142 protein-coding genes and 11 pseudogenes are annotated in these 170,428 nt (G+C 57.6%); 57 read left to right on the top strand and 96 right to left on the bottom strand.

Annotation, left to right across the window (positions count from 1 at the left end):
- Positions 1-639: pseudogene (locus AMR74_RS15230) on the top strand (ISH3 family transposase); the annotation flags it as partial.
- Between the two features lie 240 nt (positions 640-879).
- Here the strand turns inward: AMR74_RS15230 and AMR74_RS18695 are convergent.
- The 10 genes from AMR74_RS18695 to AMR74_RS15195 form a co-directional block, all read right to left on the bottom strand.
- Positions 880-1,182, bottom strand: a complete 303-nt coding sequence (locus tag AMR74_RS18695; RefSeq protein ID WP_343123366.1) for a GNAT family N-acetyltransferase — start codon at positions 1,180-1,182, stop codon at positions 880-882.
- 486 nt (positions 1,183-1,668) lie between these two features.
- A complete protein-coding gene (locus AMR74_RS15225) occupies positions 1,669-2,001 on the bottom strand; it encodes a carboxymuconolactone decarboxylase family protein (RefSeq protein WP_053772904.1) in 333 nt (110 codons plus the stop codon).
- 114 nt (positions 2,002-2,115) lie between these two features.
- Positions 2,116-2,844 carry a helix-turn-helix domain-containing protein gene (locus tag AMR74_RS17675; protein WP_240471185.1) on the bottom strand — a complete coding sequence of 243 codons (729 nt, stop codon included), beginning with the start codon at positions 2,842-2,844 and terminating at the stop codon, positions 2,116-2,118.
- Between the two features lie 29 nt (positions 2,845-2,873).
- On the bottom strand, positions 2,874-3,257 hold the full coding sequence (locus AMR74_RS19835; protein WP_077152366.1) for a methylated-DNA--[protein]-cysteine S-methyltransferase: 384 nt from the start codon (positions 3,255-3,257) through the stop codon (positions 2,874-2,876).
- A 306-nt stretch (positions 3,258-3,563) separates the two neighbouring features.
- A complete protein-coding gene (locus AMR74_RS15220) occupies positions 3,564-3,908 on the bottom strand; it encodes an AzlD domain-containing protein (protein WP_053772903.1) in 345 nt (114 codons plus the stop codon).
- Positions 3,905-4,657, bottom strand: a complete 753-nt coding sequence (locus AMR74_RS15215; protein WP_053772902.1) for an AzlC family ABC transporter permease — start codon at positions 4,655-4,657, stop codon at positions 3,905-3,907. The genes AMR74_RS15220 and AMR74_RS15215 overlap by 4 nt, the downstream gene beginning before the upstream one ends.
- A gap of 230 nt (positions 4,658-4,887) precedes the next feature.
- Entirely contained in the window at positions 4,888-5,385 is a 498-nt protein-coding gene (locus AMR74_RS15210) for a GNAT family N-acetyltransferase (protein ID WP_053772901.1), read from the bottom strand.
- Between the two features lie 246 nt (positions 5,386-5,631).
- Positions 5,632-6,522: an NADP-dependent oxidoreductase gene (locus tag AMR74_RS15205; RefSeq protein WP_240471184.1), complete on the bottom strand. Its 891-nt coding sequence runs from the start codon at positions 6,520-6,522 to the stop codon at positions 5,632-5,634.
- A gap of 138 nt (positions 6,523-6,660) precedes the next feature.
- Positions 6,661-7,377, bottom strand: a complete 717-nt coding sequence (locus AMR74_RS15200) for a helix-turn-helix domain-containing protein (RefSeq protein ID WP_139043017.1) — start codon at positions 7,375-7,377, stop codon at positions 6,661-6,663.
- Between the two features lie 348 nt (positions 7,378-7,725).
- The gene (locus tag AMR74_RS15195; RefSeq protein ID WP_077152365.1) at positions 7,726-8,643 is read right to left on the bottom strand and encodes a DMT family transporter; all 918 of its coding nucleotides are present in this window, start codon (positions 8,641-8,643) and stop codon (positions 7,726-7,728) included.
- Between the two features lie 249 nt (positions 8,644-8,892).
- On the opposite strand from AMR74_RS15195, the gene AMR74_RS15190 reads away from it, so the two are divergent.
- Complete coding sequence (locus AMR74_RS15190; RefSeq protein WP_053772898.1) at positions 8,893-9,699, top strand: helix-turn-helix domain-containing protein; 807 nt, start codon at positions 8,893-8,895, stop codon at positions 9,697-9,699.
- Between the two features lie 72 nt (positions 9,700-9,771).
- On the opposite strand, the gene AMR74_RS15185 is transcribed toward AMR74_RS15190, so the two are convergent.
- Positions 9,772-10,482, bottom strand: coding sequence for a helix-turn-helix domain-containing protein (locus AMR74_RS15185; RefSeq protein WP_053772897.1), 711 nt, complete (start codon positions 10,480-10,482; stop codon positions 9,772-9,774).
- A gap of 109 nt (positions 10,483-10,591) precedes the next feature.
- On the opposite strand from AMR74_RS15185, the gene AMR74_RS15180 reads away from it, so the two are divergent.
- On the top strand, positions 10,592-11,278 hold the full coding sequence (locus AMR74_RS15180) for a cyclase family protein (protein ID WP_053772896.1): 687 nt from the start codon (positions 10,592-10,594) through the stop codon (positions 11,276-11,278).
- Positions 11,279-11,434: 156 nt separating this feature from the next.
- On the opposite strand, the gene AMR74_RS15175 is transcribed toward AMR74_RS15180, so the two are convergent.
- The 10 genes and pseudogenes from AMR74_RS15175 to AMR74_RS19960 all read right to left on the bottom strand — a co-directional run bounded on the left by AMR74_RS15175 (position 11,435) and on the right by AMR74_RS19960 (position 23,957).
- The gene (locus AMR74_RS15175) at positions 11,435-12,163 is read right to left on the bottom strand and encodes an aspartate/glutamate racemase family protein (protein WP_053772895.1); all 729 of its coding nucleotides are present in this window, start codon (positions 12,161-12,163) and stop codon (positions 11,435-11,437) included.
- Positions 12,164-12,317: 154 nt separating this feature from the next.
- Positions 12,318-12,494, bottom strand: a pseudogene (locus AMR74_RS17665) (helix-turn-helix domain-containing protein); the annotation flags it as partial.
- 134 nt (positions 12,495-12,628) lie between these two features.
- A complete protein-coding gene (locus AMR74_RS15170) occupies positions 12,629-13,864 on the bottom strand; it encodes a phage integrase SAM-like domain-containing protein (RefSeq protein WP_053772894.1) in 1,236 nt (411 codons plus the stop codon).
- Positions 13,861-14,319, bottom strand: coding sequence for a hypothetical protein (locus AMR74_RS15165; RefSeq protein ID WP_053772893.1), 459 nt, complete (start codon positions 14,317-14,319; stop codon positions 13,861-13,863). The genes AMR74_RS15170 and AMR74_RS15165 overlap by 4 nt, the downstream gene beginning before the upstream one ends.
- Positions 14,320-14,322: 3 nt before the next feature.
- Positions 14,323-14,862, bottom strand: a complete 540-nt coding sequence (locus tag AMR74_RS15160) for a DUF7342 family protein (RefSeq protein ID WP_053772892.1) — start codon at positions 14,860-14,862, stop codon at positions 14,323-14,325.
- A gap of 433 nt (positions 14,863-15,295) precedes the next feature.
- Positions 15,296-15,697 carry a hypothetical protein gene (locus AMR74_RS15155; RefSeq protein WP_053772891.1) on the bottom strand — a complete coding sequence of 134 codons (402 nt, stop codon included), beginning with the start codon at positions 15,695-15,697 and terminating at the stop codon, positions 15,296-15,298.
- Positions 15,690-16,628 carry a ParA family protein gene (locus AMR74_RS15150; protein ID WP_077152364.1) on the bottom strand — a complete coding sequence of 313 codons (939 nt, stop codon included), beginning with the start codon at positions 16,626-16,628 and terminating at the stop codon, positions 15,690-15,692. The genes AMR74_RS15155 and AMR74_RS15150 overlap by 8 nt, the downstream gene beginning before the upstream one ends.
- A 130-nt stretch (positions 16,629-16,758) precedes the next feature.
- Complete coding sequence (locus AMR74_RS15145) at positions 16,759-20,397, bottom strand: UvrD-helicase domain-containing protein (protein ID WP_053772889.1); 3,639 nt, start codon at positions 20,395-20,397, stop codon at positions 16,759-16,761.
- Positions 20,390-23,446 carry a PD-(D/E)XK nuclease family protein gene (locus tag AMR74_RS15140; RefSeq protein WP_053772888.1) on the bottom strand — a complete coding sequence of 1,019 codons (3,057 nt, stop codon included), beginning with the start codon at positions 23,444-23,446 and terminating at the stop codon, positions 20,390-20,392. The genes AMR74_RS15145 and AMR74_RS15140 overlap by 8 nt, the downstream gene beginning before the upstream one ends.
- Positions 23,447-23,644: 198 nt before the next feature.
- A pseudogene (locus tag AMR74_RS19960) lies at positions 23,645-23,957 on the bottom strand (hypothetical protein).
- An 80-nt stretch (positions 23,958-24,037) separates the two neighbouring features.
- Here AMR74_RS19960 and AMR74_RS15135 point away from each other — a divergent pair.
- On the top strand, positions 24,038-24,403 hold the full coding sequence (locus tag AMR74_RS15135; protein ID WP_053772887.1) for a hypothetical protein: 366 nt from the start codon (positions 24,038-24,040) through the stop codon (positions 24,401-24,403).
- 30 nt (positions 24,404-24,433) lie between these two features.
- Positions 24,434-25,003 (top strand): TATA-box-binding protein, encoded by a 570-nt coding sequence (locus tag AMR74_RS15130; protein ID WP_053772886.1) that lies wholly within the window; start codon positions 24,434-24,436, stop codon positions 25,001-25,003.
- On the opposite strand, the gene AMR74_RS15125 is transcribed toward AMR74_RS15130, so the two are convergent.
- Positions 25,004-26,149, bottom strand: a complete 1,146-nt coding sequence (locus AMR74_RS15125; RefSeq protein WP_053772885.1) for a DNA cytosine methyltransferase — start codon at positions 26,147-26,149, stop codon at positions 25,004-25,006.
- 233 nt (positions 26,150-26,382) lie between these two features.
- Here AMR74_RS15125 and AMR74_RS15120 point away from each other — a divergent pair, with 233 nt between their 5' ends.
- Positions 26,383-26,652 carry an ArsR family transcriptional regulator gene (locus tag AMR74_RS15120; RefSeq protein ID WP_205625968.1) on the top strand — a complete coding sequence of 90 codons (270 nt, stop codon included), beginning with the start codon at positions 26,383-26,385 and terminating at the stop codon, positions 26,650-26,652.
- Positions 26,653-26,781: 129 nt separating this feature from the next.
- Positions 26,782-27,819: a hypothetical protein gene (locus AMR74_RS15115; protein ID WP_077152363.1), complete on the top strand. Its 1,038-nt coding sequence runs from the start codon at positions 26,782-26,784 to the stop codon at positions 27,817-27,819.
- Between the two features lie 21 nt (positions 27,820-27,840).
- Here the strand turns inward: AMR74_RS15115 and AMR74_RS18235 are convergent, their stop codons facing one another.
- Entirely contained in the window at positions 27,841-28,662 is an 822-nt protein-coding gene (locus tag AMR74_RS18235) for a hypothetical protein (RefSeq protein ID WP_205625967.1), read from the bottom strand.
- A gap of 76 nt (positions 28,663-28,738) precedes the next feature.
- Positions 28,739-29,374 (bottom strand): hypothetical protein, encoded by a 636-nt coding sequence (locus AMR74_RS17655; protein ID WP_077152362.1) that lies wholly within the window; start codon positions 29,372-29,374, stop codon positions 28,739-28,741.
- Between the two features lie 544 nt (positions 29,375-29,918).
- Between AMR74_RS17655 and AMR74_RS15110 the strand changes: the two genes are divergently transcribed.
- A complete protein-coding gene (locus AMR74_RS15110) occupies positions 29,919-30,947 on the top strand; it encodes a Cdc6/Cdc18 family protein (RefSeq protein WP_053772884.1) in 1,029 nt (342 codons plus the stop codon).
- A gap of 15 nt (positions 30,948-30,962) precedes the next feature.
- Here the strand turns inward: AMR74_RS15110 and AMR74_RS17650 are convergent, their stop codons facing one another.
- Complete coding sequence (locus AMR74_RS17650; RefSeq protein WP_205625973.1) at positions 30,963-31,433, bottom strand: SOS response-associated peptidase; 471 nt, start codon at positions 31,431-31,433, stop codon at positions 30,963-30,965.
- A 95-nt stretch (positions 31,434-31,528) separates the two neighbouring features.
- Between AMR74_RS17650 and AMR74_RS17645 the strand changes: the two genes are divergently transcribed.
- The 3 genes from AMR74_RS17645 to AMR74_RS18690 all read left to right on the top strand — a co-directional run bounded on the left by AMR74_RS17645 (position 31,529) and on the right by AMR74_RS18690 (position 34,950).
- Entirely contained in the window at positions 31,529-32,719 is a 1,191-nt protein-coding gene (locus AMR74_RS17645) for a restriction endonuclease (protein ID WP_077152361.1), read from the top strand.
- Positions 32,720-32,786: 67 nt separating this feature from the next.
- A complete protein-coding gene (locus tag AMR74_RS17640; protein ID WP_077152360.1) occupies positions 32,787-34,514 on the top strand; it encodes a DUF2254 family protein in 1,728 nt (575 codons plus the stop codon).
- Positions 34,515-34,653: 139 nt separating this feature from the next.
- Positions 34,654-34,950 carry a hypothetical protein gene (locus AMR74_RS18690; protein WP_139043016.1) on the top strand — a complete coding sequence of 99 codons (297 nt, stop codon included), beginning with the start codon at positions 34,654-34,656 and terminating at the stop codon, positions 34,948-34,950.
- A 7-nt stretch (positions 34,951-34,957) separates the two neighbouring features.
- On the opposite strand, the gene AMR74_RS15085 is transcribed toward AMR74_RS18690, so the two are convergent.
- Positions 34,958-36,385: an argonaute/piwi family protein gene (locus tag AMR74_RS15085; protein ID WP_053772880.1), complete on the bottom strand. Its 1,428-nt coding sequence runs from the start codon at positions 36,383-36,385 to the stop codon at positions 34,958-34,960.
- Positions 36,385-37,851, bottom strand: a complete 1,467-nt coding sequence (locus tag AMR74_RS18685) for a hypothetical protein (RefSeq protein ID WP_139043015.1) — start codon at positions 37,849-37,851, stop codon at positions 36,385-36,387. Before AMR74_RS18685 ends, AMR74_RS15085 begins: the two co-directional genes overlap by 1 nt.
- A gap of 92 nt (positions 37,852-37,943) precedes the next feature.
- Between AMR74_RS18685 and AMR74_RS17635 the strand changes: the two genes are divergently transcribed.
- From AMR74_RS17635 to AMR74_RS17630, 7 genes are all read left to right on the top strand, one after another.
- Positions 37,944-38,807, top strand: a complete 864-nt coding sequence (locus tag AMR74_RS17635) for a hypothetical protein (RefSeq protein ID WP_077152359.1) — start codon at positions 37,944-37,946, stop codon at positions 38,805-38,807.
- Between the two features lie 5 nt (positions 38,808-38,812).
- Entirely contained in the window at positions 38,813-39,604 is a 792-nt protein-coding gene (locus AMR74_RS15075) for a hypothetical protein (RefSeq protein ID WP_053772878.1), read from the top strand.
- 599 nt (positions 39,605-40,203) lie between these two features.
- Positions 40,204-41,148 (top strand): hypothetical protein, encoded by a 945-nt coding sequence (locus AMR74_RS15070; protein WP_053772877.1) that lies wholly within the window; start codon positions 40,204-40,206, stop codon positions 41,146-41,148.
- Between the two features lie 2 nt (positions 41,149-41,150).
- Positions 41,151-41,456 (top strand): hypothetical protein, encoded by a 306-nt coding sequence (locus AMR74_RS15065; protein ID WP_053772912.1) that lies wholly within the window; start codon positions 41,151-41,153, stop codon positions 41,454-41,456.
- A gap of 2 nt (positions 41,457-41,458) precedes the next feature.
- Positions 41,459-43,609 carry a type B DNA-directed DNA polymerase gene (locus AMR74_RS15060; RefSeq protein WP_205625966.1) on the top strand — a complete coding sequence of 717 codons (2,151 nt, stop codon included), beginning with the start codon at positions 41,459-41,461 and terminating at the stop codon, positions 43,607-43,609.
- 1,190 nt (positions 43,610-44,799) lie between these two features.
- Positions 44,800-46,077 (top strand): Cdc6/Cdc18 family protein, encoded by a 1,278-nt coding sequence (locus AMR74_RS15055; protein WP_053772875.1) that lies wholly within the window; start codon positions 44,800-44,802, stop codon positions 46,075-46,077.
- Positions 46,078-46,472: 395 nt separating this feature from the next.
- Positions 46,473-47,693, top strand: coding sequence for an RNA-guided endonuclease InsQ/TnpB family protein (locus tag AMR74_RS17630; protein ID WP_082356897.1), 1,221 nt, complete (start codon positions 46,473-46,475; stop codon positions 47,691-47,693).
- A gap of 127 nt (positions 47,694-47,820) precedes the next feature.
- Here AMR74_RS17630 and AMR74_RS15040 read toward each other — a convergent pair whose 3' ends face one another.
- From AMR74_RS15040 to rdfA, 8 genes are all read right to left on the bottom strand, one after another.
- Positions 47,821-48,144, bottom strand: a complete 324-nt coding sequence (locus tag AMR74_RS15040; protein ID WP_053772872.1) for a hypothetical protein — start codon at positions 48,142-48,144, stop codon at positions 47,821-47,823.
- A 123-nt stretch (positions 48,145-48,267) separates the two neighbouring features.
- Positions 48,268-48,681 carry a helix-turn-helix transcriptional regulator gene (locus AMR74_RS15035; protein WP_053772871.1) on the bottom strand — a complete coding sequence of 138 codons (414 nt, stop codon included), beginning with the start codon at positions 48,679-48,681 and terminating at the stop codon, positions 48,268-48,270.
- Positions 48,682-48,766: 85 nt separating this feature from the next.
- On the bottom strand, positions 48,767-49,585 hold the full coding sequence (locus AMR74_RS17625; protein ID WP_077152358.1) for a hypothetical protein: 819 nt from the start codon (positions 49,583-49,585) through the stop codon (positions 48,767-48,769).
- A 149-nt stretch (positions 49,586-49,734) separates the two neighbouring features.
- On the bottom strand, positions 49,735-50,538 hold the full coding sequence (locus AMR74_RS15025; RefSeq protein WP_053772869.1) for a nucleotidyl transferase AbiEii/AbiGii toxin family protein: 804 nt from the start codon (positions 50,536-50,538) through the stop codon (positions 49,735-49,737).
- 5 nt (positions 50,539-50,543) lie between these two features.
- Complete coding sequence (locus tag AMR74_RS15020) at positions 50,544-51,374, bottom strand: type IV toxin-antitoxin system AbiEi family antitoxin domain-containing protein (protein ID WP_053772868.1); 831 nt, start codon at positions 51,372-51,374, stop codon at positions 50,544-50,546.
- A 125-nt stretch (positions 51,375-51,499) separates the two neighbouring features.
- The gene (locus AMR74_RS15015; protein ID WP_053772867.1) at positions 51,500-52,432 is read right to left on the bottom strand and encodes an ArdC-like ssDNA-binding domain-containing protein; all 933 of its coding nucleotides are present in this window, start codon (positions 52,430-52,432) and stop codon (positions 51,500-51,502) included.
- Positions 52,433-52,520: 88 nt separating this feature from the next.
- Complete coding sequence (locus tag AMR74_RS15010; RefSeq protein ID WP_053772866.1) at positions 52,521-52,868, bottom strand: hypothetical protein; 348 nt, start codon at positions 52,866-52,868, stop codon at positions 52,521-52,523.
- A gap of 634 nt (positions 52,869-53,502) precedes the next feature.
- Positions 53,503-54,129: a rod-determining factor RdfA gene (gene rdfA / locus AMR74_RS15005; protein ID WP_053772865.1), complete on the bottom strand. Its 627-nt coding sequence runs from the start codon at positions 54,127-54,129 to the stop codon at positions 53,503-53,505.
- A 202-nt stretch (positions 54,130-54,331) separates the two neighbouring features.
- Between rdfA and AMR74_RS20070 the strand changes: the two are divergent.
- A pseudogene (locus AMR74_RS20070) lies at positions 54,332-54,616 on the top strand (IS6 family transposase); the annotation flags it as partial.
- Between the two features lie 141 nt (positions 54,617-54,757).
- Here AMR74_RS20070 and AMR74_RS15000 read toward each other — a convergent pair.
- Positions 54,758-55,777: a sensor histidine kinase gene (locus AMR74_RS15000; RefSeq protein ID WP_053772864.1), complete on the bottom strand. Its 1,020-nt coding sequence runs from the start codon at positions 55,775-55,777 to the stop codon at positions 54,758-54,760.
- Between the two features lie 128 nt (positions 55,778-55,905).
- Between AMR74_RS15000 and AMR74_RS20065 the strand changes: the two are divergent.
- A pseudogene (locus AMR74_RS20065) lies at positions 55,906-56,229 on the top strand (IS6 family transposase); the annotation flags it as partial.
- Between the two features lie 149 nt (positions 56,230-56,378).
- On the opposite strand, the gene AMR74_RS14995 reads toward AMR74_RS20065, so the two are convergent.
- The 6 genes from AMR74_RS14995 to AMR74_RS14980 form a co-directional block, all read right to left on the bottom strand.
- Positions 56,379-58,307, bottom strand: coding sequence for an archaea-specific SMC-related protein (locus AMR74_RS14995; protein WP_053772863.1), 1,929 nt, complete (start codon positions 58,305-58,307; stop codon positions 56,379-56,381).
- A gap of 1,383 nt (positions 58,308-59,690) precedes the next feature.
- On the bottom strand, positions 59,691-59,852 hold the full coding sequence (locus AMR74_RS19640) for an aldehyde ferredoxin oxidoreductase N-terminal domain-containing protein (protein WP_240471183.1): 162 nt from the start codon (positions 59,850-59,852) through the stop codon (positions 59,691-59,693).
- Between the two features lie 238 nt (positions 59,853-60,090).
- Positions 60,091-60,846: a maleate cis-trans isomerase family protein gene (locus AMR74_RS17605; RefSeq protein WP_077152357.1), complete on the bottom strand. Its 756-nt coding sequence runs from the start codon at positions 60,844-60,846 to the stop codon at positions 60,091-60,093.
- A 247-nt stretch (positions 60,847-61,093) separates the two neighbouring features.
- Positions 61,094-62,329 (bottom strand): FAD-dependent monooxygenase, encoded by a 1,236-nt coding sequence (locus AMR74_RS14990; RefSeq protein ID WP_077152356.1) that lies wholly within the window; start codon positions 62,327-62,329, stop codon positions 61,094-61,096.
- A gap of 130 nt (positions 62,330-62,459) precedes the next feature.
- A complete protein-coding gene (locus AMR74_RS14985; RefSeq protein WP_053772861.1) occupies positions 62,460-62,780 on the bottom strand; it encodes a hypothetical protein in 321 nt (106 codons plus the stop codon).
- A 127-nt stretch (positions 62,781-62,907) separates the two neighbouring features.
- Positions 62,908-64,233: a CoA-binding protein gene (locus AMR74_RS14980; protein ID WP_053772860.1), complete on the bottom strand. Its 1,326-nt coding sequence runs from the start codon at positions 64,231-64,233 to the stop codon at positions 62,908-62,910.
- Between the two features lie 142 nt (positions 64,234-64,375).
- On the opposite strand from AMR74_RS14980, the gene AMR74_RS14975 reads away from it, so the two are divergent.
- Together AMR74_RS14975 and AMR74_RS14970 are read left to right on the top strand one after the other, a co-directional pair.
- Positions 64,376-64,822 carry a MaoC family dehydratase gene (locus tag AMR74_RS14975; protein WP_053772859.1) on the top strand — a complete coding sequence of 149 codons (447 nt, stop codon included), beginning with the start codon at positions 64,376-64,378 and terminating at the stop codon, positions 64,820-64,822.
- A gap of 62 nt (positions 64,823-64,884) precedes the next feature.
- Positions 64,885-66,237 carry a methyl-accepting chemotaxis protein gene (locus AMR74_RS14970; RefSeq protein WP_053772858.1) on the top strand — a complete coding sequence of 451 codons (1,353 nt, stop codon included), beginning with the start codon at positions 64,885-64,887 and terminating at the stop codon, positions 66,235-66,237.
- A 3-nt stretch (positions 66,238-66,240) separates the two neighbouring features.
- On the opposite strand, the gene AMR74_RS14965 is transcribed toward AMR74_RS14970, so the two are convergent.
- Complete coding sequence (locus AMR74_RS14965; RefSeq protein WP_053772857.1) at positions 66,241-66,639, bottom strand: universal stress protein; 399 nt, start codon at positions 66,637-66,639, stop codon at positions 66,241-66,243.
- Between the two features lie 935 nt (positions 66,640-67,574).
- On the opposite strand from AMR74_RS14965, the gene AMR74_RS14960 reads away from it, so the two are divergent.
- The 3 genes from AMR74_RS14960 (at position 67,575) to AMR74_RS14950 (ending at position 69,784) form a co-directional block, all read left to right on the top strand.
- Positions 67,575-68,174: a GNAT family N-acetyltransferase gene (locus AMR74_RS14960; protein ID WP_053772856.1), complete on the top strand. Its 600-nt coding sequence runs from the start codon at positions 67,575-67,577 to the stop codon at positions 68,172-68,174.
- A gap of 104 nt (positions 68,175-68,278) precedes the next feature.
- Positions 68,279-68,782 carry a gamma carbonic anhydrase family protein gene (locus AMR74_RS14955; RefSeq protein ID WP_053772855.1) on the top strand — a complete coding sequence of 168 codons (504 nt, stop codon included), beginning with the start codon at positions 68,279-68,281 and terminating at the stop codon, positions 68,780-68,782.
- A 234-nt stretch (positions 68,783-69,016) separates the two neighbouring features.
- Complete coding sequence (locus AMR74_RS14950; RefSeq protein ID WP_053772854.1) at positions 69,017-69,784, top strand: IclR family transcriptional regulator; 768 nt, start codon at positions 69,017-69,019, stop codon at positions 69,782-69,784.
- On the opposite strand, the gene AMR74_RS14945 is transcribed toward AMR74_RS14950, so the two are convergent.
- Positions 69,701-70,624, bottom strand: a complete 924-nt coding sequence (locus AMR74_RS14945) for a hypothetical protein (protein ID WP_053772853.1) — start codon at positions 70,622-70,624, stop codon at positions 69,701-69,703. The genes AMR74_RS14950 and AMR74_RS14945 overlap by 84 nt on opposite strands.
- 109 nt (positions 70,625-70,733) lie before the next feature.
- Here AMR74_RS14945 and AMR74_RS14940 point away from each other — a divergent pair, with 109 nt between their 5' ends.
- Positions 70,734-72,275: a class I adenylate-forming enzyme family protein gene (locus AMR74_RS14940; protein WP_053772852.1), complete on the top strand. Its 1,542-nt coding sequence runs from the start codon at positions 70,734-70,736 to the stop codon at positions 72,273-72,275.
- Position 72,276: 1 nt separating this feature from the next.
- On the opposite strand, the gene AMR74_RS14935 is transcribed toward AMR74_RS14940, so the two are convergent.
- Both AMR74_RS14935 and AMR74_RS14930 read right to left on the bottom strand, forming a co-directional pair.
- Positions 72,277-73,686 (bottom strand): SLC13 family permease, encoded by a 1,410-nt coding sequence (locus tag AMR74_RS14935; RefSeq protein ID WP_053772911.1) that lies wholly within the window; start codon positions 73,684-73,686, stop codon positions 72,277-72,279.
- Positions 73,687-73,788: 102 nt separating this feature from the next.
- The gene (locus tag AMR74_RS14930) at positions 73,789-74,538 is read right to left on the bottom strand and encodes an ABC transporter ATP-binding protein (protein WP_053772851.1); all 750 of its coding nucleotides are present in this window, start codon (positions 74,536-74,538) and stop codon (positions 73,789-73,791) included.
- Positions 74,539-74,630: 92 nt separating this feature from the next.
- On the opposite strand from AMR74_RS14930, the gene AMR74_RS14925 reads away from it, so the two are divergent.
- From AMR74_RS14925 to AMR74_RS14895, 8 genes are all read left to right on the top strand, one after another.
- Positions 74,631-76,004 carry a CoA-binding protein gene (locus AMR74_RS14925; RefSeq protein WP_053772850.1) on the top strand — a complete coding sequence of 458 codons (1,374 nt, stop codon included), beginning with the start codon at positions 74,631-74,633 and terminating at the stop codon, positions 76,002-76,004.
- Complete coding sequence (locus tag AMR74_RS14920; RefSeq protein ID WP_053772849.1) at positions 76,001-76,714, top strand: acetate--CoA ligase family protein; 714 nt, start codon at positions 76,001-76,003, stop codon at positions 76,712-76,714. Before AMR74_RS14925 ends, AMR74_RS14920 begins: the two co-directional genes overlap by 4 nt.
- Entirely contained in the window at positions 76,711-77,115 is a 405-nt protein-coding gene (locus AMR74_RS14915) for an acyl-CoA thioesterase (protein ID WP_053772848.1), read from the top strand. The genes AMR74_RS14920 and AMR74_RS14915 overlap by 4 nt, the downstream gene beginning before the upstream one ends.
- A 69-nt stretch (positions 77,116-77,184) precedes the next feature.
- Positions 77,185-77,355, top strand: a complete 171-nt coding sequence (locus AMR74_RS19235; protein WP_167551926.1) for a hypothetical protein — start codon at positions 77,185-77,187, stop codon at positions 77,353-77,355.
- A 154-nt stretch (positions 77,356-77,509) separates the two neighbouring features.
- The gene (locus AMR74_RS14910) at positions 77,510-78,610 is read left to right on the top strand and encodes a cupin domain-containing protein (protein ID WP_053772910.1); all 1,101 of its coding nucleotides are present in this window, start codon (positions 77,510-77,512) and stop codon (positions 78,608-78,610) included.
- Between the two features lie 116 nt (positions 78,611-78,726).
- Entirely contained in the window at positions 78,727-79,968 is a 1,242-nt protein-coding gene (locus AMR74_RS14905; RefSeq protein ID WP_053772847.1) for an ABC transporter substrate-binding protein, read from the top strand.
- 6 nt (positions 79,969-79,974) lie between these two features.
- Positions 79,975-80,856, top strand: a complete 882-nt coding sequence (locus AMR74_RS14900) for a branched-chain amino acid ABC transporter permease (protein WP_077152355.1) — start codon at positions 79,975-79,977, stop codon at positions 80,854-80,856.
- The gene (locus AMR74_RS14895) at positions 80,853-81,932 is read left to right on the top strand and encodes a branched-chain amino acid ABC transporter permease (RefSeq protein WP_053772845.1); all 1,080 of its coding nucleotides are present in this window, start codon (positions 80,853-80,855) and stop codon (positions 81,930-81,932) included. Before AMR74_RS14900 ends, AMR74_RS14895 begins: the two co-directional genes overlap by 4 nt.
- Positions 81,933-81,987: 55 nt before the next feature.
- On the opposite strand, the gene AMR74_RS14890 is transcribed toward AMR74_RS14895, so the two are convergent.
- The 5 genes from AMR74_RS14890 to AMR74_RS14870 form a co-directional block, all read right to left on the bottom strand.
- Positions 81,988-82,692 carry an ABC transporter ATP-binding protein gene (locus tag AMR74_RS14890; RefSeq protein WP_053772844.1) on the bottom strand — a complete coding sequence of 235 codons (705 nt, stop codon included), beginning with the start codon at positions 82,690-82,692 and terminating at the stop codon, positions 81,988-81,990.
- Positions 82,693-82,820: 128 nt separating this feature from the next.
- Positions 82,821-83,699, bottom strand: a complete 879-nt coding sequence (locus AMR74_RS14885) for a fumarylacetoacetate hydrolase family protein (protein ID WP_053772843.1) — start codon at positions 83,697-83,699, stop codon at positions 82,821-82,823.
- A 107-nt stretch (positions 83,700-83,806) separates the two neighbouring features.
- Complete coding sequence (locus AMR74_RS14880; RefSeq protein WP_053772842.1) at positions 83,807-84,697, bottom strand: SDR family oxidoreductase; 891 nt, start codon at positions 84,695-84,697, stop codon at positions 83,807-83,809.
- Position 84,698: 1 nt separating this feature from the next.
- Positions 84,699-86,198 carry an aldehyde dehydrogenase family protein gene (locus AMR74_RS14875; protein ID WP_053772841.1) on the bottom strand — a complete coding sequence of 500 codons (1,500 nt, stop codon included), beginning with the start codon at positions 86,196-86,198 and terminating at the stop codon, positions 84,699-84,701.
- 96 nt (positions 86,199-86,294) lie between these two features.
- Entirely contained in the window at positions 86,295-89,366 is a 3,072-nt protein-coding gene (locus tag AMR74_RS14870; RefSeq protein WP_053772840.1) for an FAD-binding and (Fe-S)-binding domain-containing protein, read from the bottom strand.
- Between the two features lie 102 nt (positions 89,367-89,468).
- Between AMR74_RS14870 and AMR74_RS14865 the strand changes: the two genes are divergently transcribed.
- The 4 genes and pseudogenes from AMR74_RS14865 (at position 89,469) to AMR74_RS17585 (ending at position 93,798) form a co-directional block, all read left to right on the top strand.
- Positions 89,469-90,893 (top strand): DUF3179 domain-containing (seleno)protein, encoded by a 1,425-nt coding sequence (locus AMR74_RS14865; protein ID WP_053772839.1) that lies wholly within the window; start codon positions 89,469-89,471, stop codon positions 90,891-90,893.
- A 585-nt stretch (positions 90,894-91,478) separates the two neighbouring features.
- The gene (locus AMR74_RS17595) at positions 91,479-92,624 is read left to right on the top strand and encodes an alpha/beta hydrolase (RefSeq protein ID WP_082356895.1); all 1,146 of its coding nucleotides are present in this window, start codon (positions 91,479-91,481) and stop codon (positions 92,622-92,624) included.
- A gap of 70 nt (positions 92,625-92,694) precedes the next feature.
- Positions 92,695-93,355: pseudogene (locus AMR74_RS17590) on the top strand (IS6 family transposase).
- Between the two features lie 224 nt (positions 93,356-93,579).
- Positions 93,580-93,798, top strand: a complete 219-nt coding sequence (locus AMR74_RS17585) for a DUF7837 family putative zinc-binding protein (protein WP_308204437.1) — start codon at positions 93,580-93,582, stop codon at positions 93,796-93,798.
- A 101-nt stretch (positions 93,799-93,899) separates the two neighbouring features.
- Here the strand turns inward: AMR74_RS17585 and AMR74_RS14860 are convergent, their stop codons facing one another.
- A complete protein-coding gene (locus AMR74_RS14860) occupies positions 93,900-95,057 on the bottom strand; it encodes a hypothetical protein (RefSeq protein WP_053772838.1) in 1,158 nt (385 codons plus the stop codon).
- Between the two features lie 324 nt (positions 95,058-95,381).
- Positions 95,382-96,206, bottom strand: coding sequence for a homing endonuclease associated repeat-containing protein (locus AMR74_RS19230; RefSeq protein ID WP_158295132.1), 825 nt, complete (start codon positions 96,204-96,206; stop codon positions 95,382-95,384).
- Between the two features lie 245 nt (positions 96,207-96,451).
- Here AMR74_RS19230 and AMR74_RS14855 point away from each other — a divergent pair, with 245 nt between their 5' ends.
- On the top strand, positions 96,452-97,816 hold the full coding sequence (locus AMR74_RS14855) for a restriction endonuclease (RefSeq protein WP_053772837.1): 1,365 nt from the start codon (positions 96,452-96,454) through the stop codon (positions 97,814-97,816).
- A gap of 13 nt (positions 97,817-97,829) precedes the next feature.
- Here the strand turns inward: AMR74_RS14855 and AMR74_RS14850 are convergent, their stop codons facing one another.
- Positions 97,830-98,402 carry a hypothetical protein gene (locus tag AMR74_RS14850; RefSeq protein WP_053772836.1) on the bottom strand — a complete coding sequence of 191 codons (573 nt, stop codon included), beginning with the start codon at positions 98,400-98,402 and terminating at the stop codon, positions 97,830-97,832.
- Positions 98,403-98,751: 349 nt separating this feature from the next.
- Here AMR74_RS14850 and AMR74_RS14845 point away from each other — a divergent pair, with 349 nt between their 5' ends.
- Entirely contained in the window at positions 98,752-100,710 is a 1,959-nt protein-coding gene (locus AMR74_RS14845; protein ID WP_053772835.1) for a hypothetical protein, read from the top strand.
- Between the two features lie 79 nt (positions 100,711-100,789).
- On the opposite strand, the gene AMR74_RS14840 is transcribed toward AMR74_RS14845, so the two are convergent.
- The 10 genes from AMR74_RS14840 to AMR74_RS19635 all read right to left on the bottom strand — a co-directional run bounded on the left by AMR74_RS14840 (position 100,790) and on the right by AMR74_RS19635 (position 107,728).
- A complete protein-coding gene (locus AMR74_RS14840; RefSeq protein WP_053772909.1) occupies positions 100,790-101,185 on the bottom strand; it encodes a DUF7567 family protein in 396 nt (131 codons plus the stop codon).
- Between the two features lie 73 nt (positions 101,186-101,258).
- Positions 101,259-101,624: a DUF7568 family protein gene (locus AMR74_RS17575; protein WP_077152353.1), complete on the bottom strand. Its 366-nt coding sequence runs from the start codon at positions 101,622-101,624 to the stop codon at positions 101,259-101,261.
- 3 nt (positions 101,625-101,627) lie between these two features.
- A complete protein-coding gene (locus AMR74_RS14835; protein ID WP_053772908.1) occupies positions 101,628-102,119 on the bottom strand; it encodes a hypothetical protein in 492 nt (163 codons plus the stop codon).
- Positions 102,120-102,225: 106 nt separating this feature from the next.
- On the bottom strand, positions 102,226-102,648 hold the full coding sequence (locus AMR74_RS14830; protein WP_050051690.1) for a hypothetical protein: 423 nt from the start codon (positions 102,646-102,648) through the stop codon (positions 102,226-102,228).
- 121 nt (positions 102,649-102,769) lie between these two features.
- Positions 102,770-105,142 carry a heavy metal translocating P-type ATPase gene (locus tag AMR74_RS14825; RefSeq protein ID WP_205625965.1) on the bottom strand — a complete coding sequence of 791 codons (2,373 nt, stop codon included), beginning with the start codon at positions 105,140-105,142 and terminating at the stop codon, positions 102,770-102,772.
- Between the two features lie 60 nt (positions 105,143-105,202).
- A complete protein-coding gene (locus AMR74_RS14820) occupies positions 105,203-105,952 on the bottom strand; it encodes a helix-turn-helix domain-containing protein (protein ID WP_053772833.1) in 750 nt (249 codons plus the stop codon).
- Positions 105,953-106,013: 61 nt separating this feature from the next.
- On the bottom strand, positions 106,014-106,298 hold the full coding sequence (locus AMR74_RS14815; RefSeq protein ID WP_053772832.1) for a hypothetical protein: 285 nt from the start codon (positions 106,296-106,298) through the stop codon (positions 106,014-106,016).
- A gap of 37 nt (positions 106,299-106,335) precedes the next feature.
- Positions 106,336-106,998, bottom strand: a complete 663-nt coding sequence (locus tag AMR74_RS14810; protein WP_053772831.1) for a DUF6735 family protein — start codon at positions 106,996-106,998, stop codon at positions 106,336-106,338.
- 69 nt (positions 106,999-107,067) lie between these two features.
- On the bottom strand, positions 107,068-107,448 hold the full coding sequence (locus AMR74_RS14805) for a hypothetical protein (RefSeq protein WP_053772830.1): 381 nt from the start codon (positions 107,446-107,448) through the stop codon (positions 107,068-107,070).
- 91 nt (positions 107,449-107,539) lie between these two features.
- Positions 107,540-107,728, bottom strand: a complete 189-nt coding sequence (locus AMR74_RS19635) for a hypothetical protein (RefSeq protein ID WP_077152352.1) — start codon at positions 107,726-107,728, stop codon at positions 107,540-107,542.
- A gap of 337 nt (positions 107,729-108,065) precedes the next feature.
- Here AMR74_RS19635 and AMR74_RS14800 point away from each other — a divergent pair, with 337 nt between their 5' ends.
- From AMR74_RS14800 to AMR74_RS17560, 3 genes and pseudogenes are all read left to right on the top strand, one after another.
- A complete protein-coding gene (locus tag AMR74_RS14800; protein ID WP_053772907.1) occupies positions 108,066-108,617 on the top strand; it encodes a DUF7342 family protein in 552 nt (183 codons plus the stop codon).
- Between the two features lie 17 nt (positions 108,618-108,634).
- Positions 108,635-109,123, top strand: a complete 489-nt coding sequence (locus tag AMR74_RS19955) for a hypothetical protein (RefSeq protein ID WP_053772829.1) — start codon at positions 108,635-108,637, stop codon at positions 109,121-109,123.
- A 302-nt stretch (positions 109,124-109,425) separates the two neighbouring features.
- Positions 109,426-110,250: pseudogene (locus tag AMR74_RS17560) on the top strand (IS1595 family transposase); the annotation flags it as partial.
- 9 nt (positions 110,251-110,259) lie between these two features.
- Here AMR74_RS17560 and AMR74_RS17555 read toward each other — a convergent pair.
- Positions 110,260-110,895: an IS6 family transposase gene (locus tag AMR74_RS17555; protein ID WP_077152351.1), complete on the bottom strand. Its 636-nt coding sequence runs from the start codon at positions 110,893-110,895 to the stop codon at positions 110,260-110,262.
- Between the two features lie 54 nt (positions 110,896-110,949).
- On the opposite strand from AMR74_RS17555, the pseudogene AMR74_RS20060 reads away from it, so the two are divergent.
- Positions 110,950-111,108: pseudogene (locus tag AMR74_RS20060) on the top strand (IS1595 family transposase); the annotation flags it as partial.
- A 26-nt stretch (positions 111,109-111,134) separates the two neighbouring features.
- Here AMR74_RS20060 and AMR74_RS17550 read toward each other — a convergent pair.
- From AMR74_RS17550 to AMR74_RS18660, 11 genes are all read right to left on the bottom strand, one after another.
- Positions 111,135-112,010, bottom strand: a complete 876-nt coding sequence (locus AMR74_RS17550; protein WP_077152350.1) for a biosurfactant protein 1 — start codon at positions 112,008-112,010, stop codon at positions 111,135-111,137.
- Positions 112,011-112,273: 263 nt separating this feature from the next.
- Positions 112,274-113,194: a transcription initiation factor IIB gene (locus tag AMR74_RS17545; protein WP_077152349.1), complete on the bottom strand. Its 921-nt coding sequence runs from the start codon at positions 113,192-113,194 to the stop codon at positions 112,274-112,276.
- A gap of 294 nt (positions 113,195-113,488) precedes the next feature.
- Positions 113,489-114,793, bottom strand: a complete 1,305-nt coding sequence (locus AMR74_RS14785; RefSeq protein WP_167551925.1) for a hypothetical protein — start codon at positions 114,791-114,793, stop codon at positions 113,489-113,491.
- A gap of 16 nt (positions 114,794-114,809) precedes the next feature.
- Positions 114,810-118,478, bottom strand: coding sequence for an EVE domain-containing protein (locus tag AMR74_RS14780; protein WP_053772826.1), 3,669 nt, complete (start codon positions 118,476-118,478; stop codon positions 114,810-114,812).
- A 461-nt stretch (positions 118,479-118,939) separates the two neighbouring features.
- Positions 118,940-120,826 (bottom strand): pentapeptide repeat-containing protein, encoded by a 1,887-nt coding sequence (locus AMR74_RS17540; RefSeq protein ID WP_082356894.1) that lies wholly within the window; start codon positions 120,824-120,826, stop codon positions 118,940-118,942.
- A gap of 75 nt (positions 120,827-120,901) precedes the next feature.
- Positions 120,902-121,807 carry a phospholipase D-like domain-containing protein gene (locus tag AMR74_RS18225; protein ID WP_082356893.1) on the bottom strand — a complete coding sequence of 302 codons (906 nt, stop codon included), beginning with the start codon at positions 121,805-121,807 and terminating at the stop codon, positions 120,902-120,904.
- Complete coding sequence (locus AMR74_RS14770) at positions 121,804-123,687, bottom strand: DUF1998 domain-containing protein (protein ID WP_205625963.1); 1,884 nt, start codon at positions 123,685-123,687, stop codon at positions 121,804-121,806. The genes AMR74_RS18225 and AMR74_RS14770 overlap by 4 nt, the downstream gene beginning before the upstream one ends.
- Before the next feature lies 1 nt (position 123,688).
- Entirely contained in the window at positions 123,689-127,417 is a 3,729-nt protein-coding gene (locus AMR74_RS14765; protein WP_053772823.1) for a helicase-related protein, read from the bottom strand.
- 85 nt (positions 127,418-127,502) lie between these two features.
- Positions 127,503-131,078 (bottom strand): hypothetical protein, encoded by a 3,576-nt coding sequence (locus AMR74_RS18665; RefSeq protein ID WP_139043014.1) that lies wholly within the window; start codon positions 131,076-131,078, stop codon positions 127,503-127,505.
- A gap of 200 nt (positions 131,079-131,278) precedes the next feature.
- Positions 131,279-132,403, bottom strand: coding sequence for a DNA cytosine methyltransferase (locus AMR74_RS17530; protein ID WP_077152346.1), 1,125 nt, complete (start codon positions 132,401-132,403; stop codon positions 131,279-131,281).
- A 106-nt stretch (positions 132,404-132,509) separates the two neighbouring features.
- Positions 132,510-133,418: a hypothetical protein gene (locus AMR74_RS18660; RefSeq protein WP_139043013.1), complete on the bottom strand. Its 909-nt coding sequence runs from the start codon at positions 133,416-133,418 to the stop codon at positions 132,510-132,512.
- A gap of 99 nt (positions 133,419-133,517) precedes the next feature.
- On the opposite strand from AMR74_RS18660, the gene AMR74_RS17525 reads away from it, so the two are divergent.
- On the top strand, positions 133,518-134,714 hold the full coding sequence (locus AMR74_RS17525; protein WP_077152345.1) for a DNA cytosine methyltransferase: 1,197 nt from the start codon (positions 133,518-133,520) through the stop codon (positions 134,712-134,714).
- 936 nt (positions 134,715-135,650) lie between these two features.
- On the opposite strand, the gene AMR74_RS14755 is transcribed toward AMR74_RS17525, so the two are convergent.
- From AMR74_RS14755 to AMR74_RS14665, 19 genes are all read right to left on the bottom strand, one after another.
- Entirely contained in the window at positions 135,651-136,280 is a 630-nt protein-coding gene (locus AMR74_RS14755) for a hypothetical protein (RefSeq protein WP_053772821.1), read from the bottom strand.
- 194 nt (positions 136,281-136,474) lie between these two features.
- Positions 136,475-137,335, bottom strand: a complete 861-nt coding sequence (locus AMR74_RS14750) for a DNA-binding protein (protein WP_053772820.1) — start codon at positions 137,333-137,335, stop codon at positions 136,475-136,477.
- Between the two features lie 584 nt (positions 137,336-137,919).
- The gene (locus tag AMR74_RS14745; RefSeq protein ID WP_053772819.1) at positions 137,920-138,504 is read right to left on the bottom strand and encodes a hypothetical protein; all 585 of its coding nucleotides are present in this window, start codon (positions 138,502-138,504) and stop codon (positions 137,920-137,922) included.
- Complete coding sequence (locus AMR74_RS14740) at positions 138,501-138,869, bottom strand: hypothetical protein (protein WP_053772818.1); 369 nt, start codon at positions 138,867-138,869, stop codon at positions 138,501-138,503. The genes AMR74_RS14745 and AMR74_RS14740 overlap by 4 nt, the downstream gene beginning before the upstream one ends.
- Before the next feature lie 92 nt (positions 138,870-138,961).
- Entirely contained in the window at positions 138,962-139,291 is a 330-nt protein-coding gene (locus AMR74_RS14735; protein ID WP_053772817.1) for a hypothetical protein, read from the bottom strand.
- A gap of 6 nt (positions 139,292-139,297) precedes the next feature.
- Positions 139,298-139,651: a hypothetical protein gene (locus AMR74_RS14730; protein WP_053772816.1), complete on the bottom strand. Its 354-nt coding sequence runs from the start codon at positions 139,649-139,651 to the stop codon at positions 139,298-139,300.
- Positions 139,652-139,739: 88 nt separating this feature from the next.
- Positions 139,740-140,066, bottom strand: coding sequence for a DUF7558 family protein (locus tag AMR74_RS14725; protein ID WP_053772815.1), 327 nt, complete (start codon positions 140,064-140,066; stop codon positions 139,740-139,742).
- The gene (locus AMR74_RS14720; RefSeq protein ID WP_053772814.1) at positions 140,066-140,356 is read right to left on the bottom strand and encodes a hypothetical protein; all 291 of its coding nucleotides are present in this window, start codon (positions 140,354-140,356) and stop codon (positions 140,066-140,068) included. The genes AMR74_RS14725 and AMR74_RS14720 overlap by 1 nt, the downstream gene beginning before the upstream one ends.
- A gap of 218 nt (positions 140,357-140,574) precedes the next feature.
- Positions 140,575-141,003, bottom strand: a complete 429-nt coding sequence (locus AMR74_RS14715) for a hypothetical protein (protein ID WP_053772813.1) — start codon at positions 141,001-141,003, stop codon at positions 140,575-140,577.
- Between the two features lie 542 nt (positions 141,004-141,545).
- On the bottom strand, positions 141,546-143,069 hold the full coding sequence (locus tag AMR74_RS14710) for a primase-associated protein (RefSeq protein WP_053772812.1): 1,524 nt from the start codon (positions 143,067-143,069) through the stop codon (positions 141,546-141,548).
- Positions 143,066-143,950, bottom strand: coding sequence for a DNA primase (locus AMR74_RS14705; protein ID WP_053772811.1), 885 nt, complete (start codon positions 143,948-143,950; stop codon positions 143,066-143,068). The genes AMR74_RS14710 and AMR74_RS14705 overlap by 4 nt, the downstream gene beginning before the upstream one ends.
- Positions 143,947-147,768: an ATP-binding protein gene (locus AMR74_RS14700; RefSeq protein ID WP_053772810.1), complete on the bottom strand. Its 3,822-nt coding sequence runs from the start codon at positions 147,766-147,768 to the stop codon at positions 143,947-143,949. Before AMR74_RS14700 ends, AMR74_RS14705 begins: the two co-directional genes overlap by 4 nt.
- Positions 147,761-149,995: a VirB4 family type IV secretion system protein gene (locus tag AMR74_RS14695; protein WP_205625962.1), complete on the bottom strand. Its 2,235-nt coding sequence runs from the start codon at positions 149,993-149,995 to the stop codon at positions 147,761-147,763. The genes AMR74_RS14700 and AMR74_RS14695 overlap by 8 nt, the downstream gene beginning before the upstream one ends.
- Positions 149,979-151,100 carry a hypothetical protein gene (locus tag AMR74_RS14690; protein WP_053772808.1) on the bottom strand — a complete coding sequence of 374 codons (1,122 nt, stop codon included), beginning with the start codon at positions 151,098-151,100 and terminating at the stop codon, positions 149,979-149,981. The genes AMR74_RS14695 and AMR74_RS14690 overlap by 17 nt, the downstream gene beginning before the upstream one ends.
- Before the next feature lie 6 nt (positions 151,101-151,106).
- The gene (locus tag AMR74_RS14685; protein ID WP_053772807.1) at positions 151,107-152,168 is read right to left on the bottom strand and encodes a hypothetical protein; all 1,062 of its coding nucleotides are present in this window, start codon (positions 152,166-152,168) and stop codon (positions 151,107-151,109) included.
- A gap of 2 nt (positions 152,169-152,170) precedes the next feature.
- On the bottom strand, positions 152,171-153,001 hold the full coding sequence (locus AMR74_RS14680) for a hypothetical protein (protein WP_077152344.1): 831 nt from the start codon (positions 152,999-153,001) through the stop codon (positions 152,171-152,173).
- Positions 152,998-154,731, bottom strand: coding sequence for a hypothetical protein (locus tag AMR74_RS14675; protein WP_205625961.1), 1,734 nt, complete (start codon positions 154,729-154,731; stop codon positions 152,998-153,000). The genes AMR74_RS14680 and AMR74_RS14675 overlap by 4 nt, the downstream gene beginning before the upstream one ends.
- Before the next feature lie 27 nt (positions 154,732-154,758).
- Positions 154,759-155,172 (bottom strand): hypothetical protein, encoded by a 414-nt coding sequence (locus tag AMR74_RS14670; protein WP_053772805.1) that lies wholly within the window; start codon positions 155,170-155,172, stop codon positions 154,759-154,761.
- A gap of 5 nt (positions 155,173-155,177) precedes the next feature.
- Entirely contained in the window at positions 155,178-155,456 is a 279-nt protein-coding gene (locus AMR74_RS14665) for a hypothetical protein (protein WP_053772804.1), read from the bottom strand.
- Between the two features lie 428 nt (positions 155,457-155,884).
- On the opposite strand from AMR74_RS14665, the gene AMR74_RS14660 reads away from it, so the two are divergent.
- From AMR74_RS14660 to AMR74_RS14635, 9 genes are all read left to right on the top strand, one after another.
- Positions 155,885-156,424, top strand: a complete 540-nt coding sequence (locus tag AMR74_RS14660) for a response regulator (RefSeq protein ID WP_053772803.1) — start codon at positions 155,885-155,887, stop codon at positions 156,422-156,424.
- Positions 156,425-156,577: 153 nt separating this feature from the next.
- Entirely contained in the window at positions 156,578-159,295 is a 2,718-nt protein-coding gene (locus AMR74_RS14655; RefSeq protein WP_077152343.1) for a PAS domain S-box protein, read from the top strand.
- 273 nt (positions 159,296-159,568) lie between these two features.
- A complete protein-coding gene (locus AMR74_RS17515) occupies positions 159,569-160,111 on the top strand; it encodes a sensor histidine kinase (RefSeq protein WP_077152342.1) in 543 nt (180 codons plus the stop codon).
- A 477-nt stretch (positions 160,112-160,588) separates the two neighbouring features.
- Positions 160,589-162,178, top strand: coding sequence for a globin-coupled sensor protein (locus AMR74_RS14650; RefSeq protein WP_053772801.1), 1,590 nt, complete (start codon positions 160,589-160,591; stop codon positions 162,176-162,178).
- Positions 162,178-162,504, top strand: coding sequence for an MTH865 family protein (locus tag AMR74_RS17510; protein ID WP_139043012.1), 327 nt, complete (start codon positions 162,178-162,180; stop codon positions 162,502-162,504). The genes AMR74_RS14650 and AMR74_RS17510 overlap by 1 nt, the downstream gene beginning before the upstream one ends.
- Before the next feature lie 82 nt (positions 162,505-162,586).
- On the top strand, positions 162,587-164,893 hold the full coding sequence (locus tag AMR74_RS17505) for a PAS domain S-box protein (RefSeq protein WP_082356891.1): 2,307 nt from the start codon (positions 162,587-162,589) through the stop codon (positions 164,891-164,893).
- The gene (locus AMR74_RS14645; RefSeq protein ID WP_082356890.1) at positions 164,894-165,493 is read left to right on the top strand and encodes a response regulator; all 600 of its coding nucleotides are present in this window, start codon (positions 164,894-164,896) and stop codon (positions 165,491-165,493) included.
- An 82-nt stretch (positions 165,494-165,575) separates the two neighbouring features.
- A complete protein-coding gene (locus tag AMR74_RS14640) occupies positions 165,576-167,054 on the top strand; it encodes an ATPase domain-containing protein (protein WP_053772800.1) in 1,479 nt (492 codons plus the stop codon).
- Between the two features lie 16 nt (positions 167,055-167,070).
- Entirely contained in the window at positions 167,071-168,489 is a 1,419-nt protein-coding gene (locus AMR74_RS14635) for a sensor histidine kinase (protein WP_077152340.1), read from the top strand.
- Between the two features lie 97 nt (positions 168,490-168,586).
- On the opposite strand, the gene AMR74_RS14630 is transcribed toward AMR74_RS14635, so the two are convergent.
- Entirely contained in the window at positions 168,587-168,754 is a 168-nt protein-coding gene (locus tag AMR74_RS14630) for a DNA-binding protein (RefSeq protein ID WP_053772798.1), read from the bottom strand.
- 137 nt (positions 168,755-168,891) lie between these two features.
- Here AMR74_RS14630 and AMR74_RS14625 point away from each other — a divergent pair.
- From AMR74_RS14625 to AMR74_RS14615, 3 pseudogenes are all read left to right on the top strand, one after another.
- A pseudogene (locus AMR74_RS14625) lies at positions 168,892-169,188 on the top strand (helix-turn-helix transcriptional regulator).
- A 69-nt stretch (positions 169,189-169,257) separates the two neighbouring features.
- A pseudogene (locus AMR74_RS17500) lies at positions 169,258-169,755 on the top strand (hypothetical protein); the annotation flags it as partial.
- 46 nt (positions 169,756-169,801) lie between these two features.
- Positions 169,802-170,428, top strand: a pseudogene (locus AMR74_RS14615) (ISH3 family transposase); the annotation flags it as partial.

The following is a 170,428-nucleotide window of genomic DNA, read 5'->3' as shown; positions in this document are numbered from 1 at the left end:
ATCCTCGACAGCCTTGACCTCGAGGTCAAGGCCGTCTTTCTTGACCGCGAATTCTACGACAGCAAGTGTTTGACGCTGCTTCAGGCACACAACCACGCCTACGTCATGCCGATCGTCCGCTGGGGACAGACGATCAAGCAAGAACTCTCGGAAGGCTGGAGTCGCGTGATTCAACACGACATGACGGCCAACCTCCACGGTCACAGCTGGACCGTCGAGTTTCCCGTCTACATCGACTGTACGTACCARAACGGACGGTACGACGAACATGGRGTGGCGCGTCACGGCTACGCCGCTGACGCGCCGTTCATCGACTCACCACGAGACGCYCGATACCACYACGCGAAACGCTTCGGTATCGAGGCCAGCTACCGACTCTCCGAGCAAAGTATTGCGACGACYTCGACACAAAAYCCGGTCGTACGGCTGCTGTACGTCGTGGTGAGCTTGKTGTTACARAACGTCTGGCGGTATTTACACTGGGARTAYGTGGCGACGCCCCGCCGWGGGGGGCGTCGCCTCTGGAAGTGGTCGTTCAAGGAGTTCATCAACATGATTCAACGGGCAGCGTGGACGGCCCTCGCGACGCGTCGGGCCGTCCCCGCAAACCGACCACCAGACGACCGGTTTACCCGCTAATCTCCGACCGRGTTAGCCTTCGCCAGGAGTGGCGACGCTGTCGCGTCGGCGGCAGCCGCCGCCGACAGCGACAGCTCTCCGTCGGTTCGTCGACGATCTTCTCGTCAAGACCACCCAGCACAACCGCTCCGCCACAGAACTCAGGCTTCAGAAACAGCTAGCCGAGGATGTTTTGTGAGGTACTGATGGTGAGTCCTGTACCCTACAGCCAGGCTACTTAGACTGATGGACAGGGTTGTTTTATACTGAATCCTGAGAGAACGGTCGCTCGAGCTCTGTTGTTAGCAGCTCGCGGACCTCGGGCCACTCGGTATCGATGATACTGAAGTAGACGCTGTCTCGTGGTTCCCCGTGAATCAGCATATGCTTCCGTAATACCCCTTCCTCGGTGGCACCGATCCGGTTGAGGGCCGCTCGTGCGCGCTCGTTTGCAGCGGCTGTTTCGAATTCGACGCGGGCGCAGTTCCACTCTTCGAAGGCGTGTCGAAGCATCAGGTACTTGGCTTCCGTGTTTGCTGGCGTACCCTGGTACTCCGGCGTGATCCATGTTCATCCGATTTCGACACTCCGGTTGGCCGGTCGGATCGTGCAGAACCGTGTCGACCCGATGGGCTCATTCGTTTCTTGCCAGATTGTGGCGAATGGGAGCGACTCACCCTCCTGTTCTGCCTCAAGTGCTTCAGTAACGAACGTCTGCATCTGCTCGGGGGGCGAATAGTCGTCAGCAAACCATTCGAAAATAGATGCGTCAGCACCAGCCTCCTGTAATCCAGCGAGATGGTCCGCTGTCGACACCGGCTCTAAGCGGACGTATTCTCCGTCGAGAGTCACTCGATCGACATCCATATTCAGTTATTGGCGCAACACAAAGTTCAGACCATAGCCTGCTATGACAGGCATGTATCGAGTCTCCGCGATAGGTATGACTCGGGAATCGTGATGCGATGAATTCCTTTTCCGCCCCCACAGCAGTCTCAAATTACAAGCCACCAATAATTAGTGAACACTTCACAGTCTCGACGAGACTTACTAGAGTATATCGTGCTCTTCCAATACGGAGAATGCGAAGCGAGCGGTAGGATAGGTCACCGATCCCCTGCCGATAACGCCGATCTTGATCGCTTCGATCAACTGCTCTCGGTCGGCACCCGCATCCAAGGCTCCCTCGATGTTGTATGTCACACATTCATCACAGCTCGTCACGACCGAGATTGAGAGGCCCGTCAGCTCCTTGTACAGTTTTGGGATGGCACCGTCTGCATAGACGGACTCGTCTAGTGCTCCGAAGCTACTGAAGAATTCATCATGGTCTGCCATCAGTTCGTTCAGCCGTTCTCGGTCGTTGTCTTGATCCAGGGACATGACTACGTATGTATGATACTCCCTTACAGAAGTGGCGGTAGTTCAGTGAACGCTGCGAGTCGATCCTGCACCATGTCGCTACAGTCGACTTGTTGATCTAGACCAATCAAAACCTCACTCAGCGTGACTCTGAAAGCCGAGCAGTTTGGCTTCGACTTTCTGGAGGTGCTCGTGGAGGGTCGCTGTTGAAATATCTAAGTCGGTGGCTAATTCCTTTGCTGACGTTCGTCTTGGGGTGGCGTAGTAGCCGTTCTGGCGCGCAAGCTGGAACACTTCATGTTGCCGTCTGGTCAACCTGTGCAGCGGAAGTCCTCCCAGTCCCGTTCCCCAAGCCGCCTCTGTAATACCCAGCATAGTGATTTCTGCCCCCATCTCATCACAGATTTCGTCGAGGAGGATCTGTACCGTCGATCGACTGTGATTCGTCAATAGCGTCCAGTACTCGTAGCCGTTGTTGCCATCGACCGGTTCGGCGTGCACGAATCCTCGAGAGAGGAACGCATCGCTAATCTGGGTCCGCCCGTCGTGATCGATAAGGAGTCCTTTTGTGGCGTTTCCTGGAGCGGACATAGCATCCTGACGGTGGTTCTGATTCACTTCGGACACCGTGAACACCTGTGGGTGGCGACGGATGTCCTCGATTGCTGAAACGATTTGCTCTTCTGTATCCGCGTAGATGGTGTAGAGTGTGGTTGTGCGGCCGTCTGGCCGCGTCCGGGTGCCGTACCCGATTAATCCGATATCTAATTTCTCGGTTAACTCGATAACCCAACACTCAGGATGCCACACCTTGAGTGAGACACAGAGGCCTTCCGAAGCAGTACCGTTGGAACGCGTCATCATAGTTTCATACTACGGTTGGTCAAGTGATGCTACTTTCTGTGTTTTCGTTCTAGTTCTAACAGTTCTTCTTGAAGCCCTGGGTACATGTAGCCACGGAGCGAATCGGCCCCGACGACACGATGGCAGGGAACAACAACCGGGAGCGGGTTCCGTCCACACGCTTGGCCAACAGCGATCGGAGCCGTACCCAACTGTTCAGCCACGTCGCCATACGTTCGCGTTTCGCCGTACGGGATCGAGCAGAGTTGCTGTTGTACGTCGCCAAGGAATCCACTGGAACGGTCGATTGTGAGGTCAAATTGGCTCCGATCGCCCGTCGCATACTCCGAGAGCTGTTGCTGGATGATTCGTCGAGGTTCGGCAATCCGAGACGTTTCGAGATCGACGCTGTAGCCGAGTAGGTCATACGACATTGGGAGTAGCTACGGCTGGAATCCAACTAAAGCCAGAACCAGCTATGTCAGGTTGCTCTGTTCGGTTCGTTTGATTTCGCTCACAGAATACAGCTCCAGCGGAGGAATGGGGAGTGAATGGCTTCTCGACGGAGTCCTCGGCACTTGCTAACATCACAATCAAGTACCTCTCCATAATTATTCCATCTTCAATCGGTATTGGGGGATTGCCGTCGCTCGGAATAAGCCCGATACGAAGTACACCGGCGGCGTCACATCTGACAGAATCACTGCAGTAGCCCGGCGCGAGCGGCTGCTATCGAGACGTTAGAATACCAGCTGAAGCGCCCAGAGGGCAACCATTCCGACGCTGATCGTCGCGAGCACGTTCTTGGTTCGCCACGCGACACCGGCCGCAAGCCCTCCCGCAAGAACTTTAGCCGGATCGGCGTCGATCCCGACCGTCGGGGTAACCGTCAGTACGATGATCGCAGGGACGACCAACGCGGCGAGGACTGCTGCTGGAACGAATCGTAAGACACCAACGACCTGCGGCGGCACCGTATCCAATCGGCCAAGCAGAAGAATGAACGATAGTCGGAGGGCGAACGTGCCGACGCCGGCGTCAATGAGGATGGCCCAAAGTGAAACCGGTCCGTACGCAGTCGTCATGACGTCTCATCCCTGTTGGACTCCCCGCCGTCGCTGGCCGGAGTGCGTTCGATCATCGGAAAGCTGCCCCGCCTTAGATCAATCACTACACCAGTGACGATGCCGATGACTGCTGCGGCTATTAGCCCGAGATTGTAGGGAAGGGGCGCAAAGCAGACACCTGTTCCGCCAGCGACGACAGCCACCACCTCGGTGGGCCAGTCGTCCAGTACTGAGAACAAAAGAGCCATGAACGTGAGCGGCACTGCGAACTCGAACGAAAGCCCTGCTGGAACGTTCCCACCGAGGACAACGCCAACGATGGTCCCGACCTGCCAGACTACCCACGATAAGACTGCCCCACCAAGATAGAACCACTTTCGACTGCGTTCGCTCGGTGCGGTGGCCTGAAATTCGGTGATGGAGATGGCATACGCTTGCTCAGTGAGTACATACGCACTGAGCCACTTTGTCGGCATATTGAACCGTCGGAAGTGTGGCGCGAGCGACGCGCTGTACATTATATAACGGAGGTTGATGATGACAGCTGTGAGGACGATAATCACGACTGGAGCAGTTTGCCCGATGAGTTCGATGGCTGCCAGCTGGGCCGCCCCAGCGTAGATAACGAGTGACATTCCGATCGCTTCGAGAGGTGGAATACCAGCGTTGACAGCAGCGACCCCCGTGATGATCGAGAACGGGATGATGCCGAGCAATATCGGCGCGATCGCTCTCGCTCCAGCTGTGGCATCCGATCGGGCACTCACTTGTTCACCCCCTGAGACGGCGTCTCATTATCAACGGAAGGATGGATGGAATCTGCTTAACCGGACAACCAGCTATGACAGGCCTTACCCAACTGTCCCTGGTCGTCTACGCAGTATTGATTCTGCGAGTCATCTCACTCGCAAACCATTGGTTGACAGGTATGCAGAAAATGAAGCTGCGGAATATACGTAGAGGTCCGCCCGGTCGTGTAGCCACGGCGGTCGTGGGATTACTGCTCGTACTCAAAAAGGCGGTACGGGACATCCGTTTCCCAGCTAGTATGCATGTCGATCGTATCGGTCGGTTCGAACCCAAACTCACGGTAGAGATGTATCGCTGCCTCCAGTTCGTCGACCGTCCAAAGGAAGACACGGTCATACCCGTCCTCGTGACAGAACTCCATTGCTCGTTCCAGTAATTCTCGTCCGAGCCCCTGCCCGTGAAGCGTTGAATCGAGAATAAAATACCTGAGCTGTGCGCCTTCCTCCTCGATATCGCGACTGTCGATAACGATGCCGCCTTTGACCGTGGCGGCCTCGTCAACAACAGTCCAAAGCCCGTCGGCTTCCGGGTCGTATCGGCCAACGAACTCCGCGATCCCCTCAGCCATCTCGGCCTCAAACTGAGGGCCCAACTCCCAAAGTTCCCCGTAATATGTCGTATGCAGTTCAGTCAAGCGGGCAACGACACCCGGTATGTATCCTTCAGCAATCTTCAATGGTGGCATCTATTGTAGTACTGACTGAGACGGACAAGTGTTATTACCCTGCTATAGCCGGTGTGAGCCATTTTATGACAGGATATCTTGGCGGTATCGGCGGGATGTCTCCTGTAGTCCCACCACGCCGATTTGGAGCGTTTAGACGGTTGAAAATACCTTGCGCAGGGTGACGCGGGCACTTGACCTCAGTAACTACTGCACATGTGGAGACGATATGGTATCGGATTCAGTCGAGTTTTCTGTGGCCACCAGTTACTCGGTGTCGATGTCCAGAAGGACGTTCCCTCGAGCGTGCCCCGACTCACTCCGTTCGTGAGCGATGGCCACATCGTTGAGCGGATGGACCGAATCGATGCGGACGTTGAGCGCCTCTGTTTCAAGGAGCGTCGCAAGCACACGGAGTTGTTCAGGACGCCACTGAACGATCGGATACGACCCATCGATACCGGCGTCTGTGAGAAGGGCCCGTTCCTCGTCGGTGAGTGGCCCCGGGAGTTTTGCGAGATAGCCGCCGGGGCGAAGCACGTCGACCGACCGTTCGAAGGTCGTCCCGCCGACCAAATCGAGCACAATGTCGCAGTCGTCGACGACGTCCTCGAATCGCTCTTCGCGGTAGTTCACGAACTCGTCGACGCCGAGTTCGTCGAGATACGCCCGGTTCGCCGCGGAGGCGGTCCCGATCGTCGTCGCCCCAAGCCAGTTCGCGAGTTGGACGGCAACGTGTCCGACGCCCCCGGCGGCCGCGTGGACGAGCACTCGCTGTCCTGGTTTGCATCCGGCAGCGTCGAACAGCGCTTGCCAAGCCGTCAGGCCCACCATCGGGACGGCCGCGGCAGTCAAGTGTGAGACAGCCTGTGGTTTCGAGATGAGATTGGTCGCAGGCACTGCAATGTACTCTGCGTATGCGCCCCGCTTGTCGGCCAACATCCCGAACACGTCGTCACCGACAGCGACGTTCGTCACGTCTCCACCGACCGATTCGACGGTACCCGAAAAGTCCCAGCCCGGAATCCACGGGAGGGTGACGTCCGCACCCTCGCCTTTGCGTGTCATCCAATCATACGGATTCACCCCCGCGGCCGCGACTCGAACGAGGACTTCCTCTGTTGTCGGGTCGGGCCGGTCGATGGTCTCGGTGTGCAACTGCTCGCGACCGCCGAATTCGTGTACTCTAATCGCTTGCATCAGTGTCTTTAGTAGGGGCTGTGGGACTGACTGGGCTGATTAAGTGTCGTCTCGAAGCGTCCCGCCAAGGAGTGTTCTTAGAGAGCATGTGGGGCACTAGTGCTGTCCGAGAAGTTTCGCCTCAGCCTTCCGGATGTGTTCGTGAAACGTCGAGGTACTGATTCCGAGGTCTTCGGCCAGGTTTCCAGCACTGACCGCGCGAGGATGGTCGTAGTATCCTTTCGCCCGTGCGAGTCTGAATATCTCACGTTGTCGGCTAGACAGGCGGTTCATCGGCAGCGGCGTCTTGCGTCTGTCCTCGGAGCCTTGGGTGATACTCGTCACGGTGATCGACGCGTCACGCTCCGACTCAACCTCTTCAAGTAACGAATACACGCGGTCGCGGGACTCGTCGGTCACCAGCGTCCAGACCTCAGTGTTATCACGGGTGTCGACAGGCGCCGCAGGAATGAATCCACGGTCGGTGAACTCATCGCTGATCTGTGTCGTGCCGTCGTGATCGACGAGAAGTTCTCGCGTTGCGTTCCCGGGTTTCGGGACGTGACCACGGTGGTCTCGGACCATCTCTCCGATACCGTACACCGCCGAGCTGTCTCTGATCACGTCGACTGCCGCATCGATCGTCGCAGTCTCATCAGCATAGAGTGTGAACATCGATCTCGTCGTGTCGTCTTCTCCAGAGTAACACCCGTAGCTGAGGAGGCCGACATCCGTCTGTCGTGACGTTTCGAGCACCCAGCAGTCAGGGTGCCACACCTCCAGGGTAAGGCGAGTCGGCGTATTCAGTATTTGGCTCCTGGTCTGTACAGTCACACAAGATCTCTGTCTCACTACTTCAAGAGGTTACCCCCTGCTATATCCGGTTCGGCGAGTGAGGTACTGACAGACCGGATATTGCAGGTTACCGGTTGATGCCATCCCCTCTGTGAATAGGTGTATGGCGACAGAACTGGATGGACGTGACACAGCATCACAAAAAGCGGCTCGAGTTGGAGGAACTCCTGCGTGTGACCACCCTGTCGAAGACTTGTCCCACCTCGGCCATATGGGTGCGGCGGGGTTCTACGAATGTTCGTCCTGCGGGGGAGTTGTGATTAAATGGTGAGTTGATTAGGGCCACGTGAATACGAATGAATAGTTACCGAACACAGAGCGGCCACGCTAACGGCGATATATCCGAGAGACTGTTCGCCACTCGATCAGGAGAAATCCGAGACAGATTGTCCCCAATCCAACAATCGAGGAGCCGGGAATCCGCTCGCCGAGCAGTAGGTGGCCGGCAATAGCGGTTGAGACCGGATGGACGTAGTACGCGAGGTTCGTCTTCGTGGCGCCGATTGCTCCAACCAACTCGAAGTGGACTCCGTACAGCACCGCGGTGGCAAGCACACCGACCGTGAACAGCGCGAGGAGCGCCTGACGGGTCCACTCTATTTGCCCGATGGTCTCACCACGGAGCAGACTCACCGAATGAACGAACAGCCCCGCTATGACCAACCCCCACGCTGTGAGCGTGAGACTGGGAAGATCCGGATCCACCCGCTTGGTGAGTACGTTTCCGACTGCGAATGAAGTCGTACTTAGGAACACGAATCCCATCCCTTGGGTTGTTTCGGTCACGACATTCGAAAAGTCGGGGTTCGCAACGATGCTGGCTCCGATGAATCCAAGGACCACTCCAGCGGCACCCAACACACCGAGACGTTCCGCGGGCAACAGAACACTCGCGAAGCCGGCGGTGACCACTGGTGCAAGGCTGTAGATGACTGCCCCCGTTGCGCTCGTGACGTACTGTTGGCCGATGAAGACGAATGCGATATTTCCACCCAAAGTAAGGACCCCGGTCACGAGGACGGCAACGCTATCAGCACGCGTTCTCGGCATCCAATAGCCCCCGCGCAACAGGACGAGCCCAACGAGGATGACGGCGCCGACGTCAATACGGAGTGCAGCAAACAGAACAGGCGGAAAGAAGGGCAATCCCGCGACTGCCCCGACAAACGGAGCTGCACCCAGGAGACCGTAGAGCAGGAACAACGATGTATGCCTGACTGTCGTGTCGCCGATACGGTTGTTCATCTATCACAGTGAGCCAGAGTATCTTGACAGCGGCGAGAGCGATTCTGAGTCAACATCTCGCTGATATTCGCTGTCCAGCGGCGAGTAACCGCGTTCGTAAAGTTATGAAAACGCGCCCGTCAGCGACCGAGGCGGACGCCGCGTCGATCTGTCCGACCAGTAAGGCACGATCGGGTCTGTCCCCGGGGGCTGAGGTGTCCTCGCACAGCCAAACATACAATTACAAAGGTCGCTCCTCTAGTGCCGGGCATGCGTGAGTACGTCTTTTTACTCGAGTACGAGCGCGGAGTGCATCCGATCCGTGACGTATTTATCGAACATCCGGATGTCGTAGTGACGACCCTCGACATCTCGCTGGCACGGGATCGTGGCTGGCGGGTCGAACGGATGACTGGCCCGGAAGAGGCGCTCGACACCGTCGAAGCTGTATTCTTCAACGAACAGTGCAACGATTGTACGTACCCGACTCACACCTGCGATGCTACAGCCGAGTATCAGGTACTCGAGCGTGAGCCGACAGCCCGGACCATCTACCGGCACGTAACCGACATGACCTACTGTCACGCTGTCAGCTATCTGGCGCTCACGACCCTCGGCGACGGCCTCGTCTTCGACGCCACGCAGCGTGGACCGTACTACGAGTGGCGGCTTCTCATTCCGTCCGATCGCGATGTCGGATCGTTTCATCGCGCGCTCCAGGAAGACCTCCCAGAAGGGGTTTCCTTAGAGTTGCGTCGCGCTGGAGATCCTGACCGATGGCTGCAGACGAACCGGCCCCAGCCGGAGCGAGAACTCCCGTACGAGCAGCGTGAAGCGCTGGAGACAGCGAGACAACTCGGCTACTACGAACACCGAGGAAACACGTCGCTCGAAGATATCGCGGACGAACTCGACATTCCACTCACGACGCTTCAGTACCGGCTCCGTCGGGCCGAAGACTGGGCGACGACCATCGCTCTCGAACAGACCCGGATTGGGAAAGAAAGGCCAACCGGCGCCGGCGAAGCTGAAGATGTACCCCGACTACATGATAGAGGAATCGCGAATAGCGAGTGAATCGATAGAGCTCCTGGATACAATCGGTTGGTGTGTCCCCGCGACATCTCTCAGCTACACTCAAACCTACCACTACGACAGGTCGAGGAGCTTCTCCTCGGCCTTGTGGAGGTGTTCGTGAAACGTGGATGTCGTAATTCCGAGTTCTTCAGCAAGCTCGCCCGCTGTGGCGGCTTTCGGCTGGCGATAATAACCCCGAGTGCGTGCCAGTTGGAAGATCTCTCGCTGTCGGTGTGACAGCTGGTCGACTGGCAGCGGATCCTTTTCAGCGCGTCTCGGTGATGAGATGGAGACAACCGTTATGTCGGCTCCTTCTTCATCCCGAATTTCGTCCAACCGCTCGTAGACCGTCTCCCGGTCCATGTGTGCGAACAACCGCCAGTGTTCAGTTCCATCGTAGATATCTCCCGGCGCGGCATACGTGAAGCCACGAGAGGTGAATGCGTCACTGATCTGGGTCGTCGCGTCGTTCTCGATCAACAGTTCACGCGTAACGTTGCCGGGCGAGTGGGCGGGAGCCCGACTGAACCCGGTACACATCTCCGCGATCTTGTAGACCGCCGGGTGGTCGTTGAGCAACGAAACTGCCTCCTCAATCTCCGCGTACGTGTCCGCGTACAACGTATATCTCGTCGTTGCCCTGTCGTCAGCGCGGGTGAACACACCGTACCCGAGAAACCCGACATCGACCTGCTTCGAGGTCTCCAGCACCCAACAGCCGGGATGCCAGACCTCTAATTGGACCCGAATGGCGTCCTGTTCGTTGAATTCGATCTGTTCCATGAGTATACGGTTTCATCTGTGCGCCAAAGAATTCAACCAGTGACCTGCTATCACAGGTTCCTGCTACAGCAGGACACGACCTTACCACCAAGCATATCATATAGATAGTATGACCCTCATCGACCTCAGTCATTCATTCGAAGACGGCATGCCCGGCTTCCGTCTCGAAGACGAGAACGGCACGGAGACGGAGTACACCGCAGAGATTCACCCACTGTTCACACACGAGGAATCCCGTTCGAAATACGAGGGGGAAGCGGCGTTTGAGGTGACGGAAATCCAGTTTCAAACATCCGTTGGCACGTATCTCGATGCACCGTATCACCGGTATCCGGACGGCCGGGATATCAGTGAGCTTGAAATTGATGAGCTGGTGTTACCGGGAATCGTTGTCGACGCTCGCGGACTCGCCCCCGGGGAGCAATTGACCGAAGCCGCACTTCCCCCCGAGGCGTCACTCGCGGGAAAGGCTGTGTTGTTTGACTTCGGATGGTCTCAGTACTGGGGGTCAGAGAAATATCGGTCGTATCCATACCTCTCCGAATCGGTCATCGAGACACTGATCGAAGCGAACGTTGCTCTCGTTGGCGTAGATACGATCAACATCGACGATCACCGGGATCCTGCTCGCCCGGCTCACAGTCAGCTTCTCGCGGAGGAGATACTCATCGTAGAGAACTTGCGTAACCTGACCCAGCTTCCAGAGTCAGGGTTTCGGCTCTTTGCAGTCCCTATCAAAGCCGTTGAGACTGCCGCGATGCCGGTCCGAGCGTTCGCTGAAGTGTCTGAGAATTGAATTAGCGACATCACTACCGAGATAGGCCGTGTGAACTGGTAGGTGACATAATGTTCCAAGACCTATCTTATATTGACTATTTTATATTTCGCGTATTGGATTATGACCCATGGCTACCACGGTAATCCGGGGCTTCCAACAACTTGTGGCCCAAATTTACAATGGCTCCGTCGCTTCATCAAACCCGAGTTCAACCGCCCGCTGAATGTGGAGTTTCGTTGTATCGAACATCGGCACTTCCGGTCGATCCGCCTGTTCGATGAGTAGCTCGATTTCCGTACACCCCAACACCACCCCTTCGGCCCCTGAGGACACCATAGCATCAAGTATCTCGAGATACTGTTCCCGCGAGGACTCTCGAACAATTCCATCGGTCAATTCCTTGAATATGATCTCATCGACCAATTCTCGGTCTACTGGGTCGGGTACGACAACATTGAGGCCATGGTCAGCAAGCCGATCCCGGTAGAATGATTCCTCCATGGTTGTCTGCGTTCCCAGCACCCCCACGGTATCGACACCCGATTCAAGAACAGCCGCAGCCGTCACATCGACGATGTGAATTACCGGGATCGATATCCGATTGACGATAGTTGGCGCTACTTTATGCATCGTGTTCGTAGCCATGACGATGAATTCGGCCCCTGCTTTCTCAAGATCCGCTGCAGCTGTTGCAAGATATTTCCCTGCCTCCTCCCACTGAGCAGTGCGGATGAATCGTTCGATGTCACCGAAGTTGACGCTCCGAATGATGATGTCGCCAGCCGCGTGGCCTCCCAGAGCGTCGTTTATGCCTTGGTCTATTCCTCGATAGTAGGTGATGGTCGATTCGCTACTCATACCGCCGAGTACGCCAATGGTTCTGAGGTCGTCTGATTCAGTCATTGTTGACTCTCAGTGTGTGGAACCTGCTCCAACGGAGGCTATCAAGCCGTCTATTAACCTAACCGACTGGCCGGAGTGGGACACACATCGTGTATCATGTATGGCCAGTGGAATCAAAGATTACCTCACATAGAAGGGAGCAAGGGACCAGCAGTCACTCCTCGGGACCGAGGAGTTTCGCTTCGGCTTTCCGAAGATGTTCGAGAAACGTCGCTTTGGAAACACCGAGGGCAGCTGCCAGTTCTGCCCCAGAGGTCTCACGCGGCCACTCGTAGTACCCGTGCCGGTGGGCCAACTCTATTGCCTCGTGTTGGCGGGCTGTGAGTTCATCCCGTGGACCTGTTCGTAGCGGTGCTAAAAGCCTGGGGCGCTCCGACGGCCGGAAGGCGGTCTACTGCCGGAACGACCGACGGGCTCGCAGAAATAGTCGGCTCACCTCCTCCGAAACCGAACTACGAGCAAGGCTCACGCCGCACCGTCAATGTCTTCGAGCGCCTCCGTGGCCACATCACCGAGCTCACCGGCCTCGATATGTGAGTACCGCTCGCGGACCATCTCTTCTGAGTTGTCGAGATACCGGGCCGCGACCGTGTACCCGAACGCCCGCACGAGCACTTCGCCCATCCCACGACGACCACCGTGCGGAGCAAGATAATCGTGTTTCGGGTGTTCGATATCAATCTCCGAGGCCTCCGTGAGTCGCTTGAGAATCGACCGAGCGCCGTCCGTAGTGATTGACGGTGGTCGGATGTCTTCGTCAAGCGCTAACAGGAGGTCGCGAGCGTATGCCTCACGGCGCTCTTCGATTGCCGACGGGCCATCTCCTCTGTTAGCAAGTTCCGCCTGCACGAGTTCTGCGAGCGTCCGCTGGTCGAACGTGGGGAACACTGGCCACCGATCCGTCGGCGGGTCCATCAACTTTCGATAGCTCCGCAACGGGGAGATGACAGGATCGGGCAGACTGGCGGCGTCCCATTGCTGCTTCTTCCGATAGACGTCCATGCTCCCGTCCTCGAGAGAGATATCCTCCCAGCGAACCCCACGGCGTCGTGGGTCGTCGGGGTCACGAAGAAGTTCACCCACGCGGACCGCCGTGTACGCGAGGACGAACACCAGCGCCCGGTCGCGGGCCGTCTTTAGCGCCGCGTAGCGGGCCCGCTGCTTGTCGAGTGGGTCGACATCCTCGGGGAGGCTGGTATACGTCTCGATGGCCGCACGCGCTTGCTCGTCGACGTGACGGGTGAGTGCGTGGCGTTGCTCGGACGTCCACGCCTGCTGGTCGCCCGGCTTGCGACCGTCGTCATCAGGAAGCGGCGCCGTAGCACTGGCCCGCTGGGCGTAGTGTGCGTCGAGATACCCCTCGTTGACACACCAGCCGCACCACGCTGAGATGTACGCGTAGTAGGTCTGGACGGTGTTTTGCTTGAGTCCACGGTCGCCGGCGAGATGGCGGGCGTACTCGCGGAAGACACGCTCGTCGAGATCGCCGAAGGTCGGGTCGCGGTCAGTATCAGGAGGACCGATACCGGTCCATTCCTCGTCGCCGCGGTCGCCACGGGCCCACTCCGCGAACCAGTCCAGTTCGCGAGCGGCGTTGCGTCGATAGTTCCCGCCGTCGCCACCACGACCCTTGCCCTTGTCTTGGAGATACCGTTCGAAGGAGCTCGCGAGCGACCGATCGGCGTGTTCTCGTGGTGTCATGGGTCCTCGTCCTCGTACTGGTAGGTCGGACGGACATCCTCGAGGAGCGCTTCGATGATCTCCCAGAGGATCAGCGAGGGGGTCTCGTGGTCGAACGAGATTTCCCAGCGATCCTCTTCATTGACGGCAGAGTACTGGAAATGCGTCCGTCCGAGATCGGGATGGTCTTCATCCTGGTGCCAGCCAGCGTGAAAGCCCGTGTTCGGGTCAGTGTAGTTGATACGGAACCAATCGTGTGGGTCCTGCCGGTACCATTTGATGGTTAGTTCAGGCGATTCGGGGCCTGTCGGCGGGGCAAGACGAGCCGGATCGAAAACTGCTCGCAACTGCTTGGCCTCGATATCGTCAGGAACGAACTCAACCGTCGTAATCTGTGGTACTCGGTCGAGGACGTCTCGCTTCAGCTGGGCGTAGAAGTTCGCGTTCGGATCACCACCTGGATGCGGGACCGACATCCGTTAGCTGCTGGCCTCGGCGGGCTCTGTCGTCGGCGCGAGAAAGTCCCATTCGCGGATGGCGAAGCCGACGATCTCGATGCGCCGTTTGAGGTGTTCCCACTCACGAGCGATGTCGCGCCGCCGGTCCTCTTCATCGGCATCGAGCCCTTCCTCGGCGAGCGTCCCGCGAAGCTGATTCGGCGACTCGACATCGAACTCCTCCTCCCAGTCGCGGATTTGTGTCTTCATCTCGGCGAGCCGGTCCGTAAGCTCCTCGACAGTGTGTCCGCTGTCGCGAAGCCGCATCGCCTCCTGCATCGCCTGGCGGCGGTAATCGGGGTAGTACGTGGTGTGGGCCCCGCTCTCGTCTCGGTGGAGAATCCCGTCGTCGACGAGCCGTTCGAGGACGCGCTTGGTCGGCTCGTGTGACCAGCCCGCTTCCGACGCGATCCAGTTTGCCGTCCGTGGCTCCGATAGCTGCCGGGCGGCCATCCTCACACGGTCTTCACCCGTGGTCTGGCGCTCTATCAGGCCCTCCGGGTTCGATTCATCTTCGGTCATACCGTACCATTCACACTCTATCTTCATATAGATTGAGATCCTTCGTCCTATATCGAATTGCTGAGTTCCGCCAGTCCTTCGACCCAGCTGACTGTAACCTCAGCAAACTCGAAGCCTCGTCTCGGCGGCTCTACCCCGGGGGAAGCGCCGTTCTGAGCCGGTTGTAGCATTCGTGCTTACCCGACAGCGTCGGGGTACTTCAAAGTGGTCGTGATTATTCTTCTAATCACAACCAAACGGGTATCGACCTAAAGTGCCGATTTCCGGGTTTACAATCCCTAATAAGCCAAATCACCCATCTATAAATTATATACCGCTATACCAAAACTGAGCCGGGGGCCGCGACTGAGTCTACCGTACTGAGGAAGAATTCGGCACTTCTGAGGCTGCTGTTAAGATATTGGAGAATAGCATTCTATTTCAGAATAGCACGCTATTCATCCGATTCTGAAGAAGCAGACTCGCGGGCTTGTTCGAACCGTTCGGCCACTTCATCCACGAGGTCTTCCTCCACAACGGTTCGTAGGAGAGCATCAGTCATCTCTCGAACGACGATGTTCTGGTAGCCCTGCCGGTTGAGTTCCCGCTCTAATTCGTACTTCAGCCAGGAATCGAAGTCCTCGATCGTAGCCTCACGAGCGTAGAAAGGGCGCTGTTTAGCTGCCTCATAGCTGAACGCAGTATCGGTCATCGGGTCCCGCGGCTCGACCGAGTCACGAGCAGAGGTCTCCTCGGTCGGCTCCGATTCAGACGTCTCATCCGTATCCTGTGGTTCGTCATCGGGTTCGTCCTCGAGCGTCTCCCCGAGGTCGGCGAACGGATCGTCCTCAGCCATGGCGAACTACCTCCCCGGCCTCGACGATGTGCGCCAGCTCGTCGAAACACTTCAGCTGGTCACAGTCGGGATCGTAGTCCAGTAGCGGTTTGCGCTCGCCGTAGGCTTTCGTGATGCTGGTTCGGTCCCGTATGCCCGGTGAGGGGCTGAGGTCGCCGGCGTCGACGGCCTCCCAGTCCGTGATTCGTGCGAAGTTCGGGATGCGGTCCTGGAGGTTATCGTGCGAATTGAGGCGTTCAAGCAGCTGGCGATCCTGGGTCTGCTGGTCGATACGGCCGCTCAGCATATTCGGAACTAGCGCCAGGACGTCAACGTCCATATGCTGCCGAAGCGGTGAGATCTGTCGCTCGATGGTCCGCTCCAGGCCGGCCATCGCCTCGTTTCCAGGGGCAAGCGGAAGCACGAGATTCGCCGTCGCAACGAGCGCGTTGTCCGTGAGTCGGGACCGGTACGCCGGCGAGTCCGTGACGATATAGTCGTACGTGTCCCCGAGGAGTGGATCGACGACTTCCCGCTTGAGCAGCGCAGAGGGTTGGAACACGTCGCCCACGACGATCTCCCGCTCGACCTGTTCTAAGTCCTCGCTGGACGGGAGAATATCGAACTCGTAGCTGGTATCGTAGACAACAGAAGTCGGGTCAGCATCGTCGAAGAAGACATCGCCGATGGTTTCTTCGGTGTTGTGATACTGGTCGTCGAAACCCAGCCCGACGGATGCGTGGCCGTTCGGATCAAGATCGATGAGGAGCACATCGTGGTCCTGTGCGGCCAGCTGTCGAGCGAGGTTGACAGCGATCGTCGATTTGCCGACACCCCCCTTCAGCATACAAACCGACACAGCCCGAGAGTTCCCATCGGTCTGTACCGAACTATATGGGCTATTCGGGCTATTTGTTCTATCCCATCTATTCGTGCTATCTGAGCCACTCATACTATTCAGCAGTATCAACCCCTCTCGACTTAACTCTGTGGTGAATAGTCTGAATAGTATCCTATTCAAGAAATCTTCGCTATTTCAAGATAGTATACTACTCTGGAATAACCACAATAGAGTAAGTGGCTCAGGAGACGAGATCCACCATAGAGCGAAGTTCGGATTCGATATCAGTCAGTTCACTCCGTTGCCACTCAAACTGTTCTTCGACGCCGACATCGGTAAACCGGAGTGAAGCACGAACCTTTCGTGCGGGATCGTGCTGGAAGAGCGCGAGAGCGTAGGCGAGCATTTGCGGCCGATAGTGATCAGCGAGGGCATCGGTCGTCGTCGACGACAGATCGTTCGTCTTGTAGTCGATAATATGGTACGCATCAGGAGTAACCAGAAGACGGTCGATATCACCCACTATGCGGGAGTCATCAAGACGAGCGACAACTGAGTACTCGTCATAGGAGGCTTCAAGCGAGAGGTCCGCCTCAGTTTCATCGACGAACCGGATCGCATCCTGGGCATGGCCCACCGCCGCTTGAATGTCGTCATCCGTCGGTTCCTCACCTTCCATACGACTCAACTGACGAATGAACGAGGGCCACTCATCCCGTGGAGGACGGAGCTCATTGAGCCGATGGACAACAGTTCCGAAGGTGGTCGGACTCATTCCGATTGTCCCATCCCCCGACGTGTAGCTGTGTCCGTTCTCGGAAGCGTCTGCAACGGCACTGACGAGGGTTGTCGCGGCAACACGAACTGCGTCCTGTCGTTCCGGCGGAGAGGGGACAGTAATCGCAGGGTCTACCTCTTCCGTCGGAGCCTCAGACTGCCATTCAACCGGCCGAGGTGGCGTCTGAATAGTATATGAAGCATCACCGATGCGACCGTCCGTAGCTCCCTCGTGAACCGCCTCAGCGACTAGCTCTTGGTCGTCAAACAGAATTGGCTGGAGCCAATCCCGCCATCGGCTGGCGTCGTCGAAGTCATCTGGCTCACCGAGTTCAATGTGTCCAGACTCATCAACATCGATGTCGTGTGTTCCACACAGCAGCAGGTGGTCCCGAGTTCGAGTACAGGCCACGTAGAGCAGTCGTTTGGATTCCGCCCGCTCTTGCGGGAGCGAGCGGCGATCGGCATATTCGTGGACTGCGGTCTTCTCGATTGCAAACGCATCGTCGGGGCGGGGAGCACCCACGGCAGGAATTGGTGGGGCATCAGTCGTCCCCTCGACGAGGCGGACATAACCGTGGTCGTCGACGGACCGCCCGAAATTGAGGTCACTTCCGAGATCAGGGACAGTGACGATCGGGAACTCGAGTCCCTTCGCGGCGTGAATCGTCATTATCCGGACGCCCTCCACATCGCCGGGGATGTCAGCCTCTCCTTCTCGGGGGTCGATCTCCGCTTGGCGGTCGATCCGGTGGAGCAACCCAGCAGCCGTGTGAACACCGTTCTCGCTCCACGTACGGACTTGATCGCGGAACTTCTCGACGTTCGCGACGGCCTGCTGACCGCGTTCGTCAGCACTCACACTCGCCAGATACCCCGTGTCGTCGATCACTCGGGACAACAGACGGTTCCACGGGAGGACGCCATCTTCGGACGGCGTCGCGCAGCCGCTAAGCGTCCGCCACGTCGTGAGGAGGTCGAACGCGTCCGAGAGCTGTGGATCGTCCGTCTCGGCCAGCGCGTCCCACACTGAATCAGTCCCGGCAACTGCCGGTGCGAGGCGGTCATCGGTGAAGCCAAACAGCGGCGACCGAAGCACCCCGTAGAGGGAGACATCGTCCTGTGGGTGACCGAGTACTCGAAGGAGGTTCGTGAGCGCCTGGACCTCGGGCGTATCGTAGAATCCGACGCCACCGACGACAGTGTAGGGGATGTCGTACTCCTCGAGGGCCCGCTGATACCGATCCAGATGAGTTCGCCGGCGAAGGAGGATCGCCGTATCGTCCGGCGTAGCGTCACGGTGAACACCCGTGTCGGGGTCTTGGACTGTCGGCGGATCGTCAAACAGGTGAGTCAGTCGAGCAGCGAGCGCTTGCGCCTCGGCCTCGGTAGTGTGATCCAGGGCACCCTCAGCAACCGGATGTTCGTCGCCGAAGAGGTCTGCCGCCGTATCGGCGTCGTCGGGGACCGCTAGATACTCGACACTCCCGGTCAGTCCCTCGATGTCCTCCACCTGATCTCGCTCCGTAGTCAGTTCCTGTGGCGGTGCTTCGAAGGGGAGGTGCTCGTCGCCTTCCGGCTGGAACAGGTGGTCGAAGAGTTCGTTCAGGAACGATAGCGGCTCGTCTAGCGTCCGGAAGTTCCCGGAGAGTTCGAGCGCGGTCGGACTCTCGGCCTCGCTTTCGGGGACATCGTCGACCCCACGGGCCTCGTTGACGGCCTGAAGTTCTGCTCTCGCCGCCCCGAACGTCGTCACGTCGGCGCCGCGGAACCCGTAGATGCTCTGTTTCTCGTCGCCGACCAGGAAGACGTTCGACGCCGCCTGCTCGTCAACGCCCGTGAGGAGCTTAATCAACTCCCACTGGCGCGGGTCCGTGTCCTGGAACTCGTCGACCATCACGGCCGCAAACTGTTCTCGAAGCCGCTCCGTGACGGCATCGTTGGCTCGCAGGAACTCAAGGGTCGTCTCGATCACGTCGGGAAAGTCGAGCGTATCCCGGCGGTCCTTCTCGTCGGTGTAGGCTGCGAGGACGTCGTCGAAGACTCGCATCAGAGCCAGCGCGTAGTGTGCGCTATTCGCTTCCAGTTCCCCCGGCGTCGTCTCGACGGCGTCCTCATGCGGTTCGACGGCCGCGATAACCGCGTCAATAGCGCCCTTCAGGTCGTCGTAGACGTCACCGTACTCATCCCACTCATCCCGATCGCCGACGACGTACCCCGAACTGCTGTAGAGGCCGCCGTTCTTCTTCTCACAGGCCTCGTAGAGCTCGAGGATTGCCCGCTGACAGTCGCGAGGATCGCTTTCCTCGGGGTCGGCAGGGAGTGTCGTCACGACTTCGGTGACGGTCCGGTAGGCCCGAAGACCGTCCGCGTCAGCGATAGCGCCCTCGCGACCGACGCGGCCCGCGACCGTGCGTAGCTGCTCAAGGAGTCCGTCCGTATACAGCGTCTGTCGAGCGTCGGCGACGTCAAGATCACAAACGACCTCCCAGCAAATATCGACGTAGTCGTCGACCTCCGCATCACGCCACTCCTTGAGGACGGCCTCGCTCTGTGGGCGCTCATCGAGTAGTCCGGTGAGTACATCGACCATCTGGTCGCGACCCCAAAGCTGAGCGAGGAGGGCGACGTCGTCATCGTCCTGGTTACGTTCGAGGAACTCGGTCACGACCTCGCGTTGAAGTGTTGCAGCGCCGTCTTCGTCGAGCACATCGAAGCCGAGCGGGACTGGGGCCTCGACGGCCCGTTCCCGCAAGAGCCGGGTACAGAACGCGTGAATGGTGTGGACATAACCGTCCTCCAGATCGTCGAGGACGTTTCGCCAGCGCTGATAGGACTCTGGTGAGTCGACAGCCTCGAGCCGGTCGTACACCTCCTCTCGGACACGCTCAGTCAGTTCGGCAGCGGCCTTTCGCGTGAAGGTGATGGTGACGATATTCTCCGGGGTGAGCGACAGGTTCTCGGCCAGTATCGTCACGTACCGCTCGGTGAGCGTTGTCGTCTTCCCCGTCCCGGCGCCGGCAGTGATCGCGACGTTCCGGCCCTGGACGAGCGCGTCCTCCTGTTCCTCAGTGAGCTGAATCTCCTCGGGGTCCTCAGTCATCGCTCATCACCGCCTCGATGTCCTCGTCGTCGCGAACACGGAGCGGAACGTAGGCGGCGTCGTCCGCGTGAACCTCGTCGACGAACTCCCGCTTGCGGTGGTGGCGGACATCGCAGGCCCGCCGGTAGTCGCAGTACCGGCAGTTCGCACCGCGGGCGGACAGAAGCGTCGTGTGGAACCGTCCGTTGCCGATCGCCTCGTCGATCTGGCCCAACCACTCCGGAACGATGTCGTTCAGGAACCGGCGGAGTTCGACCTCTGAATCGAACTTCGACTCGACCCCGCGTGGCACCTTGAGGTCGTTGGGTGGGCGCACCTGGTAGTACGTCGCCGAAAGCGACCCCTCGTCGAATAGATCGCCGTCGACCACGTCCGCCGCAGCGAGTAGATAGATGGGGAGCTGGAACTTCGTGCCACCGGTCGTCTTCGTCATATACGGCGCCCGTCCAGTCTTGTAGTCGTAGAGCGTGAGCGTCGGTTTTTCGCCACCCTGTCTCACGTCAACGCGGTCGATGTATCCCCGAATCGAGACAGTCGATCCGTCCGGTCGCTCAACTGTGAACGGCCCAGCATCCGAGTCGGGAAGTCCCTCGCCGAACGGGGCTTCGAACAGGTGTGGGCGGGCGGCGCCGTCTCGTGAGAGTTCATTGTCGAGGAACGTGGCGAACAATCCCTGTTCGGGGGCATCGTGGGGCTTGATCCCCGACTCATAGGGAGTACTTCCATCGCCGGCAAGCCCTGCGAACAGTTCCGCCTTCCACCGCTCGTAGAACAGACCGTCGTACTCGAAGTCAGCGTCTCGAAGTTCATCGACGGCAATATCGCGGAGATGGGCGGCCAATTCATCCCGGTCAAACGCGGTGAGGTCAATACCGTCTTCGGCCTCGTCCTGTAGATCGGCGAAAAACCGTTCGAGGACGTCGTGAACATACGATCCGGTTTCGAGGGGCGTGGGGACGACCTCGACGTCGTCGGGGTCCTCGATTCCGAGCACCTTGTCGGCGTAGAACTTGAATCCACACTCGACGTATCGCTCGACGCGACTCGCGCTGTAGGGTTCTCGCTCTGACGGCGGATAGACCTCATCGACTGTATCGGGTTCTAAGACGCCGTCGTGTTCGGAGAGGCCAGCCGTTCCCCTGTTGTCCGCACAGTGGAGGCCTCGATCCGTGCGCTTGGTCTGCTCGGGGGAGAGGTCACCTCGGTCGCCGGCGCCGCTGACTGCCGCACGCCGGTCGGTTGTTGCGGCGACGTGCCGCTGGAGGTCTTCGCGGGAGCCTACGCGGTCGTCGACGCCGTCTTCGGGGTCGATGCCAGTCACGCGCTGGAGTTCGTCGAGGACCGGCGACCGGACGACGGCGGACTCGTCGCCGCCCGTCTCTGGTGTGGTGATCGTGAGTTCGTCGACGTTCGCGAGAAGCGTCGCGAAGAGATAGCGCCCACGGAGGCGCTCGTCGCCGGTGTCGAATCGTGGGTGGGCGTCGGTCATCTCCTCGAAGAAAGCCGGGCGTTCCGGCGTTACCGGGAAGTGCTCGCTCGTCAGTCCCACGAGGAACACCTTCTCGAACGAGCGCATCCGGGCGTCGAGTAACCCCATCACTTCGACGTGACCGCCAGCAGCGCGCTGCGGAACCCGGATCGGCACACCATCGAACGCACGGGTAAAGAGAGCCAACGGGGAGAGGTCGCTATTGACCGCCGCCAGCGACTCAAACGAGGAAAGGACCTCGTACACGAGGTCGTACGCTCGTTGTTCGACGGCTTGCTCGGCGCCGTTAGCGTAGTCCTCTGTCGCCCCCTCCAGGTCGAACCGGTCGTCCAACAGTCGACGGAGCGTCTCGGTTGCGTCCTCGATGTCGCCTGTTCGGAGCGTTTCTAGCGTGGCCAGTAGCTCCTCGATCAGTGCCGCCGCCTCATCGTCGACATCGTCGAGGAGCGGTGACACCGAAACCGTGTCGCGCCGGCGAGCAGCTGCCGTGACGGCGTTGGCCTGGTCGGTGTCGACGACATCAACCAGTGGATTTGCCAGCAGAGACGTGAGATCCTCAGCGCGGGGGTCGGGTTCGGCGAGGTTCAGGAGGTCGTGGACAACGCTCCCGGCGAACGTCCGGTTCAGCTGTGAGGCGGCGGTCGTGACGTGCGGGATGTCGTACGTATCGAACGTGTCCTCGACGTATCCCGAATAGGCCTCAGTTCCCGGAACGACGACGGCCAGGTCGTCGGGATCGCGACCGTTGGCCAGTTCGGTTCGGAGTTCGCGAGCGACGAACCGGATCTCACGCTCAGGTGTGGGGAGTTCCCGCCACCGGAGCGCATCAGGAACCGGGACAGTGTCAGGGTCCCGTCGATAGAGGGCCTCAGTAAGCGTTCCAAACGTCTTCCCGGCATCATCAGCGGGCTCGACTCCGACCGTCTCAAAGTCCAGCGATTCGTAGACATCCAGGGCGTCGGTCGTGACGGCGTCGACACCGCTCCGACCTCCCTGATGGAGCGGAAGGAGCGCGATCATCGGAAGCTCGTCGGCGAGGTGTTCGATGAGGCGGCGTTCGACGGGACGGAACTCGTGATACCCGGAGAGAATCACGACGTCTAGTTCCGGTGCGAGTGTTGAGAGCGGCTGGTCTGCCGTCGCAACGGCGTCGAACATCTCTCCACGAGTACAGACCCACTCGTCGACGTAGTCGGCGTGGAGATTCCGATAGTGACGATAGGCGTCGACGGTGGCCGTCGCTATTCGGTCATCGAGGGCCGAACCCTCGAATTCCGCTGCGAGTGCGGTGGCGGTCCCGACGCCGGCGTCGTCGAAGAGTGAGAAGCGGCTGCTAAACGAATCGGCGAGGGCGGCAGAGGCTGGTTCGCCGGCAAGAGCGCCATCTGTTTCGGCTGTCGTTCTGTCGAGTGCGTACTCCGCGAGCCGGCGATTCAATTGCCCGGAGAGAGGTTGGACAGGGCCGTGGAGATCCTCGTACCACTCTCTAACGACCGCATCGAGCGTCTCGGCACGAAGACGGAGCGGCTCGTGCGACGCGGCCCAGCTGTCCTCGACCATACTCCGGCGAGCGTCGTTCCGCGTTATGTAGAGAATACTCCCCAGCGAGTCGGTGGCAATGTCATCAGCCCGCTGAAATGCCCGTCGTTCCAATCGGGCGTGTTTCGGGCCGGTGAGAAGCGTTGAATCCATCGAACACTCCCTACCAAGATATCGGTCTCACTTCACTCTTGGCGAGACTGACAGCTTAGGAGTTCCCTACCGAGAGACGACCAAAACAAAGGAGAGAGGACTGAGAACTCGGTCGACGGTCGCTAACACCCGGACATCTGTGTCCGGGTGCCGTTCACGCTGAATTCGAGCACCCCGTCCCTCCAGGAAGGCTTTGATCTCATCGGCCAGCGTATCGGCGCCCTCCTATCAACGTGTACGATCAGCGTTGGCCGGTCTGGATCGTTGTTGTCGATGACAAGCGATACGTCTTTGAATTCGTCCGGCTGTCTGTACGCCTCGAATTCCCCGGTGACTTGGTCGGCCAACCATCAAGGTTGTCAACCCGATCTTTGACCATAGACTCCTTCAATCTAATTACCGTCAGTTTCCAGATCAGCATAACGACTTTACTTAGTCTCGGTATAGAGAAAGTCAACGATGCACAACGACGAATGGGAGCCGGTGATGACTGCAGATTCAATAGAACAAAAAGTAGAGGAATTCGCTGCGCTCGCAAAAAAGAAAGCCGAAACTGAAGAGAAGTCAGTAGAGGATGTAGTCCACAGCCTCACCCACGAGTCCTATCTAATGAAGCATACCACGAGTGACATCCTTAAAGAGCTTCAAGAATTGGAAGAGACCTATACTGACGAGTTTTACAACGGAGAAGCTAACGACCACATTATACAGTACCTCGAAGAGGAGCAGGATTTCGAGTTCTGGTACGACTACACTGCATTATCTCTTGCTGCCGGACTCGAATGGGCAGTTCTCAATGAGTTGAAACAGCAAACCACTCAGTGAGGTCATAGATTAGAAGATCAAATCTTTACGATGGTGGAGCTAGCGAGTGCTGTGGGTGGCGGGAAACTGGACAGAGAACTTGACCTCGACGAGTTAGCCCCGGACATCGAAGCAGAAGAGGTCCGATATAACCCCGAGGATTACCACGGCATTATCCTCCGGTTCGACTCTGAAGGCCCTGCGGTCATCATCTACAGATCCGGGGCTTTCAGCATCTCCGGAGCCTCCTCCCTCGATGAGCTCCACAAAACCTTCGACCTGTTCGAAGACCTGCTCTCCGACCTGTTCGGAGACGACGTACCAGGTTATGAGATCGGTTTCGAGGTCAGGAACCTGGTCCTTGTCGAAGAATACGAGTCACCTGAACAACCACTCAATCTCTCAAGCCTCAGCATCTATCTCGGGATGGAGAACGTCGAGTACGAACCTGAACAGTTCCCCGGCATCTTCTACCGCCCCGCAGACAATCCAGGCCTCTTCCTCATCTTCGGCACCGGGAAACTGGTGCTGACAGGCGTACGTGACTGGGATACCGCTGAACAGTCGTTTGAACAGCTTCGAGGAAAACTTGATGAACTGTACCGTCAGTCGGTGACGTAGCTACTCTTCGACTTCGCCGTTCTCGATCTTCTCCAGCTTCGGCCGGAGACCCAGGGCAACGTTCTTCGCCAGCGGAACAGGAACGGCGTTCCCGACCTGGAACATTACCCGCTTCATCCGCCCCTCAAAGATGAAGTCGTCAGGGAACCCCTGTAGACGGGCCATTTCTCGTGCAGAGATCACCCTGTTCTGTTCATGGTGGATGTGGGTTCCGCCGTGGTTCTCCTTGACAGCCATTGCCGGAACACCCTTTCTCTGCCGCTTCCAGGCGTCCTTGTAGGAGTCGTAAAGTGACTCTCCCGGAGGGACTTTTGAGATTCGTTCTATGGTGTCTTCCCGGTGGTTGGTCCACTCGTGGTTGATATCAGGATCACGTGGTTCGTCAGCAAGGTCGTTGATGGCCTCTCCGATAGGAACGTACTCCTCCTCATCCAGCAGAGGCTTTGGGTAAGGATTGTTGAGGCCGAACCGGTTCCCGATCAGGATTGCACGTGAACGGATCTGGGCCACTTCATAGTCAGCTGCCTCAAGCACCAGCGTCGACAGAGGATAGCCTATATCCTCAAAATCTGTCTGAATTTGGTTCAGAGCCTTCCCATCTTCCATAGTGACAAGGCCAGGAACGTTCTCCATAGCCAGATACCACGGTTCAAGTTCCTTGGCGATACGGAGGATCTCTTCGTAGAGGAAGTTTCTCTCGTCAAGAGGGTCCCTGTCTCCAGCTATAGAGAAACCAGGACAGGGAAAACCTGCGCACAGCACGTGAATCTGCTTGTCTCCGACCGCGTCCTTGATCTCGTCTAGCGTCAGGTCGCGGATGTCCTTCTGCCAGTGCGTGGCCTCCGGAAAGTTCCGTTCGTAGGTGTCTGCTGCGTCAGGATCTTTTTCGACACCGAATACAGGCTGATAGTTTGCCTGGGTGAATCCCAGTGTGAGGCCTCCTGCTCCGGAGAATAGGTCAACTATGTTGTAGGTAGTGCCTTCCGGGCTGATTTCGGTAGTGTCGACCCATTCAGTTCGACCGAGATTAGTGAAGTTTCCTTCCAGTCTTTCCTTGACCTTCGTGTACTTCTTCATTCCACGGATAATCTCAGCCTTGGACTTCTCCTCCGGCTCGTCTCCGGCTTCAGTAGTTTCACTCGACATCAGTTATGCTCTCTCAATTTCTAAGGCGAGGGTGTCTTTCGTCCGGTACGCCTTGGCGTCCATCTTGGTTATAAGCGCGTACACTTCTCTCATAAGTACTTCGCTCCGGTCCTTGAGGTCCTGGTAAGCAGCGGGCGCATATAGTACTTACTCTAACTGTAAGACTAACAGATATTGTACGTAAACTGTGCGCACTATTTTAACGCGATACCCGGAAGTCGTAGCCATAGTTAATGGACTCTATCGACTGGGAGAAGTACGGCTGGGTCAAGTCCAGCAATTATCGCCAGAAGCTTCTTTTAGAGCTGGACGACTTCCCTCAGACACCTACTGATCTCCGGGACAAGACGGAGTTCCACCGCAGCCATATCAGCTCCGTTCTCCAAGATCTAGCTGATGAAGACCTGGTAGAATGCTTGAATCCTGACGCGAAGAAAGGCCGTGTCTATGGCTTGACTGACGAGGGAGAGCAGATCGTCGAAGCGCTTCGGCAGTCCAGTTAATCCCTGCTTTCCTCCCCCAACCCACCCGCATCTGTTCCGGAAATTGTACGTATCTCGTGTCTATCCCTTACTTATTTTTACCGTATTCTGTGGCTAATACTATCCGCCGCAGCCTCTTCGTCTACGAATATGGCAGATGACGCTGAGGAAGTAGACGAACTCACAAGCGAACATATCGATGTTTTAAGGAAACGCGAGCACACGAAGGCCAGCGAAGTCTACCTTGACGTCGAGTTCGAATACCCGGAGGAAGACTACTCCTGGGAGGGCTCTGTCCCTGTCTACTACCGTAGGACCGGTGTGTTCGAGGAGCAGCCGGAAGGCATGGCGACAGTCATCGAAGAGGCCTACGACTCCATGCACCCAGAGAAAAAGGAGGAATGGGAGGAAGAGCAAGAAGACCACTGGAGTAGCTTCCGAGGCAGTGTCACGGACAAGTTCTTCTACGAATTGATGGATTGTAAATGGACCTGCCAGGGCCATGAACTCCCGGACAACCCTAACTGGGCACGCAGGATTCAGGATATCAAGGAAGACGGATACACACTCGCCACTGAACGCCGTCACTGCGATATCTGCGAGGAGAACAAAACCTTCCTGATCATGACCCGGTTCCCCAGGGGCGGTCCTCGGGGCTATGAGACGATGTCGCCAGAGCTCAGGGAACGCATTATCAAGGTCCTCAATAATCACGACGTTTACGAGAACAGAACCCGTCGTCAGGGCCTAATCCCAGACCACAAGTTCCCTGAGATCCGTTGGGACGAGACAGTCCGCGAGGACAATCCGGACGACATGGCTGAGGAGAAGATCAGGCAGAAGTTCCAGTTGCTGGACAATCAGCGAAATCAGCAGAAGCGTGAGGTGTGCCGTAACTGCTTCCAGAACGGGGAACGCGGCACTCCGTTCGGCATCGAGTTCTTCTACGAGGGCGGTCCTGAATGGCCGGACGACGTACCGAAGACAGGACCTGAATCTGAGAAAGGCTGCGTGGGCTGTGGTTGGTATGATATGCAGACGTGGCGTGAAGAGCTGAACGAGCACATCGAGGAGACTCTGGACTTCGAGAGTACTGCCGAGGGTATCGAGGTCTCGACTGTCGACGCTGCTCCGGAAACGGACGGTAGGCAAAAAGAAGATAGCGGAGCCACGTTGGACGACTTCTGACCGGGCTACTTTTCCACGTTTTCAATCAGCAGTCAGTTCGGACTCCTCTAACAAGGTTCCTTCCAGATCGATCTCCTCATCCACGTATTCGACCGTTTCCTCGAGATGCTGGTTCAGTTCTGACCTCCACTTATCGAAGTTGTACCAGCCGCATCCTACACAGCCGATCTCTGCCTCTTCACCTTCTTCAGGAACATCTTCAGGCCATTCCGGGCCACCTCTGTACCAGAACTTGATCCCCAGTGGAGTCCCTCTTTCTCCTGTTTCCATGCAGTGTTCACAAGCTCTCGACTTCAGAAGGTTGTGATTCCCTTTGATATCGTGTTTTAGTAACTGGAATTTCCGCTGTATCTCTTGGTCTGAGATGTCTTCTGAGATTGCCTCTTCCTCTTCTCCCCACCGCGCCATGGGAACTCGGTGATCGATGATCAGGTCGTGTTCATCTCTTTCCCGGTTTTCGATAGCATCTCTGTGGCCATAGTAGTCTAAAATATCGTTTTTGACGTCCTCAGGCATTTCTGCGGCTGTGACAGCTGTTTTAAATTCCCCAGTCCACCTGTCATGCTTCTTTGTTTCGTCGCAGTCATCGCAGTGTTGGTTCTCGGATTCGATTTCAAGGCCTGGCCTGCTCTTTGTTCCACCTTCCAGACCCTGGATTCCACCACCACCCGCTGGCTGGTCGCTATTGATGTGCTCGTATTCATGTCTACAGTGCCAGTTTCGGTCAACTAAGACCTCAAAAGTTTGGAAGATTTTGCTGTCTCGGCTCTGGAACCCGTTATCCATCTCATCTAAGATCTCCTCCTCAGACAGATCTTCGAGTTCCTCCTCGGAATGAAGCATAAAAATGAGATACATAGGAAAGCGATGAAAGCTATACTACAGGATAAATAATAGATACGTACAAGTTAGAAAAGTGCTACTCAGACGCTGTTTGATAGTACTCGCAATAATCACTCGCGAAGCACTGTTCGCAGCTGGGAGAGCGAGCAGTACAGATCTTCGCCCCGAAATCCAAGAGAGCCCAACTAAAGTCCTTGAACTCGGTTTCTAGGAGATCGGCTTCAATGAGTTCCCGTAGTTCTTGGTTTCTGTACATCTGGTGACCGGTTCCGAAGTCTCTGCCGAGCAATCGAGAGTAGATTCTCGCCACGTTAGCATCGATAATAGCTTGTTCTCTTCCGTATCCGAAGCAGATAGTGGCGTCAGCAATGTAGGGTCCAACGTGAGGGAGCTCAAGGAGTTCATCCCTTGTATCTGGGAGTCCTCTAGGGTATTGTTCTGCGATGTCTTTGAAGGCCTTCGCTCTCTTGTTGTGAAGTCCCAGGGGCTGGAGTAGTTCAGCTATCTCCTCTATGTCTGCCTCCCTGAGAGAAGATAGTTCAGGGTACTGTTTGATGAAATCTTTGTAGACCGGTTCCGCCGCTTCTGCTGGGGTTTTCCGGAGCAGCATCTCGGCTACGAAGACTTGGTATGGTGTCAGACTATTATCACGCCAAGGAAATGATCTCCGGTGTTCTCCATACCATTTGATTAGGTCAGCGGGAAAGTCCATGGTCAATATACATAGTTTGCGTTCGATGAACTTACTTCTGCTCAGTTCTACTTTCTTGTGAGGCGACCTTTTTGCGCCATCCGGTCAACACTCTCTGATAGAGGGGAGTGCTAAGGCCCTCAGTCGCACGCTCCAATCCCCGAATCCCATCCTCTTCCGTTCCCCTGTTTTCCAAGAGGCCACCCCAGATGTGGCTGCTCAGGAACTGCAACCGCTCGGTATTGACTCGTTTTGCAGCGAGGACATTTTCCCGCAAAGTCCTCATACAGTGAGAATCACGGTCAGGCGATCAGGAGACCCGGACGGAATTCTTGGCTGCACGAGGTCGTACGCCCGCCATGACAAACCTGCTAAACGAGTTGAAGCGTCACGCGCACCGCCCATGGTCCGATTCCGGAGATTCCCGGAAACGCAAGTTTTCCACAAAGAGAATCACGTTACAGCGCAAGTATTGTGGAAGACAATATCGGGCTAAGTGGGTGTTTCCGGAAACAACCCGGTCAGGCTTTTGTAACCTGACCCGAAATCAGTCTGTCAGAAACAGATGATCCGCGATGCTCGCGTTCTTCGCGCCGGGTTCGTTCCTCGGGAAGTTGAGCATCGCGACGCCGAAGTCAACCATCTCTCCAGCGTTCTCGAACCAATTACGAACGGGGAACCCGCCGACACGGCCATTGTCACTGGACCCAGCGGCGCCGGCAAGACCTGCATCTCGCAATTCGTCACCGAACGACTCCGGGAAGAGGTCCTCGACGTCGAGACCACCTACGTCAACTGCTGGCGCAACTACACGCGGTTCCGCACGCTCTACCAGATCCTCGACGACCTCGGCGAGACCATCGACATCCACCGGCAGTCGACGCCCCACGACGAACTCGTCGACCGCCTCCAGCAGCATGACGGCCCGCGAACCGTCGTCATCCTCGACGAGGTCGACCAGCTCGAAGACCCCAGCGTCATCTACGATCTCCACAGCCTCCCGCAGTTCGCGATCATCTGCATCGCGAACAAAGAAGAGGAGCTGTTCAGCCGCGTCGACGACCGCCTCGTGAGCCGGCTGCGCTCCAGTGAACACGTCCGGATGGACAAGTACCACGACGAGCAGCTGTACGACATCCTCAGTGCGCGGGCGAAGTGGGGCCTCGATGAGGACGTTATCACCGACGACCAGCTCTACCGGATCGCCGACGCGGCCGCCGGCGACGCCCGCCTCGCAATCGGCATCCTTCGAACGGCAGCCGGCAAGGCCGATCGCGAGAACCACGAGCGCATCACCGACGATATTCTCCTGGACGCCGCCGAGGATGCTCGGGCCCAGATCAAGCAGAAGAGCCTCGACTCACTCACCCCCCATCAGCGCGTCGTCTACGACATCGTTCGCGAGCACGGCCCGGTCGGACCGAGCGAGATCCACGAACGCTACTCCGAGGAGGTCGATGATCCACGGACGAAGCGGACTATCCGCACGTACCTCTCGAAGATGGAGCAATACAACCTCCTCGAGGCGGAGGGGACGAGTCGGGATCGAGAGTACTCGCTCGTCGATTCAGCAGCGGCGTCGCCGATGCAGTGACCGTTACGCCGTCAACTATCCCGAACTGAACTCGCCGAGGCCCGATTGCTCGTGGTCCAGCGGCTCGATAACCCGGGGATCGTCGTTGCCGGGGTTGTTGACCCGCGTCGAGATTTCGTAGGCGTCCAGATCGTCCTTCGGGTACGGCTGGCACAGTTCCTTACGGGTGTCCGGATCTGCGGCGAGCCAGTCGGACTCAGCGTCCTTTGGGAGGACGACCGGCATCCGGTCGTGGATTGAGTTCATCAGGTCGTTCGGCTCCGTCGTGAGAATCGTGACGCACGAGATCGTCTCGTCGTCGCCCTCCCAGACGTCCCAGAGCCCGGCCATCGCGAATGCGGGGTCGTCCTCTCTGTAAATCCGGTAGGGCTGCTTCAACCCGCCGTTCGGCGATTTCCATTCGTAGAACCCTGATGAGGAGACCAGACAGGGCCGGGACTCCCACGCCCGTTCGAAGTTGGCGTCGTGATCTACCGTGCCGCACAGAACGTGCTACAGATAGCGATGAAGGGGATGTAGCAGAGAAAGCGTCCTACGGGTTGCGAACCATTTTGTCACCGGGAAAGTAAACTAAAGAGTATATGGACGACCTCGAATTTGCCCTCGCCAATCTCCGAGGCTATCCTTTCGAGAAATTTGCTATGGCATATCTACGTGAACAGGGATACCAGGTTCACGAAAGCGGGAGCTCCGGCCCTGATGGAGGATGGGACGGCCAAGTCGAAATCGGTGGTAGAGAAGGTATCGCCCACGCCAGCGTCCAAGAAACCTGGAGACGTAAGCTCCGTAGTGACGCCGAAAAGGTCGAACAACTGGAAGAGGAGAGAGGAGAAGACTACGACCTCTTCGTTTTCGTCACTAACCAAGATGTGGGCGGCAGGCAGGAACTGGATCTGCAGGATGAGATCCGAGAAGTGTACGGTTGGAAACTGCGGATCCATCACCGAGAAGAGATTCTCGGAGAACTACGGCAGAACAGTCAGGACTTGGCCGAAGAATTTCTAGACGTCGATCTACAGAAGGATCACGACCACATCCAAGAAATTGAAGAACTGTGCAGCGACCGACTTGACAAGTTACAGGCTCGTGGTGGATACGCAAGCGAGTTAATCGAAGGCCCAGCTATTGCACTACACATCATCCCAAACGGCGTATTGTCCAAGAGCAAGAACCGGTCAGGCGATCTCCCGAACCCATCCATTATTTTCGAAGAAAGGGAGAACTACGGCGAGTCTAAAGGGAAGCACACGATTTCATACGGCAGAGGTGGATCTCCCGGAGAACACCACGCCTACGCTGTCCTGAGGAACGATGGTCTATATGAATCTGCCTCTGTCTCCGCTTTCCACGAGAAATACGAAGATCTGTGGCTACAAGGTTTCATCCAAGACGGTGTCGGGATAGGCCTTGATGCTGCGATTATACTGGCAGCGAGAGAGACGATGATGGACCTGTCTAAGATGGGTTTCTCGGGAACAGCCTTCGCATTTGTTTCACTCCTTGATGCAGGAGACGTACAGCTCGTAACGCCGGACCATCTCGGCAGTAGTTTACACCGTTCTCCGAAGACTATTGACACCGACCGTTATACGACGGAGTACGCTACTTTGCAGATCGGCAGTGAACAAGTAATTGAAGGCCTTGAACCAGTCCTCGACGAATTATGGAGACAGTTTGGGGATGATGGAAGCCCGAATATCGAGGACGGGAAGTGGACACGACAATCTTGCAAAGTCCGAGATGGAATGACAATAGAGGAAGGGGATCGGTGATATCCTGCTCATTTTGCTCCCCAAACCCCGTGTAGATAAGACAGGCCGGTAACATTGTCCCGATTGAATGAAGGAACCGCTCCGCTGGCCAGTCCCAGCAATCTTCGCTGTCGTTGCTGGGGTATCTATACTCGCAGCAGAACTCACGAACTATGATCTCTCAGGTAACGGCCAGCAAGTCCTCTCAACACTGGCGTCAATTCAGGCAGCGGTCTTTGCCATCGTCTTCTCCGTTGTCATCCTCGGAATCCAACTCTCAACATCAAGATACTCCACCAGGTTAGCCGACTTGTTCAGATCCGACGGAGCATACAAGAAAACAGTCGGTGTCTTCGCAGTCTCACTCGCAGCCGACATCATCGGCCTACTCGCATTCACACACGTCTCACGATTCACACTCAGACTCTTGACCTCTGTCGCTCTCGGCCTCGCATCTGCCTCATTTGCTTTGCTGTACTTCTTCGTCGACAGAACCCTGGAACAGACCACACCCGAGGGAATCATCAAACGAGTCAAGCAAGAGCTCACACCAAGTCAGATAATAGCCGACGCCGAAGCCGCTGACAACGACCCATCCGAGACAGATCCCTTCCTCGTCCCAGTTTCCATCGTCAGATCCGCGATCGATGACAGAGACGTCCCCGCCGCAACAAGAGCTCTCAACGTCATCGACAACCAAGTCGAAGAGCTTCTGAAACAGGTATCGACAGATCAAGTCGAAGAAGACACACCCGTCGGTGATTCTCTCGAAGAGCTCTGTACAAACAGGCTTCCAAGTGCTGGAGAGAAAAGCGTCGACGAGGATTTGGAAGAAGCCGGCTCCGAAGCTGTCGACACACTCTCTTCGACTGGAAGCAACTCGGTTGAACAAGAACTCGAACCAGTCGCAATACACAGTTCGCAAGGCCTGGGCAAACTCGTCAGCAACGTAGACTTCAGCACGACCGGGGAGAACATTCGGAAGGAAGCAGTCGATGAGTCGGGTGAATTGCTTAAAGAGGCAGCTGAAGCTGAACTCTGGGACACCGCCGGAACAGGGACCAGAATCCTTGGCTGGCGGGCCGCACAATCAGTGGTAAGACGAGGGCCTACAGAAAGACGCAAACTGCCGTACACCTCCCTTTCCCTGAAATACATTCCGGAGGTATTCGAGGAAGTAGTAGATGGTGCTCCGGACGAAGCCGATAGCCTAGATCTCTTCAGAAGAGCTTCTCGCAGAGAAGAAGATGACTGGACCTCGCCTCAAGAATGGGCATTGTGGAGCTGCTATGCTTCGATGGCAGAGATCACCTCTGCGTTCATACGGTATGAAGTCCAACACGGTGAGGAGATCGTGGACTGGAGCAGTGCTGGTAGTGGCTGGGCAAAGGGTATCTCAACGCTTGAAGAATCTGGCTATGATGAAATGCTGCGGCAGTGGCTCGGAAGCCTTCTCTATCTTGAGTACATCGAGTCTGAGGTCGGTAACCAGCTGATGTCGAACTTCCGTGCCGCTGCCAGGTACGATGTCTCGGAAGATCTGATGGAGCAAACCATTGATGAGATCCTCAGTGAGGACTTGGATGTTCAATCCAGAATCGACTCTCTGCCAGGTCAGATAGATCCTGTTGAATTTCCCCGGACTGGTTCTACGGTACGGCCAGTTTCTGATCCAGATTATCCGTTTGAGGAGTGGCTGGAGCTCCACAAAGAGATCTATCTGGACCGGGCTAAGGGCAGCGGAATGTATGCAGAGATCGAAGTCGAAAGAGGCGATGATGGCCAAGGAGACGATGACGGGGATACCGATTCGTAACAACTCAGGATTTGAAAACGAGTTCTGAGAAATATACTACAGAGTTTTCCCAGGACTCGGAGGAAGATAACCAATCGACTACGTCAGGATAGACGGAACAGACTACAGAATCACGGATCACGCTCGACTCCGCTGGACTATGCGGATCAACACCTCCGAGAAACTGAAAGAGGAACACATCGATAACAGTGTCCGAGTCAACCTATCCAGAGGATACGAACGAGGATTCTGGAACCAGAACCACGGCGCAGTTCTCCTCGTAAGCGCTGACTCAATCTCCACAGTCATACCTGAAAACGATCTCGGGCTGAGCGAAGATATGGAACAATGCTGCAGCTGTGAGGCTTTGATTATGGAAGAGTGCTACTTGGATAACTGCCGGTGGTGTGGAGAAGTAGACTTCGAAGAGCCCGCCACCCACCAAAATCTGCTCTGATAGCAGGTCACATATAGTAGTAATAGTGGTAAGGGAACATCTCTTCAGGAAGCTCACCAGCTAGTGGTTCAGCAAGAATATCGCTGACTGCATCTGCGATCCCAACTGTAACAGGGAGCTTTTTGCAGAAATCAGAGCTATTCCAATCCAGCTTAGAGAACGATAAAATCTCCTCGCAGATCTCTCGGTAAGATGCAGACTGCACCTCACTGTGCGGACGGACAACGATCGGCTTCGGCATCCCTGAATCGTCGTACGCTGAAATCTCTGGGACAAACCCCTTAGTGTACAGATAGTACTCCTTCTTCCCTGGAGGAAGCACAACAGTCCCTCTCAAAGGCGGGTACTGAGTATTACTGAACAACCGAATCGGATGGCGTTCACGGATCGTGATGAAATCCCGAGCAGCGACCTCAGAGGAACCATCCTTGAAACCCTCCGTCTCTTTCTCCCAGAAATTAGATGACTTATGAATCACCAACCTTTCCGGCATCTCACCTTGTCGGTCACCAAAGCGCCGTAAGATCGTCTCAATAAGCTGTTTAGCATCCTCACGGTTCAGATGAGTTCTTCCCGTGTCCTTGTCACTCGCTATATCCTTGACAGGGTCGCCCCGGATTACGAAGTTCTCCCCGGTCTCCATGAACACCTGCGCAATTGAGGCTCTAGTATCGGAATCTGTTCCGCGTTCATCGTAAAAAGATACGCCGACATAGCAGGTTCTCGACTTCAGCTCAGTTAGTTTCCAAGGACGGCCTCGACGAGCTTTGTACAGTAGTCCCACAGCGAGATTCCAAGCCACTTCACGACGTGGTTGGACATCCTCGTCGCGGAGGGTATCTGGCCCGATTAGTTGAGTTGGAGTCTCATTCAGCATCCCAAGCAGCTTAATCCGGCTTCTAAAGTCAGTGTCCTTGGTCCTAATCCGTCCTCCCTTTTTATCGCCCGTCAGGATCTCCACTAATTCTGGAGGGATGCTTACGATAACTACGTCCGGTGAGGGAGTGGTCGAGCAGACGTTCTCGATGTGATACTCGATATTATCCAACGCCATTTCCACCTGCTGCTCCTCATCTCTGACTTCCTGGAGCGCGTCTACGTGATCTCCCTCAATCTCACTACGCCACTTCTGACGCTGATCGAAAGACATCTGCAGTTCTGATTCTGAACCGAGCCCCGGAAACGGCTGATTCCATCTCTCTCTGTCTGAACCCTCCGGAAGGACACCGTGCCGCATCTCCTCCAGAAGATCTCGGACTGCGGATATCGACCAGCTATCTCCAACAATCCCTATCCGAACAATCTCATGATCGGAGCCATCACGAGGTGGACAAGGTCCATACTCAAGAAGGCCAGCACGCGGATCCTTTGCTTTCTCCCCTCCAGCAAACACTAGCTCCGGTTCACGTAAGCGAGAGATTTCAAATTCAGACATCAGTATGAGTCAACCTCCGGCGACATGAGCTCATTTCTCTCACTGGTATCTTTTGGTGGTCGTTTTCGGACCTCTAAGTCATCTATCTCAGAGAAGTACATTGCCTGAGGATGATCTCGCTCGTCGTCGTCGAAAAGAGACTGATTCTGTGGGGGTTCTTCGGTCAAATCAAGGTATGAGCGCCATTGGCGGAATTGTGCCTTGAAATTATTAGGTCGGTGGTATCCGTCACTTTGCAAATCGTCGTGTAGCTTGCTCGCCTGATCTCCGCTAATTATGTCGTTGCCGTAGCCTCTCCGTGAGAACAGCCACCCGGTTTCGACGAAAACATAGAAGTCACCATCATACTGCCTGAATTGAGGGACTCCATATCTGTGAGCGATAGAACGACCCCTCTCCATGGTAACTTTCCAACCCTCTACAAACGTCTGCTCAGGTCCGTCTTCTTCTACGCTGTCTTTGTCCGGGTTATGTTGGAAGATTAGCCGATTTTCGTAGTCATGCCTCACCAGCTTACAGGTATCGTAGTTCTCGACACCTCTCTTCTTTAGGAAGCGGTTGAACAGTCTCTTAGCGATCTCGTCTGCTTTTTCGACATCTTCCAGCCACTGATCGAAGCTCTGTTCTTTGATGGAATCTGTTTCTATGAACTTCAATAGAGAATCTTCCATCTCTTCTGGAGGGGTTAGACTGTAGATTTCATCCCCCTCTATCCAAATTGGAGAGTACCATTTGTTTGCTTCATACACATCTCGATGGCGATCAGCAGTACAAACTCCAACATAGATATAATCTGGATACTCCTCGAGTTTGTGGAAGTTCGGTATCAGCGTCTCCGGACGATCATAGGGCCTATTCTCTTTCGTGTAGAAATCCCATTTTGATCGATCTACTGACTGCTCGTCTTCCGTCATTTGCTCAAGGCGATCCCAGCCAGCGCGGTGGATAAATACGTCTTCTAAGAACCGCTTGAAGTGCTCAAACTCATATTCGCGGAATTTCTCTTCCTCTTGGTCATTCAAACTGTGTCTACTGACAACCTCATCATAGTAGTCCTTGATCGCATCTTTTGTGCTAACTCGTGGCTTAAAAATTCGCTTCCACTTATCAGGGGCCTGGAAATGAGGAGAATAGATATGATATTCGAACTCTCGGCTCTGTTCATGATAGTCGAGAAAGGTACGTGCGAGCTCAGTGACGAAACTCTCATCTAAACGTGAAACTTCGCCTGCCTTGGCTTCTACACGGATCCGTTTCTCAAACTCACTGCTAACTTTCTCTGCGTCCAGACAATAGAAATCTTCAGAGATACCTACAGCAGCTAGATCCTCAGTAGTGGCGTGGTGGTCCGATCTTCGTTCAATACTGTTCCCTCGTGCCCTGAGATACTCGGCTATCCGGTTCTTGTATTTCTCTCCTGTATGGAAACTAGCCTCACTTCCACCTTCATGATCGAACCACGGCATTAGTACCGATTAAACAAATCCCCTTCTCCGACTTTATTCTATCTCCCACAGAACATATACACGATGACCTCAACACCTTCATACGAAATCATATGCAAGACGCCTTGGACCTGGAAGAATTGGTAGCAGTCCTTTTAGAAGAACATGAATACGGAGACTCACTCAAGCCCAAGGCGTTCCACAAAGTCCTCTATTTCGTTGAGCAAGAACTTGAGCAGGAGCGAGTCCCTGTTCAGATCCCTAAATTCTGGTATATGTATGGAGCAGTCGTCGCAACGTCTAACTCAAATATTAATGTGGACATCAGTGATGGCGGTTCCTCAGTAACCAGCAATCTAGATCTCGATGATATAGATGTGTCAGAGGGAGTCCTTCGACGCAGTCAAGAAGCTATTAGCAGAGCTCTTGACGATTACTACGATCTCGGGCTTGACGGTATCACGAACAAGATGTATGAAGAGGCTCCGTATGACGTGCAGCGACACTATCGCCAGCTGGATAAGCAACTGACAGCGGCTGCTGACACAGGTCAAATGACTCTCGACGGTGGGAAAAACGAGGTGCGGACCAGAGAAACCGTGTATGATTTTCTGGAGAGTTTTCCACTGGATGAGTTTCCGGAATACGAGGATGATTTGTATATCTGGTATCGATTAGTCAGTGCTCAAATCGACTCCGATGACTACGATCCCGATGAAGCACATCGAATCTCGGAAACCTTCTGGAGGCTATTCTGCTTAGAATTGGCATGTCGGGAGAACAGTGGATTATCGCGTAGTGAGGTCGCAGAAGAGCTGGGTGTAGATAGTATAGAAGGAACAAAAGAGGAACTTCGATCATTTCTACTTGAGCAGGAAAAGCAGAAGGCCCGGAGAAATGCTCGAGAAAGTGAAGCAGCGATCAAAGCAGCGGAAGCGTTCGTTGCTCCTCACTTAGAGTTTGACGTGAAAATCTAATAGAGATGGCTAGGTACTTCCTTGACACCGGCCCAATTGTTGGAATTACTTTCCTCCACGACCTGTGGCGAACTGAATCAGAAAGGCTGTTCGACACAGACAATACACTCTATACCTGCCAAACCGCTGTCTACGAATACTGCAATAGGACCGACTCAAACTCTGTGGAGACGGCGGACATCGATTGGGAAACAGAGGAAGGCCGATTCGGCGATAAATTCTCGACCGTTCGAGCAGCTCAGGGCAATCTAGACATCAAACTCCGTTCCTATGATGATGACGAGCTTGACTTAGATACTCTCGTGGACCTGTTCATTTCTGAAGCTCGAATCAAGGAGAATGTCTTCCCTCAAAGCTTGATCGAAGAGTACATTCGACCCAATCTTGAGGATTTCCTATCTGAGGAGATAGGAGATCAAGATCTGACCTCCAAGGTTGCTCGCCAGGCGATGGACGCTCTTTGTGACACGATTCAGACCCAGGCGAGAAATAAGAAGAAACGTCTGAAGAGACGGGTCAAGATGGCTCCGGAGCAGGATGGGGACTGGAAGATGGAGAAAAGACAGTTAGATTTTGTCGGTTATCGAGATCGTCTTATTCTATGCGATGCGGCATACATGAAGGATCGAGGCCTCCTGGATAAGGTTGTTACAGTAGACTCTAATCATATGTATGATAACCGGAAGAAGATCGAGGCGATACTGGGTATCCGGATTCTCCTCGTCAAGGATCAGTTCGCTGATGATACCTCTTATCTCACGAGTGGTGCTGAGTCGAAGGGGCAAGACACAGATTAGAAGAAAACAGTCGAACCGGGTTTCTACTCCCGGTAATAGGCAAGGAGAGGGAACGAAGATACTCGGCTACGGGTTATCCTGTACTTCTCGGAAGGCCTCTCTCAACTCTCGTAACGAAACACGGCGAAATGATCTCGGTTGACCGGTGCTTTTAATAGCCTATTTTCCGCCAAGTCAGAAAGCACCCTTACCTGCTTCTGTACAGATTTTCGCGTTGCCGAGCCGCTCTGGATATTCAACGTGGAAAGAGATCGTGTGACACCTATATCTCGTTTAGTGAAGGCTGCTTTTCTTGTTTTTCGCCGTCCTCCTATCCTTGATATTCATTGAGGCCTTCCGAGCTGTTTTCCTCGTCCTTGTTTTTGCGGTACTCGTCTTCGTCGACGCTGGGAGGAAAGAGATTAACCAACACGCCGCCGTCAATACGGGCGGATGTTGGTTAACACGGAGAACACTGGATTCAGGAACTATTCTCGGAAACAGGATCCAAACGGAGACTACTCGGGACTGTACCGGGATTGGAGGGGATCAAGTCGAGTTCCCTGAAACGCGGAAGCGACACGCCGCGGCTTATCGGGAAGGTAGACAACTAATCAAGTATGGGAGAACACACAACGTCGAACCGATTGGCGGTGGACCAGCCGACACGGGGCGCTGACCGCAATCAGGCCTTTGCTGACCAGGCCGATCCAGCTACGGACGAGATGCTGTTACCACAACTCGACGACGGCATCACGTTGCTCGACGTCGAGGAAGGTCGCGGCGTCCCGATCCTGCAGTCGCTCGTGCTTGACCGTCTCCTCCTGCACGACGGGGCCGCCTTCTGGGTCGACGCAAACGGCCACGCGACGACGACGACACTCGCCCAGATCGCGCCCAGCCAACGGTTGCTCAACCGAATCCACGTCGCCCGCGGATTCACCGCCTACCAACACTACGGCGCCGTCTGTGATCTCCCGACAGCGGTGAACAATTCGATCCAGATGTCCACCACCAACGCCGGGGCGGCCGGTCGACGGGCACCAAGTCGTGACGAGGACACGTCGCCCCACACGCCAGCCCTCATCGTCGCGCCAGCCGTCGACGCCCAGTACCGCGCCGACGATACCCTCGGCGAGACTCACGCGAAAACCCTCCAGGCCCGAACCCTCGCCCGGTTGGCGACCTACGCCGACGGATACGACATCCCGGTGCTCGTCACCCGGGCACAGCGCGACGACTTCACGGCGCCGGTCGCGACGGCCGCCGACCACCACCTGGAATGTGAGCAGACCCGGATGGGGCCACGGGTCGTCGGCGAGGACTTCGAGACGCTCGTCTACCCCGTCGACGACGGCGCGTACTACCAGACGACGTTCGCGTACTGGCAGCAGCTGCTCGCGGCACGCGCCACGCAGGTTGGCGTGGAACCGACGACGCCGGCGTCGTCGACGCCGACCCCGGAGGGTGTCGGGACGGGCGTCACCGCTGACGGTGAGACGGTTGCGGCAACCGCGGACCCCTTGCTCGATGCGTGGACGGCGACCGGGACAGGAGGCCGATAGCGATGGGGCGTACGAACCCAACCTACCGAGATACGCTTCGGGCCATCGAAGAGCGTTGGTCAGAGTTCCGCCGGGCACTGCGGCGTCGCGACCAGCCACGGTTCGACCGGCTGTTCGAGTACGCCCGCGAGCACGCCGACGCGAGCGGGCTGTTGAACCACCAAAATCCGCTGCTGGTGGCGCTTCTCAGCATCGATCTCGAACAAGAGGGCCGTCTCGACGATCACGAGGAACGCCTCGAGGAACTCGAGGCCGCGGTCGCAGCACGTGATGAGGAGGAGGCCGCTCCACCAGACTCGGACCCGTGACGATGCCGTTCAGCATCGACTTCCTGGATGATGGCCGCGTCCTGGAGTGGGAGGCGACCGCCGACGGCGCCGTCGCGACCGAGCGCGATGACTACACGCCACGCTTCTACGTCGCCGCTCGCGACCCTGATGCCAACCTCGACCTCACGACGCTCCAGTCCGTGTACGACCAGCACCCGGATGTCGTCGCGACCGAAATGGGTGCGCGACGACCGGGCTTTCGACGAGACGAGGAACCAGTCCTCGCCGTCGACGTCGCCCACATCGACCGCGTCACTCCACTCGCCCGGCAGGCACGCCAGCTGTCGGCCTATCCAGTCGGGGATCTCGCCTGCTTCAACGTCGACTTCTCGCGGGAGTTCCGGTACTGTCTGGAGACCGGCGCCGATCCGACGCCGGCGAGCGAGCTGTCGACGCTCCGGCTCAGCGTCCCGGTGACCGAAACGAGCAGCGACGTCTACGGGGAGCTGTCCGTCGCCGGCGACACCGTCACCGATTCGCCGACAGATATCCTGACCGCCGTCCAAGGGGCGCTCAACGCACACGATCCGGACGTCCTGGTCTGCTCGACGAGTGAGATCGTCCCGACCCTGTACGAGATGGCGACGGACGCCGGCGTCGACGACTTCTCGCTGAGTCGGTGGCCGGACATCGACTACCAGCAGCTTGCGAGCCGGTCGACGTACTCGAGCTACGGCCGCGTTGGTCACTCGCCGGCGCGGTACAACGTCCCTGGACGGGCGATCATCGACGAGCCGAACACGTTCTTCTACGGGGAGACGAACCTCGACGGCGTCCTCGACCTCGTGTCGCGCTCGAAAAAGCCCGTCCAGGAGCTCGCGTGGGCGTCGATCGGGAACGTGCTCACGGCGATTCAGATCTGCGAGGCCCACGACCGCGGCGTCCTCGTCCCGTGGAACTCCTGGCGCCATGAGTTCTACAAGCCAATGGGGACGCTCCACGACGCCGACCGTGGCGGGTTCATCTTCGCGCCCGAGGTCGGCCTCCACGAGAACGTCCACGAACTCGACTTCTCCTCGTTGTACCCGAACATCATCTGTACCCGGAACGTCTCGCCGGACGTCATTCGATGTGACTGCCACAGCGACCGCGACGACGTCCCCGGCCTCGGGTACTCGATCTGCGACGACCGGGGCTACCTCGTCGACGTGCTACAGCCGATCATCGACGCGCGCGACGAGATCAAGGCGGCCATCCGTCACGAGAAGGAACGGGACAACCCCGACGAGGACCGGCTGGCGGAACTCGAGGGGCGGTCGGGAGCGCTGAAGTGGATCCTCGTCGCCTGCTTCGGCTATCAGGGGTTCAGCAACGCGAAATTCGGCCGCATCGAGTGCCACGAAGCAATCAACGCGTTCGCTCGTGAGATTCTGCTGACGGCGAAACAGCGGCTGGAAACTGGCGGCTGGCGCGTCGTCCACGGCATCGTCGACTCCATCTGGGTGACGCCGGACCCTGACGTCGACGACGAGGACCGCGAGGACCTCGGGACGGCAATCACGGAAGAGGTCGAGATCCGGCTCGAACACGAAGCCCACTACGACTGGGTGGCGTTCGTCCCGCAGCGCGAGAGCGACGCCGGCGCGTTGACGAAGTACTTCGGGAAGGTCGCCGGCGACGACGATTTCAAGATACGCGGTATCGAAGCTCGGCAGCGCTCAACCCCACCGTTCATCGAGGACGTCCAGCGGGACTGTCTCGACCGGCTCGACGCGACTCGATCTCCGGACGCCGTACTCGACTGTCTCCAGGACGCAATCAAGCGCCTCCACGCTGGAACGGTGCCGGTCGAGCAGCTCATCGAACGGAATCGTGTCTCCAAACCGCTGGAAGGGTACACGCAGAACACACAGAACGTGGCGGCACTGAAGCGGGCTCGGGACCAGGACCTCGCCATCCACCCGGGACAGGACATCGAGTACGTGGTCGTCGACGACGAGAAGAGTTCGCGAGAGCGGGTCGCGTTGGCTCACGAGGAGATCGAGTCGTACGACGCGTCGTACTACAAGACGCAACTCGTCAGAGCTGTCGAGAGTGTGCTGGCACCGCTTGGCTGGGATCGGACGGAGATCAAACGGGAGATTGCGGAAACTCGGGAAACGGACTTGGCCGCCTTCACCGAGATTGAGTAAGATTAACCAACACTATCGAGATATCGGGAGATTTGTTGGTTAATCTGAGTGGAGACACGGAAGGGAGTTGGAGAGAATACCTCGCCCACACACCCCTCGTCCAGAGTGAAAACCAATCAAGAGAGTGGGGTGAGGTCCACGGGAAACGGGGGTTCTCGTGGGAGAAGCTCAGCAAGAATCACGAAAAGACCACCTGAGACGGGAGAACACGGAAGAAATGGAACAGCAAACACGAGCAGCGGTTCGAAACCACCCGGACGAATGCCGCCTTCGTCCTCTTCCCTGTGCTGAATGCACTTGGAGAGTGGTAGGAGGTAGGTAGTAATAAAACTTCTAGGTAATACTATACAAGTTGGTATGTTTGGAGGATCTTCGACTGTGTTACGACTGCTGTTCGAGGGATACTCGTCTCACGTCTTGTGATTTCGGTACTTCCCAGCCGACTCGTCGTGTGGTTTCCGCCGGGTCAACCGAGGTACTCTCGTAGCGTTTCACTCTGGACGAGGGGTGTGGGGGTTCGATTCCATCGTCCACGTATTATGAGACGTTGAAGGAACAATCGTCATTCTGACTATTCGCCAACCAGCGAACCGGCATCAAAGCCGAAATCGGGATTGGTATCTCCCGATCTCCCTCATCAATCGGAATCAAGATACTCGATCCCGACAGTTCCGATTGTACCCTGCTTTGCTTCGGCTGGAGATCTGACCTGCGTCTTCACTCTTGATTGGGGGTGCCGACGAACGCTCGTCAGCATCACTCGAGGTTCACACTCCACTCCAGCTCGTCACACCAGCGCTTTCACTCTGGACAAGGGGTGTCTGCCGTGCGTCAGACATTCGGGGCCGATGTGTCCTCTCATAGAAATGATTGATTACCCGGTTCGGGAGATACACTCTGGACGGGGGGTGTCGTCTCAACCAAGTACGCTGCTCCCGGATGGAGGGCTATTCACTCTTGACCAGGGGTGTGTCAAACCCGCTCCAGTCTGGCGTTTTCACTCTGGATTGGGGGTGCCGGTCTCCGTCGGTAACTCTCGCTCCGAATCCGATTTCACTCGGGACCGACTCGACCCTTTGTGAGGATGATACGCCAGCGACAAAACATCAGAAGACGACCATAGCCCGATTTACACTCTGGTCGAGGTAGCCAAATCATTAAGTAGGTCCCATCCGCGATGTCTGATATTGATGGCTGAGGAACCGTCCCAACTCTCTGACTTCGACGGCCGCTACGAGGATCCCGCTGACGATCCCCTCTTTGACTTTGATGAAGACGACCCCGACCGAGCCAACATTTTCGCTCGAAAGGAACTGCTGAAGGTTGGCCACGTCCCTGAAAGCGGCCGTATCGTCGGCCGGGATGGCGAGATCAAGGCCGTTGCTGCTGAACTCAGGCCGATCGTTCGTGGCGATCCGCCCAACAACGTGATTATTTACGGCAAAACGGGAACCGGGAAGTCGCTCGTTGCCCGTCACGTCACAGAACGAGCCCGCCGAGCCGCGGAGTCGAACGGTGTGTCCGTCGGCACGGTCTACGTCGACTGCGCGCAGCACAACACACAGACACGCGTCGCGAGGACGGTAACTCGTTCACTCAACGAGACGGACGAGACTGACTTCGATATTCCACGTGCAGGGATTGGCAGCGGTGAATACTACGACTATCTCTGGGAGATCCTGAATACTGCCTACGAGTCAGTCATCATCATTCTCGACGAGGTGGACCGACTCGATGATGATGATATCCTTATGCAGCTCTCGCGAGCTCGCGAATCGGGGAAAGCGGATTGCCACCTGGGCGTCATCGCAGTCAGCAACAAAATCGAGTATCGCGACCAGCTGAACGAACGCGTCAAGTCCAGTCTTCGCGAGGAGGAGTTCGTCTTCCAACCCTACGACGCGAATCAACTGCGCGAGATTATGAAGCACCGACGGGACGCGTTCCATGATGGCGTTCTCTCGGATGATGTGATCCCGCTGACGGCGGCACTAGCCGCTCAAGAACACGGTGACGCCAGAAAGGCCATTGAAATTCTTCGTCACGCCGGCGAACTAGCCGAACGAGAAAACGTCGACACAGTCGTTGAGGAACACGTTCGTGATGCTCAGGAGTGGGCTGAAATCGATCGGTTCGAGGAGCTGCTACGCGGGTCGACGACCCAGGTCAAATTCATTCTCTATTCGCTCGCGCTGCTCACCGAAGAGAATCCGAACGAGGATGGATTCTCTACCAACCGGATTTACGAACGGTATCAAGCGACGACAGAGAAGGCTGATGCGAAGACTCTCAGCGAGCACCGCGTCTATGAGCTGTTGAAAGAGCAGGCGTTCCTCGGTGTCGTTGAATCAACTCGGACCGGTGGTGGCCGGGGTGAAGGAAGTTATCTCGAGCATCGGCTGGTACAGGATACCGGCATCGTGCTAAAATCTGTCCTCCGGGACAGCCGGTTGGAAGACTTGGCCTAACTCCCGTTTCGGTCGCTGACCACACCCCTGATCACGAGTGTATCTCTCGATACGTCGGAAACATGGGGTGGGTGATCCGAGGTCGTCTTCTACTCCCAATAATCGACTTTGGCCGGGTGACGAAACGACGGAAACGTGGGGGGTGTGATCCCCTCGATCGTGGCTGCGTTCCCTCCACTGACCTCCAGTTACGACGGAAACGTGGGGTGGGTATCTTTTCTCCGAGTGTTACCTGTTTGGACTGACCGGATCTCTCTTGCTAGAGAGGGGGATTTCGGTGATCACATCGGGCGAGAATCTTGTAAACTCCATGCGACAGTCCACCAGTACAGCAGAGCCGGCTTCTCCACTACCACGTGACTATAGATATACTATTTTCACTGTCGGAAATCAATATGCTGCTTGTGGAGCTTCGCCGTACTGCCGTCGTGAAACTCGACGTCGACGACGATGCTCACCAGCTTCTCCAAGAGACGATAGACCGCTTCAAACAAGCCGCCCAAATGGTCGTAAACGACGGCTGGAACGGGACTGAAGACGGCTATATTGTCACGTCGAAAACTGAGCTTCACGACCGGACATACGATACCGTGCGCGAAGCGACTAATGAACTCAACGCTGACCTCGTGTGTGCAGCTCGGAATCGAGCTGCCAACGCACTCGACTCCTGCGCTGAGAAACGCAAAGACGGCAAAAATCCTTCAAAGCCTCAATTCACGTCGGATTCGATTGTCTATAATCTGAACGCAATCACGTACTACGACGAGTATGCCACACTTGCGACCGTGAACGGACGTATCGAAGCCGAGTACGTCCTACCTGACGAGGACGTACCTCCGACGATCTATCTTTCGGACGACTGGAAGAAACGAGAAGCTACGTTGCAACACCGGGATGGCGACTATTACCTCCACATTGCTGTCGTGAAAGAGACAGACGATGAGCCGGAAGATGCCGAGAACGGAACGGTTCTCGGTGTGGACTTGAATGTGGACGGACACCTCGTCGTCACCTCGACAGGCGCGTTCCTTGGCAACGCCGACTATCTCAATCATAAACGGCGTGAATACGAGAAGCGGCGTGGACAGATGCAACAGACCGGTACTCGGTCAGCTCACCTGACGATAAAATCACTCGGTGGGCGATTCGCTAACTGGAGCGAAGACTACCTACACCGTATCTCGAAGGCACTTGTGCAAGAAGCACTCGCTCACGAGTGTACACACATCGCATTCGAGAATTTAGAACACATTCGAGAGCGAATCTCGAACGCTTCGAAATTCCAGCAGTGGATCTTCCGTTGTATCCAGGAATATACTGAGTACAAAGCCGCTGAGTACGGTATTGCTGTCGAGAAAATCGCCCCACAGTACACGAGTCAACGTTGTAGTCACGTTGACTGTAGCTTCACACATAAGGAGAACCGAGATGGCGACGAGTTTAGCTGTCTCGAATGCGGGCGTGAATACCACGCCGACTACAACGCCGCGAAGAATATTGCCCGGAAACTACTCCAGCACTGGCACAAGTCTGGTGCTGGAGGGGCAAGCAGTCACCTTGCCCTGAAGTCGGGGTCGTTGAACGTGAACGGCGTATATACGCCCACCACTACGTAGTGGTCAGAACGGGAGTCCACCGACAAGCTCCGCCCTTCGGGACGGAGAAGGTGACTCACACTGAGGGGTGTTCTCTGCTACGCTACTAATTGCGCTTGACAAACACCCGGCTACGGTTCACCACCGGTTATTCGTCGGGACTGACCGGTCCTTTGTACTTTGAGGTCACCTTCTCTCCTTCTCGCCACTGCCAGTAGTAGTAGCGGTTGTCGTTAATCTCCTTGATCGTGATCGTGGCCTTCGCCGGGACGTCGTCCGGCAGATCGTCGGGGCGTTCTTCAATCTCGTTTTCATCTGAGTCATCTTCGAGACGTGCCTCGCGAGCTTTGTGCTCAGCTAGCTCTTCAGCGTAGCGGGCAACGTGCTGGAGCTGCTCAGAAGAGGACTCGTTGAGCGTATTGACGAGGTCTGTCGGGAGTTCCGCCGGCGGCGTCGGTGGCTCGTAGGACATCAGCGGTCGCCTCGTGTTAACCAACAAAGGCCGCATCGGCATAGATTTGTTGGTTAATAAGATATCGCCCCGTCACGGCCTGAAGAGTATGAATAGCAAACTATTCCGGAATAGAACGTTCCATTAGATGTCGTCGGGACGGGGCGCGTTCTTGTACTTGACCATCTTCTCGGGCTTGTCGGAGATGGTCTCGTAGATCTGCTGAAGCGTCTCTTCAGCGGCGAGCAGGTTGTATTCCTCCAGGAACTCCCGACCCTCTTTGGTGAGTCCGTAGAACTTCCAGGGGTAACCCTGTCGGCGCTGGTCGTCGTCCAGGGCGACCTCCTTCACGATGCCCTCACCGATCAGCTTCTGGATGTGCTTGTAGACAGTGGCGTCACTCACGCTGGGGTTGAGCTCCTCGAGTTCATACATCGAAGGAAGCTGCTCGGGGTGCTGGAGGATGTTGTTGATCAGGGCAAACCGCGTCTGCTGAGTGACGAAATGGATGAGTTCCCGTGGTGCCGTGTTCTCACCGTTCCCAAGGCCATCGTCCATATTGGTGTGTTCAATCGAGTACGCCAAAGTAGTTTACCCCAGAGTAAACTACCACGCAGAAGCGACTGAGAAGCAAGACAGGAGCTTACACCTGTGGTGGAAGCTGACCATCTGGACGTGGGACCTGCCCCTGTTTGATTTCGTGGTCGACGCGACGCATATGTTTGCAGCCCCCGTCTGGAGCGCGCTGCTGCCAATCGGGACAGGTACAGGATTGCCCGATGATATCGACTTCGTATCGATTTCCGGACGCCGCTTCGACTTCGTAGCGACCACCCTTGGCGAGTAGGGAGACGGTCATCGCTTCCTCGACAGCGCGCTTCGTGCGGGGCTCGAGATCATCAGCTGAGGTGGAGCCGTCTGACACGAGCATTCGGTCGCGGACGTCTCCTGCCTGTCCGCCGTCTGGAGCGACAGCGCTTCCAATCTCCTGAATCCGGTTTTCCAAGAGTGCTTCCGCAAGGTTCCCCTCCGGCCAGAGAAAGTGGACTTCTCGTCGCTCTCGATGATCGTAGGAGCCACAGGTGGCGGCATTCCCTTCCCAGACTCGCCATGCCCCCAACGCGGCCATCACGGTGAGGATGACCCGAGGAACCGGTGTTTGGTCCTCTGGGTAGAACACCCGAAAGCGCGTACAGTCGTCCTGTGGCGGTACTGTGTCCCACCACTCGACGTCGGACCCCCAACTGTCGTACATCGCTTGATCTCGGCCGTATCCGACCGTCACGCCATCGACCTGCGGGACCTCTTCGGGGATCGCGTTGGCGTCGCCTTCGAGGAGTCGGAGTACAGCGTACCGGAGATACTCGTGTGTAGGGGAGTTCGTGGTTTGGGCGATCTGGTTGTACTGCTCTGCGACTCGCTCCGCTTCTGCCAGAACGGCTCTGAGATGTCGCTCTGTCATATTTCGGTGAGGCTGGAATGCGCCTCCACCCCTCGGCGGGGGCTCAAAAACTTAACCAACGCACCAGCCAGATATCCCGAATTGTTGGTTAATCACCAGAGCTCCGGATGCAACACCCATCGGTCATCGACACCGACATCGGTCGTTGCCTACGACGATTCCTGTTGGGAGATCACCGTGTCCAGCTGTTCCCAGACCATTTCGAACGCCGGCGGATCACCGGTCAGATCCGGCAGCGTGGTCTCCCACTGGTGGCGGATCGTTTCTTGTTGCTCGTCCGGGAGTCCTTCGTTCAGATCAACGGTGAGCCCATCGTGTTTGCACTTCGCGTCGAAGGCGGGCCCCACGTCGGCAAAGTTGATCGCGACCGAATCGGTTTCGAGCAGCTGATAGAGGTCGTAGTAGTCACGGGCGGCCCCGCGCTGGTAGATCGCTCGGAGCTTTTCGGCGAAGATCTCCTCGACGCTGTACGCTTGTAGGTCGAATTCGGGCACGTCTTCGTACGCGTGCGTATGCTGAACAGGGTCGAAGGCGACGTGCTCGTCGACCATCACGTCGATGCTGGTCGTGTTGGGGTGGTTGAGGACGGCGCGGTACTGAATGCTGATGTCGACGTAGTGGGTCGGGTAGTGGTCCTGCTGGGATTCGTGGTGCTCTCGAATCTCGAATTCGATGCCAGAGCGGTCTGTAATCGTATCGAGGACCGCTCGGAGCTCCTGTTTGGATCCCTGGTACTCCCCTTCGACGCCAAAATCGAGGTCCTCCGAGAATCGCCACGATTGCGGGAAATACAGCTTGGACAGCGCGGTCCCGCCTTTGAACAGGAGGTTGTCGCCGTAGTCGCTCGTGAAGATGCCCCAGAGGAGCCACGAATTGACGTAGTTCTTTTCGGCGTACCCTTGCCGAACGCCCAGTTCGCGAGCGAGAATCCGGAGCCGGTCCTGACTGATCATCGCGATCAGGACTCCGTCGGCTCCAGCATGGCTGGCTCGACGTTGATTCGGAGGCGATACGTACTATCGGTCGATCCAGTGTCGGGCCGCGTGGGATCCAGTGGGGAATAGCCACTCGTGAACGACGCGACGAGTTCCTCGCGGGTGGGGAGGCCGATGCCGAGCTGATCGGCGAGGTAGACGATCCGCTTGGTCGCAGCGCCGTTGTCGAGGCGTTCGAGGTACTCGCCGACGGTGTCCCAGTCGCAGCCCCGGTCGTCGGCGGTGCGCATCGCGGTTGCGAGTTCCCGAAGGCCACCACAGAACTCGGGGTGGTCCGCACAGTCGACCAGCGTCTTCTCCAGGTCGCTGACCTGAACGGTCGTGCCCTCGACCGATGTCGGCTCAAAGCCGAAGAATTTCCGCTCGGTGACTGTCGTGACGCGGTACGGGACGCCGTGGATCTCCCTGTTTTGCGCTCGGGTCGGCGTGACGACGTACACCGTCCGAGGTACTTGTTCGGTCAGCCCGTGGTGGCTGAGGGCGCTGTAGTAGCCGATGTACATCGGCTCGGCGATGTGGGCGGCGATGAGGTACTCGTGGGTGGTGTACACGGCCTCCTCGCCGGCAGTGAGTGGAATGATGAGATACGTGCCCGGGAAGAGCCGGTCGAGCCAGCCCTTCTCGGTGAGCCGGGAGGCGATCTCGCGGGCGGTGTTTGGGGGGACCTCCAGCGTCGTCTCGATGTCGTCGACGGAGATGATCTGGTGACCCGCGCCAGCGAGTCGTGCAAGGAGTCGACTTTCTCGAGTCGAGAGACCCTGGCGCATATTTTTCATTTGTTCTATGGTACTCATACCTGCGTTTCTTACATAGAGTATAAACACGGGCCTGCTTTAGCCTTGCGACTGTCGCGAACGGCGGAGACGAGCAGACTTAACCAACGAAATTGGGGGTGTCGAGTCGAGTGTTGGTTAAGAATTCAGACGGCGTCTTCGAGCACGTCGATGAGCTCTTCTGCTGTGGAACTGATCCGGTCGAGACGGTTACGAACGATCTCGGGATCGTCCGACTCCCACGCGGCTAGGTAGAACGCCGACCCACTGGTATCCAGCCCGCAGTACCGCCCGACGACGTAGGCGACGGCTTCGGCCTCGACTTCGCGTTTCGCCCGCTCGGTGTCGTCGTCGACGTCGAAGTGGAGCAGGGCGTGGGCGTACTCGTGGATCAGCGTCCGCGCAAGGTCGGCATCGTTCTCCCGATCACGCACTTCGACCCGCGGTTGCATATCGACGAGACTCAGCTGCTCGCAGATGCCCTTCGCCTCGCCGTGCGTCCACTCTTGGGCTGGAACGATCCGCACCGTCACGCCGAGATCATCGCCGGCAGCAGTCAACTGTTCGACGAGGTCGCCGGCGTCGCCGGTCGCCTCCGTGTCGAGATCAGGAAGCGGTTCGCCTTCGGTCTGGGAGACGTCGAACACCGGCGCGGGCTTGAACCCGACCAGCCCCTCCGACCACTCCTCGGACGGCGTCTCGTCGTACTCACAGTCACTGTTCTCGTGGTAGCTCGGCGAGTTCTCGCACTCCGGGCATTGCTTGGTGATGATCGGCGCCCAGATCCAGATGGCCGACTCGCCCTCCGTGACGTGGCGGTCGAACTCTTCCTGCCACGTCCGGTAGCCCGCCACCCGAGTCGCCTCGGGACATTGGCGCTTGATGAGGAGCGTGTTCCGATACGAGTAGTCGTGGAAGCGACTCTGGACGTCGAGCCACTCCTGGAACTCCGCGCTGGCCTGCGCGTCGTCGACGCCGGCGACGAGGTCGTCGATCCACTGTTCGATAGTGCTGTTCATTTCGTCGGATCGCGTGTCGGTCTGGTCGAAGGAGACCGACGAGTCACTAGTCGTAGCCATTGTGTTCACCGAATCAAGGTCACGGCGACTGCGTCTGTTCAGACCGCGCCGCACCCCTCAGGGGGCTCCAAAAAAACCGGTCTGTCGGTTAGCGGAGCTCGTGGCGTTCGTCTACGAACCCGACTGTGACAAGGTACTCGAGAAAGTCTTCGAACCGCTTGATGTCGCTAGGCGTGTCTGTCGCTAGGTGACGCGTCCATTCGATGGCCCACTGGAAGGCGGGATCTGTGCCGCCCTTGCCGTGAATGTACCACCACCGGGCCGCTTTTAACACGACCAGCGGATTCGTCGGCGGGTGTTTACTGGCGAGTCCCTGGGTGATGGACTCGATTTCGTCGGGGACATCGGTGGGTTCGACGTCGCCTGATTGCGTATTGTCGATATCGACCGGGATCTCGTCGATCGAGACGTTGTCGGGACTCTGTTGTTGACTCACAGGCAGTCTCCTCTGAGAGCTTTTGAAGGAGCCCTCGCCCTCTCTGGGGCACGAAAAACAGGGTGTGAAATCACGCCGGTAGGGGTAGACGCTCTGCTCGGAGATGTTCTCTAAACCACTCATTAGAATCCGCAGAATGCGGCGGGATAGCGTCGCTCTGAGGGTAGAAGTGAAGCGGAAGAAACGTGTTTAAACCACTCTCCCACTTCGCTAAGCAAGTTCTGTCGTCGGCTCAATGGCGCTGTGCCGCCAGACTAATCTCTCCGGAACGCCCTCCGTTGAGAAGGCGTCCGGCCCCTGCTGCGCCATTTGTTTGCTGCGTACGATCACGTGCACAACGCACGGTTAGACAGCGGGCTATACGGTAGCGTTCGATGGCCGAGTCCGTCTTTTCGGTCATCAAGCGTCGGTTCGGCCCCGTTGTCCATCCTCCCGCGTGGTACCGCGAATTCTGCGAGTTAGTATTGACTGCCGCACTTTATAAACTCGAACAGGCTCCCAAACAGTGAACTCGACGCCATCCTCGGATTCAACAAAGTATACTCTATGAAATCACGTACTGACTTAAAATCGACCTTCACAAAATGAGTTTTACGATGCGCGTCAACTACATTACTACGAGAGTAGATTATTTTTAATTTCTCCCGGTGGAATTAGATTTAGTCGTACAACTACAGCCCCCCCGTCGGATCAGGTCGCCAACTGTCGTGTCGGAACCACAGTTAGGGCAGACAGCGCGCACGTCGACCAGCACGTCGTAGTCGCCACGGTCAAGCTCCTCCGCATTTGCGAGCGACGAGACGGCGGATTCGGCGACCGCTGACAGCCGCCCTTGAAGCTTCTCGATGGTCTCAATCTTTCTTTCGGCTATATCGTCGTTTCCCAACGGGAGGCTCGCCTCGCGCTCCTGCGTGAGATATGTGTGGATCGCTTGGTGGGTGACGAAGTCGCGGGTGAGGTCATCCGCGTCGATTCCCTCCCGTTCAAGCCTGCGACGCGCTCGCGTTACAGACGACCCGGACTCGCCACGTAGGGCCTTATACGTGCTCGATACATCGACGTTGATCGACGAAATACTCGCCTTGCGGAGAGCAGCCTCCAGCACCGCCTCATTAAACTCGTCGGCGAGATCCCGCAGGCTTGTCCGATTGCCTGCCTCTCCAGTCCATTTGGCCTCCAGCCTCGGGCCCATGCCGTCGAGGTCATACTCACGAATCACGCGTGCGACCTTCGTATTTTCGCCGCTCGCTTCGGTGGTCATAACGGCATTTTGCCTTCGAGCGTGACAAAATCATCGGTCCACCAACGAAGCGGACTTGTGGGAACGAGTTTCGCTTGGCTGCCTCCCCCGTGGTCTTATAACCAATATTTGACTGATCGGTCGCGTCAAGTTAGAGGGTAGGGCGGACGAGTTCTGAGTGTCTATGGCAGAATTCGACTGTCTCAACGATGGTATCGCATAGATTGATTTGTCATTTGTGGGCGAGATAGAACACCGCTCTGGGTGATTGAAGTAGTAATCCGCTGTCACTTGACCCATATCACTATGTAAAGTAAGAAAATTTCTCGCGATAAAGGGAATTGATCAGACCCACATCGCTATCTACAATTGGGTTCTCAAAGCCGATCTACAGCTGATATCGGCCTTCTCAGAGGATCAACTTGCGGTTGCCGAGAAGATGCTCCGCCTCCACGGCCAGCAGTTCTGGCTGTATGGCGTGGTTGATCCGTATACGAAGGCTCTGTTGAAATCCCATTCTTCAGACATAATATCATGTGAAACAGCCGGCCGATGAGAGCTGCGAATTGACCGGACTGAACTCTGGCGATTCGGATCCCGTTCCGCACACCGTGGAAGAGACGAGTCGCGCATGTAGCACTACCACGTACTAATCCACCGTCTTGACGCCGGTAATCGCAAATCGTGCGCCCCCCGAGATACTCTCCGTAGCCTGTATCTCCCAATCGTGGCCGGTAACAATCTGCTGGACGATATTCAACCCAAATCCCGTCCCGTCCGGGTTCGTCGTGAACCCGGTCTCAAAAACTCGATCACGCTCTTCGGGTGGAATTCCAGGTCCATCATCGGCGACTGAGAAGCCGTCCGACTGTGCTTCGACGGTTACCTCTACATCTGCCCCGGCGTGTTCGATAGCATTTCGGAATAGGTTCTCGAACAATTCCCGTAATCGGGACTCATCCGCAAGTATCTGCGTATCGGAGCCTGCCAACCGCAGGTCGGCGTCGATCGTTGCGACTGAGTCCCAGGCTTTCGTCACGGTGTCGAACAACGACACTGGGTCTGTCTCCCCGACCGGTGTGTTCGTCCGTGCGAGCTGTAACAGCTCAGACACCAGCGAATCCATCCGTTCAAGCGCGTTGTCAACGAGAGTTAGCTCATCGCGGTCGATGTCTGCCTGTAGCATATCGACATAGCCCTGCGCGACGTTGAGCGGATTCCGAAGGTCGTGTGAGACGAGCCCGGCGAAATTCTCCAGACGTTCGTTCTGCTGTTGAATTTCACGCTCCTGCGCCTTGCGTTCAGTAATGTCTTTGATCGTCCCAAAGTGGTACGGCGCCCCGTCAATCGTTCGCTGCGTCGTGACCGTCGCCACGGGCACGCGGTTCCCACTGTACTCATGGACAGTCTCCGCCTGCCGTGTGTCACCGTCAGCGAATGAGTCCCAGTACGCGTCGAACGTGTCGGGGTCGACCTCGGGTGCGACCTCCCAAATCGCTACTCCGATCAGATCGGCCGGCGTGACTGAGAACAGCTCAGCGTAAGAGTCGTTCACGTAGATATACCGACCGTCTTGTCCGTATATCCCGACGCCGACGCCGACTGCCTCGACCATCTGCTGGAAAAACTCGGAGGAGAGATCACCCGGTTTCGAGTCGCCGTCGCTCATATGCCGTATCCTCTGTCGGCTGGTTACTTACTCTTTGGTAGGTCCGCACCGACCGATGAGCGCTTCACCTGTACTGAGCGATCGAGAGCACAAAACTATCACCTGCTGAGGATTTCAACAGAGCCTATACGAACGAAATTCTCCACGTGAGCCTCTATCCACCCGCAAATAAACAGACGATACGATGGTTTCTGACTGAGCTACACCGGTGCTACCAGCTCAGTGATGTGGAATCTCTCGTCGATGTCACAGACTATCTTGGTCCAGTTCTCGCTGAGGACGGGTATTGATTTCGAATTAATCACCATGGAAATCGGAATGCGAATAAAAGTATTTTTTGAGAAATAGAACGACGAACATCTTCGTTCGCAAATAGTTTTAGCTATGTTGCCCTGGAGGTAGCTCAAAATTGGATTAAAACCGTCGCCGTCTACCACAATTCACGTCAAAGTTCAGACGACCATCGTAGTGGAGGTGAATTAAAAACGGATTCAAGGCCGTCGCTGTCAGACAAACTTTCACCCTATGTAACGCGACCGCCCCCCGATACGATGGGACACCGGAAGCGGTCCGACAGGTCCGAGTTGGGACCTGAAATCGCTCAGTCGAGCTGTTCGACGTAGGTATACTCGTCGGAGAGCGCGTTCGCGTCCTCAGGCAGGAGAGCAGCGATGAGGTAGTCGGCGTGGGACTGGAAGTATTCCACAACGCGCGCGATACGATCTGAATCGATCGCTTCGAGCGAGTCTAGTAAGACGAACGGGACGGTCTCATGGACATCGTGGACGAGGTATCCGGCAAGTGCGAATACAAGCCCGGTCACCTCACGCTCGCTCTCCGAAAGGTGGTCGACCGTGTCTTCGTAGGCCGTTCCGTCGGGCGACGAGCGGACGATATGGAGGTCGAACTGGGTCCGTGTGACCTTGCGACGGCCCTCGCGGACCTCCACTTCTCGGCGCTCGATCCAAATCCGGTCAAGATTCTCGTACTCTAAAATGTCGAGGACCGTCTGCATATGCTCGTTGAACTCCTCGACGGCGTTCTCCTCGATGCGGTCGACGCGCGTCCGCAATTCGGTCAACCGCTCAGTGATCTCCTCGCGTTCGGCCTTCAGGTCTTCTCGTCGATCGATCGCCTCCTCACGGTCGTCGATCTCGTCGTCGATCTCGTCGATCTCGTCTTCGAGCCGTTCGATCCGGAGCTCGATGCCGTTCGCCTCGCGGTGGAGCTCCAACGTTTCGTCGTAGCCGTCGACATCGATCGACTCGGCCTCGGCTTCCAGTTCCTCGATCTCCTCCTGTTTCGATGCGATCCGGTCCTCCAAGTCTGAGATTTGTGACTCGGTCGACTCGATCTCTGTCTGTACCGTTTCGAGCCGCTTCTCGGCGCGCTCAATCTCGCGTTGCGTCTCGCGGATCGATGACTGTCGCTCCGTGAGCTCCTGAATTTCGGCGCGTATCTCGTTGCGCTCGTCGAGCTTGTTGGAGCGGAGCTCCCGGAGTCGGTCGAGCGTCGCCTCGATCTGGTCGGTCTCGACCTCGGACCCGCAGGTCCAACACATCGTCTGGTCGCCCGCAGTCAGTGCGTCGGTCGGGTCGTCGCCGGGCATCCCCTCGTCGATGTCGATCCCCGAGCCGTCGACCATGTCCTCGTTGAAGCCGATGACGCTGCCAAGCTCGTTGATCTCGTCGTCGAGCGAGCGCTTCCGGCGCCGCAGTTCGTCGATGCGACCGGCGAGGCGGTCCGGGTTCTCGTCCGGGTCCTCCGCCGCCTCGACCGTCTCCTCTAACTCTTCGCGCTCCGATTTCAGCTCTGAGAGCGTCGAGCGCTCCGTTTCGACGTCGAACTCGAGGTCGTCGAGCTCGGACCGTGCGTCGCGAACGCGCTGGAATGCCTCTTCCATCTCCTCTTTGCGCGTCCGGCTCTCCTCGACGCCGGCGTCGAAGCTGTCGAGTTCCTCGCGGACCGTCTCGAGTTCCCCCTGTGCCGCCTCCAGCTCCGCGACCTTCTCGCGGCGGTCCGCTTCGAGGTCGGGTAGGTCGCGTTCGAGGCTGTCGAGTTTCTCAATCTCGGACTCCAACTCGTCGCGTTTGCGCTTGTACTCGCTGATCTCCGCGTCGATCGAGTCGGTGTCGATCGGACGCATGATGATCTCCCGGAGGTCGTCGCCGCGCGCCACCGCCCGACGCGCCTCGTTGTTCTCCAGCAGGAACGCGAACAGGTCGGCCAGCTCGGAGTCGTCGAGGTACGGATCGCCGCCGTAAACGACCGAGTCCCCGCGGCGCTGTAGCGTTCGCGTGTACGTCTCGTCGCCGAGTCCGAGGGTAACTTCCCCTTCTTCGGCGTCGCCCTTCAGCGAACTCTGTCGGCTGCCGAGGCCGGCCATTAGCGCCTGTAGGAACGAGGTCCGGTTCGTTGCGTTTCGCCCGGTCAAAATTGAGACGCCGTCCGAGAGCGTCACCGACGCCTCGTCAATGCCGCCGATGTTCCGAACATCGACGCGGACGGCGTTTTTCGAGATCTGAGCCATCAATATAGTATGAGAAGGATAGTTGTGGTGTTAAACCTACGGCTCTATTGTATACATACTAACTGACAAAAATGAGATCAATATTAACTGGACTACGTAAGAAACAACACGTCGATAGCACAGTCTTTCACATCAACTTAGTCATGTTAAGTCAAGCATGTTCCCACCAGACGGCGTAGGCTTGTAACCACGTTTCGAAGGCCGGTAGTTAGATAGAGCAAAATAGTTTGGACACAAATATGTTAGTCAATATATCTTTTCAAATATATATTCAGCCGTAATTCTGAACCCATGTTATTGAAGCCGGTTGCTGGGTTTTTTTCGTTGGAGCCCTCCAATCAGATCATATACGTCATCAACGGGAAGCATACATCTTCGACATCGTGCTTCTTGAAGATCGGTAAGAAACCTTGTACGATCAGAATCGTATACGTCGGAAACAGCCGTTAATAAGGTCTTATTCTCTTCAGGATCGACTGCGGCGTACAGCCAGTACTGTTTGTCGTTAATTTGGATCGTCTTTTGACCGACAGCAACGCAGTACAAGCTTTCGCCGTCAGCTGGCTGTCGATCGGTTTTTTGTATTCAGTTGTGAACCGGGACTTGATGGCGATAATCACCCAACTATTCACATAATATAACTGTATTCAAAAATGATAGGACTATTGGATGATCACCAATATCTATTCAATTATTTCGCAGGGTGTCAGCTCTCGTTCCACAAACTCTACGTCGATTATTCGGTAGGCTCGGTGAGACGGAGAATTTCTGGCATAGGTACTAGAATATCATCGCCTTGTCGCTAATTTAAGACCACGGTCTGTTCCAGCGGTTAAGTCCGTCTGTCGATCTGTTCATAATATGTCTTCTGGGGGAGCGCGGCGACGAGGTAGTCGGCGTGGTTCCAGGAGTAGTCGACGACCATCGAGACCCGGTGGGTCAATCGCCTCAAGCGAGTGGAGTAGGATGAACAGTCTTGCTGAGGAGGATGTCCGCAAATCCGTCATCACCGACGCTATTGATTGTCCTTATCTCCACGACGCCGAATGCCGACCTTGGTCGCGACGACCGAACCGTCTGTCCCAAAGGCTGCTACCCCAGTGTGTCCGAGACTGGGTTGAACGGATGCGCTTCCGGCGCTGACAGCACAATGTTCAGCCCATCGTCAAGGCGATGCCGAACGTAGTGGCCTTCACGTCCTTCGAGCCGAAAACCGATCCCAGCCCGCCGCAGCTGAATGAGCGCTTCTCCGTCGTCAGGACCGACGGTACCGGACTCGTTCTCGCCTGCTGGGAAGATCACGGCGGTCAGGTCGCTGGAAATGCCGTGTTCGTCATCGGGGTAGACGGTCGTCTTCGGGGTGATCCCGCCCGCGAGCTCCGGTTAGGCCTCGAACTCGATGCCGTCATCGCGCACGTGGACGGCGACCAACTCGTCGATCACGCCTGCCAGCTCGATAGCCCCGTACCCGGTCGCAGCGATGTGCCGCGAGACGAAACCAACTGCGTTTGGGGAGTGAAGCCTGTCCGTTAGCGGTGAGAGCATGATAGAGTTTTTCTAGCCTGTGAAACTCATCCGAAACGTCTGTATCGGCCCAGTAGTGAACATGGCGTGGTTCTTGGACCGAGCGGGTCCGCCTCAAACACGATCCGCTCGCGTGCGAGCAGCGTCGCCCCGCCCCGCCCGACGATGTATCGCTCTTGACCCTCGTAATTTCGGCGTCACACCACGAAAATATATTTTTTACATATTGTGCTAACCGGGCCCGATCCACTGCTCACAATTAATTGATCTGTCCGGAAAGTAGACGACCTGCCCCGGCAACTTGTGTACTGAGATTTAGGTGATCTAGGATTTCATAGGTCGTAGCGGCTGCTGCCGAGAAAACCGGTAACCCATATTTGTCTTCTGCGGCCTGTATTGATGCCAGTGACGGCATCTGAACGCATGAGGACAGCACTAATGCGTCAGCAGCATCCGTATCGAGATCCGCGGCGATGTTGAGTAGATTACGCTGGTCAAGCTGTGCGACCTCAAGATTATCTGGACACTCCAGTGTCTTGTAGTCTATTACACTGACACCGGTACTTTCGAAATACTCGATCATAGTTTCAGTCAACTCTGTCATGTACGGTGCAATCAAAACAATATTCTCTGCATCCAGCCGATCCATGGCCCGCACCAGGGCGCCGGCGCTGGTAACCACGGGTGCGTCAGCATCATTCTCGACAGTCTGTTGATGTAGTGCTGCCTCACTCTCCTCATGATATCCCGGTCCCTGTGCCATGATTCCAATCAGACACGCGTAGGCGAGGACATCACACCGTGCATCTGACAACAGCGTAGCACAGTCTAGAGACTGCTCATCCATCCGCTCCAACTCCTCCTGTGTGACACTTTGCATCCGCATCCGGCTTGAATGGAAGGTGAACTGCTCGGCATAGTGGTCAGGCCGACTTTGTAGCATCGCCGGAATTTCTGTTTCCATCGTTACATTCGAACTGGGTACTATCAATCCTATGCGGAAATCATCTGCCATGGTATGGTATACCGTGTTTACCACAGCATATTAAATCTATTCTATCCACAATAGCTGGCCGAATGATAAAAGGGACCCTGCGAGACATCAGAACTGACGGAGACACGCTCGAGGCAGTAGTAGACGACGCGGATATTCCTCCTCACTAATAGGTGTACAAAGCGCATGGGGTCACTCTCTCGTCCGTCCTTCTCTTGACCCCCGAGAAATTTGTGTGTTCTCCGGCCAACAAGGAACGCTTTAGTCCTCAGTAGTTCCCGGTCGAAACTATCGGTGGGGCATCGTGAGGGCCGTACGGTGCGTCGTCCAGATACTCGCCAGCCGGTTCGAAGTAGTCAGCCAGCGACGCTGCTGCCTCCTTCCGGAGCACGGTCGCTGGGTTATCTCCCTGGAGATATTCTAGTGCCTGGCCGGCCGCGTTCAGGTTGTACTCGGCGGCTTTCTCCCGGCGAGCGGCGTACAGCTCTACCTCGTCACGGGCGACAGCGTCAATTGTTGAGTGATAGGCCGTGGCGACCGCTGAGGCGGCTTCGTCAGCATCGGCGATCCCAGAGTTCATCCCGCGGGCGCCGAACGGGGCCAGCAGGTGTGCAGCTTCGCCAGCCAGGAGGACACGGCGGTCGTCATCGATGAACGTATCGGCCATCACTTGGAGGAACTTGTAACTGGAAACCCAGTACAGTTCCTCGGCGTAGGCCTCACCCATAACCTCGGCGACGAACTCACGCATCTTCTCGTCAGTCACCAGCTCTTCCGGGTCGTCCCCATCGATACACTGGATGTCGAGCCGCCAGCCGTCAGTAAATGGGACGAGCATCACGTTTCGGCCACCGACGGCCGGGTCATCGTAGTGAAACAGCCGTTCGTTTGGCCATTGTTCCTCCTCGTCGTCGATCTCGTTGACGTCGGCGATAATGAACGAGTTCTCTGACTGGTCGCCGTCGAATTCAGCCCCGATCTCTTTCCGGACTGTCGAACCGCCACCGTCCGCGCCGACGAGATATGGTGTCTCCCACTCACGGCCGTCTGCTGTCTCGACGTAGACACCGTCTGGGCTCGATTCGACTGTCTCTACAGCGCTATCCCAGTGAATCTCGATGCCGGCCTCGTCGAGGGCTTCATGCATGTACTCCTCGGTACGGACCTGCGGGACGCTGGTGAAGTGGGGGAACTTCCCGTCCCCGCCGGGGTTGTCGTAGGTCCGCTTGAACACTTCCTTGCCCCGCCAGCAGGTCCGCCGGGTCGGCCAAACGATACCCTCCTCAACGAGGTTCTCACCGAGGCCAGGGTGGACCCGTTCGAGGGTGTGAAGTGTTGTGCCGTGGACGTATATCGCTCGGCTTCCGGACCGGTCCCGGTCTTCGGACTCCGCCTCAAGAATCGCCACGGGCACACCGCGTGCGTGCAGCGCGAGGGCCGTAGTCATTCCGACTGGGCCTGCACCGGCAATCAACACTGGGTGTTCTGTGTCAGTAGTGCTCATCGTCGGTTGTTGGTTGTGATACGACCGTCATAATTATTGTGGTTAGGTGGAAAGATTCTGAGCGTTAAGCCACTCTACAGCAGGAAATCGGCGTCGCTATTCGGGGGAGAACACGCGCTTCGCCGCCGCTTTACAGCCCGAGTTGCGTCTCGACCCAGTGGTCGCGAGCCGCGAACACCATTTCCTCTTCGTCCGCGAACACTGTCGTCTCGGCAACGAACTCGTCCCAGGTCCCGTCGGGCACCAGTTCTAGATCCGCGGCCGAGTCCGCCTCAGAGGGACTGGCCGCAACCATCTGGTCGAAGTCCCCGAAGTCAGTGTTTGCCTGTATGAACGCCTCGTCGAAGATGTCCGTGACGGGTATTTCCTCGTGCTCTCCGACGATGTCACGTGGATTCGGAAGCTCATCAGCTTCGGCAGCTCTTTCTGCGAGATTGCTTGGTTGAACCATACAGATCATGTTGACTGATACCACGTAAACGTTTCTGATAGTAAGCCTCAAGATTCGACACGAATGTGCGAAGTCGGCAGCGAAATCGAAGCCGACGCGAGCGGCGAAATCGGTGGGGAGTCGGGAGTCACCGAGACGTCTCGGCGAGGACGGACGCGGCGTAGGCACCGCGCTCGGGGCTGTCGAACGTCGCCACGCCAAGGTCCTCCATCCGGTCGCGGTCGTCGCTCAGTGCGGCGTCCGGCCCGGCGACAGTAAAGACGACGGGCTTGTCGATGTCGGCGGTGAGCTGTTCGAGCTCCTCGACGGGATATCCCAGCGAGTGTTCGAATATCTCGTAGACCAGCACGATGTCGACGTTGTCGTCGCGCCCCACGGCGTCAATGACATCACCGAACTCCGGCATGGGCCGCCCCGTATCGACGGGGTTCCGGTCGTAGGTGAATCCGGGGAGGATGTCGTCGAGGCGTTCCCGGGTGTCCTCGGTTAGTTCCGGGAAGTTCACGCCACGTTCGTCGAGGTAGTCAGCCATCATGATACCCGGGCCGGCCTGTGCGGTGACGAGGCCGACGTTCGGGCCGTCGGCCTGTGGACACTGCGCCAGGACCCGGCTCGCGTCGAGCAGTTCGGTCAGCGAGTCCGCCATGACCGCCCCCCCGTTCGTGAAGGGGCGCTCGTAGCGCTCGGACTCCTGGATAGGCGCTGCTGTGTGTGCCTGGACGAACTCCTCCATCTCGTTGCCCGATTTGAGGGCGACGACAGGTGTGCTGGCCGCTTCGACCGCCTCGATAACGGAGTCGATTTGGTCGGTGCCTTCGATGTGAAGCGCGATGGCGTCGACCTCCGAGTCGTCGTCGAGCATCGGTATGACCTCGTCGAAGTCGGTGTTCACGCGGTTTCCGAGGCCGTACATCCCCGCGGTCCCATACCCTTCACGATCGAGCTGGAAGGTGGCCGTCACCCCTACGCCGCCGCTCTGCGCGGCGATGGCGACATCGCCGGAGTCTATCTCGTCGAACCCTGGGACGAAGGAGCTAAACAGGTGTCTGTGGGGGATGATATGCCCGGCCGTGTTCGGTCCGAGCACGGCGATGTCGTACTCCTCGGCGATCGACTGTACGTCCGCCTGCAGCTCGATGCCCTGCCCGCCGGCCTCGGCGAAGCCGCCGGCAAAGACCACGGCGGCCCCAACGCCCGCCTCGCCACACTCCTCGATGACCTCCGGGGTCACTGGGCCGGGGACACAGCAGAGCGCGAGGTCGGCGTCGGTGTCGGCGACGGATTCGACGAAGTCGTAGCCGTAGACCGACCCATCTCCCGAGGGGTTGACCGGGTAAACGGGCCCGTCGAACTCCTTCGCGTTCGCCATCGCGTCGTTGCCGAGTTTGCCTGGTGTCTTCGACGCGCCGATAACTGCGATGCTGTCCGGATCGAATAAGTCATTGAGACTCATACGCTCACTTCCCACGAATGCTGGATATAATTTTCGACTGTGAGCTATTGGCGGCGGAGCCTCGCTCGGTGAACGGTCCACAGGCCGCCGTCGACGGGGCGTTCGGATCGGTTTTTTGTCGATTCGTTACATCCAGACATGTATGCGCTTCTACGAGGATCTCTCAGTCGGCGACACGCGACACTCCGACGACTATCAGATTACCAAGTCAGAGATAGTCGAGTTCGGCGAGAAGTACGACCCACAACCGTTCCACACAGACGAGCAGGCGGCCGCGGGCTCCACCTTCGGTGGACTGGTCGCGTCAGGGTGGCAGACGGCCGCTATCTGTATGCGTCTTCACGTCGAGAGCAGTGAGGACACGGCGACACAGGTGGGCCTCGGCATCGACGACCTCCGCTGGCACCGACCGCTCCGACCGGGTAACTCGCTCCGGCTTCGCACCGAGATACTCAACAAGCGCACCTCTGAGAGTGATTCGAGCCGGGGCATCGTGACGACCGGTCACGAGGGACTGAATCAGGACGACGACCTGGTCATTTCCTACGAGGCGACCGCGATGGTCCAGCGATGGGACGGCGGCGAGTGAGCGGTGCGTAGCAGCTTCCGGCATGAAACATTTTATCATATGGGGATGGTAAACACTGACATATGTCCACATCTCACCCAGACGACGCAACGGTAGCGCCTGACCTCCCGGACGAGTACGGGGAGACCGAACGCCTGCGCGCTCAGCGCGACCACTGGCGGAGCCTCTTTGATCAGATGGTCGCGCTGTTCCCCGAGCCGGTCATAGTCGTCGACGACGACGGGCGCCTGACACACTGGAACGACGAGCAAGCCGAGTTCATCGGCACGCCGGCCGAGGACGCGCTGTATCGACCGGCACACGAGGTCGTGGGGACCGAAGACGTGACCGAGACGCTCGCTGAAGAGGTGGTCCGGACGGGGGAGGCAATCAAGGAGACGACCGTCAGGACAGGCTCCTACGAAGACGGAACCGACTGGCACGTCCGCGCAACTGGCGTCCCGCTGGTGTCCCCCGAGGGAGGGATAGTCGGCTGTTTCGAGTACGTCAGTCGGGTCACCGACCTCGTCGAACAGCGCGAGTCGATGCAGGCGGTACAGGAGCGGGTTCAGAAGGACATCGACGCGTCCGTCGGCGATCTTGAGGCAGCGGCCACGCAGGTGACCGAGAACGCGGAGGAGATCGCAGATATCGCGGAGGCAGAGGCCGACAACATCGAACGTGTAGATGGGGAGATACAGAACCTCAGCGCGGCGACCGAGGAAGTCGCGTCGAGCGTCGAGACCATCAGCACGCAGAGCGACGCGACCGAAACACTGGCTGAGAACTCCGAGGCCGCCACGCAGGAGTTGTTAGAGACGGTAGAAACCGTCACGGAAGCGAGCGAGCAGATGGCGACCGATGCGACGAAGCTGGGCGACCAGATAGCCGAGATAGACGACGTGGTGGCGACTATCGACGACCTAGTCGAACAGATAAACATGCTCGCGCTGAACGCCTCCATCGAGGCGGCCCGCGCTGGCGAGGCCGGCGCGGGGTTCGCAGTGGTCGCGGACGAGGTCAAGAGCTTGGCGGCTGAGTCTCAGACGGAGGCCGACCGCATCGAAGAGATGATAGACGACATCTCGTCGATTGCGACCGAGACCGTCACCAGCGTCGAGGAGACGACCCAGCGGGTTGCGGACATCGAGACGGAGATACGGGAGGTAAACGAGAACCAGCGGCAGATACAGGACGCGATCACGGACATCTCGACGCAGCTGGACCAGATCGCCGACGCGACTGACGACCAGGCGACCAGTGCCGAGGAGATTACGGCAACGCTCGACAGAACTGTCAAGGGCGTCAAGCGGGTGGCGGACGAGGTAGCCGAACTCGCCACGGCGAACCAGCGACAGACCTCACAGATAAGACAGATTCGCGAGAGCGTCGAGGCCTTGGACCGGAACCTCGAGGAAGCCGTGGATCGGAGCTAACCGTTACTTCTCCGAGCTGCCACAGACCAGCACTGGAAGGTGTGTGCCGAGAATCACGTCTTGTGTGATACTCCCGAACAGCGCCTTCCCAGCGGGGCTCCGTTTCCGACCGCCGACACAGATCTGGTCGATGTCGAGCTTCTGGGCGTATTTGAGTATCTCTTCTGCCGGGTCGCCGCTCGATTCGAGAAGTTCGACGGTGACACCCGCGGCTTCGAGGCGGTCTTTGGTCTCCCTGACCGCCTCTACTTGGTGAACCGAGGCCCCTTCGGGGTTCTCGTCGAAGACGTGTAGGATGTATGCCTCGGCGCCGTCAGCTGTCTCGACCATGTTCTCGATGGCCGAGATCTGTGCTTGTGCCTGTGATAAATCGTCGTCAAGCGCGAGTAACAATTGTACCATAAAACATGGTTTGTACCAAGCATTTTTATAACTACTGTCTGCTCCGTTGAATCGGATGGCAGCGTGGAGATCACTGTTTGAGAGCCTGTTCGAGGTTGTAGGTCTTGGTGGTAACCAAGAGTTCGCGGAATTCGTGGTACCACGCGCTAGGGTGGAATCCGGGGCTGAACCGACGCTTGATGGCCGAAAGACGGTCTCGGCCATTCAACGCTGGCCGTATAATTTGCTGTCCACCAGTGTGTTGTGGGCGTGATCGTAGGCAACAAACAGCTGACAACGAAGCAGAGGTTGGACGCCTTCTGAACAGAGGGCATCCCTGAGCGATTGGTCGTTATAGCCTTTGCCGCTAGCAAGACTCTCAATTTTCTCGGTATTGAGAAGGGCGACTTGACGGCCAGTTTGAGTGTTGTGCGGCCAGTGTGCCGAGCAGTGAAGACGGAGGTACCACACGGTCTGTATCGCCGAGCGCGTCATTTTGAGTGTGCGTATGTGGCGATCCATGCGGTGTTGATAGTGTCTCGATGCCGTTTCGCGGCCAAAGAACGTGGCATCGATGGCACTATGCGAGCCCGGATCGCGGATGGCTGCGGACTCACGAAGGAAGCCTCGCCACACAGACATGGGTATCCTCTCAAACGACCAATACAGCGTTGAGGGTGCGGGAAATGCTGTTCGAGCAAGCTGTAACAGACCACGAACGCGATCCATGTCACTCACCGCCGTTGGACTGGTGGCTCAGCGCTCTTGAGCCAGCGACACGGCCTGCTTAACGAAGGAGAAAAGTAGTTTGCTCAATTCGGCTATTCTGCTTCACTTCTACCTTCTGAGCGATGCTATCCTATCGCGTTCTACGGATTCAACAGAGAACTACCGTCTATTTTCACCAGTCGATGTTCGGGGGACCTGTTAACTTTCTACAGTCTGGAGGCTTTCGTATGGATCGAGACCAAAACTGGGCCTGTGACGGCTGGGACAGCAGTCGGTGCGAAGGAACCCCTTACTGTCCGCCACGTTGTCCGCGCTTTACCGACCGTGAGTCGGCCACAGCCCTCGTTCGACCCCACCAGCCCGCGGACGTGGACGCCTTGGTTGAGATGTATCTCGACTTGGGGCCCGACGCCCGGACGATGGGGCTGCCGCCCGTCACCGAGTCCAAGCTTCGGCGGTGGCTCGGTCGCTTCACCGACGATGGGTGGAGCCTCGTCGCCGAATCCGACGACACAGTCGTGGGCCACACGGGTGTAACGCCGGACAACGCCCCGGCGCCACATCTCATCGTCTTCGTCGCTGACGAGGCACAGGGTCGCGGTATCGGGTCGGAGCTGATACGACAGCTCGTCGCCCATGCGGCTGACCGCGGACACGAAGCACTGTCCCTAACCGTCGCGGCCGACAACCATGCCGCAGTCACGGTGTACGACAACGTTGGATTCGATGTCATCGAACAGCTTGGTGGTGAACTGGAGATGCGGCTCTCGCTTGATGACCCAATAGCGGACCGTGTCCGCCGGCCACCGTCGGAACGGGAGCGTTGAGAGTGGTCTTGGTAGCGATTTAAGCTGCTATTGTTCGATGTAGTCGAACAATTTTCAAACTGTGTCGAGTCAGTTTTTAGTCGGTCCACCGTTTTCTGGTATGTATGGAACGACCATTTGATGGTGAGACGCCCACGGTGGCGGACGACGCGTTCGTTTCGGAGATAGCGTACGCGGTCGGCGACGTCGAAGTCGGCTCCCGGTCGAGCATCTGGCCATTCGTCTGCCTCCGTGGTGACGGGGGGCGGGTCACTGTCGGCACGGAGACTAACGTACAGGAGTTCACGATGCTCCACGGGGCGACAGTCGGTGACGAAGTGACTATCGGCCATGGGGCAGTCGTCGACTACGCCGACGTACATGACCACGCGCTGGTCGGTATGGGGAGCGCCGTTATGGGCGGTGCAGTCGTTGAGTCGAACTGTATCGTCGCCTCGAACGCCGTTGTTCGGCAGGGACAGCGGGTGCCAGAGGGACACATGGCCTACGGTGTTCCTGCCGACACGAGGCCGCTCAGTGACGAACAGGTGGCACAGATCGGCGAGACACACCGGAACTACGTCGAGCTGGCTGCCCGGTACCGTGGGACAGCGGCTGATGGGAGCTGACGTTACAGCCGTACGTCTGTAAAACCGATATGGCCATTACAATTGTACGTCTGTAATAGATAACGGAGAGCTGGGCGATACAGTCGAATACCGGGCGTACACCTGTGTTAGAACCTGACCCGGAATGCCGATACTCCTCTGTTCGATACTATCGAACACAGTAGGCACGGTGATCCCGGTCAGTTAATCCGCCAATCAGTAATGTTTAATTGTGCTGTATACGTATCGAGGGGTATGAAACAGTCCAGAAAGCCCGGCAAGGGGATAAAGTCGGACGAAACACTGTTCGCTCTCATCGAAACACTCCGGGAGGTCGATGGAGCTGGCGTGACCGAGCTGGCGGACCGGCTCGACATCGCAAAGAGCACGATCCACGGCCACCTGACCAGTATGCGGGAACACGGGTTCGTAGTGAAACGCGGCGGAGAGTACCACCTCGGGCTAGGCTTTTTCGACTACGGTCAGTACGTCAGGGGACAACTGAATATCTTCCGTTCGGGGATGGAGGCGGTCGACGATCTGGAGCGGGCCACCGGTGAGATGGCGTGGCTCATCACGCATGAGAACGGTAAGGCGATGTACATCTACGGTCGAGGCGGACAGAACAACATCGACATCAATACCATCTTGGGACAGTGGTCGTACATGCACTGTAACTCCGGCGGAAAGGCCATCCTCGCGCACCTGCCCGAGGAGGAAATACACGCAATCGTCGACGAGTACGGGCTGCCGTCCCGTACCGAGAACACCATCACGACACGTGAGGCCCTGTTCGACGAACTCGCACAAATTCGCGAGCAGGGGTACGCGCTGAACCTCAGCGAGGACCTCAAGGGCATCCACGCTATCGGTGTGCCGCTGACGTTCGAGGGCGAGATACAGGGGGCGCTGAGCATCGCCGGGCCCGCCCACAGGCTCTCAAAGGAGCGGTGTAAAGGGGAAGTCTTTGACCAGCTGCGGGCCGCCACCGACGAGATAGAGATGAACCTCGCGTATCGATGACAGCGGGACGAACGGGCCCGCCACACAGTCCGGTCCACAGAGCGCGACGAACAACGCACCGACGTAGACATAGCTCAACGCTATCTGTGCCCTGACAGCGACGTATGGCGACAGAGTCAGTGCCGCCCCGGCACAGCCGATGGCGGCGGCGGCCGCGACGATACCGAGCCACGGAAACACGCCGACCCATACAAAGGCGAGGACTGCCAGCGCCGTGGCGACGAAACCGCCGAACGCGACCCATCGCGCCCGCGTCGTGCCCACGACGACAGGGACCGTGCGTTTCCCGATAGTGCCGTCGAACGTGGCGTCCAGCTGATCGATGCCGACTTTTATTGCGGCCAACAGCAGCGCGACGCTCACTGCGACCGCAGCGATGTCCGCTCGTAGCCTCCCGGTCTGTGTGACGAACCCGCCAGCGAGTGTGAGCGCGATACCGACCGGGTAATCCACGGTCACGGGAACGGTGTATCTGTCGAGATACGGGGCGTGTAACAGAGCAAGACAGAGCAAGGCGATGAGCGACCCCGCGGCCAGCGTGGTCGTCGTGGCGGCCAGCGAGGCCACGAGCAGGAGCGTGGCGAGCGTTGCCCCCGCCGTCGCCCATCGGTATGTCGACACCGGAAGCGGCGGGTCCTCTTCACCTCGTAGATGGCCGTCGACGAACCCGTCACGCAGGTGGGCGACGAACAGCGCCGCCCCCGCCCCCGCCGCGTGTTGGGCCAGGAGCCAGCCGTTCACACTCGGCGCCAGCAACGCTCCACAGACCGACACTGCGAGGACCGGGAGCATGAACACCGGCCGGATGTGTGCGCTCAGACCGGCGAGGCGTCGAACCATGTCAGGCACTTACTGTGTAGGCCGGGATAAATTACACCGTCCCGATTGCGTCGGTGTAACCAGAACTATTAATACTGCAGTTTGGGTGGTACGTGATAGCAGAACTATCATGAAACTTAGAGAGGCATTCGCCCGGACAGTCCGCTGCTACCCGAATAAAACAGCGATAATTACGGACTCCGGACGGTCGTTCACCTACGCGACTCTCGACGAACGGAGCACGCGCCTGGCGAACGCACTCCACCATCGAATCGGTGATGGACGATGCGCAGTGCTGGCACACAACGGGCACCCGGCCGTCGAATCGATGCTCGCAAACAACAAGCGCGGCGTCGGCACCGCGCAGTTGTCCAATCGCGCCGCCGTCTCGGAGTTGGAGCGGATGGTCGAGACGGGGTCGGCGCGCGCACTACTCTTCGATGACGCCAACGCCGAGACGGCTCTAGAGCTGCTGGATCGGGTCGGGTTCGAAGTCGCGATTCACGCCGGCGAGCGGGATATCGATCACGACCTCGTTGAGTCGTACGAGACGGTCGTCTCCGACGCCGACCACAGTCCAGTCCAGTCGGTCGGTGATGAGTGTGGCATCCTCTACACGAGCGGGACGACCAGCGCGCCAAAGGCGGTCACGTTCGACCAAGAACAACTGTGGTACGGGGCTATCCAGGTCGTGATGGAACACGGTATTGACGAGACGGACACGGCGCTGTGTACGACACCGTGGTACCACATGGTGACCACCGACGCCTGGATTTACCCGCACCTCGTCGCCGGCGCGACAATAGTCCTCCACACCTCCTTCGACCCCACCGAGGCGCTGTCACTGATCGAGGAACACAACGTGAGCGGCCTGCTCGCCGTACCAACACAGCTCAAAGCTCTCATCCCCGTCCAGCAGGAACGGGCATTCGACGTGGACTCGCTGGGGTACATCAGGACCGGCGGTTCCATCGTCACGGAGGACCTCGTTGCGGACACGACCGAACATCTGACTGACCAGGTCTACAACACCTACGGGATGACCGAGGCCGGCCCGGACCTCACGTTCGCCCACCCGAGCGTCCAGGAGGACCACCCTGGAACCATCGGCAAGGAGTCGTTCTCGTGGGAGATACGGGTCGTCGAGACGGCGCCGCTCGACGAGCATCCGGACCCGGAGGCGACGGTCGACGCCGGTGAGCGCGGCGAGATAATCGCCCGCGGACCGGGGATGTCCGACGGGTATATTGACAACCCCGAAGCGGAGGCAAAGAGCTACTTCGACGGCTGGCTCCGCACGCGAGACGTGGCGACCGTCGACGAGGACGACTACCTCTATATCGTCGACAGGGTGGATAACATGATAGTCAGCGGCGGCGAGAACGTCTACCCCACCGAGGTGGAGACGGCCCTCGAAAGCCACCCCGACGTTGAGGAGGTCTGTGTCTTCGGCCTCAACGACGATCAGTGGGGCCAAGTCGTCACCGCTGTCGTCGTCACCGACACCGACCTCACGGCTGAGCAGCTGGATGAGTACTGCCTCGAAACGGAGTCGCTGGCTGATTTCAAACGCCCCCGGGAGTACGCCGTCACCAGCGACCCGCTCGCCCGGAGCGACACCGGGACCGTCGTCCGGAGCCGGCTCGTCGAGAAGCACTTCCCGGACCGGTAGCTCAGAAGAACAGCACGAACAACCCTATTTGGATCGGGACCAACAGGAGCAACGTCGCGAGCGAGCAGAGGCTCGCCATCTTCGTTAGTTCTATCGAGTCGACAACATCGAGCCCGAGGATAGCCACCAGCACGGCCGACTGGTACGGGAAGAAGTAGGCGTTCAGCGCCACGGCCTCTATCATCGCGACGGGGACGAGCGGGATACCGGCACTGGTGGCGAACGACACCAACACCGGCGTCAGGACGCTGGCGACGGCGAGGCCCTCCATCACGAGGGTCAAGGCTAGCGCCGACACGACCACAACGCCGAGCACCAGCGAGAGAGAGGGGTCCGCCGGGAGCGTCGACAGCAGTCGGTTCGCGGCGAGGTCGGTAAACGCGGTCTGTCGCAGTCCCTCGGCGATGGCAAAGATAGCGCCTAGGAAGAAGAGAATCGAGAAGTCGGCCTCGCCGACCGCGTCGGGCCCGACGACGCCGATTTGCGGAGCGAACGCCAGTAACGCGACCACGATAGCCCCGAACAGCGGGTGTAGGCCATGGACGAAGTCCGTCGCCCAGATGGCGACGCCCAGCAAGAGGAAGACCAGCATCCGGCGTTCCCGTGACGTCGTAGAGAGGGCCCCGTCCCGCTCCGGCGTGTTGACGCCGTCCGGGTTATGCGGGCGGTACACGAAGTATGCGATACCCACGATGAGTGCGACGCGGCCGATGCCCATCACTGGGCCGAGCCACAGCGTCCACTCCGTCCACGTGATCGCCGGCCCGCCGCTTGACTCGACGAGGCCGGTGACGATGATGTTCGCGAGTGAGCCGGTGAGAATGCCCGACGAGCCGTAGAATGTCGCGAACAGCGGTCCGAGAAAGATACCGATTTTCGCCCGGCGCTCCTGGAACAGGCCGCCGAGCGACTGTAGAATCGGCGCGAGGATGAGCACCCGGACCAGTGACGACGGGACAAGCACCGCCAACACGAGGCTCCCGAAAGATAGGGTTACGAGCAGATACCGGTAGGCTGCGACGGCGTCGGTCGCCACGGCCCCCGGCATTCGGTGGAGGGCAACCCGCTCGATGAGGTCTGCGAGGCCGCTCTGTCGGGCCGCCTCGCCGATGAGGATGCCCACGACGACCAGCCACGTCGCCGGCGACTGGAACCCCGTCAGCGCGAGGTCGGCGGAGAAGGTGACGCCGATGAGGCCGATCCCGACCAGCGCAGTGAACCACGGCTTGACGGGCGTTCCCACCCACAGCGCGATACAAAAGAGCGAGATAGCGAGCATCCGGGCGGCACCTGTACCGAGCGGCGCAAACCGGAGGACAGCCCCTGCCGTGAGCACCCCGGCCGGAACGGAGAGCCACGCCGGGTCGACATCACGGATGGCGGCTACACGACTGGCAGTTTCGTCCGACATGCTGAGTACCAAGTGACACACTGTGAAGGAGTATCAGCGTACCGGTCCCAAAAGACGCCGTTTGGACAACTTCGCCGGGAAGCCGGCGTGAAGTGTGTGGCGTCAGTCAGCGCTGACGGCGTTCGAGAGGTCCTTGTTGGCGTGTTCGCCGAGGTACGCCTCGATGACCTCATTGTTGTTCTGTATCTCGTCGGGCGTCCCTTCGGCGATGAGACTGCCGTTGTTCAGCACCATAACCCGTTCGCTGACGGTCATCAGCGCGCGCATCACGTGGTCGATGAGGAAGACAGTCTTCCCCTCGTCTTTGATGTCACCGATGAGGTCGACGATGTCCTCGGTCTCCTCCGGGTCGAGGCCACCGGCGACCTCGTCAAAGAGGACGATTTCCGGGTCGGTGGCTAGCACCCGGGCGATTTCGAGCCGCTTGAGCTGGCCGACGCTCAGCTCGCCGGGGTCGCTGTACTGGATGTCCGCGAGGTCGACAAACTCGAGCATCTCCCTTGCGCGCTCGCGGACATCGTCGAACTCACGCCCCCCGAACTCCGCGCCGACCGCGACGTTTTCGAGCAGCGTCATGCTCTCGAACGGCCGGACAATCTGGTGTGTCTTTGCGAGGCCACGGTGGCAAATCTCGTGGGGGGCCTTGCCGGTTATCTCCTCATCGTCGAAGAACACCCGTCCCTCGGTCGGTTCGTGAACGCCGGTGACAGTCCGGAACAGCGTCGACTTGCCAGCCCCGTTTGGGCCGATGAGACCGATGGCTTCGCCGCGTTCGACCGAAAACGAGACATCGTTGATGGCCACTATGCCGCCGAACTTTTTCGTCAGGTTCTGCCCTTCGAGTAGCGCCATTGTGAACTGGTACCTTATCCACTCAAATAAACCTACCCCTGTCACGTTGTGACGGGGAAAACGCTTTGAGCCCGTTGTGTGAAAGAGCAGTCGTGACTCTTACGCAGATGTTCGATCCGACGGCTGTGGCAATCGTCGGCGCCTCGACGACCGAGGGGAAGATCGGTTACGAGGCGATGGCAAACGCGGCTGAGTTCGACAGTCCAGTGTATCCAGTAAACCCCTCCAGCAAGGGGACGCTGTTCGGCGAGGCGTTCGTGCCGTCAGTGACAGACATCGACGACGATGTCGACCTCGCACTTTGCTGTGTCCCCGGCCCGGTGACCCCGGAGGTCATCGAGGAGTGTGGCGAGGCGGGCGTCGGCGCGGTGGTCGTCTATGCCGGCGGCTTCGCCGAAGCGGGCGAGGACGGTGAGCGGCTACAGCAGTCGGTCGTCGAGGTGGCTGAGGAGTACGACATCTCCGTGCTCGGGCCGAACACGAGCGGCTTCGTCGTCCCCCGGACGAACCTCCTGTGTTCGTTCGCCAGCGGGGCCGAGAAGCTCCCGGCAGGGAACACCGCCGTCGTTGCCCAGAGCGGCGGCGTCGCCCACGCGCTCGCCTTCCAGTCCCGCAGACAGGGGCGGGGTGTCTCCGTCATGGTTGGACTGGGCAACCGCGCGAACGTCGGCTTTACCGATGTCATCGAGTACTTCGACGGCGATGAGGACACCGGTGCCATCGTCATCCACGTCGAAGGGACGGACGACGGACGTGCGCTACTGGAGGCCTGTCGCGAGAGCGAGACGCCCGTCATCGCCTACAAAGTCGGTCAGTCGGACGTGGGTGAGTTCGCGGAGTCACACACCGGCGCGCTCACCGGCGACCACGAGCTATACCTCGCCGGGTTCGCCCAGTATGGCATTCCGACGGTAGACGCGACGGACGACCTGCTCGACGCCGCGGCGGCACTGGCCGACTCGCCCGAACCGGACGGCCCGAACGTCGGTGTTGTCACCGCACAGGCGGGCCCTGGTATCATCATCACGGATCGTATCCAGCGCGCCGGCGGACGGCTCCCCGAACTCACCGCCGAGACGAGGGACCGGGTCGACGAGCTCTTGTCAGGCGTCACCTACACCGGGAACCCGGTTGACACCGGTCGGCCGATGCCTGCCTTCGGAGACGTCGTCACGGCCGTCGCTGAGGACGACAATGTCGACATCGTGCTGGTCTACGAACTGTTCGAGCAGGCGATGGGCTTCCCCGCCGACGCGCTAGACGGCCTCGCCGAGCGCGTCGACAAGCCGATACTGTTCGCCACTGACGGCATCGAGGAGGACATGGCCGACGACAAAGCGACGCTGACAGACGCGGGGGTTCCGATGTTCGAGACGCCTGAGCGGGCCGGCGACGCCGCTGCGGTCCTCGCTCGCTACGCGAAGATACAGGGTCGCGCCGGGGCCGCCTTGGAGGCCAGCCGATGACTGATGCGCCCATCGAGTCCGTCCGCGCCGACGGGCGGCGCACGTTGACCGAGGCAGAGGGGAAACGAATGCTGGCGGACGCGGGTGTGGAAACGCCGCCGTTTGCCGTGTGTGCGACCGCGGACGAGGCTGTCGAGGCCGGTTCGGACATCGGCTACCCGGTCGTCGTGAAGGTCTCCTCGCCGTCGGTCACACACAAGAGCGAGTGGGCCGATGGTGCCGGGGTCGCGGTCGGCATGGAATCGGGCGAGGACCTGCGTGCTGCTGCCGACCGTATCTTCGACGCGGCCGCCGGGCGGAACATCGACGCGGACGTCCTCGTGGAGGCGACGATGGATGTGGACGCGGGTACAGAGATACTCGTTGGCGGACTCCGGGACCCGTCGTTTGGCCCGGTCGTGGTCACGGGGCTTGGTGGCGTGTTCTCCGAGGTGTTCGCGGATACGAGCCACCGAATTGCGCCTATTAACCGCGCCGAGGCGCGGTCTGCCATCGAAGAACTACAGGTCGCGGATCTGCTCGCGGGGTATCGCGGCGGTGACGCGGCCGACCTAGACGCGCTCGCGGACGTGGTGGTGACGGTGGGCGACCTCGTGACCGACCACCCTATCGCGGAACTGGACCTCAACCCGGTACTTGCCTCCGCTGACGGAGCCGTGGTGCTGGATGCGCTCGTGGTCCTCGAAGCGGAGACTGGGGGGGACCGATGAGCTTCGAACGCACCTGGACGGTGCGTTTCTCCGATTCCGACCCGTTCGGTATCGCCCACTACCCGCGTATCATCGACGCGGTCCATGAGACGTCGGACATGTTCATGGTGGAAATCGGACACCCATTCTGGGAGCTCTCGCAGGACCGAGGCTTTGGCCTCCCAATCGTCGAAGTAGACTTCGAGTTCAAGGCCCCTGTCGAGGCCGGCAACGAGGTGACTATCGCGCTGACGCCGGAGGTAGGCGATAAGAGCATCCGGTTCGATTACACAGCGATTTGTGACGGGACGGTCACCTTCGAGGGGTACGAGCAGCGGGTGTGTGCCGAGCACGGTGGTGGCGGCGCAATCGAGGTGCCAGACGAGCTTCGGGACGCGATGGCCTCCTACGCCGAAGGATGACTGGTTGGTTCGAAAGTGTCCTTTTGGGGTAGCGAAGCGTTTTTATCGATTCTACAACGTTGTATTGGTATGGCGGAGTTCGAAAACCCATACGCGGCGGAGGACCCGTTTGTAGAAGCACACTTCGACTGTCTGGACTGTGGCGGGAAGCTCTGGGAGTACGCTATCCAGCGACAGATGGTGTGTGAGGACTGTCGCTCGCTGTTTGATACCGCCGACATCTTCGAGGCGCAAGTCTAGGTCAGCCGACGGCGGAGTGACACGACAACGCCAGACCCCGAGCGTAGAGGGATGTCTGCGCGATCTAAAACGCTGTTATAGGTCCTTTCAAGCGCTCTATCCGGGGCCTGTCCAATACACTTATGATGCTGGTGTGTCAATGTCGCTCTACAACATGTCCCAAACAGAGCCAGACGAACAGGAGCTAGAGGAGCAACTGGAATTAAGTACCGACACGCGCGGTATTCTTGAACGCCACAATCTCCGTCCACTTTGGGAGGTTGAGGACGACTTTGGCAACACCATCGACGACTTGGAGGCGGACATCTGGAAGTGGGAGGACATCCAGGCCGCCATCGACGGCGTCGAGGACGACGTCCCTATCGCCGACCTGCCGCCGGGTTTCCAGCGACGGGTTGCGGTGCCGATCAACGCCTCGTTCGGGAACGCGATCTCAAACACCATTTACGTCGGCGTTCAGACTGTCTCGCCTGGTGAGACGGCGCCTGCGCACCGACACGGCGCGAACGCGCTCCGGTTTACGATCGACGGCAGCGAGGATATGAAAACCGTCGTCGCGGGGGAAGAGTTCCCGATGGCGGACAACGACCTCATCACCACGCCCCAGTGGGAGTGGCACGATCACGTCAACGACTCTGACGAGACGGCCGCTTGGCTCGACGTGCTCGACCTGCCCCTCGTACTGGACTCCCTGAACGCCCGAAACACGTTCGAGAACCACGAACTCGAACGGCAACCGGTCACTAAGACACAGGGATACTGGGGGTCCCAGTACGGGCAGGGCCGCCCGGAGGGTGCGAGCAAGGATAAGGACATCCCGGGGCCATTCGAGGGGATTCGGGAGGCAACGCCGCCCCATCGGTTCAAGTGGTCGGAGATGCTCAAGTCACTCCGCCAGCGGGCCGAAAACGCCAACCCCGACCCCTATGACGGGTACAGCCTCTCGTACGTCAACCCCGCCACCGGCTCGCCACCGCTGTTCCCGACGATGTCGTTCCGCGCGCAGCTGTTACAGGAGGCGACGGACGAGCATTTCCACAACACGACGGAAGTCTACTTCGTCGTCGAGGGTGAGGGCGCGACCCACGTCGACGGCGAGGCACTGGAGTGGGGAGAGCGGGACATCTTCGTCGTCCCACCGGACGCGACCCACCACCACGAGCCCGAAGACGAGGAGGCCATCCTGCTGGGCATGACCGACCGCCCGGTGTTCGAAGCGATGAACTTCTACGCCGAGGCCAGCCCCTCGTCGTAACGCCGATACCGGTCGGCGGGTTTCGGACGCGAAACTTCTCGTGTTATTCTCCTAATATGTAGATGTCCCCAGTAACGGGAATCTTTATAATCTATCATCATAAGGGTCAAGACAGCATGGTAAGCGACGACAACCCAGTAACCCGTCGGTCGTACCTCACAACAACTGCCGGCACCGCCGCGGTCGCCAGCCTCGCCGGTTGTGCCTTCGGTGGCAGCGGTGGCAGCAGTGACACACTGACTATAGCCGGAACAATTCCGGAGACAGGGCAGTTCTCTTCGCTCGGTGAGGACCTCAGACGGGGGTACGAACTCGGCGAGGCCAGGATGAGTGAGCAACTCGACCGCGACGTCGAGCTCATCCTTCAGGACGACGAGAGCGACGCCCAGACCCTCCGACAGAACCTCCAGCAGATGACCAGCAATAACGACGTCAACATGATCTGGGGGAGCTTCTCCAGTCTGCTGGTCACCGCGGGGAGCGCCTTCGCCGAGAACCAAAACCTCCCGTTCCTCGGCATCGCGTTCGCCTACGAGGAGCCACACCGCAACGACAATTACGAGTGGACTTACGCGCCGTTCCCGAAGTCCCGCGACGTCGCCCAGTCGACGCTCGGGACGCTGGAACTTATCCCCGAGAGCGAGCGGCCGAACCGTGTCGGCATCTGGGAGCCAAACTCGGGGTGGGGCAGAGAACAGGCCGACTACTGGGAGAACCGGCTGGGCGATGCCGGGTACAACATCGTCCTACGTGAGACGTTCGAAATCGGCTCGCAAGACTTCTCGACGCTCATCAGCCAGTCACAAAACGCCGACGTGGAGGTGCTGCTGTCGAACCCGACGCCGGGCGGCGGCATCACGGCTATCAACCAGATGGAGTCGAACAACTGGTCCCCACAGATGCTCAAGTTCGTCCGCGGGGCCGACCCGTCGGCGTGGTGGTCGGCGCTCGGTGACGCGGGCGCGTACGCGCTGATGTGTCCTGGGTGGGTGCCCGGGCTGACGGACAACGGCAACCAGCGCCTCCGAGAGGACTACATGAGCGAGTACAACACCGAGAGCCAGTACATGCCGGTCAACGTCGGTGGGTCCTACAACCTCACGCAGGTGGCCCTACAGGCTGTACAGGCCGCCGGATCCATTGAGGCCGGCGACATCCAGAGCGCGCTCCGTAGCGAGACGTTCCAGACGGTCATCGGGGAGTTCGGTTTCGAGGACAACGGTCTCCCGGCCGAGGGCGACCTGACCGCACCGACCGGGCAGTGGTGGGACGGCGCGCAGCGACTGGCCTACCCGAACACCGACTCCGAGCGTTCGCTTGACTTCCGCTACCCCATCCCGCCGTGGAGTGAGCGGTAACCACCCATGGTCGCAGGCGAACTTATCTCACAGTCAATTGTAAACGGGATACTCTTGGGCGGCATCTACGCCGTCGCAGCGCTGGGGCTGTCGCTCGTGTTCGGTATCATGGACATCGTGAACCTCGCCCACGGACACATGCTGATGGTCGGCGCGTACGTCGCCATCCTCGTGTTCGCAGCGACGGGTATCACGCCGCTAATCGGGATGTTCATCGCGATGGGGCTGCTGTTCGTGCTCGGTATCGTCCTCCAGAAGGTGCTGCTAAAACACGTCGTCGGCGAGGGTATCGAACAGCCCATTATCGTGCTGTTCGGGCTCGCGCTGATACTCCAGAACATCGGCCAGCTGGTGCTGGGCGGTGACGCCCGGACGGCTGACCTCGGCATTCCTGGCAATGGCATTGACCTCGGGTTCGCCTTCCTGTCGCTCCCCCGGACGGTGACGTTCGTCGTCGCCGTCGTGCTCATCGCCGCGACGTGGGCGTTCCTCCAGTACACGAAAACGGGACAGGCCATCCGTGCGACGGCCCAGAACCGGACCGCAGCCCGCTACATGGGTATCGACACCGACCGCATCTACGTCATCACGCTCGGCATCGGGACGGCACTGGCCGGCGCAGCCGGCGCGTTACTCTCGATGCTGTTTCCGATCGATCCCTTCGTCGGCTGGTCGTACTTGCTGAAGGCGTTCGCGGTCGTGGTGTTGGGCGGCGTCGGGAGTATCCTCGGGACCCTCGTGGGCGGCGTCATCCTCGGGGTCTCCGAGAACCTTGGTGCGCTGTATCTCGGCGGCGGCTACCGAAACGTCGTGAGCCTGCTCATCTTCCTCGGTGTGTTGCTGCTCAAGCCCGAGGGGCTGTTCGGTAGTGGGAGTGGTAGCGAATGACGTTGCTCGAACGTCACCCGGAGGAGTCGCTGCTCACGAACCGTCGCCTTCAGGCTATACTTGGCGTGGTCCTGCTGGCGCTACTGTCGGTCCCGTTCGTGACGACCGACTCGCTGACCGGGCTCATACTCACCGGGCTCGTGTTCGTGATGCTCGGCGTCTCCTGGAATCTGCTCGCCGGGTACGCCGGTCAGATCTCGCTGGGTCACGCGGCCTTCTTCGGTATGGGCGCGTTCATCGCCGCGTGGTTGACCACCCCCGCCGCAGCGGGCTTCCCCGCGTCGATACAGCTCCCCATACTGGTCGCGGTCGTTCTCGGCGGCGTGGCGGCCGCACTGATCGCGCTGGTGCTCGGGCCGATATTCTTCCGGCTCAGCGGCCACTACTTCGCTATCGGCACCCTCGCGCTGGCGGCCGTCATCGAACTGGTGATGCTGGATCAGCGGTCGCTCACCGGTGGCTCGACGGGCTACTACGTACAAGGCGACCTCGGCCTCAACGAGTTCGTCACCCACGGGGACGTGATGTTCCTCCTGACGTTGTTGGCGACGGTCGTCACCATCGCCGTGACCTACCGCGTCGTCAGCGGCGCGGGCGGGCTGGGGATGAAGGCCATCCACGACGACGAGGACGCCGCGTCGAGTCTCGGCGTCAACCCGCTGAAGTACAAGATGTACGCTTTCATCGTCTCGTCGTTCTTCGCCGGGCTGGCCGGCGGCCTGTACGGCCACTACACGCTGTACATCAACCCCCAATCGACGCTTGCGGTGACCTGGACCATCGATTCGCTGGTCGTCGTCATCCTGGGGGGGATGGGCACGTTCGCCGGGCCGGTCCTCGGCGCGGGGCTGTTCCTCTTGCTTGACACCGGACTAGCCGCTATCGTCGGGAGCATCGCGACGACCATCGAAGGCGCGCTCATCATTCTCTTTATCATCTATCTCCCGCAGGGCCTGTACGGCCTCGTGGAGGACTACCTCGTCACCGGTGTCGACACGGGCACGGCGTCGGACGGCCCCACGTCTGCTGACGGGACACCAGACGGTGACCCCGACGCTGTCACTGACGAGGGCTGAGACACCGCTCTACCTTTTATTTCGTTCGCAAAACGAATCTTGCTTCTGCGCGGTTTCAGGCCCCGAGGTACGACTCCTTGACGCGCTCGTCCGCCGCGAGTTCTTCGGCCGTTCCGGAGAGGGTCATCTCCCCCGTCTGGATAACGTAGCCGCGGTCGGCCACCCGCAACGCGTTGTAGATGTCCTGTTCAACCAGTAGTACGGTCGTCCCCTGCTTGTTGATGCGCTCGATGGCCTCGAACACGTCGTCGACCAGCACGGGCGCGAGGCCGAGGCTCGCCTCGTCGAGCAACAGCAGGTCGGGATCGCTCATCAGCCCGCGGCCGATGGCGAGCATCTGCTGTTCGCCGCCCGAGAGCGTCTCCGCACGCTGGTCGGCCCGCTCCTCCAGCCGGGGGAATATCTTGTAGACCTCCGCCAGTTGGTCCTCCATGCCGCTACGGTCCACGTAGGCCCCGAGTTCGAGATTCTCCCGGATGCTGCTTTCCGTGAATATCTCCCGGCCTTCCGGGACGTGAGCGATACCCTTCTCGACAACCTCCTCGAAGGGCATTCCCCCAATGTTCTCGTCTTTATATCGGACCTCACCGGCCGTCGGCGTCAAATCGCCACAGATGCTCTTGAGTGTGGTCGTCTTGCCGGCCCCGTTCGCGCCCAGTAGTGCGACGGTCTCGCCGCGGTCGACGGAGAGGCTGACGTCCCACAGCACCTGAACGTTCCCGTACGACACGTCTATCGAGTCGACTTCGAGGAGTGCCATCGATTATCATGTCGTTTGTCGCCGCTTTTCTTAAGCCTACCCCTCTCAGGAGACGTTCGACCAGGTCGCCACTGGCGAGCAGCCGGAACCGCAGAAAACTGAACGAGGTGACCCAGTCGGGTCGTCGCCTATTTCTGGCCGCCCTTCTGTACGTCGGCTTTGGCGTAGCTCACGTCACGCTCGGTGACATCTACGGTCATCGAACCGACGGACTCAATCTCCGCGTCGATGGTGTCGCCGTCCGACAGTTCGCTGACGCCCTCGGGTGTGCCAGTGGTGATAACGTCGCCCGTCTCCAGTGTGGCCCCGAGCGAGGCGTACTGAACGATATCGGCACACGTGTAGACCATGTCGGCGGTGTTCTCGTACTGGCGGCGCTCGCCGTTGAGTTGTAGTTCCATCTGGAGGTCCTGGGGGTCGTCGATCTCGTCGACGGTCGTCACGCACGGACCGATGACGGTGAACGTGTCGTAGGATTTGCGGTTCGAGCGGTCTTGGTCGCCACGGAGTGAGATGTCCAGCAGGATCGTGTAGCCGAAGATGTGGTCCCAGGCCTCTTCGGCGGGCACGTCCTTGATGTCGCCCTCCATGACGAACGCGAGTTCGACCTCATGGTCGGTCCGGCGGTCGGTGAAGGGGAGTTCGATGCCGTGGTCAGGCCCGACAACGCTGGAGGGGGCCTTGAGGAAGTATCCTTTGTCCTTGATGGAGAACCACTCCTCGGTGGTGATGTCGCGGTCCGACAGCGCCTCCTCGATGTGGTTCTCGTAGTTCAGCGGCGCAGCGATGACCTTCCCGGGCCGACCCACGGGCGACCCGGTGTCCACGTCGGCCACGTCGTGGTCGGCGTCGGCGTCCGCGTACTCGCTGGCGTCATAGTCCCCGTCGATGTACTCAACAAGTGGTTCGTCGGCGTCGATACCGAGCCGGTCGTTCAGCGCGATGATGCCGGTGCCGCTGTCTGTGAGCAAGCCCAGTTGGTCGTCATCGTAGCGGACGAATCGCATGAGAAAACTATTGTCGGAGATCATTATAAAAGGTGCCTTTCTATCCGGACGGCGAGCGGTACAGCGCGCCGGCGGAACGTCGCGGGCCGGCGCGCCGGCGGAGCTGCTCAGAAGTGCGCGTCCGTCCGCGTCAACTCGACGTCGGCCGCTACATCGTCCGCGAAGTGTTCGGCCAGCGAATCGAGGCTCCAGCCGTCGGGTTCGACGCCGACGGCGGCCATCGACGGGTCCGAGAGGACGCCCACGCGGTCGCCGCCCGCGTAGAGCGTGCAACCGGTCACGTCCTCAGCTGCCTCGCTTGCGAGGTAGGCCACCATCGGCGCGACCTTCTCCGGGGGCATCTCCTCGCGTGTGTACGGACGATGTTCCTCGGGCACCGTCTCGGTCATCCGCGTGTAGCCGTTCGGGATCAACGCGTTGACTCGGACGTTCGAGCGGTGTAGCTCCGTCGACACGGAACGAACCATCCCGAGGACGCCGGCCTTCGCCGCGGCGTAGTTCGCCTGGCCAAGATTCCCGCGAGCGGCCCCGGCGCTGACCGCGAGATAGGAGCGCTGGCGGTCGAATCCATCGTCGTCGCTTGCTTCGCGCCAGTGCGCACACGCCTCCCGAAGGGGCGCGAACTGGCCGGTGAGGTTCGTTTCGACGACGGCCTCCCAGTCCTCGGGGTCGAGTTTGTAGCTCATGCCGTCACGGAGGATGCCCGCGAAGTTCGCCACGAAATCAAGGCGGCCGTGTTCCGCGACGGTCTCCGCCACGAGCCGCTCAGCGTCGTCGAATTCGCGCACGTCGACATGGTGGGCCGTCGCCTCGCCGCCCGACTCGCGGATGTCGGCCGCGACTTGCTCGGGAACTGCCGGGTCGTTTCCCTCGCCAGCGACGGACGTGCCGCGGTCGGCCACCACGACCGTTGCGCCATGGTCGGCGAGTTCGTGTGCCGCCGCTTCTCCGAGGCCGTTCCCGCCGCCGATGACGACACAGATGGTGCCCTCGACCATGTCAGAACGGGAATTCGCGGGCCTCGTGCTGGAGCGATATCCACTTTTTCTCGGTGACCTCATCGAGGAAGTCGTCGGTGTTGTAGCCGCCGACCCCCGACGCCCCCGTCCCGCTGAAGGGCACGTGGGCCTCGTCGTTTATCGGCTGGTCGTTGACGTGAACCATCCCTGTCTCCAGTCGCTGGGCGATGCGCTTGCCCGCGCCCACGTCGCCGGCGTGAACTGATCCCGACAGGCCGAAGTCGGTATCGTTGGCAATCTCGACTGCCTCGTCGACGTCCGAGAACGGGAGGATCGGAACGACCGGTCCGAAGTGTTCGTTGCACGCCGCCGCCATCTCGTTCGTCACGTCCGAGAGGACGGTGGGTTCGACGACAAGCGAGTCCTCGACACCGTCCATATCGACGGTGCCGCCACCGGTTTCCAGAGTTGCGCCGGCCTCGACGGTCCGTCCGACATAGTCGAGAATCTCGTCGCGCTGTGTCTCGTCGATGATGGGGCCGACAACGACGTGGTCGTGTGCGCTGCCGGCTGGCAGGTTCTGGGCCCGCTCAGTCATCCGCTCGACGTACTCGTCGTAGACGTCCTCGTGGACGAGGTGGCGGTTGATCGAGATACAGACTTGTCCTTGGTGCGCGAACGAGCCGAACACGCCCGCGTCAACCGCTTGGTCGAGGTCGGCGTCCGCTGTGACGATGTGGGCGTTGTTCCCGCCCAGCTCCATCGCCGCCTCGGCCAGGTTTTCACCGGCCGCGGCGGCGACGCGTCGACCGACTTCGGTCGACCCGGTGAACGCGACCACGTCGCTCTCGTCGTGACTGGCGACGGCATCTCCGATTTCGGAGCCGCGACCGGTGACGACGTTGATGACGCCGTCGGGGAAGCCGGCTTCCTCGAACAGCCGAGCAAACAGCAGCCCACCCACGACCGGCGTGTTGCTCGCAGGCTTGACGACGACAGTGTTGCCCGCAGCGACGGCCGGGGCGATAGCTCGTGCCGAGAGGTTCAGCGGGAAGTTCCACGGCGATATCACCGTCACGACCCCCTGGGGCTCGCGCTGGACGATGTTTTCTTTGCCGGGGATGTTCGACGCTGCGTGTTCACCTTTCATCCGCCGGGGTATCGTCGCCGCTTCGGCGATCTGGTCCTCGGCGAGGTGGACGGACGTCTCTCCCATCCCTCCTATCTGGCCAGCTTCCGTGCCCAGCAACTCGACGATTTCCTCGCTGTGTTCGTCCATCGTCTGCAAGAGCGCCTGGACGAGTTCTTCCCGCCGAGCTGGCGGTGTCTGGGCCCACTCTGTCTGTGCTGTGGCCGCCGCCTCGTAGGCCGCGTCCACGTCGGCCTCGTCGCCGCGGGGAACTTCGGTCACTGTCTCACGGGTCGACGGATCTTCGACCGCCATCGTCGCACCGCTGTTGCTCTCGCGCCACTCTCCACCGATGTAGTGGGCGCTCCAGTCGGCGTCGATACTGTATCGTGACAGGCCTTCTTGTGCCATATGTCCACATTCGTCGAAACGATAATGAACGTTTGGTGACGCGGGTGTTATCGGGTCCGGTCACCGCCACCCTGACCAACACATCGTCGCGGTCGGTCAGCGGTTGCGATTGTCTATCGCTGCGTCGAGAGCTTCTATCGGCGTCGGTGGTCCCTCTCGGTTGGAACCGGCGAAGGCGCCGTCGGTGTTGACCGCGAGGTCGGCGAGTTGCGTCCGGCACGACGCACCCGGTGCGACGACGGCTTCCGCTTTGCTCTCGGTCACCTGTCCTTCGAGGGTCTCCCCGATTGCCATACTCATCGCGTGATGTTCGCTCTCGTAGCCGAAACTACCCGCCATCCCGCAACAGCCCGAATCGAGCGGGTCAACGTCGTAGCCGGCCCGACGCAGGACACCGACAGCGTGGTGGTCCTTCTTCGTCGCCTTCTGGTGGCAGTGGCCGTGGTAGGCCAGACTGCGGTCGGGGGCGCTCGCAGTCAGGTCGTCGTCCAGACGGAACGTATCGAGGTACTCACACACGCCGTAGCAGTTAGCCGCGAGCGCTGACACGTCCTCGCCCGTGAGCAGGTCCAGGTAGTCCGACTGTAACATCACCGCATCACTGGGTTCGACGACGACGATGTCCCATCCATCCGCGACCCGTGGGGTGAGTGCGTCGACGGCCTCGCGGGCCGTCTCACGGGTAGCGTCGATGAACCCCTTCGAGTAGGACGGTCGCCCGCTGTCAGTCACGTCGGCCACCGCAACATGGACGTTCGCCGCTTCGAGGACCCGGACCGTGGCCTTCCCTATCTCGGGGTGGCTGAAGTTCGTGTAGGTATCGGGGAACAAGACCGCCTTCCGGGTTGCCTCGCTCTCGGGAACCTGCGGACCACGAGCCGCGAACCAGTCCTGTAGGCTCTCGCGCTCGAAGGTTGGGAGCGATCGCTCACGGGCGATACCGAGCGTCTTCTCCATGACTGCCCGCGCTCCTGGGAGCTTCGGGCCGAGGTTCGAGAGCGGGGCTAGCGCACTCCCGATCTGGGCGAGCGTGTCGACGTTCGCGAACACCCGCTCGCGGAGACCGGCGCCGTGTTCTTGATGGTGTGCGTGTTCAACCTCGACTTTTAACTTCGCCATGTCGACCTCGCTCGGACAGTCGTGGGCACAGCCTTTACAGCCGATACAGAGGTCCATCACCTCCGTGACGAACTCGTCGTCGGTTGGATCATCTGGCAGGTCGCCGCTCATCGCCTGCCGGAGCATGTTTGCCCGACCACGGGTCGAGGTAACCTCTTCGTCTGCTGCCCGGAACGTCGGACACATCACGCCGCCCTCGGACTGTTGAGTGCGACAGCCGCCACAGCCGTGACATAGTTCGACCATCCCCTGCATCCCGTTCTCGTTGTCCCATTCCAAGGCCGAGTCAAAGCCGGCGTCGAACTCGTAGTCCGGGTCGAACCGCAGGTTCTCTGTCAGGGAGACATCCCCACAGACCTGCCCGGGATTGAGCAGCCAGTCAGGATCGAACGCCGTCTTCAGGTCCCGGAATGCTTCCCAGAGCCGTTCGCCGTACAGTTTCCGGTTCCACTGGGTGCGAGCACGGCCGTCGCCGTGCTCACCCGAAACCGACCCACCGAATTCGACGACAAGGTCGGTGACGGCCTCACCGATGTTCTCCATCGCGTCGAGGTCGGTCTGAGACTTGGTGTTCACGAGCGGGCGAACGTGTAACACGCCCGGGCCAGCGTGGGCGTAGAACGATGCGAAGGTGTCGTTCTCGTCCAAGATATTCTGAAACTCGCTGACGAACTCGGGCAGATGTTCGGGCGGGATAGCACAATCTTCCAGGAAACTGATGTGTTTCTCGTCGCTGGTTCGGCCTAGAAGAATCGGGAGTCCCGACTTGCGGAGCTTCCAGATTTCTTTGCGCTCCGAGTCATCGTGGGCCTCCAGCGCATCAAACGCGAAGTGGTCTTTGTCCGGGTTCTCTTCCTGACTATCGGGCACCCGGTCAGTGAGCAGCCTCGCAACTTGCTCGCGGCCGTGGTCGTCGTTATCGGCGTAGAACTCAACGAGCAGCGCGGCCCGCGTCCGGTCGGGCAGCTTGGCCGCAACGTCGGCGAACTCCTTGGTATCGGACGCAAGGTCGATAAGAACATCGTCGATGAGTTCGACCGCCGCGGGGTCGTGGTTGAGAACATGTTGAACGTCGCTGACCGCCTCAACGACGCTATCGTATGTTAGCAGGGCGACTGATTTCGTCTCAGGAACCGATTCGAGCGAAACCGTCGCCTCGGTGACGATCGCAAGCGTCCCTTCGCTTCCGGCGAGCAAGCGAGCGAGGTTGACCGTACCTGCCTCGCCGTACTCGCCTTCGTACTCGGCGACCAGTCGGTCGAGGTTGTACCCGGAGACGTTGCGCTTAAGTTCGGGGTAGCGGTCATCTATCTCTCCTGCGTGGTTCTCGAGGAGCGACAAGACCCCCGCTGTAACGCGAGCTTCGAGGTCGTCGCTGTCCGGGTCTGCTCGTTCCCGGAGGCTCTCGACGGTTACCTCGCCGAACGTGGTGACAGTGCCATCCGCGAGAACGACCTCGCACTCCTCGATGTAGTGGTCGGTCTTTTCATAGACGAGCGAATGTGCCCCCGTCGAGTTGTTCCCAATGGCCCCGCCGATGGCGCTCCGGTTCCCCGCTGCTGGGTCCGGGCCAAACGTCAGGTCGTGTTCGGCCGCCCGGTCGTTTAGGTCCGCAAGCACGGTCCCAGCTTGGACGCGCGCCTCTCGGCCGTCGGCGTCCAGTGAGACGACGGCACTCATATGTCGAGTGAAATCCAGAACGACGGCTTCGTTGACTGTCTGACCCGCGAGACTCGTCCCACCACCACGGGGGAGAACCGGAATCTCCCGTTCGGCACAGTAAGAGACGACGCTTGCCACGTCGTCCGTCGAGGTCGGAAAAACGACACCGATGGGCGTCACTTCGTAGGCGCTGGCGTCCGTCGCGTACAGTTGTCGGGTGTAGGTGTCGAACCGGACTTCACCGTCAACCCTTGCCTCGAGGTCGGAGACGAGGCTGGGGTGCTCTACAGCCCCGCCGACGTAGTCGTAGTCTGCCCGGTCGTCGCTGGCGGTTGGGGCGAGTTGGATACCGCCGTCTGTGGCGGCGTCGCTATCGTCGTCGCGCATGTAGGTTGACCTGTGTGAACTGGTCACTTAATCCCCCCGTTGTCGGGCCGCCTGTGCCCCCGGCGCTAGAGTTTTTATGATGCCAACTGTTCTTCCGATACCGTGACAGACACTACCGTATCAAAAGACCGGTTACAGACACTGGTAAATCACCTGCTTGAAAGAGACGCTGGTGCCCACGCCGATGCTATCAACGAACTCGCCGACATCGGTGACGAGCGTATCGTTCCTCACCTGCTCGAAGTCCTCGTTATCGACGCTATCGGGAACAACTGGGGGGAGTTTGGCTTCCCTGCCGTCCTCAGGGAGCGGGACCCGCCACGGTATCTGGACCTCCCAGATGTCCGATGGCCCGGTATTCGTGATGCGCTCGCCGCGATAGCTGAACCGGACTTCGACTCCGCCCATGCGTGGGTCGAGTGGGAGTCGTGGTACTCACAGCAGACAATCGAGCCGCTGGAAGGGTTCGACGAGTGGAAACTACAGCTCTACCGTTCATACCTGCCGCCGGTCGGCGGGTTGCTCGACTGTGAGCCACGGGAGTTCGATTTACAGGAGATGCGTTGGGGGAACTGTGACCGGTCGTTCCTCGCGGCGTTGAACGCGCCCGACTTCGTCGTCGGCGACGCTGTCGATACCGCCGGCAAGGGTGGGGAGTACGAACGATATCTGGACGCTGAGGCTACCGTCTTCGGGTTCGAACTCGACGGGACGGCCTACGCCGTTGCTCGGTGGGTGCTCTTTCCACACGAACTCATGAACGCGACCCTGTCGGGTATCCCAGTGAGTCTTACTTATTGTACGCTCTGTAATGCGCCTATCCTCTACGATCGGCGCGTCGACGACGAGATGCGAACCTTCGGCAGTTCTGGCATGCTGCTGTCGGGTAACAAGGTTATGTACGACGAGGAAACGGAAACGCTGTGGGACCAGCACAGCGGCACTCCTATTGGTGGCCCCCATCTCGAACGTGACGCTGACTTGCTGCTCGACCAGTTCGCGGTCACGCAGACCACGTGGGGCGAGTGGACGACGGAGCACCCCGACACGCTTGCACTGGACATCGACACCGGCTACGACTACGATTACTCCTACTACGATGGCAACATTGGATTCTTCGAACACTACTGGAATCGAGAGGAGACCGTACAGCCTGGTGTCCGGAGAGCGGAGGATCGTCTGCCTGAGAAGACCTCAGTCTACGGTATTGTTGGTAGCGATTCTTCGGAGGTATGGGTCGTCCCAGTCGACGAACTCACCGCCGACGAGGTCCTCGCTGGGAGTGTCGACGGTCAACAAATCGTTGCACTCCTCGACGCAACCGGCGACGTGGCTGTCTACGAAGCCCCACCGACGCCCGTTGAGCGGACTGACACAGGGCTTCTCGATAGCGATGGCGAGACGTGGGCTGTGAACCGAAATAAACTCCAGAGCCAAACTGGCGAAACCCGGAAACGGGTGACCGGGCGTCACGGGCTCTGGTTCGCCTTTCGGACCCACTACGACATGGCGCACGTGGTCACCTGAGCGGCTAATCTGTTTTTCGGTGCCTTCGAGTGCGAGTAACAGCGACGGACAGTCAAAAACTGTATCGCTATCGAAGGATTCCTTGAGAGCTCAGGCGTCGAACTTCGTCATTTCAAACTGCTTCACTCACGTCACCCTAGAAACTGCCGAAAGCTGGTTGTAAGTATTCTCTTGCTGACATAAAGGTACTAACTGAACACTATCACATGAGCTCCGGTTTCGTATAAACCGGATATGAACGCTCGATCACAGTCATTATGACAGGCTTCCAGTAACGACTGGATCTCTCTCGATGTCAGCATATCCTGTGAGAGAATCTGTTTTTGTTCGACTGACGTTAGTATTCGTGCTGCTGCTGCCTCATAATCCATAGTTGGCATACTGGGCTCAGAGCTGCTGAGCCATGACAACACAGCTGGAGCCCAACTCAAGTTAGGGTGTGTCATAGAATTATTCGTAGGACCCTTATCCACATTTTTGAAACGGAATCATCCACAGATCGCGCTTGCGAGTGACTCGATTACCAGCAAGAATTTTCTATTAGTTCACACTAATGGTGTGATAGCATACAACATACATCGCCGTATGAGTGACAAAAATTCATCAGCATCCCGGCGAGGCTTTCTGGGAAAGATGGCGGTTGGTGGTACAGCGCTTTTGGGAGCTACGGGATCGGTAACCGCAAGTAACGGAAAAGCGTCCACACCATCGGACGACATTACCTTCGAAGAGGGCCTCACCTACGCGACACGTGAAGCAGGTGAAAATCGGACTGCAGGTGAGTTAGAACTGGATCTGTACTACCATCCGAATAGTAAGGAGCCGACACCACTCGTCGTGTATATCCACGGTGGAGGGTGGATCACTGGTTCACGCAAATCGACTCCAGACCTGATGGAGTATTTCGCCAGTCGTGGCTACGCGATGGCTACTATCGATCATCGCTATTCGTTCGTTCCCGACGACATTGATCCGTTCTTCCCGCCCAACGACATCAACCCGAAAGGAAAGTTCCCAGACCACATCATCGACGTGAAAGCTGCTATCCGGTGGCTGCGAGCCCACGCCTCAGAGTACAACATCGATGTCGACAACATTGCGACGTGGGGCTCGTCGTCGGGCGCTCACTTGTCGGCCTTGGCGGCGGCGGTAGACGATGTCGAAGAAGTCGAAGGAGACGTGTACGATATCAATCCGACGGTTGCCACCGAACAGAGTGGTGCGGTACAAGCTGCGATCCCGTGGTATCCCCCAACTGACCTGCTGTTGATGGATGAACAGGACAGCAACGATTCGGGAGCTCAAGGGTTCATTCCACACAACGCTCGTAACTCACCTGAATCGATGCTCATCGGAGAGAAAATTACTGAGGCTCCTGAAAAGGTGGCTCGCGCAAACCCAATCACATACGTTGAGGATGGATCCGCCCCAATGCTGCTGATGCACGGTCGCCAAGACCGGCTCGTTCCGTACGAACAAAGTGAGATTCTCTACGAAGCACTTCGGGATGCGTGCGTTGAGGCGTCATTCCACGAACTCGATCCGCTTGGCCACGGGTTCGGGTTTGACGAGCTCACTCAGAAACCAGTCATTGACCAGACTGTCTATACGACCAAGGGCTGTAAGTCAAACAACGGACGTGGCTCACCGCCAAAGGATCGAACGAGCAACGGGCCTCCAGCTCGCCCGAAAGTGGTTGAACAGTTCCTCGATAAAAATCTGGGCAAATAAATACATTCTTTATATTGAGGCAGTGTCGTGATAAGGTCGAAGGATGCGGCGGTCAAAAATCGAGTGGTTCATGCTCAGTTTTGACCGCCTCAGTGGCGATAGCGGTTGTATCGGATTAGATTTCTGGATCGAGAGGCGTCATCTGAGTCGGCGATGAAGCTCGGTATCTGACTCCATTCGGCTGAATTATCACTTTAAAATACTGTCTCTAATATTGAAAGTTTGGGTATCAATCCGCATCGAACCACCGTTCATTGGTGGGTTCAGAAAGCCGATCTACAGCAGACAGGGGGTACGAATTCGAATCACGCTGCGGTCGATAAAACGGTGATCCAGCTCAGCTCAGGTTGATATTGGCTGTATACACTGCTGTCGGTCCCGCCACGAGCTGATTGCTCCACGCTCGCCTGTATGTGACGAGAACAAACGCCATTACCTCGATGTGTCTCTCCCCAAATTGCGTGAGAAACATCAGGTCGACGACGCGGTCCTTCTCGTCGACGGCGCGCTATGGTTACACACGGCCTGTCATCGTCACGGACTCGAATTCCAACACGTCACCCATGGGAATCGGAATGCCGTCAAATGTGTCTCCCCAGAAAATGAAATGACGAACAAACCAATTTCCAAATATATTTTGTCGAGTCGGGCCGAGTACTGCTAAAAATTGGTTACAAGCGTTCGCCTTCACATGGAATCAGCTTATCTACACACTACCTGACCGAGACTGAGTCATAATATATCACTTGTGAAGATTTCAACAGAACCGGTCGTTCGGAGCGCCGCCGGCTCCAGCGTGTCGAAAGCCGCCGCTCTACGCGTTTGCGTGGCAGGACGACCATGAACCTCGTTCGTTCTACTCGTTGTGAGCGTATCGCGGTGCGTTGTAATTATCGGACTGTCGCAGGCGGCGCATCTTCACGCCATATTTAATATCACTTAAACTCAGTTTCTGATGGAGGAATCAGAGGCACACGCTCTCCTCCCCTCCCCTATGACCAATAACCCACCCTCGCTTGGTTATTGTCCTACCTGTAATCGTGAGATCTCACGGGCATGGAAGCTTATTGAATACGAACAAGCAGATGGGGATACTGGGGTTTTTGCTGAATGTCCGTCATGCGATGAAGTTATTAAACCACAAAGATCCCCAGACGATATTGACAAGGAGTGAGACTGTGTCGCATCGGAGATCGCGAAAATGACAGCACCCACTTATTTTATTCAGATATTCAAAATACAAATAGAACCGACGACTCCCTCACCAGCGCAGCGTCAGGCCATCGCCTCTTGGAGCCGCTCCCGGAGCGCGTCTTCGCGTTCTTCGAACTGTTCGACTTTCTCCTGTAGTTCGTCGCTGACGCGCTCGATGGTCGCTAGCGCCCGTTCGCCGTCCAGCGACGCCTGGGCCCCGTCATCGCCGTCCGCCTCTAGCTGCTGCTCGTACGCCTGCTCGACGCGCTCGATCGTGCCTTCCGGGTTGAACAGAATGTCGTTGGCGATCCGGACGTACTGATCGAGGGACGCCCCCTCTTTCCCTTGGAAGAAGTGGGTAAGGGCGTACGTGGCGCCGGAATGCAACGTCCACATATCGATCTCGAAGGGGGACGCCGCATTGGCTTCTGCATCGCCGGCGGCACGCTCGGCCAGGTAGTCCGGGAACCCCAGCAGGGTGTAGAACTCCGTGACGGTGAACGGGAGCTCCGAGAAGTCGAGGTCGATATCCTGGGCGTCCCGGATGAACTCGAAGAGGTCGTCGGCGACGAGTTCGACCTGTGCGAGGAGTTCCTCCCACCAGGTGCGGAAGTTCCGCACGTCGCCGACGTGTTTGATGACCTCTTTGTCGGTGAGCGAGCGCATCGTGTTCGAGCAGTAGCCGTCCTGAGCGAACCCCTCCACGTAGACGGCGTGCTCGCCGAAGAAGTCGTAGCCAGATGTGACGCCCATCGTGATCGGGTCCGACCGGCCAGGAAGGCGCACCTCGAGGCCGTCGAACATGATGTCCATATGGACCTCGCCACCGCCCCGGTAGCGCCGAATCTCGCCGAACATCACCTCGCCCAACGACGTCCCGTCGATGGTCTCCTCGCGGAGGACCTCCTCCAGCGGGCCGTAGACGTCGACCGGGTTGATGATCGAGTACGAGTCTGTCGGAATGTGAAATAGTGGCTCCCTCTCGGTGTCGCCGTCTGCTTCTGCTTGTAATCGCGACGGCTCGACGAGTGCGTTGAACCGTTCCGTTTCGACCCACTCATCGCTGTACGGGTTACGATATGCGACTGCTGTCTCGATCGCCTGTGGAAGCTCTCGATTCGCCTGACTGAAGCTGACTGGATCGGGGGTAGCGTGTTGCTCCGCGTACCACTCAGGTAGTTCAGTGTCGGTTCGCCCATCGAGGCCCGCGAAGACTGTCGTTGTCTCTGGGTCTTTCATATCTACTCGAAGGCGCGATGCGTTCTGGTCTGCGCCTCCACCCATCACTGGCGCAAAAAACGACCCTACGGTCGTTGACACTCGTGGGCTTGGATCCGCTCTGGAAGCCCGACCTTCCCGCAGAACGGACACTCAACGAGTGGTGTCGGCGGGAGCTTCCGATACTCCACGAGTGCTCCTCGAAGATGGGCTTTCGTTTCCGGCGACTCGGCGCTTGCGAGGGCACTGGTGAGGTGCCAGTGAAGTCGTTCTCTCTTCGTGAGACCGTCTGCGTTTGGTGTCGGGATGGACTCGTCTGTCTCTCGCATTTAGACCACTGGGGCCTTACCCCTCACCCCCTCGTGGGGGGAGACCAACACACTCTCCCCCGGCTATCTCTTGCGGCTGTGTGCTGTCGACAATCGTATCCAGTCGCTGTGGGGCGACGGCCTCCCAGATGAGATGATGCTTCGAACAGACGGTCACGAGATTCGAGACGCGATTTGCTTGCTCGTGGTCAAACCGCCCGTCGGGATCGACGAAGAACTTCCGCGGAACCAGATGGTGGACTGAGATATCTTTTCCCACCTGCTCTTGATGATCTACTTGGGTCATCCCACACCATGGTGTTTGACACTCGTAGTCATCGCGTTTCAACGCTTTTTGTCGCTGTTCTGGCCAGTTCGGGCCGTAGGGGATCGCCGACCGCTCCTGATAGGACTGTGGTTGTGAGAAGCCAGCTTCAGTGAGTGTCTCTTCCCATCCACCAAACCGTTCGAGATATGTACACTTGTGAAACTTCCCGATTCGGTTCATCTCGCCGCTCGATGGCGGACGACCGAACTGATCTGTAAGGCGGTTAATTTCGTCCAACAAGTCCTGATCGGTGAGTCGGTACTTTCGATTCGGAGCGAAGCCAGCCTCACGAAGCGCCTCGTTCCAACTCCCGAACTTGTTCTGACAGACGCGTTGGGAATACTCCCCGTGCTCGCTCATCTCCTTTGCTGTCGGTGGTTTTCCTAATTTGTCTGCGACACGCTGAATGTCGTTGAGAATCACGTCTACATCCGTTACGATCTGGTCGCGGCGATGGACGGCCGTTACGTGCCCGCCCAGTTCGTTGGAGGTCGCAAACGACTCGCCACAGTAGTCACAGATATGCTCTGTCACGGCTTCGTCACCTCCCTCCGCGGTTCCCCCGTAATGCGTTATAAACTCTTGACCTCGTACGCAACTCCTGTTCCAAGTAGAACCCTCCAAGGAGCGATTCATCTCGCCACGAATTTTCTGTATCGGTCATAGCTCGGTGACGCGGAGTGAGTTCACCCCGCAGCCTCTCGGGGGCAAATAAACAGAGCGAGGCTGCGTTCGGCAACGTATTTGACAGACCCACCGCACTGTTGGGATATATCGGGATGGCTGTACTGGACGATCTCTCGGGGTTCGAATTCGAGGACGTGATGGAGGACGTGTTTCGGAACCTCGGCTACGAGAACGTCCGCCAGGCCGACCGCACGGCTGACGAGGGACGCGACGTCATCATGGAGGAGGTCGTCGACGGCACGCGGCGTGCGATCATCGTCGAGTGCAAGCACACGGGGACGGTCGGCCGGCCGGTCGTCCAGAAGCTTCACTCGGCGATCGCGACGTTCGACTTCGACGGCCCGAAGCGCGGGATGGTCGTCACCACGGGTCGGTTTACGAACCCTGCTCAGGAGTACGCCGACCGCCTCCAGCAGAACGACGACCCACATCCAATCGAGCTGCTCGATGGCGAGGACCTCCGGGAGATCGCCGACGAGATCGGCCTCGACCTCTACAACGGTCGCATCGAGATTCTCTGCGACGAGACGCTCCGCCCGTACGATCCGGCTGCCGACGTCGACGCGCCAGTCACGGAGGCGTTCCGCGACATTGAGAACATCGAGGCCGCCGACCTCCCAGACCCACACTCATCGGTGACGTTCCGCCCGGTGGTCGCGGTCACCGCGGACACGAACGCCGTCTTCGAGACGTCGGTGGGCGTCATCCACCGGATCAACGACCGGACCCGATTCGTTGCCCACGCCGAACGCGGGCAGCCCCAGGTCGTCGACGAGGACGTCGGGACGCTGGTCACCGAGAATCTCCACGCGACGGTCGACCTCGATGCCGAGCAGTTCGGAGCGGTGTTCGACGACGTCGAGGAGCGCCGGTTCGGACAGACCCAAACGGAGTACAAGGAGTGGGCCGTCGAGCGCCTCCAGCAACACCACACGACGACGGTCACCTACACCGGCGACAACAACGTCACGTACAACAAGACCTGTGAGCCGAACCGCTCGGACATCTCTGTCCAGTCGATCGAACCAGTGTACCTCCCGGAAGTTCGGCACACTACCGACGTCCAGGAGTACACCTACCCCTACGAGTACTACGCGGCAGGCCCGTCACGAGTGACCGCCGAGGACGGCATCCATCAGTGCGTCCACTGTGACACGAGCGGCGGCGACGAGACGTACACCTACTGTTCGAACTGCGGGGCAATCGCCTGCTCCAGCCACATCAAAACGGAGCGGCTGGAAGGCGAGCCGGTCTGTACGGGGTGTGCGGTGACGGAACGGTTCGCGCTGAAGACGAAGTACTTCTACGACGAGGAGAATCTCGAAGCGTTCCGCGAGGAGTACGCCGCGATGCCGCTTCACGAGAAGGCGATGGAGAACAAGTGGCTGGCCGGGGGAAGCGTTGTCGCGACGCTGCTGGTCGTCGTCGGACTACTCGTCATCGGCGGCATCATCTGAGCGGGCTAAGCGTTCACGCCGGCTCAGCGACGATCTCTTCGAGCGCCTGCTCAAGCGGGCCGTGGAACTGCCAGCTGGCCCGCTCGAAGGCTTCCTCGGTCGGACCATCCCACCGGGGGAACGCGGAATGACCACTCACCTTGACCGTCCACTCGGACGGCTCCTCGAACGGGTGCCGGGTCGGGAATTCGACGACGTAGAGGTACTCTTCGTCGCCATGAATGCCGTCGGCCGGATTCTCGACACCGTGTCCCAGCAGGAACATCGGCTGGTCGAGGTGCTCCATATTGTCCGGGTCGAGGAGATCTGAGGGTTGGTCAGCGTGGATACTCCGATCACGACCTTCATCCACGTAGAGGGTCATCGTCGAGAGCGTGTCGAGGAACAGGAACTGGGCAGCGGCGTACGCAGCCCCGCGCTCTGTTCGTGTCTCGTCTAGCAACTCCTTCAGCTGGACAAGGTCACGGAGGACGCTGTCGGGATACCCGTCCGAGTGGCGGTAGATCTGCGCCATGCGGTCGGTATCGGGCTGTTCGCCTGCGGTCTCGCTCCGTTGGATGAATCGGAGTTGACTTCGTGTCGACATCGATCACCGCCGGCGCGTGTGCGCCGGCACCCATCGCCGGTGCACCAACAAAATCACGCCGTCGTAGATATCGTGCGGATCACTACTCCCAATTCGGGGAAACCCCTCTGTTCCTGATAGAATGGCCTAGGAATACAGAGGGTATCTTCATTATTGACTCGGACATAGGGACCAAGACCGCTAATTGGACGAAGGGGTCAGATCAACAGCCTAAGAGATGTGAATAGAAACAGAACCTCGAATGGTAAGGAAGCCATCGAACTTGGGTCGACGCCGATTACGTGTGCTTAGTGGTGGACAGCTGGACACCTACGGAACTATTTAATCGTTCTGCTGTGACAAGACTATTATGCCAGATGATTTCCTCGGAAGTATCGAATTCTCTGAGGAATCGGGAGACCGTACACCGGAAGAATTTATCGACCTAACGCACGACCCTGACATCCTCTACTACTACATACTGGACTCAAAGGAGAAACTGAACTCGGGGATTGAGATAGACGCTGACGGGAAGGAAGATGAGGTGCTGGTCCACGCCAAGGTAGAGATTTTCCAGTCGGTGATCCAGTATGTGGAGGCGTTCAGTATCTACTATTTGGCGTACATCAAGGGTCGTGAGGATCTGATAGAATATCTAATTTCCACACAGCCGAAGGAGGTCAAAACCTTCTATGAGAAGTTGCGGCATGATAGGGAAGAGGAGTATCTCGACGAGTATGATATTGACTCCGATTATCGAGACCTAATGGAAACGCTGTTCGGCTACCGCTTCATGAGTGAAGAGGCCGATGAAGAGGATCTGGAACAGATAGACCTCGAAGAGTCTTCGTTTGATTCGATTGAGGAGCTTATCGAATTCTCGGCAAAGATACTCGACGACCGTATTCGGACCGTCGGTGAATTCTATCTGGATTTCGGCAATGCCTACAACGCAGTCAAACACGGGAACCGGGCAATCCCACAGACAGATGGCGAATTCCAAATCTCCTCTGATGACGGCGAAGTCGTGGAACTGGGTGTTGATATGGAGTTCGTGCAGTTCCTCTGTAGGCATGAGGGTGATGCCTACATCACCGCTATTCCGATTGACCACCTCCTCGAACATTCCCTGAACATCGCTGATACCGTACACAATCTATTCACACACCTCCGAAAGATCGCCCAAGCAGCAATAGACGACGAGCGCGAGTTCAGTGTCCCTCTCTTTGAGCCTATAGAGAGCTCTAGTGAGTCGGAACGGCAGTGGACGAAAGTGTGGAACCAGCACAGCGTCATCATACTGCCCGTAACGGATGAGATTGCAGGAATTATGGGCGAGTCCGAGGTGAATCGGACTCTTGCCTGTCGTCTACATGCAGAAGGAAATGAGATGGTAATCGAGACGGAGAACGACGAGGATATTACTGACGACTATCCCATTCTTGCGACCATCTCTCAGCAAGGGATTGTAGGACTCACTCCCCGCCCTCGTGTGAATCTGGAGGTGAATCTCAATCTCACTGACCTCGACGTCCAACACTACCTCGACCTATTGGAACTGAAAGATGCGACTGCTGACGGAACCATCACACAAACCAAACTGAGAGATGAAGCGGTGGGTGAGGAATTCGCTCTCGGAGAATTGGAGACGATGATGGATCTCTCCTCAATAGAGGACCCCTACGATCGGGAGTTGATAGAGCAGCTGGCGATTCTCCAAACTATCACGGAAACTCGAATTCCCGCGCCGATGGAGCTGATCCCACCACAGATAGAGGTGATTGAGGACTGGGCGGAATCCGACCGTGAAATTGAGGATGCTGAGCAAGCAGTAGAAGAGCTTCAGGAAATCGGTGACGACTTGGATTCTACGATTGTTTTCATCGACCGAATCACACCTGACCAAGAGGTTGTTCAGGAGCAATTCGTAGGGATGATTCCCGGTAGAATTGATTTTGACTTCGAATTTGAAACCGAAGGTGGACAAGAACGATTTGAGGAAATGATGGGACCCTCCCAACAGTTCTCATTCCCCGCTTACGGATATTCAGGTACCCGCGAGGAACTAGTCTCGTATTTGGAGGAGGATATCGAGAGAATCCATGAGGTTCTGGCAGCCTTGGGTGTTGGAACTGGTGGTGTCCCTGATTTGCGCCTCCAATATACGATCGGTGAATCTGGATTCTGGCGTACAGAACACACGCTTCGCCTCCAAATAGTCGATACAAGTCAGAGCCACGGACCTATTGAGTGTCAACTGTGTGGTGAGGTTACGACGGATATCCAGACTCATCTTACTGTGGAATGTGACGCTGAACCGCTCTCTTGACATCTAAACCTAAAGGTCACACACTTCATACAGCAAAGGTATTGACAAGTACCGCCTGCTGAGGGGATCAACTTGAGTACTATGCCAGATGCGCCACCTCGTTTGGCTCCTCGATGTCGTCGAACTCGCCGCGCTCGACAGGTTCCCAGTCCTCACCCGGCTCTGGACTCCACCAGTCGACCTTGTAGGCGCCCGGTGCACCGAGGATCTTCACGCGGGCCGACCCATCAGGCAGGTCGCGGCGCAGTTTCTCGTCGACGTGGAGGTTCCAGGTCGTGGTAGAATCGAAGCAGGCGAGCACGGCCTCCTCGTAGCCGCGCGTCTCTCGGGATTCCTGGAGTTCGACCTGGGTGTTGCAGTTCTTGCAGAACACCCCCTCGAACGGGATGTGGGTGAAGACCTCCTGCCCGCAGACGGGACACCAGAGGAACTCGAACAGTGCCTCGCTGTGTCGGTCAAGTACTTCGAGACTCATTGGTTGACTCACCCGGTCGTACCGGGCCACCACCTCGTGCCCGGCCGAAAAACAGCGCCCACCGCTCACTCACTCACCGTTCGGCGCCGTAGACGATGCGTGAGGGGGCTTCGTACCCACAGTCGGGGCAGTCATACCATCGCTGGATTTTCGCCCCGTCTGCTGCCTTCTCGCCGACGCGAACGTCGTCGTTCGGACACTCCGGGCAGTTAAGGTCCGGTGCGGGCCGCTCCCGGAGCTCGTCACGGAACGATGTCGCATCCTTCGTCTCGTATCCCCGCGACCAGACCGGGTAGCCGTCGATGAGGATTGCTCCACGCCATTTGTACCGGTAGGAGTCCGGGGCTCGATGCAGGACGGCTCGCGCCCCGGTCTCGGTGTTCCGATACGCAAGCGTCGGCGAGCGGCTCTCGCGTCGCCAGTTGGTGATGCGAGGCATTGGTTAGAAGTGGACGTCAGCGGGTACGATCCAGAGCTCCTCACTCTCCTCGAGGAGTCGATCCAGCTGTCCACGGTGACGAATGCCGGTTCCGTGTTCGGTGTACAGGAACATCGTCGGGCCGTCGTACGCACCGACCTGGTGGAAGGCGTGTCGGGCGAGGTCCTCGTCGCGCATGATCTCCTCGTCGGAGAGCTCGTCGATGGCCTCCTTCACCCGGTCGAGATTACGCTCGAATTCCTCCTTCGTCGCCTCCCAGCCACGCTCGAGCAGGTCCTGGCCGTCATCGGAGTCGACGGGGGCTGCCGTCGGCAACTCCCCCCATCGTGCCTTCCCCGCAACGGACGTGTCCTCCTCGTCGAAGGTCACATAGTAATCGAAGACGGCGCTGGCGTGTGGGTCCGCGCCGACCAGGCGGTCGAACACCGAATTTCCGGTGGCCAGTGCGTCGTCGTGGGTCGATTCTTCTACCAGAGCGTAAATTACCATGTGCATCTCGAACACCTCGAAACGCCGACGCACCGGGAGTGATTGCTCGCTCGCTCCAGCTGTGCCGGCACCCATCGCCGGCGCTCGAAAAACCTGATCTAGCGGTCGATTTTTAGGACTCGTTCGCTCGGTCGACTGTGATGGTTAGATCGCCCGACGCGTAGTCGGCCTCGAAGTCGACCGCGAACGCGTCCGCCTCGTAGGCGGCGTGGTAGGCGCGGTGGCGTTCGAGCGAGCCTGTCGCCTTGAAGTGGAAGAACGCAGCCGACGTGTAGGGCTTACTCTGCGTCTCGATTTGCGTTTCGACTGACGCCGGAAGTGCGATCTGTGGCGTGTCGGTGTCAACACTCGCAGCGAACTCCTTTGCCTCCTTGACGGTCGCCTGCGAATGGGCGGGCGTCTCACCGGTTAGCACGTTCATCGGCGTCTCCGTGTCGTCGGTGAACAGGACATCGTGGAAGGTGCGCGTCCCGAGGACTGCGTCAGGACCTAACTCGCAATCGTGGAATGGATCGTCGTCTGGATTCTCGGGCATCAAATCACGAGCCCACGGTGGGGCTCAGTCCTTTCTGCCCCAGACAAACCACAACTTGTCTCGATGTAGCGGAGGTAAGTCCCGAAAAAAGAGCGTCCTGCCCGCACTTCCCGCCGCAGAATCAGGCGTCGATGATTCGATCGGGCTCAATCCGGGACAACCGCATCGCGTTCCCGGTGACGCCGAGGCTCATCCCCATATCTCCGACAACGACTGCCAGCGCAACGCTGACCAGGCCCAGCGGCACGCCTAGCGCGAGTAGGAGCTTCACGCCGAGGCTGGCCCAGATGTTTTGCCGGATCACACCGTTGGCCGTATGCGACAGATCGTACAGGTACGGGAGTTTCCCGATGTCGTCGCCCATCAACGCAATATCAGCCGTTTCGAGGGCGGTGTCGGTGCCCGCCGCGCCCATCGCGATGCCGACCTCCGCAGTGGCGAGCGCGGGGGCGTCATTGATGCCGTCGCCGACCATCGCAACCTCCCCGTACTCCGCCTGTAACTCTTCGACTGCGTCGACCTTCTCGTCGGGCAGGAGTTCGGCGCGATACTCATCGACACCGACCTGCTCGGCGATGGCGCGGGCGGTGCCCTCGTTGTCGCCGGTCAGCATCACCACGCGCTCGACGCCCAGCTCGTGCAGGCGTTCGACAGCCCGCTTCGAGGCCGGGCGAACCTCGTCGGCGATGGCGATCGCACCCAGCAGTTCCGACTCCGTCCCGACGATGACGACCGTCTTGCCCTCCCGCTCCAGCGCGGAGAGTGCATTCTCGGCAAACGCCCCGTCGTCGGACTCTGACGACTCTTCCGCTACGACGCCGCCGTCCGTCTCGCGGCGTGCTCGAGCGAGGTCGAAGCCCAGCTCCTCGAAGAGCGCGGGCTTGCCCGCATAGTACGTCTTGCCGTCGATCTCGCCCCGGATGCCCTTCCCCGTGAGGCTCTCGAAACTCGTCGCATCGGGCAGATTACCCACGCCCGTCTCCTCAGCACGGGCGAGAATGGCCGCAGCGATGGGGTGCTCACTGCGACGCTCCAGTCCGGCGGCGCGACGGAGCAGATCGTCCTCCGTGGTGTCACCGACCGGGACGACATCGGTGACGGCGAGTTCGCCCTTCGTGAGCGTCCCCGTCTTGTCGAGCGCGACGGCATCGACTTCGCCCATCGCCTCGAGGTAGTTGCCGCCCTTGATCAGGACGCCGTTCTTCGCGGCGCTCGTAATTCCCGACACCACCGAGACGGGCGTCGAGATGACGAACGCACAGGGACAGGCGATCACCAGCAGGGTGAGCCCCCGGATGAACCACGTCTGCCAGTCGCTCGCGAAGGTGAACCCGTACCCGGCCAGGTCGACCGAGATGGGGTCGGCGATGACCAGCGGCGGGATTGCGGCGGTCAGGATTGCCAGCACGACGACGAGGGGTGTGTAGTAGCCGGAGAAGCGGTCGACGAACTGCTCAGACTCGGTCTTCTTCGCCTGTGCGCCCTGGACCATCTCGATGATGCGCGAGAGCGTCGAATCGCCAGCGGTTGAGGTGACCTCTACCTCGAGGTACCCCTCTTCGTTGATCGCGCCGGCGTAGACCTCGTCGCCCGTCTGCTTGTCGACGGGGACGCTCTCGCCCGTGATCGGCGACTGGTCGACTGCACTCTCGCCGTCGATGACCGTCCCGTCGAGCGGAATCTTGTCGCCGGGACGGACGACGACGGTCTCGCCAACGTCGACCTCCTCGGCGGGAACGGTCACTTCCTCACCATCCCGAAGGACGGTCGCCTCGTCGGGCGAGAGTTCCATCAGCTCGCGCAGGGAGTCCCGTGCCCTGTCCATCGCGTAGTCCTCGAGCAGCTCGGCGATGCTGAACAGGACGGCCAGCGTGGCGGCCTCGACGAAGTAGCCGATACCGGTCGCCGCGATGATCGCCGTCCCCATCAGGAGGTCGATGTCCAGGCTTCGGTTCTTCGCGGAGTAGTATCCGCTACGGACGACCGGGATGCCACTGGCCGCGACGGCGCCGAGGAACAGGACATCCGCGATGTGGAGCGGGTACTCGAGGACGCTTGCCACCGTGATGTTCTGCCCGGTAAGGAGGAACTCGAAGAGGAGGCCGAGCGTGACGAACGCCGCACCGAGCCACGTCTTCTTCGCGCGAGGACTCGTCCAGACCTCCGATGGTGGCGCGATGTCGACGCCATCGGTCGCCTGGTTGTCCTCATCATCGCCCTCGGCGTCCGAGCCCCCGACGACCTCGTAGCCGGCGCCTTCAATCGCCTTGACTACGTCGGCTTCGCTGGTCCGATCAGGGTCGTACGTGACGTTGGCCGTGCCGGTGGTCGGCTGGAGCGTGGCGTCAGTAATGCCGTCGACACGCTGGAGGCTCTTGTCCACCTTTTGGGCGCAAGAGGGACAGTCCATTTCGGGGACGGCGAGGCGGGCGGTCAGTTCACGTCGCTGTCCGCCGCCGCTCGTTCCCCCCGCTGCGTCCGAATTCTCTGTCATCACGTCACGGTAGGAGCGGGAGTTCGATATGTCTTTGTTGGAATATTCCAACCGAGGGCGTTAGTGCGATGCCAGCCGTTCTTCCGCTACCGGTTCGCCGGCGATATGTTGCTTCGCTAAATGTTCTTCCGCCCGACGGAGTCGGTAGGTGAGTGTTGACCGTGGCACGTCGAGATGCTCGGCGAGCTCGCCGACGTCGACCTCGCGGGGTGACTCGTAGTAGCCGTGTTCGACCGCGGCCTGGAGTGCGGCCTCCTGGGCTGGCGGGAGGCCGCTCGGTTTCCCGTCGCGTCCCCCAGCTCCTGTCGTCGTGTCCGCTGTGCGGAGCATCTCCATCTGGGCGCATTCCCCGACGGCAACCCCGAGGGAATCGAAGAACGCCGCCACATCGCCCTCGCCGGAGTGAATGAGCCGCCACGTGTAGTGGCGCCCCTCGTGACGGGTCTCGAATAAGACGCCGTCGCCGAGGTGATCGCGAGCGATGTGGGGAACTGAGGCGCAGGTCGGAGTGCGCTCCCAGTCGGAGTAAAGGATGAGCGTGTCGTCCGTGCGGTCGAGGACACGGGTAGTCTGGGTTGCGCCGCAGTCCTCGGTGGCGAGACAGTCGGCGTAGTAGTCGCTGTTGCGAAACGCGTCCTCGATGGCGTCGAGTGCGTCCGGAGTGCCGGTGGCATGGTCGACTCGCCAGAGCTGGTCGGCAGTGGCGTGCAGCGAGAGTGAACGAACGCGAGCGTCGGAGTGGTCTGCGAGGGCGTCCGCCACCCGGTTGCAGCCGGCCTCGTATTCGAGAGCGAAGACGAGTTCGCGCATACCCCGACTAAGGCCTGCTACGACATAACCCATGGCCTGCAGCGTTGTCGACTAGTGGACCTCAGATTACGTCGTCAGGGTCGTGGACTTCCTGCATTCGCTGTGCTTCGGCCGCGTATTGTTCCTGGAGGTCGGGCTCATCGACCGTGCCGAGATTGTCGGGTTCGGCATCGACTGCTGCCGTCGTATCTCGGACGTCGGTAAATGAGGTTAGTGCTCGTTCCTTCCGATAGTACTGTTTCCCATCGGGTGTTGCGTAGGTGAGGATGATCAGGTTCTGCTCGTCATCGGAGTACGTCCGTTCGACAAGCCAAACACGAACGTCATCTTCAGACTGATTTGCCATACTTAGGCGTCCCGCGATATCCACTAAGGGATTGGTGTTACGGCTTGCTGAGACTCGCCGTCTCGAAGGGTGACTCTCCGGTCGGAATGAGCAGCTCCTGTCGGTCTCCGACTCGCTCGGCCAGCTTCCGTTTCAGGTACTGTCTTGCCGTCGACGGCGTGAAGACGCCCTTGTCGAGCATATCGCCAACGACGTCTTTGAGGGCTGCGAACTGTCCCTGGAGGTGGCCGTCGCCGACCGGCTCGCCGTCGTACCAGCGCACCGTCGCGAGCGCGCCGTTCCCGACGGTCTCTCCCTGTTCGACTGTCTCCGAGTCGTACTGGAGGCTGAACCACAGCGTCCGATAGGCGGTCACCTCGAACGTCGTCGACACCACGAAGAACGCCTCGTGATGGAGGTAGTCGAGATGGTCAGCGATGATCTCCTCGAGGGTGAGCCCGGTGGCGCGGGGCTTCGGCTCGACGACCGTCGATGGGCGGTCTTCGCCGGTGAGGTAGCCGTCGACGGCATCTGCCTCGAGGCCATCGGCCAGTTCAGCCAGCAGCTGTTTCGCCCACTTGGAGTCGGTGTCGTCACCACCGAACGGCGACTCAGCCGAGATTCGGTGCTTGAGCTTCAGGTTCGCAGCACCCCAATGAGAGTAGTGGAGCGTGTACTGTCCGTCTGTCCGTTCGTACGCAACAAGTGCGCGGTGACCCATTTGAACAATCACCTCGCAGGGCGCCCCACGACTGGATCGCCCCGCACCCCTCCCGGGGGACGAACAACACTACCCGTCGATCGGGTCGGGAGAACTGAGGTCAGCGTGGAGGACCTCCCCGTCGCGAACGACGTACCGCTTCGCCAGTACCGGGAAGCGACACTTGGTGAACCCAGCCGTCTGGATATCGAGTTCTTCGTTGGCTTCGAGGTGGTCAGCGAGTTCTCGCAAGAACTCGTGGGTTACGATGCCGCCCTCGTAGTCTGGGAGGCCGTTCTCCCGCGCCTCGTACACCTCGAAGTCGTCGTACCCCCAGATGGTGAGCTCTCCGTCTTCGGTCACCTCCCAGTCGAGCGTCCCGAAGCAGTAGTTCTCACAGAGCTCGCGGACTGCCTGCGGATCCGATACGATTGCGTCGGTCGACGTCGTCGCAGCTTGTAGTGTGGCCATATCTGGAGGTCACGGGGGCGCCCCCGCACCCCTGTCGGGGGCGATAAACCGACGCGAGAGGAGCCTCCCGAGGTGTGGCCGGCGACGCCAGTTAGGCGTCTGTTGGGGCGTCCGTCCCACTTCCGTCCTCTGGCCGTGTGAGGAGACTCACTTCTTCTAGGAGGTCTCTCGCGGTCTCGACTCGCTCTCGATCTGCATCGTCCAATCGGTCGGTGTCGAGGCGGCTGAGATTGCTGAGCACACGATGCATCCGGTAGCCTTGTTCGACTTGCTGATTCATCGGAAGCGCCTCACCACTCCCCGGCGCAGAAAGACTCCTTACGAGACTGTCGTCGGCGCATCAGCGTCGCCACCAGTGCTCGTCGCGACGCGTTGCCGCCAGGAGGTCACTCTCACACCCGTCGTCCAGCATCGTGTCCGGGATGTGGGATGCCTCGCCGATCGGCCGTAGTTTCTCAAAGTCAGAATATCGGTCGTACATCGGTTGGCTCATAACTTCTGTCGGTATCGCATTTCAACGTCCGGACGCCTTCGTTCGCAAGATACTCTTGATTATGCGAGACAGTACAAACATATATGGGAGTGAGGCGCGAACACTGTCCCAAGAGGTGCCAACCATGACCGAATCCTCGCGAGATGGGGTCCAATCGTGGACTGAGTCGATGAGCGCCCGCGACCGCATTCGGGCGGTCGCCGAGTCACTTCGCGAACCCCGCTCAGTTAACTGGATCAGCGAGCAGGCCGTCGCCGCCTGGAGCACGACCAACGAGGAACTGCAGGATCTCGTCGACCAGGGCCAGCTACGTCGCGTCGAGGCCGGCGAGACCACGCGCTACCAGCCGGACTACACGCGCCTGCTTTTCGAGGAGATCCGCACGCTCATCGAGGAAAACACCCGCGAGGAGCTGCGGAGTGAATTGGCCGCGATTACCGAGGAGATCGAGGAGTGGCAGGCGACCTACGACGTCGAGACGTGGGAGGAACTCGAACAGTCGCTCGCTGATGGCGACCTCGCAAGTGTGGAGCTCCGCGAGCGCCGCGACGTCATCGCGTTCTGGCGTGAGAATGAGGAGGATCGCCGCCTCATCAAGCACGCACTGGAACTCTACTCCGACGTCGAGGCCGCCCGCGAGCAGATGACCGACGTGGCTGACCGCGCCACGAGCTAATCCTCCTCTCTCACAGAATGATCTTTCTTGCCGGTCGCGACCGCTATACACAGCGGACCCTCCTTCGCGACGTTCACGACCGATTGACGGACCAGCCAGGGTGTGAAGAGGTCCGCTATCGCCCGTCTCGACGCCGACCCCGGTACGTCATCGCGGATGTCGATCCGACGACGTTCCTGAGTGACTCGTACGACGCGGCGACCGCCCGACTGGAGATTCGCTTCTGGTACCCCGCCGGCGTCGACCACGAATACTACCGCATAAACTGGGTCGAACCGGACCGAAATCTGATGCTCGGCTTCCACCAGGACGCCGACCATCCAGATCTTGGACCCTGTCATATCCAACTCAACCACGAAGACACGCCGGTTGATCGGCACGAGGCGACGTTTCTCGATGCGCACCCACTCGCCGTCCTCGATGACCGACTACAGCAGTTCCCGGCCGCGCTAGATGCGATTCATTGGAAGAATGGAGCGCCCTCGCTCCCTACCTGGCCCATCTAGACAGCGAGTTCATCGAGCGTCTGGTGATGCGTCCGTGCCATGGTCGGCGTGACGTTTCCGGACTCCGCGATGTCACGGTGCGTTACCCCACTACCCCTGTTCCCACCCCGATTTGTGGAGGCAAGCCGCTGCGAACCCTGCCGAATGAACGTCCGCCGTGGCTGACGTCGGACTTGAGGGTACTCACCGTATTAACCAACAGAAGTCATCTCTATCGGAGACTGTTGGTTAATCGGCGACGCTCTTATGTAGAAACGCGGAAAGCCCGTATAATTACACTCAGACAGTTCTAATCTGGCAATATGCCTTCTGCTCAGCCAGCGTTTGGTGGGATGTTTCGGCAGTTGATCGAGCTCGGAGTTATCGAGGTCAACACCGAGCCGCTCGATGCCCGCATCGAGCGGCGGCTCAAGCAGTTCTGGGAGAATACATCCTGTCCTCGCTGCGGTCACCAGAGCATTATGACGTGGGAGAAACACGACCGAGTTCGGTGTCGTAATTGCGAATTTAAGCCAGTATACACCCATGGAACGCCATTTCACGAGAAGCACCTCTCCTGCGGTGAGGTGCTTCTCGCTTTCACCCTCTACGCAGATACACTGCTGAGCATTAACCAGATTGCGCCGCTGCTTGGTCGCGCTTACAAAACCATTCACACGGCGATTCGGGAGGTGGAAGCTGCGGTTCAGCGCGGCTTCCCCGTCACGTGGGAGCTGCTTGCTCAGACCTCTGATGGGCCGACACAGGTCGACGAATCTGGCAAAGTCTGTTCTGGGTACAAAGGTCAAGAGCCGCCGCGAAACAGCCGTTCTCGCGGCGGCTCGTCGCGCACTGGCCGATCACGCTGGCGAGGGCGTCACGGTGACCAGCTGACGCTCGTCGCGGCGTGCCGCGACTCGCTTCGTGTGATTCGCGGACAGCGTGGGATCGACTACGAAGGCGATCTTGAGCCAGTGATTCAGGAAGCTGAAGACCTCTCCCAGCGGCTGGGAGAGGTCTGGACAGATGGACTCCAAGCGTACCGCGAGATGGATCGGGATCACCGAACGGTCGTCCACAAAGAGAGGTACGTATCGCCTGACGGAGTCCACATCAATCAGGCAGAATGTCTATTTTCGCTTGTTCAACGGTAGTGTTCAGATAAGCTGATTCCATGCGAAGGCGAAGGATCTGAGCCATTCGTTTGCTGTTTCTGCTTCGGCGTTGCTGAAACAGTTTGAGAAACTGGTAGTTCTGCGTTTTACTTCACGAAAGACACGTTCGACGCTGTTCCGATTTCCATGTCGTTCGTATCTGAAATCGAGGCCGTGTTTACGACAGGCTCGCTGAAGTGGAGCCGCGCCATCAACGAGAAAGATCGCGTCATCTACATCGTGTTTTTCGCGGAGTTCCGCGAAAAACCGATCTGCGATCGCGTTATTTCTCGTCGGTTCGAGCCGTGTGTGTAGCAGATCATTTGATTCAGGATCGACAGCAGCGTAAAGCCAATATTGCTCAGTATCAAGTTGAATCACCGTCTCATCAACCGCGACGTGATTCGGGCTCCGATCCGGTTCGGGCTGTAGATCGGCTTTGTGAACCCAGTTATGAACGGTCGATCGAACTCGATCAACACCGAATACCTCAAGAAACGAAACAGTATTCGAAAGCGATAGTCCAGACAAATGGAGCTGAATACTGAGCTTCATCAACAGCTTCGGTGTTGCTTCTCGCTCCACAAACTCTAAGTTGATCTCGTCTAAACAGCCGCTGAGGCGGTCGTTTTCTGGCATAGAACACTTTGAAAACGCACCGCCTCACTTTCAAACCTTATCTGAACACCGTCTGTTCAACCGTGGCTGCGGAAGTTCCGCGGCCTGTCCAAGCAAGGCTTGGAACAGGCCGCTCATACATTCGGGATCATTAGATCGCTGAATCTCACAGGCGCATCCGTCGATATCACCATTGACTGCCTTGTTATGGGGGCTTTCCGTAGTTCTACATAAGAGCGATCGGCGAGGTTCCTCCTGTCCTATTCGGGAGCAGGCCCGTAGCGACCTGTGCCACACACCTGGCACTCCCAGATCGGCTGGCCTGTCCAAGTCTCGTCAGGGAGCGACTCGCGTGTCCTGAACCGATGTTCTGTTTCTCTCGTACAGTGCTGGCACTCGAGGGCTGTTACGGTCGGAATTTCAGCTCCTGTACTGGTGGATTCCGTTTCGCTGGGCACTGTTTCAATAGCGATTGCTGGGACGATCCACAGCTGGTCACCGGCGTCGAGAGAGTGTTCGAGGGCCGACTCCTCACGGATCACCCGCCCATGCTCGTCGTAGACGCGTGGAATCTCCGTCTGAGAGGGATCCGTTCTATCGTTCTCTCTCCCCCCTGTTCGGTCACGGGCCGCTGATAGCAACGCATCGCCGGCCGCTGAGGTCACCTCAGTAGCAGCGGGGAGCGTAGGCCACCGCTCGGTTATCTGAGGTGCGGGCTCGTCCTCGAGATCGTAGATGAGCGTACAGTCGTCGACGGACTCATCGGGGGCTGATGTGAGGAGTGACGCTGCTGCTGACCCTTTCGCGACAGCAGCATAGAACGTCCCAGCATCGACGAGGAACTGGATCACACCATGGAGCGTCTGTTCGGTATCTTCGGCATCTGCCTCTGACGTGACGTCGAGTTCATGGTCGAGACAGAAGCGGCATTTTCGCTGCTCAGCTGGGATCGATGCCCCACAGGAGACACAGGTACGGTCTTTGTCGGTTGTTCCGTCCGGATACCCGCCCGAATGCGAGGCCTCACGCTGGCGGGTTGGCTGGCCATCTGCTGGCTGATCCAGCGCCGGGTCCGGTATGAGAGTGCCTTCCCCGACAGGTTGGAACGCCTCTCGATCTGAGTTGCGGTCAGTCATCGATTCGCTCCGCGTTTCCTGCGGTTTGGTATTTAAATTCGAGGGTGAGAAACCCCAGGTGCCGATTCGGCGACTACGGTTTCAATATGACCGCCCGAGACGGCTTCAGTCACGGAGCTCAGCGATCGCTCGCCCGACCTCGCGAACGTGCTCACTCCGCTCGATGTCGAGTTCTGTCGACAGATACTCGACAGTCTCTTCGAGGTCCATACTCCTTGGTAGACTCTCTGCCTGTATGTAGGTACTCCTCCACCGGAGGCGTCTCAGATCGCTTGGAGTTCGTCCCGCCGGCTCCGAAGCGTCACGACTGATACCTTGGCTGCCGACGCAACGGTGGACTGGGTAATCAACGCGCCCTGCTCTTGGGCGGCCAGATACACACAGGCGGCTGCGACGCCCGTTGGCTGACAGCCGTTCGTGAGAGCTGTCTCCTCAGCGCGTGCTGCGAGGTCGTTCGCCCGACGCCGGATGTCGTGATCTAACTCCAGCTCCGAGATCAGACGGGGAATGAACGATGTCGGCCGCATGGGTGGTGTCGGCAGCTCCAATTCACGGTTCAGTGTTCGGTAGGCGTTGGTGACACGTGAGGACTCGACTCGGGCGGCGTCGACGATGTCCTCCAGAAGGAGTGGGTGTTGGTTACATCGGCAGGTGCCGTAGGCACTCGCTGCGGCGATGGCCTCGATGGATCTGCCTCGAAGCAGATCCTTGCTCTGGGCGCTCCGAAAGAGCTGGCATGCTTGGTCACGAATCGACTCAGAGAGCTCGAGAGTGCTCGCCAGCCGGCGCACTTCGCCCAGTCCGTGTGCGAGGTTCCGTTCGGCTTTGGATCGCCAGCGACCACGAGTCTGCTCACGTCGCATCCGGGCGAGCCGCCGGCGCTTCTGCCCTGAGAGCTCGTTCCCGTGTGCATCGGCTCCGTGGCCGATCTCGGTTGAGAGGCCTCGGTCGTGACGGGCCGCAGTCAGCGGTGCGCCTGTTCGCTCGCGCTCGTCTGCATCGTACGCCCGCCACTCCGGCCCGTGATCGATGTGTTGTTCATCGATTACGAGACCGCAGTCCTCGCAGACCGTTTCCTTGACGTTCGTAGTGACATGCCCGTCGCACTCGGGACATCGGTTTGCGTTCGACTCCGGTTGGACGCCTTCGTCGAAGCCAGTTTCGTAGATGTCTCTCGTTGCCATTGTTCTCACCGTATCCAGGAACTCGCCAGCACGGCGAGTCCCTCACCTATTGAGGGTGAAATAAAATCTATATGAGGATGAACTGTCTCACCGGGGTGAGGAATCGAATAATGCGCACTCTTACTCTACAACAGAACGGCCCACTCCTAAACTGCATTCTCTTGCTCATAGAATCATCGAGAATATTTCCAATCGCGTGGTTATGCCTTGCAGAACACAACTCTCGCGAGGCTCCCAGCAGTCATGGCGCCGAACACAAACAGGAATACGGACGATCTGCGGACCTCGATTGACCTATCGAAGCCTCTCTGGTATCCAGTGCGTTGAGAATCTCTCAGCTGTTAGATCAGCAGCCGAGAGATGCGCGATGTGCCCATCGAGCGGGGCAGCCATGTTCGACTCAACCCCGTCGGTGATGAGTAGCCCCCGAACCTCGATGTCCTGGTCGGTAAGATAACCATCCTGCTGGGCGAACTCGATGTACTCCAGCAGTTCCTCTAGACCGCTCTTGAACGTCTGTGGACTGTCACTATATTTTATTTCGGCTAAGATGACCGATACCGGTATCTCTCGCCGAGAGGAATCATACACCTCGAAAACGATATCGGGGCGTCCACTGAACAGCGAATGCCGCGTATCGTCCCCAAGAAAAGCATCTACCAGTTCTTCATGACGGCGCTGGATGTGCCGGATACGTTCGACGTAGTCCTCCTCGACTCCATCCAGTTCAGAGAGTGGAACGTGGAAGGAGAGTTCCCCACTTCGGTCGTGGTACACATCGACCGTGTGCTGGTCGCCCTCTAGTGTCGCGAGCGGGTTTGACCCGGACTCGATCGGATGCAGTCGGAATCCCTCGTCGCTGAACCCTCTGAGAAGTCGGAAAATACAGAATAGTTCGAACAGCCGCGGCAAGCGCTCCGGAACGACGAGAGTGTTCGACAGCAACTCGGAGATATCATCGTCATCATAGGCCCCGGCCAACAACCGGCGGTATCGATCGTAGTAGGTGTAGGCGTCGGTATATAGTGACTGGCGGGCTGTCCGAGCCGTATTGAGCATCCGCCGGTTGATCTCGATATTGTCCCCGTCACGGATGCGGTTGAGATGGACATTTCTGGCGTAGATCCGATCGAACCTGGTGATGCGCTCGGTCGGCCAGGCATTCGTCCGCCACTCATAGTCGATATTCGACAGGTCATCCTGGACTGTCGAGTGAATAACCCAGAGTAGTTTCTTCAGAACGAGATTTTCCGGGATGTCGTACTCGGTATACGGTGTCTTGCAGGCAAATTGAGTCCGGTCGCCCGCAGCCTCGGAATACCGAAGCCTGGTCGTCGCCTGCCAGTCGATGCCGCCGCGCACCTCACCCTGCGTGACCTCTCGCTCGCGCTGATTGGCGGTCTTGACTCGGCGGAGCCGTCCTTGGAGGGCTTCAACGAACTCGACGATATCGTCGCTAAGGCAGAAGTGGATGCGTTTGAGCCGATTGAGGTTCTCGATCCCTAACCCCGAGATATCGAGCGCCCGGGTGACTGATCGCTCGTTGATTGTTCCGTTCCGGAGATAGGTGACCAGTTCCTCTTGGACGGCGTCTGTCAAGGCCGCTCGACTGAGCTTACTCATCGCTCCGTGGCGGCAGGTCGAAGAAGTCCTCTGCCTTCCGTTCGAGTCGCTCGCCCTCGAGGGTTAAGTCGACTGGGCCTTCTTCGGTCGGAACGTCTTCGTCCGTGAGCGCGTCGACAAGACCTCGTTGCTCCTGAGGTGCCATCCCTTCGAGCTGTGGGAAGACCAGCGCGATGACCGCGTCCGTCAGAGCTGGCCCCGGATCCTCAAGCGTCGCCGGACCGGCCGCTGCGAGATATCCGAGGATATCCCGGACGATGGATGGACCGATTGTCTGGTGGTTATTAACCTTGTACCAGACCACGGCTAGCTGTTTGTAACTCCCTTCCAGCGGTTCCCGGAGAGTCTCATCCTCGGCAATCCATCCCGCTGCATAGTTTTCGTCGGACTCGGGGTCAAGAAGCGAGACGCGAACTTCCCCATCCTCGGCCAGTGGGGGAACGCCGACGTGTATGAAGTTGAAGCGACGCATAAACGCATAGGAGAGTTCATAGAGCGAGGTCTTGTCGTAGGTGTTCATCGTCGCAAGCAGCCGCCACGACGGGGTCACCGGGAACGTATCCGGATCAGTGATGATCGATTCCAGACGGGCGTCATTTTCTGCGTCACTACTATCGAGCGAGGCGATCTCGATAGGCGACTCTCGCTCGTAGGGGAGCTGGACCGAATCACCTGAGAGGACCGAAAACAGCTGACCGAAGGCTTTGTCAATATCTGAGCGGTTGATCTCGTCGATGACAAGCCACTCGTTGCGGATGGCGCCGTCCTTCCGGAAGCAGTCCAGAAAGATGCGTGGCTGGAAAACGAGTTCGTCACCTTCAGCCGATCGGTTCGGGACATAACCACCAATAGTATCGAAGGTTGTCCATTCGGCGGTGGCAGTGGTGAAGCGGTGGCCATCGACGATATCGCCGTGTTTGTCGACAACCTGCTTGCAGATGTGTTTGGCCAGCTTGGTCTTCCCCGTCCCGGGCGGCCCGGTGAAGATGATGTGCTGCCCGGAATTCAATGAGGCTTCGATTTGGCGCTTGAGTTCCGCCTTAGATTCGAAGTAGAGCCCCTCCGGGAACTCAATCGCCATCGTTGGGGGCGAGAGGCGGTCTCGAAGCCCTTCGATTTGCGTGTCGATATCGCCAGCCGACTGAATCGTCTTGAATTGCGTTTCCGACAGCGGGAACAAAGCCCCTCGCGCGTTGTTCCGGAGTACACGAGAGTCTTCTAACTCTTCGATGTCAGTTATGATTTCCCAGGAGATGGGTGCCAGTGAGTTCTCGAATCGGAGCGTGAGCCCCTCGACTGGCTCGTCGCGGAATTCCGGTTCTTCCTCATGGAGCCCCTCGACCACAACACCCTCACCGACGATCTGCTGTACCGGCGAGGAGTGATAGAACAACACCCGGTCCCCCGACCGGGCGGTTTCATATGATTCGAAGAGGCGTCGCTTTCGTCCGGCCTCGTTGTAGGCTGTATAGAATATCTCTTCCCCAGGTTCCACGCCGTCGAGGTCCCAGAGATCTTGATTGGCAGTTGCCCAGTAGTATTTTCGTTCACGCCCTCGAGCCAGCTCCAGGATGGTGTTGTACTCCTGTTCGCTGAGTTCAGTGATGACGTAACTATTGTCTGACTCCAGCACCGGGCTATCCTCAAGCTCCGGCACTGTCTGCAGGCGACTCCAGTCGACCCCGTCTAATGGTTCATCCCAGGCGAGAGTGATGCCTTCGACGGGCTCGTCACCATCGTCGGGCACCTCCTCGTGCAGTCCTTCAGTGACGTGACCTCGACCGACGATGGCCTGAGCGGGAGCATTCCGATAAATCAGAATCTCGTCGCCTGGTCGAGCCCGTTCGTAGACCGACTGGTTCCGGCGTTGCGTTCCGGCGTTCGTATTCCTCGTGTAGAACGCCTCACCGCCTTCATGATACCAGTCCTCGGACGCGGAATTGACCCAGAAATAATGGGTCTTGGTTCCTCGGGTAACGATGGTCTGAAAATCGGCGTCCGAGATCTCAATGATTGAGTGTTGTAAGGAAAACGATGTTTCGAGTTCGCCCCGGATGTCGTTCACAGCGACTGGATGAATCTCTTCATAATCCTCGATAGACGCAAAGCAGTGGATCTCATCGTCGCGTTCCTCGCGCTCGATGTCTGTGACTCGCGCCGTCGCATAAAGATCGCCGTCTTCGAGATAGACCACACGAGCCGTCTCGGCTTCCCAGAGGAGCCGGGTCCCGGGATTGCCCAGCTTGAAATGATACTGCGACGTTAGGTCGTCTTCCCACTTGTCATCCCCTGTTTGGAGAATAAAGGAACCACCTGGGGACTGGTCTGTAGCCTGGCAGTCGTCTGGTAGGGTTGCTATTGGTGGGTCGGTTACCGTCTCCTCGAGGGCGCCTAATGCCGGAATCAGGTCCGGATCACGCTCAGCTAACTGCCAGCGGATGCCCTCGAATGCCTCGGTCCCGATGAGCGTCTTTCGTGCAGAAAGTCCGGTCTCGAGTCCCCAATTACTGACGTCTCGATCGAACTCTGATCCGGGAACCACCTTCCACTCTACCGGCCAAGCGTGAACATGTCCGGTATCCGGCCCCTCGACACGCTCGTCGATGACCTCCGGGCAGTAGTGATATCCACCCTGTTTGGTCACACCGATACCGAGGATGTCGCTCCCGTCCTTCGCGATGACTAGCTGTCCGGGCTGCATCTCCTTGCCGAACCGCCGGAGGTAATCACCGACTTCGTCTCCATCCCACTGCTCGGCGGCAGTTTCGAGTTCTGCTCCCGAGAATTCGTCGAGTGGGCCTGTATCCCAGCCGATAGAGCAGATTCCCAATTCCTGCCATACGGGCCAGAGCCGCTCCGGTTCGGGTTTCTCAACATTGGACCGCCCTGCATTGATCTGCCAGACTGTCCGGTCGTCGAAGTTCTCTGGGAGCGGTGAATTCTCTGGACTGACCTCCGCTCGTACCCAGTAACAGAAATAGTCCAGCTGTCGGAGATGGGAATCGAATCCGAACTCTTCGCGAATCGTGTGAAACTGCGCGGTACTGTCGAGATATTCTTCGGCACTGGCCGAGAGGCGGATGTCGAAACAGGCATCGAACACCTTCTCAGTCTGCTGGTTGACGATTGGGAATCGCGTCGGACGGAGCAGACAGAGGAGGGCCGTGAGCGTTGCCCCGCCGACGTTATCTAGATCGAGATCGAGGAGGCGCTTCGCTGCCGAATCGACTGTATCTGGGTCTGCCTCTTCATCGAGAAGTATCTCAAAAATATCGAGTAGCGTCTCTGCAGACGTCCCCTTGACTGAAGCATCGTAAGGGATGCCACCAACAATTCCAGTATTGTCCGATACCAGGTTTGCTGCGCGTTCCAGCTCCTCTTCGGAGCCATCAGTTTCGAAGTACTGAGCCTGAGTTGCCTCCCCACCGATAGCTGAGGAGGTCAGAGTCGTCGACTTGAGTGCTGTGAGCTCTGCATCCCCAAACACGCCTTCCGATTGGTACGCCTCCAGAAGGGCCCGGACAGCCTCTGCAGTCCGGTCGAAGGTTTCTTTGACACTCTCCCACTCCACTGCCTGGCGATACCGCTTGACACTGAATTTCGTGTAGTACCAGCGATCAGCATCGATATCCAGAGTAGTATCCGCATATCGAGTTGTCATCTACATTCGGTCGCGAAGGGCAGGCGGGAAAACTTTCCGGATAAACCCGTATCATTACCCTCAGCGCCATTTTAGATGACGTTCGTTTCAGTACTGCTGGACAAAGCACGCTTGTATTGCCGATGATGGACACGGAGATTCAACTGTTGGCTTGTCTCTGAGGATAGGATTCGTTCGGGATTACAGACATCTGACTCCATTCAAAGCCTCCGAATTTGATAGGAACATTGTACAATAGACAACCCTTACGTCTCAAGTGAGGCGAGGATGCCACCTGATAAGCGACGGCCCATTCGGTACGCCCCCCTCGGTGGTTGTCGGTCTCGGCTTGATGGCACGACAGCTGTCGTAGATGGCGGTAATGTCATTATTATAACTATTATATTTATAAATGGAACGACGACGTCAATTACGCTCGACAACGTAGAACTGATCTGAATCTTTTCTTCGCCGTGTATTCGTTATCGTGAAGTCCGCAACGTGACGGAGAAGACGATGAGGGCAAAGAAAAGAATTCCAGCTCCGGCTTCAAACACAGCTACCCATTCGCCAATACCGGTTGGGTCGAAGTTGCTGTAACTAAGCGCTGTAAACGCGAGAATGCTGAAGAGGAGTGTATATTCAGCGGTCTGGAAGGGTGATTGGTCGGGCATTCCAAATTGGAGCTGGCCAAGCGAGTCATGGGTTAACCAGCCAAAAATTCCATAGACACAGGCAGAGATGGTGATCACCGCTGCTGCCCACAGGAGAAGAAACCGGATGCGGACCCCATACCCGATCAGGTATTTTTGTAGATAAGAGCCGACCATACGCCGTGATAATCCCTCATCGCGATGGGCGCGTCTTCGCGCTTCTTTCTTCCGGTAAAGATACTGGAGTGAAGTTGCTCCCATCGCATTTTCTCGGGTCACTGACTCGAGCGTCCGATAAACGGACGCAGCTTTCTCGGCGGGAGTAACGGTATCTCCTTCCTGATCCGCGGCCTCGTTATCCTCATAAACACATTTAGTATCAAATATTGTTTCTTTCCCCAGTCGTGCAGAAGAGAGGTGAGTCCCATATAGTGCGGCATCGCTGAAATCGGCCTCGACCAAATCTGCCTGCGAAAATGTGGCATATTCAAGATTTGCGCCCGCGAAGGTGGCTCTGTCTGCTTTCACGCCGACAAACGATGCACCAGCTAACTCTGCATCCTCGAAGGAAGTACCGCTAATTCGAGCTTCATTAAATCTCGCGGCTTCAAACGAAACCCCGTCGAGGAACGAACCAGCAAGATCAGCATTAGAGAAATCTGGACTCTCTGCGTCTAAACCAGAGAAATCTGTACCCTCGAGATTGGCCTCTCTAAAAACCGCGTCATCTAAGACTGTCTCAGTGAACGTTGATTTCCGCAAATCCGCATTCGTAAAATCCACGTTATGAAATTCCGCATCGTGAAAATCTGTATTCGCCATAGACGCCCCGTGGAATGACGCTCGGTCAAAGACTGCTCCACTCACGCGGACACTCGACATAATAGCTTCATCAAAAACAGCTCGACGAGGATGAGTTCCACGGAAGTTTGCCCGCTTCAGACGGGCATCCGAGAAGTCAGCTGCTTCCAACGTAGCCTTCCGGAAATCCGCTTCCCTCAACTGGGCGCTTGTAAACTCGCACGCTGTCACGTCTGTCTGAAAACTGGCCTCCGATAGGTCAGCGGCTGTGAAGTTGGCACCATGTAATTTGGCTTGTTTGAACTCTGCTCCAGATAAGTTGGCGTCCCGAAAGTCTGTATCACGAAGATCCACACTCACGAATTCAACGCCTGTGAGATCCGCATCAGAAAAGTCACATCCACGGAAACTTACCCCCTCCACTCGCTGCCCATCAGGCAACGAAGCACTGGAGAAGTCTTGATCTGTTACATCTAGACCTTTCGTGACCAACTGACCAAGCGAATCACCCTCCTCGCCATCTGGTTGCTCATTCCCCACTCCATGTTCTTCCTCTTCGGGAGTCTCGGTGCTGGGTTCCTCGCGAGGCTCGTATCGTTCGCCCTGAAATCGGAAGGCGAGTCTGATCGTCTTCGCGATACTCTCTGGTTGCTTTCCGCATTCAATTGATTCGCTAATATCGCCCGGAGTAACATATTGGACATCATCCTCTGGGAGGAACCGAACTTGAGCGTTTTCACCACTCTTCTTGGAGGAGGCAACGGCTTGGAACGTCCCGAAAACACGATCTGATTCAGTATCATGGAGATAGATTTCGTCATCCGCAGAAATATCGTATTCTGGGTGCTGTGCTCCATTCTCTTCGATCCATCTAGTTCTCTCTTCAGTGTTACAGTCGAGCACCCACACAGTCATTCGTTTTTGGGTGTCTCGGGCAGACGTCAAGAATCCTCTGCCGGTCGTAGATCCGTTCTGTGTTTTGGCCGTCGGCTATGTGAGATCGACTGTAGTACTTGCTTCAAAGACTCCATCGAACAATTGTTGGACGGCCCTAACTTGATCGCCTTTGAGTAGGACTCCGATCTCGAAATTAGTCGTGAGGCTTGTGACGGTCAAATTGGCACTTCCGAGGTAGCACTTCGAATCATCTACGATGACGGTTTTTGCGTGAGTGGCGTACTTTTGTGTTCCACTTGTGCTATCTGTGGAGAAGAACTCGGCTACCTCGAAGAACTCCTGCTCAGAGTCCGCTAAGTCCTCAGCGATAGATTTGAGAACCGTGTGGCGATCCGTTTCTGGAGTAACATCTCTGGTTAAAACGCGCGTCTGAATGCCACGCCGTGGAAGACGCGCGATCTCCTCGATAACTTGTTGTCCCGGGTCAAAATACGGGTTCGCGACTCTGACCTCTTCCTCGGCCTCTATCAGTAGTCCTCGGATGCGGGTAGCAATCCGGCTCACGTGACTTGGCAATTCGATCTCGACATCCGGCGGACTTGTGACGACAAGCTCTGGCGTTGAGTCAGCCAATTTCTCATCGGGTTCGACTGTATTTAGCGCACTGCATGCCGCTGCTTGCTCGTGGAGAATCTTGACAGCGTTCGGGACGTCGATCCTGAATGTGGCATCGACGAACGGTGATTCATAATCTGCTTTCTTTGCTACATCATTCAGCAGTAATCCGACTAGTATAGCTTCCGCTTCGGTTTCTGTCAGGGAACTCTGGGTTCCAAGCTTTTCACTGATGTCGTGTCTGGTGATCTTCGGCGTTTCCGTCGTGAAGCCACCAATCGCCTGTTTAATCGCGAGAATGCGATCAGGGGAGTCGATTGCTGTGGCGATCGTGTAATCTATCGATGCCACCTGATGCTGGGTGTCATTTGAGTTGTTGCTCATATAGACATGTCCCAGAATGGGTCGAGATCTTCGGAGCCCACGAGCATGTTCCTGTCAAGGCTCTCGTTGAAGTATTCGCATGTGAACTCGCTCACGTGCATACAGGCATGGCATTCTGCAGCCTCCTCAGCGTTTTTACACGCCGGATCATAGATACACTCGCTCGCGAATTTTTTCGTGTCCGCGATCCAGTCGTTAATTTGAGTTTTGAATAATGTGAACATTCCACCAAGCGCGAAGTGCTCCATACTCTCGGCATAGAGAATTATTGCAGGGACATTTGGGAGCAACAACTCTGAGATACTGTCTCGGTCGAGGCCACACTGCTCGCTTGCGGTGCTCATTAATGCGTGACTCATAGAGTGAATCAGTGTGTATACGTCCTCAGTCATCGGATCCTCGATTGGCGTGAATGGATTCTGGATTTCACGTGGATCCACATTCTCGAGGAACCACTGCTTGAGTGCTTGGTCGTCGTTTAAATCTGGTGCGTCGCGTTTGACTAAGGTGCTATTCTCAAGCAACCACTCGATAATCGCCCGCCGATCAAGTTCCAGTACAATCGCTTCAGACGGTGACCGGTCACCGTATATCGCGAGTGTTTCATCATCATACGGATGTTCGAAGGGCTGGAGGTCTGTTTCGCCTGCAGATGGAGAATCACGGGTATACCCGAACAGTAGATTCAGCAGGGGGAAATTGTCCACAACCCACGCATCCGAAACGTTGAGCGTTTCAAGATTCTTTCGGTAATATTTCGCTTCCGGATGCTTCTCTACGAAGTCGTCATCCTCGACAAACTCATCAAGTGACCGTGGAGTCGGATGCCGATCGACATCTTCGATATCCGCTCTTACACCCTGATACCCCCTTGTACAACGGAGATAGGCGAAGAGCTGATGCGCAACCAGCGTATGCCAGTTCCGGTCATCCGGCGCTGTTACGTCTTTTTCATTCATCGCCACGACCGCATTCCGACTGAATCCGTCACCGGGCGAGAGATCACGAATCATCTCCAACACGATCTCTCGGTTCTCCTCACCGAGTTTGTCGACGTAGTTCTCGATTTGCTCCTCATCGATCCCCTCGGTAGCGGCGACTTTCTCCACCGGAATATCATCTGCACCTAAATCCGGATTCTCGAGATGAGCGGCCATCAGGACTCTTGCCCACCCCTCTCCGTAGGGAATATCCGCCTCACTAACACCTATCGGGGGGATTTCGACAATAGCGTCACGCTGGGCGTAATAGACGGAACCAGATTCAACCGGCGTTGCAACGCCAATATAGTCTCCACACCCCTCACAGTACCCCGATAATTCTTCCTTGTGGCTGGGACAGCGGTCACACCGGAATGACCACGTACGGAGGCTTTCCGGGGCACCTCGCTTCAGGTAAATATGATCTAAGGCCTCACATGAGTCGCATGGTGACGGTGTGAGATTCGTTACTGTCCCGCAGTCGTGGACCAGTACAAACTGAATCTGTTGTAGATCACCACTACAATCTCCACGTGGACACGATCCACCGACTTGTCGCAGTCCCTTCGGTGTATCACGATACGTGACCGCGTTACATTCCTTACAAACTACCGTGGTTGGGAAGAACTCGCCAGAAACACTCGTTACACGGTAGAAATCCATTCCTCGGTCACGAATATCCCTCCACGGCGGCTGATCCCCATTCCGGAAGCTTTCCACTCGCCCAGCAAGATGATCTGCAACAAGGCCCGAGTCAATCCCCTCAAGAGGCTCTGCCCGCCATTCATCTACCTTCATCGTGATGCCGCTACGCGCAAAGCTGAAGACTGCTCCTGGCCCCATATCGTGCATCACTTGCGCGATTCCCCGCTCCATCTCGGCTCCATTTTCTTCGGACATTCTACTCATTCTCCCTCGAGAAGTCCTCGAGAAGATCTTCGGTCGCTAATCCTGGGTCCACAGGAATCTGTTCGTCAATATCCCGGAGACTCCGCATTGGACCGCGTTCACTGTCCTCCTCGCCCTCGAGGATGTTGCCGATATATTTCTTCAACCCAGCGTTTCGCGGATCCCGAATTTCGGGATCTGCATTCTTGAGTCGGTACCAGATATCGTCGAATCGGTCCTCAATCGCCTCCTGATAGAGTTGTGCTCCGATCTCACTCTCTGAATCCTCATCTGCCCCGTCGACATCGTATGCCCGCAGCACAAATTCGAGTAGTTCCTCCTTCTCGATGTCCCCGGCCTTTACCGCAGCCCGGAACCCATCCACATTGTAGATTCGTTTCTCGTATTCGGTCTCATGATGAAGATCGTAATACTGGACGAGAATCCCCACAACGACCCCCGGGAGTGTACACTCGATCGCGAATTCTGCCCAACGTTCCAGTGGCGTCGCCTCCACGAGCAGATCCTGATACCGATGGTAATGCTGGAATCGACCGTAGTGTGATCGATCGCGAGCACGGATCGAATTAAAGAGGAGGAAGACGGACCCAGTGTATTTCCGTCCAACCCGTGAATATGCCTGAATGTATTCCGCTGTGTGTCTCGGCATCCCGAAGAACGAGATGAAATTAAACCGATCAACGTCCACCCCGTGAGAGATCATACTTGTCGCAACGACGACGTCAATTGCCTCCTCCGGATCGTCCGTTTCCAGATAGCCTAACACCTCTCTAACCCGCTCCATGTCCGTCTCGCCCGTCATTGAAACCGGGTTCAGTCGGTGATACGGCCCGTCGAAGGCATCGAGGTGGCGATTGACCATACCTTCGATGGACCGCTGGATAATGTCGCTTTGACTTTTTGCAATATTATACGAAACTTGGACTTTGTAATCGTCGAGTGCGTCTAATAACTCGTCTTCCCGGTCTACAGCTGTATCTGCGAACTGGAGTGACCCTTTGACTTCGTCTTCAGCGATCTCCGTAATATCACCGTAGAGGGATTCCGGCTCGGCTTCGTAGTCTTGAACAATGCGGGCATATTCCCTGATGACAATATTGATGCCGCGTGTTCGGCCGATCCCTCTTGGGACTGCGCCAATCATTTGACGTCCAAGTCGGTGCGGATCCTCGTAAGCATAGAACGACTGGCGCAGCCGTGGACCCTGTGATGGGAATTTGTTTGGTTCACTCCGGTATAGGGAACGAACCTGATTTTCCGCCCCTTCGATCGTTGCTGTTGCAGCAACTACCTTCATCTCCCATTCACCGTCGGTATACTGGCGGATCAACTCTTGAATTAGTGTTTCATAATGGGAATCAAACGCCCCGAACTCCTCACGTAACAGGTGGAGTTCGTCTTGGATAAGAATCGACGGCGGATCCGCTGGCTCAACAGATTCCAACGATGATCTTGAAGACCGATCACATTCAAACTCATCGGGCATATTGTGACCGCGTACCAGACATCCCTCCTCCGGAGTGTAACCGTGTTCGGGGCACCGATTCTTCATTTGCCCCAGCATTCCCCTTGCTCGCCGATTTTGTCCGATCACAGCAATTTTGTCGATCGTACTGACGATGAATGTCGGCGCATACCGGTAGATCTCATTGTCCGTAATATAGATCGGAAGTTCAGCAACCTCACCATCCTGTCGTTCGACTTCATTACAGTCTGGATTGGTACACTGGTGGATGATACGCATTCGATCCAGATCTCCGGTAACTTCCACAGTGTCTTCGTTGCAGAACGGGCACTCGGGAACAGTTAACCACTTTTGCTGGTGCTCTTCGCTTTCTCTCGCCAATCGAACGAAGTTCGTCCCATCATCCCCGTCAATTAGATTGTTGGGCGTGTTGTCGTCGCCAACGAAGTAACCAACACTAAATTTGTCTCCTTCCATCTTTGGATGATCTCGTCGGATGGCCTCCGCGTTACACAGGAGATCTGCAATACGTTGCAACTGCTGGAGGGAAAGGAGCCGAAGTGGGAACTTCGTCATCGCCGTAACTCCATACTCTTTCCCACGAAGTCGATCCAAGAACGCCGTAAATGTAACTAGTCCAAGATATGCCTCGGTCTTTCCACCCCCTGTCGGGAAGAAAATCATGTCACAGGTCCCCAACCAGTCATCGATATCGCGCTCAGGCTCCGCCTGAGCAACGATATCGGGAATCGACATCACGATATAAATAATCTGGAAAAGTCGCCAATCCTCGTACTCCTCCCCAAGCGTATCGAATGCCTCGTTCAACGCTTTGAACGCAATTCGAATGTCCTCATTGGACGGGTTCAACAACAACTCTTTCCCGCGTACAAACCTCTCCCTCTCCGTCGCAAACTCTTCCAACATCTCCTCGTACTCTTCTTCAGCCTCATCCCGCGCTCCAGCCAACACATCCTCACGGATGTCCTTGTACTGCTCGTGGGCAACTTCCATCTCTTTCTCGATGAGGCCCAGAACTTCCTCGAATTCGCCATCTGCCAGCTTGCTAAATGGCGCTGGAACTGTTTCACGGGATACATACTTCGGCTGTTCATAGACTGGAACGGGGTTAGTTCGGATAGTAGTCACAGCCCGGTTTGACTCGGGTTCAGCCGCACAATTTTGGCCGACAGCATAGATATTCCCGTTATATTGGTATCGTTTTTTCACCTTCTCTGACTCGAATGGATCAAAAATTGGACTCTCTGCCTCGACAGTCAACTCCGCGTCAAACAAGTGGGTTTGCCACTCTTCATCTCCTTCAACGGCCGCTTCGTAGTCCTCCCCATGAGTGTTCATCATAGTAATTGTAACCGCAAAAAGACCATCATCGCGTCTGTCAACCTCAATCCGGATTTCCGCCTCCCAGAGTGCCGATTTCAGACTCCCTGGAAAGGTTTCCTGAAGGTATTCCTCGAAGACGGTTTCCGACTCCAGAGCTGACGGTGGCACTGACTCTCCTTCGTTATATCCGAGATCCGCAGCAGGTTCCCGTATTGCCCGGTCTTTCCCACGATATTCCTGTTTTGCTCCTTCCAATCCCTCGACAAGTGGTTCAGTTATTTCTGCACCTGTATCAGCTGCATTCCTGAGCTCAGCCGGTGAAATTTCAATTGGATCAAATGATGGTTCGAGGCGCTCATACACATCTACTAGTGGCTGAGATTCAGAGAAAGATGAAGTATCGTGACCGCCGTCGGTTTCAATTCCTGGTGTAACCTCAGGTAGATCCTCTTCGCCCCGAGTATTATCCTCGATATCGCTATGATCGAGTTGTTCTTGATACGTGGGGAACCGCTTGTAGAATAGCTTTGTTGACGGCTTGATTTTGATTGCCTGCTCGAACTTCTGGGGATCAATTTTAATTTTCAGGCCTGTTGAGAAGGGTGAGATATTCTTCGTGATATTGCTCGCATCTTCCTCATCCTCGCCAGTGCTCGTCGCCTGCTCTTTCTGGTAGTCGTATTGATTTGCGAGTTTGGCCGCGAAGTACCGAACTTTTGGATTGACGCCATATAGCCGCTTTTGCGCGTCTCCCCGCCCTGTGATGCGATTGATCAGCTTCTTCGTGATAACCTTATTAATTGCCTGATGCCGCCGAAAATCTAGATCACCCCCTGTATCGTAGGTGTCATCTGGTGGTCGAGTATATTCTGGTGCGGTTCGTGGCGGGATCGAATCGAACCGTTGGTACATGATATAAGTCCGATGAGGAGAAGGGAGATAAAGTTAATTAACCGATCAAAACAACATAGATACTGAGATCCAAGGACTAATCTGTTTACAGTTCACTCACAGACTCAACCACTTGGATTGACGCCGCCTCGTGTAATTCAGAGGCATCTAGTGAATTCATTTGCTCCTTGATGTGTGCTCGGAATTTATGACCCTGGCTGGCGTTTTCTGCACGAACTCGACGCATACTCTCCTCAATTTCGAGCGCCCGTTCGCCAGTCAATTCATCGCGGTTGAAAATCTCGCCGATTGAATCGATGTCTGTTGCCTGCTGTGGCCCAATTGTCAACGAGGGCGATTGCGCCAAATCTAGTACATCATCCGCCTCAGCTACGGACTTGAACCACCGCCACACAGTCGCTTGCTCTCGGTCGATATCATTAGTTACCGCTAGAATGCTCTGACGGACAACAGCCGATACTTGCTCCTCCGCATCTGTCTCCTTCATCATTCGTTCAAGAATCTCTTCCAAGGCAGCATACCACGTGTTGATATCCTCGAAAGCCCCTGTCTCACTAAGTTCAGCATCGTAGACTTTATCCAACCATTCATCCCATAACCGGCGCTCCACATCATCGTCAAACACAACGATTTCTTCTCCCTCATTCAGGTTTCTTGGCGACACCCAGTGATATCGCCCTTGACTATCTGGCTTCGGCCGCTTTCGCAAAACCCGCTGGCGTGCCTCAGGCTCATCACCTGATTTCAGCCTGATGCGGAATTCTCGTTGTCCTCCACTTTCGTATCTATCACCAACGCTCTCGTAATCTCGAGTCCGATCCTGATCGAATAGCGCCACAAGCTCGTCTTTTGCCACCCCAGTAGATCTGGTCCCGGATGTCGACGCAGATGCCTCGCCAGATGCTGCTTGTGCCCCCTCGTCTGGTGCGCCTTCTGGAGCTCCAACCTGATCTGCCAACACCTCTTCTTCGTCCGCCTCTTCCGTGGCTTTTGCTGCTAAGGATGGTTGCTGTTCAACGGTTATATCCGGTGGTGTGTACGGGTTGTAGTCAGTTCCCGGAGCAGCATCATTCAAGAGGCTAAAGAACTGCTCAATGTCACTCTCAACCATCGGCAACCAATCCGTCTGGTACATCAACACAGTCGTCTCCGCAACAGCAGGATGACAGTAGAATCCAGCATACTGTGGCCGCTGTGGCCCAACAATAAGCATTTCGTCGTGATTACTGATGCCACGTGCTCTGTCCGGACTCGTGATTGTAACTCGACTAGATTCTATGTCAGATTCTGAAATCACTCCCTCCGACAAAAGTATCGATTGTACCGCTCGCCGCCACGTATCTTTCGGCATAAACACGGCCACAGTCTTGTTCGACTCTAACGCCTCGGACAGATGGTCAGTGAGTGCATCATACAGCGGATTCTCATCACCCATCGCTCTCGATACATTGCGGAGATTGTCGGCAGCATCGAACAGATGCCCCGCAGCCCCAGTCCCATGCATTTGATCTCCTTGTGCCTGTAAATCATCGATAAGAGTATCTGTCGTTCGAGGTGCGAAGAACCCGTCTCGTTGATTTCGCACCCACTCATTATACCGGTCTAATGGAACCGGGAACCGCTCAAACATCATTTGCCGAGAGAAAACGCGACTCGCCGCACGATTATAGTCATACTCTCGTAGCTCAGCCGATAACTCGTACCCTTGCTCCAGCTGCTCTCTCACCCCATTATCATCCACGCCGAAAATTATGATCGACCCCTGTCTTGACAGACTAGTAATATTTCCTCTGGTTCCAGACGACGTCAGAGTATTGGCACTCTCTGGAACTCCAGTCTCAACCGCTTGCTCTATCGCGTCTACTCCAGGAAGGGTATCTACATTCCCCAGTTGCTTTGGAGGCCCATATCGAGGCGCCCGTCGTTCTTCGAACTCATGTTTGGTATAATTCGAATAGACTGGGAGTACGGGAGATCCAGCGAATTCTTCTATTATCTCGTCAATCTTGGCTTCGTACGCTGATTTGGTTCGCGAAGTAAGATTCATAAGAATACAGCCAGGCTCCTCCAGCACCCGTAGCTCATCAAGATCCTTTGTTAATACCAGACGCGTCTCAGTATCGCCGCCACTTTGCTCAGTTACACTTCCGCCAGTGATACTGGCATGAGGGATAAAGTCCGGGAGTAAGACTGTCTGCTGTTCCCCATTAGTACCCGTATCAATAGCATAGTGGCTGTATTCTTCTCGAAGCTCGCCTTTGTTCCCCCAGTGCTTCGAGCCCCCCGGCGAAAATATCACGACATCTTCTCCCCCTTCTAGATTCTTAAATAGGAATTCGAGGGCAACGAGAAGAGACAGTTTAGGGGCATATACTGGCCATATCAGCGGCACATCTCGAGAACGTTCAACAGCGTATCGAATGTTCTCGATTGCTTGTCGCGTAAAGCCGTCCAATTGAAGAGGTTTCAGGCTCGTTGTTCCGGGTTCCCGGTAAAGTAGCGTATCGGTTAGCTCGGTAAGCGCCCCGACAGCTGTATATTCTTTGTTGGCATTGAGAATTTCTGCGACGTAGGATTCCGCACTATGGCTTTGGGATTTGCTGTATCTGGTAACGAGATCGCTTGCTAAGTCAGCATGCCGGCTGGATTCGTCGGTTGCAAGTTCGGACAACTTCGAGAGCTCGGACTCGACCGCACTCGGGAAACCTTTGACCAAGGTTTCAAATTGTCTAATTGCATGTTCCCTGAGAGCCGCGTCTTCACTATCGAGCCATTTACTGAGTTGTTGGACGAACCCCGTTACCTCCTCCTCGCCTACATCAGCTTGCACGAGGGCTGAGAGCGCATGTTCGGCAGCCCTTCGGTTCGAATGGCTCTCCTCTGGCTGAATATCTACAATGTTGATTAAGCGATTAATTGTGCGTTCTGTATCAACTGCTGGAGATGTGAGAACGTATTGAAGTGCGTCTGCCGCTACGTCCCCGGTCTCGGTGTTGAGGAGCTCAAAAAGCTTCTCCTCGTGAGTCGAGATGACCGATGGTCGGCGTCTCGCCAAGTGTCGGATTACACGTGCTTCTTCAGCACCTGTTTCTGAATCAGTCTTGGTAGAGATCGAATCGAGGGCTGTCTCCAGAACCCTATTGAGCGAGTTTGTGGCTTCTCGTTTGACTTTTGGAACTTCGTAGCCTTCCATGTCGAGAAGTTGTTCGACGCTCTCGAGAGTCGGTTCTGCGCCGAGGAGGCGTGCACTAACTGCCCGGACCTCAGCACGTTCTGCATCCACAAAGAGACCGATTTGCTTCGTCGACAGCTGTGGAGCGATGTCTACCGATGTATTAGAGAGATTTAAGAGAACATTGCAGAGTTCTTCTGGAGCAGACTCACTGTCACACTCTGTATTCTCAATAATTGCTGGGAAGTGGTTTGCGACCGGAACAGGATACCACTTGGCGAGAGCTTCGAGGAGCTCCCAGGCTTGGAGGCGTGTTAGTCGGTTCTTGTCCCCGACATAATTAGAGAGTGTGCTGACGAGCGTGTCGACACAGACGAGATCAAAGTCTTCGGGAGTCTCATTGTTGATTCGGCTCGCAGCGTTCCATCTGGTGTCGAGATCCTCGAACGCTGTCGCAATATCGCTAGCACACGGAGGAGATTCACACATTTCTCTGTGTTACATTGGTTCCTGCGCGGAGAACTGGTCTTGAGTTGTCCGGTTGTGGGTTATCACGGGAGAATCGTCAGAGCTGACTGTTCGCGGGCGATCCATAGCACCGTGTACTGTGCTCCGTCGTTAGGTAATTAAGACCATCAAATCTGGCAATCATAATATATTCTTCTGACTGAATTTGGGTACAGACATCCTCAGGCGGGAACGGTAGTCTGCAAGTGGGTCCGCACAGTTTCACCTATCTTCTTAGCTAATCGGGGAGGAACTGCGTTCCCTACTTGACTATACTGGGGAACAGTATGTTGGCGTTGCTTTCCCCCTGTTGTGCGTGGTCCCTTAAACTCGAACCAGTCGGGGAACGACTGAAGCCGAGCTAACTCCCTAACTGTCGGAATCCGCGGTTGCTCGTAGTGAACGAAGTCATCCGGCAATGTCGTGACGGTTGGTGCGGGCTTGTCTGGATGCCAACGCTGCAGTGAATGTTTCTTCGTCTGGTATTCCTCGGGCAGATCATCACCTGACTCGCCCGGAGCCAGCTGTCTAAATCGCTCCCGGACTCGCTGTTGGTGGTTCGTCGCCTTGTGGTTCGGCGGCTTTTCGGATCCTCCTTCACGCATCGTGCTCTGGTATTCTGACTGTGGCGGACCTCGGTACTGTTGAGCTGTTTCACCGTATTCAAGGAATGCCAAATCCCCGATTGCATCGTTCAGTGAAATCCATGGTTTAGTCGCCTCAGCAGGCCGATCGCTTGCAGGGCTCTCCGGATCATAGTGGGTTGGAGAAGGCAAATCAACCATCTCCTCCTTTCCCGCAATAAAAAATACTCGCTCACGACGCTGAGGAACCCCGAAGTTAGCCGCGTTCAACACGGCTGGCTTATCAGAGATGTTGTATCCATCATCGCGGAGCGCGCTAATTATTCGTTCCTTGTATTCACCGCCTTCCATAGATAGAATCCCCGTGACGTTCTCCATCACTACAACGTCAGGGGACAGAGTTGAGACGATATTAATGTAGTTGGCGACGAGCGAGTTTTTCGGATTTCCAGGATCCATTTTGCCGGCGGTAGAAAATCCTTTACACGGTGGGCCACCAATCACAACGTCAACGTCTGCCGGTGTGAATTCAACCTGTTCAAGAAGCCCCGAGGGGCTAGTTTCCTGCAGGTCGGTTTTGACTGTGGGTATTTTTGGGAGGTTGTGTTGGTAAGTTTTGAGTGCGGGTTCGCTGCGGTCGACCGCGCCGAGAATGTTAAAATTCGCTTGACGAAATCCGTAAGAAAAACCTCCAGCACCTGCGAAGAGATCGACACAATTCATTACCTCTGATTCCGGTATACCAGGTCAAAATAGTTTCCCTTGAAATAATTCCAAGCGATTATATACGAACCTATCATAAAACAGCCTCTGTCCAGACCGGCGCTCGCTACGCGATGTCCGCTGGCAGGCGGTCTGAAAAAAACTCACGATATGATACAACACCCGACACATCCTGATGCTGATCCTGCTTCACACCCTCGAACACGATCAAGGTAAACCCTTCATCGGTGATTTCTTCGACCTTCCTCGTCGTTATATCACTCCGCGATGAGGATGTGAAGATATCATTTCCAGCGCCAGTTGCGATGAATTGGGCTTCTGTCGAATTCCTAAGTGAACTATCCGAGAACGACTGTCGAAACCGATCTCGCAGTGTTGTCAAGAACGAGATATAGATAGTCCCTGAATATTCCTCATCGACTGCCTCTACCTCATACACATGGCCGTTCCCAGCGGTGTCATGAGTTAGAATCGAATGCCCCGCTTTCTCAACCAAGTTCTCGATGTGATACCGGAGTGAACTACCGGCCCGCTTCCGTCGCGATTGCTGTGCTGACACACTAATCGCATCCATAGCTGGATACAGGAGGGGTAGAATCTTCGAAAATACTTGAGTGAACCCGTCTTCTGCCCGATAAATCTCCTCCATCTGGCTGAATAGTTCTTGTAGCTGGGGATATTCACTGAACTCTCCTTGGTGCGTCTCACTCTCTGCAAAGGCACTCAGCGATGCTTGTCCAGTGTCATACTTTTCCTCCAAAAAGATCCGTAACGCCTCGCGGTACACCTCCGTCTCTTGCTCAATGTAGATATCCCGCTCTAACTCCAACAGTTCTTGGAGAATATGATCTGCATTCCGGGTAATTGTCCCCGGATTTAGAGACGCATACCGACTTTCATACTGCTTGAGAGCATTCTCACTCAATTCCTCTGGGTCTGGTAACCGATCAGCCTTTACTTCCTTTAGGAACCCGTCACCTTGAAGCTCGTTTTTCACCGTGTCCGGATGAACCATTAGCTACATACAACGCACCCGGAACTCCTTCAATATTTTTTATATCCGCTGGAGTTTGTACCGGTATTCTCTTTTTACACCCTCTCTTTAGTCCACCTAATGGGCTCAGGATTGACGTGTATCGATCTCTTTAGCGGTGCAGGCGGATTCTCCCTCGGCTTCTCTTGGGCCGGCTTCGATATCCATGCTGCAACAGACTATCAAGAGACTGCGAAACAGACCTACACGGAGAACCTCGACGCTCCGTTCCTGCAAGCAGACATCGTTTCACTAGCCGACAATCCGGCTCCACTCATCGAAACCGCCAACTCTGACCTCGAGAATATCGATGTGGCTATCGGCGGTCCGCCGTGTAAGGGATTTAGCACAGCTGGGGCATACAATCCCTCGGATTATCGCTCAGATTTACTGTATTCATATCTGGATGTCATCGAGCAGCTCTCGCCAAAAGCAATTGTTATCGAGAACGTTCCATCAGTAACCGCGATTCCTGTCCAGTCGTCCGGGGAGATGACTTATGCCAAATCGGTACTGCGGGAAACGCGTAAGCTAGGATACAAAATACGAATGCTTGAGCTTGATGCAGCAGATTTTGGAGTCCCACAGCACCGGAAGCGAGTCTTTTTCATCGGATACAAATCTAATGTTCCAATCTCTGAACCAATCCCCACGCACTTGGGTGATGGTGGCCAGCAACGCCTTGGAGAGTCAATGGCGAATCGAAGCTACATCTCGGTAGGTGACGCGATTAGTGATCTTGCATTTCTCGGCCCAAATGAGGAAGCATACCGGTACCAGAGACCACCTGAGTCGGACTACCAGCAGTGGATGCGTGGCAACCATGACGACAACGAACTCTATAATCACGTAGCTCCTGACCACGGCCCGCGAGTCCGCGAGCGATTCCAAACTCTCGATGAGGGTGCGGGCAAGGATGGTCTTCCGCCCAGATTACAAACGGACAAGCGAGCACTACAAAAATACGACCGGACAAAACCAGCGAACACAGTCACAACACTCCCCGAAGATTTTATCCATTATGAGCAGCCGCGGATTCCTACCGTGCGTGAATTGGCACGCTTACAGTCTTTTCCCGATTGGTTCGAGTTCAAGGGACCTCGGACAACCGGTGGTCCACAGCGGATTGAATCCCTTCCTCAGTATTCTCAGGTCGGGAATGCTGTCCCCCCGATTTTGGCTGATGTAATTGGGCGCCACGTAAAATTGACATTTCAGGAAGGGGATCCCCGAGAGGTTGCAAATGCCCGCCTCCAATCCTACGAATCTGGACTGTAAGACGTCTATATCTCACTTCAACTTGGTGAGGTGATTTCAGGATGTGGAGGTTCAGTACTATCGGGATTCTGGGCGGCACTCTTCTGTAGAGAAGAGTTACTGTCACCGTTCGTCTGGCTTCTAGTTAAAATGCTATTGAAACGCCCCAGAGCCCAAACAACTGATTCATATAATCGAGCAATCCTGTGGACATTTACACTCCTCAAGATGTACTCCAGACATCGAACGATGAACTAGTGGAGCCGCTGGAACCTTTCGATCTCTGTAATTGCCAGGTTAAGAATCTCAACCAAATGGATCTTGTCGAAGATCTCATAGCTAGAATCCTCAGGTTGGGAAGGACTCTTCCAAATAAACGAAATCGAGAATGTACTCGCGAAGATCCGCTGAATCAGCCATCTTATCTTGGTTTGGTAGCGCCATCGTTTATAGTGTTTAAGTTTGGGACTGCTCGACTAGCGGTACTCCTGCCGCAGGGATTGCGTACACTCGTGATTGCGAATCCGCTCTGGAAGGCCGACCTTCCCACAGACGGGACACTCCCGCAGAGGTGTCGGTGGCAGGTCGCACCAGGCGTCCAGCGCGGCGTCGAGCTGTGCTTCCACGATTGGGGAGTCGGTCGTGCGGCGGGCTTCGCGGAGGTGAATGTGAAGCCGCTCGCGGGCTGTGATGGTACGTTCCTCGGACATCGTTGCTCAGGGCACGTTTTCGTGTGCCCTCCGCCCCTCGGGGGGCAGACAAACAGATCCCCTCACGACAGCGATCTTGCCCCTCATCGATCGCCTTCCCTCAAATTGGGAAAACGGTTGTGGCTGCCGGCCGACCGGAGGGAGGCCGGGAGCGGAGGGTGGGGCGGTGGGGCTTGGGCTGGTCCGGCATTCACTAAAACAGAGATGACCACATCTGATTCTCTCGTGGGGTCACCGAGAGATACGGCTACTCGGGAGTGTATTCCATCTCCCAGAGGTCCTCGAAGTAGTCGAGTGTGTACTTACCACGGCTCCCGCCCTTGTACGAGTTGAAGCGGTCGATATAGTACATCACCTCGAGGAAGCCTTCCTTGTCGTGGTGGACACCATCCTCTAATCGTGGGATGATCTCATCGAGGAAAAGGTCAACCTGCTCGCGTTTGACGATGAACTGATCACGGAGCGGGGTGAGGAGTTCCCGCGTCGTGCTGATCCCCTGGACGCCCCACACGTACTGATCAGCTCTATCGTCGTCGTATTCAAGCGTCGTCACAAAACAGTTGATATCGCGAGCGTCGCTGTACGCACAGAGGGCGTCCATCAGGCGATCCTGTGACGACTGGCTGATTTCTACCTGCGGTTGCGGTCGATGGTTGACTTTGTATCCGTCTTCGGGACGGACAGTCACGCCGATCCAGCCTTCTGCATCGAGCAGTCCAGTCAGCTGTTCGTGGGCAATTCGGACCATTGGTGCAAGTTCGAAACCGGTACTGTACCGCTCCCGATCTGCAATCGCGATGCGGATACAGCCCTCGCCGTCAAGGAAGCCGGCGAACCACGCATCGAGATCGTGGTACTCGGTTGAGTTGGTTGTCATCGCGCTGCGCCCCTCGCTGGCGCATATAGACACCACCGTCGCCATCTGGTTGTACGGGCTTCATCGACTCCGTCACGACTGAGCAAGGTCGTGGCTGCGCGCGCAGCGACCGTAGGGAGCGAGCACGGAGCGGTGGGTGGGGCGGTGGGGTTTGGGCCGGTCCGGCACTCAGCAAAAAAGAGGGGGCGTTGCCCCTATTCTTCCCACCAGCGGTCGTCGCGATCCGGGAAGACGATCATGCTGTCGTAGGTCAGCGCCAACGACCAGCGTCCCCGGTGCCAGTTGACCTTCGCAGCCCGGAACCGGACTCGCTCGCCTTCAGCGACGGCTGTGCAGTCACTCTTGCGCCACACGGTGAACTTCGTGGCGTCGGTGTCGTCCGCGATGAGTCCCACCTGCTGAACGTTGGGCGTTGAGGGAGCCCACAACTCAATCACCTCACCTTCGATGCTCACCTCGTCCGTCTTCACGTCCGGGACGTCCTCGATCGGGCAGATGGCGCCGGGGGCCGCCTTGAGTGCGTCCATCGTGTCGAACACTGCTTCGGTGATGTTCTGCCCCTTGGCCACCCGCTTTGCGAGTGCCCGCGAGACGGCCGCCCGACTGTGCCCGGTGCGAAGCCGCTGTGCCATCCGGTCTGCTTCCTGGTTCACCGTCGCCAGCTCCATCCGGGAGAGGCGCTCGCGCGGATCCGTCCGCTCGGGGGTGCGTTCCGCCCGCTTGCGCTGTCGTCGTTCGGTGACGACTTCGCGAGTTCGCTGCGCCCGGCCCTCTTGGGTGCCGAGTTCCGCCTGGGCGCTGATGTGGTCCAGTTCGGCCTCTCGGGCGCGAATCTTCTCTTCCTGCGCGAGGGGCAGGTGCGAGAAGTCCTGGACGATCCCGTCGGGGTGGTTGGAATCCACCTTCGCCTGCGTTTCCTGCTGGACCGTCGCCCGGAATTCCGGCTGATCGTCGACGACCTCGAAACCGTCCTCGTCGACGCCGGCGTCTTCGGTTCGTTCGAATGCCTGTTCATCCACCGTAACGACCTTGCGACTCGAGTTGTTACTAGACATTGGGTACTCACCGTACCTGTGAAGGCGCTCACGCGCCGCCACCGCGATGTTCCAGCATCGCGGTTTTCCGACGATGTCGACGACCGATAGCACCGACTGCGCGCTCTCGCTCGCGCCTTCGCGAGCGCCCTACCGGGCGCGAGCGAGAGCGCGCCCGAGTGCGGCGACCCCAACCAGCACCGCGCGCCGACCCGCCCAGAGCGAGCGGCCAGCGGAGTAAGCGTGGGGGGTGAGCAGCCACGCCGCGCAACCCCTCGCGCTTACCCGCTGGCGTCGAGGGCACATTCATTTTAGCCCGGCAGCCCGCCCGCTACCGCAGGCAGGCAGCCCGGAATGGTCGGTCGCGAGCGACGCGGAGGGCGGCAGCGGCGAGCGGGGCGGGCCGGTACGCACACACCTGTCCAGCCGGCCGCGACACTCGGCGACCCAGCTACCGTCCTGGCGGACTCAGAAAGGGCGAGGCCGCCTCGGTCGTCCCCCGACCCCGCAAGCACCGCAGGCACGAGGCGCGCAGCGGTGGTCGCGGGATGCCGAGCGGCCGAGGGCTTTCGGGTGTCGTCGCCGGCGCTGGGTGTTCGGCATCGTTACTCGGAGGCCGGTTGCTCTTCGAGACGGTGGAGCAATTGCGTGACGTAGGGACTATTCTCCCAGCTCCGATGCGGGCTAATCGTCGTGATCAGCGTTCGCGCCTCTTCGGGGCTCAGATGCCCGTTCCGAGCGTAGTCGACGATGAGCCGCGGCGTCGGGACGATCCGTGGCCCTTGCAGCACGGCGTGGATGAGTGGGAAGTTCGTCCCGCCGAACTCGTCGGTGAGAAACCCGTCGACCCCGAGCGCGTTCGCAAGAACGATCCCGTCGGTTTCGCCGTCGTCGAGGCCGAACGTCGGGCGCGAGTCTGGTGTCCCTTCGCGCTCGTAGGGGTCTTCAACCGTGTAGTAGCTGCGGGCCGCGAGGACGTTGTTCGAAGCCGCGGCGTGGATGTCTTGGTACTGCGTGATGTCACGGAGTTCGGCGACCACTTCTGGCGGCACGAACACGTCACACGAGGTGAGCAGATACTGGAACGGGTCCGGAGTGTTAGTGTCGACGGCCGCGTCAGCGCGGGGAACGGCGAGACTGACGAGCGCGCTGGTGTCGGCGACGACCGTTCGCAGTCGCCGGCCGCTCATTGCTCGTCGTCGCCTGCGGGCTCGACCGCTGTCGCGTCGCCATCGTAGACGTCGATGTCGTCGGGGGCAGCGAGATCGAGCGGCTCGTCCTCGAGATCCGCTTTGAGAAGCCGGAGTCGCTGGGCAGTCTCGGCGCCGACCAGCTGTTTGACCGTCTCGAACTCAAGCTGGTCGTCGTAGTACTTCGTCGCGACGAGTTCCTGGAACGTCTCGCTGTCGGCCGTATCTTCGATGTACTCACGAATCGCCTCGACAAGCAGATCCGTCCGATCCTTGTCGAAGAGCTCCGCGATCGCATCCAGCCGGTCGACGAGATACTCCGGCGACTGGAAATGGACCCGTCGCGGATCATCACTTGCGCTCATTCTATGTGCAAGTTCTGCACATAGAGTGATAACCGTTTCGGCGTTTGCACAGAGCTTGCACATCGGGCCCTGACGGGACCGTCCCGCCAGTCTCAGCCGTCGTCCTGTGCGTTCAGCTCCTCGAGGAACCAGCTGGCGGCCGTCCCAATCCGAACGCCGTCGACATTACGCATCTCAAGACCGTTCGTGGCGGTTCGGAACGGTTCGTTGTCGACGAGGATACGGTGGATGACTGTGCGGATGGGATCGGTCCCGTAGGTATCGATAACGGTCGCCATCGTCCTGTCGAAATGGGTATCCTCGTGCTCCGTTCGCGGGTTCTGCGCCCGGTGGACCACGAGGTCGATCACATCGTCGACCGATGCGTGGTCAGGATCCCCGGTTTGCTCACGAACGTCATAGCGGGGCTCTGTATCAGACATATCCAGTCACTCAGTGGCATTGCCGTCCGTATCAGTCGTCACTGGGTCGGCTCTTCGTTGCCGGCGGGCCTCTGTAAGGAGCTCCTCGAGCGTTGCGACCTGATCGATCTCCGCGAGCTCATCGGTGATCTCGTCGATGAGTGCGGCTCGCTCGACGGCAGTCTCGTCGCCGGCGGTCGTGTCGATCGATGCGACGCGAAGCGCCCGCGTTTCGTGCCAGCCGCAGTCCCAACAATCTCGGATCACCTCGATATGCTCGTCCTCTTCCGCTGCGAGGACGGCGTCGGACAGCGACGTCGAAAGCGGCCGGTCCGGTCCGACCTCGAGAGTGACGGGGGACCCGCACGCGGGGCAGTCCATAGGTATACTGAGGAGCCCTCACCTGTTGAAGATAGTGGACCTACCGCCGTGGTCGCCGTGCCACTCGTGTCGACGACTGCTCGGTGCGTCAGTCCGTGACGAGATGCTCCTCGAGGTCGCGCGTCCAGTATGTCGCGAGGCCACCCGGGCTACAGCGGGCGCACAGCTGTATCGGGCCTTCCAGATGCCCCAGTTCGACCCGGAACCGGGTCAGTGCTGCGAGCGTGTCCACGACCAGCCCACAGCCGTCACAGGCAACGTGATCGCGCTCGTCGGGATCCGGCTCCGTCTGAATCGCGCAGTCGACACAGATTGGGTGAGTGACCCGCTCGTCTTGCCCCCATGTGTGGGCCTCGCAAGTCTCGGTACCGGGCGGGGCGTCGCAAAACGCACAGCCGACGAGGGTCTGCTGCATCACTCGGCCTCCGCGTCGGCGTCGCGGCCGGCCGTCCAGCCACGATGGAAGACGGCCAGCTGCGTCGATGAGTCGAACGCGGTACCGCTCGGTTCGTGAACCAGAACTTGGTCCTCGGGAACCGGAGTGACGACGTCCGTGTCGATGAGGTCCTTGATCAGGTTCTGGGCAGTCGCGTCGTCGACGTCCGCCGTGTCGACGCCGGCGGCGTCACGGTCCTGGGCCAGCAGTTCTTTCTCGAACTGTTCGTAGTCGCGACTCGTGTCGTCGTGAGGATCGGGACCAGGCATGGTGATTCACGCAGCGCACGCTGTTGCGCGCTGCACGCCTCCTGGCGCCGACAAACAGTTCATGGCGTACAGATTCGGCACCTCCTCGGATCGCCCGTCCGCCAGGATACACTCACTCGAGGTACAGGGCGGTGGGTGGGGGCGAGGGAGTGGATCCAGCCCCAGAGTTAACCAACACTGTGTCGGTATCGGTTCGGAATGTTGGTTAAGTCTAGCCGCTACGGCGTTCGGAGCTCTCGGACTGGCTTCACGACGAAGGTATCTGGCTCGCTGGCTGCTTCTTCATCTGCCTGTTCAGCCGGTCGCGTGAGCTGGGTGATCAGTTCGTCGCGAACGGTTCGTCGAGGGATCGTGGTCTCGTGCCAGCCCAGCCGGTCGTCGAAGTGCCGTTTCTGGAACTGCTCGCCGACGTCGTCGCCGGCGACGTACTGCGTCCGCGTCGAGCGCCCAACCTGCCGGGAGATGAAGACGGCGCCCACGGCCTCGTGCGTGAGTTCAACGAGAGCACACTCCACGAGCGCAACGACGGACGCGTGATCTCGGTCGGTCGGAACCGTTACTTCGATGTCTTCCCACGGTGCTTGACCGTCGGGGGTAGTTCCTGCGTGATCCGCTGCTCCTCTCTTGCTGCGTTGTTCCGGAGCCATCGTCTATTGGGGGCACGTGACGCGCCCCGCCACCCCCTCGCGGGGGCAACAGACCCCACCGAAACGCACCCGGTCAACCTGTGCACGAAATCTGATAGATTACTGAATCCAAACTCTGGATGACGGCCCCTCGGCCTGAGAGAGCCGGCGGCCTTCGCACATTGCATATCGCCTCTTTCTTTGGACGATATCCGCGATATGCAAGATGATATGACGGCCTCAAATCGAAGAAGAACCTCGTCGGGCCGATTTGAGGAGGTAGAAAATACCTCGACGAGTTCGGGAGTGATACTGGAGTCCCAAAATTTGCTCGACGAGGGGGCAATGAAGGTGATTTCGGACGTATCTAAATTCCACCGGGCCGCTGCTTCACCTGTTCTGTGTCTCTCGAGGCTCCCCGGCTCGGTACTTCGAGTCGTGAAACACCCCGATCCCCTCGATTCCGGTTGTGTTAGCCGCTGAAAATTGCTCGACGGGGATTCTGAAAAGACTGGCTTTGGTCTGCAACAAGATCCTCGAAAATCTGAGGGGAAGTCTATTATTTAGAATTGCTCAGCGGGGCCGGCGGACTGCTCGTCAACTTGTTCGTACATCTCATCCGGGAACGGAAGACTGCCCCAGATCGAGTAGGGACATTGGTCCTGGCCGATACAGTACCGTTGCATATCGTCGTTATCGCAGTTCATCGGCAACGGCGTGTCCCCGCCGATAGTGTTCGAGAACTCGTAGCGGACTTGGTACTCAGTTTCCTGCTCGTCGTACCACGGCCACCTGGAGAAGACGTCCTTGAGGTCCGCGACAATTTCGTCGAGACTGCTGTCTTGGTACTGCGGGAGCCACATCACCATCCGCGCGAAGTTGTAGAGATCCTTCCGAACCGGCTTCTTCTCGTGTAGTCGCTCCTCCATATTCGCCATACAGGGGAGTTCGAAGAGATCCTCGATTTCCCGCACCTCGATCTGTTCGGCGCCGGTTCCGGCCCGCCCGATTCGATAGGTGTTGACGCGCCCGTCGCGGTCGATGGTGACCGCCGAATGTGACTCGTGGTCGGCCAACGTCTTGGCGAGACTGCTCGGACTCGAGATCCAATCCGTCACGGATGATTCCCAGTCGTCCTCGGCATCGTACGCCTCGACCGCTCGATAGAGCTCTTTCGCTGTAAGGAACTCCCCTTTCTGGGCGACATCGTCGGGGGCGTCACTCAGGGCCCGCCGGAGGACGCGGATCGTGCGCTCGCCACGGTCCCAGTTCCGCCAGATTCGTCCGTGATGCCCGGTTTCGAGAAAGCGGTCTATCCGTTCCGTGATAGCCGATTCGTTCGTGGTCAGCCACGATAGCTGGTCGTCGGAGAGTCCGTCTTCTTGCACCCGCAGGAGCTTCTTGAATGCCCGCTCAGCGTAGTCCCGATACTTGCTGTCGAAATCACCGACCGGGACGTATAGGTGGTTGTCTTTCACTCGCGTCAGTATTTCCCTGCCATCGTCACTCACCGTCGACCCTTCGCCCTCTCGAACTAGGCATTTGCGTGACGCTGCGGCCATCGGGATTTCCAGGTAAAGACCGTCACCGAACTCCGGCATCTCTGTGATGCCCGTACAGACCCGGCCGGGATGTGGCCCATCCTCGCCGGGCTCCTTGCTGTAGAGCACGTCGGCGATGTCCTGCTGGAGTTCCCCATCACCGTGAGCACGGATGAGGGAGGCGAGATTGTTGACGTACAGCTCTCGGATGTCGTAGAGTACCTGGATGTTCCGTGGTGACGCGTGCTCGAACTTCGGGTGCTCTTTCACACAGATCGCGCTCAGCGTTGCAAGCACGGCGAGCGTTCCCGGCTCGTCGACGAACGGCTCCTCGGCGGCGTCGGCGCGAACCTGCTCTTTGAACGCCGCCGTCCCGAACCGCTCGACGTCGTTCACGAGGTCCTCGGGCTGGTCCTCGCCGTCGACGACGTATCGATTGTAGCCACGCGTAAACAGGTGGTTGATACGTGTCTCCCCGTACTCCAACGGGAGTGCCGCAACTCGATACGCCATGTCCTTGTCGTCGGTGGGCGTACTCGGACTCATTCGTCGATCACCTCGGGCGTGGCAGACCGCACGTCGAACGCCGGGCTCCCGATGGGTTGGACGATGCTACAGACATCGGCGTGAAGTGAATAGGGCAGGCGGGCGACCCGCCGGCGGTCGGCTGTCACGACCGGGTCGATTGGGATCTCGTAGGTCTCCAAGAGAAGGTCGTTCAACACCTCGCGACTCTGCTCGTCGTACCGGTGCGCCGGGTCGGTATCCAGCAGGTAGACGTGGACGCCCTGCCCGCTGTACATGACCATCGTCTCCTCGGCGTCGAAATCGTCCTCAAAGATGTCGCGCACCTCGAACCCGTACTCGATGGCGCGGTCGACGTCTTTGAAGGCATACGGATATCCGGCTGGCTCGGCGTCGAGGATGCCGGCCGCGTCGAGGAGCGCTTCGTCGTCCCGGTCGTCGACGTCGTCCGAGACAGCATCCGCGGCTCGTTCTCGTGCGATCTCCTTGGCGTCGATATCGACGAGGAGGACCCACGGCCGCTCCCAGTGATCGAGTGCGTAGTAGACGGCATCGGGGCGTGGATCCGGTTGCTCCAAGACTTCTGGGTCAGCGAGTGCGAATTCGCTTCGGCCGAGTGGGTCGTTCCGTGCGGGATGGCGAACGAACTCAACGACGTCCTCGAAGCTACTGAACTCCGCCGTCGTCCGATCGCCTGATGGATCCGTTTGCCACGTATCCCGCCGGATGAAGTCCTTGTCCGGCACCTCATCGTTGCGCACCGGATGGGGCTCGCGGAAGGCGACGGCGTACTGCTTCGGGCCCGTCGCCGAGATAAAGTCCGGCAGGTCATCGACATAGCGAGGAAATTCCTCGGCGTAGTAGGCGTAGATCTCCTCACGCGTTGCCTGTCGCCACGTCATGACTCGAGTTCCTCTTTGAGATTTTTGAAGCCCCGAACGGTGGTCAGGCCGTCAGCATCGAGGTCGTCGACGGCGTCTCTGATGTTCGCGAACGACCGGGCCGACCGCCCACTGACACGCTCGTCGATCCTGTCGGCGTCGGCCAGCGCATCAAGCACGTCGATGGCCGTCTCCCGAGTGTTGAACGCCCAAACTGCGTCGCCGTCCACGGCGCTGAGCTTGTCGTAATCCTCGACCGGGGCGTGCCTGTTGTTACTCGCGAGCTCTGCTTCACCAGCCCAGACGAGATTGCCCACATCGTCGAACCCGGCCACATCCAGTACCGTTCCATCGTCGTATTCGTAGTACGGCTCCACGCGAACGACGTCGTCCTGCTGCTGGAGCCACAACTCGAGGAGCCGGACGCCAACCTTGTGCGGGGTTTTCTCGCCGAGGTCACCCTCGCCGGGGCCGGCGTTCAGTTCCCTGCCGAGGAGCTCTCGCCCGGCCGGAAGCACGGTGTAGTACTTGCGGCCAGCAGCAGATCCATCATCCAGTAGGTCCTGGTCTGTGAGCCGCTCCAGATGGAGGTCCTCGTAATCGTCTCGCAGCTGGCGCATGCTTTCCAAGAGCGCATACTCGTCGTCCTCTCTGTTCATCACGTCGAGGACACGACTCAGGAACCGGACGTCATCGTGACTGAGTCCGCGGTCTCGAAGCTCGTCATCGGGAACCGGCACACCGCTGTCCTGAACGGGCGTCGATCCGTTCGCGGGTTGCTCCGGCTGGCCGCCAGCTGGGTCCCCGTCGCTAGCAGCGGGTTCTCCGAACAACGAACTGACCTCCCCGTGGTCTCCATCGGATTCGTTGTCGGTCTCGGGTTGAGTCGTCGATGTCGACCCGTCCTCGCTCGTCGCTTGGCTGATGAACGCGGACTGGGTCGGATCGCTCCCCGTCTCTCCATCAGCCGACGAGACCGTCGGATCGGCTCCTGAACTTCCCCAGCCCGTCTCCTCCGGAGCAGGGCTCGATTCAGTCGTCGCTGTCAGCCCGTACTGGGCAGCTGTGCGCTCGACCATCCGTGGCCGGGACACGGACTCGAAATGGTCTTCCTGCGGCTCTGTGAGCGGCTGGTCGCTTTCTGGATGCCCCGGCGCAATCGGGAGCGGCTTCAGCGAGAACGGCGGTGGGCCAGTCTCCCCGAACGAGGGGCTCGGGAGCTGGGCGATCCACTCACCGCTCGGGAGCGTGTTGATTCGGTTGCGAAGTTCGGTCGGACTGAGGTCCTCGTGGGCGAGCGACTCCGCGAGATCGCGTTCAATCGAGATGTTGCCGATGAGCTTCGTCTTGATGTTGTTCAGCACCTCGTCGTAGGCGCGCTCGTTCCGGTTCCGCACCTGCTCGGGGAACTGCATCACGAGGCCCATACTCAGGCCGAACGACCGGCCCTGCGGCAGCAACTGTTCTGAGACGAGTTTCGTCGACGCGACCGGGGCCGCCTCCTCGATGATGAGGTTCGTGAGCTTCTCGTAATCGGTCTGGCCGTCCCGACGGCGCACCTGCACGGCGTCCCAGAGGTTGCTCAGCAGCAGAAGCGTAATCGCCCGCTGTGCCTCCGGCCGAAGGTCACCGAGGTCGAAGATGATGGTGGCGTCTTCATCGAGGAATTCGCGGAAGTCGAAGCGGTTGTCGACGTACTCGCCGGCGTCGTTCTGCTCGGGGACGTGGCTGAAGATCCGCCGAAGATGCGCGTCCTCTTTGAGCTTGTCGAGCCGGTTCCCGACGGCGTCCATCGACACCTGGAACTGGTGGTTGTCCTTCGCGAAGTGCCGCGTCAGCGACTCCTCGATGTTCTGGTTGTCCGCCGAGACCGGGGGAATCGTCTGCTCGCGTTGCATCCGGAGGGCAGCGGCGAAAAGGTCGTCCAGCCCGAACACGTCGCTGCCGTACTCCTCGTCAAACAGCGCCTTGATGAGGTAGCTGAGGATCTCGTTCGCGACGAACGCCTGCCCGTACTGCTCGCGCCCCATAATCATCCGGAGGATGTCGTGGAAGTGGTCGACCTTGTCCTGAATCGCGTCCTCGCGGTTCCGGCCTGCTTCGAGTGCTGGGCGGATGTCGAAGAACGAGAACGCGGGGATCGTCTCCGGGACGCGGAAGTGGTAGACGTCGTCGAGGCCACTGAACCGCTCGTAGTGGCAGCGGAGGTAATTCTCACACATTCCGTCCCCCTTCGGGTCGACGAGGACGACGGGGCCACCGGTCGACTCGCGCAGGGAGAGCGCGTCGTTGATGATGGCCTTCGACTTCCCGCCCCCAGTCGACGCGAACCGCCCGTAATGCGTCGGCAACAGGTCCGACGGGATTTGGATCGGATCGGGTCGCGGCTCCCCGTTATCGTCGAGGGCATACCCGATCTCCATTCCGTCCTGGAACTGCTGGATCAGGTCGGGATTCGGCCACGGGAGCGGATTGCGGCTCTGCTGTTCGGCGCGAGTCCCCCGTGTTCCCTCAACGGTCAACTGTTCGGAGGAAGGGACAAGGACGAAGTTCGCGAGTTCTGTCCCACAGAGAACTAGCTCAGGCCGGGTCTTCCCCCGGCCCGTAGCCAGCTCTCGGTTGAGTAGACGCTGGAGCGCGGCCCGTGCGTTCTTCTCCTTCGTTTTCTCACGAAAACCACTCTCTCGGAAACGCTGCCCCTCGACCTGGTAGAACGGCCCGTCGAGCGGATCAAACACCGGGAGGAGCGAATCCATGCGAGAATCGAGGTCGTCGCGAGTGCCATCAGTAGGGACGCCGACGGCGCGGATGTTCGCCGTGAACGACCGTTTGGCGTTTTTCGCGTCGATGTACTCGATCCGTTTCTCGACGGACTCACTGAGTTGTCGTTCGTCCTGGTCGCTCCGGTGGTCCTCGACCTCGAGGAACGACCCGACGACCTCCTGGAAGAACGTATCGCGGCCGTCGACGAGGTCCTCTTTCCGCACTTCCGCGTCGGACTGCCAGCTGGCACGCCGTTGGAAAACGACCTGGAACGCGGTCGGGGCTGTCGCCTCCATCAAGTGGTCGATGAGCGTCGCGAGCGCGGCACCGGGTTGGTCGACCGAGGAGAGATTCCCGTCTGACTCGTCCGCTGTGAACGGCGTCAACGACGTCATCCAGTCCTGCTTCCGAGACGCGGACCCACACCACTGGACACCGAGCGGGGAGATGGCGTCCTCGGCTGGCCGTGCCAGGATCGTACCTCTCGTCGTCATCGTCGGCTTCTCGATCGATGGCTGCTGCTCATCCTCAGGGAGTGTCTCGGGGGAGGCAAGTTCGAGAACGGAGTCGCCGACGACAACGTGATGCTCGGGAGCTGTGGTGGATACCGTGCCGCCGTCGACGACCGGGTCCGTATCGCCTGCGTCGGCGTCAGCCGGCTCTTCGTCGACGGGCTCGTACTGCTCCCCTGGACCAAACTCGTACTGAAGCCACCCGGCTTCGTAATGCTCAACGAACTCCTCCGGTGTCAACTCGACCGGCTGAATGAGCCGGGCGGCGACGTCGACGTCGACGCGTTCGATATCGAACGTGGTCGGGTAGATCGAGCGGAGCCGCTTTTCGACAGTATCGAGGTGAGCATCGGCGCCGTAGAAGAACTCCACCGGCTCATCCGGCCCATCACTGATCGCGAGAAACTCGAATCGGGGTGGTGTCTCGCTGTTGAGCGGGTTCAGCTTTGCCCCGAGGCCTGACGACCCCGGCGTGGTCAGTTTGTGGAGGCTGTCGAGGACGCGGGGGATGCTTTCGGCATCGAGTTGCTCGGAGGTCGGGGTGACGCGCAGGTAGTCAGCCATCGTCGCTCCCCTCCGTTGACCCGCCGTCTGGCTCGGCAGCGACGGCGTCGGATTCATCTTCGGTGGTGTTCGTTTCGTTCGTTCCGTTCGTTACTTGCTCTTCGAGCTCCGCTTGGAATTCCTCCATCTCGCTATCGACAGCGCTGTCGCCGGCGCCGGGGAGCGAGGAGCGGACCTGGGCAGTCGGGTCGAAGTCGATGACCTGCTTCTCCTTGGGCATCGCTTTGACCTGGATGCCGCGCCACTCGCCGTCGACGCCGACTAGTGCCTCGGAGAAGCCGGCGTCCTCGTTGCCGGGCACCGCATCCTGGACGAACCGCATCTGCGCGTAGTTCAGGCCGAACTCGTCGGCCCACTCCTCGTCCATCCCGTCGAGGCGGTGGAACTGCTTGACGGCACACTGATCGAGGATCGCCTCGGATTCGGCGTGCTCGAAGAACTCGTCGACGGTCTGTGTGACCAGCCGGATCGAGAGGTCGTGGTGGCGGTGGTGCCGGAAGACAGTCTCGAGGAACGCCAGACTGGCGGCGTCCTGCATGATGTAGCGCGCCTCGTCGATGTAGAACACCACCTCCTTGTCCGAAACTTTCGCTCGCTCGTACACCAGCGAGATGAGGAGTTGCATCGTCAGCGCCGTGCTGCTGTCGACGCTCCCTTCCTGCTGGGCGAGATCGAGGTAGATGACCTTCTCGTCCCGGATGTCGAAATCGGACTCCTGGCCGAGATTGCCGTGGCGACCGTCGTCCTCGAAGGGGCGGAGCTGATCGAGCAGCCACGTTGCGTCCTCCTTGATCTTCCCGGCTTCCTCGTCGGACCGCACGACGAACTCCTCGGGGTCGTCGACCATATCCTCGAAGACGTCCATCATGTCGCGGATGGTCGGGCTCGGGTTGCTGTGCGTGGAGATGTCGTCCGTAATGTCCTGGCGCTTGTACGCCTGCTTGAGCCCGAGTTCCAGCGTCGTCCGGCGGTCACCCAGCGAGATGCCGCGGAGGGCGAAGAAGTTGGTGAGGAAGCTCATCGCGTCGTCGAGCTTCTCGTTGAACGGGCTCGCGTCCTCGCCCATCGCCCGCTGGACGTGCTCGGGCGTCTCCCGAATCTCCAAGGGGTTCAGCCCGAGTGTCCCGCCGACAGTGATCCGCTTGGCATCGAGGGCTTCGGCGACGCCGGCCCAGTTGTTCAGCGGCTCGAGGATGATGCCGATACGGTCCTTACTCTGCTCGATGGAGCGGATGAAGTTCTGCTTCGAACTGAACGACTTCCCCGACCCCGTGTCGCCGACGGTGAACATCGCGTAGCCGTTATCCCGCGCGAACGGGTCGATGACCACAGGGCTCTGGTTGTCCTTGTGGATCCCGAACTCGACGCCGCCCTCCTCGAGGATCGTCGCGTTGTGCGGCGAGGAGAGCAACGCACCGACAGCGCCGCCGAGTGCGATTGACGTGCGGCCGAACTCGTTGTCGCCGATGGGCGCGGCGGACTGAAGGGCGAGGTCCTGCCGACAGATTGCGGTCTTCGGCGTGAGGTTCGCCGGATCGTCACGAAGCGCACTCTTGACCTTCTGGACGGCGTCGCGGAGGTCCTCCTTCTCGTCGGTCCGAACGGTGATGAACATCCCCTGGTCGAAGACGTTCGCGCCGTTTTCGACGGCCTTGTACGTCGCTGCGGCCTCGTTGGCGCGTTCCTGTAGGTAGGCACTCCGCACGCTCTGTTCGAGGTCAGCGTCCACCTGAAGATCGTCAGCGATATCCTGCAGTTCGTTCCGCGCCCGTTCCTGGTTCTTCGGCGTAATGTGGGCCGTCAGGTCGAACTGCACGTCGGTCATCTCGAAGAGCTCGGAGAGGTAGCCGTCGTTGGGGTAGTCCGGGTAGTCAGCGATGTACAGCGTCGTCGTCCACTGCTCGCCGACCCGTGCCGCGCGCGTCTCCCACTCAATCGCCGCCGGCGCGGTCACCGTTTTGTGTGACTCGGCGATGTCGTCGAGAAGTTGGCGTTCGGCCGCGCCCTGTTCGATGGTCTCCTCGTCGAGGAGGTCCGAGAACTCGACCTCTTCCTCGTCGTCTTCGGTGTACCAGTCCCAGAGGAATTTCCCGCCGATCCCGACCAGTACCGCGAGCAGGATGTAGAGAGCCGCACCTTCAGCTGAGGTTGGGTTCGTAAGCCACTCCGTGAGCTGGTCGACGGCTCCGCTGCCCGTCTGGAGGACGAGGTTACGCATCGTGGGCATCCTCCCGGCGCGAGTGGCCGATGATGGGTTGTTCGCGAACGACGCTCTCTGCGTCGTCGTACTCGTGTTCGCGGCCGTTCCAGAAGTCCATATTCAACACGAAGAGTTCGACCGTGCTGAGCCGGCGTGCGGACCAGCCCGACGCCTGCTGGATGAACTCCGACCGCACATCGTTGACCCGGCTATCCAGCTTCTCGAACATCTGTGCGCGGCGCTCGACGTCGGTGAGGTCCTCGCGGCGGGTCACGAACGGGTTGAACAGGAACCCGATGACGGGGAACTGCGTCAGCTTCTCGGCCGGTGTCCCCTCGTCTCGGAAGCGGTCATAGACCTCCAGCGGGGTGACTTGGACGCCGATGTAGTATCGCATCTGCTGGATACCCCGTTCGCGCATCTCCTTCGGCCGCGTCTCCCGATACTCCTCGAGGAGTTCCCGGAAGATCGGATTTTCTTTGACGTCCTCGTCGTTCAGGCGATCTTCGATGTTCTCGGTAATCTGTTCGACCGGGAACGAGCGGGTCGTCGCGTGAAGTTTGAGTTTCGAATCCAGTTCCTTGTTGGCGAACTCTTCGCCGGCGTCCTGGAGCTGTGCCCAGTTGTCGGACATCGCGAAGTCCATGTTGCCGGGGTCGATCTCGATGAACGCCTCCATCGTGCCGTCCGCGCGCTGGATCGCGCCAGCGCCCGGCCACGCCCGCTCGATATTCGTGAGGTCCTGCGTTCGCTCGTCGGGCTTGAACGGCGTGTAGTTCGCGAGCCCGCCCTCGTTGCGCTCTGTCTCATTGGTACTACTGTCGGCCTCCTCCGGGGCGCTGAACGTGATCTGGGGGCGCTTGACGTAGCGATAGAAGTCTTTTGTCCACGTCCACGCGTTGAGGTGGTCGGGCGAGACGTAGACGATCGCGACGCCTAACCCGAACCCACCTGCGACGAACGGCAGGGCGAGTGATTCGATGCCGGTGAGGCCGGCGATGAACAGGCCGACGATCGGGAAGGCGATCAGGACGCCCACGTCGCCTTCTTCGATGTTGAGGTAGGGGATACGACTCTCCTCACCGAACTGGTCCATGATGCGCCGTGCGGCTGCGTCTTCGTCGATGGACATGGATTGTTAGTAACCTCCAGGGTCGTTCTCGGTCCGCCGGTAGGACGGCGTCCCGCCGTCTTCGTCGCTGTTCGCGCCACGGGCTGCAGCTTTCTGCGCCACAGCGTGTCCCGCTGCGGCCTTCGGTCCCCATCGGGCCGCGGTCGTCGCGACGCCGGCGCCGCCGATGTAGGCTCCAGCGGCGACACCGCCGATGAGGGCCGCTCCTTTCGTCGCACCACCGAGAACCTTCGCCGTGAGTGGGGTCGCGTATTTGAACGTCTTCCACGTGACATAGAGCGCGACGAGAGGAAGTGAAGACGCGACGAGGTACTTGAGGAACGCTGTTCCCGGCGTCAACGTCCCTCCAGAGTAGAGTAGGTCGTATCCTTTGAGGACTATCGCCGCAGGCAGGGGTAGGATGGCCAATGGGACGAACCGTTTGCTGAACCCCATCGCGACATCAGAGAGGACAGGGATATTGCCGTACGCAACGGCGAACGCGATGGGCATCCCGTACAGGTAGACGTAGAGGAGAATCTGCCGGATGTAGAACAGCGCCTCCAGTGCCCACATCGAAATTCCTCCGATAAGAGCAAAGAGGAGACCAAGACCGGGGTTGGTAATCGACCCCGTTATGAACTGCAACATAGCAGAGCCCAGCGAGGACAGCTCCGGCATCAGGGCAATCGTGAACCCATCAACAAGGTAGAGCGCGAGCGCTCCAATCCAGTACCAGGTAATAATCAGAAAGGCTCCGACCCAGGCAGTCTTCTTGGTCTTCCGAGCCTCGTACGCACTCCCGATATTGAAGATGCGGATGGTGTGTCGTCCCTGAACGCTCATCACGAGTAGCAGCAGAGAAATCAACATGATCTCGCCACCGATGAGTCCTTCCTGAATTGCTGGCCAAGGGGCGTTACTTGGTTCTCCGAAAATGAACGTCCCGTCAGTCTGGGGAGTCGGAGTGCCAAACATCTCTTCGGTCAGCGTCTGATACCCCGACCGAAGCCCGTCCATGAACAGACCGATGAACCAATCGACGACGTCTTTGAAGCCCTCGAGAACGACGTCTATCAGGTCCACCATCGTTAGGCCTCCGTGATTGAAACCTCGCAGTCACTCATCTCCGTGGATCCGGAGTACTGTACATCGAAGGATTTCGATACCTGGTCGCCGCCAACCTGGGTTCGGACTGTGACGGTGAACTGGCCGCTGTTCCCGTCCGGGGAGCATCCCATTCCCTCCTCAGATTCAGAACCAAACGGGAACGAACTACTGAACAGGTCGGTAGTTTCTCCCGGCGAGATCACCACCTGCTCGGTTTCATACATCCCGCTACCTCGGGGATCTTCGACAGGGTTTGGAACATCACCGGAGAAAATCAACTCAACAATCGATTCTGGTCCGCTTCCGGTGTTTTCGACGGTGACGTACGCTTCCCCGTTCTTTAGCCGATCCGTCTCGGTGTCTCCGTAGACTTCGTCCCACGGCTTCTCAGGGTTATTCCGATAAAGACCGACCTCTTGAATTCCAATTTCCGGCTGTATCAGTGAGGAAGTCTCAGCTAGCGTTTCTTCACCGCTGAGGGCTACGACAGTATACTCTCCAGGCTCGTAGGAAGTCCCGATCTCGAAAGAGACCTGCTGTGACCCAGCAGCGGTTTCTCGCTGACCGAACAGTTCCCCATTCGGCTGGACGAGATTGATCTGGTCGACTTCCTCCTCTGAGGAGTATTCAACGACGAGTTCTGTCCTCTCTACAGTGACTTGCTGGATGACTCCTCCTTCATCAGACGGTGTTGAGTTCCCGCCACCCGGGGAATCGCCGTTGTTGAGGCATCCGGCCACGCTCACGAGAGCGGCGCCGGCAACTGTTCGGAGGGCGGTCCGTCTACTGAGGTGGGGATTGTCCTGAGTCATGGTTTCTGTCCGAAGATGTCTTCTGGGCCGAGCATCCGGAGGAGGCGCTTGCCAGCGTAGAACATCACGAAGAACGGCAGAAGCTGCCAGCCGACCTCGAACACCAGTGCAAACCAGCCGTCGATCGTCCCGAGTGGATGCCAGCGGGCCATCGCGGTATCACTCACGTACGCCGGGTCGTGCCCGAGCCACGAGCCAGGGTGGTACCGAGCCGTGTAGATGCCCGGTTCGTCGATGGTCACGATCGCCACCCCCGAGGCGTTGGTCTCGATGCGCTGATCCGCGACCGTGATGTACCCGTTTCGGGTGGTGCCGCCGATTGGATACTGACGGCTATCGTCAAGCGCAATCGGCGCACCAGTTTGATTGTCCCGCAGTTCGACCCTGAGCGTCGCTTGGGACTGATTCTGTTGGATGACCTCGCCAGTGAGATTACTGCGGCGGAGTTGTCGCTCGGAGCCGGCATCCGGCTCGACGATTGACGCATTCACGCCCCGGACGATGCCCGCAACGTGCAGCGCCTCTCGATCGACGTTCTCGGCTCGAACGGCGACGCCGTACGTCGTCGTGTACGACTGGTTGACGATGTCGATATTGATGTTCTCACCGATGGTGCCGACTGGTGACGGGCGGTCAGTCCCCCAGATCTCGATGAGTTCCGGCCCGTCTCGAACCGGCTCGGCACGCGGCCCGATCCGCGAGGGATAGGCGTGGACGTACACCGGAATCGCGTCTGACTCGATGGTGGCGCTATCCGTGCGATTCGACCGGACGAGCGTGTCCCAGTTGGTGTTCCGAGCGGTGTAGAACCGCCAGATGCCACGGACCCGTGCCTCACCGTCATCCGTAAGCGTGTACCCCTGCCATGGCCGCGACTGGAAGATGGCCACGCCGGCGTCGCCGTTCGGATACTCGGCATAGTAGGGGTACGCCGAGAGGTCGTAGATCTCGACGGCGATCGAATCGGAGACGTTCCGTGTTTCCGTCCGATAGGTGACATCGACGTCCGTCCGGTCACCCAGGTCGGTTCTGACGGTTTTCTTCAGCCGGACGCTAATCTCCGCTTCCAGCGTGAGATTCGCACTCCAGTCGTCCTCGATCTGGTAGTCGAGGGCAGGCGTATGGGCCCCGTCACGCTCGGCGATGGTCTCGCCGTCCTTCTTCAACCGGACTTCTTCGATCTCGTGCTCCGTGAGCGACCACGAGATAGTCGTGTTGCCGGAGGAACTCCCGTTGGGCACACGAACGCGGTAATCAACCAACCCGCGCATCGTCCCATTCGGTGCGATGTAGAGTGGGGTTTCACCGGACTCGAGGTGTCCACGAGTAGAGGGCTGGACCGCGAAGATCGTCGCGTGAGCGTCCTCGATGAAGACGCCGTCCTCGAGGTCTGCGCGCGGTGGATGTACGGACGTGTCTGGGCCGCCGGCGTCGAGGTCCTCGAAGTCGTTCCGCGTCCACGTCGCCGCTGTCGCGGGCGGCCGTTTGAACGTAATGTCCGTCCCGTTCGCGACTTGATGGACAGCGGAGCGGTCCTCGCCGTAGCGCTGGCGGTACTCCTCTTGCGTGATGTAGTTGTCCGCATCACGTGACCACAGCGTTGCCGACTCGTTCTCGGTGAGCCCGTTCCCCTCCGTACCTGGTCGTGGCGGGTCAGCGGCGACGATACCCGTGACTAGGCTCGTCGCGAGCAAGCCGGCCATGAGCACGGAGAGCTCTCGATGGTTCATAGGGCTTACACGGGGACTGTAGGGTGGTTACCAGGGGACGAGGTTAACGCACTGTGCCAGTGGGAGGCCCATCATCGACCCGGCGACAGTGTACAGCGGACCGAGCACGATGAGGACGACCGCGGACTTCATCGCCGACCGTTTGTGGCGCTTGAGGCCCTTCTTCTGCTCGGGATTGAGGGTGAACATCTCAATGAGAGAATCTGCCTGCCAGACGATGGCGAGGCCGACGATCCCCAGTGCGGTGGTCAGCTGGAAGAACCCCTCAATCATGCTCGGGAGGTTGTCTGCGCTACAGACGGCATTGTCCTGTGCGGCTACTGGCTCGACGGCGAACAGGCTCAGGAGGACGACGATGAGTGCTGCCTGTCGGGGGAGCCGACCAGTCAGGCGTGACTCGGTGCGCTGCTCATTTTCGGAGGGAGGCTTGTCCTGTGACATAGCGGTCAACCATCGGTAACGTCTCCAGCCGTCGGTTGATTTTGCTGCTCTTCGACAAGCGACTGGAGGTCGTCGAAGCGGTTGGTGTTCTCAGCGATCTCTTCGAGTGTGTAACCCTGTTCGCGGGCCCGATCGAGGAGGTCGCGGAGTTCATTGGGATCAACACCGCGGACGTCCATTTCCTCCCGGAGGGCGCGGCGATAGAGGGCAGAGGCGTTGATGTGGTCGTTCCACATTAGGTACAGATCATCAATCTCCTCGATGGTGACTGACCTCGTAATCATACATGCGGGTATGGGTATACACCGGCAGCGTCCCGGTGCGCATCGATACAGTGGGAATATCATTCATAAATACTTTCTGGGAACGATCTATTGAAGAATATTAGGGCGTATATAATCAAATATATTTATTGCGTTAAAGTATTAACCAACAAAATCGAACAATAGACCGGTTGTAGGTTAAGGAATATATCCTACTAGCTCTGTTGAGATCTCTTCAGAAACGTTTTCGACTGAAACAACCGGCCGATGATCATTGCGAATAGGGTAGAAGATTAACTCCTTAGCAATTGTTATACTCGGCCCGCCAGCATACCTATAGATCGTTTGAACGGGGTCTTCTTATCGTCTCGGATTCTACTACAATAATATCGGTCGATTTGGGGCTGTGAAAAAACATTTATGTATTAAGTCCTTTAGTCGCCGACTCGATGGGAAGCAATCGTCCGTCAATTCTTGTGGTGGACGATGAAGAATCGCTCGCCAAGCTCTATGCCACTGTACTGTCCAAAGACTATGATGTGGGGACAGCTCACGGTGGAAAAGAGGCACTTGAGAAGATTGATAGTGAGACAGAGGTTGTGCTCCTAGATCGCCGTATGCCCGGCACGAACGGCGACGAAGTACTAGCTGAGATACGAGAGCAAGATATTGATGTTCGTGTCGGTATGATTACCGCTGTTCATCCCGATTCCAGCATCGCAGAGATGGAGTTCGATGACTACCTGATCAAACCACTGGAAAGTACGGAGATCCAAGAGGCGGTAGAACAGCTGCTTGCGTTACCAAACTATGACGAACAGGCGCAAGAACTGTTCACTATTGAAAAAAAGAAGGCGGTGATCGAAGGAGGGGCGTCTAGACAGGAGCTAGCAGGAAACGAAGAGTATGAACATCTCGTTACGCGCCTCGAGGAGCTTGAAGATGAGGTTTCGGAGCGTATCGATATCCCAGAAGGCGACCGTAACTAGAAACAATTTCAAGTGTCAAAGAACGTATTCTCGAAATCTCTGACCTACGTACATTCGCTGTACTGAATAGTCCCTAGCCACCTATACTGGCCAATTAGTGGTGTAACAAGGGCGCTTTTATATATCATCGTGTCATATTTCTATAAAACAAGAATGTCTCCCACACGTGATGTCCTCATTATTTCTCTTGGCGAACACATAACCGGCGCCGAAATCAGAAAACGACTCGATAAGCGACCAGATTGGGTTGTACGGACCGCTAACTCGGACGATGCGATCTGGTCGGAGTACACCGAAAATGGGATTGACTGCGTCGTCGTTGACTGTTCAGCACCTGCTTCCGATCGAGGGTTGGACACGATTTCAACGATTCAGAAGCGGAATCCACTGCTTCCGGTACTTGCGTACTCAACCACTACAGATGGAACGATCGCGATCAAGGCCACGCAGTGCGGGGCAACAGAATATGTTTCAGGTGAGCATCTCGATGCGACTGCCGAAACGCTGCCAGATCAGCTTGCGGCCCTGTGTAACCGGCCCGACACGGCGACAATCCATTCCCGTGCGACGGTCAGACAACTCGAGGTGCTGGTCGATCATCCAACGTCTTATGCGGGGATTCTCGACCCGGATGGAACCGTCCGATTTGCGAATGCTCCGTTGCTCGAATTTACTGGGGCCAATGCTAATACAATCGAAGGGAAACCGTTCTGGAAGGCTTTTTCGTGGGACCATTCTGAGTCGTTACAAGAGGAACTTCGTAACAGCATCGAGCGGACAGCAGTAGGTGAGTCGGTGAGTATACAGGCTGATCTTTACAGTACCGATAGCAACCAGCGGGTCGTCCAACTCAGCCTCGAGCCGGTCCGCGACGAGACGGGAACAGTGGTCGCAATCGCTGCAAAAGGACTAGACATCACCGAACGCGAACACCTTACGTCGGAATTACGTGAGAGTCAGGTATCACTCGAGCGACTATATCGTGTCTCATCAGATACGGAGCGTTCGCTAGAGGAGAAATTACAGGACCTGCTCGAACTAGGCTGTGATCGACTAGGCCTAGACATTGGGTTTCTGTCTTCTATCGACATGGCCAGTGATGAGTTCGAAATTGTCGAGGCACGGGGTTCTCACGAGCAAATCCAGTCTGGTGTGAGAAGCCCGCTATCGGAAACCTATTGTCGACGAACGATCGAGGAAGACGGCTTGCTGGTCGTTCAAGATGCCAAATCCGAGGGGTGGGACAGTGATCCAGCCTACGAACGGTTCGACTTGAGCTGTTATCTCGGTGGAAAAATCACCGTCGACGGCGATCTGTACGGGACGCTGTGTTTTGCCGACCACAAGGAACGTGACCGGTCGTTCTCACCAGCCGAACAAACGCTTGTCGAATTGATTACAGAATGGGTAAGTCATGAGCTCGAACGGCATGAGTACGAACGCGAACTCGAAACTACTCAGAAGCACCTCGAAAACACGCTCGAACGCATCGACGACGCGTTCTTTTCGGTCGACGCTGACGGCATATTCACGTATCTCAATAGTCGCGCAGAACGGTTACTCGGCCGATCGGCAGAGGAGTTACTCGGGAGTAGTATCTGGGGCGAGCTCGGAGAGGCAGCTGACCGGCTATTCTTTGACGAGTATCACCGGGCAATGGAGAGTCAAGAGCCAGTCACGTTTGAGGCGGAGTACGAACCGCACGACGTCTGGTTTGAGGTGAATGTCTATCCTTCAAAAAACGGTCTTTCAGTGTTTTTCCGTGATGTAACCGAGCGCAGGGAACGCGAGCGGGTCCTCAGCGAGTTACTGGAGACGAGTCGCGATCTAATGCAAGCTAGCAAACGACACGAGATTGCCGACATCGTAGTTGAAGCAGCCGAGGACGTGCTCGGAGAGAAACTGACGGTCGTCCGGATGTACGATCCCAATAAAGAGGCTTTGGTGCCGGTCGCGTCAACCGACACCGTGGATGAACAGATGGAAAAGCGGCCACTCTATGAACCCGGCGAGGGGCCGGTTGGTCGTGTCTTTGACCGGATGGAATCCGAGATGTATGCCAAGGCTGCTGCTATTGATGATGATCGAAATCGGTCTCCGGTCCAGTCGATGATGTATCTGCCGATCGACGACCACGGAACCCTCAGTATCGGGTCGCTGGAACCGGATGGTTTTGATAAGACGGATCAACAATATGCGGAACTGTTGGCTACGACTGCTGGGGCAGCACTTAGTCGGAGCGAACGCCAACGCGACCTCCGAAAATACGAGGCTATCCTCGAGACCGTACAAGAAATGGTTTATGTGCTTGATAAGGAAGGGAATTTTACACTTGTTTCTGAACCATTAGCTAGCTGGCTAGGCTACTCTGTCAACGAACTAATCGGTCGTTCTGTGTCGGTTGTTCTCAGTGACGAGGCTGTTGATAAAGGACAACAATTACTCGAAGAGCTCCGGTCAAGTTCTGAAGGTGCCAGCCGTAAATACGAGGCCGAGGGGATTACCAAGACTGGTGACCGTGTGCCCGTCGAGATCGAACTGACGCCGTTCCCGGAGGACAGCGAGTTTATTGGATCCGTCGGAGCTGTCCGTGACCTACACGACCTTGTTTCAACCCGGGAGGATGTTGTCGAAGAGCGCGATCGGTTTTCATATCTCTTCGAAAACATTCCAGATCCCATCGAGGAAGTGGAGTTCGATGGAGACCGCAGTGTTATCCGTGACGTAAATCCGACATTTGAACGGATCTTTAATATTGACGGTGAAACACTTGTCGGGAAATCTCGAGAGGCCCTCGACAAAGACGTATACCGTCGCTATCCTGGCCCGACCGAGACACAAAGCGCTGAAGGAGCTAGCGACCCAATATAATTCACGGCGAACACACCATCTGGACGGCGACACTTCCGCTTCCGAGAGATCCGCTATCAGACAGCATCCGGGGAACGTGGCTTTGGCATCTATACAGACATCACACGCCTGAAACGACGGGAACGCCACTTACAGGTCCTCCATCGTATTCTTCGGCACAACCTTCGCAACGACCTCAATATCGTACATGGATTTGCCGAGCAACTTGTTATCAAACTCAAGGGCGAAGAAAGCCAAGCGTATGCTCGACGCATCCGAGAGACGGCAGATAAATTGGTCGCCCTCAGCAAGACTGCGCAGGAAATCGAGCAGGTCATTGACCAGGAACTCACGACGGAACCAATCGATCCAGTCCCGATTGTAACCGATCTCATCGATGAGTACAGAGAGGTGTATTCCGAGGCGGACATCGAATTACTGGATCTCGAAAACGTGCGAGTCCACGCCGACCGACGGTTGCAGACTGCCCTCGATCATCTAATTGAAAACGCTCTGTTATACACCGACCAAGCCGAACCTCACGTTCAAGTATCAGTTTCGACGGATGATAACACCTCTGAGTGGGTTAGGTTAGAAATTAAGGACAACGGACCGGGGATTCCTGACAAAGAATGGAGCGTTATTGTCGGAAACGGTGAAATCACACAGCTTGAACATGGAACAGGACTGGGACTATGGCTTGTCAAGTGGCTTGTCGATACATATGGGGGTGACCTCGAATACAGCGACAACGAACTCGGTGGAAGTACAGTGACTATAAGCCTCCGAAAAGCACCAAATGCTGAGGGCCAGCCCAGGAGCAACCAGCCTGAATGATCCAAAGAGTCTGTCAGTGGCCCACGACCGAAGCCGTGGACCTTTTTTGTTACTCTGTGAATTATAGAGATTCAAGGAGCGATCCTTGCGGCTCAACCCGACGAGGGTGTCAACGTTGGGCAATTATAACCTCAGTCTCGCAGTTCTTCGAGGACTTCGTCTCTAGACAGGCTGGGCATCGGTGAGCCAGAAGAATCGCGTCCACATCTTCATTGACGATGCCAAGGACCGTTTCGCCCGGGTAGACTAGTTGAACATCATAGTCATCACTCAACTAAAGCCCGTACAGATCCGCGAGTCTCTCCTCATCTTCAGCGAGGGGTATGGCGTGTAATGTACTTATACCACCTTGTTTATTATAAAATATAATTTGTAAAAAATCAATTCTTTTCTAAAAAAACGAATGTCGAGCTAAGATTATCAAAAATAGTATTCTGGAAGACATTTTTATTAGACACTATTTCTTTTTACGCAGATATGCCAACTGACGACTCCCAAAGCGGCTATAAGGTAACCGACAGTGACCGGCGAAATGTAAATGGACAGCGACTCACCGAGGCAATAGGCATCGATAATAGAGAAATTGCGTGGCGAAAAGATTTCACTCGATTTGATTCGACGGACGTTGACCGGTTGACCCGACTTGAACCGATTCTAGAAGAGATCGCAGATGACGTTGTAGATGAGTTCTATGACCACCTCGAACAGTATTCTGAAGCGACGGCGATCCTCAATTCGTCGACAAAATCCGTTGATGCGCTCAAGCGCAGTCAGACCAACTATCTCACTGGTCTCGGTCGCGGTCGGTACGATCAGTCGTACTTTGACAGCCGAGCGAGAATCGGAAAGATACATGATATGCTCGATCTAGGGCCGAAAGTCTACTTCGGTGCCTACTCTGTCTATTTTGAGGGCGTTTTTGAAGCGATCGCCGAAGACGTGAAAGAACGCGCGATACAGACAGATGGTGGCGTCGCTGCGACCGGCTCCAACTCAACAACTCTGGGTGACAAGCCGTCCAGTACCGAGGGAAAAAAAGCGGCTCTAAACTCTGTTGAAGACGCCGTCGACGAAACCGTAGCCCAGATTCTTTCTGTACTCAAGCTCATTAACCTTGACCAGCAGGTCGCGATGGACACGTATATCCACTCGTACAGCTCACAAATCGAATCCGAACTTGACCGGCAACAAGATGTCGCTGAAGACGTTGAAGAATCCGTCGATAACCTTCGGGATTCGACGAGCGAAGTCGCGATCAGCACTCAAGAGATCAGCCAGATCGCGACCGATCAGGTTGATAATATGGAACAGGTCGCAAGCGAAATCTCGAACCTCAGCGCCACTGTCGAAGAAGTCGCATCAACGGCTGATGAAGTCGCCCAAACCAGTTCACAAGCAGAAGAGAATGCGGCCGACGGTCGCGAATCAGCCGAGGAGGCAATGGAGACGATGGAAGAGATCGCCACAGCGACCGAGTCGGTTGCCGACGACGTGGATCAACTTCAAGACCGAATCGAGGAGATCGATGACATCGTCGAAGTCATCGACGATATCGCTGATCAAACGAACCTGCTCGCGCTGAACGCCTCGATCGAAGCGGCACGAGCAGGGGAGGCCGGATCCGGCTTCGCCGTCGTTGCTGACGAGGTGAAGTCGTTGGCGGAAGAGTCGCAGTCACAGGCAGCGGAGATAGAACGTACGGTTAGCGAGATTCAGTCTGACACGCGCGAGACTGTCGAGAGTCTTGATGACGTGACTGACCAAGTCGACGACGGCGTTGAAAGCGTTGAATCCGCCATGACTAACCTAGAACAGATCGCCGATGCGGTGATCGACGCGTCTCAGGGAATCAATGAGGTTGCACAAGCGACCGATGACCAAGCTGCTAGCACCGAGGAGGTTTCTCAAATGACGAGTGAAACCCTTGATCAGTCCCGGACAGTTAGCAACGAGATTAACGACGTCGCGGACGCTAACGAGGATCAAGCAGAACTTGTCGAGGAAATTTCGACAACTGTTGAAAAGTTACTTAATAGAAATTCAGTCAGACAAACTGGTGAGTATTGATGAGCAGACACAGCTCAACCGCACTCTCAAATGATGGTCAGGCGCCAGATGAAACCGAGGCGAGCACTAAGCAATTGCTCCGACAACAACTCAAAACTGAATTTGGTAGGGCATCGTATCCGGTCGTTTCTCCGTTCGATCTCATCCCTGTCTTATCTGACGGTCCAGCGACCGTATTCTCTGCGGGTGATGTTCAAGTGCCTGCTGCTGATCTGGGTCTCGTTCACGGCAAGCACTTATCATTCCCGTATGACTCATCAGACGCATTGGTTGATGACGTAATGGCGGCTCTGCGCGCTGACAGTGTACTACCAACTCACGACTGAATCTCAAAGTCTAGAATTTGGTCAGTACAGTTATTTACACTCACACTGAAATTAGTAGCAAGCTCTGAGTAGTGATTGTGCTATGAGTAATTACAAACCTCGTAACCCTCTCAATAATACGGTTCCGGGGAATTACTCACGGGCCTCTCGTGTACTTCTGTTGTTACAAAATGACACCAACCGCGATCATTTAGCGGCTTGGTTGTCTGGTGAATACGAGATCGTGACTCCTGAAGACAAGGCTCTCAGTCAGATCGAGTTTGACCTTTGTATTCTGGACACAGCTACGCTTGAACACCAAAACGAGTGTATCCACAGTCTCAAAGAGACGGCTGAGCCCACTTTCCTACCGTTTCTCCTCGTCGCACCAGAGCGAACAGATCGCAGCCGCGAAGCGAATATCTGGGAGATCGTCGATGAAGTGATTTCGGTTCCAGCCGAAAAGCAGACACTTAAAAATCGGCTGTGTAATCTTCTCGAACGACGACGACTTTCTCAACAGCAGGCCACAGCTCTGACCCAACAGCGAGAGCTATTCCAGCGCATTTTCGAATCCTCAAACGACGCTATCGTGCTCATTGACCCACAGCGGAACACTATTTGTGAATGTAACTCCCAAGCCTGTGACTTGCTGGGATATACCCGAGAGGATCTACTCCAGATGTCACCCGAGGATGTTCATCCCGATGAAGTGTCCGAGTTCAGGGCATTCAGGAATAGTGTTCTTGACAAGGGACACGACTGGACCGCAGAATTAACGTGTCGGACTGGAACAGGACGGTTACTGGATGTAGAGACCTCGGCGTCAACCGTCGAGATCGGTGGCCGAACGCACATGCTCGCCAGCATTCGTGATGTCACGACCAGAACAGGACAACAGAAGGTAATGAACAACCTCCACGACGTGACGATCGAATTCATGGAGGCCACGACCAAACAAGAGGTTGCTACTGTGATAATGGAAGCAGCCCGTGGCGTATTTGGATACGATATCGCAAGCGTCCGCCTACATGACGCTGAGACGAAGCCAGAAACGTTACGCCTCGTCGCTGCTACCCCGATTGCCGAATCCTATCTCGATACTACAGCGACAGAATCCGAGTTTGGGGATGGAGTAGTAGGGGAGGCTTTCGCTACAGGAGAGCCTGTCGTTGTTAATGACCTCCAGGCGAGAACCACACCCTTCAATTACGGATCGATCCGGAGTGCGATGTTTGTTCCACTCGGTTCACACGGTATACTGAGCATCGGTGCGACCGAAATCGGGGCCTTCGATGAAACGAACGTGGAAGTGACACAAGTGCTTGCGACAAATGCGACTGCAGCAATGACTCGGGCACAACGCGAACAGACGCTCCATGAGCAAACCGAGTCCCTCCGGGGTCTGTTCGAGAACGCCACAGATTGTATCGTGGATATCGAGTCCATCAATGAGGAACCCCGGATCCGAGATGTGAACCCTCGGTTTGAGGAAGTCTTTGGCTACAATCGCTCAGATATACAGGGCGAGTCGCTCTCAGAGCTGGTCGTTCCATCGGATACGGAGGCTGAGTCGAAGTGGCTCATCAAACAGTCACTTTCAGGGGAGCGGGTCGAAATCGAAGCTCGTCGTGAAACGGCGACCGGGCGTCGGGACTTCTTTATCAGAGCCATTCCGGTTCAGCGAGACGGCGCCGAATATGGCGCATACGTCGTGTATACGGATATCACAGAGCGAAAGCGCCGTGACCAACAGTTACAAGTTCTTAACCGTGTTCTTCGACACAATATCCGTAATAAGCTGAATATCGTCCATGGAGTCCTCGACCGCTCAGTTAGAAAAGAAAAAAACATTCCTGAGCAGCTGGCCGAGGAAGGCCTCACTGCGACGAACGAACTGCTTGATCTGAGTCAAACGGCGCGTGAATTTGCAACCGAGACGCGGGCAGAATCTACCGACACACCGATATCGGTCACAGACTGTATCCCGGCAGCTATCGATTCACTCGAGCAGGACTATCCAGATGCGAAACTATCGACTGATGTGACCGCAGATAAAATGGTTCCCGGGACAGCTCGATTATATCGTGTTCTTCGCGAGCTCTGCGAAAACGCTATCGTACACTGTCATCAGGCCATTCCCGAAGTGGAGGTTTCGTGCGAGCAATCGCCAAAAAGAGACGACTGGGTTATGATAACCGTGACAGATAACGGGCCTGGGATTCCCGACGATCAGCAAGCCATCCTTGAAAATGGTGAGGAAACAGATCTGAAACACAGTAACGGGCTTGGACTGTGGACGGTCCAATGGATTACAACGATTACAGGTGGTGACCTCACGATCAATACACAGGACAGAATTGGGACAACCGTGACAATTTATCTGCCAACAGTACAACCAGACTCGTAGGTGGGTATTACAAACAGGGCAATTATGAGTGATCCTACTACAACTTCCGACTCCGTCTCAGTATTAATCGTCGACGACGAGCAAGGCCTAGCCGACCTGTATGCGCTCTACCTCGATGAGGGCTATGACACGCGGACGGCGTACGACGGCGAGTCGGCGCTTGACATGATTGATGACACTGTAGATGTTATCCTTCTTGACCGTCGGATGCCCGGGTTATCCGGTGACGAGGTCCTCGCAGAACTCCGTAATCAAGAATTTGACCAGCCGGTTGGAATGCTTACGGCAGTCGATCCCGGAGATGATATCCTTGAGATGAACTTTGATGATTATTTCCTCAAACCAATCGACGAAGAAGAACTCCGGGCAGCAGTTGACACACTCGCCAAGCGAGCACAATACGATACGGATTTTCGGGAGTACTTCGCGGCCGTTTCAAAGAAAGCCGCAATGGAGGCAAATAGTTCAAAACAGGACCTCACAGAGAGTGAGGCCTACCAGCAATTAGAACAGGAAGTGGAGGCTGCGAAGGCCGACGCGGATACGACATTTGATGAGTTAAAAAGAGAAGACCCAACAGCTGGATTTCGTGATTTATAACCGACATAATATTCAATTTTTACCCGTAAAAAAGGAGCGCTGCCGTGAGATCCAAAGCGATCCATAATTCAACACATCACTCATGACAGACACCACTGATTCCGATGTTGACAATACAGTATCGATTGATCGGCTCTCGACCGGCATTGAAGGATTGGATACAATCCTCCACGGCGGTCTCATCGCTAACCGCAGTTACCTTGTCCGAGGCCAACCAGGAACCGGAAAAACAATTCTTGGATTACATTATTTAACCACCGGGACTGAGGCGGACGAGACATCGCTGTTCATCAATCTTGAAGAGACGACCGCAGACATCGAGCAAAATGCTGCGACACTGGGCTTTGATCTCGAGAATGTCCACTTCCTTGATCTCAGTCCGAAGTCGGAGTTCTTCGCTGGCGATCGGGGCTACGATATTTTCGAATCCGGTGAAGTCGAGCGTGACCCATTGGTAGAAGAAATCACTGATCGCGTGTCGGAACTCCAGCCAGATCGCGTATTCGTCGATCCGATCAGCCAACTCCGCTATCTTTCGACTGACGAGTACCAGTTCCGCAAGCAAATTCTGTCGTTCATGCGGCTGTTGAGCGAAGAGGGAGCGACGGTCCTGTTCACGACGCAGGCAACCAAAGACGCACCCGATGACGACCTACAGTTCATGAGTGACGGTACCATTGAACTGGGGTACGCCTCGACCGGTCGCTCGATCAGCGCCCCAAAATTCCGAGGGTCTAAGACCCAAACTGGCAACCACGCCATGGAAATCACGGATGGCGGGCTGGTTGTGTATCCGGAACTCACGCCGGGCGAGTACAACCAGGAGTTCGTCTCGGAAGCGATCTCCTCGGGCGTCCCAGAGGTCGACGAACTCCTCAACGGCGGCCTCGAACGCGGGACGGTGACCGTCATCAGCGGTCCGACTGGCGTTGGGAAAACGACGACCGGGACGCAGTTTATGAAGGAGGCGGCCGGTCGCGGTGAGCACTCGGTGATGTATCTCTTCGAGGAATCGGAATCGACGTTCATGCAACGGTCGGAGGCGATCAACATCCCCGTCTCAAAGATGCGTGAACGCGGAACGCTCACCGTCGAGGAAGTCGAACCACTCCAAGTGTCACCGCAAGAGTTCGCCCAAATGGTTCGCCACCAGGTCGAACAGGAGGATGCCGACATCGTGATGATCGACGGAATCGCAGGGTACAAACTCGGGCTTCAAGGCGGCGAAGACGAACTCGTAACCCACCTTCACGCACTGAATCGGTATCTGAAGAACATGGGCGTGACCGTCATCCTCATTGACGAGGTGTCGAACATCACCGGTGAATTCGAAGCGACAAACGTCGGGATCAGCTATCTCGCGGACAACATCGTGTTCCTTCGCCATCTCGAACTCAGAGGCGAGATGCGGAAGGTCATTGGCGTCCTGAAAATGCGCACCAGCGAGTTCGAACGGACGCTTCGCGAGTTCGAAATTACTGAACACGGCATCAGCGTGGGGGACCCGTTAACCCAGCTACGGGGGATTCTGAGCGGGACACCAGAATGGACTGAGGACTGAGAATAGAGTCGCGACAATGAGTACACAGGTTATGGATCTCCAAGATAACGAGAACCCCTCGACATCACTTCTCTTGCTGATCCAGAGCGATCGGAATCGTGAACTGTTGGCCGACCAACTCAGCGACGAATTCGACATCCAGGCGGGTGCTGATGACGCATTTAGTGACCCAGAATTCGACCTTTGTCTGCTCGACCCACCGTCGCTCAACAAATATCGAGACAGACTCAAGGAGACAAAAACCGCAGCCGAACCGGCGTTTCTGCCGATTCTGCTACTCGCCGGCCAGCGGTCACCCGACGACTTCTCTGAGGAAGTTTGGAATGTGGTTGACGAAGTCCTTCAGCGGCCGGTTGCGAAATCAGAACTGAAGGTCCGGATCGAGAACCTCCTTCGGCGGCGGCGACTCTCCGCTGAGCTAGCCCGGCAAAAGATACAGAGCGACCAGCGCTTCGAGGCGCTGTTTCAGTCAACACCAGACCCGGTCGTCGTCGTTACACCGGAGGGGACAATCACCGAAGCCAATGATGCCTTTACCGAGACATTCGATATCGATTTGAACGAGTTACGGGAGCGGTCGATCACCGAGCTTGATCTGTCGCCGACCGAAGCTGTTGAACGAGTCCTGCTCCGAATTGCCGACGACAACTCTTCGTCGACGACGGTCGAATGGGAACTTGACGAAGGAACCTCCCTCGTCACGGAAGTGAACACAGATATCGTGACCGGGTTTGGAAACGCTGCGGAACGCATCGGCATATTCCGAGATATTACAGACCGGGCCGAACGAGAGCGCGAACTCAAACGGCAGAATGAACGGCTCGAAGAGTTTGCAGATACAGTCGCACATGATTTGCGGAATCCCCTGAGTATCGCACAGGGCCGGCTGAAGTTCGCCCAAGAGACGGGCGACGACGAACACTTCGAGGAAATCAGATCAGCGCACGACCGAATGGAACAGATGATCGAAGAACTGCTCTCTCTAGCGAAACAGGGACAGGCAGTCCTCGATCCGGATGACCTCTTACTTGAAGCTGTAGTCAAGCAGGCCTGGAGTCACTTCCAAACACAAAACGCCACACTTCACGTGGATATTGATGACTCGTATGTGATCACGGCCGACGAAGGACGCCTTCAGGAACTCTTAGAGAACCTATTTCGGAATGCAGTCGAACACGGTGGTGAGACAGTAGACATACGAGTCGGACAGCTTCCAAATACAGCAGGCTTCTATGTTGAAGACGATGGGCCCGGAATTCCTCCGGGCAAGCGTACTGATGTCGTTCAAGCAGGGTTCACTGAATCGGAAGATGGCACGGGGTTCGGTCTCTCGATTGTGAAACAGATCGCCGAAGGGCACGACTGGCAACTCGAAATCACGGAAGCTGAGGCGGGTGGAGCACGCTTCGAGATATCGAGTATCGAACGGGAGTGACGCTGTAGCTGCTATCCTTGGGTTCGTCTGGCATCGCTCAGACAGACGGTTGACTTTGTCAAAATAAACACGACGCGCCCTCCGAGAGATGCGGATTCTAGAGGTCGCGGGGCTGGACCGTCTTCCGGTCGTTGGTCTCGGCACGCTCTGCGGCGTCCAAGAGTAGTTCGGCAACCTCTTCGTTGAGAGCGTCATAGAAATCGGCCGAGACGTTGTGTTCCGAGAGCGCGTCCTTCACGGCTGCTTTGACGATTAGGTCAGACATTCCATCGCGGTGTACTCTTGTACAGTATATAAAGGTTCGAACTTTTCAGGCGAGTATGTGGCCAATAGGAGGTGATAATCCGCCTGCACACACCAGAGAGCACATATGCGACCCATCAAAAGTAGGGGAACAGACGGATGCACGATCTAACTGGGTTCCAGCGGGACATCCTGTACGTGATCGCCGGGCTCGAGGAGCCACACGGACTCGCAGTCAAGGATGAACTTGACGAGTACTACGAGCAAGAGATCAACCACGGGCGGCTCTATCCGAATCTCGACGACCTCGTCGACTAAGGTCTTCTTGAAAAAGGAGAGCTCGACAAACGGACAAACGTGTACACGGTCACGAAACGTGGATTACGGGAGATCGAGGCACGACGAGAGTGGGAAAATCAGTATCTTGAGGATGAGCAAGCAGCCACGACGGCTTAGAGCCAAATCAGGGAGTACGGTAGAAGAAGCAAGACTGCTTTACCGATTCCCCCACGAAGATCGAGTGAGATGGACCGGCTCGTCTTCTATCATCATCCACAAGCCGAAAATTTCTCCCTCAAATTTAGCTCGGCGTCATTAGCAGAGATCCGTTCTCAACAAGAGCAGTCTGACGAGTCGACTAAGCTGATCGGGTATCCGTTTGAAACACTGGTCTATGTACTCTATGAGGGCCATACAGAGATCGAATCTGCCCAAGATATTGACTTCGACAGGGAGTGGCTGAGTGAACGTATTCGTGACCTCCCTCGTGCTGGGCAAGTTGTCGCATTCCGCCTGGTTGAATTGCTTGAGGCCGCTGTCGATGTTCGAGAAGCGGATGAGTTCCGGCTCTACAAGGAGTTCGAACCGCAGAAGATTCAACAAGCACTCGATCACGTCTCGTGGGGAGCATCAGTTCCTGAAGTCGCCGGTGAAGTAATGTCGAATTTGATTCTCCGCCACTCCCTCCCGAATGCGAATCACCGAACCGGTATCGCGATGCTACAATTCTGTATTGAGAGTGTCAGTACATCACAAAGCCGGTTAGTTGAGACGTCTGCTTGCAGAAGGTGTGTCTAAAACCCAGCAAGCAGACGATGAAATCCACGAAGACCAACTCCTTAACTTCCTCGTCAACGCTCTTGACGAGGAAGGTGCTCTCACACTCGCTGAAAACGCCGAGATCGATGCTGAAGACATCTACGAGGTCCTCGTCGGCGCGTGCGCCGACGGGACCTCGGTCTCAACGCTCTGTGAGAAAAGTGAAGACGCCCCCCACGAAAATTCGGTTCTCTACCATCTCCGCACCAAATTCGACCTTGAGACGCTTGAGCAAGTCGGAAACGCGCTCCTTCAGAAGGACGTTCTCGACGTCCTTCCCCAGCAGGTGGAGGTCGTTTCAGACCTCCACCTGCGGCCCTACTACGGCGACGAAGATGGGACAGACGGCCTGTACCACTCACAAGCGAAGCGTGGAACAACTGCGTTCCACGCCTACGCCACACTCTACGCGCGTGTGAAGAACAAACGCTACACGCTGGCGGTGCGCCGTCTCGAAGACGGCGACACYGCCAGCAGTGTCCTCGCAGAGTTTCTCGGTATCCTCGACRGCCTTGACCTCGAGGTCAAGGCCGTCTTTCTTGACCGCGAATTCTACGACAGCAARTGTTTGACGCTGCTTCAGGCACACAACCACGCC

Origin of the sequence: Halorubrum tropicale (genome assembly GCF_001280455.1) — an archaeon.
In the GTDB taxonomy this organism is placed as follows: domain Archaea; phylum Halobacteriota; class Halobacteria; order Halobacteriales; family Haloferacaceae; genus Halorubrum; species Halorubrum tropicale.
The sequence above is the reverse complement of the archived record's forward strand: the minus strand, read 5'-3'. Positions and strand labels throughout refer to the sequence as shown.

What these genes read in the sequence shown, in the direction of transcription:
- AMR74_RS15225 (WP_053772904.1), bottom strand. Translation starts at nt 2,001, where the DNA reads ATGTCCCTGGATCAAGACAACGACCGAGAACGGCTGAACGAACTGATG.
- AMR74_RS17675 (WP_240471185.1), bottom strand. Translation starts at nt 2,844, where the DNA reads ATGATGACGCGTTCCAACGGTACTGCTTCGGAAGGCCTCTGTGTCTCA.
- AMR74_RS19835 (WP_077152366.1), bottom strand. Translation starts at nt 3,257, where the DNA reads ATGTCGTATGACCTACTCGGCTACAGCGTCGATCTCGAAACGTCTCGG.
- AMR74_RS15220 (WP_053772903.1), bottom strand. Translation starts at nt 3,908, where the DNA reads ATGACGACTGCGTACGGACCGGTTTCACTTTGGGCCATCCTCATTGAC.
- AMR74_RS15210 (WP_053772901.1), bottom strand. Translation starts at nt 5,385, where the DNA reads ATGCCACCATTGAAGATTGCTGAAGGATACATACCGGGTGTCGTTGCC.
- AMR74_RS15195 (WP_077152365.1), bottom strand. Translation starts at nt 8,643, where the DNA reads ATGAACAACCGTATCGGCGACACGACAGTCAGGCATACATCGTTGTTC.
- AMR74_RS15190 (WP_053772898.1), top strand. Translation starts at nt 8,893, where the DNA reads ATGCGTGAGTACGTCTTTTTACTCGAGTACGAGCGCGGAGTGCATCCG.
- AMR74_RS15185 (WP_053772897.1), bottom strand. Translation starts at nt 10,482, where the DNA reads ATGGAACAGATCGAATTCAACGAACAGGACGCCATTCGGGTCCAATTA.
- AMR74_RS15180 (WP_053772896.1), top strand. Translation starts at nt 10,592, where the DNA reads ATGACCCTCATCGACCTCAGTCATTCATTCGAAGACGGCATGCCCGGC.
- AMR74_RS15175 (WP_053772895.1), bottom strand. Translation starts at nt 12,163, where the DNA reads ATGACTGAATCAGACGACCTCAGAACCATTGGCGTACTCGGCGGTATG.
- AMR74_RS15170 (WP_053772894.1), bottom strand. Translation starts at nt 13,864, where the DNA reads ATGACACCACGAGAACACGCCGATCGGTCGCTCGCGAGCTCCTTCGAA.
- AMR74_RS15165 (WP_053772893.1), bottom strand. Translation starts at nt 14,319, where the DNA reads ATGTCGGTCCCGCATCCAGGTGGTGATCCGAACGCGAACTTCTACGCC.
- AMR74_RS15160 (WP_053772892.1), bottom strand. Translation starts at nt 14,862, where the DNA reads ATGACCGAAGATGAATCGAACCCGGAGGGCCTGATAGAGCGCCAGACC.
- AMR74_RS15155 (WP_053772891.1), bottom strand. Translation starts at nt 15,697, where the DNA reads ATGGCTGAGGACGATCCGTTCGCCGACCTCGGGGAGACGCTCGAGGAC.
- AMR74_RS15150 (WP_077152364.1), bottom strand. Translation starts at nt 16,628, where the DNA reads ATGAGTGGCTCAGATAGCACGAATAGATGGGATAGAACAAATAGCCCG.
- AMR74_RS15145 (WP_053772889.1), bottom strand. Translation starts at nt 20,397, where the DNA reads ATGACTGAGGACCCCGAGGAGATTCAGCTCACTGAGGAACAGGAGGAC.
- AMR74_RS15140 (WP_053772888.1), bottom strand. Translation starts at nt 23,446, where the DNA reads ATGGTCGAGGACAGCTGGGCCGCGTCGCACGAGCCGCTCCGTCTTCGT.
- AMR74_RS15135 (WP_053772887.1), top strand. Translation starts at nt 24,038, where the DNA reads ATGCACAACGACGAATGGGAGCCGGTGATGACTGCAGATTCAATAGAA.
- AMR74_RS15130 (WP_053772886.1), top strand. Translation starts at nt 24,434, where the DNA reads ATGGTGGAGCTAGCGAGTGCTGTGGGTGGCGGGAAACTGGACAGAGAA.
- AMR74_RS15125 (WP_053772885.1), bottom strand. Translation starts at nt 26,149, where the DNA reads ATGTCGAGTGAAACTACTGAAGCCGGAGACGAGCCGGAGGAGAAGTCC.
- AMR74_RS15120 (WP_205625968.1), top strand. Translation starts at nt 26,383, where the DNA reads ATGGACTCTATCGACTGGGAGAAGTACGGCTGGGTCAAGTCCAGCAAT.
- AMR74_RS15115 (WP_077152363.1), top strand. Translation starts at nt 26,782, where the DNA reads ATGGCAGATGACGCTGAGGAAGTAGACGAACTCACAAGCGAACATATC.
- AMR74_RS18235 (WP_205625967.1), bottom strand. Translation starts at nt 28,662, where the DNA reads ATGCTTCATTCCGAGGAGGAACTCGAAGATCTGTCTGAGGAGGAGATC.
- AMR74_RS17655 (WP_077152362.1), bottom strand. Translation starts at nt 29,374, where the DNA reads ATGGACTTTCCCGCTGACCTAATCAAATGGTATGGAGAACACCGGAGA.
- AMR74_RS15110 (WP_053772884.1), top strand. Translation starts at nt 29,919, where the DNA reads ATGATCCGCGATGCTCGCGTTCTTCGCGCCGGGTTCGTTCCTCGGGAA.
- AMR74_RS17645 (WP_077152361.1), top strand. Translation starts at nt 31,529, where the DNA reads ATGGACGACCTCGAATTTGCCCTCGCCAATCTCCGAGGCTATCCTTTC.
- AMR74_RS17640 (WP_077152360.1), top strand. Translation starts at nt 32,787, where the DNA reads ATGAAGGAACCGCTCCGCTGGCCAGTCCCAGCAATCTTCGCTGTCGTT.
- AMR74_RS18690 (WP_139043016.1), top strand. Translation starts at nt 34,654, where the DNA reads ATGCGGATCAACACCTCCGAGAAACTGAAAGAGGAACACATCGATAAC.
- AMR74_RS15085 (WP_053772880.1), bottom strand. Translation starts at nt 36,385, where the DNA reads ATGTCTGAATTTGAAATCTCTCGCTTACGTGAACCGGAGCTAGTGTTT.
- AMR74_RS18685 (WP_139043015.1), bottom strand. Translation starts at nt 37,851, where the DNA reads ATGCCGTGGTTCGATCATGAAGGTGGAAGTGAGGCTAGTTTCCATACA.
- AMR74_RS17635 (WP_077152359.1), top strand. Translation starts at nt 37,944, where the DNA reads ATGCAAGACGCCTTGGACCTGGAAGAATTGGTAGCAGTCCTTTTAGAA.
- AMR74_RS15075 (WP_053772878.1), top strand. Translation starts at nt 38,813, where the DNA reads ATGGCTAGGTACTTCCTTGACACCGGCCCAATTGTTGGAATTACTTTC.
- AMR74_RS15070 (WP_053772877.1), top strand. Translation starts at nt 40,204, where the DNA reads ATGGGAGAACACACAACGTCGAACCGATTGGCGGTGGACCAGCCGACA.
- AMR74_RS15065 (WP_053772912.1), top strand. Translation starts at nt 41,151, where the DNA reads ATGGGGCGTACGAACCCAACCTACCGAGATACGCTTCGGGCCATCGAA.
- AMR74_RS15060 (WP_205625966.1), top strand. Translation starts at nt 41,459, where the DNA reads ATGCCGTTCAGCATCGACTTCCTGGATGATGGCCGCGTCCTGGAGTGG.
- AMR74_RS15055 (WP_053772875.1), top strand. Translation starts at nt 44,800, where the DNA reads ATGGCTGAGGAACCGTCCCAACTCTCTGACTTCGACGGCCGCTACGAG.
- AMR74_RS17630 (WP_082356897.1), top strand. Translation starts at nt 46,473, where the DNA reads ATGCTGCTTGTGGAGCTTCGCCGTACTGCCGTCGTGAAACTCGACGTC.
- AMR74_RS15040 (WP_053772872.1), bottom strand. Translation starts at nt 48,144, where the DNA reads ATGTCCTACGAGCCACCGACGCCGCCGGCGGAACTCCCGACAGACCTC.
- AMR74_RS15035 (WP_053772871.1), bottom strand. Translation starts at nt 48,681, where the DNA reads ATGGACGATGGCCTTGGGAACGGTGAGAACACGGCACCACGGGAACTC.
- AMR74_RS17625 (WP_077152358.1), bottom strand. Translation starts at nt 49,585, where the DNA reads ATGACAGAGCGACATCTCAGAGCCGTTCTGGCAGAAGCGGAGCGAGTC.
- AMR74_RS15025 (WP_053772869.1), bottom strand. Translation starts at nt 50,538, where the DNA reads ATGATCAGTCAGGACCGGCTCCGGATTCTCGCTCGCGAACTGGGCGTT.
- AMR74_RS15020 (WP_053772868.1), bottom strand. Translation starts at nt 51,374, where the DNA reads ATGAGTACCATAGAACAAATGAAAAATATGCGCCAGGGTCTCTCGACT.
- AMR74_RS15015 (WP_053772867.1), bottom strand. Translation starts at nt 52,432, where the DNA reads ATGGCTACGACTAGTGACTCGTCGGTCTCCTTCGACCAGACCGACACG.
- rdfA (WP_053772865.1), bottom strand. Translation starts at nt 54,129, where the DNA reads ATGACCACCGAAGCGAGCGGCGAAAATACGAAGGTCGCACGCGTGATT.
- AMR74_RS15000 (WP_053772864.1), bottom strand. Translation starts at nt 55,777, where the DNA reads ATGAGCGACGGCGACTCGAAACCGGGTGATCTCTCCTCCGAGTTTTTC.
- AMR74_RS14995 (WP_053772863.1), bottom strand. Translation starts at nt 58,307, where the DNA reads ATGGCTCAGATCTCGAAAAACGCCGTCCGCGTCGATGTTCGGAACATC.
- AMR74_RS19640 (WP_240471183.1), bottom strand. Translation starts at nt 59,852, where the DNA reads ATGCTCTCACCGCTAACGGACAGGCTTCACTCCCCAAACGCAGTTGGT.
- AMR74_RS17605 (WP_077152357.1), bottom strand. Translation starts at nt 60,846, where the DNA reads ATGGCAGATGATTTCCGCATAGGATTGATAGTACCCAGTTCGAATGTA.
- AMR74_RS14990 (WP_077152356.1), bottom strand. Translation starts at nt 62,329, where the DNA reads ATGAGCACTACTGACACAGAACACCCAGTGTTGATTGCCGGTGCAGGC.
- AMR74_RS14985 (WP_053772861.1), bottom strand. Translation starts at nt 62,780, where the DNA reads ATGGTTCAACCAAGCAATCTCGCAGAAAGAGCTGCCGAAGCTGATGAG.
- AMR74_RS14980 (WP_053772860.1), bottom strand. Translation starts at nt 64,233, where the DNA reads ATGAGTCTCAATGACTTATTCGATCCGGACAGCATCGCAGTTATCGGC.
- AMR74_RS14975 (WP_053772859.1), top strand. Translation starts at nt 64,376, where the DNA reads ATGCGCTTCTACGAGGATCTCTCAGTCGGCGACACGCGACACTCCGAC.
- AMR74_RS14970 (WP_053772858.1), top strand. Translation starts at nt 64,885, where the DNA reads ATGTCCACATCTCACCCAGACGACGCAACGGTAGCGCCTGACCTCCCG.
- AMR74_RS14965 (WP_053772857.1), bottom strand. Translation starts at nt 66,639, where the DNA reads ATGGTACAATTGTTACTCGCGCTTGACGACGATTTATCACAGGCACAA.
- AMR74_RS14960 (WP_053772856.1), top strand. Translation starts at nt 67,575, where the DNA reads ATGGATCGAGACCAAAACTGGGCCTGTGACGGCTGGGACAGCAGTCGG.
- AMR74_RS14955 (WP_053772855.1), top strand. Translation starts at nt 68,279, where the DNA reads ATGGAACGACCATTTGATGGTGAGACGCCCACGGTGGCGGACGACGCG.
- AMR74_RS14950 (WP_053772854.1), top strand. Translation starts at nt 69,017, where the DNA reads ATGAAACAGTCCAGAAAGCCCGGCAAGGGGATAAAGTCGGACGAAACA.
- AMR74_RS14945 (WP_053772853.1), bottom strand. Translation starts at nt 70,624, where the DNA reads ATGGTTCGACGCCTCGCCGGTCTGAGCGCACACATCCGGCCGGTGTTC.
- AMR74_RS14940 (WP_053772852.1), top strand. Translation starts at nt 70,734, where the DNA reads ATGAAACTTAGAGAGGCATTCGCCCGGACAGTCCGCTGCTACCCGAAT.
- AMR74_RS14935 (WP_053772911.1), bottom strand. Translation starts at nt 73,686, where the DNA reads ATGTCGGACGAAACTGCCAGTCGTGTAGCCGCCATCCGTGATGTCGAC.
- AMR74_RS14930 (WP_053772851.1), bottom strand. Translation starts at nt 74,538, where the DNA reads ATGGCGCTACTCGAAGGGCAGAACCTGACGAAAAAGTTCGGCGGCATA.
- AMR74_RS14920 (WP_053772849.1), top strand. Translation starts at nt 76,001, where the DNA reads ATGACTGATGCGCCCATCGAGTCCGTCCGCGCCGACGGGCGGCGCACG.
- AMR74_RS14915 (WP_053772848.1), top strand. Translation starts at nt 76,711, where the DNA reads ATGAGCTTCGAACGCACCTGGACGGTGCGTTTCTCCGATTCCGACCCG.
- AMR74_RS19235 (WP_167551926.1), top strand. Translation starts at nt 77,185, where the DNA reads ATGGCGGAGTTCGAAAACCCATACGCGGCGGAGGACCCGTTTGTAGAA.
- AMR74_RS14910 (WP_053772910.1), top strand. Translation starts at nt 77,510, where the DNA reads ATGTCCCAAACAGAGCCAGACGAACAGGAGCTAGAGGAGCAACTGGAA.
- AMR74_RS14905 (WP_053772847.1), top strand. Translation starts at nt 78,727, where the DNA reads ATGGTAAGCGACGACAACCCAGTAACCCGTCGGTCGTACCTCACAACA.
- AMR74_RS14900 (WP_077152355.1), top strand. Translation starts at nt 79,975, where the DNA reads ATGGTCGCAGGCGAACTTATCTCACAGTCAATTGTAAACGGGATACTC.
- AMR74_RS14895 (WP_053772845.1), top strand. Translation starts at nt 80,853, where the DNA reads ATGACGTTGCTCGAACGTCACCCGGAGGAGTCGCTGCTCACGAACCGT.
- AMR74_RS14890 (WP_053772844.1), bottom strand. Translation starts at nt 82,692, where the DNA reads ATGGCACTCCTCGAAGTCGACTCGATAGACGTGTCGTACGGGAACGTT.
- AMR74_RS14885 (WP_053772843.1), bottom strand. Translation starts at nt 83,699, where the DNA reads ATGCGATTCGTCCGCTACGATGACGACCAACTGGGCTTGCTCACAGAC.
- AMR74_RS14880 (WP_053772842.1), bottom strand. Translation starts at nt 84,697, where the DNA reads ATGGTCGAGGGCACCATCTGTGTCGTCATCGGCGGCGGGAACGGCCTC.
- AMR74_RS14875 (WP_053772841.1), bottom strand. Translation starts at nt 86,198, where the DNA reads ATGGCACAAGAAGGCCTGTCACGATACAGTATCGACGCCGACTGGAGC.
- AMR74_RS14870 (WP_053772840.1), bottom strand. Translation starts at nt 89,366, where the DNA reads ATGCGCGACGACGATAGCGACGCCGCCACAGACGGCGGTATCCAACTC.
- AMR74_RS17595 (WP_082356895.1), top strand. Translation starts at nt 91,479, where the DNA reads ATGAGTGACAAAAATTCATCAGCATCCCGGCGAGGCTTTCTGGGAAAG.
- AMR74_RS17585 (WP_308204437.1), top strand. Translation starts at nt 93,580, where the DNA reads ATGGAGGAATCAGAGGCACACGCTCTCCTCCCCTCCCCTATGACCAAT.
- AMR74_RS14860 (WP_053772838.1), bottom strand. Translation starts at nt 95,057, where the DNA reads ATGAAAGACCCAGAGACAACGACAGTCTTCGCGGGCCTCGATGGGCGA.
- AMR74_RS14855 (WP_053772837.1), top strand. Translation starts at nt 96,452, where the DNA reads ATGGCTGTACTGGACGATCTCTCGGGGTTCGAATTCGAGGACGTGATG.
- AMR74_RS14850 (WP_053772836.1), bottom strand. Translation starts at nt 98,402, where the DNA reads ATGTCGACACGAAGTCAACTCCGATTCATCCAACGGAGCGAGACCGCA.
- AMR74_RS14845 (WP_053772835.1), top strand. Translation starts at nt 98,752, where the DNA reads ATGCCAGATGATTTCCTCGGAAGTATCGAATTCTCTGAGGAATCGGGA.
- AMR74_RS14840 (WP_053772909.1), bottom strand. Translation starts at nt 101,185, where the DNA reads ATGAGTCTCGAAGTACTTGACCGACACAGCGAGGCACTGTTCGAGTTC.
- AMR74_RS17575 (WP_077152353.1), bottom strand. Translation starts at nt 101,624, where the DNA reads ATGCCTCGCATCACCAACTGGCGACGCGAGAGCCGCTCGCCGACGCTT.
- AMR74_RS14835 (WP_053772908.1), bottom strand. Translation starts at nt 102,119, where the DNA reads ATGCACATGGTAATTTACGCTCTGGTAGAAGAATCGACCCACGACGAC.
- AMR74_RS14830 (WP_050051690.1), bottom strand. Translation starts at nt 102,648, where the DNA reads ATGCCCGAGAATCCAGACGACGATCCATTCCACGATTGCGAGTTAGGT.
- AMR74_RS14825 (WP_205625965.1), bottom strand. Translation starts at nt 105,142, where the DNA reads ATGACAGAGAATTCGGACGCAGCGGGGGGAACGAGCGGCGGCGGACAG.
- AMR74_RS14820 (WP_053772833.1), bottom strand. Translation starts at nt 105,952, where the DNA reads ATGCGCGAACTCGTCTTCGCTCTCGAATACGAGGCCGGCTGCAACCGG.
- AMR74_RS14815 (WP_053772832.1), bottom strand. Translation starts at nt 106,298, where the DNA reads ATGGCAAATCAGTCTGAAGATGACGTTCGTGTTTGGCTTGTCGAACGG.
- AMR74_RS14810 (WP_053772831.1), bottom strand. Translation starts at nt 106,998, where the DNA reads ATGGGTCACCGCGCACTTGTTGCGTACGAACGGACAGACGGACAGTAC.
- AMR74_RS14805 (WP_053772830.1), bottom strand. Translation starts at nt 107,448, where the DNA reads ATGGCCACACTACAAGCTGCGACGACGTCGACCGACGCAATCGTATCG.
- AMR74_RS19635 (WP_077152352.1), bottom strand. Translation starts at nt 107,728, where the DNA reads ATGAATCAGCAAGTCGAACAAGGCTACCGGATGCATCGTGTGCTCAGC.
- AMR74_RS14800 (WP_053772907.1), top strand. Translation starts at nt 108,066, where the DNA reads ATGACCGAATCCTCGCGAGATGGGGTCCAATCGTGGACTGAGTCGATG.
- AMR74_RS19955 (WP_053772829.1), top strand. Translation starts at nt 108,635, where the DNA reads ATGATCTTTCTTGCCGGTCGCGACCGCTATACACAGCGGACCCTCCTT.
- AMR74_RS17555 (WP_077152351.1), bottom strand. Translation starts at nt 110,895, where the DNA reads ATGCCAGAAAACGACCGCCTCAGCGGCTGTTTAGACGAGATCAACTTA.
- AMR74_RS17550 (WP_077152350.1), bottom strand. Translation starts at nt 112,010, where the DNA reads ATGACTGACCGCAACTCAGATCGAGAGGCGTTCCAACCTGTCGGGGAA.
- AMR74_RS17545 (WP_077152349.1), bottom strand. Translation starts at nt 113,194, where the DNA reads ATGGCAACGAGAGACATCTACGAAACTGGCTTCGACGAAGGCGTCCAA.
- AMR74_RS14780 (WP_053772826.1), bottom strand. Translation starts at nt 118,478, where the DNA reads ATGACAACTCGATATGCGGATACTACTCTGGATATCGATGCTGATCGC.
- AMR74_RS17540 (WP_082356894.1), bottom strand. Translation starts at nt 120,826, where the DNA reads ATGACTGTGTGGGTGCTCGACTGTAACACTGAAGAGAGAACTAGATGG.
- AMR74_RS18225 (WP_082356893.1), bottom strand. Translation starts at nt 121,807, where the DNA reads ATGAGCAACAACTCAAATGACACCCAGCATCAGGTGGCATCGATAGAT.
- AMR74_RS14770 (WP_205625963.1), bottom strand. Translation starts at nt 123,687, where the DNA reads ATGTCCGAAGAAAATGGAGCCGAGATGGAGCGGGGAATCGCGCAAGTG.
- AMR74_RS14765 (WP_053772823.1), bottom strand. Translation starts at nt 127,417, where the DNA reads ATGTACCAACGGTTCGATTCGATCCCGCCACGAACCGCACCAGAATAT.
- AMR74_RS18665 (WP_139043014.1), bottom strand. Translation starts at nt 131,078, where the DNA reads ATGTGTGAATCTCCTCCGTGTGCTAGCGATATTGCGACAGCGTTCGAG.
- AMR74_RS17530 (WP_077152346.1), bottom strand. Translation starts at nt 132,403, where the DNA reads ATGAATTGTGTCGATCTCTTCGCAGGTGCTGGAGGTTTTTCTTACGGA.
- AMR74_RS18660 (WP_139043013.1), bottom strand. Translation starts at nt 133,418, where the DNA reads ATGGTTCATCCGGACACGGTGAAAAACGAGCTTCAAGGTGACGGGTTC.
- AMR74_RS17525 (WP_077152345.1), top strand. Translation starts at nt 133,518, where the DNA reads ATGGGCTCAGGATTGACGTGTATCGATCTCTTTAGCGGTGCAGGCGGA.
- AMR74_RS14755 (WP_053772821.1), bottom strand. Translation starts at nt 136,280, where the DNA reads ATGACAACCAACTCAACCGAGTACCACGATCTCGATGCGTGGTTCGCC.
- AMR74_RS14750 (WP_053772820.1), bottom strand. Translation starts at nt 137,335, where the DNA reads ATGTCTAGTAACAACTCGAGTCGCAAGGTCGTTACGGTGGATGAACAG.
- AMR74_RS14745 (WP_053772819.1), bottom strand. Translation starts at nt 138,504, where the DNA reads ATGAGCGGCCGGCGACTGCGAACGGTCGTCGCCGACACCAGCGCGCTC.
- AMR74_RS14740 (WP_053772818.1), bottom strand. Translation starts at nt 138,869, where the DNA reads ATGAGCGCAAGTGATGATCCGCGACGGGTCCATTTCCAGTCGCCGGAG.
- AMR74_RS14735 (WP_053772817.1), bottom strand. Translation starts at nt 139,291, where the DNA reads ATGTCTGATACAGAGCCCCGCTATGACGTTCGTGAGCAAACCGGGGAT.
- AMR74_RS14730 (WP_053772816.1), bottom strand. Translation starts at nt 139,651, where the DNA reads ATGGACTGCCCCGCGTGCGGGTCCCCCGTCACTCTCGAGGTCGGACCG.
- AMR74_RS14725 (WP_053772815.1), bottom strand. Translation starts at nt 140,066, where the DNA reads ATGCAGCAGACCCTCGTCGGCTGTGCGTTTTGCGACGCCCCGCCCGGT.
- AMR74_RS14720 (WP_053772814.1), bottom strand. Translation starts at nt 140,356, where the DNA reads ATGCCTGGTCCCGATCCTCACGACGACACGAGTCGCGACTACGAACAG.
- AMR74_RS14715 (WP_053772813.1), bottom strand. Translation starts at nt 141,003, where the DNA reads ATGGCTCCGGAACAACGCAGCAAGAGAGGAGCAGCGGATCACGCAGGA.
- AMR74_RS14710 (WP_053772812.1), bottom strand. Translation starts at nt 143,069, where the DNA reads ATGAGTCCGAGTACGCCCACCGACGACAAGGACATGGCGTATCGAGTT.
- AMR74_RS14705 (WP_053772811.1), bottom strand. Translation starts at nt 143,950, where the DNA reads ATGACGTGGCGACAGGCAACGCGTGAGGAGATCTACGCCTACTACGCC.
- AMR74_RS14700 (WP_053772810.1), bottom strand. Translation starts at nt 147,768, where the DNA reads ATGGCTGACTACCTGCGCGTCACCCCGACCTCCGAGCAACTCGATGCC.
- AMR74_RS14695 (WP_205625962.1), bottom strand. Translation starts at nt 149,995, where the DNA reads ATGCCCACGATGCGTAACCTCGTCCTCCAGACGGGCAGCGGAGCCGTC.
- AMR74_RS14690 (WP_053772808.1), bottom strand. Translation starts at nt 151,100, where the DNA reads ATGTCCATCGACGAAGACGCAGCCGCACGGCGCATCATGGACCAGTTC.
- AMR74_RS14685 (WP_053772807.1), bottom strand. Translation starts at nt 152,168, where the DNA reads ATGGTGGACCTGATAGACGTCGTTCTCGAGGGCTTCAAAGACGTCGTC.
- AMR74_RS14680 (WP_077152344.1), bottom strand. Translation starts at nt 153,001, where the DNA reads ATGACTCAGGACAATCCCCACCTCAGTAGACGGACCGCCCTCCGAACA.
- AMR74_RS14675 (WP_205625961.1), bottom strand. Translation starts at nt 154,731, where the DNA reads ATGAACCATCGAGAGCTCTCCGTGCTCATGGCCGGCTTGCTCGCGACG.
- AMR74_RS14670 (WP_053772805.1), bottom strand. Translation starts at nt 155,172, where the DNA reads ATGTCACAGGACAAGCCTCCCTCCGAAAATGAGCAGCGCACCGAGTCA.
- AMR74_RS14665 (WP_053772804.1), bottom strand. Translation starts at nt 155,456, where the DNA reads ATGATTACGAGGTCAGTCACCATCGAGGAGATTGATGATCTGTACCTA.
- AMR74_RS14660 (WP_053772803.1), top strand. Translation starts at nt 155,885, where the DNA reads ATGGGAAGCAATCGTCCGTCAATTCTTGTGGTGGACGATGAAGAATCG.
- AMR74_RS14655 (WP_077152343.1), top strand. Translation starts at nt 156,578, where the DNA reads ATGTCTCCCACACGTGATGTCCTCATTATTTCTCTTGGCGAACACATA.
- AMR74_RS14650 (WP_053772801.1), top strand. Translation starts at nt 160,589, where the DNA reads ATGCCAACTGACGACTCCCAAAGCGGCTATAAGGTAACCGACAGTGAC.
- AMR74_RS17510 (WP_139043012.1), top strand. Translation starts at nt 162,178, where the DNA reads ATGAGCAGACACAGCTCAACCGCACTCTCAAATGATGGTCAGGCGCCA.
- AMR74_RS17505 (WP_082356891.1), top strand. Translation starts at nt 162,587, where the DNA reads ATGAGTAATTACAAACCTCGTAACCCTCTCAATAATACGGTTCCGGGG.
- AMR74_RS14640 (WP_053772800.1), top strand. Translation starts at nt 165,576, where the DNA reads ATGACAGACACCACTGATTCCGATGTTGACAATACAGTATCGATTGAT.
- AMR74_RS14635 (WP_077152340.1), top strand. Translation starts at nt 167,071, where the DNA reads ATGAGTACACAGGTTATGGATCTCCAAGATAACGAGAACCCCTCGACA.
- AMR74_RS14630 (WP_053772798.1), bottom strand. Translation starts at nt 168,754, where the DNA reads ATGTCTGACCTAATCGTCAAAGCAGCCGTGAAGGACGCGCTCTCGGAA.